This window comes from Sinomonas gamaensis (genome assembly GCF_005876955.1).
GTDB lineage: Bacteria > Actinomycetota > Actinomycetes > Actinomycetales > Micrococcaceae > Sinomonas > Sinomonas gamaensis.
On the sequence record NZ_SSCL01000005.1, the window covers coordinates 113,394 to 276,177 of the forward strand.

The following is a 162,784-nucleotide window of genomic DNA, read 5'->3' on the forward strand; positions in this document are numbered from 1 at the left end:
AATCCGCAGAGGGGAAGCGCTATGAGGAATACAGCGCTTCCCCATGACCGGATGCTCGCTCTCAGCCGATCGGAGTCATCGTGGTGATCCGAAAATGCCGGCATCGCCACTGAGTTCAGCGCTGATGAAAGCACTGAGACCGATAGCGAGGCAACGGAAAAGGCGACTGAATAGATGCCGAGCAGCGCGGGCCCCATCGCACTGCCCACAAGGGCAAAATCCGCGTTGAGCAGTGCATAGCCGACCACGTTCGCTCCGGCCAGCGGAAGGCCGAAGCGCAGCAGGAAGTACAGGGCCTTGCCGTCGATCCGAGGCCAGATCCAGTGGCGCCCGAGCACGAGCAGGCCGATGCCCGTGATGCTGGCCGTCAGAACCTTTGACCATGCGAAGGACATCGCTCCTGAGCCGCCCAAGGCCAGGAGCAGGAGCAGCGCGCTCGACGGCACAAATGCGATGGCGCTCGCGGCAAAGAGCGACCGCTGTCGGAAATCCCTTGCGAGGAGGGCGCCCGGAACGGATGAGAAGCCCGAGGCGACAACGCCGAGCGCGAGTACTCTGATTGCGCTTGCGGCCTCGGGGGCCCCGAGGGCGTGAGCCAAGGGGTCGGCGGCGAGGACCATGATGAGGGCGAGCAGTCCGGACCATGCCCACGCGATAGCCACGACCGTGGGGCCGTAGTCCTCGACCGAGAGATCGCGGCGGATGAGCGCAGAGGCAACTCCGAGTTCGCTGATGGACGTTGCAATCGTCCCGACAACGAGGGCAGCGGTAAAGACGCCGAAGTCATGGGGCGAGACGAGGCGGACGGCCAGGACCATGAGGAGGACGTTGGCGACCCGCATGACCAACGTATTGATACCACTCCACAGGGCTCCGGAACCGACGCCGGCTTCGCCAGCCATGCGCCTCCGCCCGCCTCTCAGCATCCCCTGACCACCTCCGCCACCAACTGCTGCTGCTCAGGCGTGATGTGCGGGAACATGGGCAGGGACAGGATCTGGGCGGAGGCCTCCTCGGCGACGGGGAAGTCGCCGGAGTGGTACCCCAGGTAGGAGAACGCGTCCGTGAGGTGCACCGGCGTCGGGTAGTGGATCCCGGTTGCGATCCCGGCGGCCGCGAGGGCGGACTGGACGCGGACACGCTGCTCGGCGCGGATGACGTACAGGTGCCATACGTCCTCGTTGCCGGGCTGGCTCTTGGGGGTGCGCACCCCGGCGATCCCGTCGAGGAGCTCGGCATAGAGCCTTGCCGCCGCCCGCCGTCGTGCGTTCCACTCGGCGAGCCGTTGGAGTTTGGCGCGCAGCACAATCGCCTGCATGGCGTCGAGGCGGGAGTTGAAGCCCACGATCTCGTGCACGTACTTGACCACGCTGCCGTGCGCGGCGAGCAGCCGCACCATGTCGGCGAGCAGCGGGTCGTTGGTGGTGACGGCACCGGCGTCGCCGGCCGCCCCCAGATTCTTGCCGGGATAGAAGCTCGTGGCGGCGATGTGCCCGAGCGATCCGGCTGCCCGACCGTAGCGCCGGGCCCCTTGCGCCTGAGCGGCGTCCTCGACGAGGGCGAGGCCGCGGTGCGCGGCAAGGGGCACGAGCGCCTCGACGGGCGCGGTCTGCCCGAAAAGGTGGACCGGGACGATGGCCTGAGTCCTAGGCCCCACCGCCCGGCCCACCTTGTTCGTGTCGATGAGCAGTGTGTCGGGGTCGACGTCCACGATGATGGGACGGGCACCCGCGCGCACCACTGCCTCCGCCGTCGCCACAAACGTGTTGGCAGGGAGGATCACCTCGCCCCCAGGCCCCACGCCCACCGCTCGCAGCGCGAGCTCGAGCGCGTCGGTGCCGTTCGCGACGCCGATGCAGGCGCGCACCCCGATGAATTCCGCGTACTCCTCTTCGAATGCCGTGACGTGCGGTCCGCCGATGAAAGCCCCCGTATCGAGGGTGCGCACGACTTCCGGCACCACGTCTGCGCTGACTTCCTGCTGCTGTGCCACGAGGTCCACAAAGGGGACCCGCTGCACGCGTCCTGCCTGCGCCTCTGCCGTCATGACTCCACCCCCCGATCCCCGCCATTGGTTGCTGACGACATGGGCCGGGCGGGGACACCGACCCATGTCTGCCCTTCGGGCACATCGCTGACAACCGCGGCGCCCATTCCGACGACGGCCCGCGCACCCACTCGGGTGCGCTGCCGAATACTGCTGTTCATTCCCACATACGCGGCGCGGCCGACGACGACGGAGCCGCCGAGCGTCGCACCGGCGGCGAACGTCGCGTAGTCGTCGGCGACGTCGCCGTGCGTGAACACCACGCCTGGCATGACCACAACGTGCCTCCCGAGGGAGACCGCCGCCGTCAGGACGACGTTGGCGAGCAAGATGCTCCCCTCCCCCACCGTGCAGCCCTCCGGGAGCGAGACGCTCGGATGCACGATGGTGGCAAACCGGCCGGGCGGGAGCCCGAGGGTACCCAGCCGGCGCACGATGTCGGCGCGGATGGCACCACTCCCCACGCACACCACGACGCGTGCACCCGGGTGCTTCCGCACCTCGGTGAGGGGCCCGAGCACGTGCGCGCCGTCGAGGACGCTCCCGACTCGGATGGGGTCGTCATCGAGGATGCCGAGCAGGTCGTAGTCGTCACCGGCGCGGACGAGCGCCATGACCTCGCGGGCCAGCCCGCTCGCCGCAACGATGAGCAACTCCGTCACCTGGGGCTCGCTTTCGGCTTCTTGTCCCTGATGGTGTTGTTGTGCCTCATCGCGGCGCTCGGCTTCCTCGATGCACGGACGACGGCGTCCGCCACCCTCTCGACGCCCTCCTCGCTGAGCTCGTGGTACAGCGGGAAGATGAGGGTGCGGGCGTTGAGCCGTTCGGTCACCGGAAGCGGTACCCGCAGCGGCCGGTCGGCGAAGGCCGGCTCGAGGTGGGAGGCCATGATCCCGGAGCGGGCGGAGATGCCGTCCTCCGCGAGTTCGTCGAGCAATTCGTCCCGGGTCAGCGGGAATCCTTCCCCCACCTCGGCCCAGAACGACTGGAAGTTCGATTCCCCCTGCGGCGGGTCCTCGACGAAGCGGAGTCCGGGGACGCCGTCGAGCATTTCGCGATAGAGCGCGGCGAGCGCGCGGCGCCGCTCGACCATCGCGGGGAGCCTCCGCAGCTGGACGATGCCGATCGCGGCCTGGAGGTCCGTCATCCGGAAGTTGAAGCCAAGCTCGGTGTACGCCTCGGCTGGGGCCCGGACGGCCTCGTGCCGCTCGGCCGCGGACACGCTGGCCGCGTGCTGGCGCAGGCGCTTCGCCCGGGCGGCCCAGTCGTCGCGATCCGTAGTGAGCATGCCGCCCTCGCCCGTCGTGAGGAGCTTGCGCGGGTGGAACGACCACGCGGCGACATCCGCGCCGACGCCAACTGGCTTTCCGCGGTAGCGCGAGCCGGCCGCGCAGGCGGCGTCCTCGATCAACCGGATGCCCCGCTGCTCGCAGAGCTCCGCGATGGGGCTGACATCAGCGGGCAGGCCTCCCTGGTCGACGACGATGACCGCCGTGGTGCGCGGGCTGATGACCTGGGCGACCGTCTCAGCCGTGATGTTCCCGGTCATCGGGTCCACGTCGGCGAATACGGGCTCGGCGCCGACGTACAGCGGAGCATTGGCCGTCGCCACGAAGGAGAACGACGGCACCACGACCTCGTCGCCGGGCTTGACCCCGGCAACCAGCAGTGCGAGGTGCAGCGCCGTGGTGCAGCTCGACGCCGCCACGCCATTGAGGACGCCCTGGGCCTTGGCGAACGCCCGCTCGAACTCCGCGACGCGCGGTCCCTGCGCGAGCCACCCCGAGGCGATCACATCGGCGAGCGCGTTCGCCTCCTCCGTGCCCACCCACGGCTTCATGACGTTGAGCCGCTCCGTGCCGGAGGTGCCGCCGGATTGGGGTTCTAGGCCCGAGGCCCGGTCACCGCTCGTGATCGTCATGACGCCGCCACCACTCGGGCCGCCGCAATCTCCTCGCGGAGCGGGCGCCACCAAGCGACAAGCCGGCGCAGCCCCTCGTCGAGCGGCATCTCGGCCCGGAAGCCGAGGTCTCGCGCAGCGGCCCGTGTGTCCGCAAGGCGCCGGGGTACGCCGTTGACCTTGCGCTCGGGGCCGAATTCCACGGCGAGGTTGGAGTCCATGGCCGCCAGCAGCGAGATTGCGAGCGCGAGCAGGCTCGTCTCCGTTCCGCTCGCCACGTTGTACACGCCCTCGCGCACCTCGGACTCGGCGGCGTAGACGTTCGCCCGAGCCACGTCCGTGGTGTAGACGAAATCCATGGTCTGCTCGCCGTTGCCGTAGACGAGCGGCGGCCGTCCGTCGGCGATCCGCTCCATCCAGCGGACCAGGACCTCGGTGTAAAGACCGTGGACGTCCATGCGGGGTCCGTAGACGTTGAAGTACCGCAGGGCCACGTAGTCCAAGCCGTACATGGCGCGGAAGCTGCGCGCCATACCCTCGTTGAAGCTCTTCGCCGCCCCGTAGAGGGTGTCGTTGTTGTGGTGGTGGTGCCGCTCGCCGGTCGGGAACTCCTCCGCGGCTCCGTACACGGAGGCACTCGAGGCCAGGACCACCTTGTCGACTCCGTGCTGCGACGCTGCCTCGAGGACTGAGAACGTCCCGTCCACGAGGACTTCGAGCGCGAGCCGGGGCTCTTCGGCGCACTGGGTGATGCGGATCGCGGCCTGGTGGAAGACGAGGTCCTTGCCCACGGTCGCGTCGTGGACGAGGTCTCGGTCGCGGAGGTCGCCGTCGATGAGGCGGACCCGCCCCGTCGCGAGGGCGTGATCGAGGTTGGCGAGCCTCCCGCGCGTCAGGTTGTCGAGGACGTCGATGTGCTCCACGCCTGCGTCCAGCAACTGGTCCACGATGGTTGATCCAATGGTCCCGGCTCCCCCCGTGACGAGCACGCGTGCCCCTGCCAAGACGGTCATGCCCCAGCCTCCTGCTTGAGTGCGCCTTCTTCTTGTTCCATGTCCTGATCGACGATCTGCCGTGCGTACGCCGAGGCCGCCGGCGCGCCCCCCATCGGTGCCTGCGCTCCCCCGGTCGTCAGGCTTCGCGTCGTGGCCTCGAGAATCCCCAGCACCCGCAGCGCGGACATCCCGCTCGTGGCCGAGGCCCGTTCGCCGCGGATCGCGGCCGCGAACTCTTCCACCATCTGCCCGAGCGCTTCCCGTTCGGGGAGTGCGGGCGACCAGGTGTCCCCGAGCCGGTAAGAGATCGCTGCGTCGCGGCGGTCGGCGCCATTGCGGGAACCGCGGCCGCCGTTCGTGGGAAGCTGGATGCCGCGGTCATAGACACTGAGCCGCTGCTGGGGGTTGAGGTCGTCCCAGACGAGCGTGCGCCGCGTGCCGCCGATGACCATCTGCCGGATCTTGGTCGGGCTGAGCCAGTTCACGTGGATGTGGGCCATGCCGCCGAACGGAAGGTCGAAGGAGAGATGGCCCACGCAATCGTGGCCTGTCCCGAGCGGGTCCGCACCATGGGCGGAGACCGCCTCGGGGGTGAGCCCTCCGGGGAGGACGTATTCGAGGATCGACAGGTCATGCGGGGCGAGGTCCCAGAAGACGTCGACGTCCGGCTGCACAAGCCCGAGGTTGATGCGCACCGAGTCGATGTAGAGGATGTCCCCGAGCTCGCCCTCATGGAGCAGTTCGCGCATCTTCTGCACGGCGGGGGTGTAGCAGTACGTATGGTCGGCCATCAGCACGAGGCCTTTGGCGTCCGCGACGCTCACCATGTCGGCGCCCTTGTCCCAGCGGTCCGCGAGCGGCTTCTCGACGAGCACATGCTTGCCCGCGCCGAGCGCCGTGAGCGCCACGCTGTGGTGGGTCCGGGCGGGAGTCGCGATCGCCACGGCGTCGATCTCGACCGTGTCGAGCGCCTCGTCGAGCGACCCGAACGCCTTCGCGCCGTACTGCCCAGCGAGCCCATCGGCGCGGTCGAGGTCGAGGTCGCACACGGCGCGCAGGTCCCACTGCTCTGACCGGTGGAAGTTCCGGGCGAGGTTGGGGCCCCAGTAGCCGGCGCCGACGACTGCGACTCCGAGGGTGCGGTCACGGTGGGCTCCTGAGCGGGAAGCTCGGAGTTCGGTGAGCGAGTAGGGAAGGTCTGCCACGGTCGCGTCTCCTCCTGGGTGCACGGATTGGTGGCCCGGATTCTCCGGGGTCAGTAGGCCCCGACGGGGGCCAGGACGGCGCGGAAAGTGCGCCACAGGATCATGAGGTCCCCCATGATCGACCAGTTCTCGACGTAGTACAGGTCGAGCCGGACGGAGTCGTCCCAATCGAGATCCGACCGCCCGCTCACCTGCCACAGTCCGGTGATGCCGGGCTTGATGAGCATCCTCCGGTGCGTGTAGCGCTCGTACTCGCCGACTTCCCGCGCGAGCGGGGGCCGCGGCCCGACGAGGCTCATGTCGCCCTTGAGAACGTTGACGAACTGGGGAAGTTCATCGAGGGAGAACCGCCGCATCCACCGGCCACACCGGGTGATGCGGGGATCGTCCTTGACCTTGAACAGCACGCCGGCGCCCTGGTTCGCTTCGGCGAGGGCTGCAAGACGAGCCTCGGCGTCCTGCACCATCGAGCGGAACTTGAGCATGGCGAACGGCCGCCCGTCCTTGCCGATCCGCTCCTGCCGGAACAGGACGGGACCGGGCGAGTCGAAGTGGACCACAAGCGCCAGGACGAGGAGCACGGGCGAGAGCACCGCAAGCGCAGTTGCCGCGAGCACGATGTCCATGCCCCGCTTCACCACGTGCTTGGCGCCCGAGTAGTGCGGCAGGTCCACCTCCATGAGAGGCAGCCCCTGCACGGGGCGCCAGTGGATGCGGGGGCCTGCCACATTGGTGAGCGAGGACGCGAGGACAAGCTCCGCGTCGTACTGCTCGAGGTTCCAGCCCAGCTCGCGGACGTACTGGTTGCCCCCCGGCACCGGTCCGGCGATGATCACCGCGCCCGCCTTCTTGAGCGCAACGGTCCGCACGACGTCGTCCGTCGAGCTGAGCACAGGGAGACGGTTCCCTTCGACGGCGAGGGTCTGCCCTCGCCGACCGCCGGGGAGGATGACTCCCAGGACGTTGTACGGCGCGCCGTCGCTCGCCGCGATCCTGCGCACCACGTAGCGGACGTCGTCGGGTTCGCCGACCACGATCGCGGGGGTCAGGTAGAGCCCCATCTGCCGCTGCCGGTTGAGCCAGCGCCGGCTCCCCCACCTCGTGGCGAGGAGGGCCAGCAGGCCCGTGCCGAACACGAGGGCGAACACGCGCACCGGAAGCCAGTCCGAGACGATGAGGGCCGCGATCGCGAGCACAGCGAAGAGGTGGGTAGAGGCCGCGACGACCCGCCGGTACTCCTCGGCTCCGATGCCGAGGACGGAGGCGTCGCGGCTGCCATAGACGCCAAGGGCTACAGGCCACACCGCGGCGATGAGAACGAGGGCGATGGTCGTCCGCGGACCGGCCTCGCCCAGAACGAGACCGGCCGTGACGGCCGCGAGGACGATGACGCTGTCGGCGCCGCGCAGGTAGAGCGCGTAGCGCTTCGCCCAGGCCTGCGCCCGGGCGGAACGGGCAATGCGCGTCGACGTGGACTCGAACCTCAGGGCCGATCGGAGTCGGAGACCCCGCCACGACGGGACCGAGCGCCTAACTTCCTGCTCTGCGCCTACCGACATGACCGCTCCTAGGCTTCCCCGCGTGGGCCGGATCCTGTTCCCGGTCCTCCACCTCACCAGTACAGACCCGTGGCTCGCCCGGGTCACCAGTAGTCGGTACCCGAGCTTTCGGAGCCCCCCAAGAGGGCAACCCTTGCCGAGTACGCAGGTAACACTCGGTGGACCACCCGTATGGTGCGTAGTCACCACGGGGTGGGGGCAGGTCAGTACTCGATGGGGCGCCTGCTAGGGTCGCAAGACCCTGCTTCCGGACAGAAATCCGGGCGCAATCATTTGGGGCGGGGGTCAGTCCTCGACGGCGTCGCGCAGCTCGTCGCGGCTCTTGATGCCGAGCTTCGCGTAGCTGCGGTGCAGGTGGCCCTCGACGGTGCGTACCGACAAGTGGAGGCGGTCCGCGATCTGCCGGTCGCTCAGGCCGGCGACCGCGAGGTCCACGACGTCCTGCTCGCGGCGGCTCAGGCGCAGCGAGGCGAGGATCGCCTCTTCCTGCTCGCCGGCGTCGCCCGATCCCGGCAGGCCTTCGCAGGCCCGGGCCGCGGCCCCGGCGTGGCGGGCAGCCGCGCGGTCGCCGTCGGCATCGAAGCACCCGGCGGCGCGCGCATACGCCGCCCGCGCCCGCCGGTAGAGCCCGAGCTTCTGGAAGAGCTCGCCCGCGCCCATGTACCCCTCGCCGCTGGCGGCCGCCTCAGCGCGCGCCCACGCACCCCAGGCTTCCGCCCAGGGGCCTTCGGCCGAACCGGCGAGCAGCGCGCCGCGCCTCGTTGTGTCGGGGGCGCCGAGCTCGAACGCGAGGATCCGGGCGAGGAGCTCCCATCCGGGCCTCTCCGCCACCCGGTCCTCCTCGGCCAGCTCGTCCAGCGCTTTGAGTCCCGAACCGCGATCGAGGAGCTCGCGCGCCCCCGCACGGTGCAAAGCGGCGAGATGGCGCATCCCGGCGCTGCCGATCCGGCTGGTCTGCTCGGCCCGCGCGAGATACTGCCGAGCCTCGGCCTCGTCGCCGATCGCGGCGAACGCCCAGGCAGCGAGCGCGGTGCCGACTGAGAGGAGCTGGAGTGGATCCATGAGCTCGAGGTTCTCCACGATGTCGCGGAGCATGACGGCTGCCTCCGCCTCGCGTCCCTGGCGCAGGAGCGCGTAGGCGCGAGCGCAGTAGAGGCCGGGGCCGAACACCACGATCGGCCTCGTGCGCCCGCCGGGGTAGGAGCCGAGGACCCCATCCACGCTCGACCAATCCCCCGTGAGGAGCGCCCCGGCCAAGTAGCGGACCAGGCCGTGCTCCTCGAGGGGGAAGTGCTCATCCTCGCCGCTCGCATCCGAGAGGGCGAGGCCCGCGTTCCGGGCAGCCGCCTCGAAGCGCCCGGCTGCCAGCTGTGCCTCCGCGTCCAGAAGCAGCCAGAGGTTCCGCTCGATGGCGGGGGCCGCCGCGGCCTGCGGAAGACGCCCGTCGTGCTCGAGCGCGGCTGCCACCGCGGCGAAGTCAGCGCGTTCGACGGCGGCCAGGGCGCGCAGGAGCCGAGCGCGCCGCAGCACGGACTCCTTGGCGCCTGGGCCGAAGGCGAGCATGCCGCCTCCGCTCCGCCCGTCCACGTTGTCGGCAGCACGCTCGAGTTCGGCGGCGTCGTCGTCGACCCTCTCGAGCTCGCCCACGGCGGTTCGAGCCGTGAACTTCACGAGCGACCCGGCGAGGAGGTCGCGGAGGTCCGAGGGCACGGCGGGGGCCGCGGAGAGCGCCGCGAGCGCGGACTCCGGGTCGCCGAGGTTGAGATGCGCGCGGGCGACGACGCCACGCACCAGGGAGCGCTCGGCCGGGCGGTCGATGAGCGCCGCGGCACGGAGGCCGAGTTCGTTGCGGAAGCGCCGGACCGCGGCCGCGGCTCCGCGGGCGAGTTCGGCCGCAGGGAGAGTGGCGCCGGTGTCGAGTGCAAGCTCGAGGAGGCGCAGCTCGTTCGCGGGATGACGGATCTCCTCGCCGCCGAGGGACAGCGCCCGGCGGTAGATGTGCAGCCGGCGAGTGGCCGTCGTCATCCGACGCACAGCGTCGGCCTCGAGCTGGTAGCGGATGCGCAGGCCGTCGCCGCTCGCGTCCGCGAACCAGCCCAGGTCGGTGAGTCTGTCGAGGACGTCGCGATCCACGAGGGCGCGTGCCGCGGCCCGGGGCAGCGGCTCGGTGAGGGCCACCAGCATGAGCGCCTCGCGCTCCGTGGCGGAGAGGGACTCCATGCTGCTGCGCACGGGGTCGGCGAGCGCCTCGCCCCGGCTCGCGAAGCCACTCGTGAGAAGCCAGATCCCCCGCTTGCACACCAGCGTCCCGGCGTTGAGGGCCTCGTCGATCAGCGCGAGCAGATGCAGCGGGTTCCCTCCGCTGAGCCCGTGCAGCACGTTGGCCGCCGTCACTGACAGGCTTCCGCCCAGACGCTTCTCGGCAGTCTCGCGGCTCTCGTCCAGGCTCAGCGGCGCGAGCTCGATCCGCTCGGCGATGCCGTCGTGCCACATGTCCAGGAAGTCCCGGGGCACGCCGTGCCGGGAGGTCGCCGCCACGAGCAGGCGCACCCATGAGGACGCAACCGCCTCCGCGATGAGGCCGGCCGAGCCGTCATCGAGGTCCTGCGCGTCGTCGACGACCAGGACGATCGGGCGTCCGGCCTCTCCGGCGATCCTGTGGAGTTCGGCCCACAGCGCACGCAGGACGCCAATGCGGTCCTGGACGTCGTCGGGGGCAAGCTTGGGGAGGCGCTCGATCAGCGCGGCGTACGTCACCGAGCGCAGGCTGCGCCCCGTGTGGATGGCCATCACTTCGACCTCGTCGCCGAGCTCGCGGACCACGGCGTCGAGCAGGTGGGTCTTGCCTGACCCGCTCTCCCCCACGACGAGGACGGCACCCGGTCCCTCGCGGCGCAGCACGTCGGCAGCCGACGCCGCGACATCACGCCGTGTCGCCTCCGCGATGGATGGAGTCCCCGCCAACTTCACCCCTATGCTCGTCACGCTGGACGTGCTCTCTGTCACGTCAGACCGGATCACCACCTTAGACCAGCCCGTCCAGTCCGCTCCGCGACGATACGCCAAGCTTCATGAAAACTTGGTAAAGATGGCCCTCGACCGTGCGGACGGAGACGCCGATGGCGTCCGCGATGTCGCGGTTCGAAGCTCCCGAGGCGGCCATGACCGCGATCTGCCGCTCGCGTTCCGTGAGGACCGGCGCGGGCACCTGCGGCAGGAGCGGGAGCATGGGGAGGACCCGCGTGAGCCGGTCCAGCCGGGTCTGCGCACGGCCGGCGGCCGCCGAGTCGCTGCGGTCCCGCGCGAAGTCCAGGGCGAGCGCGGCGCAGCGCGCCTCCAGCGCGTCGAGCTCCATCCCGTAGGCCACCTCGGCGGCGTCGAGGAGCGCCTCGGCGTCCTTGCGGCGAGAGCCGACGGCGACCGCGGCCATGAGGTGGGCGAGCGGGCCCTGCCTGCGGTGGGCGAGGCGTTCGATCCACAGGAATTCGCGCTCGGAGCCCGGGATGCTCGCGCCGAACACCTCGATCCCGGCGGCGGTGACTCGTCCCGCGCTCTCCTCGTCGGCCGCCTTGGCCAGAAGGAACTCGCACGCGCTCGGATCGCCGAGCCATCGGCGCGCCATGCCCTGGCAGAAGTCTGTGAGGAATTCGAAGAGCCAAGGAGCCGTCGTCGAGAGTGCGACGGATCGCTCGAGGAAACGTTCTGCCTCGCCGCTGTCGCCGATCTGCGCATAGGCGAAGGCGGTTGCGGCGTATGCGGTGCGCAGGGCGTTGCGGGCCGGGAATTCCTCGAGCTGCGCGATCGCGTTCAGTAGGGGGCCCAAGGCGGAGCTGCCGCGGCCGGCCATGACGAGCGCGAGGGCGAGGAAGAGCTCTGCGAGCCCGCCGCGCAGGCTGAGCCGCCGCCCGCCGCGATCGATGTACCGCTCGAACAGGTCAACGCAGCGCTTCCAGTCGCCGTTGGAAATCCACACGGCGAACGCTGCGGCGACGTAGGCGTCGTCGTCCAGATGCTGCGGCGAGTTGAGTCCGAAGGAGGCCATGAGCGCGGCCGCGTCCGCCTCCCGGCCGCACGCAGCCCAGCCCTGGGCGAGCAGGAGGGAGCTCTCCCGGCGGAAGTCCTCGCTGCACCCTGTTCGGCGGGAGGCGGCCTCGAGCGCGTCGAGAACGGCCTTGTAGTCGCCGCGGAACGCGCGCATCCGGAATTCGGCGAGGTCGAGGATCTCCTCCGCGTCCCGCACTTCCGACGGATCCGCCTCGGTCATGAGGGCCAGGGCGTCCCAAGCCTTGTGGAGCGGCGCCTGCGCCTCACCGCGCTCGGGGAGCCACGTGAGCAGTTCGGACTTCGCCGCCGCATGGCGTGCGAGGGGCACCGGCGAGAGCGCGGCGAGGGCCTGTTCGGGCAGGGCGTCAAGGGCGACGAGCGCTTCCTCCCTGCGTTCGAGGAGCGAGAGGGCCGAGGCCCGGTGGAAAGCGGCCTCGACGGTGACCTCGGGCGCGAGCCGGCCTGCGCTCTCGAGGATGTCGAGCGCCCGCTGGGGTTCGAAGAGCGCGATGGCGGCCCGGGCGGCGTGCACCACGAGCTCCGGCCCCACGGTGCTGCCGACATCCAGGGACCACTCGACGTAGGAGACGAGGTCTTCCCGGTCGAGCCCGGACTCCTCCGGGGCACCCCCTAGCGAGGTGAGCGACGCGAGCTCGCGATGCCGGTCCGGCCCAAGCCGCTCGCGCACGAGCTCCGCCATGCGCGGCTCGCGGAGGTACGCGCACCGGTGTTCGCTCGTGTCGACGGCGATGAGGGCACGGTCCTCCATGTCGACCAGGACCTCAGAACCAAAAAGCCCGGCGAGCCCCGCGATGGGGACGCGCCGGGCGACCGCGAGGTGCTCGATCACCTCGCGCACATCCTGCGGCTCACGGGCCCACCTCGCCCGGATGATCTCGTCGGTGCCGCTCCCCTGCTCCGGCTCCACGGCGCCGTCGAGCGTCCACACGCCGCCCCGCTTGTGGAGGTTCCCGGTGGCCCGCTCGCGGCGGACGATCCCTTGGACGGCGGCAGGGTTGCCACCGCAGGCGTGGTGCAGCTCGCCCACCGCGGAGGACGCCACGCGCCCGTCGACGAGAGCCGTGACGAGCCGTCGGGTCTCGGGGACGCCGATGCCTCGGAGCGGGATCTCGGCCAGCCGTCCGCGACGCACGAGGCGCAGGAAGTCCGCCGGCAGGTCGGTGGCGCGCTGGGCCACGGCGAGGAGGCGCGCCGTGCCGCTCAGGAGGAGGTGGAGCAGGACGCCGACGCTCGCCTCGTCGACAGCCCCCGTGAACTCGACGACCAGGACCACGGGCCGCCCCGCTGCATCCTCGCGCAGCATGCGCTCCACCGCGAGCAGGAGTCCGGTGGGCGACGACGAGGTCCCCTTGGGAAGCCGGGCCAGCAGCGCTCCGATACACGCGTAGTCGGAGGAATGACCCGTGGTCGAGGTCCGCAGCCTCAGGGGGTAGGCATCCGAGCCGAGCGCCGAGAGCACGGCGCTTGCGAGAAAAGACTTGCCGACCCCGGGAGGGCCGGTGACCACCGTACCGAGGGAATCGGGGTCGCGCAGGGCATGGGTTGCCGCCTCCAACTCGTCCTGGCGCACGAGCATCGCCCATCGCAGGCGGTCCGCCTGCCGCTCGGCGGTCTCCGCCGGCGGCTTCACGGCCCGCCTCGGCTGAGCCGAGACGATCGAATCCCTGAGCATGTCATGCCTCCCCCCTTGAGGGCGGCAGGGACACGCGCCACCCCCCAAGTCAGGCATAGCGTACGCCCAAGTCACAGTTTCGCAACAGAGAATATCTGCCCCTGTGGCCACGGCTCAGACGTGGCAGCGCCGCCAGGCGGCCGCCCCTGGAGGGCTCAGATACCGGCCTGCCGGGCCGCGTCCTCGGCCGCAACCCACGCGATCATGGCGCACTTCACGCGGGCCGCGTAGCGGGAGACTCCCTCGAACGCGGCGGCATCGCCGAGCACCTCGGGATCGGCCTGGACCTGGCCGCGGGACCGGATCATCTCCCGGAACGCGTCCACGAGACCGTGGAACTCCGCAGGGGTCGCCCCCTCTGCCAGATCGTGCAGGACGGACGCCGACGCCATCGAGATCGAGCAGCCCTGACCCTCCCAGCGCAGGCTCTGGACGGCGCCATCGGCCACCGCCACGCGGACGGTGACCTCGTCCCCGCACACGGGGTTGAGCTGGTGGGACTCTCCGTAGCCCACGGCCTCCGCCTCGGCGAGCCATTCCGCGAAGCCACTGCCATGGCGCTCCTTGGAGTGGTCCAGGATGACCTGCTGGTACAGGGAATCAAGGCTCATGATCCTGCTTTCGAGGTCAGGCCGAAGTAGCCGCGCACGTCGGCGAGAGCCGCCACGAACGCGTCGATGTCGGCCTCAGTGGTGTACAGGTACGCGCTCGCGCGGGTGGAGGCCGTGAGGCCGAGGCGCCGGTGGAGCGGCTGGGCGCAGTGGTGACCCACGCGGACGGCGATGCCGAGGCTGTCGAGGTACTGGCCCACGTCGTGCGCATGGACTCCCGCGACGTCGAACGCCGCGATGCCGAAGCGGGGGTGTCCATACCACTCCTCGTCGGGGGCCGGGCCCAGGAGGCGGACGCCGTCGATGGCGGCGATGCCTTCCGCGAGGCGGGCGCCGAGCCGCGCCTCGCGCTCCGCGATGCGCTCCATCCCGGTCTCGCGGAGGTAGTCCACCGCCGCCGCGAACGCGACGGCCTGCGAGATCCGCTGCGTCCCCGCTTCGAAGCGCTGTGGGGCGGGCAGGTATTCGGCGCGCTCCATGGTCACGGTGGTGATCATGGATCCGCCCACGAGGAACGGGGGCAGCGCGTCGAGCAGCTCCCGGCGGCCATACAGGGCGCCGATCCCGGTCGGCGCGAGCATCTTGTGGCCCGAGAAGGCAGCGAAGTCCACCCCAAGCGCCTTCACGTCCAAGGGCATGTGGGGCGCGGACTGGCACGCGTCGAGGACCACGAAGGCGTCCACCCGGTGGGCCAGGTCCACAAGCTCCTCGACAGGGCTCACGCTGCCGAGGACGTTCGAGGCGTGCGAGAAGGCGAGGAGCCGCGTGCGCGCCCCGATGATCTGGCGGGCCGCGTCGAGATCCAGGCGGCCGTCGTCGTCGATCGGGATGTAGCGCAGCACCGCGCCGGTCCGGAAGGCGAGCTCCTGCCAGGGGATCAGGTTGGCGTGATGCTCGAGCTCGGTCACCACGATCTCGTCGCCGGGCCCGAGGGCGAAACGCCGCAGCTCTGCCCCGCCCCGGCCGCGCTCGGCCCACACGGTCGCGTTCGAGAACGCGTAGGCCACGAGGTTGAGGGCCTCGGTGGCGTTGGAGGTCCAGACAAGCTCGTCCGCGTCGGCGCCGACGAACGCCGCGACGGTGGCGCGGGCGTCCTCGTAGGCGTCCGTCGCGCGGACGGCGAGCTCATGCGCACCCCGGTGGACGGCAGCATTCCTTGTCTCGTAGAAGTCCTGTTCGGCCTCGAGCACGCTGCGTGGCTTCTGGGACGTCGCGCCGGAATCCAGATAGACGAGTGGGTGGCCGTTGACCTCCTGTTCCAGCGCCGGAAAGTCGCGGCGGATCCGCTCCGCCTCGGCGTCGTCGAGGGCAGCAGGTGCGCCCGCGGTGGCGGCTTGCGCGGGCCTGAGCGGGGCCGGGATGCTGACGAGGGCCACGGTGGCGGCTCCTTCACGGGGGGCTGGAATTAGAGTACGGCTTTGTGCCGCAATCCATTCTCCCACGCCTCGCCGCTGACCCCGCCACCGAGCTCCGGGCCCGTGATTGCGGGGCCCGGACACCAAGAGAGCCGGCGACGGCTGGGGGAGGAACCTTGGTCTCGGGGAGGTTCCGTCGTCGCCGGCTCCGTCCTTGGGGGTGTAACCGGCAGCCGGTGCATCCGGCTGTGGAACAACTCTCGCACGATCCGCCCCCGGCTGCATGAGTGGCGACTACGCGATTGCGGGGAGGTTTCCGACTCAGCACTACTTGGTCTGCGGAACCGTGTACTCATTCTCCGGAGCGAGGCCGACGGCGGAGGAAAGCTGCTCTCTGCTGCTCACCCCGAGCTTCGAGTAGGCGCGGTACAGGTGCCCCTCGACTGTGCGGACGGAGACCGTGAGGCGGTCGGCGATCTCGCGGTCGCTCAGCCCGCTGATCGCGAGCGCGACGATCTGCCGCTCGCGGCGCGTGAGCTCCCCGGCGGAGTCGGAGGGCTGTGGCGCCGTCTCGCGTTCGCCCAGCTCCGCATCGCATGCGCGCTGGCCCTCCCAGACCAGGCGGGCGTCGGATCTCGACGGCGAGTTCTCGAGCTGTGCGAGGGCCTCGGAGTAGCATTCGCGGGCCAGGCGGGGGAAGCCCGCGCTGCGCAGCGCGTCGCCTGCCGCACGGAGCGAATCAGGGCTGCCCTCGTCGAACGCGGCACCCAGAAGCACTCCGGCCTCGGCCCATTGGCCTTCCATTGGCCAAGCGACCGCCAGAAGCTCATCGAGCCGGTCCCGCTGGCCCGCCTCGAACCACAGGAACAGCGCTTGGAGGCTCACGTCGCGGCGGGGCCCTTGGGCGGCCTCGTCGATCGCCGCCTCGAAGGCGGCGAGGGCCGGGGCATCGGGGCCGACCGCGCAGGCGGCCGCGGCCTCGTACAGCGCGGCGAGCGGACGGACCATGGACGCCGAGACCCGGCCGCCCGACCTGGTGTCCTCGAGGAAGTCCGCCGCCTGGCCCCAGTCCCCCAGCCGGGCAGCCGCGTAGGCCGCGCCCGCGGCGCAGAGGCGGAACACGTGCTGGGAGTCGCAGACACGGAGCTCCTCGAGCGTTGGCTCGAGTGCTTCGAGGGCCTGGTGGAAGCGGCCCTGCCTCAGCAGCGCGATGCCGCGCGCGCATGCGAGCGTGGCTCCGAGCTGGAAGGAGTCCTCGTGCAGCGGGGGCGCAGCGAAGCGCACCGGGATCGACTCGACGGCATCCCACTGGCCGGCGGTGACGGCGGCGTAGACGAAGCGCACGGCCGCAAATTCCGAAAGGGCCCCCATCGTCTCGTCCGAGACGAGGAGTTCGAGCGCCTGCGAGGCTGCCGCCATGCTCTCGACGAGGAGCCCGCGGCACGCGAGAACCTCCGCCTCGAGCGCCGCCGCGACGCCCCGCTCGGCGGCCGACCGCTCGGTCGCCTCGCTGGCCCGCCATGCGGAGCGCCACGCCGCGAGCCCCACTTCGAGGCCCGCGTAGTCCCCCCGCACGGATGCGAAGATGAGCCGCAGCAGGTCCCAAGGGCCCTTCTCCTCGTGCTCTCCCAAGCTCTTGAGGTCGCGCGCGATCTCGTCGTGCGCATGCCCGAGGGCGTCCCTGCTGTAGAGCCAGAGGAGGCCGGAGGCGAGGAGGCCCTCGGCGTCGAGTTCTGGGGACGGCTCGAGGAGCTCGACCGCCTCCGAGTAGTGGTTGGACGAGTAGGCCACGAGGCCCCGGACGAGCCGGGCCTGAGCCAGAAGCTCCGGCGACGTCACCGCGTCCGCCGCACGCAGGGCGAGAGCATGCTCGCCGAGCCTGGCCGCCACCCTCGCCGCCTTCAGGTAGATCGCCTCGTCGAGGACGAGCCCGCAGCCGAGGGCCCAGGACACCGCGCACAGGAGGCCGTCCGCCGTCGACACCTGCCGCGCCCGGTGGTCCGCCGCGAGCTGCTGGAGGCGCAGCGATCGGATGAGCGGGATGAGCTGGAAGATCGCCTCGCCGTACACCACGTGCCGCAGCCGCAGGGCTCCGTCCGCGCCGTCGGGCGGGAGGACGAGCCGTTTGGCGACGAGGCTCCGCACCACGTCCCCGCCGAAGTTGGCCTCCACAAGGTTCAGCGGGGCCGGCTGCGCGACGGCCACGAGCATGAGCGCCTCGCGTTCCTCCGCCGAGAGCCGCTGGAGCTGGTCGCGCACGAGGCCCACGAGCCCGTCGCTGCGGCGTTCCGGTTCTGCGGCCAGGAGCCAGGTCCCGCGCCGCTCGATGAGCGAGCCGGCCCGCCGGGCCTCGTCCATGAGGCAGCGCAGGAGCATGGGATTGCCCTGCGAGTCCCGCCAGAGGCGCCGTGCGGTCGAGGGCAGGACCCGGTCGCCGAGGGCGGCCTCGAGGAAGGTCTGGGCGTCGTCCGCCGAGAACGGCTCGAGATCGATCCGCTCGGCACCGCCGTCAATCCAGAGCTGCATCAGGGGCGGCGGGAGGAGCGCACCGTCCGGCGACGTCACGAGGGCCTGCGCCCACCCCGCGCCGACGAGCTCGGCGATGACTTCGGCGGTCAGCGCGTCCACCGTGTGCGCATCGTCGATGACGAGCACGAGCCGGCTCTCGCTGCGCGAGCGCAGTTCCTCGACGCGGCGCCAGAAAGCGCGGAGGACCGCGATGCGGGAGCCCGCCTGCTCCGTGGGCAGGCCGCCGAGGAACGGGGCGAGCACACCGTACGGGACGCGCTGCAGCGAAGGGCTGCCGTGGATCTCGAACGTCTCGGCGAAGTCCTCGATCTCGGCTCGGACCGCCGCGAGGAGCGCGGACTTGCCCACCCCGGTCTCGCCGAGGATGAGCACGGCCGGAACCCGGTCGCGCAGCATCGCCGCGCATTGGGCCGTTTCCCGCTCGCGGCCGACGAACGCCGGGCCGCTCACAGCAGGCCTGCCAGTTCGGACCGGGAGGTGATGCCGAGCTTCGAGAAGACCTGGTAGAGGTGACCCTCCACCGTGCGGACGGACAGGCCCATCTCATCTGCGATGGTCCGGTTCGACTCGCCACGGGCAGCGAGCACAGCGACCTCCCTTTCCCGAGCGGTAAGCAACGGTCCAAGACTCTGCGGTACGACGGGGAGCACTTCGACCAGCCCGGTGAGGCGGTCGAGGCGGGCCTGGAGGATGCGCGCCGAGCGGACGTCGCCGGTGTCGCGCGCAATATCGAGGGCGACGGCGGTGCACCGCGACTCGAGCGTGTCCAGCTCGAGTCCCGCAGCGAGGTCGGAGGCGGCCACGAGGTCGGTGAGGTCGCGGAGCCGCGTGCCGCGGGCGAGGCGGCGGCCCAGCTCTGCGAGGGCGCCCTGCCGGTGTGAGCACACCTCCTCGAGGAGGGCCAGCTCCTCGTTCCCGGTCTCCACCGTGGCCCCCACGAGCCGGATGCCGGCCATGGTCCAGCGTTCGGCGGCGATGTCCTCCTGCGCGGCGTCCACGAGGCGGGCGGAGGCGCCCCGCTCCCCTATCCAGCGGCGGGCCATGTCGGCACAGAATTCCATGGACGCGTGGAGCGTGTAGCTCGTGGGCGCCGACCAGCCTTCGAGCCGGTCCAAGTACGAACGGGCCGCCGCGCTGTCGCCCTGCTGCGCGAACGCGAAGGCCGTGGCCGCGTAGGCGCAGCCCAGGGTAGCGCGGACATTCCCTTGCTCAAGCTGGGCGATGGCAGCCAGCAATGGCGAGAGCGCATCCGATCCTCGACCCGCGAACACGAGCGCGAGGCCCGCCGCGAACTCGTAGTGGGCTCCCGAGACGCGGAGGCTCGGAACAGTTTCGTAGCCGGCCGACCGGACCAGGGCGAGGCATTGGCGCCAATGCCCGTTGAAGAGGAGCGTGTCGAAGGCCCGTGTCACGAACTCCTGGCGCACGCGCGGCGTGCCTGCGGGTCCGGCCAGCTCGCTCGAGACGCGGTGCAGCGTGGCGAGCGCCTCGTCCTCGCGGCCCACCATGACCTGCGCCTGCATGAGGAGGCATCCCGCGCGGAGCCTCAGTTCGTCGTCGCCCCCGGGAACTCCCGCGGCGGCGTTCTCGAGGCGGTCGTAGACGGAAGCGAAGCGGCCGCGGTAGGCGGCGTCGGAAAACTCGGCGAGGTCCAGGATTCCCCGGGCACGCTGGGTCTCGGGTTCCGGAGCGCCCCCGAGTTCGGCGTTGACGAGGAGGCGCGCCCGGGAATCCTCGAAGAGCGCGGTGATCTCTCGCTCGCGCCCGGGGGTCGCCCGCTTCACCATCGCGAGAGTTTCGACGAACAACGCGAAATCGATCGGCGAGAGTGCGGCGATCTCCTCCTCGGTGACCTGCTCGAGGAGCGCGTGGGCCTGAACCGGGAGGCCGAGCGCGAGGTAGGCCCCGGCCCGCAGGCGCTGCACGGTGGCCCACGTCGCCTTCGCCCTGGACACCCCCTCGAGGCAGTCCAGCGCGAAGTGCGGATCGTGCAGCCGCAGAGACGCATGGGCGGCGGCTATCGCATGCTCGGTCGGGAGCACCGCCTGGCACTCGCGCGTCCACGCCGCGTAGCCGAGGAGCTCGACGACGCCCAGCGTCTCGAGCGGAGGTTCCGAGTTCCCGATGAGGAGGGAGCGGAGCTCGCGACGGCGTGGGACGCTGAGCCAGCCCCGCACCACTTCTTCCATGACGGGGTCGGAGAGCGCGACCGAGTGGCGCTCTCCCTCCTCGACCGCGATGAGTCCCGCCTCGTCCATGGTGGAGATGACCTCGACCCCGAAGACCCTCGCCAGCTGCTCGAGCGGGAGGCGCCGCGCACACGCGAGGGCCTCGATCACGGTCTGGACCTCTGGCGTCTCCCGTTCCACGCGGGTGCGGACCACGTCGTCGATCTCACGGCTCCGCGTCGTCTCGGCGTCCTCGGCGAGCGTCCACACGCCGTCCGTCGCGCGCAGCTGCCCGCTCTGGAGGAAGTCCCCAACGATCCGGTAGAGCAGTTCGGGATTGCCATGCGCCATCGCATGGAGCATGCGCGCGACGGTCCGAGGGACGATCCCGCCCAGCACCTCCCCGATCACGGCCTCGGTCCTCTCCTCGGGCAGGAGGTCCAGCGGGATCTCACGGATGCGTCCCTCGGTGAGCATCCAGTGGAAGTCCTGCGGAAGGTCGCTGGTCCGGGTTGCCACCACGATCACCTTGGCGGTGTTCGTGATCATGAGGTTCACGAGCGTGGCCGTGCTCAGCTCGTCGAGGCCGCCCGGTGTTTCCAGGGCGATGACGGCAGGGCGGCCGGCCGCGTCGGCGGTGAGGGTTTCCATGATGCCCCGCATGGTCGCCGCCGGGTTCTCGAGGGCCTCGTCGGGCAGCCGTGCAAGAAACGGGGCGAGGGCACCATAGGGAGTCTCGGTGCCCACCCTCGTGCTGCGCAGGGTCTGCGCGTAGAGGTCGGGGGCGAGCGAGCGGACCAGCGCCGTCTGGAAGGCGCCCTTACCGATGTCACGCGCGCCCGTGATCACGATCCCGTAGCTCTGCTCGCTCTCGAGCGCCTCGCGGGCTGCCTTCAGCTCATCGGCCCGGACGATGCGTGCCCAATGCACGCGATCGGATGCGAAGGCGCGCGCGGAAGACTGGTGCCTCTCGGACACCCCAGTCGTCCACCGCATTGCGCCTCCCCGTATCCCCCAATGCATGCAGGTGTCCAAAAGATACCCCTAAGGCGCGACATTCCAGTAGGGGCAGAGGCACTTCGGTTCTGCCTTTCTCCCGCGAAATGGCGGGAGACGCGACGAAAGACGGGACTTAAGTCCCGGTTATGGCACCTTGTTTGTGACGCTCAATGGCGGTGCAGTTGCGAAATCGACGACACGCCGAGCGGAATCGACCATTCTGCCGAAAGCTGTCAAGAGGCAGTGCTACGCCTTTGCGGGATGGTGCTTCTGCTGCGCTGAGAGGAGGCCCTCCCGTACGAGGAGCTCCACCGCATCCGCCGCCTCGGACAGCAGGAAGGGGAGGTCCTTCCGTTCGGCCGTCGAGAAATCGCGGAGCACGTGGTCGGCGGCGTCCATCCGCCCGGGCGGCCGTCCCACACCGACGCGGACGCGGTAGTAGTCCTTGGTCCCCAGGGCCTTGGAGATGTCGCGCAGGCCGTTGTGCCCACCCTCTCCCCCGCCGATCTTGAGCCGGACGCTGTCGAAGGGAATGTCGATCTCGTCGTGGACGGCGATCACGTGATCCGGTGCCACACCATAGAACTTGGCAGCGCCCGCCGTCGGGCCTCCGGACTCGTTCATGTACGTGAGCGGCTTGGCGAGCACCACGCGGGGGCCGCCGATGCCCAGCCTTCCCTCGAGGACCATGGCGCGCGAGCGGTGCGACGAGAAGCTCCCGCCGATGCGGCCGGCGAGTTCGTCGAGGACCATCTGGCCCACGTTGTGCCGGTTCCCGCTGTACTTCGGGCCGGGGTTGCCCAGGCCCACGATGAGCCAGGTCTCTGCCATCGGTGCAGCTCCTTGAATGGTGATAGACAGCAAGACGGCCCGCCCCACCGGGGACGGGCCGCCTGGGTTCCTTGAGCAGGCTACCGGCGCGGCAGCATGTTCTGCTCTCCGTTGCCCCGTCACGTTTGCAGGGTGTGCACCCTGCAAACGTGACGGGGCAACCGTTGCTTGTCGCCGAGTGCTACTCGGCAGCAGCCTCTTCGCCCTCGGCCGGCTCCTCGGGAGCCGTCGCGACAGCCTCGGCGATGTTGACGACAATCGTCTCGGGCTCGGTCACAAGGGAGACGTTCTGCGGGAGCTGGACATCCGAGGCGTGCACGTGCTCGCCCACGCCGCGTCCCTCGATGCTGACCTCAAGCGCGGTCGGGAGGTGCGTGGCCTCGGCCTCGACGGTCAGGGCCACGGTCGCGTGGGTCACGACGGTGCCGGGAGCAGGCTCGCCAGACACGTGGACGGGGACGTCCACCTGGACCTTCTCGCCGCGCTGGACGGTGAGGAGGTCGATGTGCTCGATGATCTGGCGGACCGGGTCGCGCTGGATGTCCTTGACGAGCGCGAGGTGCTCAGTGCCCTCGACGTCGATCGTGAGGAGGGCGTTGGCCACGCGGACAGCGAGGTTGGTCTCGCGGCCCGGGAGGTTGACGTGAAGCGGCTCAGCGCCGTGGCCGTAGATGACGGCGGGGATCTTGCCGGCGGCGCGGGCGCGGCGGGCGTAGCCCTTGCCGAACTCGGTGCGCTTCTGGGCGGCGAGCTTGTCGCTCATGGAATGCTCCTTCGATGGGTCAGACGGCTTGGCGGGACGTCAGGCATCTGAACGGCAGCGCCCCATCGGGAAGAGGGGCACCATCAAGGAGTCCAGACCCAGTCGATCACGGACCGGGCGCCTACGCGCTGGTCCCTCGCCAAGGTTCGCCGTCCATCCTAACAGACCGGAGAACACGACTCCGCCGGCTTCTCCCCCACCGACTTCCCCAACCTCCCCGCCGACTTCCCCAACTCTTGAGTGCACTCCGCGGCAGCGCGCCTCCACCACTGGGGGCAACTGTCATCGGTCAGTTCAATCGGCAGCTAAAACTGGGGAATCCGGCAAGGAAGTTGGGGAATTCGGCAACAGGACCGGCAGTGTGGGCTAGCTCCGGCCGTCGAACAGGCTCGTGACGGAGCCGTCGTCGAAGACCTCGTGGATCGCCCGGGCAATAAGCGGCGCGATCGAGAGGACGGTGAGCTGCTCGAAGCGCTTCTCGGACGGGATGGGCAGCGTGTTCGTGACCACGACCTCGCGCGCGCCGCTCTCGGCGAGGCGGCGCGATGCCGGGTCGGAGAACACGGCGTGGGTTGCGGCGATGATCACCGAGCGCGCCCCCGCGTTCTTGAGCACCTGGACGGCCCCGGAGATGGTGCCGCCCGTGTCGATCATGTCGTCGATGAGCACGCAGTCACGGTCTTCGATCTGGCCCACGACCTGCTTCGACACCGCCTGATTGGGCACGTTGACGTCGCGGGACTTGTGGACGAACGCGAGCGGCGCACCGCCGAGGCGCTCCGCCCACTGCTCGGCCACCCGGACGCGGCCCGTGTCCGGCGAGACGACGGTGACCTTGTTGAGGTCCACGCGAGTGCGGACATAATCGGCGAGGAGAGGGATGGCCATGAGGTGGTCCACGGGCCCGTCGAAGAAGCCCTGGATCTGCGCCGTGTGCAGGTCGACGCTCATGAGGCGGTGGGCGCCGGCAGTCTTGTAGAGGTCCGCGATGAGACGGGCCGAGATGGGCTCCCGGCCGCGGTGCTTCTTGTCCTGCCGCGCGTACGGGTAGAACGGCGAGACGACCGTGATGCGCTTGGCGCTCGCGCGCTTGAGCGAGTCGATCATGATGAGCTGCTCCATGATCCACTCGTTGATGGGGGCGGGGTGAGCCTGGATCACGAACGCGTCGGCACCGCGAACGCTGTCCTCGAATCGCACGTAGGTCTCGCCATTGGCGAAGTCGTAAGCCGACGTCGGCAGGAGCTCGGTGCCGAGCTCCTTGGCGATCTCCTGCGCGAGTTCCGGATGGGCCCGCCCTGACGCGACGACGAGACGCTTCTCGCCGTTGGCCGTGATCTCGGTCATCTACTTGCCTTCTTCTGTTGGGTGCGTGCTGTCGGAGGGGGAAGTCTTCGTCGCCGCGAGGGAAACAGCCGGGCCGGCTTCGCGGGCGGCAGCGGCGGCAAGGGCCGACGGCGATCCCGGCCGCTTGGCCTCCGTCCAGCCTTCGGCGTTGCGCTGGGGGGCGACGCTGAGGGCGAGCGCGCCCGCCGGAACATCCTTGCGCACTACCGCGCCCGCTCCGGTGTAGGCCCCGTCGCCGACGGTGACGGGGGCAACGAAGACGGTGTTCGACGACGTCCGGACGTGGGCGCCGATCACCGTCCGGTGCTTGTTGACGCCGTCGTAATTGGCCGTGATGTTGCCGCAGCCGATGTTCGTGCCCTCGCCGATCTCCGCGTCCCCGGCGTAGCCGAGGTGGGAAAGCTTGGCCCCTCGGCCGATCTGGACATTCTTGGTCTCGTAGAAGGCACCGATCTTGCCGTCGGCGCCGAGGACCGTGCCAGCGCGCAGATAGGTGAAGGGCCCCACGGTAGCGCCGGGACCGATCTCGGACTTCGTCCCTTCGGTCCGCCGCACGGTGGCCCCCTCGCCCACGACGACGTCGGTGAGGGTCGTGTCAGGGCCGATGACGACGTCGCGCTCCACCACGGTGGCGCCGTGGAGCTGGGTGTTCGGCTTGATGGTGACGTCCTCGGCAAGCCGGACGGTCCCGTCGATCCAGGTGGTCGCGGGGTCCACGATCGTCACCCCGGACCTCATCCAGTCCTCGAGGATCCGCCGGTTGTGCTCGGCCGCGAGCGCTTGGAGCTGGACGCGGTCGTTCGCGCCCTCGACTTGCCAGCGGTCCTCGGTCACAAGGGCTGCTACACGGCCGCCATCCTCACGGACGATGGCGAGCACATCGGTCAGGTACTTCTCCCCCTGCGCGTTGTCCGTCGTGACACGGCGCAGCGCGTCGGCGAGGACCCGTCCGTCGAACGCGTAGATGCCCGAGTTGACCTCGAGCACCGTGCGCTCGTCCTCGCTGGCGTCCTTGTGCTCGCGGATCGCGGCGACGCCGCCGTCGGCGTCCCGCAGGATCCGCCCGTAGCCGGTGGCGTCGTCGAGCACCGCCGTCAGCACGGTCACGGTGTTCTCGTCGGCCTCGTGCAGCGTCACGAGTTCGCGGAGCAGCTCGGCGCTCAGGAGCGGAACGTCGCCGTACGTGACCACGATTGTCCCTTCGAGCGGGCCCCCATCGGGCTGCCGCGCGGCCAGCGCGTCGAGGGCCACCTCGACCGCGCGACCGGTGCCCGGAATCTCGTCCTGGTCCACGATGAGCGCTTCGGGGTCCACGGCGGCGATGTGCTCGGCCACGCGATCCCGCTCGTGGCGGACGACGACGACGAGCTCCCGCGGGTCAATGCCCCTCGCCGCAGCGAGGGCGTGCGCGACCATGGACCTGCCGCCCAGCTCGTGCAGGATCTTCGGGGTGCGGGACTTCATGCGCGTGCCCGCCCCAGCGGCGAGGACGACGACGGCGGTCGGCTGGCGCGCGCTTCCGTACGGGACAGGACCAAGACCAGCCTGCGGTGACTCCGGGCGGTCGGTTGCGGGACGCTGTCCGGGGTTCTCCGCATTCACTGTCGCTGGTTCTCCTGATCGTCGCGATTCGCGCCGGCCCCACCGAACACGCAGGGCCTGCGCTTGCCCGGGCCATTCTATCCACGCCCCGTTCCGCCCCTAGGATTCGAACCTAGACTGCACGGCTCCAAAGGCCGGCGTGCTGCCATTACACCAGGGCGGACCGTGCCGCCTTGTTCCTCCGAAGATTCCCCGGCGGCGCAAACGGCACAATCGTTTATTCTGCCATGCCTGGGATGGTCGCGTGACCCAGCCGGGGCCGCCGTCCGTTCACGCGTCAGCTTTCCCCTCGTGGGGCCGACGGTAGTCTCGCTCGCTGCGACGCTCGGCGCGCCCCTTGCGCACGCGCCACACAATGAACGCGACGACGGCGATCACCCCGACGATCGCGGCGATGTCCCGCCCCGCGGTCTTGGCGACGGCGTCGTACGAGGTCCCCGCGATGAACCCGAGCAGGGTGAAGCCCACTCCCCACGTGACGCCGCCGAGGGCGTTGAAAGCGACGAAGCGCGGATAGCGCATCTGCGAGGCGCCGGCGAGGGCCGGCATCATCGCACGGAAGAAGGCGACGAATCGCCCGAGGAACACGGCCCACCCGCCCCGCTTCCGGAGGAAGGCCTGGGCGTCCTCGAGCTTCCTGCGGTGCCGGTCGAAGACCCTGAAACTCAGCAGCCGAGGTCCCAGGTGCTTCCCGATCTCGTAGCCCACCGTGTCCCCCACGATGGCGGCGAGCACTACGAGCGGCGCCATGAGCCAGATGTCCACTCGGCCTTGGCTCGCGACCACGCCGCCGAGGACGGCAGCCGTTTCGCCGGGGATCACGAACCCCACGAAGATCGCGTCCTCCGCGAACACCAACGCGAAGACGAGCGCGTAGGCCAGAAGGGGCGGCATGCCCAAGATCGCATCGACGAAGGAAGCCATTGCGCCGATGCTACCGAGCGAGTCTGGAGGCTTCCAGAGAGTCCGCCCTCGCATCGGAGGCGCCACCCCGCCGTCGCACCTCGGCGCGGTCGGTGACGTGGATCATGCGGCGACTGTGGCCGCCCTCCTCCCGGACCCAGAAGACCGAGCCGTCGGGCGCCACGTCGTCGACCGTTCCGGTCAGGAACAGCCCGTCGAGGCCGTCCACCTCGACCCAGTCGCCCCGTACCACCCGCGCGAAATCGTCCGTGCGCTTCCCCATGCCCTACCCCTCACGCCGTGGCAATCGAGACCACGGTATCGGCGGCGGACGACTGCAAGGTGGCGCGGAGGTGAACTGCGGCGACTACTCGAGGACCTCCGAGGCCTCGAGCCATGCGAGTTCGAGCTCCTCCTTCTCGCCGAGCAATGCCTGGAGCTGTTCGTTGAGGCCCGCGAGCCGCGGGTAGTCCTCGGCGGCTTCTGCCATCTGCGCGTGCAGTTTGGCCTCCTGGTCGGCGATCTTCCCGAGCTGGCGCTCGACGCGGCCGAGCTCCTTCCGGGCCTGACGCTTCTCGGCCTCGCTCGCTCCCGAGCCGGGGGCCTTGGCCTGGGTCGCTGCTTGGGTCGCTGCCGGAGCCGCCGCGCCCCCGTCGCCCACTGAATCCGCAGCTGGCTCGGCAGCCGCCAGGGCCTCTTCGCGCAGTTTGAGGTACTGCTCCACGCCTCCGGGGAGGGCGCGCACGGCGCCGTCGCCCAGGAGCGCGAGCTGGTGGTCGGTGACGCGCTCGAGGAGGTACCGGTCGTGGCTCACCACCACGAGGGTGCCCGGCCACCCGTCGAGGACGTCTTCCACGGCCGCGAGCGTGTCGGTGTCGAGGTCGTTCGTCGGCTCGTCGAGCATGAGCACGTTCGGCTCGCCCACGAGCAGGCGCAGCAGCTGGAGGCGGCGCCGCTCACCGCCCGAGAGCTCCGAGACGCGCGTCCACTGCTTCTGGTTCGTGAACCCGAGCTGTTCGACCAGCTGGCCCGCCGTGAGCTCCTTGGCGCCCACGGTGAAGGTCTGCCGCTCGCGCTGGATGACCTCGATGACGCGGAGGTCCGCCACGTCATCGAGCTCGCGCACGTCCTGGCTCAAGACCGCGGTCACTACGGTCTTCCCGCGCTTGACCCGCCCGGAGGTGGGCTGGATGTCCCCTGAGAGGAGCCGCAGGAGGGTGGACTTTCCCGCACCGTTGACGCCGACGAGCCCCACCCGCTCCCCCGGGGCGAGACGCAGGGTGACGTTGTCGAAGAGAGGTTTCGCGCCGTCGCCCGCTCGGTCGTCGTACGCGAGGGTGACGCCCTCGAGGTCGATGACGTCCTTGCCGAGCCGCGCGGTCGCCATCTTGGCCAGGGCCAGCGAATCGCGGGGCTCCGGAACGTCCGCGATGAGCGCGTTGGCCGCGTCGATGCGGAACTTCGGCTTGGAGGTGCGCGCCGGGGCGCCGCGCCGGAGCCAGGCGAGCTCCTTCTTCATGAGGTTCTGCCGCTTGCCCTCGACCACGGCCGCCATGCGGTCCCGCTCGGCCCGTGCCAGGACGTAGGCGGCGTAGCCGCCCTCGAAGGGATCGACGATGCCGTCATGCACCTCCCACGTGCCGGTGCAGACCTCGTCGAGGAACCAGCGGTCGTGGGTCACCACCACGAAGGCGCCCTCATTCGCCCGCCACCGGCTCTTCAGGTGCTGCGCGAGCCACGCGACGCCCTCGACGTCGAGGTGGTTGGTGGGCTCGTCCAGCATGATCACGTCATGCGGCTCGATAAGGAGCTTCGCGAGGGCCACGCGGCGCTTCTGGCCGCCGGACAGGGAACCGACCTGAGCGTGCCAGTCGACGTCTTCGACAAGCCCGGCCATGATCTCGCGGATGCGGGGGTTGGCGGCCCACTCGTAGTCGGCCCGGTCGCCGACGATGGCCCGCCCCACATCGAGGTCTCCGTCGAGCACGTCGCCCTGGTCGAGGTAGCCCACGTTGACGTCCCGCCGCTTGGTGACGCGGCCGGCGTCCGGCTCGCCCCGCTGCGCGAGGAGCCTCATGAGCGTGGACTTCCCGTCGCCGTTGCGGCCGACGATCCCAATCCGGTCCCCCTCGTTGAGCCCCACCGTCACGCCATCGAGGACAGTGCGCGTGCCGAAGGAAATGCGGAGGTTCTCGCCCCCGAGAAGGTGTGCCACTACAGCAGGGTATCGCTCACGATGCGCGCGCCCGGAACCGGCCCGTGCACAGGGATCGCAGGGGTGCCGCGGCGCGCGAGCGCCTCGGCGAGGACCGCGGCGGCCTCCGCATCTTCTGCGAGCAGCGCCACGGTCGGGCCGGACCCCGAGACGAGGGACGCCAGGGCGCCGTGGGAGTCGCCCCACCCGAGGGTGTTGCGGAGGCCGGGCGCGAGCGAGACCGCGGGCCGCTGCAGGTCGTTGAGCAGGAGGTGGCTCAGGGCTCGGGGATCGCCGGCCCGGACGGCGGCGAGGATTCCGGGCTCGACGTCGATCGGCTCCTCCGCTTCCACGCCCTCCTCCGCTCGGAGGCGGTCGAGCTCCCGGAACACTGCCGGGGTGCTGAGCCCGAAATCCGCGGGCACGAGGACCCAGTCGAGCCGTGCGGTGGCGAGGGCTGGCGAGAGCTGATCGCCTACTCCGAGGCCGACGGCGGCCCCTCCGAGGAGCGCGAACGGCACGTCCGCGCCGAGCTCGGCCGCGAGGTGGGCGAGCTCTTCACGGGAGAGGCCCGCGCCCCAGAGCGCGTCGCACGCCACGAGCGTGGCGGCAGCATCCGCGGACCCGCCGCCCATGCCGCCTGCCACCGGCACGCGCTTGGTGATCTCGAGGTGCACCCCGGTCGGGTGCTCCGAGACCTCCGCCATGAGGGCGGCCGCGCGCACCGCGAGGTTCCGCTCGTCGAGCGGGATCTCGAGCTCGTCGACGTCCAGGGTGCTCTCCGGGCTCACGCTCACCGTGATGCCGGGCTCATCGCGGACGGTAGCCGTGACCTCCTCGAAGAGCGATACCGCGAGATACACGCTCGCCACGCTGTGGTAGCCGTCCGGCCGGAGCGGCCCCACCTGGAGCGAGACATTGACCTTGCCAGGGGCCTTCGCCCGTACCGATCTCCGGCCCGTGCCGCCCGCTGAACGCATGTCCCCCACGCTATCCCAGGGCCTCGCGCTGCTCGGCGATCCTTGCGAATTCCTCGATGCCGAGCGTCTCGCCGCGGGCGCTCGGGTCCACTCCCGCCGCGACCAGGGCGCGCTCGGCCGCCGGAGCTCCGCCGGCCCAGCCTGCGAGCGCAGCCCGCAGCGTCTTGCGGCGCTGGGCGAAGGCGGCGTCGATGACGGCGAAGACCTCGGTGCGTGCCGCCGTCGTCCGCGGAGGCTCGGAGCGCTCGAAGGCGACCAGGCCGGAGTGGATGCGGGGGGCGGGCCAGAAGACGTTGGTGCCGATCACGCCGGCCTTGCGCATGGTGCCGTACCACGCCGCCTTGACGCTCGGGACGCCGTAGATCTTCGATCCGGGCTCGGCAGCGAGGCGGTCCGCAACCTCGTCCTGCACCATCACGAGCCCGTGGCGCAGGCTCGGGAAATGCTCGAGCAGGTGCAGGACCACCGGCACCGCGACGTTGTAGGGAAGGTTTGCGACGATCGCGCTGGGCTCCTGCGGAAGGTCCGTGACCTTCAGGGCGTCGGCGAGGACCAGGTCGAAACGGTCGACGGCGCCCGGCCGCCACTTGGCGACCGTCTCCGGCAGCCGCTTGGCGAGCTTCGGGTCGATCTCGACGGCGACGACGCGGCGCGCGGCGTCGAGCAGCCCGAGCGTGAGGGACCCAAGACCAGGGCCGACCTCCAGCACCGTCTCGTCCGGATCGACCTTGGCCGCCGTCACGATGCGCCGGATCGTGTTGCCGTCGATCACGAAGTTCTGGCCCAGAGTCTTGGTGGGGCGGATGCCGAGCTCGTCGGCGAGCGCCCGGATGTCGGCCGCCCCGAGCAGGTGCGCGGGTTCAGTCACCAGAGCATCCTATCGGTGGCCTTAACCCGTTGCGCCGTCACGTCCGCAGGGTGTGGACCCGGCGGACGTGACGGCGCAAGCGAGACGTATCAGCTCTTGGCAGCCCAGGCGCAGCCCCACGGGGACAGGCCGGCCTTCGCGTAGTACGTGTTCGCGACGGCGATCTGCTGGGCCTTCGTGGCGAGGGAGGCGTTCGGCGCGTACTGGCCGCCGCCGTTGGCCATCCAGGACGAGATGTCGAACTGGAGGCCGCCGTAGTAGCCGTTGCCCGTGTTAGCCGCCCAGTTGCCACTGGACTCGCACTGGGCGATCTTGTCCCACATGGCCTCGTTCATCATGGCCGGGGCGTCCGTGCTGGTGGGCGCCGCGGCGGGTGCGGGCTTCGGCTTCGTGCCCACGAGGATCTTCTGGGCCACGGGCTGCACCGTCACGTTCTGGGAGACGAGCGTGCGCCCGGCCTCGCGTCCGTCGACGGTGAGGACCTGGTAGTTCTTGACGAGCGAACCGGCGACGCCCTGCTGGACGACCTTGGTATCGCCGACCGTGAGGTCGGGGCTGTCGGTCTTCTCGATGCTGAAGGGGATGGGCTCCGTGACGGTATCTGCCTTGCCGGCATCCACCCGCGTGACCTTGAGGACCGTGCCGCTCACGATCGGGCTGTTGGAGGGCAGCGACACGTGGTCGTTGGCCGTGAGGGTGAGCCCAAGCTCGGTGAGGAGCTCGCCTACGGTGGCAGCCGCCGTCGTCCGCGTCACGGCCTGGCCGTCGACGAGGATGGTGACGTCCTTCGGAGTGGTGATCGCCACCACGCTGCCCTGCGGCGAAAGCTGCGTGGAGCCCGCCAGAGAAACGACGCTGTTCGACGCGACTCCGAGCTGGCGGACGAGGTCGTCGACCGTGGGAACTGTGGTCTCGACTGTGCGCTGGGCGCCGTCGAGCTTGACGGTCACTTCCTTGGAGCGGCTAACGGTGATGACGGAGCCATTCTGGATGCCCTCCGAGAGGGCCGGCTGGACGAGATCGCTGGGCTTGATCTCCACATTGGCGCCCCGGACCGCCTGCTCGACGGTTCCGGCGAAGGTCTGGACCATGCTGGACTTGCCGTCGATGCTGACCGTGACGGTCTTGGTATTGGCCACGAAGGCGGTCGTGCCGAGCACGAGCGCACCGACGACCGCGACCTGACCGGCGATTCTGAACGGCTTCGCCGTCGCGCTTTCAGCGGAGTATCTGCTCACAAGGGCCCTTACCTCGCAGGACCGGGCACGGGAGGAGCAGGACGGGGCACAAGGGGTGGGCCCGGCCCAGCGCGCGTGGTGCGCAAGGGCTTTCGCGTCCGCGGGCCTTCCCCGACCCCGGCTATTGACCCCCACCGTAATCGAAGCGTTATCAAAGGGCAAACCAAGATTACGTTCCGGTCACGTCAGAAGGGAGTTCACTCCCAATTTCCGTAGGCCTCGACGGTGTTCTCGGAGATGCGCGAACACAGCTCCGCGAGGTCGGCGTCCAGCACTTCGGCCATGCTCCTGACCGTGTACGGGACCATATAGCTCGCGTTCGGGCGGCCCCTGTAAGGGTGCGGGGTCAGAAACGGCGAGTCGGTCTCGACCAGCACCCGCGAGGGCTCGGCGACCGCCAGTGCCCGGCGCAGGTTCTCGGCGTTCTTGAAGGTGAGTGTGCCGGCGAACGAGAGGAACCAGCCGCGCTCGTTGCACACGCGCGCCAAGTCCTCGTCCCCGGAGAAACAGTGGAAGACAACGCGTTCGGGTGCGCCTTCCTCGCCAAGGATGCGGACCACGTCGTCGTGCGCCTCCCGGTCGTGGATCTGCAGGGTGAGCCCGAGGCGCTTCGCGATGTCGATGTGGCGACGGAAGGACTCCCGCTGGACCTCGAGCGCCTCGCCGTGCGTGCGGTAGTAGTCAAGGCCGGTCTCCCCGATCGCGCGGACCCGCGGGTGTGAGGCGAGCTGCTCGATCTCCGCCAGCGCTGACTCGAACTCGCCACGGGCGGCGTAGCGGGGGGCGTCGTTCGGATGGAGGGCCACCGCGCCGAGGAGCCGCTGATCGATCTCAAGCGCCTCGACGGTGAAACGGGATGACGGCAGGTCACACCCGACCTGCACCGCCCGGTGCACGCCCACGGCCTCCGCAGCGTCCAGGGCCTCGCGGACGCCCACCTCGACGAGCCCGTCCCGGAAGTTCAGGTGGGTGTGGTTGTCCATGACGGGCACGGGCAGCGGCTCGGGTGCCGGCGGATACTCGAGGCGGCGCTTGCGGCCCGATTCGTCGTGGGCCGACCGGATTTCGCCAGCGCCTCCGCGCGGGCCCGCGTCGGTTCCCTCGGCATCGTTCCAGCGGTACGGAGCGGGGGGAAGCGAGGCACACATGCCCTCCACTCTAATTCGCCGCATCGCCGACCCTGTGCCGCGAGGGCCCAGCCGAAGTCACCTTCTCGAACCCAGGTCACCCTCTCGCCGGGCCGAAGTCACCGTCTCGCACCCAAGTCGCACTGGTGGGAACTTCTGCGCGAGAAGGTGACTGCGCTCGGGCTCCGGGCCTCACAGCGGAGCCACAGAATGAGGCTGAGTCGAAGCGGCCTCTTGCGGGTAACGTGGACTGCACACAGGTGTGACGGACGTCTCCTCCCGGTCACGCCTCCGCCGGGTCGAGGGGGACGCATGGATGTGCATCACGCCGCCGGGACCGCACTCAGCCAGCTGAGCGCCGGCCCTCCACCCGCCCCCATGGCCGCGCCCCGCTTCAGCGAGACGTGCGAGCGGATCCTCGCGTCCGTGGATCAGGTGATCGACGGGAAGGCCGAGGCCTCGCGCGTGGCGCTCACCGTCCTTCTGGCCCAGGGCCACCTCCTCGTCGAGGACGTCCCGGGCGTGGGCAAGACGATGCTCGCGAAGACCCTCGCGAGGACGATCGACTGTTCCGTGAGCAGGATCCAGTTCACGCCGGACCTCCTGCCGAGCGACGTCACGGGAGTGTCGATCTACAATCAGGCCACCCGCCAGTTCGAGTTCCGGCCGGGTGCCGTCTTCGCGAACATCGTCATCGGCGACGAGATCAACCGAGCCTCGGCGAAGACGCAGTCGGCCCTCCTCGAGTGCATGGAGGAGCACCAGGTCACCGTGGACGGGACGTCGTACGGCCTGAGTGAGCCGTTCATGGTGATAGCGACGCAGAATCCGATCGAGATGGAAGGGACGTATCCCCTGCCCGAGGCCCAGCGCGACCGCTTCATGGCACGGATTTCCATGGGGTACCCCGACGAAGCCGCCGAGATCGAGATGCTCGAGAGCCACCAGTCCGAATCGCCCCTGCTCTCCGTCCAGCCCGTCGCGGAGGCCTCTGAGGTCGCAGCCATGATCGAGACGGTGAAAGACGTGTACGTCTCCGACCCTGTGAAGGAGTACACGGTGGCCCTCGGCAAGGCCACGAGGACGAGCGATCGCCTGCGCCTCGGCGCGAGCCCCCGCGCGATCCTCCAACTGCTCCGGGCGGCCAAGGCCCGCGCCGCGCTCGACGGTCGGGACTTCGTCCTCCCGGACGACGTTGCCGCGATGGCACCGGCGGTCCTCACGCACCGGCTCATCTTGGACCGTCGGGCGGCCGGGGCGGGACTCACGGCAGCCGGTGTGGTGGAAGCCTTGGTCGCCTCGGTGCCGTTGCCGTCCGACGGCGCGTCCCGCCTCCGCCGTCAAGGCTGATTCCTGTGGCGCTCCCAAGCTGGCCCGGAACGTCTTGGCAGGGCAAGCTCACCGCGGCCGGATGGGGCTTCGTCGGCACGGGCGCGGCGGTCCTCCTCGCGGCCCAGGCCATGGGCAGGAGGGACCTCCTCCACCTCGCCGTCTTCCTCCTGCTCGTTCCGGCTGCTGCATGGATCTCGAACAGGCTCTTCCGCCCAGGACTCAGGGTTGACCGGGCCACGAGCCCGCCCGTCGTGGAGGCGGGGCAGCGCGCAGAGGTCCACCTCACAGTTCGCCACTCGGGCGTGCTCGTGGGGCGCATGTCCATGGCGGAGCTCCTTCCCACGGCGCTGGGAACGGGGCCGGAATTCGGCTACCCCGGGCGGACGGTGGGCGCCGACGGTGCCAGCCGGTACCGCTACCAGCTCCTGTGCCCGCGCCGTGGCCTCTACACCCTCGGGCCGGTGGAGGCCCGCTCGACGGACGTCTTCGGGGTCGCCGAGCAGCGGACTCGCATCGACGCGGGCACCCAGCTCGTGGTGACCCCAGCCCCCGTTCCGCTCGCCGCCTCCGTGCTCTCGGGGCTCCGTGGCATCGAGGGGGTCATCGCCACCCGGATGCAAGCCAATCCGTCGGAAGACGACGTGATGACGCGCGAGTACCGGCACGGCGATCCCATGCGCCGGGTCCATTGGGCTGCGACCGCTCGCCATGGCGAGCTCATGGTGCGGCAGGAGGAATCGGCCACTTCCCCCGAGGCGACCATCATCCTGGACCTGCGGAAGGATGCGTTTCCGGCTTCCACCGGTCACCCCGTTCCATCCGGGGAATGGTCTCCGGCCTCGGAGGAGTTCGAATGGGCCGTCAGGGCTGCCGTCTCCGTGGCGGCGCACCTCTCCGACCTGGATTACACGCTGCGGCTCCTCGACGTCGACGGGAGCCTCGCGCTCTCCCACTCGATCTCCGCCACTGAGCCCGATGCGCCGGACTACGCTGGCAGGCCCGGCCTCGCAGCGGTGGCCGAGGGCCTGGCCGCGATCCTTCCCAGAGCTGCCGACACGGGGAACCACGGGCAGACGCACGCGAGCGAGGGGTTCGGCGACCTCCTGCTGGACCGTGTCGAGGCCCATGGCCAGCGCGGCCCCATCGTTGCCATCCTCGGCCGAACGAGCACCGACGATGCACGAGTGCTCGCGCCAGCGGCGGCCACGACGGAACGCGCGCTCGCCGTCGTCGTCACGGAGCGCGCCGGCACCTGCCGCGCGGCGGTGCAGGCGCTGCGCTCCGCGGGATGGCTCGCGGTCGAGGTCACTCCCCGTACCCGGGTGGACACCGCGTGGTTGGCCCTCACCGAGGAGGTGGCCGCATGGTGACGACGGCGCCCGCGCCTTCCGCTCCCCCGCCCAGCGGGCCGGAGCGGCCGCCCCACCCGGCCGAACGGCCGGGCGAGCGCCTCGCGAGGTGGCGGCGGGGAAGGGCCTGGCGGCCAGCCGCCGTCGGCCTCTGCCTCGGGGCGTCCATCGTGGGTGCGGCGCTCTCCTACGACGGCGTGCTCCGCGGCTGGGCGTGGATGTACCCCATCGCGGTGGTGGTGTTTGCGACGTCAGGAGCTGTCGCCGTCGCCCGCCTCCTCCGTGCACCGCATGTGGTGCCGTCGCTCGTGGGCGCCGTCGTCTGGGTGCTCTCGCTGTCGACCCTGTTCGCACGGGACACCACCCTGCTTGGCGTGATCCCCACCGCCAAGACCCTCGACGCCCTGAGCGACGCCCTCAGCGAGGCGTGGAACACCATCTCGTTCGAGGCTGTTCCGGCGTCGCCGAACGTCGGGATCGTCGCGCTCATCTCGGGGGGCTTGGGCCTCACGGCGATCGTGGGCGAAGCAATCGGTGTCTCCTGTCGAATGCCGGCCCTCGCCGGAGTCGCGCCCCTGTCCGTGCTGGCCGTCCCGGCCCTCCTGAAGCCCGCCGGCCCCGGCGGCTGGGGCTTTGCCCTGGCCGGCGCGGCCTATCTGGGCGCGCTCGCTCTCGCCCGCGCCGAGGCGGCGGCGCGGCGTGCCACGAGGTCAGATGGCGCCGCGGTCTCGCCTGCGCGCGTCGCCGCGATCATCGGTGCCGTCGTGGCAGCCTCGCTCGTCGTTCCGGCCCTCATCCCCGGGTTCGACAGCGGCTCGTTCCCCGAAGGCTCCCGGCTCAAGTACTTCGGTCAGAACGTGGGGCTCAACCCGTTCATCAGCCTTGGCAGCGACCTGCGGACGGGCAATGGGGTGGGCATCATCCGCTACGCGACAGACTCGACGCAGCCCGTCTACCTCCAGACCGAGACCGTCGACTCGTTCGATGGGAGCACATGGGGCCCTGACAATCGCGACGATCAGCGGCAGCACAACCTCGACTCGATCTCGCCCGGCACGGCCCAGACGGCGCCGCTCATCACCACGACAACCGTCATCGCGACCGGCAATTTCACGAGCCCCTACCTCCCCGTTCCCTATGCCCCGATCTCTGTCACGGGTGTCCAGGGGCGCCTCGGATGGGACCCGATCAATCTCAGCATCAAGGGCGAGCCGGGGGCCAGCCTAGGCCAGAACTACGTGGTCCGCTCCGTGGCGCCGAGCCTGTCCGCCGGTGAGCTGAGTGCCGCGCGCTCCGCGCCGAAGGGCATCGGCAGGGAAACGTCTTCGGTGCCCAGCAACGTGCCCGCCCTCGTGCGGAACACGGCGGAGACCATCACGAAGGACGCGACGGGCTCCTATGGCAAAGCCCTCGCCATCCAGGCCTACCTGCGCACCTTCACGTACTCCGAGCAGGCGCCCGTCCAGCTGGGCTACGACGGAACCGGCATGGACGTCCTCGAGAAGTTCCTCGAGAAGAAGTCGGGCTACTGCATCCACTTCTCCGCGGCGATGGCGGTCATGGCCCGGCTCGTGGGCATCCCCAGCCGGATCGCGGTCGGCTTTGCGCCGGGCCATCCGACGGGCAGCACGATTGCGGTGGCCGGGGTCGGGTCACTGCCCGAGTATCAGGTCGACGCGCGCGACGCCCACGCCTGGCCCGAGCTCTACTTCGAGGGGCTCGGCTGGGTCCCGTTCGAGCCCACGCCGTCCCGTGGCGCGTTGCCCGCCTATGCGCAGACCGATTCGCCCTCGGGCACGAGCACGAACCTCGACAGCATCAACGAGGGGCTTCGCGCCACTCCCGGAGCCTCCGCGAGCGCTGCGGCGCCGACGCCAAGCCCTTCCGCGACTGCCGCCGCCCGCCCGGCTTCCGCCGAACCCGCCGCCGCGGGCGTCACGGTGGGCATCCTCGTGGTGGCGATCCTGCTCCTGCTGCCGGCCACCATCCGCGCGGGCCAGCGGCGGCGGCGCCTTGCCCGCGGCATCGAAGGCGCATGGGAAGAGCTGGAAGCCCTTGGACGCGACCACGGGATGCCTCCCGATCCCGCCGACACCCCGCGAACCTATGCGGAGCGTCTCGCCTCGTGGGAGGCCGACGACGGCGGGACCTTGCGCCAGGCGTTGGCGACCCTTGCCCGCACCTACGAGCGCTACGAATACGGCAGGCCCGGCTATCGTCCCGACGACGACACCGCGAGAAGCGCCGTGGCTACCGTCGCCCGCGCCGGACGGGCCAGGAGCTCCCGCGTGACGCGGGTCCGCATCGCCGCCCTGCCGCCGTCGGCCTTTTCGCGGCGGAAGAACGCGAAAGGGCGCGCCTCACGTGCGGTGAAGCGCGCCCTCCCCTGGTTGCGCCGTCAGCTCCGCAGGGTGTTCAACCGGCAGAGGTGAGGGCCGGGTGCTCCCGGTCCCGTTGCGCCGTCACCTTTGCAGGGTGCGCGGCGAGGAGCACCCAGCGGACGTGACGGCGCAAGCGGAGTCGCGTCCGTCGGGTGGCTGCTAGCCGGCGCTAGCCGGCGTAGGGGTCAGCGATGCCGATGTACTGCGTCGTCGTGTACTCCGCGATGCCTTCGGCGCCGCCCTCGCGGCCCAGGCCGGACTGCTTGACGCCGCCGAACGGGGCGGCCGCGTTAGAGATCACCCCGGCGTTGAAGCCGACCATGCCGTACTCGATCTGCTCCGCCACGCGGAACATGCGGGCGTAGTCGCGGGTGAAGAGGTACGAGGCAAGACCGTACTCGGTCGCGTTCGCGAGGCGGATGGCATCCTCCTCGGTCTTGAACGTCGTGATGGGGGCGACCGGGCCGAAGATCTCGTTCTTGAGGATCTCGGCGTCGTTCGGCACGTCGGCGAGGACGGTGGGAGCGTAGAAGTAGCCGTCGCCCTCGATGGGGGCACCGCCGGTGGCCACACGGGCACCCGACTGGACCGCCTCGGTCACGAGCGCGTGGACGTCCTTGCGGGCGCCGCCGTCAATGAGCGGACCGACCTTGGAGTCGGTCTCGGTGCCGCGGCCGGGCTTGAGCGCGGCCATGGCCTCGGCGAACTTGCGCGTGAACTCCTCGGCGACCGATTCCTGCACGAGGAAGCGGTTCGCGGCCGTGCAGGCCTCGCCCATGTTGCGCATCTTGGCAGCCATCGCGCCCTCGACGGCCTTGTCCAGATCGGCGTCCTCGAACACGATGAACGGGGCGTTGCCGCCGAGCTCCATCGACGTGCGCAGGACGTTCTGGGCGGCATCCGCGATGAGACGGCGACCGACCGGGGTCGACCCCGTGAAGGAGACCTTCCGCAGGCGGTGGTCCTTCATGAGCGGGCCGGAGATGCCGGAGGCCGAGGACGACGATACGACGTTGAGCACGCCAGCAGGGAGCCCCGCTTCCTGCATGACCGCGGCGAAGAGCTGCGTGGTCAGCGGAGTGAACTTGGCCGGCTTGACGACCATCGTGCAGCCTGCGGCAACTGCCGGCGCGATCTTGCGGGTCGCCATCGCGAGCGGGAAGTTCCAAGGGGTGATGAGCAGGCAGGGGCCCACCGGCTTGCGCTGCACAAGGATCTTGTTCTTGCCCTCAGGCGTGGTGAGGTAGCGGCCGTAGTCGCGCACGGCCTCCTCGGAGAACCAGCGGAGGAACTCGGCACCGTAGGTGACCTCGCCGCGGGACTCGACGAGAGGCTTGCCCATCTCGAGCGTCATCAGGAGGGCGAAGTCTTCGGCACGCTCGGTCACCAGCTCGAACGCACGGCGGAGGATCTCGGCGCGCTCGCGCGGTGCGGTGCGCGCCCACGAGGCCTGGACGGCGTCGGCAGCGTCGAGGGCGGCCACGGCATCCTCGCTCGTCGCATCGGCGATCTCGAGGAGCGTCTTGCCGGTGGCGGGATCCTCGACGGCGAACTTCTTCCCGCCCGTGGCGTCCCGCCACTCACCGTTGATGAGCAGCCCGGTCGGAACGTTGGCGAGCAGCTGGGCCTCGCGTTCGGAGGTAACAAGGGTGTCAGACATCTCGGCTCCTTTCGCCGTGCGGGACTCAGCGTCGGGTCCCTGGGTTCGCGTTCCACGTTAGGCGGTAGCGGCCGTGGAAGTCTACGCATGACTGCACCACAACAAAGGCCCTCTCTTGTACGAAAGCACAAGAAAGAACCGCGGGATTCCGCGCTTTTCGTTGCGCCGTCACGGGAGAGGCCGGCGCAACGGGAGGGGTCAGCGGGAGGCGAGCACCGCCGCATACAGTTCACGGCGGCTCGCGCCCGCGTCGGCCGCAACGGCAGCCACCGCGTCCTTGAGCCGCGCGCCCTCAGACACGAGGCCGTTCACCGCGGCAACGAGGTCTTCGGCGCTGACCGGCGGCGCCTCGGGCGCACCCCCGATCACCACGGCGATCTCGCCCCGCACCTCGTTCCCCTCCGCCCAGTCGGCGAGCTCCCCCGCCGTGCCGCGAAGAACCTCCTCGTAGGTCTTCGTGAGCTCGCGGCATACGGCGATCGGGCGCTCCGCCCCGAACGAGTCGACGACGGCGCGGAGCATGGCGGGCAGGCGATGAGGCGCCTCGAAGAAGACGAGAGTCCGGCGTTCGGACCCGAGCTCGGCCAGCCGGGCCGCCCGCTCCCCTGCTTTCCGCGGCAGGAACCCCTCGAAGCAGAATCGGTCGGTCGGGAGTCCCGAGAGGGCCAGGGCCGTGAGAACCGCGGAGGGCCCGGGCACGGCTGTGACGGTGAACCCCTCGGCTACGGCAGCTTCGACGAGCCGATACCCGGGGTCCGAGACGCTCGGCATGCCCGCGTCGGTCACCAGCAGCACGGTCCGTCCGGATCGCACCTCGTCGACGAGCTCTGGCGTCTTCGCGGCCTCGTTGTGCTCGTGATAGCTGAGAACCCGCCCACTGGGGTGGACGCCGAGGCCCTGGACCAGACGATGAAGACGCCGGGTGTCCTCGGCGGCGATAACGTCCGCCTCTTCAAGAAGCTCGATGAGCCGACGGCTCGCGTCGCCGAGATTGCCGATGGGGGTCGCCGCGAGGACCACACGCCCCGCGCCCGGCTCAGATTCACGCACCCGCCCAGACTACGCCGGTAGCATGGGCCGGGATGAGCGCCGCCACCGACACCCGCGAGCCGCAGCTCGGCTGGAATACCCGCCGCCGGTGGGTCATCGCTCCGCCCCCGCGTTCGCGTGTGGCGTCGGAGCTGCGGGAGCGACTCCTCGGGCCACTCGATCCCTGGCGCGATTGGCCGCGCCTCCAGCGGATCCTCTACTGGGCCATCCCCCTGGGAACCGCGCTCATCGCCGGGATCCTCCGCTTCGCCGACCTGGGCCGGCCACACGCCCTGATCTTCGACGAGACGTATTACGTCAAGGACGCCTACTCGTATCTCCAGTCCGGCTATGAGCGGACCTGGGGTGACGACCCCAATCCCCAATTCCTCCAGGGGAATTTCAGCGGCCTCCAGTCCTCGCCCGAGTACGTGGTGCATCCGCCCGTCGGGAAGTGGATGATCGCCTTCGGCATGTGGCTCTTCGGCCCCGAGAACTCGTTCGGCTGGCGGTTCTCCTCCGCCCTGATCGGCACGCTCTCCGTGGCGCTGACGGCGTGGGCGGCCTACAAGCTCTTCCGTTCGGCGGTCCTTGCCGGCACTGCGGGGCTGCTGCTCGCCGTCGACGGCCACCACATCACGATGTCCCGCATCGGCATCCTGGACATCTTCCTTTCCTTCTGGCTTCTGGCAGCCTTCTGCGCGCTCCTCAAGGACCGGGAGGACGGACGACGGCGCCTCGCAGCCAGGCTGGGCAGGCTCGCCGGCCCGGACGGACGGCTGTCGACGGCGGTGCTCGCCTCCGGGCCCTGGCTCGGCATCCGCTGGTGGCGCGTCGCGGCCGGTGTCTGTCTTGGCCTCGCCCTCGGCGTCAAATGGTCGGGACTCGCGTTCGTCGCCGCGTTCGGCCTCCTCACGGTGCTGTGGGACGCCAGCGCCCGACGCACGGCGGGCATCCGCTCGTGGCTGAGGGCCGCCGTCGTCCGTGATGCCCCCCTCGCGTTCGTGAGTATCGTGGTGGTTGGCGGGGCCGTATACCTTTCCACATGGACCGGTTGGTTCCTCTCGTCGGACGCCTATTTCCGGCATTGGGCGGAGGCCAACCCCGACCCGGCGTGGTCCTGGGTTCCAGCTTCTCTGCGGTCGCTCGCGCACTACCACCTCGAGGCCTACTCCTTCCATACGGGCCTCACGGCGAGCCACCCGTACGCGGCCAGTCCGTGGAGCTGGCTGGTCCAGGGCCGGCCCACGTCGTTCTACTACGTGGAGCCGAGCGCGGGCTGCGGTGGCGACCGCTGCAGCTCGGCCATTCTCTCGGTCGGGAACCCGCTGATCTGGTGGGGCGGGACGATAGCGCTCGCGGTCGCGGTCCTCGTGTGGGCCGGGCGGCGCGACTGGCGCGTGGGGGCGCCGCTGGCCGGGATCGCAGCCGGATACCTGCCATGGTTCCTGTACCCGGACCGGACGATGTTCGCGTTCTACGAGGTCTCGTTCGAGCCCTTCTTCGTGCTCGTCCTCGTGTACGTGCTCGGGCACATCCTCGGCAGGCCCGAAGATCCGCCGTGGCGGCGGCAGGCGGGGCTGCTCGGCGTCGGGATCTACCTGGTGCTCGTGGTGGTCGTCTCGGCGTACTTCATGCCCATCTGGACGGCCGAGAACATCACCTACCTCGACTGGAGGCTCCACATGTGGATGCCGAGCTGGGTGTGAGGCAGGCAGAATGAGCGAACGGAGCGGGATCCCCGAGAGCAGTATCCAGAACGACGGGAGGCACCACGCAGTGGAAACCGGCACGCGCCGCCAGGCCGAGGCTCAGCCCCTGGCACCCTCCCGCCCCGACGAAGCGAACGTGACGTCTCTCCTGCTCGAGCGGGCCGCGGCGACCCCGGAGAGGGCGGTCTACGCCCGGCGCGTCGGTCAGTCCTGGGAGTCGGTCACGGCCGCCGATTTCCTGGAGCAGGTGCGCTGGCTTGCCCGCGGTCTCATCGCGGGCGGCCTGGGCCTCGGCGACCGCGTGGCGATCCTCTCGCCCAGCACCTACGCCTGGTCGCTCGCGGACTTCGCGATCTGGTACGCCGGGGGCGTGACGGTGCCGATCTACGAGACGGATTCGCCGAGCCAGATCGAGTGGATCCTCAGGGATTCGGGGGCCAGCAGAGTCTTCGTTGCGCCCGAGCTCGAGGCAACCGCCGTGCGCGTGATCGACGGCTCCCCCAAACTCGCCGAGCGGCTCATCGCCGTGACGTCACTCGTGATCGATGGCGAGGGATCAACGCTCAGCAGCCTGGCCGGCCCGGGGCAGGGCGTGAGCGATGCCGAGCTCGAGCGCCACCGCTCCGGTGCACGGCCCGACTCCCCCGCCACCGTCGTCTACACCTCGGGCACCACGGGTAGGCCAAAGGGCTGCCTCATCACCCACGGCAACTTCCTTGGCCTGGCGGACAACCTCATCCCCCATCTCCCCGATCCGCTGGCGGCGCCCGATCCGCGCACCCTGATCTTCCTGCCGCTTGCCCACGTACTCGCCCACGCCGTGCAGGTGGTGTGCCTCGCCGCCGGAGCCACGGTCGCCTACAGCTCCCCGTCGGAGCTCCTGAGCGCCTTGCGCAGCTTCAAGCCCACCTTCCTGCTCGGCGTTCCGCGCATCTTCGAGAAGGTCTATTCGGGTGCCTACGAGCAAGCCCTTGCCTCGGGCCGCTCGGGTTTGTTCGCTCGCGCGGCCTCGGTCGCGCGCGACTACTCCGCGGCGCTCGACAACGCGGCTGCCGGGCGCGGGGAAGGCCCCACGCGGGGCCTCCGGCTCAAGCATGCTGTGTTCGACCGACTCGTGTTCGGCCGGATCCGGGCCGTGTTCGGCGGTGCACTCACGACGACGGTCTGCGGCGGCGGCCCTCTGAGCCCCCAGCTGGCGCACTTCTTCCGGGGCATCGGGGTTCCCCTGATCGAGGGCTACGGCCTGACCGAGACCACGGGCCCCTGCACGGTCAACACCGCGGACGCCGTGCGCGTAGGCACTGTGGGGCGCCCGGTGCCGGGGACGTCGATCCGGATTGCCGACGACGGCGAGATCCTCGTCCGCGGCGTCGGCGTCTTCGCCGGGTACACCGGGGAGGCGTCCGATCGCGAGCCCGGCCCCGCCCTCGACACGGACGGCTTCTTTCCGACCGGCGATCTCGGGACGCTCGACGACGACGGCTTCCTCACCATCACGGGTCGCAAGAAGGACGTCATCGTCACGGCCGGCGGCAAGAACGTCGTTCCCGAGCCCCTCGAGGAGCGGATGCGGGAGAGCCCGCTCGTCGCGCACGCGATCGTCGTGGGCGACGGGCGGCCCTTCGTCGGCGCGCTGGTGATCCTCGATCCCGAGGGCCTCGCCACGTGGTGCAGCGAACGGGGACGTGCACTCGCGGTGACGACTGCGGCCTCCGATCCGGAGGTCCTCGCCGAGATCCAGGAGGCCGTGGACGCCGCCAACGCCTCGGTGTCGCGGGCTGAGAGCATCCGCAAGTTCACCGTCGTCGACCTCGATCCCACGGTCGCCTCCGGGCAGCTCACGCCGTCGCTGAAGCTGCGTCGGGACGTGGTCCTCGCGGCATGCGGCGAGGCGGTCGAGTCCCTCTACTCCTGACGCAAATCCTCGGCGCTCCGCTTGGTCGGCCACGCGAAGATGATGATGAGGGAGCTCACCAGGAGAGTGAGCACCCCGATCACGATGGCAGAATCGATCCAGAACTGCCCCGGGAACAGGCGGATCAGCGTGTCCGAGAGCTGGAACGTCCAGTTGCCCTGGGAGAAGAAGATCCGATGGAAGTCCGTGAAGAACCTGTCCCACCCGAGGACGGCCAGAACGGCGAGGCCCACCACGAGGACGAACGTCACGATGGAGCCGGCGAAGAGTCCTCGGCCGAAGGCTCCGCGCCGCTTGCGCAGCACGAGATACGAGACCACGAAGAACACGAGGAGCAGGAGCCCGGCCGCATAGGTCAGCAGGACCACGTTCTTCACGTCCGCCATGTGGCTGACCTCGGCATCGGTGAAGAGAGCGCTGCCCGACGGCTGGACGAGGTCTCCGAGATAGCGGCGGCCCGCGAAGTTGCCCAGATAGTCGACGGCGTAGGAACCGTACGTGAGGCGATCGTCCACGGAGAAGCCGTAGCCGTCGCCGGGGAAGCCCGGCCGGAAGTATTCGAGCCAGAGGAACGCGGGTGTCGCCACCAAACGCACTGCGGCGATGAGCAGGAGGAACGGCAGGAAGATCGCCATGAGGACTTGAAGTACCCGGGGCGCCACGGGCTTCGCCTTGGCCGCGGCCTCTCGTTGCGCGGTGCGGCGGCGGACCTCGTCCTCGGGAGGCCGCATCTGCAGTGCCGTCGTCGGGGACGGCTCGAGGTGGGCGTCCGCGCGTTCAGCCGAGGCCGGGTCCTCGTCTGAAGAGCGCTCCTCGCGGGAACCGTGCTCAGCAGCGTCTGAGCGGCTCGTGGCCTCCGCGGGCGCGCTCGTGTCCGCGAGCCTATCGGGCTGGTCGGCTGCGGCTGTGCTGGACCCGGCCCGGTGCTGCGGCGTCTTCATCCAGTCGAAGGCCGGCTCGTCGGTGTCCTGGGATTCGTCCATGTTCACCTCCGGCTGCAGGTCATGCCTGTCTTCGGTCACGTCCATCATCCACTCACGCCTTGGGAGGCCAACGCATGCGCAGGCCCGGGTTTGGTCTGTCCTCTCCGTCCACCGTAGCCGGTCACTCGGTCAACCGAGTGGAGAGACGCAAGCATGTGGCCGAAGCGTTATCGCCTTGTGAAGTGACGGGTCATCGTGGAATGCAGGTCAGCCGTTCGCGTACTGGGCCCAGGGGATGTTCCAGTCTCCGAAGCCGTCGTCGAAGTTCGCGAAGTCTCCTTGGGTGTTGATGATCTGGACGACGTCGCCTGTCGTCATGTTGTTGAAGACCCACGCCGCCCCCTCCGGCCCGAGGCCAATGCATCCGTGCGACACGTTCGCCACCCCCAAGTACGGGATGGCGGTGTCCGTGGCCTGATGGATGAACTCGCCGCTCGGCGTGAGCCTTGTGGCGTATTCGACATCGAGTTCACCGTAGTTCGCCGGGTCGCCCGGCTTGAGGCCGATCGAGGCCGCCACGAAGTGAGCCGTGCGCTGCTTCTCCATGAGCACCAGGAAACCTCGCGCCGACGGGAAGCGCTCGTCCCCAAGCGTCGCGGGCCACGTGTGCACGGGCTGGTCGTTGACGTAGGCGGTGAAGGTGTGGGCCTGGGCGTCCGCGACGGCGGTGCGCTTGTCACCGATGTGGACGGTGTTGGTCTTCGAGAAGTTCCCGATCTGGCCATTGCCCAGATCGACGCCGAACAGCTCTATCTTGACGGTGATGGTGCTCTGGGCCGCCCAGTACTGTTCCGGCCGATAGCGCACCACTGTGTCGCTGTACCAGTGGAACGCGCCCTTCTGGCCAGAGGTGGACGTGATCGTGATCGCCTGTTCCACGGCCTTCTTGTTCTTGACCGGTTCGCTGAAGGTGAGCTGGATCGGCTGGGCGACTCCCACGCTCATCCCATCCAGCGGGTACATCGCAGCGTCGGCCTCGTTGGCCGTGGAGACGGTCGTGAACGTCGAGGTGGCCGTGGCGGTTCGCCCAGCCGCGTCCAGGCTGGTGTAGCTGAGGGTGTAGGTCGTGTTGAACTTCAGCTGACCGGACGAGGTCCAGACAGCCTTCTGTGCATCGAGCGCGCCCTCCACGTCCTCACCCGTCGCCGAGCGCAGGCTCACGTTGTCCACGGTCCCGTTCTTCACCGAAACCGTTACCGGTGCGGCGGGATTCACTTCCTTCGCACCCGCGGCCGGGACGGTGACCGCCGCAGCGGGCTGAACCACGGGGAATGCTGTGCCGGGTTGGCTGCGCACAGCACTCCCGGCTTCTGAGCCGACCGGCGAGGCCTGGAGCGGGCCCACCACCGCGAACGCACCGCCCACGGCGGCGGCGAGGACCACCGCGATGATCACCGCGATCTTGACGAGCTTCCCCCGCCGGCCGCGCGCGGGGACGGGCTGATCTTCGGGGGCAGGCGTGCTGGCCATGGCCGGTCAGTAGCGGTAGTGGTCGGACTTGTACGGGCCAGCCACGTCCAGGTCCAGGTAGTCCGCTTGGTCCTTGCTGAGCTCGGTGAGTTCGACGCCGAGGGCGTCGAGGTGAAGCCGGGCGACCTTCTCGTCGAGGATCTTCGGGAGGACGTAGACCTTCTTCTCGTACGCCTCGTCGTCGCGCTTGGTCCACAGCTCGATCTGGGCGATCGTCTGGTTCGCGAACGAGTTGCTCATGACGAACGACGGGTGCCCGGTGGCGTTGCCGAGGTTGAGGAGGCGACCCTCGGAGAGCACGATAATCGAGTGCTGTCCACGGGCGTCGCCGTTCTCGGCCGGGAAGACCCACTCGTGGACCTGCGGCTTGATCTCGATCTTGCGCACCCCGGGCCACTTCGCGAGGCCCGCCATGTCGATCTCGTTGTCGAAGTGGCCGACGTTGCCCACAATCGCCTTGTCCTTCATCGCCGCCATGTGCTCGGCGCGGATGATGTCCTTGCCGCCCGTCGTCGTGATGAAGATGTCTCCCTCATGCACCACGCTCTCAAGGCGGACCACCTGATAGCCGTCCATGGCCGCCTGGAGCGCGCAGATCGGGTCGATCTCCGTGACCACCACTCGCGCGCCCTGGCCGCGCAGGGCTTCGGCCGCGCCCTTGCCGACGTCGCCGTAGCCGCAGACGACGGCGACCTTGCCGCCGATCAGCACGTCGGTCGCCCGGTTGATCCCGTCCGGGAGCGAGTGGCGGATGCCGTACTTGTTGTCGAACTTGCTCTTGGTGACGGAGTCGTTGACGTTGATCGCGGAGAACAGCAGCTTCCCCTGCTCGGCGAGCTGGTAGAGCCGGTGGACGCCCGTCGTCGTCTCTTCCGTCACGCCCCGGATGCCCTTGGCGATGCGCGTCCACTTCTGGGGATCGCGCGCCTGGTCCGCCCGGAGGACGTCCAGGATGATCCGGTACTCGTCGGGATCGTCCTCCGTAGCCTGCGGAACGGCGCCCGCGGCCTCGAACTCAACGCCCTTGTGCACCAGCAGGGTCGCGTCCCCGCCGTCGTCGAGGATCATGTTCGGCCCCAGCTCGGGGTTATCGTCGGCGCCCGGCCACGTGAGGATCTGCTCGGCCGTCCACCAGTACTCTTCGAGCGTCTCGCCCTTCCAGGCGAACACCGGCACGCCCTGCGGATCCTCTGCGGTTCCCTTCCCGACCACGATGGCGGCAGCAGCCTCATCCTGAGTTGAGAAGATGTTGCACGAGGCCCAGCGGACCTCGGCTCCGAGCGCCACGAGCGTCTCGATGAGGACCGCCGTCTGCACCGTCATGTGCAGGGACCCCGCGATGCGGGCGCCCTTGAGCGGCTGCGACTCCCCGAATTCGGCGCGCAGGGCCATGAGGCCCGGCATCTCGTGCTCGGCGAGGCGGATCTGGTGCCGCCCTGCCTCGTGGAGGGAGATGTCGGCGACGCGGTAGTCGAGGGTCACGGAAGCTCCTGTGTCGGGAGAAGGACGGGGATTCCGTCCTCGATGGGGTAGCGCGGGGTCGTGCCGTCCGCAGTCGCGGCAGTCGCGACGAGCTCGTCGCCCTCCTGCACCAGGGCAGACCCGGTTGTGGGGCACCGCAGCACAGCCAGCAGGGCGGGGCTCAGGAGGGGGGAGCTGTAAGGCATGGATACCAGCCTACCGGACCGGATAGCGCTCAGAACGGCCCGGGAAGGACCCTCAGATGCCGCCCTGACGGAACGTCCACTCCGGGCGGAGGGGTCAGGAGCGTCTGGCTCTCCCGTCCGGTGCGCTGCGGCGTCTCGGACGGCTCCTCGACCTCGTCCTCCGCGTCCCGCACGGCCTCGGCGAGGGCCAGAAGGTCGTCCGGGCTCGGCTGGCGGGCGGGCAGCGCAAGTCGGAGCACCTCCCAGCCGCGAGGCACGGTGAGGCGGTCGGCGTGGTGCGCGCAGAGATCGTAGGTGTGCGGCTCGGCAAACGTCGCGAGGGGGCCCAGCACCGCGGTCGAGTCCGCGTACACGTACGTCAGCGTGGCAACCGCGGGTTCGCGGCAGGCCGATCTGGAACAATGGCGGACTTCTCGCACAGCCAGTACCCTACTCTGCGTTCACCGCCCCGCCGCGCATTGACTCGGTTAGCGCGCCGGGAGGGGCGGGTCTACAGTCGATATATGCAGGATCGCGCCCCGTCTGGGGGTCCAGTGCCAGAGGGTCCCTCCTCGGGACTCAGCATTCGGCCCCTCCCGCCCGCCGGCGAGCCTGGCGCCGGACGGCGCCGTGGATTCCGGGACCGCCGTCGCAACCGGCACGGGCGCGGCCTGCGCGGCGAGATCATGCCCGCCATCCTCCCGGGCAGCCGGACCCGCGGCGAACGCTTCGAGGACTGGGTGCTCGACTCCGCCGACAGGCTCCAGGAGCTGCGCGGAAGCGAACTCGACAATGTCGAATACGCCGTCGAGGAGATCCCTCCGGGGCTCGAGCGGATCCTCCGCGAGGGAGGCCGTCCGCCTCAGGGGAGCCTGATCCGGCCGGCTCAGGGAAAGCCTGCACGCATCACGGTCTACCGACGCGTCGTCGAGACGGAGGCCCCCTCGGCTGCCGAGGCGCAGGACCTCGTGCACGACGTGGTGGTCGAGTACACAGCGGCCCTGCTCAATGTGGAGCCCGAGTCGCTCGACCCTTACTACCGCGGCTACCGCTGAAGTCGGGCCCGCTCGCTATCGGCCTTCAATGAGCGCGCTGCAGATCCTCAATAGCCGAGCGTGACGGCAACCGACTGCCGGCCACCGGCCGCCGGCAGGATCGCCGGCGTCGAGAGTCCATTGCCCTCCGCGCCCTCGAGGACCAGCCCACCGTAGACGGCACCACCCGCCGCGGAGACCGAATACGCGACCGGTTTCGCACCATCGACCTGATCCGGGACGGCGAGCGTCGCCGTGGTACTGCCCGCAATGTCCAGCGTCACCGCTGCGTGCCGCTTGCCGTCGACGGTGATCGGAACCGCGGTGACCTTTGCCCGCCCGTCCGGCACCGCAAAGACAAGGGTGCGCGATCCCTCGTCGCCGACCGGGACTACGTGACCGTCGCCCAGACGCGGCTGGGCACCGGCCACCGCGAAGTCGATGGGCGCACTGTCCCTGAGTCCCTTGACCATCCGCACGCTCGCTGCGAAAGAGACATCCGACGAGGCCGAGACCGAATACATGCCGGCCGGGAGCCCCGTGAGGGGAATCTCGGTGACCGCCCCGGCCTTTGCCGTGAACACCGCCCCGCCGGGGAGCGTGACGGGGCCGTTCGTTCCGAAGACCTGCACTTGGACCACCGCATCGGCCGCGCCCGGCACGGTCACCTGGAGGGCCGCCTTGGCGTCATCGAACCCGTTCTTCGCCGACAGCGAGGCCGCAGCGGCAGGGTCCTGGAGCTCGACGGCGCTCGCGACCTGGCGCGTCGACGGGGCGCCGACCGGGGTCAGGAACTCGACCCCGCCCGGCGTGAGGCCGCGCAGGGTGCTCTGCTGGACCACCGCTGCAACGGGGCCTCCAGAACTCCGGACATGCACCGCGATGTTCCGCTGGCCGGGCACGAAGCCGCCCACCACGAACGACTTGGTGGTGCGCGGCGGGACCTGGATGCCGCGGCTCCCCGCAGGCGCTTGGCCGAGAGGCTTGTCGCCGAAGAAGTCGAGATTGACGGTGGCCGGCGTAGTCGTCGGGTTCGTCAGATACAGAACCGAGGTGCGCCCCACAAGCGTGCTCGCGCCGCTGAGCCAGAGGTCATTGGCCGGTGCCGCGCAGGCGGCGGCCGCCAGGCCGCGAAGATCGCCGTCGGTCGCGCTGTAGCGGAACAGCGCCGCGGCGGAAGAAGGCCGGCCTTCGAGCGCGGACGCGCTGAGGAGCGCGCGGGCCGTCGTCGTCCGCGTTGCAACCGCGGCCGGCTCGACAGCGGGAGGCGCGGCCGGCGCAGGCTGGCCATCGGACACCTTCTGGAGCACGGACCCGTCGACACCCGAGATCGTGCCGGCAGGCATGGCTCCGGACGCTTCGCCAAGCACCGCGGCTGTCAGCTGGCTCGAGGCGGTAGTGCTCGCCGGGCTGAATTGCGGGTCGCCTTGGACGGGCGTGCCCTCGAGGAGCTCAGCCGGCCCGGGGCACACGCCCACGGTCTGGCCGACGGGCACGTCGACCGACGGCGGCGCGGCAGCTTTGAGAGAGGCCGGAGCGGGAACGGGGCCGGCGGCCACCACGAGCGCGGTCCCGCCCGCCAGGACGACCGCACCTGCGGCGGCACCGAGGGCCCGGTGCAGCTTCTGGCGCGTCGGCTTGGGCTTAGACTCGCGCGTCATTGTCCGTCCTCGCAGTCGTGGGCTGGGCAGGGGCTTCCTTCGGCGCGTCCGCCTCGCCAGGCCCGGGATCGGTACCGGTCTCGGTACTTTCCGGGGCCTCCTCAGTTTCCTGTGGCGCACCGGGACCTTCCGGCCCGCCATCCCGAGTCGGTGCCCGACGGCGGCCCGACGGCCCGCTGCCTCGCTGCGGGCGTCGGCGCGTCTGCGGGCGGAGGCGGGACGGGATGGCCATGAGCGCTGTGATCACGAGGACCGCGGCGGCGAGCACCGCCAGGGGAACGGCGCCCGGCTGCTCGTAGCGGACCTCCAGATGGCCTCCAGACACCGGAAGCGTGAACGCCTGATCCCACCCCTGGGTCGTTGCCGTCAGGCGGCGTCCGTCCAGCCACGCCGACCAGCGCGGATCACTCCGCTCGGCGAGCACCAGCAGACGCCCCTCCGGCCCTGAAGGCACGGTCGTGTCGACGGTCTCGGGTCCCGAGCCGACGTAGCCGAGAACCTTCCCCTGAGCGTCGACGATGCTCGCCCGCTGTGCGATGTCGAACTGGCTGCCGGCTTGCGGGTTCCGTGGGGTAACGCGCCACAGCCAACCGACGTCCGTCTGGCCTACGGCGACCAGGCCGGGCACCGCGTCCATCTGGGAGGCGGTCACGGAGTCCCCGCCGTCGCGCTGCTGGAGGACCACGAACCCGACGCCGAGCGCCTCGAGGTCTGCCCGCGGGTCGACGCCCGACGAGCTGGAGACGATGGCGACGGCGCGGCGAATGGCGGCATCGGCGTCGTCATCCGTTCGGACCGTTTCGGATCCCAGGCTCCCCGTGACTCGGCTGGCCGACGCGACGCCAGACAGCGCATCCAACGTCGTCCCGGCACCGCGCATGAGGGCCGCGGTGAATCCGCCCTGCGGGGTGCTGCGGAGGACAAGAGTCTTCGTCTGCTGGGGGCCAAGGCCCAGGTCGCTGGCGGTGGCGGGCAGCGTGCGCACTTGGCTCGGCGCCACGGCGAGCGGGCTGCCGAAGCTGCCGCCGGGCGCCGCGCTGGGCGCAAGACCGGCCACGGCCCACCGCGCGAGCCCGAGGATCGGCCCCGCAACGGCCACCACCATGACGATGACGAGCGCCACTCGCGCGGCCGCGGCGAGCCGGGCCTGTGTGCCCCCTGGCTCGTGGCCGGCCGCACCCTCGCGCCGCTCGAGCGCGCGATCCGCACCGACCACAGCGGCGGTGAGGAGCGCCAGGAAGCCCGCGGCCACCGCGGGCCCTGCGAAGGGGGCGACGAGTGAATCGCCGGCCACGGCCGTAGGGATCCTCGACACCGCCCACGCGAGGGCGAAGGCCGCGACGGCGGCGCCACCCGCGGCGCGCGCCACTGCTCCGCGCCGCGAGGGCAGAGCGATCATCGAGACGGCAGCTGCCGCAAGGACGGGGACACCGATCAGGATCGCGTACACGAGGGCCCACGGGATGCCAGCCGGGAGCCAGCCGAGGCCGCCGACGCCGGAGCTCGGGGTGAACGCGACCGGGCTGCCGAGCACGAGCTGCCACGGCGACGGCGCCGCGTAGGCCGTCGGGGCACCCGGATCGGCGAGCCAGGCTCGCGGGTTCTCGGGCGCGGAGAGCCACACCGGGAGGAACAGGACGGCGGATGGCACGAGCATGACCCAGAGCGACTGGGCACGCCGGCGCAGGCCGAGGCTCACGACCACCACGACGACCGCGGCGAGCGCTAGCAGGCTCGGCGAGCCAGCAGTGACGACGGCGAGGGCTAGGCCGCCGGCGGCGGCCGCCGTCCAGGAGGGGACGCCGCCCGACCCCGGGCGGGGAATCCGCTCGATGCCCACCGTTCCGCGTACTCGGGCTGCGCCGACCGAGCGCACCACGCCGAGCGCTGCCCAGGGCAGGAAGACATGGGCGAAGACGGAGCCGAGGCGACCTTGCGCGACGGCCTCCTGAAGCGCGGGGGATGCCGCCCAGACAAGCGCGGCAACAATCCGAGGCCAGCGGTGTTCAGTGAGCGCAGCGGCGAAGGACCATGCCCCGATGCCCGCGAGCGCCGGCGCGAGCACGAGCGACCAGACAACCGCACGGTTGGGGTCACCGATGCCGAGGACGCCGAGCGCCCAGAGGACAGCGTCGAACGGGTCGCCGTGGCCGGCTCTCCCTGGCCCCAGCTCAGTCCACCAGGAGGTCGCGTGGTGCCAGATCATCCCGAGGTCGGCGGAAACGGGGAGGAGCCCGCCGCCTGACACAGCCTTGGCGCCGAGCAGCGGGATGAGCGCCAGGAGCGAACTGATGAGGGCGAGGACAGCCACCACGACGGCTCCGGTCCCTGACCAGCCCTTGGAAGAGACCGCCAAGGCCGCGAAGTCGTGGTCCGAATCGCCGGTGGGCTCGGATGGCGCGTTGTCTGCCCCGGCTCCATCGCCGATGACGCGCTCTGAATATTCCGATTCGAGGTAGGCGCGGCGGTGGCTGCGGATGTCGTCGCGAGTCGCTCGGACTCCGCGCACTGTCCCCCGGGCGACGCGCCGCGTGCGCGCAGCATTCCGCCGGCCCTTCGCCAGCGCGCCGAGGGACGCGAGGGCGGCGAGAGTGGCCGCGCACCGGGAGGCTCCTCGGCCTGGCTGCTTGGCGATGATGCCACCAGCGAGGCTCCAGAGTGCTGAGAGCAACGCCACCACGAAGTGCAGCGGGACCGCCCAGGCGGGCGCATGCTTGAGGCGCGTGTACACCTCAGCCCGGCGGGCCGCAAAGGTGCTCGGTTCCGTGTCGGGCCGATCCGTCGCGTGGCTCATCCGGGCAGCGGGCACCACGACGACCCGGTGGCCGGCGAGGCGTGCGCGCCAGCAGAAGTCCACGTCGTCGCCCGTCACGGGGAGCGCGGGGTCGAAGCCCTTGAGTGCATCCCAGACGTCCCTGCGCACCAGCATCCCGGCGGCATTGACGGCGAACATGTCACTGCGGTCGTCGTACTGTCCCTGGTCCTGCTCGTCCTCGTCGATGAGGGTCATGCGCTCCGCGGAGCGGCTCGCGAAGAGGCCCACGTCGACGAGTCGCCGAGGGTCGTTCCAGTCGAGCTGTTTGCAGCCTGCCACGGTGACGGCCGGGGCCCGTTCGACCGCGAGGAGCAGTTCTGCGAGGGCGCGGGGATGCGGGGCGGCATCGTCCCTCAGGAGCCAGATCCACTCCTCCCCCGACGCCTCGTGACGATCCCCGGCCCCGCTGGCGGAGAACGCTCTGAGTGCAGCGGCCACCGCCGCCCCGAAGGACGCGGGTGCGTCGACGACAGCATCGTCGCCGACAGCACGCCGAAGGAGATCCCCCGAACCGTCCGTCGAGGCCGCGTCGGCTCCGACGACGACGTCCGGGCGACGGGTCTGCGCCGCCAGCGCGGCGAGGGTGCGCGGCAGGTAGGGGGCGCCGTCATGCGCGACGACGACTGCGGTAACGTGCACGCCGTCCAGGATCAGACCGCCCGCTTCCGCAGGCGGCGGCGCTCGCGCTCGGACAGTCCGCCCCAGATTCCGAAGCGCTCGTCGTTCTCGAGGGCGTACTCGAGGCACTCGGCGCGGACGGTGCAGGAGCTGCAGACCTTCTTGGCGTCGCGGGTCGAGCCGCCCTTCTCCGGGAAGAACGCCTCGGGATCAGTCTGGGCGCACAGGGCGTCCGCCTGCCAGGCGAGCTCGCCCTCCACGGGCGCTGCAGGACGCAGCAGCCCGAGCCACACCGGCTGCGCTGGGCGCACCATCGGCTGGCGGTCGAGGAGGGAAACGACGTCCGCGTCGTGCTCGCCGTCCGCGTCGTCCTCGTCATCCTCGTCATCGTCCAGCGGCGCCTCGCTCTCGAGGGCCGCGTGCTCGAGGAGGAATGCAGTCGCCGCGTCCTCGAGGGTCGCCGCCGACATCTCCTTGTAGCGTTCGCCGGCCTGCGGGTCGGCCGGGTCTACGTACCAATCCGCGGGGATCCCGCGGGACTGGTGGGCCTGCAGCGACTCCGCAGCTGCCGCTTCGTCAATCTGGAAACGCTCCGCCTGTGCCACGGTGCTCCTCCTCGGTGGTCGTCTGCGCACGGCCTGCCTGCCTGTTCAGGCACCGAGCAACGGGAGGATTCCCGACCTCGGCCCCATCTACCGCCACAGTTACTGTCCAGTTCTAATTACACGTGTGTAAGTCATGCTGGTCAAGCGGCAGCCGGGAATTGTAGCCAGAAGGATTCCAAGTAGTGGGGCACGCCACGCCCGAACGCGTGTCGCGCGCTGCTCCAGGGGACGCGCAGTGCGGCACCATGGACCCATGGCACCCACTGCACCGCTGACTGTCGCCGATCTGCTCCACCGCCTCCGCTCGGGCAACTCGGCCGCCCCGCGTCTCACCTGGTATGGGCCGGGAGGCGAACGAGTCGAACTCTCGGGGCGCGTGCTGGACAACTGGGCCGCCAAGACCTCCAACCTGCTCGTCGAGGAGCTCGACGTGGAGCTTGGGGCGCGCTTCCGGCTCGACCTGCCGGCGCATTGGAAGACCGCCGTGCTCGCCCTTGCGGCATGGCAGGCGGGCGCCGTCCTCGTGGATGGCGAGGCGGACCTCTTGTTCTCGGCCGAGGCGGATGGCGCGCCTCCGGCTGGCGCCACGCGCGTCGTCGTCGCCCTCGGCGCGCTCGACCTCGCCTATCCGGGGGCGCTCTCCCCCGGCGACGTGGACTACGCCGCCCTAGTGCGGCAGTTCGCCGACTCCTTCGATCCCTTCGATCCGCCAGCCGGGGACGACGACGCCGCTCGCCTCGGCGGCGACGCCTTGACCCAGTCTGAGCTGCTGGGGCGATGGGCCGTGCCTGCCGAAGCCGGTGCCCGCATCCTCGTGGATGCGTCGCGCCCCCTGCCCGAGGTGCTCGCGGCGCTCCTCGGGGCCTGGGCGGCAGACGGCTCGGCCGTCCTGCGTCATCAGGACGTCGCGGACACGCCAGCCCTGCGCAAGGCCGAACGGATCACCGCGGCTGACTAGCGCTCGGGCTGCTCCCCCACCACCGGCTGCTCCCCGGTGACCGCCACCCGATCCTCGTGGTGGTGGTCGAAGATCTCGTGGTCCACCTCGTAGCCGGGCTCGGAGTCGAGTTCTTCGTTGAAGACCCAGAACCGGTAGGCGAAGAACCGGAAGATGGTCCCGAGGACAAGGCCCACCACGCTGCCTGCCACGAAGATGGAGACCTTGTCGGTCATGAGCAGGACGTACTTGGTGAACGCGACACAGCCCGCGGCGATCAGCAGGCCCACGCCGTTCATGAGGGCGAAGAGCACGGCCTCCCGCACCACGTTCGCCTGCTTGCGATGGCGGAAGGTCCAGTAGCGGTTGGCGACCCACGAGAAGATGCTGGCGATGATGGTCGCGATCGACTTCGCCCAGACCTCACCGCTGTGCAGTGGGCCGTTGAGGAGCCAGATGAACACGACGGAGTCGACGACGAACGCCAGACCGCCGACGGTGCCGAACTTCGCCACCTCCCGCCAGAAGAGCGAGACGAGACCGCGCAGCCGATCCGAAATGGCGTTGATCATGTTCCTCCGAGACTGTTCGTGCACTTCCGACCCCTGCCTCGGGGGCCCGCTGCGTGCTCTAGCCGTGGCACGCTCAGACGACTATTCTACGCGCCGCCCTCAGTGGCCCTCAGGGTCCTGTCAGACTTCACAGGGTCGCACGTCCGGGTTCGGTAGGCTTGGCGGGTGAGTTTTCCTGTGATCGGCGTCGTCGGCGGCGGCCAATTGGCCCGCATGATGGCCCCTCCCGCCACTGCCCTCGGGATCGAGCTGCGCGTCCTCGCTGAGGCCGAGGACGTCTCCGCGGTCCCCGCCGTGCCGAATGCCCCCGTCGGCGACTACCGCAGCCTCGACGACCTGCGCGAGTTCGCCCGCGGTGTGGACGTCCTCACGTTCGACCATGAGCACGTCCCGACCGAGCACCTCCTCGCCCTCATGGCCGAGGGCGTCAACGTGCAGCCCGGGCCCGCCGCGCTCGTGCACGCCCAGGACAAGCTGCGGATGCGGGCCGCGGTCGACCGGCTCGGCCTTCCCAACCCCCGCTGGGCCGCGGTCCACCACGTCGAGGACCTCATCGCCTTCGGGGACGAGATCGGGTGGCCGATCGTGCTGAAGACGCCGCGCGGCGGCTACGACGGGAAGGGCGTGCGCGTCCTCGGGTCCTCCGCCGACGCCTCGGCCTCGATCGACTGGTTCGGCGTGATGAGCCCCCTCCTGGCGGAGGAGATGGTTCCCTTCACGCGCGAGCTCTCCGCCCTGATTGCCCGCACCCCGAGCGGCGCCTCGGAAGCCTGGCCGGTCGTGCACACGATTCAGGTGAATGGCGTGTGCGACGAGGTCATCGCACCCGCGCCCGGTCTCGACGCCGCGGTCGCCGAAGCCGCACAGGCAGCCGCCCTCGCCATCGCCAGCGAACTCGGTGTCACCGGCGTCATGGCTGCGGAACTCTTCGAGACGCCCGGACGGGGCCCCGGCTTCCTCGTCAACGAGCTGGCCATGCGCCCCCACAACACCGGCCACTGGACGCAGGACGGCTGTGTCACGAGCCAGTTCGAGCAGCATCTGCGCGCAGTCCTCGACCTGCCCCTCGGGGGGACAGCGGTCCTCGGCGGATGGGCCGTGATGAAGAACATCCTGGGCGGCCAGAACCAGGACCTGTACTCCGCCTACGCCGAGGCCCTCGCAGCCGACCCCGAGGCCAAGGTCCACACCTACGGCAAATCCGTGCGCCCGGGGCGGAAGATCGGTCACGTCAACCTCGTCGGCGGACCGGGAACGGATCCACAGGAGCTCAGGACTCGCGCGGCCCACGTGGCCGCGGTCATCCGGGACGGGGCCGACCAAGTCGAAACGATCACGCAGGAGAGCGCATGAGCACTCAGGGCTCCCAGCCCCTCGTCGGCCTGGTCATGGGGTCGGACTCGGACTGGAACGTCATGGAGGCCGCCGCGGACGCACTCTCCGAGTTCGGCGTCCCGTTCGAGGCCGACGTCGTCTCGGCCCACCGCATGCCGCACGAGATGATCGCCTACGGGTCGAAGGCACGCGAACGCGGGCTGCGCGTCATCATCGCCGGAGCGGGAGGCGCGGCGCACCTGCCGGGCATGCTTGCCTCCGTGACCACGCTGCCCGTCATCGGCGTGCCTGTCCCGCTCAAGACCCTGGACGGCATGGACTCGCTCCTCTCGATCGTCCAGATGCCCGCGGGCGTGCCTGTCGCGACCGTGTCGATCGGGGGTGCACGCAACGCGGGACTCCTCGCCGTGCGACTTCTTGCCGCCGGAACTGACGAACTCGCCGCGCGCCTCTCGGAAGATCTGTCCCGTTTCGCGGACGATCTCAATGCGACGGCATCGCGCAAGGGCGAATCCCTGCGCCGGAAGGTGGCCGAGGTGTTCGCGGCGAACAGCAGCCAGGGAGAGCCTGGGTAAGGAGAGCGCATGGTGATCCACGGCCAGCAGGCAGCGCCCGGCGGCACGTCTTCCCGGAGCCGGCTGACCGAGCCGCTCAGGCACCCCGAGCAGGCGCCCTCGGGCGTCCGCACGAAGCGGGCGTTCGTGCTGCTCGCACTGACGCTCGTCCTGCCCGGCAGCGCCCAGCTCATCGCGGGGAGCAGGACGCTTGCGCGGCGGGCGCTCACCGTGACCGCGGCGGCGTGGGTCGCCGTGCTGCTCGCCGTCGTCGTCGGGCTCATCAATCGGGGCCTGCTGCTCACGCTGGTCACCGATCCGGTTGCTTCCCTCATCCTCATCGTGGTGCTGCTCGTCCTCGCGGTCGGGTGGGCCCTCATCTGGATCAACACCCTCCGGATCATCCGCGTTCCGCTGCTGGCGCGGCGCCTCCGGCCCGCCGTCATCGTGGCCCTCGTCCTGTGCCTCGTTGCCACGAGCGGAAGCCTCGCGTACGCCGCCTACCTCACCAATGTCGCTCGCGGCGCTGTCGGGAGCATCTTCTCGGGTGGACCGGCCATCGCTCCCGTCAACGGCCGCTACAACTTCCTCCTCATGGGCGGCGACGCCGGGGCGGACCGCACCGGGCGCAGGCCTGACAGCCTGTCGGTGCTGAGCGTGGATGCCTCCACGGGCCGCACAGCCATCATTTCCGTTCCCCGCAACCTCCAGAACGCGCAGTTCGCCGAGGGCTCTCCCATGCGGTCCGTCTACCCCGACGGCTACAACTGCGGCAACGACTGCCTCATCAACGCCGTCAACACCGAGGTCACCGAGAAGTACAAGAACCTGTACCCGGGCGTCGCCGATCCGGGGGCGCAGGCCACCATGGAAGCGGTGTCGGGGACGCTCGGCATCAAGGTGCAGGCCTACGTCCTCGTGGACATGGACGGGTTCGCCCAGCTCATCGACGCGCTCGGCGGAATCCGCGTCGACGCCGGCGGCTGGGTGCCGATCAGCGGCGCCGCGACCGATGACAGCGGCGACCACGAGCCCCCGCTCGGCTGGATCGCCCCCGGCCCGCAGACCCTCGATGGGTACCACGCTCTCTGGTACGGGCGCTCGCGCGAATACGCGAGCGACTATGACCGGATCGCGCGCCAGCAGTGCATCCAGCAGGCGATGATCAACCAGCTGAACCCGGCCACCGTCCTGTCCAAGTTCGAATCCATCGCGAACGCGGGGACCAAGGTAGTCGAGTCGAACATCTCCTCGTCCCAGCTCGGAAGCTTCGTCGACCTGGCCATGAAGGGCAAGGGACAGCCGGTCAGCCGTCTCGTGATCGGGCCGCCGGACTTCCCCGCGGACTTCCCCACGTATCCCGATTTCGACCAGATCCACGCCAAGGTGCAGAGCGCGCTCTCGGCGTCGTCGGCCTCGCCTTCGCCGAAGGCGGCCGGGGCAGGGCGCGGCTCTGCCGGCGGCCCGGCTCTCGCAGCACCGGCTGTCCTTGCACCGGCCGTGGTATCGGGGCAGGCGCCGGCGAACCAGTACAACCAGACGGGTCCGGACGGAGTCCCGGTCAACGCCGCCCGGCTCGACTACCTCGTGAAGACGGGCCAGAACCAGATTCTGGACGCCATCATGGCCGACAACGGCCAATGCAAACCCCTCTGAGAACGCAACCCTTCGAGCAGCACCCGTTCTCCCCGACTGAGAGGCACCCGGACCACCGAATGCATCGACTGCTGAACACCCTGCGCCCGTATGCCTGGGGCTCGACCACCGCGATCGCGGAGCTCCTCGGTCACGAGCCGTCGGGAGGTCCGGAGGCGGAGCTGTGGATCGGCGCCCACCCCGATTCGCCCTCCCAGGTTCTGGCCGGCGAGCAGGCGCAGGGAACGGCGCTGGACAGTGTGATCGACAGCCGTCCGGAGGCCACTCTGGGTGAGGCCAGTATCGAGGCCTTCGGCGCGCGGCTGCCCTTCCTGCTCAAGGTTCTGGCGGCGGCCCACCCACTCTCCCTGCAGGTGCATCCGACGTTGGAGCAGGCGCGCGCCGGCTTCGCTGCGGAGGACGCCGCAGGGGTGAGCCGCAACGCGCCCGAGCGCAACTACAAGGACGACAATCACAAGCCCGAGATGATCTTCGCCCTCAGCCGCTTCGAGGCGCTCTGCGGTTTCCGCAGCGCGGCCGACGCCGCGGCGCGCTTCGAGGAGCTCACGGCGCTCCTTGCAGGGCAGAGCGCGGCGGAGGTCACCGAGCAGGTGGCGGAACTGCTTCGGGATCCGGATGAAGAAGAGGCACTGCGCGGCGCGTTCGCCCGGCTGATCGCGGGCGGCCAGCAGGTGCGCGATGCGGTGGGGGCAGCGGCGGCCGCCATCACCGCTGCCCGGGCCGATGACTCGGGCCTACGCACCGTCGCCGCCCTCGCGCAGGACTACCCCGACGATCCCGGGGTCCTCGTCTCGCTCCTGCTGAACCGTGTGACCCTCGAACCCGGCCAGGCCCTGGCCTTGGGGGCGGGCAACGTCCACGCCTACCTCTCGGGCCTCGGCATCGAGGTCATGGCGTCCTCGGACAACGTGCTGCGGGGAGGCCTGACCACCAAGCATGTGGACGTGGCCGAACTGCTCAAGACCGTGCGCTTCGCGTCGCTGCCGGTCCCGTTCCTGACGGCGGTCGAGTCGGAGCTCGGCCAGGAGATCTACCGGCCTCCGTTTGCGGAGTTCCAGCTCCAGCGCATCCAGGTCGGGCCGCGGACAGGCGAGGACAGCCGCGAGCCTGTGCCGGTCGCCCAGGCGGGCGCCGCCGTCGTCCTCGTGGTGGACGGCTCGCTCACGCTGGACACTCCGAAGGGCGATCTGCCCCTCGGGCGCGGTGAATCAGCTTTCATCCCGGCTGTCGAGGCACCCGCCCTTGCGCACGCGGGCGACGACGGCGCCCTCGCCTTCGCCGTGACCACGAACCTTGGCGGTGACCTCGGCTAGGCTCCTGGCCTGAGCCGCTTGAGGGCGTCTTTTGCCTGGCGGGCGCCAGCCTTCGCGAGGGATCGACCCCGCTGCAGGGCCCGTCTGGCGATCGGCATTCCGGTCGAGTAGACGGGGTAGAGGGGCGAGAGCGGAAGCTCCCAGGTGCCCGTGAGCAGATTCTCGTGCTGCGCGAACTGCTTCTTGAAGTCCGAGATGCCGTCGTTGAGCAGGCCATTCAGGTCGTAGCGGGCGCAGCCGTCGGCCTTCATCGAGGTGAATGCCGCCCACTTGACGCCGTAGTTGGCGCGCGCCTTCTGCCCCGCCTCGCTGACGCCTCCGTACAGCTCGAACGCGGTCCCCGCGCTCTTGGCGATCCACACGAAGGCAACCGCTTGGTCGCCGTCGAACGCGGCCACGATCGGCGAATCGTCGCCGAGGAAGCGCCAGATGTCGCGGTAGTAGGCGTCGGAGTGAATGCCAAAGCCCGCGCGGCGTGCGGTCTCGCGGTAGATCGCCAGAATCTGCTCGAGTTCCGCCTCGGACGCCACCTTGCGGAACTCGAGCTGGCTCTTGAGATTCTTGCGCACGTTCGCCCGCGTGGTCCGCGACATTGCCGCCATGAGCTCGTCCTCGCCCTGCTGCAGGTCCAGGATGAGCGTGCGGGCGATGAGGATCGTGCTCTCGGTGCGCTGGAAGCCAGCCGCTTCGAGCCCTCGCTCCCCTGCCGATCCCGCGTCCCAGTCCGGTTCTGCCACAAGGGCCACCGAACCCCGGGTCGAGCGGATGTGGCGGGCTACTGCGTCGAGCACCCTGGCCGCATCCTCCGGCGCGCACACGGGCCCGCGGGAGATGTATGCCAAGGACTTGAGCGGCCACGGCAGCCCCCTGTACAGGACCTGAGCCCCGCCCAGAGAGGTGCCGTCGTCGTCCACGATCAGCCGCTCGACCCGCCAGTGATGCGCCGCCTTGACCTCGCCCCACCCCCACAGCTGGAGCGGATGCCCGCCCCGTTCGTTGACGAGGCCATCCCATTCGCCGCGGTCGGTGCAGGGGCGGACGGTCGCTGCGCCGGCGCGCAACTGGCTCTCGGGGGTCATGATCCTCCTGTGGTGGGTCAACGCTGTGGGCCGCGGGCCAGTCTAGCCGCGAACCGCAGCCGTCAGGACCGCAGCGTCAGGACTGGCGAGCCCAGTTCTCCCACTTGCTCGCGTGGTGCTCGGCGTCCACGAACCGCACGGTGCCGGACTTCGACCGCATGACAATCGACTGGGTCTTGACCCGGTCCTTCTCGTACCGGACGCCCTTGAGGAGGTCGCCGTCGGTGATGCCGGTTGCGGCGAAGTAGCAGTTGTCGCTGCTCACGAGGTCGTTGGTGGTCAGAACGCGCTCGAGGTCGTGGCCGGCGTCGAGGGCCTTCTGCTTCTCCTCGTCGCTGGTTGGCCACAGCCGGCCCTGAATCACGCCGCCGAGGGACTTGATCGCGCACGCGGCCACAATGCCCTCGGGCGTCCCGCCGATGCCCATGAGGGCGTCGACGCCGGTGCCCGAGCGGGCAGCGGCGATCGCCCCGGCCACGTCGCCGTCCATGATGAACTTGGTGCGTGCGCCCGCCGCACGGATCTCCTCGACGAGCGGCTTGTGGCGGTCGCGGTCCAGAATGCACACGTTGATCTGGTTGACCTTGACGCCCTTCGCCTTCGCGATGAGGTGCAGGTTCTGCTTGACCGGGAGGCGGAGGTCCACGAGGTCTGCGGCCTCGGGGCCCGTCACGAGCTTCTCCATGTAGAAGACCGCCGACGGGTCGAACATCGTGCCGCGCTCGGCGACCGCGAGGACCGCGAGGGCGTTGTTGATGCCGAGTGCGGTGAGGCGCGTCCCATCGATCGGGTCGACGGCGACGTCAACCTCAGGGCCCGTGCCGTCACCCACCCGCTCGCCGTTGTACAGCATGGGGGCCTCGTCCTTCTCCCCCTCGCCGATCACCACGACGCCGTTGAAGTGCACGGTGTGGAGGAACGAACGCATCGCGTCGACGGCGGCTCCGTCGGCCCGGTTCTTGTCGCCGAAGCCCACCCAGTGGCCGCCCGCGATGGCGGCGGCCTCGGTGACGCGGACGAGCTCGAGGGCGAGGTTGCGGTCCGGCTCGTCGGCCCCGAGGGTGAGGGAGCTGGAGAGGGTCGAGTATTGGCTGTCGATCGGCGCAGGTGACACGGTGACCTCTTCTTCGAGTCGGATTTGTTTCGATCATAGTCTGCGGGCACGCGCCGCGGACCTGCGATGACGGCGATCACATGGGTCGTTGTGTGACTCGCGCACGGTCGGGCAGGGCCGAGGCGATCAGGGACAATGGAACGGTGAGCAGCACCCCCGAAGCCCATTCCACAGCCGACCAGCCGGTGGCCAAGCCCGTCCTCACCCCCGGGGCGGCGAAGCGCGCGAACGCGTCCGTCATCGGCATGATCATGGCGCTTGCCGTGTCGCTGCTCGTGCTCGTGCCGATCATGCTGCTGAGCGCCAACTCGCAGAGTCAGGTCCACCGCCCCACCGTCGACGTGAGCGCCGTCGCGGCCAACGCGAAAGACACCGCGGGCTTCTCCCCAACCGCTCCGGCGCTGCCCGATGGCTACTCGGCGAACTACGCGAGATGGGTGGCAGGCGGCTCGGACGGGGTGAGCCAGTGGGACGTGGGGTACGTCACGCCCAAGCAGCAGTTCGTGTCGGTCGTCCAGACGGCCACCGCGAACCCCACGTGGATCACCCAGCAGGTCAAGGACGCCCCGAAGACCGGAACGCGGAGTGCGGGAGGCGTTGAGTGGACGCTCTATGACAAGCCGGGCGTCGAGAAGAGCTACGTGGGCACCGTGCGGGGAACGACCGTCATCGTCTCCGGATCGGCGGACTTCTCGGAATTCGACGTCGTCGCAGCCGCGGTCGCAGCCTCGCCAGCCGCTGGACGCTGATCGCACCTCTATGACGGGCGCCGCCCGCGACAGGTAGACAGGTGGGTCTAGAGTAGAGGCCGTGTCTGAAACCCTCACTCCCGCGGAAGCATGGCGCACCCTTCGTGAAGGCAACGAGCGCTTCGTCTCCGGAACGTCCATTCACCCGAACCAGGACTCGTCGCGGCGCAGCGAGCTCGTTGCGACCCAGAACCCGTTCTGCGTCGTCTTCGGCTGCTCCGACTCGCGCCTCGCGGCAGAGATCATCTTCGATCTGGGTCTCGGCGACGCCTTCGTGGTGCGATCCGCAGGCCAGGCGATCGACGACGCCGTGCTGGGTTCCCTCGAGTACGCAGTCGACCCGCTCGGGGTGCCGCTCATCGTGGTCCTCGGCCACGATTCGTGCGGTGCTGTCACCGCCACGGTCAACGCATACGAGACCGGTGAGATGCCGAAGGGCTTCGTCCGGGACCTCGTCGAGCGCATCATGCCCTCGGTCCTCACCGCGCAGCGCAACGGCGTCACGACAGTCAACGAGACCGTCGTCGAGCACGTCAAGCAGACCGGCGAGCGGCTCCTCGAGACGTCCAAGGTGATCGCCGACGCAGTCGAGGACGGACGCACCGCGGTCCTCGGGGTCTGCTACCACCTTGGCGAGGGGAAGGCGGAGCTGGTCTCCGGTCTCGGCGACGTGTAGCACCGGGTTCGGAGTCTGCGACCGGTTCGGAGCGGCCGCTCCCGGGGGTCTAATCTGGGTGCCATGACTGACTCTGCCGTGCAGGAAACTGCCGAATTCCGGATCGAACACGACACGATGGGCGAGGTGCGCGTGCCGGCCGCCGCCCTGTACCGTGCGCAGACCCAGCGTGCCGTCGAGAACTTCCCGATCTCGGGCAAGACCCTCGAGCGCAAGCACATCGAGGCACTCGCGCGCGTCAAGAAGGCCGCCGCACGGGCGAACGAGGAGCTCGGCGTGATCGATGGGGATCTCGCCGACGCCATCGCCGATGCCGCCGACCGCGTGGCGTCCGGCGAGTTCGACCAGCACTTCCCGATCGACGTCTTCCAGACGGGCTCGGGGACGTCCTCGAACATGAACATGAACGAGGTGCTGGCCGAGCTCGCCAGCCGCGCCCTCAAGGACAAGGGCGTGGACAAGGTGGTGCACCCCAACGACCATGTCAACGCCTCGCAGTCCTCGAACGACGTCTTCCCGACGTCCGTCCATGTCGCGGCCACGAACGCGCTGCTCAATGACCTCGTGCCGGCCCTGACGTACCTCGCGGCCTCGTTCAGCCGAAAGGCCGAGGAGTTCAAGGACGTGGTCAAGTCCGGCCGCACCCATCTCATGGACGCGACCCCGGTCACGCTCGGCCAGGAATTCTCCGGCTACGAGGCACAGATCCGCTACGGCATCGAGCGCATCGAGGCCTCGCTCCCCCGCGTCGCCGAAGTCCCGCTCGGCGGCACGGCGGTGGGCACGGGCATCAACACGCCGGAGGGCTTCCCGCAGCGCGTGATCGCCCTCCTCGCCGAGGACACGTCGCTGCCGATCACCGAGGCGCGCAACCACTTCGAGGCCCAGGCCAACCGCGACGGGCTCATTGAGGCGTCCGGCCAGCTTCGGACGATCGCCTACTCGATCATGAAGATCTCGAACGACCTCCGCTGGATGGGCTCCGGCCCGAACACCGGTCTGGGCGAGATCGCGATCCCGGACCTCCAGCCCGGCTCGTCGATCATGCCGGGCAAGGTCAACCCGGTCATCTGCGAGGCGGCGATCATGGTGGCCGCGCAGGTGATCGGCAACGACACGACGATCGCGCTCTCCTCGACGAACGGCGCCTTCGAGCTCAACGTCGGCATTCCGGTCATGGCTGCGAACCTTCTCGAGTCCATCCGGCTGCTCGCAAACACGGCCCGGGTCATGGCGGACAAGATGGTGGACGGCATCACGGCGAACGTGGAGCGTGCACGCTTCCTCGCCGAGGCGTCTCCCTCGATCGTGACCCCGCTCAACAAGTACATCGGGTACGAGAACGCCGCCGCGATCGCGAAGAAGGCCGTCAAGGAGGGCCTCACGATCCGCGAGGCAACGCTCGCGCTCGGCTTCGTGGAGCGTGGCGAACTCACCGAGGAGCAGCTCGACAAGGCACTCGACGTCACGACCATGACGGGGCGCAACGCCTGACATCGGCAGTGAACACGAGGGGGCCTCGTCCGAGGCCCCCTCGCGGCGTCTCCCCAGTTTCCCCAAGTTTGCCGCCGACTTCCCCAGCTCTCGAGGTCTCCTCGTCGGCCCGAAGAGTCCGACCCGGGTGTTTGCGCGGATCTGTGGCTCCGAGGGAGGTCCGTCAGGTTCAGGAGCTGGGGAATCCGGAACAGAAGCTGGGGAATCCGGCAGGTGCGGGTCCCACTGAGTACGCTAGGCTCCGTGCCCACCCCTGACTTCATCCTGGCCCTGCGCGACATGATCGGCGTCCACCCCCTCTGGCTTCCCGGCGTCAAGGCCGTGGTGACGGACGACGACGGGCGCCTGCTCCTCGTGCGCCGCGCAGACAACGGCCGGTGGACCGTGCCGGCGGGCATCGTGGAGCCGGGTGAGGAACCCGCGACGACGGCCGTGCGGGAAGTCCTCGAGGAGACCGGGGTCCATGTGCGGATCAGCCATCTGGCGGGCGTGGCCACGACGGCACCGGTCGTCTACCCGAACGGCGACCACGCACAGTATCTCGACGTCATCATGGCCTGCGCGTATCTGGGCGGCGAGGCCCGCGTCGGCGACGACGAGAACCTCGAGGTCGGGTGGTTCCGCGCCGACTCGCTCCCCGACCTGCCGCCCCTGCACCGCCAGGCCATCGAGTGGGCCCTCGACCCGCAGCAGCGGGCCCATTTCGTGCAGGCTAGGCCGGAAGCAGGAGCGCCAGTGCCGCGCCCACGAGCATGAACGGCCCGAACGGGATGGCGGTCTTCCCCGTGCCGCGCCGCAGAACGATGAGCACGACGCCGTAGAGCCCGCCCAGCAGGAAGGCCGCGGCGGTGCCCCACAGGAGGTGCTCCCAGCTGAGGTAGCCGAGATAGAGCCCGAGCACGCCGGCGAGCTTGACGTCCCCGAAGCCCATGCCGGCCGGGTAGACGACGCGGAGCACGAAGTAGACGGCCCACAGCACCACGCCGCCGCCGAGGACGCGCAGGACGGCAGCGCCGTCGAACGCCCCGCCGCCGAGCGCGGCCGCCAGGCTCAGGGGAACCGCGGTCCAGTAGCTGGGCAGCACGATCCGGTTGGGCAGCAGGTGGCTGCGGATGTCGATGGCGGTCAGCCGCGCAGCCATCCAGGCGTAGTAGGCGAGGCACGCGACGACGAGCCAGAACGCGAGAGGGCTTTCCTGCCACAGCTCCGGGAGTCGGTGGGTCACTCTTGGACCCTATAGGACGGCGAGTCCTGCGCGGCGGAAGCGGCCGCCGCCTTCCTGGGATTCCAGCCTCCTGGGATTCCGAGGACGACGGCGGCCGCTCGCCTGAGAGCGCGGCCTGCCTAGATCTCGGCCCGCTCGAGGAGTTCCGTGACGAGCGCGGCGATCGGCGAGCGCTCGGATCTCGTGAGCGTCACGTGCCCGAAGAGCGGGTGCCCCTTGAGCGTCTCGACGACGGCGGCGATCCCGTCGTGGCGGCCGACGCGGAGGTTGTCGCGCTGGGCCACATCGTGCGTCAGGACGATCTTCGAGTTCTGGCCGATCCTGCTCATGACAGTGAGGAGCACGTTCTTCTCGAGGGACTGCGCCTCGTCCACGATCACGAACGAATCGTGCAGGGACCGTCCGCGAATGTGGGTGAGCGGGAGGACTTCGAGCATGCCGCGGTCTGTGACCTCGTCGATCACCTCTGGGCCCGCGAGCGCCCCGAGCGTGTCGAAGACCGCTTGGCCCCACGGGTTCATCTTCTCGGCTTCGGTCCCGGGGAGATAGCCGAGCTCCTGCCCGCCGACGGCGAACAGCGGCCGGAATACCACGACCTTCTTGTGCTCGCGCCGCTCCATGACGGCCTCAAGGCCGGCGCAGAGTGCAAGCGCGGACTTGCCCGTGCCGGCCTTGCCGCCGAGCGAGACGATGCCGACGCCCGGGTCCAGGAGCAGGTCGATGGCGAGCCTCTGCTCGGCCGAACGACCGTGCAGGCCGAACACTTCCCTGTCCCCGCGCACGAGGCGCACCTGCTTGTCCGCCCCAACCCGGCCGAGGGCTGAACCGCGTGGCGACATGATGACCAAGCCGGTGTTGACCGGCATCTCGGCCGCCTCCGGCAGAAACACCGGCTCATGGCCGTAGAGCGCAGCGACCTCCGCTTCGCCGGTCTCGATCTCCGCGACGCCCGTCCAGCCCGAGTCCACGATCTGCTCATTGCGGTACTCGTCGGCCTCGAGCTGCATCGCGGAGGCCTTGACCCGCATCGGGAGGTCCTTCGAGACAACCGTCACGAGCTTGCCCTCGTTCGCGAGGTTCTTGGCCACCGCGAGGATCCGAGCGTCGTTCTCGCCGCTGCGGAACCCGGCCGGCAGGACGTCGGCCGAGATGTGGTTGAGCTCCACCACGAGAGTTCCGCCTGCGGAGCCCAACGGGACGGCGGTCCCGAGGCTGCCGTGCTCAACGCGCAGGTCGTCCAGGAGCCGGAGCGCCTTGCGCGCGAAGTAGCCCAGCTCGGGATCGTGCCGTTTTGCTTCCAGCTCCGTGATCACGACGACAGGGATCACGACTTCGTGCTCCGCGAAGCGAAGCACGGCCCTCGGGTCGGAGAGCAGCACTGAGGTGTCCAACACGTAGGTCCGCCGAGCTCCAGCTTGTGCGGCGGACTCTTGGGACAGCATTCCAGAGGTCGTCACGTCGACTCCAGCCCCCGGGATTCCCCGGCATTCTCCAGTTCCGTCCGGTTCGGCCGTGAGGCCGGTCCGGCCTCCTGGAGCTGCTGAAACGCAACGCCCATCCTCGGCCTCCCCGCATCGGGCAACGGATGCCGCCCGATGGCGCAACATTACGCCGAGCGGGGTGTCGAGGAGATGAACGGGATGGGCATGTTGTTTGAATCACAAGAGATACGTTGTTGCATCTATCGATGTGCACAAGGGGATACGATGAGGAGCATGTCCCTCCCACCGCCGTCTCCGGGAACCTCCACCGCGGCCGACCGCGCCTATCTCTCGCTCTCCGAGGACATCGTGGCCGGAAGGCTCCAGCCCGGTTCCCTCATCACCGAGGGAGAGCGGGCCGAGACGCTCGGCATGAGCCGGACTCCGATCCGCGAGGCCTTCCTGCGCCTCGCATCCGAGGGCCTGCTGAGGCTTTACCCGAAGAAAGGCGCCGTTGTCACCGCGGAGGACGACGCCGCCGCCCGCCACTTGCTCGAAGCCCGCGTCATGCTCGAAGTGGAGTCCGTACGGGCCGCGAGCGAGGGCGAACGGACGACGACGCTCCGTGCCCTCGAGGGCTTCCTCGCCGAGCAGGCCGACGCCCAGGCGAGCGGCGACGCCCTCGCGTTCGCGCGCGCAGACCACGCCTTCCACGCTGCCGTCGCCAGCGCCTCGCTCAACCCGCTGGTCGACGGTTTCTACTCCCAGCTCCGCCCACGGCTCGCCCGGCTCACGCACGTGGTGGTCCGCAGTGGACGCTCGGACATCGGCCGCTTCCTGGCCCAGCATCGGGAGCTCGCCGAGCTGTTCGAGCAAGGAGATGCGGCCGGCTACGCGAGCCTCCTCCGTTCCCATGTCGGCCTTGACGGCTCAGGAGCCTCTGGCTCCTGAGACCAAGCCCCTCGAGCCGCTGCCACTCACCAGCCCGACCCAGAAAGCCCCCTTCATGCGCCGCCCCTGGCTCCTTGCCTGTTCCGCCCTGTTCGCCATCGCGTGGGGTGGAAACCACTTCACTCCGCTCCTTCACCTCTACGAGGTGATGTTCCATTACTCCGTGGTCGCGGTGGACGTCTTCCTCGGCACGTACGTGGCGGGCCTCGTTCCCGGTCTCCTGCTCGGGGGCGCACTGTCCGACCGACACGGTCGCCGCCCGGTCGTAATCGCGGGCGTCCTGCTCTCGGCCGGAGCGAGCGTGGTCCTAGCTGCGGGAGCCGCGTCCGGATTGGCACTCTGCGTGGGGCGGTGCCTAGCAGGCGTCTCGGTGGGCATCGGCATGTCCGTGGGCACGAGCTGGGTCAAGGAGCTCTCGGGGCAGCGCTTCGATCCGAGCCTCTCGCCCGAACGGCGAGCTTCGGCCGGCGCTCGCCGCCCGGCCCTCGCCCTCACACTCGGCTTCGGCCTCGGCGCCGGAGTCGCCGGTTCGCTTGCCCAGTGGGGCCCCTTGCCGTCGGTGCTCCCGTATGCAGTGCACGTGCTGCTCGCGCTGGCTTCCCTCGCACTCGCGGTGCAGGTCCCCGAATCCAAGCCCGGCGTGTCGGCCCGCCCGGCCAGCCTGTGGGAAGACCTCCGGGTTCCCCTCGCGGGACATCGCCGGTTCATCCGGGTGGTGCTGCCCGCGGCGCCGTGGATCTTCGCGACGTCCGGGATCGGCTACGCGGTGATCCCGCTCTTGGAGGCACCCGTCGTCGGCCAATGGGCTCTGGCCTACGCCACTGGCCTAACCGTCCTGACCCTCGGTATTGGCGCGCTCGTCCAGCCGTTCGTGCCGCGTCTCGATGCGCTCACCCGGGGACGGGCCGGGCTCGCGGGGCTCGCGGCAATATTTCTCGGGCTCCTCGCGGCCGCCGCGAACGCCGTCGTCCTCTCACCATGGCTCGGCGCCATCGCCGCAGCCCTGCTCGGCGCCGCCTACGGCACCTGCCTCGTTTCGGGCCTAGGCGAGGTTCAGTCGATCGCCAGCCCTGAGGACCTCGCCGGCCTCACCGGCGTCTACTACAGCATCAGCTACCTCGGCTTCCTGCTCCCGATCGTGCTCGCCGGACTCGCTGGCTTCGCCCCGTACGCCGTGCTCCTCCTGGGCCTTGCCGTGGTGTGCCTCGCGTCGCTCGTGGCCGTCGCGCGGGGACTGAGGACGACGGCGGCCTAGTCACGCCCCAAATCGGCGTTGGCGGCCTTCGTAGTCGCGAAGCGCCCGGAGGAAGTCGACCTTGCGGAAGTCGGGCCACAGCGCCTCGCAGAAGTAGAACTCGCTGTAGGCGCTCTGCCACATGAGGAAGCCCGAAAGCCTCTGCTCCCCGGACGTGCGGATCACGAGGTCGGGATCCGGCTGGCCCGCGGTGTAGAGGAACCGCGAGATGTCCTCGACGTCGAGGCGGTCGGCCAGGGCGCTGATGTCTTCCCCTCGGGCGAGGGCGTCGCGGAGGAGGTCGCGCACGGCGTCGACAATCTCGCGCCGGCCCCCGTAGCCCACGGCGACGTTGACGTGCAGGGGCTCTGAGGGGCTCGGCTTCGCCGTGAGCCGGGCGAGGCGCTCGGCGAGGTGGTCCGGGAGCAGCTCGGGTGCGCCCATGGCGTGCACGGAGACGTTCGGGTCGTCGTCAAGGCGGTCGAGCGTCTCGGCGATGATCTCCGTGAGCTCGTCGAGTTCTTCGCTCGAGCGGCTCATGTTGTCGGTCGAGAGCATGTAGAGCGTGACGACCCGCACGCCGAGCTCGCGGCACCAGCCGAGGAATTCGTGGATCTTGTCGGCCCCCGCACGGTGGCCCTGGCTCGTCGGCGCGTTGAACTGGCGCGCCCAGCGGCGATTGCCATCCACCATCACGCCGATGTGCCGCGGCATCCCCTCGGGCGTCAGCGCCCTCTGGAGGCGCCGCTCGTAGTAGCCATAGAGGAATCCGGGCAGTTCCATCGACCCTCCCGCGCGCATGCTGTTCGGAGCCCGCGAGGGGCCTGTGCCTTCCTAAGGCTACCCCAGTGCAATTAGTTGTTACTCGTGAGTAACTTACCCTCGCGTAAGTTAGAATTGCCGCATGCCCGATCTCGGCCTGAGCCGCGCCGAGCTGCTCGCCCTCAAGCCGTCCTGGCGCGGCTGGATCCACACTGTCGCAGCCCCGCTCGCCCTCGTGGCCGGCATTGTCCTCGTCAGTGTCGCGCCGGGCGCGGACCGGAAGATCGCGTGCGCCATCTATTCGCTCACCGGTCTCACGCTCTTCTCCGTCTCCGCCGTGTACCACCGCGGGAACTGGTCTGCCCGAACCAAAGCCGTGCTGAAGCGGATCGACCACACGAACATCATGTTCGTCATCGCAGGGACCTACACGCCGCTCTCGTGGGTGCTCCTGCCCCGCGACACCGGCGTCCTGCTGCTCTGCCTCGTCTGGCCGGGCGCGGTCCTCGGGGTGCTCTTCCGCGTCCTCTGGGTGGGTGCCCCCCGGTGGCTCTACGTGCCCATCTACGTGGCGCTCGGATGCGCGGCGTTCCTGTTCCTCCCCCAATTCTTCGCCGCGAGCGTTCCCGCCGCGATCCTCATCTGTGTGGGCGGCGCGTTCTACATCGCCGGTGCGGTCTTCTACGGAATCCGGCGCCCTAACTTCAGCTGGAAGCACTTCGGCTTCCACGAGTTCTTCCACGCCTTCACCGTTGCCGGCTTCGCGGTGCACTTCGCGGCGATCATCGTCGCGGTCCTCAGCGCGCCCGTCGCCTAGGCCGCCTCAGCCGCCCAGCGCGAGCTGTTCGCGCAGGGCCTCCCTGCTTGCCACCGGAAGGCGGCAGGCGAACTCGCGGCAGACGTAGGCGAGGGGACCGCCGTCGTCCGCTGCGCCGCGATGCGCAAGAAGCGGCACCCGGGCGTCCTCCCCCACGGGCGCGCCCACGGCGACCACGAGCCCAGGATTCGTCGCTGCGAGCGCCTCGGCGTGCAGACGACGGCGCTGCTCGCCCGGGCTGCCGACGATCGCCACTTCGAGCGGGCCGGCGAGGGAGGCCTGGGCGACGGCCAGCGACCAGCCCGCCACGCGCGCGCCCTGCCTGAGCATCGTCGGCAGCCCCCCGAGGATCGACGATGCGAGCGCCCGGTGGTCGGCCGACCCGCTGTACGCGGCGTGCGTGAGGAGGGCCCCCGCAAGCAGGGAGGCGCCGCTCGGAGTCTCGGTGTCGTGGGGATCCAGGGTCCGTGCGCCGGCGAGCGCCGTCTGCACAGCAGCCGCCCCGGTGCGCTCCACGGCGTCGTCGGAAAGGAGGCCATCGGCGACGAACCTTCGAGTGGCTGCGGCAAGGAGCTCCTCGCCCCACGCGTACCAGCGCTCCTCCCCCGTGGCGGCGTAGAGTGCGAACGCTCCCTCAGCACACGCTGCATAGTCCGCCAGAAGACCTTCGATGCCCGCTGCGGTTCCCGCGTGCGAGACGCGCAGGAGGCGGGAGCCGTCCCAGTGGACCGCCTGCAGGAGGCCTGCGGCACCCCTGGCCTCCTCGAGCAGCTCGGGGCGGCCCAAGGCCCAGGCTGCGTCGGCCAGCGCAGCGACAGCGAGCCCGTTCCATTCGGCCACCACCTTGTCGTCCCGACCGGGCGCGGTACGGCGAGAGCGGTCTGCGAGCAGCGCTGCCCGGTGCCGTTCGAACAGCTCACGCTCCTCCGGCTCCAGCGCGCGTCCGGCATGGAGAGGCGCCGCCCTGTCAGCGTGGGGCCCGAGCGGAAGGCCGAACACGCCAGCCAGACGCGCGGCATCGTCGGCTGCCTCTGGCCCGAGCGCCGCGGCGAATTCGCTCCGCGTCCAGACGTAGTACCCGCCCTCCACGCTTCGGCCATCACGCTCGGAATCGGCGTCGAGGGAGGAGGCGAAGCCCCCTTCCGGCAGGCCGAGTTCGCGCAGCATCCAGTCAGCCGTGAGTCCAGCGGCCGCCCTCGCTTCCTCCAGCGGAAACTCCTCCGAGCCTCCCAGTCGCATCCAGTGGGCGAGCACGCGGAGGAGCTGGACGTTGTCGTACAGCATCTTTTCGTAGTGCGGCAGCGACCAGTCGGCCGTCACTGAGTAGCGGGCGAAGCCACCGGCAAGCGCGTCGAACAGCGCCGAGCGGCACATCGCGGCGAGCGTCCGGCCGGCGAGGGCGCGGGCGACGGCGGCCGACTCCCCTGAGCCGTTGGTCGCACCCGCGTGCCGCACGAGGAATTCGAGCACGGGCGACGGCGGAAACTTCGGCGCGCCGCCGAAGCCGCCATGCTCGGGGTCCTCGTGGGTGACGAGGGCCGTCACCGCGTCGGCCAGAAGCTGGGGCTCGATCGCGCCGGCCGGGGCGGCAATGTCGAGGAGGTGGGCCGAGAAGACTCCGCCGAGCCCCTCGGCGAGGGCAGCGCCTTGGCGCTCCACCGCCTCGCGACGTTCCGTCCATGCTTCCCAGACGGCGTCGAGCACTTGCCGGAAGCTCGGCCGCCCCGGAACGGGCCGCGGCGGGTAATACGTCCCCGCGTAGAAGGCCCGCCCATCGGGGAGCGCGAAGATGCTCAGCGGCCAGCCGCCCTGTTCCCCCATCGCCTGGCATGCGGCCATGTAGACGGAGTCGACATCTGGTCGTTCTTCGCGGTCCACCTTGATGCTCACGAATCGGCTGTTGAGCTCGTCGGCAGTGGTCTGGTCCTCGAAGGATTCATGGGCCATGACGTGGCACCAGTGGCACGCCGCGTAGCCGATGGAGATGAAGACCGGGACGTCGCGCCGTGCCGCCTCGGCAAAGGCCTCGTCGCCGTACGGCTGCCAATCGACAGGGTTGCCGGCGTGCTGGCGGAGGTAGGCGGAGGCCTGTCCCGCGAGTCGGTTCGTCATACCCCTGAGTCTGCCCCACATCTGGGCCCGCTACACCGAGCAGCGAAGCCAGTCTCGAGCAAGCCCCTCATTCGAAGTGTAGGGGGCAGTCATCTACACTTGATGCCCGATGCCACCCCTCGTCGATGCCTCCACTCCGCCCACGTCAGCCCCAGCCCAAGGGCCCGTATTCGTTGACGCCTCTGGTCGGAGGCTCCGTCGTGCCCGGCTTGCCGGGCAGATCACGCTCGGGCTCGTTGCAGGGTACGTTGCCTTGGTCGTCGCTGCGCTCCTCGGCGCCCCGAACGTCGCGGCGCCGTTCCTCCCGCAGCCCGCCCTGCCGTCGTCGAACGCCCAAGCGCCCAATGCTCCGGCAGGCGGCGCGGCCGGGCCCGCGCCCGAGCCGACTCCGCTCGAACGCGGCGAGGCGGCTGTCCTCGCCGCGCCGCTGCCCGCCCCGCATGCTCCGGAAGGAGCCGTAGCGGCACCTCAGGCCTCGCAGCAACCCGCGGTGGCCCCTGCGCCCATCGCACAGGCGCCCGCACCTGCCTCCGCACCGACGGCCACGGCCGCCCCGCAGTCGACGGCCGCAGGGAAGAGCCTGACCGCTCCGGGCCAGGGCAACCGACCGACGGCCCCGCAGCACCCGTGATGATGCTGCGCACGCGAGGAAAGTCCGCCGTCCAAGCACGCACTCACTGGGTGGTGCTCGCCGCCGTGCTCATTGCGCTCGGCCTCGCTCTTGCGGTCCAGGGCTACACCCATCACCTCGCCGGGATCGGTGATGATTCCGTCCGCTCGGACCGTTCCGCGGCCGGTGTCCCCAGCGCCGTGGCCCACGGTGGTCCGATCATCGACGCGCGCGGCAACAGCATCCGCACGGTCGCACCGCCTGATCACACCATCGCCCTCACGTTCGACGACGGACCAGACCCGACGTGGACTCCCCGGATCCTCGATGTGCTCCGGGCGCACCACGTGCACGCAACCTTCTTCGTCGTCGGCACCGCGGCAATCGACCATCCGGAGCTCGTCCAGAGCATTGTCGCAGAAGGACACGAGATCGGGGTGCACACGCTCACCCACGCGGACCTCGGAACCGCCCCCGAATGGCGGCGCCAGATCGAGATCCAGGGCGCCCAGCAGGCGATCGCCGGGATCACGGGGAAGACCGCATCGCTGCTGCGCCCGCCCTACAGCTCCGAGAACGACGCCGTGACCGACAGCCTGTGGTCCGCGATCCGCTCGACGGCGTCCGAGGGGTACCTGAACGTGCTCAGCACGATGGACAGCGAGGACTGGCGGCGGCCCGGGACAGCGGAGATCGCACGGAACCTCATCCCGTCAGAGTCTCAGGGTCAGGTGCTCCTCCTGCACGATGGCGGCGGCGACCGGAGCGAGACGGTTGCGGCCCTCGACTCCGCGTTGACGCGGCTCTCCGAGCAGGGCTACAGGGTCACGAGCGTTGGCGACGCGCTCGGGATCGCGAGCATGCGCCCGGCTTCCGCCATGGAGCAGGTTTCGGGGACGGTCTTCGTGTGGGGCCTCCGGCTCAGCGACCTTCTTGTCACAGCAATCTCGTGGGTTCTGGTTGCGAGCGGGGTGGTCACCATCGTGCGTGCGCTCCTCGTCGTCGGCGTCGCGTCGCGGCACAGCCGAATGACGCGTCGGGGACGGCGGCACGTCGATATGCCACTCCGCCCGGAGGTCATAGAGCCGGTGACCGTCATCGTCCCCGCCTACAACGAGGCGGCAGGAATCGAGGCAGCCGTCCGCTCGATTGCCGCCTCCACGCATCCCGTGGAGATCATCGTCGTCGACGATGGGTCGACGGATGCCACTGCCGACATCGTCGAGGCGCTCGGGATCCCCGGCGTGCGGCTCATTCGCCAGGAGAACGGTGGCAAGCCCTCCGCGCTCAACACGGGCTTGCGGGCGGCCAGCCACGATCTCGTGGTCATGGTCGACGGCGACACGGTCTTCGAGCCCGGGACCGTCCACAGGCTCGTCCAGCCGTTCGCGGATCCGCGCATCGGCGCCGTCTCGGGCAACACCAGGGTGGCGAACCGCGGGGGCATCCTCGGCGCGTGGCAGCACGTTGAGTACGTCGTCGGCTTCAACCTCGATCGTCGTCTCTTCGACGTCGCCGAGTGCATGCCCACGGTCCCGGGCGCCATCGGGGCGTTCCGGCGCGAAGCACTCGTACGGGTGGGCGGCGTGAGCGAGGATACGCTGGCCGAGGACACCGACCTGACCATGTCCCTGTGCCGTGACGGATGGCGCGTGGTCTACAAGGACGACGCCGTGGCGTGGACCGAAGCGCCGGCGACGCTGAACGCCCTCTGGCGGCAGCGGTATCGCTGGTGTTATGGGACGCTTCAGGCGATGTGGAAGCATCGGGGGGCGGTCGTGCAGGGTGGGGCTGCGGGCAAGCTAGGGCGCCGGGGACTCGGCTACTTGCTCGTCCTGCAGGTCCTGCTGCCCCTGCTCGCCCCTGTGGTCGACGTGTTTGCCGTCTACGGGCTAGTCTTCCTCGATCCGCTTCGAATCGGCGCGGTGTGGCTGGTGTTCTTGGTGGTCCAGCTGCTCATGGCGGCCTACGCCTTCCACCTCGACCGGGAGCGATTGCGCCCGCTGTGGACGCTGCCGCTTCAGCAGATCGTCTACCGGCAGCTCATGTACCTCGTGGTGATCCAGTCCGTCTTCACTGCCTTCGCTGGGATGCACCTCCGCTGGCACCGGATGGAGCGCTACGGCAGCCTTCGCGTCCCTACCTCAGAAGTGGGCTAGCGCGCGGACTTCTCGCCGTCAGCGCCCTCGGCGCCGTCGGAGTCCGCCTCAGGCCCTTGGCCCTCGCGCTCTTCGGCGACTTGGCTCCGGTACCGCACTCGGCGCAGGCGGCGCACCATGTCCACGATCAGGAGGATCGTGATGAGGACAACGAACGCCGTCGCAAGGAATCCCCAGATGCCGGGCGAAACCTGGTCCTCTGTCAGGCCCGGGCGGAGCGTCCCGGAGGGGCTGGGCGCGGGCGTGGCAGAAAGAGCCAGAAGGAGGGAATGCACCCAACTATCTTAGCCGTGCGAATTATTGCCCACCGTCACCCTGCTGTGATCACCGGAGTCCGGCGAACAGGTCAGTCTCGATCTCTCCGGGTTCTGGAGTTCCTACGCTCGAGGAGATGAGGGAGTAGTCCTCCCATGGCCAGATGCGCTGCCGCATCTCGAGCGACACAGCGAAGAACGAGCCGTTCGGGTCCACCTGCGAGGCGTGCGCCGCGAGCGCGCGGTCCCGGATCTCAAAATACTTGGCGCACTCCACCTTGGTGGTCACGGGGTGGCGAGCTGCCCACGGGTGGTGCCCTTCGGCGTCGTCCTCTACCTCAGAGGCGATCCAGCGCGCGTAAGGCGATTCGAGGCCCGCCTCGAGGAGCGCCCGGTGGAACGCCTGGTACTTGGTGACGTTGAAGGGCACGTCGTAGTACAGCTTCGCGGGGGCCCAGGGCTCGCCCGCGTCGGGATACTCCTCCTCGAGGGGCGCTGCCCGGAACGCCTCGACCGCCACCCGGTGCGCCATGATGTGGTCGGGATGCGGGTAGCCGCCGTTCTCGTCGTACGCCACCACGACGTGCGGCCGGAACTCGCGGACCAGACGGACGAGCGGGGCAGCCGCCTGCTTGAGGGGCAAAGTCGCGAAGGCACCCCACGGCAGCGGTGGCAGCGGGTCGCCCTCGGGAAGTCCGGAATCCGTGAATCCGAGCCACCGGTGCTGCATCCCGATGATCCGCTGGGCCTCCGCCATCTCCAGTCGACGCACGCCCGCCATATCCCTCGCCGCGTGAGCGTGGCCCACGAGCGCGGGATTCTGAATGTCCCCGCGGGACCCGTCGGTGCAGCTCACCACCATGACCTCGTGGCCCTCGTCGAGGTACTTCGCCATCATGGGGGCACCCTTGCTGGATTCGTCGTCGGGGTGGGCGTGGACCGCGAGCAGACGCAGGTTCTCAGACACGCCTCCTAGAATAGACACGTGACCCAATCCCCCGGAGCAGCCGCGTCGCGGTATGCCCAGCGTTATGGCACGGTTCGGCGCCGCGGCCTCACTCGGCGCTCAGCCGGGCTCCTCGTGGCAGCCGTGCTCGTCGTGGTCGTGATTGGCGTCGCCGTGTTCGCGTGGAGCGGAAATCAGGCGACGGTGACGTTCAAGGACGTGGGGTACACGACGCCGGACGCCTGGCACGCATCCGAGGACTTCCAGGTGACGAAGGAGGCCTCCGCGACCGCCTACTGCGCCGTGAAGGCGTTGGACGATTCGTTCGCCGTGGTCGGGTGGAAACAGCTTGAATTCGGCCCTGTAGCGGGAGCGTCAGGTCAGAGGACGCAGAACGCGCACGTCGATCTGCGGACAGAGAGCCAGGCCGTTTCGGTCGTCGTCGACTCGTGCTGGGTCGCGGGGACTTAGCCTGAAACACGGGCCTCTGGGCCCCCATGCGGTGTGACACGCGCCGCAGGCCAGCTTGGGATCCACTGCCGCGGTCACTACAATGGATAAATACTCAATGCCCCGTCGGAGCAGGCGGACCGGGCTCAGGCCCGGACTCGCGCCGCACCCCGGCGGGGTCTTTGCATGGTAGGCCGTGCCGGTACGGGCACGGAATGATGAGGGAGACGAGATGACCACCACCCACCATGGCGGCGCCTGGCTCACACAGGAGGCGTACGACCGCCTGAAGGCAGAGCTGGACCACCTTTCCGGTGCCGGCCGTCACGAGATCGTCGAGAAGATCGAAGCTGCCCGCCAGGAAGGCGACCTCAAGGAGAACGGCGGCTACCACGCGGCCAAGGAGGAACAGGGCAAGATCGAGGCCCGCATCCGCCAGCTCCAGGAGCTCCTGCGCAATGCCCAGGTTGGCGAGAAGCCCGCAGACGACGGCGTGGTCGAGCCGGGCATGCTCGTCGTGGCGAAGATCGCCGGAGACGAAGAGCGCTTCCTGCTCGGCTCGCGCGAAATCGCGGGTGACGCAGAGCTGGACGTGTTCAGCGAGAAGTCGCCCCTCGGCGCGGCGATCATCGGCCACAAGCAGGGCGAGAAGCTCTCCTACACCGCGCCGAATGGCAAGGAGATTCCCGTCGAGATCATCTCGGCGACCCCTTACACGGGCTGATCGCTTCTCCCCAGAAGACGGCGGCGAGCACCCCGCCGACCAGCCCGAACAGGTGCGCCTGCCAGGAGATGCCGCGCCCAACAGTCGGAAGGACGCCGAGGAGCACCGACCCGTACGCGAGGAACAGCACCACCGCCAGGAGCACCTGTCCCCAGCTGCGGTTCAGGAAGCCCCGCACGAGCAGGAACCCGAACAGGCCGAAGATGACGCCCGAGGCGCCGACCGTGACGGTCGGCGGCCCGAAGGCGCTGCCCCCGAACAGCCACACGCCGATCCCTGACGAGATCCACGAGAGCGCCACCGCCGTCAGGAACTGCCGCAGCCCGGCCAAGAAGGCCAGGAACCCGAACACCACGAGCGGCAGCGTGTTCGCCAGAAGGTGGTTCCAGCTGGAGGCGTCGTGGACCAAGGGCGCCGTCGCGATGTCAGGAAGGCTCGAAGGGTCCCGCGGCCGGATGCCGAAGTCCGCAGTGAGCAGGCCCGCCGTCGCCATGTTGACCGCCTCGATGACATACAGGACCACGGTGACGGCGGCCATGGTCGCGAGGCCCGCGCGAGCGCGCCCCGCGAACCGGTCCTTGAGCCCCATCCCCGTCCCCGAGCGTCAGACGTGCACCACGATGGGCTGGAAACCCTCGGCGCGGAGGGCCCCCAGAAGCTGCTCGGAGTGCTCGTGGCCCTTGGTCTCCATGTCGATGGTGATGGCTACGTCACCCATCGCGATCGAGCCGCCCACACGGGTGTGGTCGACGCCGGTGACGTTCGCGTCGTTCTCGGCGATGATCCGGGAGATGGTGGCGAGCGAGCCGGGACGGTCGTCGAGCATCATGCGCACCGTGAGGAACCGGCCGGCGGCGGAGAGGCCTCGCTGGATGACCTTGAGCAGGAGCATCGGATCGATGTTGCCGCCGGAGAGGATCACGGCCGTCTTGTGCGGCCGGATCCCGAGCTCGGCGAGCTTGCCGTCCATGAGGGCAGCGACCCCCACAGCTCCCGCGGGCTCGACCACAAGCTTGGCCCTCTCGAGCAGGAAGATCAGCGCCCGCGCGAGGGAGTCCTCGCTGACGGTCACCACGTCGTCGACCAGTTCGCGGATGATGCTGAACGGGATCTGCCCGGGCAGCCCGACCGCGATGCCGTCGGCCATCGTCGCGACCTTCTGAAGGGGAACGACGGCGTCCGCGGCGAGCGAGGGCGGGTAGGCGGCGGCGTTCTCAGCCTGGACTCCGATGACCCGGATCTCGCGGCCCAGCTCAGCCGCCTTGGCCTTCACGGCCACGGCAACGCCCGCGAGGAGCCCTCCGCCGCCAACGCCCATGAGGATCGTGTCGACGTCCGGGATCTGCTCGAGGATCTCGAGCCCAACTGTGCCCTGGCCCGCCACCACATCAACGTTGTCGAACGGGTGCACGAACACGGCGCCCGTCTCCTCTGCATACCGCTTGGCCTCGGCGAGCGCCTCGTCCACGTTGTGCCCGTGCAGGATGACCTCGGCGCCGTGGCTCCGGGTGGCCTGGAGCTTGGGGAGGGCAACGCCGAGCGGCATGTAGATGCGGGCGCGGATGCCAAGGCGCTTCGCGGCGACGGCAACGCCCTGCGCATGGTTTCCGGCCGACGCCGCCACCACGCCAAGGGCCTTCTCCTCGGGATCGAGCCGTGCCATGCGAACGTAGGCGCCGCGCACCTTGAAGGAACCCGCTCGTTGGAGGTTCTCGCACTTGAAGAACACCTCGCCGCCGACCATCTGGCCCAACGCTCTCGAGGTCTCAATCGGCGTCCTCGCAATAATGCCCTGAAGAATCTCCTGTGCAGCGAGGACATCGTCCAACGTCACAGCGAGAGTCGAGAGGGCATTCATGGGTAGCACTCCTAGGAGGTCGTGTCAGATTCTGCTGCGCCCGCAGCCTCTGAGGGAACCTCAGTTCGAGCCGCGGGCGCCCTATCAGTCTCCCACGCCCGGGCGGAGATGTAGCGCACAGCCGAATTCACGACGGCGAGCGTAGGCACCGCGAACAGGGCCCCCGGGATCCCCGCGAGGTATGACCCGGCGGCAACGCTCAGGACGACGGCAACCGGATGCAGGGCGACGGCGCGCCCCATGACGAGGGGCTGGAGGATGTGGCTCTCGATCTGCTGCACGGCCACGACGATGACGAGCATGATGACTGCGTTCACGAGTCCGTTGGCGACGAGGGCGAGGAGGACGGCGACGGCACCGCTCAGGAGGGCGCCGACGACCGGGATGAAGGACGAGACGAAGACCAGGATGCCGAGCGGGAGCGCGAGCGGAACCCCGAGAACCGCGGCGCCGACGCCGATTCCGACGGCGTCCACTGCGGCGACGAGCACTTGGACGCGCACGTAGCTCACGAGCGAGACCCAGCCGGCGCGACCGGCACCATCTGCTGCCGGACGCGCCCCAACCGGAAGCAGCCCCACGAGGAAGGCCCAGATCCGCTCCCCCTCGAGCAGGAAGAACACGAGCACGAAGAGCGCGATAAGGGCGCCCGTGATGATGTGGCCCGCGGAACTGCCGACGCTCAGCACGCCGCTGACCAGGGTGCCCTGATTGTTCTGGAGGACGTGCTGAGCGTCGTCGATGTAGGTCTGGAGCTGCGTGGCCGTGAGCTGCAGCGGTCCTTCCGACAGCCATTTCTGCACTTCGGCCAGGCCTGCGATCGCCTCGTCCCAGAGCTGGGCGAACCCGGCGCTGATCTGTCGACCCACCAGAGTGAGGAGTCCCGCCACGAGGGCTATGAAGCCCAGCTCGGTGATCGCGACGGCGAGCCCGCGCGGGACCCGGGCGCGGACGAGCGCCTTCACCACGGGGCTGAGGAGCCCCGCGAGGAGCCCCGCCACGAGCACCGGGATCACCAGGAAGCTCAGCTGTGCGAGGCCCCATACGAGCGCCGTCACGACGACGAGGATGATCGCGAGCCGCCATGACCACGCCGCCGCGATGCGCAAGGCGTACGGGAGGTCGGAATCGCTCACCCGCCGGTAGGCACGGGAAGTTCGGGCGGTGTCGGTCCGGGGTGCGTCGGAGGCTGACATGGATCCATCCTGTCAGAGGGCCGCTCCCACACCCCATTCCACTGAGGTCTCCTCGCCGGGCTCGAGCCAGCCGAGGTCCTGACCGCTGTTGAAGGCATTCGCGGGGCCCGTCTGCGGTTCGAGGGCCACGGCCACGCTGCGCCCCGGGAACTTCCGGGAGACATAGACGTGCGTGTAGCGACAGCGTTCGTCCTGCCACAGCCAGACCGATCGGCCGTCTGCCGCCGTGAGCGTCGCCTTGGCGATCCCGTCCTCGAATTCGAGGTCGGTGTAGGCCGCGTCGATGCTCAAGGTGTCAACCCGTCGGCCGGACGAGAGGCCCCAGTCACCCTCGGCAGGACCCGTGGAACGCGGGATCAGGTGCTCATCCGCGATCAGATGGGTCTTGGCTCGGACCGCGAGGGTGAGTTCGCCGGTCTCGAGGTCACCGAGCCGCAGGTACGGATGCGCGCCGAGGACGAACGGCGCGGGCCGGCCCGAATCGTTGGCGAGGGTCTGGCGCACGCGGAGGCCGCCGTCGTCGTCAATCCTGTAGTGGACTCGATGCCGCACCACGAACGGATAGCCGTGCTGCGGGAAGATCACGCCTTCGAGCTCCACCCAGTCCGCCCCGCGGTCCATCAGCTCGTAACCCGTGTTGCGCAGGAGGCCGTGGCTCGCGTTGTTGTGGGAGGGCTCGGTGATGTCGAGCTGCTGGGCCACGCCGTCGAGCGTCCAGCGCCCTCCCTCGATGCGGTTCGCCCAGGGAGCGAGAGTGATACCGGCGGCGCCCGGCGCGATGTCCCCATCGCCGTAGGTCTCGGTGAGCTGGACTCCGCCGACTTCGAACGAGCGCAGGCCCGCAGCGAGCTCGGTGACGACGGCGGTGCTCCCGCCTCGCTGGATGCGGTATTGGTGGCCTGTGGCGGCGAGGCGGCGCGAAGGGAGGCTCTCGGGGCTCATGAACCCTCACCGTAATACAGGCGTCAGGCTCTTCTCATCGCGGACTAAAAATGTTATGTTTTGTTCGAAAAGTTGAGTTGCTGTGAATGAGGGGGGAACCGTGCTGGCAGCTGAGCGCCACGCGCGCATCGTCGCTGAGCTGGAGAAGCGGGAGGCTGTCCGAGTCGCGGAGCTGGCCGCCTCCCTTTCGGTCTCCGAAATGACCATTCGGCGGGACATCGAGCAGCTCGAAAGCCAGGGCTTGGCCCGGCGCGTCCACGGAGGGGCCGCCCGCGTCGTGGATTTCGCGTTCTCCGAGCCGGGCTTCGAGGTGAAGTTCGGCCATCATGCAGACACGAAGTCGGCGATCGCCCACGAGGCCGTCGCGCTCGTGCGGCCCGGCGCCACGCTCTTCGTGACGGCTGGCACCACGACGTTTGCGCTCGCGAAGCTCCTCCCGACCGTGCCCGACCTCACCGTCGCCACCAACTCCATCAAGGTTGCCGAGGCACTCGGCAACTCGGTGCGGACCATCCTCACGGGCGGCGAGCGCACGCCATCGGAAGCCCTCGTGGGGCCGCTCGCCACGTCGTCCCTCTCACAGCTCCATGTCGAGATCTGCTTTATGGGCGTGCACGGGCTGCACCCCCGGGGCGGCCTCACCACGCCCAACCTGCTCGAGGCGGAGACCAACCGCGCCGCCGCCAACGCTGCCGCTCGCCTCGTCGTCCTCGCGGACAGCAGCAAGTACGGACTCCTGAGCCTCGCCCAGATCGCACCGCTCGAGCGCGCCGACACCCTGATCTCGGACACGGGTCTCTCAGCGGCTGCCCGGCGGGAGCTCGACGACCGGATCCCCCACGTCATCCTTGCCGAGACCTCGAAGATCGGCAGCCACGCCGCCACCGGGAGGCCCGCATGACCACAGCTGCCAGCCTGTCCCCCAGCGTCACGCGAAGCTCGCTCGCCGACGGCAGAACGCTCCTCTACTTCGATGACCCCGGCACACCGCGGCGCGTCCCGGTTCCGGACGCCCGCGAACTGCCAGCGCGCCCCGAACCGGGCGAGCTGCGTTTCGATGTGCTCAGCGGCGACTGGGTCGCGGTGGCTGCGCACCGTCAGAGCCGAACCCATCTGCCACCCGCCGACGCGTGCCCCCTGTGCCCCACGTCGCCGACCTTCGCCTCCGAGATCCCGGACCCGGACTATGACGTGGTGGTGTTCGAGAACCGCTTTCCATCGCTTGGACCCGCGGTCGCGGAACTTCCCTCGGAGCTTCCCTGGGGACGGAGCACACCCGCCGTGGGACGCTGCGAGGTGGTTTCGTTCACCTCGGAGCACACGGGCTCTTTCGGCTCCCTCTCGTACACCCGAGCGCGCACCGTCGTTGAAGCCTGGGCTCACCGGACGGCGGAGTTGAACGCCTTGCCGGGGATTCGCCAGGTCTTCCCCTTCGAGAACCGCGGTGCGGAGATCGGGGTTACCTTGCACCATCCCCACGGCCAGATCTATGCGTACCCGTACCTGACGCCGCGAGGCGCCCAGCTGGCGGCCGTGGCACAGCGGCATTTCGAGGCGACTGACGGCACCCAGACCCTCCTCGGCTCGGTCCTGGACCGGGAGCGGACCAGCGGCGAGCGCATGGTCCTCGAGGGACGGCATTTCAGCGCCTTCGTCCCTTTCGCGGCACGATGGCCTATCGAGCTCCACCTCGTCCCCCACCGTCAGGTGGCCGACTTCGCCGGACTGTCCGGCGAGGAGAAGGACGAACTCGCAGACGTGTACCTGAGGCTCCTCCGCGGCCTGGACGGACTCTACGCGACGCCCACTCCGTACATTGCCGCGTGGCATCAGGCCCCGATCGATCCTGATCTCCGTACCGCCTCCCGCTTCCATCTCCAGCTCACTTCTCCGCGCCGCGCGGCGGACAAGCTCAAGTACCTTGCAGGATCGGAGGCCGCCATGGGCGCTTTCATCAACGACACCCGTGCCGAGGATGTCGCCGACCGCCTGCGGGACGCGGTTGCTGCCGCGACTTCTGGAGGTGCCCGATGAGCTGGGCGATCGAGCACGTGATCGGCGCCTTCCGAGAGGCGTTCGACGGCGAGCCCGACGGGGTGTGGACCGCGCCCGGGCGCGTGAACCTCATCGGAGAGCACACCGACTACAACGAGGGATTCGTCCTGCCGTTTGCGATCGATCTTGCCGCCCGGGTCGCGGTCCGCGTCCGCTCGGACGGTGCTATCCGCCTCTTCTCCACGGCCGGTTCGGAGGGCGTGGCGAAGCTGTCGGCAAGCGAGGTCCGGCGGGAGGACGCCCGGGGCTGGAGCGTCTACCCCGCTGGGGTCGTGTGGGCGCTCCGCGAACGGGGGATCAGGGTGCCGGGCTTCGACCTCGTGCTCGATTCCGACGTGCCGCTCGGAGCGGGACTCTCGTCCTCGCACGCCATCGAATGCGCCGTCGCCAGCGCCCTCAACGAGCTGACCGGTGCAGGGCTCGACGCCCCTGAGCTCGTCCTCACGACCCAGCGCGCGGAGAATGCGTTCGTCGGTGCACCGACTGGGATCATGGACCAATCCGCGTCGCTGCGGGGCGAGGCTGGGCACGCGGTGTTCCTGGATTGCCGGGACCAAAGCGTGGAGCTGGTCCCCTTCGATGCGCCCGGCGCTGGGCTCGTCACCCTCGTCATCGACACCCGCGTTGCCCATTCGCATGCCGACGGCGGCTACGCGAGCAGACGGGCCGCATGCGAGCTGGGCGCCGAAGTTCTCGGCGTGAAGGCATTGCGCGACGTTGCCCTCGGAGACTTGGACGAGGCGCGAGCGCTCTTGGACGACACGACGTTCCGGCGCGTCCGGCACGTGGTGACGGAGGACCAGCGAGTCCTCGACACCGTTCAGGCCTTGCGGACCGCCGGACCCGCGGCGATCGCCCCGTATCTCGATGCGAGCCACGCGTCCATGCGGGACGACTTCGAGATCTCCTGTGACGAGCTGGACACAGCTGTCGAGGCAAGCCGTGCTGCCGGCGCGATCGGGGCGCGCATGACAGGTGGAGGCTTTGGAGGCTCAGCTATAGCTCTCGTCCCGGCAGAGGACGAAGCCGGGGTGCGGGACGCCGTCTCAGCCGCTTTCTCGGAGCGGGGCTACCGGGCTCCGCGTCTCTTCACGGTCAGCCCGGCCGACGGCGCGAGGCGCCTCGCTTAGTCGGGCCCGCGGAGTGCTGGTCCGACGGAGCGTATCGTCACGGTCGCGATGACGCCTCCGATCGCGACGGCGGCGAGGAACGGCGCCGTCGTCACCTCCGCCGAAGCTCGGGGTGTGTCCAGGGCGACGACGGGCATCGGACTGCTCTCAGGAGCTGTGGCGGCCGCGGTGGGCTCGGCACTGTGCGCCTCCACATTCGGCGCCGCTGATCCCTGACCCGCGGTCGCCGGATCCGGCGCCGAGGGGACTCGCGGCGCCTCGGAAGGCCGAGCGGCGTTCGGTGGTGGCGATGCGGGCTGCGGAGAAGGACTGGAGGGAGCGCTCGCCTCCGCCGGTGGTTCTAGCGGTGCGGGAGGCTGAACGGGGATCGACACCGGGACCGGCTGCTCGGCCAACGGTGTAGCCGGCGTTGCGGACACCGGTGCTACCGGGGGCCGTTCCGACGGCGACGGCGGCACGGTTTCCGGCGCCGACGGCGGAGTGGAGCTCGGTTCTGCAGGTCCCGGAGTCACGGTGGCTTCCGCCGAGGCCGCGGGCGAGGCGCTCGCGTCCGTCTCCCCGCCATCGCTCGCCGACGCCACCGCCATCCCGGACGCGGAGAAGATCGCCGCCAGCAGCGTTCCCAGCAGCGCAGCGACAAAGGTGGCGCGCTTGCGCGAGGCATGGTGCACTGCTGTTCCCCCTCCGGAAGGCCCTCCCGTTTTGGGTGCCTTCAAGGACACTACGGGAAGGCGAGAGCACGCATTTCACCTCCGCGAGGAAACTCAGTGGCGGGACTCCGTGGCGGACACGGCTGAGGGCGGGCGCGGCTCCCTCCGCGACCCGCCCTCGACGGTCGATGGCCTGCCGAGGCCTAGTCGCTGCTGTTGAAGATCGCGAGCAGCCGGAGGATCTCGGTGTACAGCCACACGAGAGTCACCGTGAGGCCGAACGCGGCAGTCCAGGAAACCTGTCGCGGGGCACCCGAACGCACGGCGTCCTCGATGCTGTTGAAGTCGAAGATGAGCGAGATCGCGGCGAGGACCACGGCCACGAGGCCGATTCCGATGCCCAGCAGCCCGCTGCGCAGCCCCCAAGGGTTCTGGACAACCCCGAACAGCATGAGGACCAGGTTCAGAACGCTGAACGCGAGGTAACCGCCCATGGCGATGAGGAAGAACCTCGCGAGCTTCGGCGTGGCACGGACCTTGCCGCTGCGGTAGAGGAAGAGTGAGACCCCGGCAACAGCGAACGTTCCGAGCACGGCCTGCAGGCCCAGCCCCTTGCCTGCGTAGTCGATGAGGGCCGTGAGGCCTCCGAGGAACAGGCCCTCGAGTGCGGCGTAGGCGAGGATGAGTGCGGGCACAGGCTCGCGCTTGAACGTGTTCACGAGCCCGAGGACGAAGCCGCCGATTCCGCCGAGGACCATGAGGCCGAGGCGGAGCCCGGCGGGCATGGCCAGCGTCACAGCCGCCCCGACCACCACGAAGGCGAGGCAGGCGAGGGTCTTGACGATGACGTCGTCGTAGGAAATGCGGCCGGTCTGAGCCGGTCCGGCAGACGGGGCGCGGTACAGCTCGTCGAGCTGATCGGCGGTCATGACGGGCTGTCCATAGGGTGAAGGAGGGACAGGAGGCGCCGTGGTGACGGCGCTCCTGAAGTTCTTCCCCCGGAAGACGGGGTTGCCACCAAGGGCCATGGTGAACTCCTGTACTCATTGAGGTGCGGTGATGAAGGTGCTAGGTGCTGCGTTCGAAACGCTACCAAGAGCACGAGCGCTGACGGCTCCCGGTTCCCGCGCCAACTAAACTAGGGCCGTGCCCCACTCCGATGCCTCCGAGAGCCCTGCCCGCGCCGCCGCCCCTTCGGCCGGGAAGGCGCCGTCGCGCCTCCCCCTGCGCATGCTCCACGACAGGATCCTCGTGGAGCTCGACAAGGACTCGAGCGAGCGCCGCTCCGCTTCCGGCATCGTGATCCCGGCGACCGCCGCCTTGGGGCGCCGCCTCTCGTGGGCCCACGTCGTGGCGGCGGGGCCCAACGTCAGGCAGGTCTCGGTGGGCGATCGCGTCCTCTTCGACCCCGAGGACCGGGCAGAGGTCGAGGTAGCCACAAAGGAGTACATCCTGCTTCGGGAACGGGACATCCACGCCGTCGCGGAGCCCGAGGGCCGCGACAGCGACCTCGGCCTGTACCTCTGACCTGGGAAGGGGCATTCTCCGCCGCCCCCAGAGCCTCCTGATTGGCCCGTGAGCGAGTCGTTACACGATCTCAACCTCGAGCTGTGCCTGCGCCTCATCCAGTCCTGCTTCCGCCGAGTAACATGGCGTCTCAGCAGGTGAGACGCGTCACAGTCGTACCAAGCCGTGGCATCACGTGTCGCATCTGCGGGTCCGTCCGCACCGCCGGCCTCGGCCGGCCAGACCCCGAAACCCGGAGGTCCACCCCGTGAATAGACCAGGCCTAGCCGCCTACCCGGCGCGGCTCGCGCGGCCCCTTTCCGCCGCTGGCGCCGTCATCGGCCTTCTCCTTGCCCTCTTCCTCGTCCTCGCGCCCTCCGCGGAGGCGAGCACGTCGCCGTCGCCCGCACCGAGCGGGTCGGGCTCATCCCAGTTCCAGAACACCATCTCCGGCTTCCTGCGCAACAACGGCCAGGGGATCGGCGGGGTGAAGATCAACGTCAAAGGGAACGGCTTCGAGGGCAGCACAACCTCGGCAGACAACGGGTCCTGGCGGATCTCGGTGCCCACCCAGGGCAGCTATGAAGTGGGGATCGACGAATCCACCCTCCCCTCCGGCGTGAAGCTCGCCGAGGGGCAGGAGAATCCGCGGACCGTCACGTTCAACCAGACCTCCAACGTGAGCACCATCTTCGCGTTCGGCGCGGGGATCACCGTCCATCAGCAGAGTTTCATCTCGACGCTGCTCAACCGGCTGGTGGCCGGCCTGAGCTTCGGACTCCTCCTCGCGCTCTCCGCGGTCGGCCTCTCGCTCATCTTCGGCACCACGGGCCTCACGAACTTCGCCCACGGCGAGATGGTGACGCTCGGCGCCGTCGTCGTCTTCGCGCTGAGCAGCGTCGGGGCGCCGTTCTGGGTCGCGATCATCGTGGGCCTCCTCGCAGGCGCGGTCTTCGGCTATGTCCAGGACGCATTCCTGTGGAAGCCCCTCCGCCGGAGGGGCACCGGCCTGGTGCCGATGATGATCGTGAGCATCGGTCTCGCACTCGCGGCGCGATACGTGATCCTGTTCTTCTTCGGCGGCGCCACCCAGCAGCTCCCCGGATCGCAGGTGCAGGACATCGATCTTGGCCCGGTCTCGGTCTCGCCGCTCAACCTGCAATCGCTCGTGATCTCCGCCGTCGTGATCGGCCTCATCGGATTCCTGCTGCTGAGGACGCGGCTGGGCAAGGCGACGCGCGCGGTCGCAGACAACCCGGCCCTCGCGGCGGCAAGCGGGATCGACGTCGACCGCGTGATCCGCCTCGTATGGGTCACCGGCGGCCTCCTCGCCGCCCTCGGCGGCATCCTCTGGGCCTACTACCGGCCCGGAGTGACGTTCAACATGGGCCAGCAGATCCTGCTCATGATCTTCGCCGGCGTCACCCTCGGCGGCCTCGGCACGGTCTTCGGGGCGCTCGTGGGTTCGATCGTCGTCGGGGTCTTCGTCGAGCTCACCACAGTGTTCGGTGTGACGGCCGATCTCAAGTATGTCGGGGCGCTGGTCATCATGATCCTCGTCCTCCTGTTCCGGCCCCAGGGCATCCTGGGACGACGCGAGCGAGTGGGCTAAGGAGGCTCCCATGGATTTCGGACAGATTCTCACCGAGGCGCTCGGCGAGATGGTGAGCCCGACGACGGCGGCCTACGCACTCGCAGCGCTCGGCCTCGCCGTGCACTTCGGCTACTCGGGCCTCCTCAACTTCGGGCAGGCGGGCTTCATCGCCGTCGGCTCGTACGGCTTCGCCATGACGACGATCCACTTCGGCGCGCCGTTCTGGCTCGGGCTCATCGTGGCGATTGTCACCTCGGTCATCTTCGCGCTCATCCTCGGCATCCCCACGCTGCGGCTTCGTGCCGACTACCTCGCGATTGTCACCATCGCGGCGGCAGAGATCATCCGGTACGTCGTCACCACCAACAGCCTCACGGATGTGACCGGTTCGGCGAACGGCCTCGCGGGCTTCCGTCAGGACTTCCTCAAGCTGAACCCCTTCCCTCCCGGGAACTATCTGGGCTACAACAGTCCGGACTTCTTCTACCGGGTCTTCGGGTGGGGCCTCGTGGTGATCCTCGGAATCATCGTGTGGCTGCTCATGCGCAGCCCGTGGGGACGGGTGCTCAAGGGGATCCGCGAGGACGAGATGGCCGTTCGGTCCCTCGGCAAGAACGTGTACTCGTACAAGATGCAGGCCCTGGTGATCGGCGGCATCTGCGGCGCTTTGGCGGGCCTCGTGTTCACGCTCCCCCGCGACGTGGTCCAGCCGGCCAACTACGGCACGGAGCTGACGTTCTTCCTGTGGACCTGCCTCCTCCTCGGCGGGATGGCCACCGTCCTCGGTCCGGTCATCGGGGCCATGCTCTTCTGGGTCGTCCTCTCCCTCACGCAGAACATCCTGTTCGGCCTCATCCAGATCGGGGTCCTGCCGTTCCTCAGCCCGACCCAGGCTGGCCAGCTCCGCTACATCCTCGTGGGCGTGGCCCTCATGCTGCTCATGATCTTCAGGCCCCAAGGGGTCTTCGGCAACAAGAAGGAGCTCGCGTTCTCATGAGCGACTCTCAGACAACCACCGCGGATGCGGTCGACTACATGACGGACACCCGGCCCATCGCCGACGGTCCGGGAGGGCCCGGCTGCAAGAAGCGGGATCCCATTGTCGTTGCGGACAACGTCAGCAGGCGCTTCGGCGGCATCAACGCCGTCGACGTCGAGCACCTCGAAATCCCGCGCCACAAGATCACGGCGCTCATCGGCCCGAACGGCGCGGGCAAGACGACGCTCTTCAATCTCCTGACGGGCTTCGACACCCCGAACACTGGGACGTGGCAGTTCGAGGGCACCGATCTGGCGGGGATGTCCTCCTACAAGGTGGCGCGGCTCGGCATGGTCCGCACCTTCCAGCTGACCAAGGTCATGGGCAAGCTCACCGTCCTGGAGAACATGCGGCTCGGCGCGTCCGAGCAGCCCGGCGAGAGGCTTCGGAACGCCCTCTTCCGCGGCGTGTGGGGCAAACGCGAGAAGGAGATCACGGGCCAGGCCGAGGAGCTTCTGGCGAAGTTCAAACTCGACACGAAGCGCGACGACTATGCGGCCTCCCTCTCCGGAGGGCAGCGGAAGCTGCTCGAAATGGCACGGGCCCTCATGGTCAACCCGAAGCTCGTGATGCTGGACGAGCCCATGGCAGGCGTCAATCCGGCCCTCTCGCAGAGCCTCCTCGACCACATCAAGAACCTCAAGGCGCTCGGAATGACCGTGCTGTTCGTGGAGCACGACATGCACATGGTCCGGCACATCGCCGACTGGGTCGTGGTCATGGCCGAGGGCAAGGTCGTCGCCGAGGGGCCACCCGCCGAAGTCATGAAGGACCAGGCCGTGATCGACGCGTACCTCGGCGCGCACCACGACGTCGACCTCGGTGCGGCCGGCGGCGTCAAGGAACTCGAGGAGGAGCTTGCCGCCGACTCCGAGTCCGTCGTGGGCACCGAGGAGGCAGGCATCCTCTCCGAGAGCCACGTCATCGGGGACGAAGAGACGCTGTCCGTCGAGGCGCCCGCTGACGCTGGCCGGAGCGAGACGAAGGAGGAACGTCCATGAGCCGCGAGAGCACGAGCCCCGCTTCGACGCAGACGACGACGGCGGAGGGCGACTCAGTCGTCAAGGTCACCGATCTGGTGGCTGGCTACCTGCCCGGAGTCAACATCCTGAACGGCTGCAGCATCGAAGCGAAGAAGGGCGAGCTCATCGGGATCATCGGCCCGAACGGGGCTGGCAAATCCACCCTGCTGAAGGCCATGTTCGGGCTCGTGAAAGTCCACTCGGGCTCCGTCGTCGTCCGCGGCCAAGACCTCACAGGCCTCAAGGCCAACAAGCTCGTGAGCCGGGGGATCGGCTTTGTGCCCCAGACCAACAACGTGTTCACCTCGCTGACCATCGAAGAGAACATGCAGATGGGCATGTTCCAACGCCCCAAGAACTTCAAGGAGCGCTGGGACTTCGTGACAGACCTGTTCCCCGAGCTCGGGAAGCGCCGTGCCCAGCGGGCAGGCTCGCTCTCCGGAGGGGAACGGCAGATGGTCGCGATGGGAAGGGCGCTCATGATGGATCCCGCGGTGCTGCTGCTGGACGAGCCGTCGGCCGGCCTCTCCCCCGTCAAGCAGGACGAGACGTTCCTGCGCGTGCACGAGATCAACCGGGCCGGCGTCTCCGTCATCATGGTGGAACAGAACGCCCGGCGCTGCCTGCAGATCTGCGATCGAGGCTACGTGCTCGATCAGGGCCGGGACGCCTACACCGGATCGGGGCGCGAGCTGCTGCACGATCCCAAGGTGATCCAGCTCTACCTCGGAACCCTCGCCGAAACCCTTGAGGACGAGGGCCGCTAGGAGGCAGCCCAAGGGAAAGGGCCCGTCCCCCGCTGTGCGGGAGACGGGCCCTTTCCCTTGGAACGGATCGCGCTCAGGAGCCTCGGCTCAGGAGAGCTTTCCGTATTCCTCGCTCACCGGCTGCGGCACGTTCTTGTCATCGAACTTGTAGATGCCGATGTAGGCCTCCGTCGGATCACCGTTCTTGGCGAAGGTGACGGGGCCGGACTGGCCGTCGTAGTCGATGTCCTTGCCCTGCCGCAGGAGCGTGACGCAGGATGCGAAGTCGTTGCACTTCGTGCCGCCCTGCGAGACGTCCTGGAGGTGGGCCGCGATGTCCGTGCCCTTCGTGCTCTTGGCCTCTTCGGCTGCAAGGGCGATGAGGTTCACCGCATCCCAGGACTCGCCGGCGTAGCTGTAGTCCTTCAGGCTGGGATCGATGCTCTGGAGCTGCGTCTTGAAGTTGCCCTTCGCGAACGTGCCCGGAATCGTTCCCCGGGCGCCGCTGAGGGTGCCCGCCTGGAGGTCCTTGCTGTAGTCCGACGTATTGCCGTCCACGAAGAACATCTGGGTCGGCTTGACGCCCTTGCCCGCGAGCAGCGGGATGATCTGCTTCGCCTGGTCGAACGAGATGACGGCGATGGCGTCGGGCTTCGCAGCCACAACCTTGTCCACCTGCGAGCTGAACTGCGAATCGCCCTCGTTGAACAGCTCCTCGTCGACGACCTTGCCGCCAGCCGACTCGAAGGCCTTCTTGACGTTGTCCCGCAGGCCCGTGCCGTAGGCGTCGTTGAGGACGACCATGCCGAGGGTCTGGGCGCCGCAGGAGGCCATGTAGTTGCCGAGGACGCGGCCCTGCAGGACGTCGGATGGCGCGGTCCGCCAGTACAGTCCGTGGGCCGGCCATGTGCTGAAGTCGGGCGACGTGTTCGCGGGCGAGAACTGCACGACCCCCGCACCCGTGATCTGGTTGATCACGGTCTTGGATACGCCGGAGGAGGCCGCACCGACGATTGCGCCCACTCCTTGACCGAGGAGGTTGGTGACCGACTGGGTCGCGATGTCCGTGGTGGTGTCGCCCGAGTCGCGGTGGATGACCTCGATCGGGTGCCCGAGCACGCCGCCTGCGTCGTTGATCTGCTTGACGGCGAGGTTCACGCCCGCGATCTCGGGCGGGCCAAGGAAGGCGAGCGCGCCGGTCTGCGGCAGGAGCGAACCGATCTTGAGCGGGGTCGGAGAGACCGTGCTGGACTTGGGCACGTCTGCCGGGGCGACAGAGGACGCGCCGCCTGAGGGCTGGGCGCCGCCGGAACTTGGAGCGGGGCACGAGATGCCGCCAGCTGCCGCAGAAGTTGAGCTGCCGCTGCTTGACGGTGTTCCTGAGGAGCCCCCGCAGGCTGTTGCGAGGAGGGCCACCCCAACGCCAAGAACGGTCAGCTTGGCGAGGCGGGGTAACGCCTCTTGACGTGAACTCATTCGATTCTTCTCCTCCATGAAGGGCGTGCGCACCCCAAACAGGACGAATCAGGTGTTCCTGATCACACCGTCAGGCTAATCGAATGATCATTTTCACAGAAGAACCACAGGTCACAGCCTCATAACGGCTTCTGCACGGGATGGAATCGAGCCAGCCTGCCCGCTTCCGGAGACAACCTTCCGCCGAGTCCGCTAATTCAGTCTTCGAATTCTCTTCTCGATCTTCATCTTGATCCGATGAAGACCAGCCCAACTTCCCATTCCGGAGGCGGTAATTCTGCCTACTTCCTGGGTGCTTGGCAGAGAGTTCTTCTGAAGGTCCGCGTCGATTGCCTCCGGTTCTCGACCTCGCATGCTGTCGATGAGCGACTGGGCTGCCCGCATGGGGCCAGACGCAAAGGGGTGCTCGCTGATCTCGCGGTTCACCGATGCCGACTCGGCCTGAAGCTGCTCACGACGCTGCCTTCTGCGCAGACTATTGCCGCTCGCAGTCGCCGCATTGAAACTCCTTGCCTCCGGAACCCCCAGCGGGTGAGTTTCTTGGACGATATCTAGGAGAATTCTGCAGAACAACTGAATGGACGCGTGGACGCCAAGGCATATGCAAAACGTGCCCCAGCAGGGACTCGAACCCTGACTTGGCGGATTTTAAGTCCGCTGCCTCTGCCGATTGGGCTACTGGGGCGCGCGTCCAGCCTATCGCCTCAACCCGGTCTCCCCGGACAGGAGAGACGACGACGGCGGCCGCCTCCCGAGGGAAGCGGCCGCCGAAGTGAGTGCAGCTCCGGAGAGGAACTACTGGGCCGGAGCCTTGGCGGGCTCGACCGGAGGCGCGATGGTTTTCGGCTTCGGGCTCGCGGCCGCGACGAAGGACGCGCGAGGGTTGTCGAGGTTCTCGAGCGGCGTGTTGTCACGGCCCGCGAACAGCGCCGACAGCCAGTCGAGGCCGACGCGGAACTTGCGCTCGGCGGTCGGGATCGCGAGACCGTGGTAGCCGCGGTGCGCCAGCCACGCGAGGGGGCCGGTCAGGCCGATGTGACCCACGAGGTTGATGTTCGCGACGCCCTTCCAGGGGCCGAAACCTGCGACGGCGCCGAGGTTCTTGTGCTTGTAGTCCTCGAGCGGGCGGTCCCAGCGGGCGGCCCAGAGGTTCTTCGCGAGGAGCTTGGCCTGACGCAGGGCGTGCTGGGCGTTGGGCACGCAGGTGCCGTCCGGGAGGCCCTTGCCCGTGAGATCGGGAACGGCGGCGATGTCGCCGGCAGCCCAGGCGTTCTCGATGATGCCCTCGTCGCCAGCGATGCGCAGGTCCGGCAGGACGCGGACGCGGCCGCGCGGTTCGAGCGGGAAGCTCGTGGAACGCACCATCGGGTTGGCCTGAACGCCGGCGGTCCAGATGAGGGTGTCCGCCTTGAACTCCTGCGCCGGGGACTTGTCCGGCATATTGATGAGCTTGAGCGTGTCCTCGGCGCTGGCGAGGGAGGTGTTGAGGAGGACCTCGATGCCGCGGCTCCGGAGGTGCTGGACGACCCAGTCGGCCTGCTCGGGCGTGACCTCGGGCATGATGCGGCCCATCGCCTCAACGAGGACGAAGCGGACTTCCTCCTGCTTGACACGGTCGTTCGCCGCCACGGTCGAGCGGGCGAGGTCCTCGAGCTCGGTGAGGGTCTCGATGCCGGCGAAGCCGCCACCCACGACGACGAACGTGAGAGCGGCCTTGCGCTCCTCCGGGTCCGAAGCAGTCGAAGCGAACTCGATGCGCTCGAGGACCTGGTTGCGGAGGGCGATGGCCTCCTCGATGGTCTTGTTGCCGATGCCCTTCTCGGCCAGGCCGGGGATCGGGAACGTGCGGGTGATCGCGCCAGCGGCGAGCACGATGTCCACGTAGGGGATCTCCACTGTGCCCTCGTTGCCGGGCAGCTCCACGACGGCAGTCCGCTTGTCGTGGTCGACGGAGACGACCGAGCCCTGGATGACCTCGGCGTCCGGGAGCGTGCGGCGAAGCGGGACCACCACGTGGCGGGCCTCGATGTTGCCGCCAGCAACCTCGGGGAGGAACGGCTGGTAGGTCATGTACGGCATGGGATCGACGACGGTGACAATGCCGCCGGCCTTGGCGATCTTCTTCTGCAGCCCGAGGGCGACGTAAAGACCGACGTAACCACCGCCGGCGACAAGGACGCGCGGGCGGTCGACGAGATCAATGGTGGAAGGCATGGATCTTACTGTAGCAGTTTGTGAAAACTTTCACTAGCACTCGGGCGCCTGCGTCTCCTGAGGGTCAGAAGGTGCCACGTGCCGCCCGCGAGGATCGCCAGGACAAGCCCTCCGAAGCCGAGCACGACGATAGGGGGCCAAGGTGATGAGTCGGCAGCTGCAACCGGGCTCGGAGCTGGCCCTTCCGCGACGGGCGTCTCGGTCGCAGGGGGTGCAGCAGGAGCGGCGGGGGCTGAAGAGGCAGGCGAGTCGCGGCGGTGGACGCGGATCCAATCGGCGATGGATCCGAGCGGATTGGCTGTGACCTGCGGGACGTCCGCCTTCAGGGCCGCCTCCGCGTTGAGGATCCCGTAGCCATAGATGGGGTCGTGCCCTGGTGCGCCCGCGTCCTTGGCCGTCGAGATGATGCGGTTGATCACCTGCTCGGCGCTCATGTCCGGCCACTTCGCGCGGATGAGCGCGGCTACCCCGGCGACGATCGGAGTGGCGCCCGAGCTGCCAGCCCACTGGGCGTAGGTTCCGTCCGGGAGGCCGCCCACGAGCTGCTCCGCGGGGGCGGACACGCCGATGCTCACGCCCTGCGAGGACGCATCCACGCTCGCGTGCTCGTCGCGGTCCAGGCCCGCCACGGTGAGGACACCCGGGATCGTCGCGGGAGCACCGACTTGGACGCTTCCCGCCCCGCGATTGCCGGCTGCCGCGACCACCACGACGTCCTTCTGCTCGGCATAGAGGAACGCGTCGTCCCAGCTCCGGGGCCAATCGGGAGAGGAGCTGCCCAAAGACATGTTGATCACCTTGGCGCCGTGATCCACTGCCCAGTGGACCGCTGCCGGAATCTGCTGGAGGTCCGTGGGCCCGGCGGGGTTCGGAGACCCGAGCCACGTCGAGACAGTGAGCAGATTCGCCTGCGGCGCGACGCCGACGATGCCGTCAGGACCTGTCGAGCCCCCGCTCAGCGGCGAACCGTCAGGGCGATGCCCACGGCCTCCGAGTACCGTGGCCACGAGCGTTCCGTGCTCCGGTTCCGCTCCGATCGGCTTCTGGCCGTCGGGCTGGCCCGCGCCGGAGACGTCGGTGCCGCCCGATACGGCCCCCTTGAGGTCCGCCACTCCCCCATTGACGCCGCTGTCGATGACGGCCACCGTGACGCCAGCCCCCTGCGACACGCTCCATGCCTTGTCGATCCCGTATTCAGAGATCCAGTACTCGGCGTCGCGGATGGTGTCCGCGTGCGCAGACGAGGCCGGAGCAAGAAGAGCCAAGCAGGCGAGCGCCGCGCTTGTCAGGCACGCGAGGACGACGGCGGTCAGCCGCGCCGCCGTCGTGGGCGGGCTGTTGTGGACTCCCATGCCTCAGCTCGCGGCGCGGTCGAGCGTGCTCAGCGCGATGCCATCCAGGATGTCGTGCTCGCTCGTGATGGCGGTCGTGATCCGGCCTTCCGTCACGTCGGCGAGGCGATCGACGATCCTCCTCCACACGAGCGCCCCCGCTCCGATGACGTCGGCGCGGCCGGGGTGCATATAGGGGAGGTCCTTGCGGGCAGAGCGACTCATGGCGAGGAGCGACGCGCACGCCGACTCCACCTCGAGGAGCGGGAGCTCAGCGCCGTGGATGCGATCGGGCTGGTAGGAGGGCAGCGCCAGCGCGTGGGCTGTGATTGTGGTGATCGAGCCTGCGACGCCAATGACGGCCGTCGCCTGGGCGAGCGGCACCTCGGCGAGGGCCTCATCAATGCCGCGGTCGACGTCGTCCTCCGCCTCGGCGATCTCGCTCGCCGTCGGCGGGTCGGTGCGGAGGTGGCGTTCGGTGAGCCGGACGGAACCGATGTCCACCGAGCGGGCGGCGATGACACCAGCTGCATCGCCCAGCACGAACTCGGTGCTGCCGCCTCCGAGATCGACGACGACAACGGGTTTGCCAGCTGAGAGGGGAAGAACGCTGGCGGCGCCGGCGAAGCTGAGCGCCGCTTCCTCGGCTCCCGGGACGACCTCGGGTTCGACGCCGAGCCGAGACCGGATGCCGTCGACGAACACGTCCCGGTTGCGCGCATCCCGCGTAGCACTCGTCGCAACGAAGCGGACGCGCTCGGCGCCGAGGCTCCGGATGGTCGCCGCATACTCGTCGACGGCCGCGAAGGTGCGCTCCAGCGCCTCCGCCGCGAGGAGGCCGGTGGCGTCAACCCCTTGTCCGAGCCGCACAATGCGCATCTCGCGGTGCACGTCGGTCAGGCGTTGAGGACGTCCGGACTGGCCATCGTCTGAGTCGGCGACGAGGAGACGGATGGAATTCGTCCCGCAGTCGATCCCGGCAACCCTCACGCGCTCTCCCCCTGTGCTTCGGCTGCTGTCCCTGTTCCCTCGGCCGGTCGATTCCGGACCGGGGCTGGCCGACCCGTGATCGACGGCAGCCCTTGAGGTCCGTGGCGGCTCAGATCCCTGCTCGGGACGGGGGCCTCGGCGTCCCAGGCACCAGCGCAGTAGCAGCGATCGGCGGTCCACCATTCCGCGATGGCCTCGATGGCCTCGTCGCCGAGCGGGTTCGCGCCCACGCCCATGGCAAGCGACTGGCCCACCAGGACGTGGAGGCACTTCACACGGTCGGGCATCCCCCCGGCTGACACTCCGTCGATCTCCGGGACCGGACCGGTTCCTGCGCGTTCGCCAATGCGCCGGCGCTCTGCGAGGTAGGCCTCATGGGCGGCGCGGTAAGCGCTGGCTAGTTCCGCATCATCGGCGAGCCGGGCATTCATCTCGTTCATCAGGCCGGCCGCCTCGAGGCGCGACACGGCGGAGGTCACAACCGGGTGGGTGAGGTAGAACGTCGTGGGGAACGGCGTGCCGTTCGAGAGACGCGGAGCGGTGGCTGCGACCAGCGGGTTCCCGCACACGCAGCGAGCGGGAATCTCGACGACGTCCCGCGCCGGACGGCCAAGTTGGCGACTGATGACCTCGAGGTCTTCGGGGGTCACAGCGGTCGAGTCTGTCACGATGTCCTTTCTCAGGGTGCGCCGGGTCGCGGGCTCACTCCGTCCCGGCGCGGCGCACGGCGTCCCAGAGGGCTTGGGTCCACGGGACGCCCGACGAGGTCGATCCGGTGCCGGAGGCCCCCGACGTTCTGCTGGGTGAGGACGACGTGCCGTCGTCACCGAAGACCCAGTAGGACGTCTCGCCCGGCATGACCATGTTAATCCGGTCCCGGGCCTGCTGCTGGATGTAGGCAGGATCCTGCCACCGGGAGATCTGCGTCTTGAGGTTCGCCTGGTCGTTCTGCTTGGCCGCGATGTCGGCCTGGATCGACTGGATCTCGGCGCGCTGGCTGAAGAACACGCGAACCGTGGGGGCGAGCATGATCGTGACGGCAACGAGCACCAGGATGAGGGCGAAGATGCGGCCCGAGAAGGCACGCGCCGGAACCGGCCCATCATCCAGGCTCGGCGGGGCCACGCGGCTGGCGGCGGACGGCCGAGTCTTGACGGACGCACCAGTCTTCCGCGAATCCCGCGAGGAATGCGTCGGGGCGGCCGACGGCGCTGGCCGTCTCGCCGCCGTCGAGCGTGGCGCTGTGCTTGGCTCGGCCTCCGGTTGAGCTGAGCGGGGAGATGAGTGGGATGCTGCCGAAGAACCGCCTGCCCGGGCGGCCCGTGGAACTGATGGGCGTCGCGTAGCCATGGGTCTCCCTTCAAACGTCAGCGGCGGCCATGGTCTCGTTCAACCATAGCCGCCGCCGGAACGAATCCGCGGGATGCCCTGCCGGGTCAGCCCTTGAAGCGCGGGAAGGCGCCGCGACCCGCGTAGCGTGCGGCGTCGTCGAGCTCTTCCTCGATGCGGAGCAGCTGGTTGTACTTGGCCACGCGCTCGGAGCGGGCCGGGGCACCCGTCTTGATCTGGCCGGCGTTCGTGGCGACGGCAATGTCAGCGATCGTCGTGTCCTCGGTCTCGCCCGAGCGATGCGACGTGATGGTGGTGTAGCCCGCGCGCTGGGCGAGGGACACGGCGTCGAGTGTCTCCGTGAGGGAGCCGATCTGGTTGACCTTCACGAGCAGCGAGTTGGCGGTCTTCGCGTCGATGCCCTGCTGGAGGCGCTTCGGGTTGGTGACGAAGAGGTCGTCGCCCACGAGCTGCACCTTGTCGCCGATCGCTTCGGTGAGGGTCTTCCAGCCGTCCCAATCGTTCTCATCGAGCGGGTCCTCGATGGAGACGAGCGGAAAGTCGCGCACGAGCTCCTGATAGTACGTGCTCATGTCCGCCGCCGTGCGGGACTGGCCCTCGAACTGGTAGGCGCCGTCCTGATAGAACTCGGAGGAGGCGACGTCGAGGGCGAGCGCGATGTCCTGGCCGGGCTCGTAGCCGGCCTTCTTGATCGCCTCGGTGATGAGCTCGAGCGCAGCGCGGTTGGACGGCAGGTTCGGCGCGAAGCCGCCCTCGTCGCCCAGGCCGGTCGCGAGGCCCTTCTCCTTGAGCACGCTCTTGAGGGAGTGGTAGACCTCGACCCCCCAGCGGAGGCCCTCCGAGAACGTCTCTGCGCCGAGCGGGACCACCATGAACTCCTGGATGTCCACATCGGAGTCGGCGTGCGAGCCGCCGTTGAGGATGTTCATGAGCGGAACCGGGAGGACGTGGGCGTTCGGGCCGCCCAGATACTTGTACAGCGGCAGGTTTGCCGAGTCGGCCGCCGCGTTGGCCACGGCGAGCGAGACGCCGAGGATCGCGTTCGCGCCCAGGTTCGACTTGTTCGGCGTGCCGTCGAGATCGATCATTGCCTGGTCGATGGCCCGCTGGTCGGTCGCGTCAAAGCCCTGGAGGGCGGGCGCGATCTGGTCCACCACGGCCTCGACGGCCTGCTGGACGCCCTTGCCGAGGTAGCGGCCCTTGTCGCCGTCGCGGCGCTCGACTGCCTCGAATTCTCCGGTGGAGGCGCCGGAGGGAACGGCTGCGCGGCCGAGCGAGCCATCGCTCAGGAGGACCTCGACCTCGACCGTGGGGTTGCCGCGGGAGTCCAGGATCTCGCGGGCGTGGATGGCATCGATAAGGGCCATGGATGAACTCCTTGCAATGGTGAGCAATGGTGATCGGAGCGTTTGGGCACGCGTGAGTTACACGCGGATGACCTCGGTGTCACCCACAGCCTAGTGGTCGCAGGGGAAGCTTGCGACACTGTGACTCGCTTGGCCCCTGCGCCGGGGCTTATGACGGCATGCGGCGGACCGCCGAGCGGAGGGCCCGCTCCGGATCCAGTCCCTTCGCCCGTGCCGCGCGGACAACCTCGAGGAGCAACTGCCCGAGTTCGTCCTCGTCCCCAAACCTCGCCGAGATCGGGTGGTGTGGGGCCGAGATCGGCTCACTCGTTGCAGCGTGCGGCACACCGTTCAAAGCACGACGCCGTTCAGCCCGCCCGATTGCCTTGTCGGCCAGCGCCAAGGCCGGCAGGTGCCGCGGAAGGCCTTCAACGCCGTCGTCGGCTGCCCTCCCCGCCGGCAGCACGTCGTCGCGCTCCGCCGCGGAGGCGCGCTCAGCCTTCTCCTCCGCCTTCGCCGCGTCCCACGAGGCGATGATCTCCTCGACGGTCGCGGGGAAGCTCGGCTGAAGGCCGCCGTCGGCAGTGAAGACGTGGCGGTTGCGGCGCACCATCTTGGCGGTCAGCGCCTCGGCGACGGAATCCAAATCGAACGCACCTCGTTCACGCGCAATCTCGGAATGCAGCACCACCTGCAGGAGAACATCGGCGAGCTCGCCCTTCAGCTCCTCCTCGGGGTGCCCGTCCTCAATGGCCTCGACCAGCTCGTACGACTCCTCGACGAGGTACTCCACGAGGGAGGCGTGGGTGAGCGCGGCTGTCCAGAGGCAATGCTCCCGCAGGAGCCGGACCACCTCCACGAGGCGGTCGACGGCGGCACTCACCCCAGATCCTCCCGGAACCGCTACGCGCCGAGGTTCGCGTACGCCTCATTGATGTACTCGACGAGGTCCTCACGGTCCTCGAGCGGCAGGAACGCAGCCTCGGCCGCGTTGAGCGTCAGCTCCAGGAGGTCGTCGAGGTCGTAGTCGAAGGCCTCGACCAGGAGCTCGAACTCGTCGGTGAGCGTCACGCCGCTCATGAGGCGGTTGTCCGTGTTCACCGTGACCTTGAAGCCAAGTTCATAGAGCATGTCGATCGGGTGGTCGAGGATGTCCTCGCCCCAGCGCGCGATCGCGCCGGTCTGGAGGTTCGACGACGGGCAGATCTCGAGCGTGATGCCACGGTCGCGGACCCAGGCGGCAAGCTCCCCGAGGCTCACGTCGAGAATCGGCACGCCGTCCTCGTCGACCTCCCCGGAGTCGTCGACAGCGATGTCCTCCGCGATACGCACGCCATGGCCGAGCCGGAGCGCGCGGCCATCCACGAGCGCCGACTGGATGCTCTCGAGCCCGGCGGCCTCTCCCGCGTGGACCGTGGCCGGGAAGTTGTGGCGTGCCAGATAGGTGAACGCATCGGCAAAGCGGGATGCCGGGAAGCCGTCTTCGGCCCCCGCGATGTCGAACCCGACGGCGCCACGGTCCCGCTGCCGCACGGCGAGCTCCGCGATCTCCTGCGCGCGATCGGCGTGGCGCATAGCCGTGATGAGCTGGCCGACGGCGATCACTCGGCCCGTCTCCTCGACCCTTGCGACGCCCTCCTCGATCCCGGCCTGGACCGCCTCGACCGCCTGGTCGAGGGTGAGGCCTCGGGTCAGATGCTGTTCGGGCGCCCAGCGCACTTCGCCGTACACCACGCCGTCGTCGGCGAGATCCTCGACGAACTCCCGCGCGATGCGCCGCAGCGCGGGCTCCGTCTGCATCACGGCGATCGTGTGGTCGAACGTCTCGAGATAGCGGGGAAGCGACCCCGAGTCGGCGGATTCGCGGAACCACTGGGCGAGCGCCACGGGATCGGTGGACGGCAGGTCATGTCCGATCTCCGCCGCGAGCTCGATGATCGTCGCCGGGCGCAGTCCGCCGTCGAGATGGTCGTGCAGGGAAACCTTGGGGAGGGAGCGCAGGTCGAAGGTCAGGTCGGGGGCAGCGTCGATGATCGGCTCAGTCACGGTCCAACTCTAGGGAAGGGCCGTGGTGCGCACCAGTTGGCGGGGTGGAGGCCTCCGGGTGCGGTGCGTAGTCGTCCGGTGCGGCGTCTTCCGGGTGGAGGATGAGGTGGGCCCGGTGCGCCATGGCGGCCCGCTGGGCCGCCCGCTCGGCGTCCTTCGCATCGCGCCAGCGGTGGAAGACCGTGATCACATGGTCCAGGATGACGCCGAGGACCAGCGCGAAGACCACGGCAACCACAACGCTCAGGAGCGGGTTGTGGTGCAGCCAGGGGAACGAGCTCGCGAGGAGGCCCACCCCGAGGGAATAGGCCACCCAGGTGAGGCACGCGAACGCATCCAGCCAGAAGAAGGTGCGGTGGCGGAACCGCGTGGACCCTGCGACGTAGTTGACCGCCACGCGCCCCCAAGGGATGTAGCGCGCGGTGAAGATCAGGACGGCGCCGCGCTTGTCCAGCTCGTGGCGTGCCCATCCGAAGACCTTCTGCACCTTGGCACGGCGCATCCATTTCCAGCGGTCAGTGCCGATCCGCCGCCCCAAGAGGTAGGCCACGTTGTCGCCGGCAATCGCCCCGATGAGCGCAGTTCCCCCGAGGATCCACAGATTCGGTTCTCCGCTGTGACGCCAGTAGGCTGCAAGGGCGACGATGAGCGTCTCGCTGGGGGCGATCATCGCGAACCCGTCGATGAAGAAGAAAACGAGCAGGATCGGGTAGATCCACCATTGGCCAGCGGCATGCAGAATCGCGTGGTCGATGACGTCCAGCATGCGGTGGTGCTCCTTGCGCGGTGGGCCTCAATTCAGTGTCGCATGCCTCGGTACATGCTGCCATCCGCAGGAGTGGTTTTCTGCGTAGCGGTGCTGTCCCCTGACACCGCTAAGGTCTATTTCAGATTGTCATGCGATTCGGTCGATGACAAGACGTTGGGCCGGACGCGAACCCGCAGGTGCGATCACCGCAGCGTCTTGCACGGCTTCCCTCGCTCTCCCGAAGCGCTCCGGAGTGTCAGTGAGCAGGGTCATCAGCGGTTCTCCCGCCCGCACGAACGCCCCCGGCTTGGCGTGCAGCCGCACGCCCGCCCCAGCCTGCACCGGGTCCTCCTTGCGGGCCCGGCCAGCCCCGAGCCGCCAGGCTGCAACACCGATCTTCAGGGCATCGAGTTCCACCAGCACGCCGTCGGCGGCGGCGTACACCACCTCGGACTCCTTCGCCCTCGGCATCGAGGCGTCAGGGTCTCCGCCCTGAGCCGCGATCATCCTCCGCCACACATCCATCGCGCGGCCGTCCTTGAGCGCCTGGGCCGGATCGGCGTCGTGCACACCGGCGCAGGCGAGCATCTCCTCGGCGAGCCGCACCGTGAGTTCCACGACGTCCTCCGGGCCTCCCCCGGCGAGAACCTCCAGCGTTTCCTCGACCTCGATCGCGTTGCCCACTGTCAACCCGAGCGGCGTCGCCATGTTCGTCAAGAGGGCCACCGTGTTGACGCCGGCGTCTTTGCCCAGAGCGACCATGGTCTCAGCGAGCTCACGGGCCTGAGCCTCGTCCTTCATGAACGCGCCGGATCCCACCTTCACGTCGAGCACGAGCGACCCCGTGCCCTCAGCGATCTTCTTGCTCATGATCGATGACGCGATGAGTGGGATCGCCTCGACCGTGCCCGTCACATCGCGCAGTGCGTAGAGCTTCTTGTCCGCGGGCGCGAGACCGCTGCCGGCAGCGCAGATGACGGCGCCGATGTCGCCGAGCTGGCTCAGCATCTCCTCGTTCGAGAGGGCGGCGCGCCACCCGGGGATCGACTCGAGCTTGTCGAGCGTGCCGCCCGTGTGCCCAAGGCCCCGGCCCGAGAGCTGCGGAACGGCGACCCCGAATGCCGCGACAAGCGGCGCCAGCGGAAGGGTGATCTTGTCCCCGACCCCGCCCGTGGAGTGCTTGTCCGCGGTGGGCCGTGGGTGGCCATTCGCCCCGCGGAGCCCGGAGAAGTCCAGCCGCTCCCCCGAGGCGATCATCGCTGCAGTCCAGCGGGCCGTCTCGCGATGGGTCATGCCGTTGAGCAGGATTGCCATGGCCAGTGCAGACATCTGCTCATCTGCAACGACACCACGGGTGTACGCGTCCACCACCCAGTCGATCTGGGCGTCCGAGAGTTCGTGGCGGTCGCGCTTGGTCCGGATCACATCGACGGCGTCAAAGGGCTCGCCGCTCGGGCTTCCGGTCGACTGGGCGCTCACAGGAAGCCCTTCGATTCGTCCTCGAGGTTCTCAGGCCCGAAAGCATCGGGCAGCACGTCCTCCATGGAGCGGACGCCGCGCGTCGTCATGACCTCCATGCCCGGCCCCCGGAATTCGTAGAGGAGCTGGCGGCAGCGCCCACACGGCATGAGAGCGTTCCCCTCGCCGTCAACGCACGTGAAGGCCCTGATGCGCCCGCCTCCGCTCATCTGGATCTGGCCGACGAGGGTGCACTCGGCGCAGAGGGTGAGGCCGTAGGAAGCGTTCTCGACGTTGCAGCCGGACACCGTCCGGCCATCGTCGAGGAGAGCCGCGGCCCCCACGGGAAAGCGCGAATACGGCGCGTAGGCACGCCGCATGGCCGACCGCGCGAGATCCGCGAGCAGCTCCCAGTCGACAGCCTGTCTGCTGGCGACCGTCTCAGCCCTTGACATAGGGAATACCTTCCATCGCTGGCGGACGCGAACGGCCCACGAGTCCCGCGACGGCGAAGACCGTCACGACATACGGGAGCATGGCCATGAACTGGCTCGGAACAGGCGAGCCAATGATCGTGATGACGCTCTGCAGGTTATCGGCAAAGCCGAAGAGGAGCGAGGCGAGGAACGCCCCAATGGGGTTCCAGCGGCCGAAGATGAGCGCTGCGAGCGCGATGTACCCGCGACCGGCCGACATTTCCTTGCTGAACGCGTCGACGGCCACGAGGGTGAAGAACGAGCCGCCGATGCCGGCGACCGCTCCTCCGATGACGGTGTTCCAGAACCGCGTGCGATTGACGTTCACACCGAGGGTGTCCGCGGCCTGCGGGTGTTCGCCGACTGCCCTGACCCGAAGTCCCCAGCGTGTGTGGAAGAGGCCTACGTACACGACGATCACGGCGACGTACATGAGGTATCCGACGAGCGACTGCCGGAACAGGATGGGCCCGATGAGCGGGACGTCGGCCAGGACAGGAATCTCGATGCTGCTGAGGTGCGGAGGCTTGTTGAGGCCCTCCGGGTTGGCGGTGAGCAGCGTGGAGAAGAGGAAGTTCGTGAGCCCGACCACGAGCACGTTCAGCACGACGCCGACGATGATCTGGTTCACGAGGTACTTGATGCTCACGACAGCGAGCACCAGAGAGACGAGAGCGCCGGCTATCGCGGCAGCCACAAGGCCCGCGTAGACGCTGTGGGTGACGGTAGCGCCCACGGCCGCAGAGAACGCGCCAATGAGAAGCTGACCCTCGATGGCAATGTTGACGATCCCCGAGCGCTCGCACAAGACCCCTGAAAGGGATCCGAACACGAGCGGGACTGCGAGGGTCACCGCTCCGGCGAGAAGTCCCGCAAGCGAGATGAATGGCGTTGCGTCACGGCCTCCGGCGACGATCCAGACAAGGAACCCCACCACGAACGCCACCGCGAAGGCCGCAGCCGCCCAGGGTGGCAGCTTTCGGCCCCGCGGCGCGAGCCACGCCGACCAGCCCGCGACCCCGAGCATCACGAGTGCGGCAATCCATCCGATCAGGGGTGAGCTCACCGTGATCACGGTGACTCCAGCCACACCGAGGAGGGCCAGCACAAGGACGACGACGGCGGCCGCCAGAGTGGGCGGGATCCACCTCTCGAGGGGCTTGCCGGTTCGACGGGCGCGGAACCAGACCGACCCGAGCCACCCCGCTGCCGCAAGCGCAACCACAAAGGCGAGCCACGCGGCGAGGACGGACGAGGCGCGTCCGCTGTCCACGATGCCGAATGCCGCGCTCTTCGAGCCCGCGAAGATGCCGAACATGACAGTTCCCGCAATGGCGAGGATTCCGAGGCCGATGGGAGCCTTCCAGCTCACCATCGCCCTGCTGGCTGGGGCGCTCTGCGCCGGCGCTGTGGCCAACGTGCTCATGATGCCGCTCCGCTCGTCGCCGCAGGGGTAGCCTTGCGCTTCGGTCTCCTCGGATTCAGGCCGAACATCGCCCTGACGAGCGGCGGCGCGGCGATGAAGAGGACGATGAGGGACTGGATGACCAGGACGATATCGATCGGCGTCTGGGTGACTGCCTGCATCGAGACTCCGCCCGCACGGAACGCGCCGAACAGGAGGCCCGCGAAGAAGGTGCCCCACGGCGTCGACCTCCCGAGCAGCGCGACGGTGATGGCGTCGAAGCCGATCGATGCCGCGACGCCGGCGGAAAGGTACTTCTCCGTGCCCGACACCTGGGCAATTCCGGACAGCCCCGCCAGCGCGCCCGCGAGGGCCATGACGACGACCGTGGCGCGGCCCACGTTCACCCCGGCGGTACGGGCCGCATTCGGGTTGGCGCCGATCGCCCGGAACTCGAACCCGACGGTGGACCGGCTGAGGATCCACCACACGCCCCACGTGACGAGGATCGCGAGGATGAAGCCCGCGTGGAGTCTGAACTGCGGCCCGAGCAGCTCGGGGAAAAGAGCGGTCTGATCCAGGAACGGGGAGATGGGGTTCGTGGAGCCCTTCCGCTGGAATGCCGGGGTGGTGAGCAGGAACAGAAGGAGGAAGCTCGCGACGTAGTTGAACATGATGGTGACGATCACCTCGTGGGCGCCGGTGCGCGCCTTGAGCAGGCCGACGATACCGCCCCACAGCGCTCCGCCCAGAATGCCGGCGAGAACGACGACCAGCAGGTGAAGACCGAAGGGCAGATGCCAGCTGAAGCCCACGTACGCGCCGAAGAGGGCGCCGAAGATGAGCTGGCCCTGGGCGCCGATATTGAAGAGGCCGGCGCGGAAGGCGAGCGCCACGCCGAGGCCTGCGAAGATGAGCGGGGTCGAGACCGTGAGGGTCTCGGCCAGTGGGTAGAGCTGGGCCGCGACGTCCGCTCCCTGCCAGTTGAAGATCGAGCCTTGGACGAGCGCGGCATACGGCCGGAAGATCTCGGTGATGGTGTCCGAGGGGCGCGCGAAGAAATAGCCGGCGGAAGTTGCGACGCGGGGGTTCGTGACCGCCATGAGGATCCCGCCGATGACGATGGCAAGCACGACCGAGAGGAGGGACACCATGGGCGTTCCGGTGGCGATCCGACGCAGGACCGGCTCGCGTTCATCCACCAGCCCCGGGGCTGGGACCGCCGGACCGGTGGGCAAGGGCGGCTGGGCCGTCTCGGGGGCCTGGGGTGCCTCAGCCATGGTTCTCTCCTGAAGTCTGGGCGGCATGCGCGGCCGCCTCCTCCGCCGTCATGCCCGCCATCATGAGTCCAAGCGTGTCTCGCGGAGTGCCCCCGGGCACGATGCCCATGAGCCGGCCGCGGTAGAGAACGGCGATGCGGTCGGCGAGTTCGAGGATCTCGTCGAGTTCGGTTGAGACGATCATGACCGGGGTGCCATGGTCTCGTTCGGCGATGATCCGCCGGTGGAGGAACTCGATCGAGCCGACATCTACGCCGCGGGTGGGCTGGGATGCGATGAAGAGTCGCAGCGGGCGCGACAGCTCCCGTGCCATCACGACCTTCTGCTGGTTGCCTCCGGAAAGGGTCGATGCCGGAACATCCGCCGAGGGGGTGCGGATATCGAACTCGGCGATCTTCTCCTTGGCCTGGGCCTCGATCCGTGAGGGCTTCATGCCGAGTCCACGGGCGAAGGGAGCGCGGTCGTAGAGATCGAGCACGAGGTTCTCCGCGACGCTGAAGGCAGCGACGAGGCCGTCGTGACTCCTGTCCTCGGGGACGAATCCGACCCCGGCCCCCAGGACGTCCTTCACCGACTTGCCCAGGAGTTCCTTCCCGTCGAGCTGCACCGAACCGGTCGCATGCCGGTGCAGCCCAAGAATTGCCTCGGTCAGCTCTGTCTGGCCGTTTCCCTGCACGCCGGCCACGGCGACGATCTCTCCCTGCGCGACGTCGAAGCTCACGCCGTCGACCACGTGCTGGCCGTTTGGGGCGACGACGGTGAGGTCGCGCACCACGAACGTCTTCTCCTTCGGCTTGGCGGGTGCCTTGTCAAGGCTCAGGCTCACCTGCCGGCCCACCATCATCGAGGCAAGCTCGGCGGGAGCGGCCGACGGCGGGGCGTCGCCGACGACTTTTCCGCGCCGGATGACGGTGATGACGTCCGCGACGGCCTTCACCTCGCGCAGCTTGTGCGAGATGAAGATGATGGACGTGCCGGAGGCCTTGAGCTCGCCGATGATTTCGAGCAGTTCGTCCGTCTCCTGCGGAGTGAGGACGGCGGTCGGTTCGTCGAGGATGAGGACCTTGGCGTTTCGGACCAGTGCCTTGATGATCTCGACTCGCTGCTGGACACCGACGGGCAGGTCCTCGACGAGGGCGTCGGGGTCCACGTCGAAACCGTAACGTCTGGAGATCTCGCGGATCTTGGCGCGGGTTGTCTCGAGATCAAGGAAGCCGGCCGCCTTGGTCGACTCGGCGCCGAGGGCCACGTTCTCCGCGACCGTGAACACCGGGACCAGCATGAAATGCTGGTGTACCATGCCGATGCCCGCCGCCATCGCATCGCCCGGCCCGCGGAAGACGACCGGGCGCCCATCGACCAGAATCTCGCCCTCGCTGGGCTCATAGAGGCCGTAGAGAACATTCATGAGCGTCGACTTCCCCGCCCCGTTCTCTCCCAGGAGGCAGTGGACCTGGGCGTCATCGACCACGAGATCGATGTGATCGTTGGCGACGAGGGTGCCGAAGCGCTTGGTGATGCCGCGCAATTCCAGTTTCATAGCCTGTCCTGGATGCCGCGCCGCCCGCCCGGGAAGGCGGGCGGCGTCAGGGGTGGAAGCGGACTCGAGCTAGCTGCCCGAGACCGGGCTGGACTTCGAGCTGACCTTCACCGTGCCCGAGGTGATGTCCTTCTTGAGCTGATCGATCTCGCTCTTGAGGTCAGAGGGCACCGAGGAGTCGAGATCGTGGTAGGGCGCCAGGGCCACGCCGCCGTTCGCGAGCGTCCCCACGTAGGGCTTCGCATCGAACTTGCCCTGAGTGTCGTCCTTGATGACGCTCTCCACGGCGGTGGCCATCGTCTTCTGGACCGAGGTGAGCAGGATCGACTTGTAGTCCGGGGCCGTGAGGTAGCCGTCCGAGTCGACCCAGATGAGCTTGGCGTTCGTACCGGCTGCCTTCGCCTCCAGGATCGCCGAGCCAGCGCCCGCGCCGACCGGCCCGGCCACGGGAAGGACGATGTCCGCACCCTGCTGGAGGAAGCCCTGCGTGAGTACCTTCCCCTTGTCGATGGACTTGAAGTCGCCCACGAAGACGCCGTCCTGCTTGTCCTTGTCCCACCCCAGAAGCTGGACCGACTTGCCCTTCTTCTGGTTGTAGTACTTGACGCCGTCGGCGAAGCCGTCCATGAAGATCGTCACGGTCGGGATGTTGAGTCCGCCGAAGGTCGCGACCTTGCCGCTCTTGGAAACGCCTGCGGCGAGATAGCCGGCGAGGAAGGCCGCTTGCGCCGTGTCGTACACGATCGGCTTGACGTTCTTCGGGAACGAGGGGTCAGAGTAGTCGATGATCGCGAAGTGGCTGTTGGGGTTGGCCGTCGCGATGTTCTTCGTCGCATCGCCGAGGAGGAAGCCGACCGTGACGGTGAGCTTGCAGCCGGCCTGCACCATCGAGCGAAGGTTGGGATCGTAGTCCGTATCTGCTTTCGACTGGACGTGCTTCTCCTGGATTCCCAGGTCCTTGACGGCCTGCTGGAGGCCTTCGTAGCCGGACTGGTTGAACGACTTGTCGTCGAAGCCGCCCGAGTCGGAGACCATGCAGCCGAGGTAGCTGGAGTTGGCCGCCGAGGTTCCCCCCGAGGAACCGCCCGACGGCGGAGGGGCACCGCAGCCGGCCAGGACGAGGGCAGATGCGCCGACCGCGGCGACGCCCAGAAGGCTCTTCCTGGCGAGCCGGTGACGAAGTGAGCTCACGTATTCCTCCACAGGTGCGCGAGGTACGCCCGTGGCATGGGGCAGCCCGGGCGGTACCGCGGCCCGCACGGTACAAGAGCACGATAGTGGGAAACATCACTTTCAGACAGAGAGCCTCGCCCCCGCACGCCCATTGTTCGTGATTCGTTACCCGCGCGTAGGGCGGACGAGCTCAGAGGTCGCGGATGCTCCGCAGCGCAGCAGCCGCCAGGACGCGAACGCCGCAGCCGATCGCGCCTTCGTCGACGATCAGATCGCCGCGGTGCAGATCGTATTCCTCGCCCCCGGGCACATGCGTACCGAGACGGAACATCGAGCCGGGGACGTCCGCCAAGAACCAGGCGAAGTCCTCTCCGCCCATCGACTGCGGCGTGAGCACGACGGCGTCCTCGCCCAGTTCGGCCCGCGCGGCCGCTTCGATGAGCGCGGTCTCGTGCTCCGAGTTCACCACTGGCGGCACGCCCCGCGTGTGCTCGAGCCGCACGTCGACCCCGTAGGGCGCGGCGACCTGCTCCACGACCTCATCCAGCAGCTCCCCCGCGCTGTGCCATGCTTCTCGGTCAAGACAGCGCATGGTGCCTGCGAGATGGCCGACGGCGGGAATGGCGTTGGGCGCGGAACCTGCCGAGATCTGCCCCCACACCATCGAGACGCCGCTGCGCACGTCGACGCGGCGCGAGAGGACCGCAGGAACGTTGATCGCGATCTGCGAGAGCGCGAACACGAGGTCCTCAGTGAGGTGCGGCCGGGAGGTGTGGCCGCCGCGACCCTGGAGCTCGATGCGGATGGTGTCCGATGCCGAGGTGATCGAACCGATGCGCGTTCCGATCCGGCCGACTTCGATGCGCGGATCGCAATGGAGTGCCATGATGCGGGGGACCCCGGAGAGCACGCCCTGCTCGATGCAGGCGAGGGCCCCGCCGGGCATGGTCTCCTCGGCGGGCTGGAACACGACGCGGACGGTGGCGCCCAGCGGTTCCTCGCGGTGCTGCTCGGCGAGCACCAAGGCTGCGCCCAGCGCGCAGGTCGTGTGCACGTCGTGCCCGCAGGCGTGAGTGACGCCGTGGTTGAGGGACGCGAAGGGAAGGCCCGTCTCCTCGATGATCGGGAGCGCGTCGATGTCGCCGCGGAGCGCCGTCGCAATCGGGCCCTCCCCCACGTCGACGACCACACCCGTGCCGTCGAGCCTCCGCGGCTGAAGGCCCGCGGCCTCGAGGGTCGCCACGATCCTGTCGGTGGTCCGGAACTCCTGGAAGCTCAGCTCGGGGTGCGCATGGAGGTCCCGACGGAAGGCGATGAGGTCCGGAAGGAGATTCTCGAGACGGGGGCCGACGAGGGGCGTCGGGTCCGCTTCCGTGGTGTAATTGCGCACCCGTTCACTCTAGCGCCACGCCTTGTTCGCCAGCGTTTGGCCCAGCGGCCGTTACGCGTACGGAGCTCTCGGCGTCTACAGGACGTCGGTGTCGCCGCTGGCCTTGAGCGCGGCGACCGCACCCTTGACCTTCTGCGCGTGTTCCTTCGTGGTCACGAGGAGAGCGTCCGGAGTGTCGACAATGACAACGTCTTCGATCCCGATGAGCGCGATGACGCGCTTCGTGTCCGAGACGACGATCCCGCTCGCATCTTCGGTGAAGACGCGGGCGCCCTCACCCAGCACGGTGACGGCGTCGCCCTCGCGGGCGCTGTTGAGGCGGCCGATGGCGGCGAAGTCGCCGACGTCGTCCCACCGGAAGGCACCGGGGACGACGGCGACGTCCCCGGCTGCCGCCGCGGGCTCGGCGACGGCGTAGTCGATGGCGATCTTCGGCAGGGTCGGCCACACTCTCGCCGTCACCTCATCGCGCGCGGGCGTGTCCCACGCCTCCGCGATCTCGGTGAGGCCGGCGTAGAGCTCCGGCTGGTTCGCCTCCAGGTGCTCGAGCATGAGCGAGACCGGCGCGACGAACATGCCGGCGTTCCAGAGGTACTCGCCTGACGCGAGGTACTTCTCCGCGACCTCGAGGCTCGGCTTCTCGACGAACTCCGCGACCTCGCGGGCGCTCGGTGCGCCCTCGACGTCGAGGGCGTCCCCGCCGCGGATGTAGCCGAACCCGGTGGACGGATGGGTGGGCTGGATGCCGATTGTCACGATCTTCCCGCGATCGCCCGAAGCCGCCGTGTGGATCGCCTCGAGCACGGCCTGCTGGAACACCTGGATCGGACTGATCACCTGGTCGGCGGCGAACGACCCCATGATCGTCCGGGGGTCGCGGCGGTGCAGGATCGCGGCGGCAAGGCCAATGGCCGCGCCCGAGTCCTTGGGCTCGCTCTCGAGCACGAGGTCTGCGGAGTCGAGCTCGGGGATCTGATGGCACACGGCCGCCCGGTGCGCCTGGCCGGTAACGACGAGGAACCGGCCCGAGGCGAGGGGCTTGAGCCGATCATAGGTAGCGCGGATGAGCGTGCTCCCAGACCCCGTGAGGTCGTGGAGGAACTTCGGCGCGGCAGCGCGGGACAGGGGCCACAGCCGGGTACCGACACCGCCTGCGGGGATCACCGCGACGAAACGGCTCAGGGCGGCGTCGCGGGAGGCCGCGCTCGCAGTCGGAGTTACAGTGCTCATCGCCCCTACTCTACTGGAGCGGAAACAGGCGCCCCTGGGCCTAGCAAGGGCCTCCGTGGGCCCTGTGATAATTGCCACTCTGCGGCATCCGAGGGGCTGAGCAAATTGAATAAGCTCTGGGCGAAGCCTAGATTTAGGCTGGAGCTCGACAGAGTATGCGTCCGCCAGCCGAGACGGACGCCTTCTGCACTCGATGCCCTCGCCGCCGCAACGCGGGTGAGCGCCGGCATCGGTGCTCGCAGGGAGGTTTATCAGTGCCGACAAAACCAGCTGGCACCCTGTACCGCGGCCGTGAAGGCATGTGGTCCTGGGTCGGGCACCGAATCACCGGTGTCGTGATCTTCTTCTTCTTGTTGGTGCATGTGCTGGACACCTCATTGGTGCGTGTGTCCCCTGACGCCTACAACGCCGTGATCGGCGAGTACAAGAACCCGATCATGGGGCTCGGCGAGACTGCCCTCGTCGCGGCCATCCTCTTCCACGCGTTCAACGGCCTTCGAATCATTGCCGTCGACTTCTGGAAGAGCGGCCCGAAGTACCAGCGGCAGATGCTGTGGACCGTCCTCGTGGTCTGGGCCGTCGTGTTCGTGGCCTTCGCCATCCGCCAACTCTCGATCGTGTTCGGAGGCTGACCGCCATGAGCACCACTCCTGACATCCGCTTCCCGCGCAGCAGCTCGGAGACCGGCCGGGTCGCCCCGAAGTACACGCGCCACGGCGGCGGCACCAAGGGCGGCTTCGAGATGGCCGCATGGCTCTTCATGCGCCTCTCCGGCATCGTCCTCGTGGTCCTGATCTTCGGCCACCTGTTCGTCAACCTCATGGTCGGGAATGGCGTCCACGCCATCGACTTCGGCTTCGTCGCCGGCAAGTGGGCCAGCCCCTTCTGGCAGTGGTGGGACCTCGCGATGCTCTGGCTCGCCATGCTCCACGGCACCAACGGCGTCCGGACCATCGTGAACGACTACGCCGATCGCGACACGGTTCGCTTCTGGCTCCTCGTGGTGCTCTACGCCGCGGCTACCGCGATCGTCATCCTCGGCACGCTGGTCATCTTCACGTTCGACCCGTGCCCGGTGATCAACGGCGTCCGCACGGGCGCCGACTTCTGCCCCAAGCCGTAGCAGCATTCCAGGCGGCGCCCCAGCGAGCGGTGCCGCAGACTTGCGCGAGAGAGAGAAGCACCCAGTATGCAGGTCCACAAGTATGACGTGGTGATCGTCGGCGCCGGTGGCGCCGGCATGCGCGCGGCCATCGAGTCCGGCCAGCGCGCCCGCACCGCTGTACTGACCAAGCTGTACCCCACCCGCTCCCACACCGGCGCGGCCCAGGGCGGCATGTGTGCCGCCCTCGCCAACGTCGAGGAGGACAACTGGGAATGGCACACCTTCGACACGGTCAAGGGCGGCGACTATCTCGTCGACCAGGACGCCGCCGAGGTCATGGCGAAGGAGGCGATCGACGCCGTCCTCGACCTCGAGAAGATGGGCCTGCCCTTCAACCGCACGCCGGAGGGCCGCATCGACCAGCGTCGCTTCGGCGGCCACACGCGTGACCACGGCAAGGCTCCGGTCCGTCGCGCATGCTACGCCGCGGACCGCACGGGCCACATGATCCTGCAGACGCTCTACCAGAACTGCGTCAAGCACAACGTCGAGTTCTACAACGAGTACTACGTGCTGGACCTCCTCATGGTCGAGGAGGACGCAGTGCGCGAGGACGGCACGCCGTTCAAGCAGAAGCGCGCCGCAGGCGTGGTGAGCTACGACCTCGCGTCCGGCGAGATCCACGTCTTCCAGGCCAAGGCCATCGTCTTCGCCACGGGCGGCGCCGGCAAGGTCTTCAAGACCACCTCCAACGCCCACACCCTGACCGGTGATGGCATGGGCATCGCGTTCCGCCGCGGCATCCCGCTCGAGGACATGGAGTTCATCCAGTTCCACCCGACGGGCCTCGCCGGACTCGGCATCCTCCTTTCCGAGGCGGCCCGAGGCGAGGGTGCCATCCTCCGGAACTCGGAGGGCGAGCGCTTCATGGAGCGCTACGCGCCGACCATCAAGGACCTCGCTCCTCGCGATATCGTGGCCCGTTCCATGGCCAACGAGGTGCGCGAGGGCCGCGGAGCCGGCCCGAACAAGGACTACGTGCTCCTTGACCTGACCCACCTCGAGCCCGCGCACATCGATGCGAAGCTGCCGGACATCACCGAGTTCGCGCGGACGTACCTGGGCGTGGAGCCCTACACCGAGCCCGTTCCCGTGTACCCCACGGCGCACTACGTGATGGGCGGCGTCCCGACCAACATCAAGGGTGAGGTCCTCCAGGACAACGAGACCGTGGTGCCGGGCCTCTACGCGGCCGGCGAGGTTGCCTGCGTGTCCGTTCACGGCTCGAACCGCCTGGGCACGAATTCGCTTCTCGACATCAACGTGTTCGGAAAGCGCTCGGGCATCGCGGCCGCCGAGTACGCCAAGACGGCCGAGTTCGTGGAACTCCCCGAGAACCCGGCTGCGGAGACGGAGGCGCTCCTGAGCGCCGTCCGCAACTCTGCGGGCAACGAGCGGATCGCCTCGATCCGGGCCGACCTGCAGGAGACCATGGACGCGAACATGCAGGTGTTCCGGACCAAGGACTCCATCGCCAAGGCCCTTGCAGACATCGCAGCCCTGCGCGAGCGCTACCGGAACATCGGAATCCAGGACAAGGGCAAGCGCTTCAACCTCGACCTCCTCGAGGCCGTCGAGCTCGGCTTCCTCCTGGATCTTGCCGAGGTCATGACGGTTGCTGCCCTCCACCGCAAGGAGTCGCGAGGCGGCCACTACCGCGAGGACTTCCCCGACCGCGACGACGCCAACTTCATGAAGCACTCGATGCTCTACAGGGACCCCGCGGCGGAGACCGAGGGCGTCAAGGGCATCCGCTTCGGTACGAAGCCGGTTGTCTTCACCCGTTACGAGCCGATGGAGCGTAAGTACTGATGACCGCGTCAACTGCAGAGCCAGCCTCGAAGGTCGAGCTGCCCGCGAGCGTCGGCGGCGGGGGCGAGATCCCGACCTTCGACATCACGCTCCGGGTGCGCCGCTACAACCCCGAGGTCTCGGAAGAGTCCCACTGGGACGAGTTCAAGCTCACCATGTATGGCACGGACCGCGTGCTGGACGCCCTGCACAAGGTCAAGTGGGAGCACGACGGGTCCCTCTCGTTCCGCCGGTCGTGCGCGCACGGCGTGTGCGGCTCCGATGCCATGCGGATCAACGGCCGCAACCGTCTCGCCTGCAAGACGCTGCTGAAGGACCTCGACACGTCCAAGCCCATCACGGTCGAGCCCATCAAGGGCCTGCCGGTGGAGAAGGACCTCATCGTGGACATGGAGCCGTTCTTCCAGTCCTACCGCGAGATTATGCCGTTCCTCGTGGCCAAGGGCCACGAGCCCACGAAGGAGCGCCTCCAGTCCCCCGAGGATCGCGAGCGCTTCGACGACACCACGAAGTGCATCCTCTGCGCCGCGTGCACGTCGTCGTGCCCCGTGTTCTGGACCGACGGCCAGTACTTCGGCCCGGCGGCGATCGTCAACGCGCACCGCTTCATCTTCGACTCGCGCGACGATGCCGGTGACATGCGCCTTGAGATCCTCAACGACAAGGAAGGCGTGTGGCGCTGCCGCACGATCTTCAACTGCTCCGAGGCCTGCCCGCGCGGCATCCAGGTCACCAAGGCCATCTCGGAGGTCAAGCAGGCCATCCTGGCCCGCCAGTTCTAGCCTTACGGGCTTCTAGCCTTGCTGGCCGCACTCGGGGCCTCACGGCAAAGGGGGCGCTGCTGCAGATTGCAGCGGCGCCCCCTTTCCTGTCCCGCCTCAGCCCCGGTGGGCGAGAGGCCTCGAAGGCCTGCGCGCAGGGCGGGAGGAGCCGAAGGGAGCGGTCTTGCGCTCGGGGAGGGCAGCGCCGTCGGCCTCGCGGATGGCGGCCCACGCGCCGGAGACGAGATAGACCTGGCTCACGAGGTTGAACCAGATGAGCAGACCGATGATGACGGCGAAGGACGCCAGGAGTGGATTCGCGCCGGCTCGGGCGAGGAGTTGGCTGCTGAAGAGCTGGAGGATCGTGGTGCCCGCGCCGGCGATCGCCGTGCTCTCGAGCAGGGCACGGCGGGAGAGCGAGAGCCCCGCAGCGAGGCGGAACAGGATCAGCGCAGTGGCCCAGTTCAGCAGGAGCGGAACGACGATGCCGATGAGCCAGCTGACCGGGGCCACAACAGCTTGATCGAGGCTCAGGAGGTCCGCGATAAAGCCGACAGCGCCCGTGAACAGGATGCTGACGCCGGAGGTGAGCACCAGGACGATCCCCAGGAGCAGAAGGGTGCCGGTGTCCCGCAGACGCATGAGCACCGGGTTGACCTGCAGGGGGCGTTCGTCGACGACGCCCCGGAGGCCGTCACGGATGCTGCTGATCCACCCGAGGGAGGTCAGCACGGTCACGATGGCGGCGATGATCGCCGTGAGCCCCAACCCGGACGGGTTCAGAAGCGCGTGGGGATCGGCGAGCCCGTCGTGGCCGTCCACCTTGAGGAGCCCCGGCGCCGACTGCGCCACGAGCTGCACGATCTTGTCGACCAGCTCCGGCTGGCCTGCGAGCACAAGCCCAGCCACGGAGAATCCGGTGGTCAGGAGGCCTGCGACCGAGAAGAACATGTTGAAGCCGATGCCGGCGCTCAGCAGCGGTCCGTAGCGCAGGCCGTAGAGCTGGAACGTCCGAATAGGACGCCACGTGCTTGTCTGGGCGACCACCCACTGCACAAGGGCAAGATACCGCTTGGGCGCGCCGACGCCGTCGAGCTTTGCCCGGCCCCACGCCTGTCGCGCCTTCAGAGCAGCGAGCTTGAGCTGCTCCAGTTCGGTGGGGAGGGGCTGACCCGACCGCGAGCGGTCAAGAGCCGCCCGGCGCCTCTCCCCCGAAGTCGAGCTCTTCCCGGAGTTGCCAGAGGCCGTCGGAATCGTGCTCATAGAGCCCCATGCTAGCCACTGTGAAAGAGGTGCTGTAGTTCTTGAGGGCGAGTTCGGCCTCGTCGAGGCGCTCGGGGTCGACGTCATGGGCCACCGTGACGTGCGGATGGTACGGGAACGGGAGCTCACGCTCGAGGGGACCCTGCTGAAGTTCGGCGTGCAGTTTGACGCACGCCTCGAAGCCCTCGGCCACGTTCAGGTAGACGACCTCTGAGACCGGGCGGAACGAACCCGTCCCGGAGATCGTCACGCGGAACGGCGACTGCCGCGCCGCCACGCTGCGGACGTGCTCGACGGCCGCCTCCCAATCATGGGCCTCGGTCGTGGTCACGAGGGTGATGTGGGCCGGAATCGACTCCGCCATCGGATCCCCGAAGGACGCGCGCCACTTGCGCAGCTCCGCCGCGACGTCGTCCGGGAAACCCAGGATGACGCCCACGAGGGGGGCGTTGCCGTCTCCCTCGGCGACGTGATCGTCGAATCGGTCCGTCATTGCCTCAGACGGATGCAGCGGCCGGGGCCATGGCGGGAAGGAATCCCACCTTTCGATAGACCTCGGCGAGGGTCTCGGCCGCGATCTCCCGCGCCTTCCCAGCGCCGACCGCCAGAAGCCGGTCCAGTTCTGCCGGGTCTTCGAGGAGCTCCTCGGTGCGAGCCTTGATCGGCGCGACGGCGTCCACGACCGTCTGCGCGACGTCCGCCTTGAGGTGCCCGTACATCTTGCCTTCGTAGGACGCCACGAGGTCGTCGATGCTGCGGCCCGTGATCGTGGAGATGATCGTCAGGAGGTTCGAGACGCCCGGCTTCGCCTCGCGGTCGAACCGGATCTCGGTCTCGGCATCCGTAACCGCCGACTTGATGCGCTTCGACGTCACCTTGGGGTCGTCGAGGATGTTGATGAGGCCATTCGGCGAATCCGCGGACTTCGACATCTTGGACACCGGATTCTGCAGATCGTAGATCTTCGCTGCGACCGGCGGGATGAGCGCCTCCGGCACCACGAACGTGTCTCCGAAGCGGGTGTTGAAGCGGTGCGCAAGAGTCCGGGCGAGCTCGAGATGCTGGCGCTGATCCTCGCCAACCGGCACGCCGTAGGGCTTATAGAGCAGGATGTCTGCCGCCATGAGCATTGGGTACGTGAAGAGCCCTGCACTGGCCGCATCCTGGCCCTGGCGAGCCATCTTGTCCTTGAACTGCGTCATCCGCGAGGCTTCGCCGAAGCCGGTGAGGCAGTTCAGGACCCACGCGAGCTGAGCGTGCTCAGGCACGTGCGATTGCACGTACAGCGTCGACCGCTCCGGATCGATGCCGGCAGCGATGAACTGTGCGGCCGTGAGGCGCGTGCGCTCACGCAGCTCAGCGGGGTCCTGCGGAACGGTGATCGCGTGCAGGTCGGGGATGAAGTAGAAGCAGTCGTACTCGTCCTGCTGCTTCACCATGTTCACGAGGGCGCCGAGGTAGTTCCCAAGGTGCAGCGAGTCGCCGGAGGGCTGCATTCCGGACACGAGGCGCTGGCGACCTGTGGGAGCGGTCACGGCAGACGTGGAGTCAGTGGTCATGGGTGGGCGTTTCTTCCGGGTCTAGAGCTGGTAGTCGATGACAAGCGGTGCATGGTCTGAGAACCGGGTGTCCCACGCGGTGGCGCGATCGACGACGGCGTTCCTCGCCGCCGCGGCGAGTCCCGCCGTCGCCATGTGGTAGTCGATGCGCCAACCGGCATCGTTGTCGAAGGCGCGGCCGCGCTGGGACCACCAGGTATACGGCCCATCGACCTGGCCGGAGAGCTCCCGGTGCACGTCCTTCCAGCCGATCTCCTCGCCGAAGAAGCGGTCGAAGTAAGCCCGCTCCTCGGGCAGGAAGCCCGCGCGCTTCTGGTTCGACTTCCAGTTCCGAATGTCGAGCGGGGTGTGGCCCACGTTGAGGTCTCCCACCACCAGGGCGAAGTCGCTCAGCTCTGTCAGTTCGGGAAGCCGCTTGAGCATCACGTCGAGGAAGCGGTACTTGTCCACCTGCTTCGGTGTGTCCACCTCGCCCGAGTGCACATAGGCGCTCACCACGGTCAGCTGCTTGCCGCTCGGGAGCGCGAAATCGGCCTCGACCCAGCGGCCGGCCGTCGCGAAGTAGTCGTCGCCGATGCCCACGCGGGTCGCGGTCGGTTCCTGCCGGGAGGCAATCGCCACTCCGGCGCGCCCCTTCGCGTCAGCCTCCGCGTGCAGCACATGCCAGCCGTCGAAGTACTCGTTGACCACGTCGTCGGGCGCGCGCACCTCCTGCATGCACAGGATGTCCAGATCGCGCGGCTCAAGCCACTCCGGCATGCCCTTGCGCCAGGCGGCGCGGAGCCCGTTGACGTTCACTGTGGCGATGCGCAGCGCTCCACCCTTGGGCGCATACGAGGAAGTCGTCATAGCAGCTTCGAGGGTCACCCAGATACTCTACCCTTCGTCCACGATGGTTCCGGTGACCGGCTCCCCTCCGTCGGGACGCAGCATGTCCCGGGCGTTGGACGCGGTGATCTGGATCGTCTCGAGAGCGCGGACAACCTGCTCGGCGTCCTTGCCGAGGTTCTCGCGGACCACGCGCTCCTGGACCTGGATGATCTTGAAGGAATGGTCGAGCTTGAGGTCGCGGACGTCGTCGACGGTGCGGGCTTCCCCCGGGGTGGCGCCCGTCATCGCCGGGGCCCTGCCGCCCAGGCGCTGAGCCGCTTCCTCGAACTTGGCCTGGGCCCGGCGGCCGGCGTTGCGCACCGACACGAACACGAAGATCGCGAACACGAGCCAGCCCAGCGAGATCACCGCGACGATCCAGCCGATGACCTCGTTCCGATTCGCGGCGAAGATCACGGCAATGAGGAAGGCGAGGACGAGGACGGACAGCCCGAGCGCGCCGATGCGGATGCCCGAGCGCGCCGGGGCAGGGTTCTGGGAGCCGATTGACTGCATGGAGCCATTCTCCCAGACCGTGGGTGCCGCGGCTCGCGGCAGGCTACCGGAGGAACAGCGCCCGCAGGCGCCGCGTCGTGAAGGCGAGCCCAATGAGGATCATCACCACGTAGTACGCGAGGTGGATCCACGTCGCCGCGCTGAACACGCCGATGCTGATCTCGCGCATGAGCTCGACCCCGTGCCAGAGGGGAAGGGCCTGGATGACCCACTGAACGGGCTCGGGGTAGACGCTGAGGGGGTAGAAAGTGGCCGAGAACAGGAACATCGGCAGCATGACGAACGTGATGATGTCCATCTGCTGGAAGGTCTTCATGTAGCTCGTGATCGCCATCCCGAAGCTCGCGAAGCCGAACGCCACCATCACTGACGTGGGGACGAGCAGGAGGGCCCACGGCGTGGTGATGAGCCCCATGAGGCCCATGACCCCGGTGAACCCCAGCGCGTAGAGAAAGCCGCGGAAGAGGGCCATGAAGATCTCGCCGACGGCGATGTCGAACGGCCCGAGGGACGTGTAGAGCATGCTCTGGTAGAGCTTGCCGAAATGCATCTTGAAGAAGATGTTCCACGTCGAGTCGTAGATCGCCCCGTTCATCGCGGAGACGGCGAGCAGGGCAGGGGCGATGTAGGCGGCGTAGCTGATCGGGGCTCCGCCCGGACCTGCGACGGCGCCTACGAGCCCTCCGAGCCCGATGCCGAGGGACAGCAGGTAGAAGACCGGCTCGAAGAAGCCGGAGATCAGAATGACCCAGTTCTGGCTCTTGATGACGCGGAAGCCGCGTTCGATCACCGAGCGGGCATTGCGTGCGTAGAGCGCACTCAGAGGGCGTCGGTCGGCGGAGAGGATGTAGTCGCCGTCAGGGTTCTCCTCGGTCAGCGCCTTCATGCCGCCATCCGCCTCGCGTAGTTGCGACGGGCCCAGCCGATGCCGAATAGGCCGAGCGCCACAAGATAGAGGACGTGCACGGCGACGAGCCAGACGGGCTCCATGAGGCCGATGGTAGCGAGGCGTCCAAGCTGATTCCCATGCCACAGGGGGGAGATCCACCCGATCCACTGCATGGCCGGAGGCATGGTCTCGAGCGGATAGAACGTCCCCGAGAACAGGAACAGCGGCATCACGATGAACCGCTGGATCATGGAGAACTGGAAGTTCTCCTTCTCGATCCTCGCCGCATACGCCATGAGGGGTGTCCCGAAGGCCATGCCCGCGAGGACTCCGATCGGCACCACGAGCCACGAAGCCGGGCTCCGGACGGCCCCGAACGCAAGCATGATGAGGAAGAACACGAGGCACTGGACGAGGAGCCGGACACCCACGGCCATGACGTGCCCCGCGGCGAGCTGCCCCGGCACGAGCGGAGTCACGTGGGGACCGTAGTAGACCCGTCGCCACTTGAAGCCGTCCATGACAGGGAACATCATCTCGTTCGCGCAGGTCATGACCGCGCTGGAGACGAGGAGCGCGGGGGCGGCGTACGCGAGGTAGCCGACGCCGGCGAAATGGGCGGAAGGGCTGCGGTCCACGATGGACGCGAGCCCGACCCCCATGGAGAAGAGGTACAGGAGGGGATTCCCCACGCTCGTCACCACGATGGTCACTGCGTAGGCGCGCATGCTGCGCAGCATGTGCTCCATGAAGTAGAACGAGCCCCACCGCCTGGCCTTGGCCGCGGAGGCTTCCGGGGAATGGGCCTGAAGACGCGGCTGGGTCTCAGTCAATGAGGGACCGTCCGGTGAGGCGCAGGAACACGTCCTCGAGCGAGGCCCGCCGCACGAGCGAAGTGATCGGGTGGAGCTGGCGCGCGCGAATCTGCTCGAGTGAGGCCTCGCCGTTGTCCGTGTAGACGAGGACCCGATCGGGCAGCACCTCGATGCGCTCCCCCACGCCGTCGAGCTGAGGGGCGACGGCGGCATTCCGGTCCGTCCCAAAGCGAACCTCGAGCACCTCACGGCTCGAATGCTCGCGGATGAGCGCAGACGGCGACCCCTCCGCCATGATCTTGCCCTTGTCCACGACGATGAGCCGGTCGCACAGCTGCTCCGCCTCATCCATGTAGTGGGTCGTGAGCACGAGCGTCACGCCCTGCTCCTTGAGCCGGAACAGGCGGTCCCAGAGGACGTGGCGGGCCTGGGGGTCGAGACCTGTGGTCGGCTCGTCGAGAAGGAGGATCCGCGGATCGTTGATGAGCGAGCGGGCGATCGTCAGCCGCCGCTTCATGCCGCCGGAGAGCGAATCGACGCGTGCCTTCGCCTTCTCCGCCAGCTGCGCGAAGTCGAGGAGCTCGTCCGCCCTCTGTGCGAGGTAGGAGTGCGAGAGGCCGAAGTACCGGCCATAGACGATGAGGTTGTCCCGGACGCGGAGCTCCTCGTCGAGATTGTCCTGCTGCGGGACCACGCCGAGGTGCGCCCGCACTTCCGGGCCCTGCTTCTCCGGGTCGAGGCCCATGATGCTCAGCTCGCCGCTGGTCCTCTGGGTCACGCCGCCGATCATCCTCATGGTGGTCGACTTGCCAGCGCCGTTGGGCCCGAGCAGGCCGAACGACTCCCCCGCCGGCACTTCGAAGCTGATGCCGTCGACGGCGTTGACGTCTCCGTACGTCTTGACGAGATTCCGAGCACTGATCACTGGCGGCCGAACCGTGCGAGCACCGGCCACGGCAGTTCCCTTGGCACGGCCTGGTGCTTCCTGCGACACTCACCGCACACTATCCGACGGGGCGCGGCACGGGAAGGGTTTGTGCAACGCTTCTTTCAGAGTGAGTGCGGCACTTCCGGTTGCTGGGACGGCGGCGCGAAAAGGTCGGCGGCGAAATCCATCAGGGCCTGTGCGCGGCGCGTGGGGCGAACGCCGCGGACCAGGCCAGCAGGATGCGGACGGGCGCAGGCGGAGGGGTGATCTCTGCGGCAACGACGGGAAGCCCCTCGTACGTCTCGCTCCGTCTCGGTCGCTGCACCAGCAGCCCATAGCCGAGCCCTCGGCCCACGAGGGAGCGCGTCAACTCGAAGTCGGTGGTCCGGTAGCGGATCCGCGGCTCGACACCGGCCGCCCGGAACACGGCCATGGTGTGCTCGCCGCTCGGATGGAGGTCGAGGAAGACGAGCGGTTCTTCGGCGAGCGCCGCGAGGTCCACGGGATCGCCGGTGGCGAGCGGGTGTGAGGCGGGCAGCAGCACGTAGACGCGGGACTCGTAGAGCGTCCGTGCGGCGAGGCCCATGGGGAGGTTCATGTCGTAGATGAGCGCCGCGTCGAGTTCGCCCTCGAGGAGCCTCCGCTCGAGCGGAACCTGTTGGTCGGCGACAAAGTCGAGCTCGACCTCCGGGTGCCGCTCTCCGAAGCCTTGGAGGATCGGCGGGATGAGGGTGACGGCAAGGGTCGAATAACAGCCGAGCGCGACGGGGCCGCGGAGCGCTTTCCCAGCGTCCCGCGCTGAGAGTTCGAGGTCTGCGGCCTCGCCCAGGAGCGTCCGGGCGCGGTCGCACACATACTGGCCCGCGGGCGTGAGCAGCGCCCCATGAGCGCGACGGCGGACGAGGAGTTGGGTGCCGAGCGCCCGCTCGAGATCGTTGAGCGCGGCGCCGACCGCGGTCTGCGTCACGTGAAGGCGCGCGGAGGCCGCGCTGATCGAGCCCGTGTCCGCGACGCCGATCAAGTAGCTCAGCTGGCGGAGGGTGAATCTGCTCGGTGCGCGGACGACGTCGTCCATTCCTTGCCTCTCCAGTTTTTCTTGCTTATCCCACACCTTATTTGAACTTTACCTGACTATATGTCCCAGCCCACACTCATGGGGAGGCCAGCAACAGCGACAAAGGGAGTGCGGGATGACCGCGGCAGAAGCAGAGACAACAGCACCCACGGCCGAGTGGGTCCGCATCGAGGACCTCTACGAGAACCCTTACCCGATCTACCGCAGGCTGCGGGAGGAATCCCCTGTTGCATGGGTGCCCGCCGTGGGCCGTTACCTGGTGACGAGCTTCGAGGCCTGCCACCGGATCGAGCAGGACGCCGAGACGTTCTCCGCAAACGAAGAGGGCTCGCTCATGAAGCGGTCCATGGGGCACTCCATGCTGCGCAAGGACGACCCCGACCATCAGACCGACCGCGCGGCCTACGGACCCGTGCTGCGCCCGAAGGCGATCAAGGAGACCTGGACGGCGGCCTTCGAGAAGAACGCCGAGAAGTACCTCGAGGAGTTCCGGGCGAAGGGCCCGGGCGCTGACCTCCACCTCGGTTTCGCGGCCCCCTTCGCTGCGGAGAACCTCCGCGAGATCATGGGCTTCCGCAATGCGGCGCAAGAGGACCTGCAGCGCTGGTCCCAGACCATGATCGATGGGACGGGCAACTATGCGGACGATCCCGAAGTCTGGGCCAAGGCCGCCGCCTCAAGCGCTGAGGTGGACGCAGCCATCGACGAACTCGTCCCCGTGCTCAAGGCGGAGCCTGACGCGAGCCTGCTCTCCGCCGTCGTCAATGCCGGCATGCCGATCGAGGCCATCCGGGCCAACATGAAGATGACAATCGGCGGCGGGCTCAACGAACCGCGGGACGTCCTCGGGACGGCGGTGTGGGCGTTGCTGTCCCACTCGGACCAGCTGGCCCAGGTCCTCGCCGAGCCCGCACTGTGGGCCACGGCGTTCGAAGAGGCAGTGCGGTGGGTTGCGCCGATCGGCATGTACCCGCGTCAGACAACCCGCGAGGTCGAAATCGGCGGGGCGACGCTGCCCGCAGGCGCACGGCTCGGCGTGGTCCTCGGGGCCGCCAACCGGGACCCCGAGCAGTTCGAGAACCCCGAGGCCTTCGACATCAATCGCGAGAAGAAGCCGCACCTCGCGTTCGGCGGCGGTGCCCACTTCTGCGCCGGCACGTGGGTCGCCCGCACCTCGGTCGCGCAAGTCGCCCTTCCGAAGCTCTTCGCGGGCCTCCCGGGACTCCGGCTGACCGATCGGCCCGCGCGGGAGGGCGGCTGGGTGTTCCGCGGAATGCTCGAGCTGCCCGTCGCCTGGAACTGAACGCCGCCCACACCTGAAGGAGAACCATGCCCACCATCACCTACATCCAGCCCGACGGTGCGGAGCTCACCCTCGACGCGTCCCCCGAGACCTCGGTCATGCGCGCGGCCGTCAACGCGGGGGTGCCGGGCATCGTCGGCGAATGCGGCGGCCAGGCGATGTGCGCCACATGCCACGTCTACGTGAGCCCCAATTCGCTCGAGGGGCTGCCCGAGATCAATGACGAGGAGGACGAGATGCTCGAGTGCACGTCCGCTCCGCGGGATCCCGAGCGGAGCCGGCTGGGCTGCCAGATCTCGTGCGGCCCGCGCGCCTCGCTCGTGGTCGAGGTTCCCGCGGGCCAGGTGTGACGCGATGACCGGACAGGACAAGGCGCCCGGCCACGTTGTCGTGGTCGGCGCGGGCCAGGCGGGAGTCCAGCTCGTCGACTCGCTGCGCGCCGGCGGGTACCGCGGACGGCTCACGCTCCTCTCCCGGGAGTCCGAGCGACCGTATCAGCGGCCTCCCCTCTCCAAGGACTTCGTGGTGGGCGGCCGCGACGCCGAGCCGCTGCGGCTGCGCGGCGAGTCATTCTTCGAGGACGTCGGAGTCGGTGCGCGGTGGGGAGTCTCCGCCGTCGCCATCGACCGCTCGGGCCAGCGGGTCCGGACGAGCGCCGGCGACTGGATGACGTACGACGCGCTCGTGCTCGCCACCGGCGCCGACAGCCGCGGGCTGGGCATCCCCGGGGAGCACCTCGCCGGCGTCCACCGGCTGCGCACACTCGACGACGCCAGGGACGCTTCCGGCGGGCTCGAGTCGGCCCGCCAGGTGGTCGTGGTGGGCGCGGGCTTCATCGGCCTCGAGTTCGCTGCGGGGGCGCGGGCCAGGGGGCTCGACGTCACCGTCGTCTCGCCGACGGCGCGACCTCTGCGCCGATCCGTCACCCCAGCCGTATCCGCGTACCTCACCGAACGCCAAGAACTCGACGGCGTGCGCTTCGAGCTCTCCGAGGGAGTCGCCGCGCTCTCAGGCGGGGACGACGACGCGGGCCGGGTTGCCGCCGTCGTCCTGACCTCGGGCCGGACGCTGCCCGCGGACCTGGTCGTCGTCGGCGTCGGCGTCACCCCGGCCTCGGCCCTCGCGGCCGAGGCCGGTGTGGCCATCGAGGGCGACGGCGGCATTGCCGTCGACGGCTCGCTGCGCACCTCGGACTCGGCGATCTTCGCGATTGGCGACTGCGCGAGCTTCCCGAGCCTCCACGCGGGGCGCCGTATGCGGCTCGAATCGGTGCAGAACGCGACCGACCACGCACGGCATGCCGCGGCCGTCCTCCTGGGGCAGGATCCGGGGCCCTATGCCGAGCTCCCGTGGTTCTGGAGCCATCAGGGGAAGGTCAAACTGCAGATCGCCGGCCTCTCCAGACCGGGCGTGTCGACGGTACTGCGAGGAGACCCGGCGTCGGGCAAGTTCTCGGTCTTCGCGTTCGACGACGGCGAGCTCGTGAGCGTCGAGTCCGTGAACAGCCCAGCGGATCACCTCGCGGCCCGGCGGCTGCTGGCGGCGGGGGCCGCACTGTCCCCCGACGAGGCTGCCGACCTCGCGTTCGATCTCAAGGCCTACTCGCGCGCGGCTCCGGTGCCCGCGTGACGGTCGCCCAACGCCTCGACGGCGAAGTCCACGAGGGCCGCAGCCCGAGGCGTGAGCGTCATGTCCTCTGGCCAGATCGCCACGACGTGTGTCCGGGTGGCCGGGGGCCGCAGGGGCCGCACGGCGAGCGGGAGGCCCTCGACGCTCACGGGCGCGCTGTTCGGGCGGGACATGAGCAGGCCGTACCCCACGCCGCGGCCCACGAGGGCCTGGACGAGGATCACCTGCGGGACGCTCGCCACGACGCGGGGCCGCAGGCCTCGCGAGGCGAAGGCCTCGTGGGTGTTCATGGTGCTGGGGCTCGATTCGTACATGATGAGCGGTTCGTCGGCGAGCTCCGCGAGGTCCACGGCATCGTCCTGCGCGAGCGGATGGTCCGGGTGGAGGACCGCCTCGAGCTCGGTCGCGTAGATCTCCCGCTGGGCGTAGCCGACGGGCAGGAGCATGTCGTACACGATCGCGACGTCGAGCCGGCCGGACTCGAGGGCGGGGAGGAAGTCGTCGTGGGTCCCAACCGTGACGTCCACCGTGACACCCGGGTGACGCTGCGGGAACCGGTCGAGGATCTCGGGGATCACGCTCGTCGCAAAGCTTGCGAAGCACCCGAGGTTGACCGGGCCGCGAAGCGCCTCGCCGTGCCGGGGCGCGAGGACCAGGTCCCGGGCGCTGCGCAGGATGCCCAGGGAGCGGGAGGCGAAGTGCTGTCCCGCCGGTGTGAGCTGCAGCCCGCGCCCCTTCCTGCGCACGCACAGCTGCTCCCCCACGGCCCTCTCCAGGGCGGTGATGGCCTGGGAGAGCGCGGACTCGGAGATGTGCAGGCGCTCGGCCGCCTCACTGAGAGTCGAGACGTCCACGAGCGCCGTGAACAGCTCCAGCTGGCGGAGTGTGATGTCTGCCATTCTCCCCTGCGCCCTCCGTAAGACATATAAGCGAAACTGAATTAGCTTGCCGCTTTTCTGAAGTTTACAACCGGAAGTTGGGCAGCCACGATAGTGGTATCCCTCACTTTTCAACGGCTCGCCGCGTGCTTGGCGCGGAGCGCCCATCCCCTCGCGGCCACAAGCCGTCCAGTGAGGCATCAGAGCTGATGCCGTTTCATGCAAGGACAGAGATGAACAATCCCGGCGCCGCATCCGCCGCCACGACCCAGCGCCGCGTCGCGCTGGCCACCATCATCGGCACCACCATCGAGTGGTACGACTACTTCATCTACGCCACGGGCGCAGCCCTCGTGTTCGCCGAGCTCTTCTTCAAGCCGGCGGGCGAGAACATCGCCCTCCTGCTCTCGTTCGCCACCGTGGGCATCAGCTTCCTGTTCCGCCCCCTCGGCGCGTTCCTCGCGGGCCACTTCGGGGACCTGATCGGCCGCCGCGCCATGCTCGTCCTGACGCTCATCCTCATGGGCGGTGCGACCACCCTGATCGGCGCGCTGCCGACCTACAGCCAGATCGGCATGGGAGCCCCCATCCTCCTGCTCGTGCTCCGGATCATCCAGGGCATCTCCGCGGGTGGCGAATGGGGTGGCGCGGTCCTCATGGCCGTCGAGCACGCACCCGCGAAGCGCCGCGGGCGTGCGGGCTCGTTCCCCCAGCTCGGCGTGCCCCTCGGCATGCTCATCGCCTCGGGCGTGATGGCACTCATGACCGGCGTCATCTCCCCCGGCAAGGCGTTCCTCGAGTGGGGCTGGCGCGTGCCGTTCCTCCTGAGCGTCGTGCTGATCGTGATCGGCTTCTTCGTCCGCCGTGCGGTTGAGGAGAGCCCCGTGTTCGCCGAGCTCGCCGAACGCGGACGGCAGGTGAAGGTTCCGATCGTCCAGCTCTTCCGCAAACACTGGCACCTCGTGATCCTCGCCGCACTCGTCTTCGTGGGCAACAACGCGGCCGGCTACATGACCACCGGCGGCTTCATCCAGGGCTACGCGACGGGCAAGCTCAAGATGGACGCCACAGCCGTGCTCGTCGCAACGACGGTCGGTGCCGCCATGTGGTTCGTGGCCACGTGGGTCTCTGGAATCCTGGCCGACACCATAGGCCGGAAGAAGACCTATCTCATCGGCTTCGTGCTGCAGGGCCTCATGGTGTTCCCCCTGTTCTTCTTCGTCAACACGGGAACCCTGGGCGGGCTGTACGTCGGGCTGATCCTGTTCTCGATCGGTCTGGGCCTCACCTACGGCCCCCAGGCCGCCTGGTACTCGGAGATCTTCCCCGCGTCGGTCCGGTTCTCCGGCGTCTCGATCTCCTACGCGATCGGCGCGATCCTGGGCGGCGCGTTCGCCCCGACCATCGCCCAGGCCCTTCTCCAGGCCACCGGCTCGACCGCTTCGATCTCGACCTACCTGCTGATCGTCACGGTCGTATCGATCGCTGCCGTCCTCTGCCTCCGCGACCGGCGAGGCATCCCGCTGGGCCCCGATCACGAGGCCGAGCAGGCCACCGGCGCCACGGTCTTCGGACCACAAGCGGCCCCGGCGACGGCACCTGCACAGGTCTAGCCAGCCCACAGCAGAGGACGACGTCGGCACCCGCGTGGGTGCCGACGTCGTCCTCTCTTGTGTCACGTTGCTTAGCGCATTGTCGGCGTGCGATGCCGAGCGTACTGTGATCGCCGTCACACCCGAACAAGGAGGACGCTATGGCTCTTCTCTCCGCGCGCTCGAAGGCGATTGCCGCCGCCGTCGCCGCCCTCACTCTCGCGGGCACACCCGCCGCATTGGCCAACTCGGGAGGCGTTCCCGCAATTCCGCTCAATGTTGGTCAAGAGACCACCGGATCGAACACCGGCGCCTCGGGCTTCTTCACCTACACGATCAGCGGCAGCCAACTCTGCTTCACGCTTCAGGCCCGCAATCTCTCCGCTTCGGCCGTGGCCGCACACATCCACGTTGCGCCTCGCAATGTCGCTGGCCCGGTCGTGATTCCGCTCGCGGTGGGCTCGGGGACATCATGGACGGTCAGCGGCTGCAAGACGGTCAGTGCGGCGCTCCTGTCGGCGATCTCCACGGACCCCGGCGCCTACTATGTCAACGTCCACACGCCAACGTTCCCCGGAGGCGAGATCCGGGGCCAGCTCAAGTAACTCCAAAAACGACTGCTCCACAACTGTCGTTATGGCGCCCGAAAACGACAGTTATGGAGCAGTCGACGCGGGTGGGCGGAGATGGGCGTTCAGGCGCCGGCGGCGACCCGCTCAGCGGCCTCGACGACGTTCGTCATGAGCAGGGCTACCGTCATGGGGCCCACTCCCCCGGGGTTCGGCGAGAGGTAGCCCGCGACCTGCGCGACGTCCGGGTGGACATCGCCATAGACCTTCGGCTTGCCGCCCTCGGGATCGTCCTCGCGGGTCACCCCGACGTCGAGCACGGCGGCGCCAGGCTTGACGTCCTCCGGCTTGACGATGTGCTTGACACCCGCGGCGGCCACGATCACGTCCGCCTGACGCAGATGGTCGGAGAGGTCCCGCGTTCCAGTGTGCGTGATCGTCACGGTCGCGTTGATGTCGCGGCGCGTAAGCAGGAGCGGAATCGACCGGCCGATCGTCACTCCCCGCCCGACGACGACGACGTGCTTGCCCTTGAGGTCGTAGTCGTTGCGCAGCAGGAGCTCGATGACTCCGCGAGGCGTGCAGGGCAGCGGCGTCTCAATCCGCTTGTTCACGTTCAACACGAGCCGGCCCAGATTGGTCGGGTGCAACCCGTCCGCGTCCTTGGCCGGATCGATGCGCTCGAGGATCGCGTCGGTGTCGAGGTGCTTGGGCAGCGGCAGCTGCACGATGTACCCGTGACACGTCGGATCCGCGTTGAGCTCGTCGATGAGAGCCTCGACCTGCTCCTGCGTGGCGTCAGCGGGCAGCTCCTTCTGGATCGAGTTCATCCCGATCGCGACGGACTGCTTGTGCTTCATGCCGACGTAGAGCTGCGAGGCTGGGTCCGCGCCCACGAGCACGGTCGCGATCCCGGGGGTGATGCCCTTCTCCTTGAGGGCCGCGATTCGCTCCCTCAGCTCGGCCTTGATCGCCGCCGAGGCGGCCTTTCCGTCAAGGACCACTGCCTTGCTCGAGGTGCGGGACGTCATCGAGGCGCTCACCACTCCTCGTGGCCCGGGTACAGCGGGAAGTCGGCCGCGAGCTTGTCGACGCGGCCGCGCAGGGCCGCAAGATCAGCGCCGCCCTTGAGCGCGGTCGCGATGATGTCCGCAACCTCTGTGAACTCGTTCGCGCCGAACCCGCGCGTCGCGAGGGCAGGGGTGCCGATGCGGAGGCCGGAGGTGACCATTGGCGGGCGGGGGTCGAACGGGACCGCGTTGCGGTTCACCGTGATGCCCACCTCGTGGAGGAGGTCCTCGGCCTGCTGGCCGTCGAGCTGGGAGTTGCGGAGGTCGACGAGCACGAGGTGCACGTCCGTGCCGCCAGTGAGCACCGAGACGCCGGCCTCGGCGACGTCCTGCTGGTTGAGGCGGTCAGCGATGATCCGCGCGCCCTCGAGGACGCGCTCCTGGCGCTCCTTGAACTCATCCGAGCCCGCGATCTTGAACGCGACGGCCTTCGCCGCAATGACGTGCATGAGCGGGCCGCCCTGCTGGCCGGGGAAGACGTTCGAGTTGAGCTTCTTGCCGAACTCCTCCTTGGCCAGGATCACGCCGGAGCGCGGGCCCGCGAGGGTCTTGTGCACGGTCGAAGTGACCACGTGCGAGTGCGGCACCGGGCTCGGGTGCAGGCCAGCGGCGACGAGGCCGGCGAAGTGAGCCATGTCCGTCCACAGGTAGGCGCCGACCTCGTCCGCGATCGAGCGGAAGGCGGCGAAGTCCAGATGACGCGGGTACGCGGACCAACCGGCAATGATCACCTGCGGGCGCTCGGCGAGGGCCTGCTCGCGGAGCTTGTCCATGTCGACCCGGAACGTGTCCTCTTCGACCTGGTACGCCGCGACTTGGTACAGCTTGCCCGAGAAGTTGAGCTTCATCCCGTGGGTCAGGTGACCGCCGTGGGCGAGCGAGAGGCCGAGGATCTTGTCGCCCGGGTTGATGAGGGCGGAGAGCGCCGCGGCGTTCGCCTGTGCGCCGGAGTGCGGCTGAACGTTCGCGAACTCGGCACCGAAGAGCTCCTTGACGCGGCTGATCGCCAGGTTCTCGGCGATGTCCACGTACTCGCAGCCGCCGTAGTAGCGGCGGCCGGGGTAGCCCTCGGCGTACTTGTTGGTCAAGACGGAACCCTGCGCCTCCATGACGGCGCGGGGCGCGAAGTTCTCGGACGCGATCATCTCGAGCGTGCCGCGCTGGCGGCCCAGCTCCTGATCGAGGACGGCGGCAATCTCGGGATCGACGTCCGCAAGGGGGAGGTTGCTGACGGAGGACACAGTGGGATTCGCGGTGGTCACGGGATCTCCTGGGTTGGGCTCGGAGTGCTACTGGTCAGGCTACCGGCCGTCATGCTGCGGCCGGAACTCTCGTGGCCGGGCGTGACGACGCGGAAGTGCTCAACCGCATGGCCCAGGCGTACGACCCGCGATGTCCCGTTCGCCGCTCCCCGGTGGTGACCCACCCAACGCCAGTCGCGGCCCGCCCAGTCTACCGCGCTGGCTGCGGGAACAGTCGAGAGGCCTTCTTGGTTACGCCGATAGTTGACGTGTCAGGAAATCGATGCAGGAAGGACCCCCGTGGAGCGTCTCAAGACGGTGGTGATCGGAGCCGGACAGGCGGGTCTCAGCGCGGCCTATTGGCTCCAGCGCCGGGGGCTCACGCCGTCGATGGGCTTCGTGGTCCTCGACGGCAACGACGGTCCAGGCGGCGCGTGGCGTCACCGGTGGGACTCGCTCACGTTCGACGCCGCCCATGGCCTCCACCCTCTCCCCGGCCTCCCGCTCGAGGCTCCCGACCCCGCCGAGCCGAGCTCCGCCGTCGTCAGCCGCTACTACGACAAGTACGAGCGCACCTTCGAGCTGCCCATCATCCGTCCCGCGAGGGTCACCGCGGTGTCACGAACGGACGACGGCGACGCCCTCCTCGTCCGCGCGGCCGACGGCCGGTCTTGGCTCGCTGACACAGTCATCAATGCGACGGGGACTTGGGACCGCCCGCATTGGCCGCACTACCCCGGACAAGAGCTCTTCCGCGGGCGGCAGCTGCACACCCACGACTTCGTCTCGGCCGACGAGTTCCGCGGGCAGCGCCTGCTCGTGGTCGGCGGCGGCACGTCGGCGCTGCAGTTCCTCCTCCAGCTCGAGGCCGCAGGCGCGACCACGTTCTGGTCCACGCGCCGGGCGCCCGATTTCACAACGGTGCCGTTCGATGCCGACTGGGGCATCGACGTCGAACGCCGCGTCAACGAACGCACGCGCGCCGGCCTGCCACCGCTCAGCGTTGTCGCCGCCACCGGCCTTCCGCTCACCCAGCAGTACCGCGCGGGGATCGAGGCGGGCGTGCTCGTCTCGCGCGGGCCCCTCGCGCGCCTTACCCCAGAAGGCGCCGTGCTCGCGGACGGCAGTGAGCTGGAGCTGGATGCCATCCTGTGGGCCACCGGGTTCCGCGCCTCGCTCGGGCACCTTGCTCCCCTGAAGCTGCGCGAGACCGGCGGCGGGATCCTCATGGCCGACGACGGCGTGAGCGTCGTGCGCGAACCGCGGCTCTTCCTCGTGGGGTACGGTGCGTCGGCCTCGACTGTCGGCGCGACGCGGGCCGGACGTGCGGCCGCTCTCGCCGCCCTGCGCACCCTCAGCCCGGCACCGATAACCTAGGGGCGTGGTACGCAACTCCTTCATCGTCACGCTCTCCTGCCCCGACCGACCCGGGATCGTGCACGCAGTCTCCGGCGCCCTGCTCGAGGCCGGCTGCAACATCTCCGAATCCCGCCAGTACGAAAGCCGGGACACCGGGACGTTCTTCATGCGCGTCTCCGTCGAGACGGACGAGCCGCGCGACGCGCTCGAGGCCGCGCTCGCTCCGGTTGCGCAAGCGTTCGACATGAAGCTCGGCCTCTACAACGAGGGCGAGCGAGTCCGCACGCTCATCATGTGCTCGAAAGACGGTCGGACCCTGAACGACCTCCTCTTCCAGCAGCGCACAGGGACCCTGCCGATCGACGTGCCCGTGATCGTCTCCAACCACACCGACCTCGCGCCAATGGCCGAGTTCTACGGCATCCCGTTCGTGCACCTGCCCGTCACTTCGGCGACGAAGGCCGAAGCCGAAGCGAAGCTCCTGGCCCTCGTCGAGGAGTACGACGTGGAGCTCGTCGTGCTCGCCCGCTACATGCAGATCCTTTCCGACGACCTGTGCCGCGCTCTCGAGGGCCGGGCGATCAACATCCACCACTCGTTCCTGCCGTCCTTCAAGGGCGCGAAGCCTTACCACCAGGCCCACGCGCGCGGAGTCAAGATCATCGGGGCCACCGCGCACTACGTCACGGCCGATCTCGACGAGGGCCCCATCATCGAGCAGGAGGTCATCCGCGTGGACCACTCGAAGACCCCGGAGCAGTTCGTCCAGCTCGGCCGGGACGTCGAGGGACGCACACTCAGCCGCGCCGTGAAGTGGCACGCCGAGCACCGCGTCCTCCTCGACGGAGCCAAGACGGTCGTCTTCGACTGACCCGGCCCGGGGGCGGCGGTCCCCTCCCGTTGCGCCGTCACGTTTACAGGGTCCTCTCCTTCCTCACCAGCTTTAGCTTTCAACTGACGGCGAGTCAGCCGAATCACCGGCGGGTCGTGCCCGGACCGCCTCAAAAAGTGGTGAGAAGGGCAGCGATCGCCGATGAGATCTGCTGGCCAACGACGGGCCGAATGGATGACCTTTCGGGACCCCACCGCGCAAACCTGACGGCGCAACGGGAACCCGGCGCAAGGGGAGGTCAGGCGGAGGCCGTCGCCTCCCGGTGGGCCTGCGCGAGCTCCACGTAATGGGCGGCGTTCCGGTGGACGCCCTGCACTTCGTCGTCAGTGAGTTCCCGGCGAACCTTCGCCGGCACGCCGGCTACGAGCGAGCGCGGTGGGACGATGGTCCCCTCCAGCACGACAGCGCCGGCTGCCACGAGCGAGTCCTCACCGATCACGGCGCCGTTCATGATCGTCGCACTCATGCCGACGAGGACGTTGTCCTCCACGGTGCATCCATGGACGACGGCGTTGTGTCCGACTGAGACGCCGGAGCCGAGAGTGCACGGGAAGCCCGCGTCGGCATGGAGGACCACGTTGTCCTGGAGGTTGCTGCCAGCGCCGACCGTGATCGTCGCGCTGTCAGCCCGCACGGACACGCCGTAGAAAGCACTCGCACGCTCGCCCAGATGGGCGTCTCCTATGATGCTCGCCGTCGGGGCAACGAAGGCGCTGGGATGGATGTCGGGGCTCTTGCCCCCGAAGTCGATGACAGGCATGCGCCCCAGAGTAGTGCGCCTCCCGAGCAACTGAAACGTTAACATAAACGGGGGTTTTGCGTTCACTTCTTGACGACAAGCGCGCACCAGTCCATGCTGTGACCCATGGTCTCCACCCTGCGCTCGACGGCGAGCGCCTCCAGCAATCCGGGCTCCCAGTCCGCCCTTCGGCGGCTGAACGAGCAGCGCATCGTGGAGGCGCTCATGACCGGACCCGCCACGCAGGCGGAACTCGCGCGCACCACGGGCCTCTCGACTGCTACCGTCTCGAACATCGTCAGGGTGCTGCAGGACGCGGCAATCGTTGCGACAGAACCCACGACGAGCTCGGGGCGCCGCGCGCTGAGCGTGCGTCTCAACAGCAACAGTGCCGTGGCTGTGGGAATCGACTTCGGGAGACGCCACCTGCGGCTCGTCCTCTCGAACCTCGGGTACGACGTGCTGGCAGAGGAGGCGATCTCGCTCCCCTTGGGCCACGAGGCCGACGTCGGCATCGCGGCTGCCGTCGACGTCCTCGACTCGCTGCTGGAGCAGGCAGGCGTGGCGCGGCGGGACGTCGTAGGAGTGGGCGCCGGCATTCCGGGCCCGATCGACCACAGGACTGGCTCTGTCGCACAGGGTGCCATCCTCCCCGAATGGGTCGGCTTCAATCTGCTCTCGCACCTCGAGGACGTGCTCCAACTCCCCGTCTACATTGACAACGACGCCAATCTGGGCGCGCTCAGCGAGGTGACCTGGGGTCCGCACAGCAGTGTCTCGAATCTGGTCTTCGTCAAGATCGGCTCGGGCATCGGCGCGGGCCTCATCCTCAACGGCCAGCCCTTCTACGGCCACGTCGGAGTGACCGGCGAGATCGGGCACGCCACGATCGTGGAGCACGGCCTGGTGTGCCGGTGCGGCAACCGCGGATGCCTCGAAACGGTGGCCTCCACGACTACGATGGTCGAGCTCCTGAGCCGGGGCGAGAAGGAACCAATCACCCCGGACGACATCGTGCGCCGCGCTCTGGCCCATGACGCCGCGACGCTCCGGGTTATCGACGACGCCGGCCTCGCCGTCGGGCGCTCGCTGGGGAACGTCGCCAACCTCATCAACCCTGAGGTGATCGTCGTCGGCGGCCCTCTGGCCGAGCTCGGAGACATCCTCCTCGACCCCATCCGGCGGGGGCTCATGCGGCACGCCGTGCCCCTCATCGGCCAATCGACGACCGTGACGATGTCGGCCCTCGGCTCCCGCGCCGAAGTCCTCGGAGCGGCCGCGCTGGTATTCCAGCACGCTGACATTTCCCATCATTCCTGATCGCTTTCATATCGGTTGCGTTAAAGGCTTGACGACAACCTGCGCGTGAGGGTTTACTCATTCCTCAGACGGCCCCGCCTTCGCGGACGGCCGGACAATGAGGTTCGACCAGGAGGCGAAGGGCATATGGCCAACGAACCTGTAATCCTGCAGATGCGATCCATCACGAAGGAGTTCCCGGGCGTCAAGGCGCTCTCGGATGTCAGTCTCAGCGTCAAGGCGGGCGAGATCCACGCGATCTGCGGGGAGAACGGCGCCGGCAAGTCGACGCTGATGAAGGTCCTCTCCGGCGTGTACCCCCACGGGACGTACTCGGGCGAGATCGTCTACCAGGGCGAGGTCCAGGAGTTCAAGGACATCCGGGCCAGCGAACACGCCGGCATCGTGATCATCCACCAGGAGCTCGCGCTCATCCCCGAGCTCTCGATCATGGAGAACATCTTCCTCGGCAACGAGCCAGCCAAGCGCGGGGTGATCGACTGGAAGGAAGCCCGCCGACGCTCGATCGACCTCATGGCGCGGGTGGGCCTCACGGAGGACCCGGACACGCCGATCAAGGAGATCGGGGTCGGAAAGCAGCAGCTCGTCGAGATCGCGAAGGCGCTCAACAAGTCGGTCAAGCTCCTCATCCTCGACGAGCCCACGGCCGCGTTGAACGAGAGCGACTCCCAGCACCTGCTGGATCTGATCCTCGGCCTGAAGGGCCGCGGCATCACGTCGATCATCATTTCGCACAAGCTCAACGAGATCGAGCAGGTCGCCGACTCCATCACGATCATCCGCGACGGAAAGTCGATCGAAACGCTTGACGTCAAGGCCGACGGCGTGGACGAGGACCGGATCATCAAGGGCATGGTGGGACGGACGCTCGAGTCCCGCTTCCCGGACCACACGCCGCACATCGGTGAGGTCCTGTTCGAGGTGAAGGACTGGACGGTCCAGCATCCGACCGTCCCGGACCGTCTCGTGTGCAAGGGGTCGAACTTCTTCGTCCGGAAGGGCGAGATCGTCGGCTTCGCAGGTCTCATGGGCGCGGGGCGCACGGAGCTCGCGCGGTCGATCTTCGGCCACTCGTACGGCAAGTTCATCTCGGGCCAGACCTTCATGCACGGCAAAGAGGTCAAGATGCACACGGTCGCCCAGGCGATCGATGCGGGCCTCGGCTACGTCACCGAGGACCGCAAGTCGCTGGGCCTGAACCTCCTCGACGACATCAAGACGACGACGGTCTCCGCGGGGCTGAAGAAGATCACCAAGGGCCTCGTCGTCGATGTGAATCGCGAGTACCAGGTCGCGGAGGAGTACCGGAAGTCGCTTCGGACGAAGACCCCGAGCGTGGACGAGGGCGTGGCAAAGCTCTCGGGCGGGAACCAGCAGAAGGTGGTTCTCGCGAAGTGGATGTTCACTGACCCCGAACTGCTCATCCTCGACGAGCCGACTCGCGGGATCGACGTCGGCGCGAAGTACGAGATCTACGGGATCATCCAGCGTCTGGCCAACCAGGGCAAGGGCGTCATCGTCATCTCCTCCGAGCTCCCCGAGCTGCTCGGCCTCTCGGACCGGATCTACACGATCTTCGAAGGCGCCATCACGGGCGTCCTCGACAAGGAGGAAGCCACGCAGGAAAGCCTCATGAAGCTCATGACCCAATCCCGCAAGCGCGTTGCCTGAAACGCAGAAGACAGCCAAGGAAGCACCGCAAGGAAACATCATGGACGCCCTCAAGAAGCTCTTCGGCGGCAACACCCGTCAGTTCGGCATGATCTTCGCCCTCGTGGCCCTGATCATCCTCTTCCAGATCCTCACCGGTGGCCTGACCCTGACGCCGGACAACGTCATCAACCTCTTCAACGGCAACTCCTACATCCTCATCCTCGCGATCGGCATGGTCCTCGTGATCATCGCGGGCCACATTGACCTCTCGGTCGGCTCCATCGCGGCAGCCGTCGGGATCATCGTGGCCATCACGATGCGGGACTGGCACCTTCCCACGTGGGTGGGCATCATCTTCGGTCTGGCCATCGGCGCGGCTATCGGCGTCTGGCAGGGCTTCTGGGTCGCCTACGTGGGGATTCCGGCGTTCATCGTGACGCTCGCCGGCATGCTGATCTTCCGCGGTGTGAACCAGTTCATCGGCCAGTCCAACACCGTGCCCGTCCCCCAGGACTTCCAGTACATCGGCGCGGGCTACCTGCCGGAGATCGGCCCGGACACGGGCTATAACAACCTGACGCTGCTCATCGGCGTGCTCGGCGCGGCCTTCGTGGTCTACAGCGAGCTGCGCAGCCGCCGCGAGGCGAAGCAGCTCGGCGCTGAGGTGCCCGAGCTGTGGGTCACGGTGACGAAGGTCGTGCTCATCTGCGCGGCGATCCTCTACGCGACCTACCTCTTCGCGACAGGCCGGCCGGGGACGTCGTTCCCGATCCCGGGCATCATCCTCGGCGTGCTCGTGCTCATTTACGGCTTCGTCTCCGCAAAGACGATTATCGGGCGCCACATCTACGCCGTGGGCGGCAACCGCCACGCTGCAGAGCTCTCCGGCGTCCAGTCGAAGCGGGTCAACTTCCTCGTGATGATGAACATGGCCATCCTCTCGGCCCTCGCGGGCATGGTCTTCGTGGGCCGCTCCACCGCGTCCGGCCCGTTCGACGGCACGGGCTGGGAGCTCGACGCGATCGCGGCCGTGTTCATCGGCGGCGCCGCGGTGACTGGTGGCGTCGGCACCGTGATCGGCTCGATCGTCGGTGGCCTGGTGATGGCGGTGCTCAACAACGGCCTTCAGCTCCTCGGCATCGGGGCGGACCGGACCGCGATCATCAAGGGCCTCGTGCTCCTCGCCGCCGTCGCCTTCGACGTCTACAACAAGTCGCAGGGCCGCCGCTCGATCATCGGACTGCTCATGCGCAACGGCAGCAACCGGGCGGTCCCCGCCCAGCCGGACGAGACGACCAAGACCAGCGAAGTCCTCGCGAAGGAAGCCTGAGAGCTTCAGGCCACAGATTTCCCCACCCGGAAAATACAGAAAGCGAAAACCATGCGAATGTTTGGCAAGGCAGGAAAGGCAGCAGCAGTCGCTGCCATCGCAGCGCTGGCGCTGACCGCCTGCGGTCGCTCCGAGGGCACCTCGGGCGGGTCCAGCAGCGGAAGCGGGGGCTTCGCGCAGAACTCCGTGATCGGCGTCGCCCTCCCCCAGAAGACGTCGGAGAACTGGGTCCTCGCCGAGGGCCTGTTCAACGACGGCCTCAAGAGCGCGGGCTTCACTCCGAACGTGCAGTTCGCGAACGGCGGCGTGAGCGAGCAGCAGAACCAGATTTCGACCATGGTCACGAAGGGCGCCAAGGTCATCATCGTCGGCGCCATCGACGGTTCCCAGCTCGGCACCCAGCTCAAGCAGGCCAAGGATGCCGGCGCGACGATCATCGCGTACGACCGCCTCCTGAAGAACACCGACGCGGTCGACTACTACGTCGCGTACGACAACTTCAAGGTCGGCCAGCTCCAGGGCCAGGCGCTCCTGGACGGCATGAAGGCCAAGAAGCCGAGCGGTCCGTACAACATCGAGCTGTTCGCCGGCTCGCCCGATGACGCCAACGCGAAGGTCTTCTTCGACGGCGCCATGAGCGTGCTCCAGCCGAAGATCGACGACGGCACCCTCAAGGTCCTCTCCGGCCAGAAGGCCTTCGACCAGGCCGTGACGCAGGGCTGGAAGGCCGAGAACGCGCAGAAGCGCATGGACACGCTTCTTGCGGCGAGCTACAACAGCGCACCGCTCGACGGCGTGCTCTCCCCGAACGACACGCTCGCCCGCGCGATCATCACCTCGGTCAAGAGCGCCGGCAAGCCGATCCCGGTTGTGACGGGTCAGGACTCCGAGGTGGAGTCGGTCAAGTCCATCATGGCTGGCGAGCAGTACTCCACGATCAACAAGGACACGCGCAACCTCGTGGCCAAGGCGATCGACATGGTGAAGAAGCTCCAGGCCGGCCAGAAGCCGGACATCAACGACGACAAGTCGTACAACAACGGCGTCAAGACCGTCCCGGCCTACCTGCTCCCGCCGGTCATCGTCACGAAGGCCAACGCCAAGGAGGCCTACGCGAACGACCCGACGCTGAGCAAGCTGACCCAGTAGTCCTGCTGACCCGGTAGAGCTGTTCAGCTCGCTTGGGCGAGCACAGACGACGGCGGCCGTCCCCACGTGGGGGCGGCCGCCGTCGTCGTCCATGCCCATGCAAGGATGGGGTGCATGACGCGTCACATCCAGCACACGTGGCTCTCGCTCCAGGACAACATGGACCCCCTCGCCGCCACCGGCGAGACGCTGCGCTGGGGCGTGGTGGCCACGGGTGGGATTGCGCGGACCGTCGTGCGGGACCTCGCGATGCTTCCGGACGCCACGCTGCATGCGGTGAGTTCCCGCAGCCGGGAGCGCGCGGCGGAGTTCGCGCGCGAGTTCGGCTTCCGGCGCCACTACGCGGACGACGACGGCGTCCCCGGCTATGCGGCGCTGGCCCAGGATCCGGACGTTGACGTCGTCTACGTGGCGACGCCGCACGCCCAGCACTACGAAGCCGCCAAGGCCGTGATCGAGGCGGGAAAGCACGTCCTCGTCGAGAAGGCGTTCACGGTGAATGCCCATGAGGCGCAGGAGCTCGTGGACCTCGCCAAGGCGCGGGGTGTGTTCCTCATGGAAGCGGTCTGGTCGCGGTTCCTGCCGTCCATGCAGAGGGCGTTCGAGATCGCCGAGTCGGGGGAGCTCGGCGCGGTGCAATGGGTCTCGGCCGACTTGGGCTTCCCGGCGCCCAAAGATCCGACAAACCGCATCTGGGCGCTCGAAGCTGGCGGCGGCGCGCTGCTCGACCTTTCGGTGTACCCCCTCCTCTGGGCCGTGGGGGCGCTCGGCTTCCCGGATTCCCTCACCGCGTTGGGCACCCTCAACGAGGACGGTGTGGACGAGCAGAACGTCCTGGCGCTGGGGTACAGCGGGGGTCAGCTCGCCACCCTGACGTCATCGCTGCTGGCCCACGGGCCGCGAGCAGCAACCATCGCGGGCTCGGAGGGCGTCCTCACCACTCTCGGCAGCATCAACAATCCGCGGGAGCTCGTGGTCCGGCGCGGGTGGGACCCTCCGCGCACCGAGAATTTCGACGCCGTCGGCCGGGGCTATGTGTACGAGCTGCGGGAGGTGACGCGCTGTGTTCAGTCGGGCGTCACCGAGAGCCCGACCATGCCCTGGTCTCACACCCTCAGCACCATGCGGCTTTTCGATGGGGTGCGCCGCCAACTTGGGGTGCGGTACCCCAACGACGAGCGTGTCATACGCTAAGTGATCCTTGACCGGGTCTTGACAGACCGGTCTGTCTTGTTCTTCCATCGGAGTCTAGCGCTTCGACTGCCGTCGTCTTGGCGAGGCGGCCGGGAGCGATTCAACCGGGTCCTTGACGCTGGGGAGGAGGGACATGCGGTTGACAGCGGAGACGCGTCAGCGCGTCCTCTCTGCCGTGCGCCACGCGGCCATTGCGGCCGGCGTCGGAGTCGGTTGGCTGCTGCTGTCCGGGCAGTCGGCAAGCGCTGACTCCCACACGAGCCCACAGCTGCCCGCGGTTCCCGGCGTTGTTTCTTCGCTTCAGACCGTCGTCCCACCGGTGCCGAGCGTCCTTCAGGATGCCTCGGCGCCACTGCCGAAGGTCGGCGAGGTCCCGAAGTCGGTCTCCGGGGTGCAGGGCGCGCTCTCGGGAGGAATCACACAGACGACGACGGCGCTCGCCTCGTCCGTAAATGCGCTTCCTTCCGCTGTGGGACCGGTGCTTTCGGGGCCCTTGGAGCCGCTCGCGCCGGTTGTCGACAGCACCGCATCGGGGCTCGGCAGCGCGCTGACGGAAGTCGGCGGCGGTGTCGCCAAGACGGTGGAAACCCCCGTGCCTGTGTCGGTTCCGGAGGTCATTCCCGTCCAGATGCCAGCCGCTGCTGCTCCCCCGACCGCGAGCGAGGCCCCCGCACCGGCTGCCGAGGACTCCCCCGCCGCCGCGGACAACCTCGTGGCGCCGGCCGACGACCTCCTGGCCGCGCCTTCTCCGATCGCCCCCATCGGCCTCGACTGGTCGCAGATCCTGTCGCAGGCGGCGAATGCGACCGCGGACGACTTTGCGGCGGATTCGCCCGCCTCGCCATCCGACGGTCAGGACCAGCAGCGCCAGCTCCCGCCACCGTCCGCGCCGGCGGGATCCTCGTCTGGAGGATCCGACGGCACGGTGGGCGGCGGGCCGAATGCCGCCTCGCTCGCGGGCGGCCTCCTGCTCGCTGCGCCCCTGTACCTCAGCGGCCGCCGGCATCGCCTGTCGGCACTCGTGCCGCCCACTCCCGCGTTCGATCCAGGTTCCACTCCCGACTGACGAGGGGACGGGTCTGCCCTTTGCGGCGGACGTTTTCCGTCCTGCGCCTCCATGGCGCGATCCCTCTTCTGTCAGGAGATGAACTGTGAATAAGCTCGCCCGCCGAGTACTGCTCGGCGCCGTCGTAGCCGGAGGCCTCATGGGCCTCGGCGAGGCGGCCGCGCTGGCTGACAGCACGACCGTCACGACGAATCCGCTCATCAACGTCAACCTCCCGGCCGCGGTCCACTCGACCAGCGCCTCGGGAACAACCAACTCGACTGCGGCCGTTGTCAACGCGACACTGTCCGCGCCAACGGCCGCCCTTCTTTCGACCGACGGAACCGGTTCAGCACCGATCGGCTCGGCTCCCGCTCCGGCCGTACCCGCACCCGCGGTAGGGGCGCCTGTTGCCTCGACCCCGGTCGCACCGGCTCCGATCACCCCCACCCCGGTCGGCCAGACGCTGACCGCCGTGGTCGCGCCTGCCGTTACGCTGGGCGCTCCGGCCGTCACCGACGGAACGCAGACCGCCACCTCGCCGGCCGCCGTGGTCACCGTCCCCGCAGCTGTCACCGCGACGTCACCGTCCGGCGACAGCACCACTGTGGCGACGGCTCCAACCGTGACGATTGGCGCTCCCACCCTCATCACTTCGTCCGGCGGCGTCCCTGCTCTGGGCAACCTGGGCGACGGCTCCCTCCCGGCGGTGCCGGCGGTTCCGTCTGTTCCGTCTGTTCCGTCGAGCGGGCTCGGCCTGCCGGCCGTCTCCGGCGATACGGTGAACGTGAACGCCCCCGTGCCCGCCAGCGGAGTCGTCACGGTCGGCCTGCCGGCCACCGGCACCACCGGCCAGGACGGCCTGACTGTCTTCCTGAACGGCACGGGCAATGGCACCGGGACGGGCTCCGATTCGGGCCTCGGCCTCCCGGCCCTCTCGGGCGTCGCCCTGAGCAACCTCACCGGCGGCGACCTCGGTCTCGGCGATCTTTCCGGAACGCCCGCAACCGTCGGTGCATCAGGCAGCACGGTGAACGTGACCGCCCCCGTGCCCGCCAGCGGAGTCGTCACGGTCGGCCTGCCGGCCACCGGAACCACCGGCCAGGGCGACCTGACCGTCGTCCTGAATGGCGCGGGCAATGGCAGCGGGACCGGCTCTGATGCGGGCCTCGGCCTCCCGGCCCTCTCGGGCGTCGACCTGAGCAACCTCACCGGCGGCGACCTCGGTCTCGGCGGTCTTTCGGGAACGCCCGCAACCGTCGGTGCATCAGGCAGCACGGTGAACGTGACCGCCCCCGTGCCCGCCAGCGGAGTCGTCACGGTCGGCCTGCCGGCCACCGGAACCACCGGCCAGGGCGGCCTGACCGTCGTCCTGAACGGCACGGGCAATGGCACCGGGACCGGCTCCGATTCGGGCCTCGGCCTCCCGGCCCTCTCGGGCGTCGACCTGAGCAACCTCACCGGCGGCGACCTCGGTCTCGGCGATCTTTCCGGAACGCCCGCGACCCTCGGCGCCTCCGGCAACACGGTCAACGTGAACGCTCCGGCACCCGCCAGCGGAACCCTCGCGCTGGGCCTCCCCGCCACGGGTCTCGTCCAGGGAGACGGTCTGTTCCTGATCATCAACGGAACGCCCTCGGGCAGCGGCACCGGGTCGGACAATGGGGCGGGAGCTGGTCCTGATAACCAGCCCGGCACCGTGCCCGGTAACGAGACCGGCAACGGCAGTGGAACTGGCACCGGAACTGCCGGCGCCGGGACCGGCGACAACACGGGTGCAGAGGGATCCGTCAGCGCCACCACGGGATTCGGCGTGAACGGCGGCACTGAGGCCAACGGCCAAGGGGCGGCGTCCGGTCAGATCGCCGGAACGTCCGGCTCTTTCCAGAGCGCCACTGGCTTCGGCGGAACAGCGTTCACCGGTGCGGGCTCGGAGATCGGCACGGGCACTGGGGCCGGCGCGGGCAGTGGAACTGCCAACGGCAATGGCTCTGGGGCTGGCAGCACGTCAGGTGTCCAGACGTGCCTCGGCGGCCTCAGCTCGATGGTCGATGACTCGAACTCGATGACTCTGAGCCTCGCGCTGCTCCTCGCAGCTGCGGCGCTGCTTCTGGGCATCGGGCTCGGCCTCGCGACAAGCGGCCTCGCCCTGCGGCGGCGTCCGGCCACGACGCTCGCCTGAACCGCTGCGAAAGCAACTGGGGCCGGCCAACGCCAGACGGCCGGCCCCAGGGTTCCCGGCCCATGCGGAATGCAGAAGTAGACCAGACCTCAGGAAAAGGACTACGGCGATGAGCAGCATCGGAAACTGGCCCGACCCCATGTAGAGCAGCAGACCCAGCCCCGGCAGGGGCTGGGTCCGTCAGACGTGGGCTGGCGCGGCCGCTGGGGGCCGCACCAGCCCACACGGACTAGCGAGATCGGCCGGACGACCGAGTCCGATTACTTGCGGAGCGAATCGATGACGCTGTTGAGCGTCGCCGACGGCCGCATGACCGCAAAGGTCTTCTGCTCGTCCGGGTGGTAGTAGCCACCGATCTCCACCGAATGGCCCTGAACTCCCAGGAGCTCGTCCACAATGGCCTGCTCCTGGGACGTCAGGGCCTCGGCCACGGGTGCGAATGCCTCAGCGAGAGCGGAATCCTCCGTCTGCTCGGCGAGTTCCTTGGCCCAGTACTGAGCGAGGTAGAAATGGCTTCCGCGGTTGTCGATCGTCCCGAGCTTGCGGCCCGGGGACTTGTTCTCCTCGAGGAAGGTCCCTGTGGCGCGGTCGAGCGTATCCGCGAGGACCTGGGCCTTCGCGTTGCCAGCCGTGGCCGCGAGGTGTTCGAAACTGACCGCGAGGGCCAGGAACTCGCCGAGGCTGTCCCAGCGGAGGTAGTTCTCCTCGAGGAGCTGCTGGACGTGCTTCGGCGCGGACCCGCCGGCGCCCGTCTCGAAGAGGCCGCCGCCGTTGATGAGCGGAACGACCGAGAGCATCTTGGCACTCGTGCCGAGCTCGAGGATCGGGAACAGGTCCGTGAGGTAGTCGCGGAGCACGTTGCCCGTCACCGAGATCGTGTCCTCACCCCGGCGGATGCGCTCGAGCGAGAACGCCGTCGCCTCCTTGGGCGCGAGGATCTCAATCTGGAGGCCCTCGGTGTCGTGGTCCTTGAGATACTCGCGGACCTTGGCGATCAGGTTGCGGTCATGGGCGCGGGTCTCGTCGAGCCAGAAGACGGCCGGCGTCTTGGAGGCGCGGGCGCGGTTGACGGCGAGCTTGACCCAGTCCCGGATCGGCACATCCTTGGTCTGGCAGGCGCGCCAGATGTCGCCCTGCTGGACCTCGTGTTCGATGAGGACGCTTCCGGCCGAGTCGACGACCTGCACGCGGCCGGCGGCCGGGATCTCGAAGGTCTTGTCGTGGCTTCCGTACTCCTCGGCGGCCTGCGCCATGAGGCCCACGTTGGGGACGCTGCCCATCGTGGTGGGATCGTACGCGCCGTTCGCGCGGCAGTCATCGATAACCACCTGGTACACGCCCGAATACGACGAGTCCGGGAGGACGGCGAGCGTGTCGTGCTCTTGGCCGTCAGGACCCCACATGTGGCCGCCCAGGCGGATCATGGCGGGCATCGAGGCGTCGACGATCACGTCGGAGGGGACGTGGAGGTTGGTGATGCCCTTGTCGGAATTGACCATGGCGAGGGCCGGTCCCTCCTCGAGGCCCTTCGCGATGAGCGCCTTGACGCCCTCGCGGACGTCTTCGGGGAGCTCGTCGAGGCCGTTGAGGATCGAGGCGAGGCCGTTGTTCGGGCTCAGCCCGGCCGCCGCGAGCTGCTTGCCGTAGGTCTCGAACAGCTCGGCGAAGTACGCCTTGACCACGTGGCCGAAGATGATCGGGTCGGAGACCTTCATCATGGTCGCCTTGAGGTGGGCCGAGAAGAGGACGCCCTCCTCCTTGGCGCGCTTGACCTGCTCACCCAGGAAGGAGTCGAGCGCCGCTGCGCTCAGGAAGGTGCCATCCACGACCTCTCCCGCGAGCACCTTGAGGCCCTTCTTGAGGTCCTTGACCGTGCCGTCCTCGAGGACGAGCTGGATCGCGAGCGTGTCGTCGGCCGGGATGACAACGGACTTCTCGTTGTGGCGGAAGTCGGCGTTGCCCATGGTCGCGACGTTGGTCTTGGACTCGGAGGTCCAGGCCCCCATCGAGTGGGGGTTCTTGCGGGCGTAGTTCTTGACCGAGAGCGGCGCCCGCCGGTCGGAGTTGCCTTCGCGCAGGACCGGGTTGACGGCAGAGCCCTTGATCTTGTCGTAGCGCGAGCGGATGTCCGTCTCCTCGTCCGAGGAGGGGTTGTCCGGGTAGTCGGGCACGGCGTAGCCCTGCGACTGGAGCTCGGCGATCGCAGCCTTGAGCTGCGGGACCGACGCGCTGATGTTCGGGAGCTTGATGATGTTCGCCTCAGGCGTCTTCGCCAGTTCTCCGAGCTCTGCGAGGGCGTCGGCCGTGCGCTGTTCCTCGGAGAGGTAGTCGCCGAACGCTGCCATGATGCGTCCCGACAGGGAGATGTCCCGCGTCTCCACCTCGACCCCCGCGGTCGATGCGAAGGCCTGGATGATCGGGAGGAACGAGTGCGTCGCCAGCATCGGCGCCTCGTCCGTGTGCGTGTAGATGATCGTGGCCATGGTGGGCGCCTCCCTGGGGGTCGGCAGACCGCGGCGAGCGGTTACGCAGAGGGTGCGCGTCGAGCGTTCGCCGCAGTGTGCGTGCGTGCTGCTATGTCAACGTCCTTAACTTACCGGAGTGGCACGCCCCGCGAGGATCGTGACGTCGCCACGGAGGAACACACCAAAAAGCTTCACTGATCAGCCTTCATGCCGATAGTCAGGAGTGAATGGTCGATGATTCCGGGACGAAAGCCCCTAGACTGCGTGGAAGGAGACGGCGAACTGCCGTCGACGACGTCGAAAGCGCCCGAGGCGCCAGCCGCTGCAGAGGAGAAGATGGCACAGCATTCTGCTTCCGCCGAGGATAAGGACGAGCGGGAATCCGGCCTCGAGGAACTCGGAACCCTGGTCCTCCGCGTGTGGAGGGAGCCTCAATCGGCTGATGGTGTCCGCATCCGCATCCTTGCCTCCGACGGCGCGTGGGAGCCCGCCGATGTGAGTGTCACGGCGGACAGGGCGGCCGCTGTCAAGAGCGTAAGCGATTGGCTTGCGGTGCGCGCTTCGGGAGAACGGCGAGAGAGCGGTTCCACTCACCCGATGTGACAACCGGCTTCACGCTGTCGGTAGCGCGCTCAGGCTTCGCCGAAAATTCCTGTCAAGGACCCTAAGTCCATTGACTGGATTATCCGCCCCTCGTCATGCTGGTATTCGTTTTAGTAGGCGTGCATCGCGGGGATAGCGCCAGCACATGGGCGCACCCCTCGCGAGCGATCGCAGAGCGACGGGGGTCGGGCCCATGATCGATTGGGAATTGCGCCTCTTAGGCTGCTGGCAGCTTCTGGGAAACGGAGCGCCTGCCGTGGTCGGCAGCCGACAGCAGCGCCTCATCACGGCGCTTGCCCTCATGGGACCCCGCCCTCGGGCCTACCTCGCAGGCCTCCTCTGGCCGGAAAGTGCGGAGCAGCAGGCCGCGGGAAGCCTTCGGGCCACGGTCTTCAAAGTCCGTCATCAGCTTCCGGGGCTCCTCTCCGACACCCTCGAACCGGTGAGCCTTGCCCCGAGAGTCGCGGTCGATGTCCGCAAGCTCCGGGAACGGGCTGAGCTTGCGCGCAGCGGGGCACCAATGGAGCGTGGACTCGACGAGCTCCTCTACGTCGCCGAGCTCTTGCCCGGCTGGTACGAGGACTGGGTCATCTTCGAGCAGGAGCGCCTCCGCGCGCTTCGGGTCGCGACCCTCGAGGCCCTCGCATGGCAGTACCTCGATCGCGACGAGCCGGATCTGGCCCTCGCTGCCGCTCGACAAGCCGCGAGGATCGAGCCGCTGCGGGAGTCGGCCTACGTCCTCATCGTCCGTGCCCAGATCCAGGCGGGGAACACTGCCGCCGCGCACCGCACGGTCGAGGAATTCCGACGACGGCTCCGCGATGAGCTGGGCCTCGAACCTTCCGCACGGCTCAGGGCCGCGGCTGGAGGCGGCTCGGGAGACCTCCTCGGCCTCCCGGCTCCGGTGCTTGCCCACCAGCACCCCCGCTATGCCTCGCACCGTCAGCTAACGAAGGAGCTCTGAACCATGGCGCGTCGTCTGTCCTGGAAGGCCTCTGCCCTCGCCCTCGCCCTGCTCGCGGTGTCACTGGCCGGCGGCTCAGCCGTGGGCCCGGCGTCCGCGCAGGGGCGGGGCCCGTCCGACGATGTGAGGGCCTCCGCCTCCCTTGACGTCGCGTCCTCCGCCATACCGACCGTCGCGCTGCCCCTCGTGACCGACTCAGCTCGAGCCGACACGACGATGGGGCCGTCGAGCGACAAGGCGGTCGCCACGGCCACTGCGACGAGCAATTGTGCGGGCTGCTCGGGAACGGCCACGACTCTCCAGACTGTATTCGTGGCCAAGGGCGGTTCTGCCGTTGCCGACAACATCGCGACCGCTTGGTCGAGCTGTGCCAACTGTTCATCCTCGGCGGTCTCCGTGCAGATCATCACCGGAGAGAACGCGAAGGCCGTCAACGTGAACAACCGGTCCCTCGCGCTCAACGTCGCCTGCACCTCGTGTACGACGACGGCGGCCGCCCTCCAATTCGTGGTCATCGGCGGCACCGACCGCTCGCTCTCCGCGACGACCAGGTCGCTCATCAGGCAGATAGAGCAGGACCTCGGCATCAAGCTGGCCGTCAACGGGAAGAGCCACGCCGCAGCGCAGCGCGACGCCGACGACGCCGCCGCCAAGGCCAAGGCCGCCATCGCGGCCGACACGAAGGCCGAGGTCAGGTCAAAGGCGGACGTGGATACGGGCGAGTGATTCCTGGGCTTCCTGCCCCACGGTAATTCCACGAAGCCCCCGCCTTCAGGCGGGGGCCTCGTGCTGTCCGCCCACGTCAGCCCGATAATGCGCCAGTAACGCACCAATAACATGCGAATAACGCGTCCGCGGTTTGCTTTCTCCAGCGATTGATCCTCGATCGCGACTCCCACAGAAACCACACCAAGGAGTTGAGTTCCATGACCAAGCTCACCGCCGCAGACCTCGCCGCCGAGACCGTCGAACTGCTTCCCGATCGCGACACCCTCTTCACTTTCACGAAGATCAACTGGGCTGCCGTCTACGCGACCAACAGCTCGACCGCCCTGAACGTCCTGACGCTCGGCTCGGAAGCCAACAGCGCCGCGCTTCAGTACGTGAACGTCAGCCAGCACTAGCGGAGGCTCGAGCTTCAGCAGAGGCTCCCTCGGGGCGCGACCGTATCCCAGCCACGGCCGCGCCCCGCCTCTCCTCTCCCCGTTCCACTCCCCCTTCCCTGATCAACGGCACGAGAAGGAGCCGAGATGACGACCACGGCAGAACCCGCGTCCCCTCCCCGGCAATGGCAACGGGCGAGCGGAGTTGAGCTGCTCGGGCTCGTCAACGGATCCGGACTCAACCACAGCACGTACCTGGTTCGTCGTGCGGATGGGCAAGTCGTACAGCTCACGGAACTCCTCCACCACATCGTCGCGGAGGCTGCGCCCGCACTGCCGTCCGATGAGCTGGCCCGGCGCGTGAGTGCACGATTCGGCCGGGAACTCGACGTCGAAGGACTCACCCTTCTCGCCGAGAGCAAGCTCGAACCACTCGGGCTCCTCGAAAGTCCTGGAGCAGCGCCAGCGGCCCCACCGCCGTCGGCCAATCCCCTCCTAGCGCTCAGCGCGAAGGCGACCCTCCTCTCGCGAGGAGCCGTCTCTCGGCTCGCATCGCTTCTGAGCCCGCTCTACGCACCGCCCGTCGTCGTCCTCGCGTGCCTCGCGCTCGTCGTGCTCGATGTCCGGCTCTTCTGGGGATCGGATGTCCTCGGAGCACTCTCCGCGGTCCTCGTGACACCCACGATGCTCTTCTCGCTCTACGCCCTCATGATCGTCGGTGCGCTCGTCCACGAGGTTGGGCACGCCGCGGCATGCCGCTACGGTGGCGCGAAACCGGGCGTGATCGGGATGGGGCTCTATCTCGTCTTCCCAGCCTTCTTCACGGACGTCACGGACGCCTACCGGCTGGGCCGGGCGGGGAAGATCCGCACAGATCTCGGGGGCCTGTACTTCCACGTGTGGTGGGTCCTCTCGGCAGGTGCTGCCTACCTCCTCACAGACAGCCCGCTTCTGCTGATGCTCGTCATCATGACCCAGCTCCAGATGGCGCAGCAGCTGCCGCCCACTATCCGGCTCGACGGCTACTTCGTCCTGGCCGATCTTGCCGGCGTCCCAGACCTCTTCGCCCGAGTCGGCCCCGTGCTCAGAAGCCTCATTCCCGGACGAGCGGCCGATCCGAGGGTCAAGGAACTGCGGCCGGCATCACGATGGATCGTCACAGCGTGGGTCCTGATCGTGGTCCCCTTCCTGGCTGGCGTAGTGGTGTGGCTCGTCCTGAGCCTGCCGATCATCCTGACCGAAGCCGCCGGCGCCGTGATGACCCACGCCAGCGGTATGGCTCTGGCCCTCGCCCTCGGTCAGCCGATCGAGACCGTCCTCTCGCTTCTGGCGATCCTCCTGCTCGCTCTGCCCGCCCTCGGCTCGCTGCTGATCCTTGGGCGACTGGCCCAGTCCCTCGAGCGCGGACTCCGCAAGCGCTTCTTCGCTCCGCCCATCGTGCGGAACGTGCCGCGCCACGCCGCACCGCCGCGCCGCTTCCGCCTCGTCGGCTATCGCTTCTGATTCACGCTGAACACTCAGGGAGAGGGGGTGGCCACCTCACGCTGCTCAGCCTCCAGCGGGGAAACCAAGACCGCATCCGGCGCCGGTTCCCCGCCCGGCGCCGGGTGCCCCTTTCTGAAGTCGGGTGCCAATCCAGAAGGAGAAAACCATGAGTGAAATAGCCCTCGCCGAGCTCGCGGGCGAACAAGCCGAGCTGCTCCCGCAGCGCGACACCCTGGCCCTCTTCAACATCAACGTTGCCCCGGTGATTGGAGTCAACCTCGCGCTCGCCATCAATGCGGCAACGATCAACTCGGTAGCAAACGCCAACGCCAACCAATGGCTCGGCGCCGTTCAAATTCACTAAGTGACAAACAGCAGAAAGAGATGACTCCGATGACCAAGCTGACCCTCGCCGACCTCGCCGCCGAGACCGCAGAGATGCTGCCCGATCGCGACACCCTGTGGACGTTCAATTCGTTCAATATTGCCGCAGTAGCGGCAGCGAACAGCTCCGTCGCCGCGAACGTCGCGACCATCTGTTCATCGGCCAACAGCCTCGCAGCGCAGGCCGTTGTGGTCCACCAGAGCTGATTCGCCTCGACGACGAGAGGGCGGCCGGAATGATCCGGCCGCCCTCCGTCATGCCTACTTCAAAGGCGCAACCAAACGCGTGACTAGTGGAAGAAGTGCCGCGACCCCGTGAAGTACATCGTCACGCCCGCGGCCTTCGCCGCCGCGATGACCTCTTCGTCGCGGACTGAACCGCCCGGCTGGACCACGGCCTTCACGCCCGCGTCGATGAGGATCTGCAGGCCGTCGGCAAACGGGAAGAACGCGTCGGAGGCCGCGACGGCGCCGCGAGAGCGCTCGGGGGCTGCCCCGCCGTCGCCTGCCGCAGCACCGCCGGCGGCGTCCACATCCGACTCCACGGAGACACCGAGGGTGTTGGCGCGCTCGACAGCGAGCCGGCACGAGTCGACCCGGTTCACCTGGCCCATGCCGACGCCCACTGAGGCGCGGTCCTTGGCGAGCAGGATCGCGTTCGACTTCGCCGCCCGCGAGGCCTTCCACGCGAAGGCGAGGTCGGCGATCGTCTCCTCGTCGGCGGCCTCACCGGTTGCGAGGGTCCAGTTGGCGGTGTCGTCGCCTGGGGCGTCGAGCCGGTCGGAGACCTGGACCAGCATGCCGCCGGAGATCTGGCGGAACTCCGTCGGGTACCGGTCGTAGCCCTCGGGCAGGGCAAGGAGGCGGATGTTCTTCTTCTTGGAGAGGATTTCGACGGCCTCCGGCTCGAAGTCGGGCGCGACGACGACCTCAGTGAAGATCCCCGAAAGCGTCTCCGCCATGCCCTTGCTCACGGTGCGGTTGGCCGCGACCACGCCGCCGTACGCGGAGACGGGGTCGCAGGCGTGCGCCTTCCGGTGGGCGTCCGCGATCGGGTCCTCGGCACCGGGGGTAGCGACGGCGATGCCGCAGGGGTTCGCGTGCTTGATGATGGCGACGGCGGGCTCATCGAAATCGAAGGCCGCTCGCAGGGCCGCATCCGCGTCCACGAAGTTGTTGTAGCTCATGGCCTTGCCATGCAGCTGGTCCGCCTGCGCGATGCCGGCCGGCGCAGCCTTGTCGACGTACAGCGCGGCCTGCTGGTGCGGGTTCTCACCGTAGCGGAGCACCTCGGAGCGCTCGAGTGCGAGGCCGGCGTAGGCCGGCCACTGGATCATGCCGTCCTCGTTCTCATCGAGGAATTGGCTCGCGGTCCAGGTCGCCACGGCCGTGTCGTAGGCGGCAGTGTGGGCGAACGCCTTCGCCGCGAGGCGCTGGCGCGTCTTGAGGCTGAAGCCGCCTTCCGCCGCTGCCGTGACGACCTCGCCGTAGAACCCCGGATCGACGACGACGGCGACGGCGGCGTGATTCTTCGCGGCCGACCGCACCATGGCGGGTCCCCCGATGTCGATCTGTTCGACCACGTCGTCGAGTGCCGCGCCCGAGCGCACCGTCTCGACGAACGGGTAGAGGTTCACCACCACGAGGTCGAACGGCTCGATGTCCATCGCCTCGAGCGTCTGCATGTGCTCCGGCACCCGGCGGTCGGCTAGGATCCCGCCGTGGACGCGGGGGTGCAGCGTCTTCACGCGCCCGTCGAGCATCTCCGGCGAACCGGTGACCTCTTCGACTTCCTGCACGGGCACGCCGGCAGCGGCGATCTTCTTCGCCGTGGAACCTGTGGAGACGATCCGCACTCCGGCCGCGTGGAGCCCCTTCGCGAGGTCCTCGAGACCGGTCTTGTCATAGACGGAGATGAGGGCACGTCGGATGGGGACACGGTCAAGCTGGATCACAGGGCACTCGTCTCTCTCGTGCTGAGTCTGGGGGTCGCGGCCATTCTATCGCCGCGCGCCGGGCGGTCCCTTTGGTTGGGCCGCCTCAGTCGGGGAACCACTAGGACGTGCGAGCAATGGTGTATCGAGGGCCGTACAAGGTCCGGGTCGAAGAGAGGGACATTCCGAAGATCGAGCACGAAGCACGCGTGGAGGGACCCGAGCATCGCCGCGGAATCCGGGGTCGCGCTCCCAGCCGTGGGCGCCGTCGTCGTCAAGTGCCTCGCGAAGCGCAACCGCACCTGACCAAGCAAGCCGAATCGAAGGAGACATCATGGCATTCTCGCTGAGCCGCGCGGTTCTGCGCCTGGCGACCGGGGCGTACCTCCTCAATTCCGGGATCTCCAAGCTCTCGCTCGACGAGGAGAGCGCCGGGTCGATCCAGGACATGGCGTCCAACGCCGTGCCGCAGGTCAAGCAGCTTCCGCCCGCGACGTTCGGCAAGGTCCTCGCGGCGGGCGAGATCGCCCTGGGAGGCGCGCTGCTCCTGCCCCTCGTTCCCACCAAGCTCGCCGCCCTCGGCCTCACGGGGTTCGGGTCCGGCCTCGTCGCGGTCTACGCGAAGACGCCGGGTCTGACGCAGGGCGACGGGATCCGGCCAACGCAGGCCGGGATCTCCATGGCGAAGGACACGTGGCTCGCCGCCATCGGCCTCGCCCTCCTACTCGACCGCAAGCGCAAGGCTGTGAGAGGAGGTCGCGCCACGAAGCGTTGACCCCGCTTTCAGGCCCTGCCTACGGTGGACGGGCGCCCACCGGCGCGGGTCGAGCAAAGGCCGCCCACGGAGCAGAAGGAGGATTCCATGGCTACCGTTCAGCAGTCAATCGACGTCAATGTCCCCGTGTCCACCGCCTACAACCAGTGGACCCAGTTCGAATCGTTCCCCGAGTTCATGGGGGGCGTGGAGTCCGTGGTTCAGCAGGACAGCACGCACCTCCACTGGACCACCAAGGTCGCGGGGCAGACCCGCGAATTCGATACCGTGATCACCGAGCAGGAGCCCGACTCGCGCGTCGCGTGGAGCACACAAGAGGGAGTCGAGCACGCCGGCTCCGTGACCTTCGAGGCTCTCGGGCCCGACACCACGCGCGTGAATGTGCAGTTCCAGTGGGATCCGGACTCGGCAGTCGAGAAGATCGGCGCCTTCTTCGGGGCAGACGACATGCAGGTCCGCTCCGATTTGAAGAAGTTCAAGGAGTTCATCGAATCGCGCGGCACTGAGACCGGTGCGTGGCGCGGCGAGGTCGGCTCCGCGCCGCAGGCCGGCGAGGTCTTCGAGTCGGGGTCGGAAGGAACCACTGGCCTCGGCGGCACCACGGGCACGGGACCCGGGACCGGGACCGGCCTCGGCGGGGCTGGTGGGGCGACCGGCGCTGGCGGCGGAACCACCGAGACCGGACCGGTCATCTGACCGACTGACGGACCAGAGGACGTGTGGGGCGGCGGCCGCCGCCCCACACGCATGTCCCCACAAGCATGGTCAGGCGTCTCGGCGGATCCACCGGAAGGTCAGCCGGCTCACTACGAGCCCCACGACGAGCCATACGGCAAGCCACACAGCAATCCATCCGAGGTCCCAGGTCCCGTTCTGTTCGAGCACCTTGAAGCCGTCCGGAAGGAAGACCGAGCGCATTCCCTGGGCAATCCACTTGAGCGGGAAGACGCTCGCGAGGTTCTGCATCCACGCGGGAAGCATGGAGAACTGCAGGTAGACGCCCGAGATGAACTGCAGAACCAGCACGATCGGCACCACGACCGCGGTGGCGCTCCGGCTGCTCCTCGGGAGCGCCGAGAGGGCGATCCCCAGCAGCGCGGACGTCACGATGCCGAGCACGAAGACCCACGCGAAGGTGGTCCACGCCTGCGTGGAGGTCGGCAGCGCAACCCCGAACGCGAACTTCGCCACCACGAGGAGCATCGCGGCCTGCAGGACGCCCGTGACGAACACCCGCCCGAGCTTTCCGAGGAAGTAGGAGACGGGCGAGAGCGGTGTGCCGCCCAGCCGTTTGAGCGTGCCGTCGCCCTTCTCCCCCGCGATGTCCACTGCCAGGTTCTGCACGCCCGAGAGCAGGATCCCCGCAGCGAGCATTCCCGGGAGGTAGTACTCCGCGACCGAGACGTGATCGGGAGAGCCCGGACCGAGGCCGATGTCGCCGCGCGAGCTGAACGCCGCCGCGAAGATCCCCAGCATGAGCATGGGGAACAGGAAGGTGAAGAAGACGGCGTCGGGCGAACGGAAGTAGCCCTTGGTCTCGTAGCCCGTCCGGGCCACCCCGTGGGAGATGATGCTCATGCCGGCTCGCCCTCCTTCTCCGTGTGCATCTTCTCCGTGTGCATCACCACGAGTTCCCGCGCCGTGCCTGCCGTTGCGCTGGCGGTCGCGGCGGCGTGGACGAGGCTGAGGTACACGTCCTCGAGGCTCGGGCGGATGACCTCGAGCTCGCGCGGCTCGCCGCCGACTCCCTGCGCGAGATCGACGACGAGCGCCGCCGGCCGTTCCGTGCGCTCCTCGTGCAGCGCTCCCGCCTCATCCCGCCACCGCACGAGCGGTACCCGCGCCTCGGCCCCTCCGAGCTGATCGATGCGCCCGACCGCCACGAGGCGCCCGCCCACGATCACACCGCCGCGGTCCCCGAGGCGTGCGGCCTCGTCCAGGTAATGGGTCGTGAGCAGGATCGTGGTGCCCTCCGACTTGAGCTCCTCGATCAGGCCCCAGAACTCGCGGCGGGCTTCGGGGTCGAAGCCAGTCGTCGGTTCGTCGAGGAACAGGAGCTCCGGCCTCCCGACGATCGCGAGAGCCACGTCCACGCGCCGCTGCTGGCCCCCCGACAGCTTGCCGATCCTCGTCTTGGCCTGCTTCTCGAGGCCCACAGCGGCAATGACGTCGTCGACCCTGCGCGGGTTCGGATAGAAGCGAGCGAAGTGGGAAAGCTGCTCGCGGACGGTGTACTGCCCGCTCTCTCCCGTGGACTGGAGGACGATCCCGAGACGAGCCTTCCAGTCGAGCCTCCCGTGTGCGGGATCGACGCCCAGAACGCTCACCTCGCCTGCGCTGCGATGGCGGTAGCCCTCAAGGATCTCCACTGTGGTGGACTTGCCCGCGCCGTTCGGGCCGAGCAGCGCAAAAGTCTCGCCCTGGGCGATGTCCAGGTCGATGCCGTCGACGGCGGCCACGCCGCCGTATTCCTTGCGGAGGCCGCGCACGCGGACCGCAAGTTCGGGAGGATTCGCTCTCATACCCCGAGCATGACGCGTCAACGCCCCTGAGGGCATCCGTCAGGAGGCTGAACTCTGCACCCCATTCGCCGACGACGGCGCGATGAGCTTGCCGGCCGAGAGCTGGCGCAGGACGTCGATGAGCAGCCTGCGCTCGACCACCTTGATGCGCTCGTGGAGCGACTCCTCGTCGTCATCCGACTCCACGGCGACCGCCTCCTGAGCGATGATCGGCCCGGTGTCCACTCCGGCGTCGGCCCAGTGCACCGTGCAGCCGGTGACCTTGACACCGTAGGCGAGCGCGTCGCGTACCCCGTGCGCGCCGGGGAAGGCAGGGAGCAGCGCGGGGTGGGTGTTGAGGTAGCGTCCCCCGAAGCGCTCGATGAAGTCCGGGCTCACGATGCGCATGAATCCCGAGGAGACCACGACGTCCGGGGCGTACTCCGCGACGCGTTCGGTGAGCGCAGCGTCCCACTCGGCGCGGGTCTCGAAGGAATTGAAGTTGACCACGAAGGTCTCGAGTCCCGCCTCGTCCGAACGCTCGATGCCGTAGGTCCCTTCACGGTCCGCGCCGACAGCGGCGATCTCGACGTCGAGCTCGCCCGCCTGCACGGCGTCGATGACCGCCTGGAGGTTCGAGCCGGTGCCGGAGACGAGAACCACGATGCGCATGGGTTCAACCTTAGGCCTTCGCGGAAGCCGCCGCGGATCGGGTGAGCTGCCCGCGCTCGAGCCAAGGAGCGAGGGCGTAGCCGATCACCGCTCCGATGGCAGTCTCGGCCCCGACCCACACGAGGGTCCAGAGGGGGCTTGGGCCAATATCGGCAAAACGGCCCACGCCGGCCGACCCTCCCGAGAGCCACGCGGCGCCGCCCGCGAGCAGTCCAGCGACCGCTCCCACGAGCAGCCCGAGGACCAGCGCCGAGACCGAAGCCGAGAACCAGCGCGCCGGAACCTTGATGGACAGCCACTCGTCGAAGTGGTCCTCGCCCGCACGCTGGAACCACCATCCGCCAAGGACGCCGGCGATCACGGGGAGCACGATCGCCGCTGCCGTGAACGGGCTGGACGCCGTGGGGAGGGCCGCGAGGACGGGAAGGGGCGGGAGCGGACCGACGGCGGTCGAGAGGGCACCCGCAGTCGAACCGGTGCCGAGCACGACTCCCGAGCCCGAAGACCAGGCGAGCGCCCACACGGCCAGGTTGGGCACGTAGCCCAACTGGGCCACGGTGAGGGCTGCACCTCCCACGCCCCCAGCGCCGAGGGCCTCGTACACGGTGACCACGTCAGCCCAGCGGACCGCAAGGTCCAGGGCGAGGAGCGCGGCAGCGAGCCCGAACGCCGCGGCCGCTGCGACGAAACCCCCTCGGATCACGGCCCAGAAGTAGCTCCCGGTCCACCGCGAATACTGCCCCGTGCGGGCAATCCAGTCGACCGCGTCCACGCCGATCAGCCGGCTCCAGGATCCGGCCTCGCGTCGGGCCCCGACGATGAGCCCCAGCCCCACGGGGATGAGCGGCACGGCGGCCGCGGCTCCCACACTGGCGCTCACGGCATTGGTGCTGCAGACGAAGGCTGTGGCGAAGCCGGCGAGAGAGTAGAGGGCCGCAGCTCCGAGCAGCCCCTGCCAGAGGGTCGTCGCGTACGACGCCCTCGCGAGGCGGCGCCCCGCCCGCCACGACAGGAGGAACGGAATGAGCGCGAAGCCCAGGGGCACGAGGCGGAGGACGGTCGTGGAAGGCGCGGCACCGCCGTCGCCTGTCGCTCCGAGGTCGCTCAGGCGCAGCGGGACTCCGTGCACGAGGAGCCACGCCTGGCCGCCGAGACGGGCGGCCGCCTCGGGGGGAAGCGGTCCGAAGCCTCCCGTCAGCCAGACCGCTGCGAGCGGGACCACGGTGAGGACTGCGGAAATGAGCACGGCCTGAAGCGCCTCGACGGCGCCCTGAAGCCACAGCGGCATCGGAATGCCGAGGAGCCCTGACTGGTCGGCGCGCAGTTTCATCGCATTCCACTCTGCCACGGACCCCTCGGCCAGCCGTTGAGGCACACCGGGCACAGGACGCGCGTGCTCCTGTCCCCTTCTTCTCGCGGCTCAGGCGTTTCTTGCGCAACGCGCCGCGTTCCTGACCGATTGGGAAATGAGGCGGTCTCAAGGAGTGTTGGCAACGGCTGCTGCGAGGTCTTCGAGGAAGACTTCTCGCGGTGTCCTGAAGCCTAGTGCCTTGCGTGGCCGGTTGTTCATCTCGAAGGCGATGGCGTCGAGGTAGGC

Annotated in this window: 143 protein-coding genes, 2 tRNA genes, 1 pseudogene and 1 riboswitch (1 of these 147 running past the window's edge); of the genes and pseudogenes, 57 read left to right on the plus strand and 89 right to left on the minus strand. The window is 68.8% G+C overall.

All coding sequences use genetic code 11. The features are described from left to right. From E5679_RS08945 to E5679_RS09065, 25 genes are all read right to left on the minus strand, one after another. Positions 1 to 902 carry the 5' portion of an oligosaccharide flippase family protein gene (locus E5679_RS08945; protein ID WP_171042309.1) on the minus strand. The gene continues 544 nt to the left of window position 1, outside the view, so the window shows 902 of its 1,446 coding nt (coding positions 1–902); it begins with the start codon at positions 900 to 902; its stop codon lies off the left edge, out of view. A gap of 17 nt (positions 903 to 919) precedes the next feature. After that, positions 920 to 2,047 carry a DegT/DnrJ/EryC1/StrS family aminotransferase gene (locus E5679_RS08950; RefSeq protein ID WP_138414940.1) on the minus strand — a complete coding sequence of 376 codons (1,128 nt, stop codon included), beginning with the start codon at positions 2,045 to 2,047 and terminating at the stop codon, positions 920 to 922. Continuing rightward, entirely contained in the window at positions 2,044 to 2,709 is a 666-nt protein-coding gene (locus E5679_RS08955; protein ID WP_138414942.1) for an acetyltransferase, read from the minus strand. The genes E5679_RS08950 and E5679_RS08955 overlap by 4 nt, the downstream gene beginning before the upstream one ends. Beyond that, positions 2,706 to 3,887, minus strand: coding sequence for a DegT/DnrJ/EryC1/StrS family aminotransferase (locus E5679_RS08960; RefSeq protein WP_138415213.1), 1,182 nt, complete (start codon positions 3,885 to 3,887; stop codon positions 2,706 to 2,708). Before E5679_RS08960 ends, E5679_RS08955 begins: the two co-directional genes overlap by 4 nt. A gap of 77 nt (positions 3,888 to 3,964) precedes the next feature. Continuing rightward, positions 3,965 to 4,960, minus strand: a complete 996-nt coding sequence (locus E5679_RS08965) for an NAD-dependent epimerase/dehydratase family protein (protein WP_138414944.1) — start codon at positions 4,958 to 4,960, stop codon at positions 3,965 to 3,967. Further along, a complete protein-coding gene (locus E5679_RS08970) occupies positions 4,957 to 6,147 on the minus strand; it encodes a Gfo/Idh/MocA family protein (RefSeq protein ID WP_138414946.1) in 1,191 nt (396 codons plus the stop codon). The genes E5679_RS08965 and E5679_RS08970 overlap by 4 nt, the downstream gene beginning before the upstream one ends. A 50-nt stretch (positions 6,148 to 6,197) precedes the next feature. Further along, on the minus strand, positions 6,198 to 7,706 hold the full coding sequence (locus tag E5679_RS08975) for a sugar transferase (RefSeq protein WP_138414948.1): 1,509 nt from the start codon (positions 7,704 to 7,706) through the stop codon (positions 6,198 to 6,200). Between the two features lie 285 nt (positions 7,707 to 7,991). After that, on the minus strand, positions 7,992 to 10,670 hold the full coding sequence (locus E5679_RS08980) for an AAA family ATPase (RefSeq protein WP_171042310.1): 2,679 nt from the start codon (positions 10,668 to 10,670) through the stop codon (positions 7,992 to 7,994). A 61-nt stretch (positions 10,671 to 10,731) separates the two neighbouring features. After that, positions 10,732 to 13,443, minus strand: a complete 2,712-nt coding sequence (locus tag E5679_RS08985; protein ID WP_138414952.1) for a helix-turn-helix transcriptional regulator — start codon at positions 13,441 to 13,443, stop codon at positions 10,732 to 10,734. A 155-nt stretch (positions 13,444 to 13,598) separates the two neighbouring features. Next, positions 13,599 to 14,054, minus strand: a complete 456-nt coding sequence (gene sufU, locus E5679_RS08990) for a Fe-S cluster assembly sulfur transfer protein SufU (RefSeq protein ID WP_138414954.1) — start codon at positions 14,052 to 14,054, stop codon at positions 13,599 to 13,601. Further along, entirely contained in the window at positions 14,051 to 15,430 is a 1,380-nt protein-coding gene (locus tag E5679_RS08995) for an aminotransferase class V-fold PLP-dependent enzyme (protein WP_420821067.1), read from the minus strand. Before E5679_RS08995 ends, sufU begins: the two co-directional genes overlap by 4 nt. 306 nt (positions 15,431 to 15,736) lie before the next feature. Then, positions 15,737 to 18,388: a helix-turn-helix transcriptional regulator gene (locus E5679_RS09000; protein WP_138414958.1), complete on the minus strand. Its 2,652-nt coding sequence runs from the start codon at positions 18,386 to 18,388 to the stop codon at positions 15,737 to 15,739. After that, positions 18,385 to 21,036 (minus strand): helix-turn-helix domain-containing protein, encoded by a 2,652-nt coding sequence (locus E5679_RS09005; protein WP_171042311.1) that lies wholly within the window; start codon positions 21,034 to 21,036, stop codon positions 18,385 to 18,387. The genes E5679_RS09000 and E5679_RS09005 overlap by 4 nt, the downstream gene beginning before the upstream one ends. Before the next feature lie 315 nt (positions 21,037 to 21,351). Beyond that, positions 21,352 to 21,936, minus strand: coding sequence for an aminoacyl-tRNA hydrolase (gene pth, locus E5679_RS09010; protein WP_138414962.1), 585 nt, complete (start codon positions 21,934 to 21,936; stop codon positions 21,352 to 21,354). Between the two features lie 181 nt (positions 21,937 to 22,117). Next, entirely contained in the window at positions 22,118 to 22,699 is a 582-nt protein-coding gene (locus E5679_RS09015; protein WP_138414964.1) for a 50S ribosomal protein L25/general stress protein Ctc, read from the minus strand. Positions 22,700 to 23,065: 366 nt separating this feature from the next. Further along, positions 23,066 to 24,046: a ribose-phosphate diphosphokinase gene (locus E5679_RS09020; protein WP_138414966.1), complete on the minus strand. Its 981-nt coding sequence runs from the start codon at positions 24,044 to 24,046 to the stop codon at positions 23,066 to 23,068. Continuing rightward, positions 24,047 to 25,648, minus strand: coding sequence for a bifunctional UDP-N-acetylglucosamine diphosphorylase/glucosamine-1-phosphate N-acetyltransferase GlmU (gene glmU, locus E5679_RS09025; RefSeq protein WP_138414968.1), 1,602 nt, complete (start codon positions 25,646 to 25,648; stop codon positions 24,047 to 24,049). It lies immediately after the preceding gene. Positions 25,649 to 25,739: 91 nt separating this feature from the next. Then, positions 25,740 to 25,811, minus strand: a tRNA-Gln gene (locus E5679_RS09030). A gap of 107 nt (positions 25,812 to 25,918) precedes the next feature. Continuing rightward, a complete protein-coding gene (locus E5679_RS09035; protein ID WP_138414970.1) occupies positions 25,919 to 26,572 on the minus strand; it encodes a DedA family protein in 654 nt (217 codons plus the stop codon). A 10-nt stretch (positions 26,573 to 26,582) separates the two neighbouring features. Next, positions 26,583 to 26,834 (minus strand): hypothetical protein, encoded by a 252-nt coding sequence (locus tag E5679_RS09040; RefSeq protein WP_138414972.1) that lies wholly within the window; start codon positions 26,832 to 26,834, stop codon positions 26,583 to 26,585. Positions 26,835 to 26,918: 84 nt separating this feature from the next. Then, complete coding sequence (locus E5679_RS09045; RefSeq protein ID WP_138414974.1) at positions 26,919 to 28,766, minus strand: ABC-F family ATP-binding cassette domain-containing protein; 1,848 nt, start codon at positions 28,764 to 28,766, stop codon at positions 26,919 to 26,921. Beyond that, on the minus strand, positions 28,766 to 29,725 hold the full coding sequence (locus E5679_RS09050) for a 4-(cytidine 5'-diphospho)-2-C-methyl-D-erythritol kinase (protein WP_138414976.1): 960 nt from the start codon (positions 29,723 to 29,725) through the stop codon (positions 28,766 to 28,768). The genes E5679_RS09045 and E5679_RS09050 overlap by 1 nt, the downstream gene beginning before the upstream one ends. A 10-nt stretch (positions 29,726 to 29,735) precedes the next feature. Further along, positions 29,736 to 30,593, minus strand: a complete 858-nt coding sequence (gene rsmA / locus E5679_RS09055; RefSeq protein WP_249336035.1) for a 16S rRNA (adenine(1518)-N(6)/adenine(1519)-N(6))-dimethyltransferase RsmA — start codon at positions 30,591 to 30,593, stop codon at positions 29,736 to 29,738. 89 nt (positions 30,594 to 30,682) lie between these two features. Further along, complete coding sequence (locus tag E5679_RS09060) at positions 30,683 to 31,831, minus strand: resuscitation-promoting factor (RefSeq protein ID WP_138414980.1); 1,149 nt, start codon at positions 31,829 to 31,831, stop codon at positions 30,683 to 30,685. Between the two features lie 197 nt (positions 31,832 to 32,028). Then, complete coding sequence (locus E5679_RS09065; RefSeq protein WP_138414982.1) at positions 32,029 to 32,979, minus strand: TatD family hydrolase; 951 nt, start codon at positions 32,977 to 32,979, stop codon at positions 32,029 to 32,031. A gap of 291 nt (positions 32,980 to 33,270) precedes the next feature. Between E5679_RS09065 and E5679_RS09070 the strand changes: the two genes are divergently transcribed. Genes E5679_RS09070 through E5679_RS09080 form a run of 3 tightly spaced genes read left to right on the plus strand, consistent with a single transcriptional unit; the run spans position 33,271 to position 38,071 of the window. Then, positions 33,271 to 34,308, plus strand: coding sequence for an AAA family ATPase (locus tag E5679_RS09070; RefSeq protein ID WP_138414984.1), 1,038 nt, complete (start codon positions 33,271 to 33,273; stop codon positions 34,306 to 34,308). 5 nt (positions 34,309 to 34,313) lie between these two features. Continuing rightward, the gene (locus tag E5679_RS09075) at positions 34,314 to 35,660 is read left to right on the plus strand and encodes a DUF58 domain-containing protein (RefSeq protein WP_138414986.1); all 1,347 of its coding nucleotides are present in this window, start codon (positions 34,314 to 34,316) and stop codon (positions 35,658 to 35,660) included. Then, entirely contained in the window at positions 35,654 to 38,071 is a 2,418-nt protein-coding gene (locus E5679_RS09080) for a transglutaminase TgpA family protein (RefSeq protein WP_171042312.1), read from the plus strand. Before E5679_RS09075 ends, E5679_RS09080 begins: the two co-directional genes overlap by 7 nt. A 118-nt stretch (positions 38,072 to 38,189) precedes the next feature. Here E5679_RS09080 and E5679_RS09085 read toward each other — a convergent pair whose 3' ends face one another. Both E5679_RS09085 and rsmI read right to left on the minus strand, forming a co-directional pair. After that, on the minus strand, positions 38,190 to 39,680 hold the full coding sequence (locus tag E5679_RS09085; protein WP_138414990.1) for an NAD-dependent succinate-semialdehyde dehydrogenase: 1,491 nt from the start codon (positions 39,678 to 39,680) through the stop codon (positions 38,190 to 38,192). A 198-nt stretch (positions 39,681 to 39,878) separates the two neighbouring features. Next, entirely contained in the window at positions 39,879 to 40,730 is an 852-nt protein-coding gene (gene rsmI / locus E5679_RS09090; protein ID WP_138414992.1) for a 16S rRNA (cytidine(1402)-2'-O)-methyltransferase, read from the minus strand. 32 nt (positions 40,731 to 40,762) lie between these two features. Here rsmI and E5679_RS09095 point away from each other — a divergent pair, with 32 nt between their 5' ends. After that, positions 40,763 to 42,418 (plus strand): dolichyl-phosphate-mannose--protein mannosyltransferase, encoded by a 1,656-nt coding sequence (locus E5679_RS09095; protein ID WP_138414994.1) that lies wholly within the window; start codon positions 40,763 to 40,765, stop codon positions 42,416 to 42,418. Positions 42,419 to 42,428: 10 nt separating this feature from the next. Beyond that, entirely contained in the window at positions 42,429 to 44,336 is a 1,908-nt protein-coding gene (locus E5679_RS09100) for an AMP-dependent synthetase/ligase (protein ID WP_138414997.1), read from the plus strand. On the opposite strand, the gene E5679_RS09105 is transcribed toward E5679_RS09100, so the two are convergent. The 5 genes from E5679_RS09105 to E5679_RS09125 all read right to left on the minus strand — a co-directional run bounded on the left by E5679_RS09105 (position 44,327) and on the right by E5679_RS09125 (position 48,875). Further along, on the minus strand, positions 44,327 to 45,367 hold the full coding sequence (locus E5679_RS09105; RefSeq protein WP_138414999.1) for a TIGR01906 family membrane protein: 1,041 nt from the start codon (positions 45,365 to 45,367) through the stop codon (positions 44,327 to 44,329). The two genes, E5679_RS09100 and E5679_RS09105, sit on opposite strands and share 10 nt — an antisense overlap. A 159-nt stretch (positions 45,368 to 45,526) precedes the next feature. Then, positions 45,527 to 46,789 carry a L,D-transpeptidase gene (locus tag E5679_RS09110; protein WP_138415001.1) on the minus strand — a complete coding sequence of 421 codons (1,263 nt, stop codon included), beginning with the start codon at positions 46,787 to 46,789 and terminating at the stop codon, positions 45,527 to 45,529. A gap of 6 nt (positions 46,790 to 46,795) precedes the next feature. Further along, positions 46,796 to 48,271, minus strand: coding sequence for an adenosylhomocysteinase (gene ahcY, locus E5679_RS09115; protein WP_138415003.1), 1,476 nt, complete (start codon positions 48,269 to 48,271; stop codon positions 46,796 to 46,798). Continuing rightward, positions 48,268 to 48,456 (minus strand): Trm112 family protein, encoded by a 189-nt coding sequence (locus E5679_RS09120; protein ID WP_138415005.1) that lies wholly within the window; start codon positions 48,454 to 48,456, stop codon positions 48,268 to 48,270. Before E5679_RS09120 ends, ahcY begins: the two co-directional genes overlap by 4 nt. Positions 48,457 to 48,485: 29 nt before the next feature. Further along, positions 48,486 to 48,875, minus strand: coding sequence for a DUF3499 domain-containing protein (locus E5679_RS09125; RefSeq protein ID WP_138415007.1), 390 nt, complete (start codon positions 48,873 to 48,875; stop codon positions 48,486 to 48,488). A 246-nt stretch (positions 48,876 to 49,121) separates the two neighbouring features. On the opposite strand from E5679_RS09125, the gene E5679_RS09130 reads away from it, so the two are divergent. Beyond that, positions 49,122 to 49,490 (plus strand): metallopeptidase family protein, encoded by a 369-nt coding sequence (locus tag E5679_RS09130; protein WP_138415215.1) that lies wholly within the window; start codon positions 49,122 to 49,124, stop codon positions 49,488 to 49,490. 47 nt (positions 49,491 to 49,537) lie between these two features. Here the strand turns inward: E5679_RS09130 and E5679_RS09135 are convergent, their stop codons facing one another. Genes E5679_RS09135 through E5679_RS21220 form a run of 3 tightly spaced genes read right to left on the minus strand, consistent with a single transcriptional unit; the run spans position 49,538 to position 55,168 of the window. Next, positions 49,538 to 51,130, minus strand: a complete 1,593-nt coding sequence (locus tag E5679_RS09135) for a DUF5719 family protein (RefSeq protein ID WP_138415009.1) — start codon at positions 51,128 to 51,130, stop codon at positions 49,538 to 49,540. Next, the gene (locus E5679_RS09140) at positions 51,114 to 54,584 is read right to left on the minus strand and encodes a glycosyltransferase family 2 protein (RefSeq protein ID WP_138415011.1); all 3,471 of its coding nucleotides are present in this window, start codon (positions 54,582 to 54,584) and stop codon (positions 51,114 to 51,116) included. The genes E5679_RS09135 and E5679_RS09140 overlap by 17 nt, the downstream gene beginning before the upstream one ends. 11 nt (positions 54,585 to 54,595) lie before the next feature. Continuing rightward, positions 54,596 to 55,168, minus strand: coding sequence for a WhiB family transcriptional regulator (locus E5679_RS21220; RefSeq protein WP_138415013.1), 573 nt, complete (start codon positions 55,166 to 55,168; stop codon positions 54,596 to 54,598). A gap of 253 nt (positions 55,169 to 55,421) precedes the next feature. Between E5679_RS21220 and E5679_RS09150 the strand changes: the two genes are divergently transcribed. Then, positions 55,422 to 56,126 (plus strand): TIGR03089 family protein, encoded by a 705-nt coding sequence (locus tag E5679_RS09150; RefSeq protein WP_138415015.1) that lies wholly within the window; start codon positions 55,422 to 55,424, stop codon positions 56,124 to 56,126. Here the strand turns inward: E5679_RS09150 and E5679_RS09155 are convergent. Next, positions 56,123 to 56,677 (minus strand): GtrA family protein, encoded by a 555-nt coding sequence (locus E5679_RS09155; protein ID WP_138415017.1) that lies wholly within the window; start codon positions 56,675 to 56,677, stop codon positions 56,123 to 56,125. The two genes, E5679_RS09150 and E5679_RS09155, sit on opposite strands and share 4 nt — an antisense overlap. Before the next feature lie 165 nt (positions 56,678 to 56,842). Here E5679_RS09155 and E5679_RS09160 point away from each other — a divergent pair, with 165 nt between their 5' ends. From E5679_RS09160 to manA, 4 genes are read left to right on the plus strand one after another with little or no spacing between them, the layout of a single operon-like run. Then, a complete protein-coding gene (locus tag E5679_RS09160) occupies positions 56,843 to 58,030 on the plus strand; it encodes a 5-(carboxyamino)imidazole ribonucleotide synthase (RefSeq protein WP_138415019.1) in 1,188 nt (395 codons plus the stop codon). Further along, a complete protein-coding gene (gene purE, locus E5679_RS09165) occupies positions 58,027 to 58,587 on the plus strand; it encodes a 5-(carboxyamino)imidazole ribonucleotide mutase (protein WP_138415021.1) in 561 nt (186 codons plus the stop codon). Before E5679_RS09160 ends, purE begins: the two co-directional genes overlap by 4 nt. A 9-nt stretch (positions 58,588 to 58,596) precedes the next feature. Beyond that, positions 58,597 to 60,222 (plus strand): LCP family protein, encoded by a 1,626-nt coding sequence (locus E5679_RS09170; RefSeq protein ID WP_138415023.1) that lies wholly within the window; start codon positions 58,597 to 58,599, stop codon positions 60,220 to 60,222. 59 nt (positions 60,223 to 60,281) lie between these two features. Then, entirely contained in the window at positions 60,282 to 61,535 is a 1,254-nt protein-coding gene (gene manA, locus E5679_RS09175) for a mannose-6-phosphate isomerase, class I (RefSeq protein WP_138415025.1), read from the plus strand. Here the strand turns inward: manA and E5679_RS09180 are convergent. After that, positions 61,532 to 62,614: a lipid II:glycine glycyltransferase FemX gene (locus E5679_RS09180; protein ID WP_138415027.1), complete on the minus strand. Its 1,083-nt coding sequence runs from the start codon at positions 62,612 to 62,614 to the stop codon at positions 61,532 to 61,534. The genes manA and E5679_RS09180 overlap by 4 nt on opposite strands. Positions 62,615 to 62,690: 76 nt before the next feature. Continuing rightward, a complete protein-coding gene (glpX, locus tag E5679_RS09185; RefSeq protein WP_138415029.1) occupies positions 62,691 to 63,728 on the minus strand; it encodes a class II fructose-bisphosphatase in 1,038 nt (345 codons plus the stop codon). A 143-nt stretch (positions 63,729 to 63,871) separates the two neighbouring features. On the opposite strand from glpX, the gene E5679_RS09190 reads away from it, so the two are divergent. The 4 genes from E5679_RS09190 (at position 63,872) to E5679_RS09205 (ending at position 67,403) form a co-directional block, all read left to right on the plus strand. Beyond that, positions 63,872 to 64,477: a DUF4245 domain-containing protein gene (locus E5679_RS09190; RefSeq protein ID WP_171042313.1), complete on the plus strand. Its 606-nt coding sequence runs from the start codon at positions 63,872 to 63,874 to the stop codon at positions 64,475 to 64,477. A 61-nt stretch (positions 64,478 to 64,538) separates the two neighbouring features. After that, a complete protein-coding gene (locus E5679_RS09195; protein ID WP_138415033.1) occupies positions 64,539 to 65,153 on the plus strand; it encodes a carbonic anhydrase in 615 nt (204 codons plus the stop codon). A gap of 78 nt (positions 65,154 to 65,231) precedes the next feature. Then, positions 65,232 to 66,647, plus strand: a complete 1,416-nt coding sequence (locus E5679_RS09200; RefSeq protein ID WP_138415225.1) for a class II fumarate hydratase — start codon at positions 65,232 to 65,234, stop codon at positions 66,645 to 66,647. A 243-nt stretch (positions 66,648 to 66,890) separates the two neighbouring features. Next, positions 66,891 to 67,403 carry an NUDIX hydrolase gene (locus E5679_RS09205; protein ID WP_138415035.1) on the plus strand — a complete coding sequence of 171 codons (513 nt, stop codon included), beginning with the start codon at positions 66,891 to 66,893 and terminating at the stop codon, positions 67,401 to 67,403. Here E5679_RS09205 and E5679_RS09210 read toward each other — a convergent pair. Together E5679_RS09210 and E5679_RS09215 are read right to left on the minus strand one after the other, a co-directional pair. After that, a complete protein-coding gene (locus E5679_RS09210; RefSeq protein WP_138415037.1) occupies positions 67,360 to 67,872 on the minus strand; it encodes a prepilin peptidase in 513 nt (170 codons plus the stop codon). The two genes, E5679_RS09205 and E5679_RS09210, sit on opposite strands and share 44 nt — an antisense overlap. Before the next feature lie 119 nt (positions 67,873 to 67,991). Further along, positions 67,992 to 69,314, minus strand: a complete 1,323-nt coding sequence (locus tag E5679_RS09215; RefSeq protein WP_138415227.1) for a PhoH family protein — start codon at positions 69,312 to 69,314, stop codon at positions 67,992 to 67,994. A gap of 273 nt (positions 69,315 to 69,587) precedes the next feature. Here E5679_RS09215 and E5679_RS09220 point away from each other — a divergent pair, with 273 nt between their 5' ends. Then, on the plus strand, positions 69,588 to 70,244 hold the full coding sequence (locus E5679_RS09220; RefSeq protein ID WP_171042314.1) for a GntR family transcriptional regulator: 657 nt from the start codon (positions 69,588 to 69,590) through the stop codon (positions 70,242 to 70,244). Continuing rightward, positions 70,207 to 71,499 (plus strand): MFS transporter, encoded by a 1,293-nt coding sequence (locus E5679_RS09225; protein ID WP_249336036.1) that lies wholly within the window; start codon positions 70,207 to 70,209, stop codon positions 71,497 to 71,499. The genes E5679_RS09220 and E5679_RS09225 overlap by 38 nt, the downstream gene beginning before the upstream one ends. Here E5679_RS09225 and E5679_RS09230 read toward each other — a convergent pair whose 3' ends face one another. Next, the gene (locus E5679_RS09230; RefSeq protein WP_138415041.1) at positions 71,500 to 72,261 is read right to left on the minus strand and encodes an isoprenyl transferase; all 762 of its coding nucleotides are present in this window, start codon (positions 72,259 to 72,261) and stop codon (positions 71,500 to 71,502) included. A gap of 121 nt (positions 72,262 to 72,382) precedes the next feature. Here E5679_RS09230 and trhA point away from each other — a divergent pair, with 121 nt between their 5' ends. Then, a complete protein-coding gene (gene trhA, locus E5679_RS09235) occupies positions 72,383 to 73,057 on the plus strand; it encodes a PAQR family membrane homeostasis protein TrhA (RefSeq protein WP_138415044.1) in 675 nt (224 codons plus the stop codon). A 6-nt stretch (positions 73,058 to 73,063) separates the two neighbouring features. On the opposite strand, the gene E5679_RS09240 is transcribed toward trhA, so the two are convergent. Next, positions 73,064 to 75,169 (minus strand): thioredoxin domain-containing protein, encoded by a 2,106-nt coding sequence (locus tag E5679_RS09240; protein ID WP_138415046.1) that lies wholly within the window; start codon positions 75,167 to 75,169, stop codon positions 73,064 to 73,066. A gap of 109 nt (positions 75,170 to 75,278) precedes the next feature. Between E5679_RS09240 and E5679_RS09245 the strand changes: the two genes are divergently transcribed. Both E5679_RS09245 and E5679_RS09250 read left to right on the plus strand, forming a co-directional pair. Continuing rightward, entirely contained in the window at positions 75,279 to 75,800 is a 522-nt protein-coding gene (locus E5679_RS09245) for a hypothetical protein (RefSeq protein ID WP_138415048.1), read from the plus strand. After that, positions 75,800 to 77,938, plus strand: a complete 2,139-nt coding sequence (locus E5679_RS09250) for a bifunctional polysaccharide deacetylase/glycosyltransferase family 2 protein (protein WP_138415050.1) — start codon at positions 75,800 to 75,802, stop codon at positions 77,936 to 77,938. Before E5679_RS09245 ends, E5679_RS09250 begins: the two co-directional genes overlap by 1 nt. On the opposite strand, the gene E5679_RS09255 is transcribed toward E5679_RS09250, so the two are convergent. After that, positions 77,935 to 78,213: a hypothetical protein gene (locus E5679_RS09255; RefSeq protein ID WP_249336037.1), complete on the minus strand. Its 279-nt coding sequence runs from the start codon at positions 78,211 to 78,213 to the stop codon at positions 77,935 to 77,937. The two genes, E5679_RS09250 and E5679_RS09255, sit on opposite strands and share 4 nt — an antisense overlap. A 49-nt stretch (positions 78,214 to 78,262) precedes the next feature. After that, on the minus strand, positions 78,263 to 79,159 hold the full coding sequence (mca, locus tag E5679_RS09260; protein WP_249336038.1) for a mycothiol conjugate amidase Mca: 897 nt from the start codon (positions 79,157 to 79,159) through the stop codon (positions 78,263 to 78,265). A gap of 18 nt (positions 79,160 to 79,177) precedes the next feature. Here mca and E5679_RS09265 point away from each other — a divergent pair, with 18 nt between their 5' ends. Further along, complete coding sequence (locus tag E5679_RS09265; protein WP_138415054.1) at positions 79,178 to 79,609, plus strand: DUF4307 domain-containing protein; 432 nt, start codon at positions 79,178 to 79,180, stop codon at positions 79,607 to 79,609. A gap of 211 nt (positions 79,610 to 79,820) precedes the next feature. Beyond that, entirely contained in the window at positions 79,821 to 80,312 is a 492-nt protein-coding gene (greA, locus tag E5679_RS09270) for a transcription elongation factor GreA (protein ID WP_138415056.1), read from the plus strand. On the opposite strand, the gene E5679_RS09275 is transcribed toward greA, so the two are convergent. From E5679_RS09275 to E5679_RS09290, 4 genes are read right to left on the minus strand one after another with little or no spacing between them, the layout of a single operon-like run. Continuing rightward, a complete protein-coding gene (locus tag E5679_RS09275; RefSeq protein ID WP_138415058.1) occupies positions 80,284 to 80,901 on the minus strand; it encodes a rhomboid family intramembrane serine protease in 618 nt (205 codons plus the stop codon). The genes greA and E5679_RS09275 overlap by 29 nt on opposite strands. A 15-nt stretch (positions 80,902 to 80,916) precedes the next feature. Further along, positions 80,917 to 82,170, minus strand: coding sequence for a threonine ammonia-lyase (gene ilvA / locus E5679_RS09280; RefSeq protein ID WP_138415060.1), 1,254 nt, complete (start codon positions 82,168 to 82,170; stop codon positions 80,917 to 80,919). Between the two features lie 11 nt (positions 82,171 to 82,181). After that, a complete protein-coding gene (locus tag E5679_RS09285) occupies positions 82,182 to 83,366 on the minus strand; it encodes an AI-2E family transporter (protein ID WP_138415062.1) in 1,185 nt (394 codons plus the stop codon). Positions 83,367 to 83,378: 12 nt separating this feature from the next. Beyond that, positions 83,379 to 84,308, minus strand: a complete 930-nt coding sequence (locus E5679_RS09290) for an aldose 1-epimerase family protein (protein WP_138415064.1) — start codon at positions 84,306 to 84,308, stop codon at positions 83,379 to 83,381. A 100-nt stretch (positions 84,309 to 84,408) separates the two neighbouring features. On the opposite strand from E5679_RS09290, the gene E5679_RS09295 reads away from it, so the two are divergent. Genes E5679_RS09295 through galK form a run of 3 tightly spaced genes read left to right on the plus strand, consistent with a single transcriptional unit; the run spans position 84,409 to position 87,493 of the window. Then, positions 84,409 to 85,209 carry a DeoR/GlpR family DNA-binding transcription regulator gene (locus E5679_RS09295; protein WP_138415066.1) on the plus strand — a complete coding sequence of 267 codons (801 nt, stop codon included), beginning with the start codon at positions 84,409 to 84,411 and terminating at the stop codon, positions 85,207 to 85,209. After that, positions 85,206 to 86,342: a galactose-1-phosphate uridylyltransferase gene (gene galT, locus E5679_RS09300; protein WP_138415068.1), complete on the plus strand. Its 1,137-nt coding sequence runs from the start codon at positions 85,206 to 85,208 to the stop codon at positions 86,340 to 86,342. The genes E5679_RS09295 and galT overlap by 4 nt, the downstream gene beginning before the upstream one ends. Then, on the plus strand, positions 86,339 to 87,493 hold the full coding sequence (gene galK, locus E5679_RS09305) for a galactokinase (protein ID WP_138415070.1): 1,155 nt from the start codon (positions 86,339 to 86,341) through the stop codon (positions 87,491 to 87,493). The genes galT and galK overlap by 4 nt, the downstream gene beginning before the upstream one ends. On the opposite strand, the gene E5679_RS09310 is transcribed toward galK, so the two are convergent. After that, the gene (locus E5679_RS09310; RefSeq protein ID WP_138415072.1) at positions 87,490 to 88,164 is read right to left on the minus strand and encodes a hypothetical protein; all 675 of its coding nucleotides are present in this window, start codon (positions 88,162 to 88,164) and stop codon (positions 87,490 to 87,492) included. The genes galK and E5679_RS09310 overlap by 4 nt on opposite strands. Positions 88,165 to 88,346: 182 nt before the next feature. Beyond that, positions 88,347 to 89,171 (minus strand): Bax inhibitor-1/YccA family protein, encoded by an 825-nt coding sequence (locus tag E5679_RS09315; protein WP_138415074.1) that lies wholly within the window; start codon positions 89,169 to 89,171, stop codon positions 88,347 to 88,349. Positions 89,172 to 89,373: 202 nt separating this feature from the next. Here E5679_RS09315 and E5679_RS09320 point away from each other — a divergent pair, with 202 nt between their 5' ends. From E5679_RS09320 to E5679_RS09340, 5 genes are all read left to right on the plus strand, one after another. Beyond that, complete coding sequence (locus tag E5679_RS09320) at positions 89,374 to 89,670, plus strand: GroES family chaperonin (RefSeq protein WP_138415231.1); 297 nt, start codon at positions 89,374 to 89,376, stop codon at positions 89,668 to 89,670. A 316-nt stretch (positions 89,671 to 89,986) separates the two neighbouring features. Then, positions 89,987 to 91,261, plus strand: a complete 1,275-nt coding sequence (locus E5679_RS09325; RefSeq protein ID WP_249336049.1) for a branched-chain amino acid ABC transporter permease — start codon at positions 89,987 to 89,989, stop codon at positions 91,259 to 91,261. 10 nt (positions 91,262 to 91,271) lie between these two features. Further along, a complete protein-coding gene (locus E5679_RS09330) occupies positions 91,272 to 92,240 on the plus strand; it encodes a branched-chain amino acid ABC transporter permease (protein ID WP_138415076.1) in 969 nt (322 codons plus the stop codon). Continuing rightward, complete coding sequence (locus E5679_RS09335; protein WP_138415078.1) at positions 92,237 to 93,283, plus strand: ABC transporter ATP-binding protein; 1,047 nt, start codon at positions 92,237 to 92,239, stop codon at positions 93,281 to 93,283. The genes E5679_RS09330 and E5679_RS09335 overlap by 4 nt, the downstream gene beginning before the upstream one ends. Then, entirely contained in the window at positions 93,280 to 94,071 is a 792-nt protein-coding gene (locus E5679_RS09340) for an ABC transporter ATP-binding protein (protein ID WP_138415080.1), read from the plus strand. The genes E5679_RS09335 and E5679_RS09340 overlap by 4 nt, the downstream gene beginning before the upstream one ends. Positions 94,072 to 94,158: 87 nt before the next feature. On the opposite strand, the gene E5679_RS09345 is transcribed toward E5679_RS09340, so the two are convergent. The 19 genes from E5679_RS09345 to E5679_RS09435 all read right to left on the minus strand — a co-directional run bounded on the left by E5679_RS09345 (position 94,159) and on the right by E5679_RS09435 (position 115,503). Further along, positions 94,159 to 95,526 (minus strand): ABC transporter substrate-binding protein, encoded by a 1,368-nt coding sequence (locus E5679_RS09345; RefSeq protein WP_138415082.1) that lies wholly within the window; start codon positions 95,524 to 95,526, stop codon positions 94,159 to 94,161. A gap of 611 nt (positions 95,527 to 96,137) precedes the next feature. Continuing rightward, a tRNA-Leu gene (locus E5679_RS09350) sits at positions 96,138 to 96,211 on the minus strand. A 110-nt stretch (positions 96,212 to 96,321) separates the two neighbouring features. Beyond that, entirely contained in the window at positions 96,322 to 97,740 is a 1,419-nt protein-coding gene (locus E5679_RS09355) for an NAD(P)/FAD-dependent oxidoreductase (RefSeq protein ID WP_138415085.1), read from the minus strand. A gap of 5 nt (positions 97,741 to 97,745) precedes the next feature. After that, the gene (locus E5679_RS09360; protein WP_138415087.1) at positions 97,746 to 99,092 is read right to left on the minus strand and encodes a S8 family serine peptidase; all 1,347 of its coding nucleotides are present in this window, start codon (positions 99,090 to 99,092) and stop codon (positions 97,746 to 97,748) included. A gap of 3 nt (positions 99,093 to 99,095) precedes the next feature. Then, complete coding sequence (locus E5679_RS09365) at positions 99,096 to 100,061, minus strand: Ppx/GppA phosphatase family protein (RefSeq protein WP_138415090.1); 966 nt, start codon at positions 100,059 to 100,061, stop codon at positions 99,096 to 99,098. Further along, a complete protein-coding gene (locus E5679_RS09370) occupies positions 100,058 to 100,729 on the minus strand; it encodes a DUF501 domain-containing protein (protein ID WP_249336039.1) in 672 nt (223 codons plus the stop codon). The genes E5679_RS09365 and E5679_RS09370 overlap by 4 nt, the downstream gene beginning before the upstream one ends. A 34-nt stretch (positions 100,730 to 100,763) precedes the next feature. Beyond that, positions 100,764 to 101,186 (minus strand): FtsB family cell division protein, encoded by a 423-nt coding sequence (locus E5679_RS09375; RefSeq protein ID WP_249336040.1) that lies wholly within the window; start codon positions 101,184 to 101,186, stop codon positions 100,764 to 100,766. 311 nt (positions 101,187 to 101,497) lie between these two features. Further along, positions 101,498 to 102,778: a phosphopyruvate hydratase gene (gene eno / locus E5679_RS09380; protein ID WP_138415094.1), complete on the minus strand. Its 1,281-nt coding sequence runs from the start codon at positions 102,776 to 102,778 to the stop codon at positions 101,498 to 101,500. A gap of 148 nt (positions 102,779 to 102,926) precedes the next feature. Beyond that, the gene (locus tag E5679_RS09385) at positions 102,927 to 103,640 is read right to left on the minus strand and encodes a MazG nucleotide pyrophosphohydrolase domain-containing protein (protein ID WP_138415096.1); all 714 of its coding nucleotides are present in this window, start codon (positions 103,638 to 103,640) and stop codon (positions 102,927 to 102,929) included. A 20-nt stretch (positions 103,641 to 103,660) separates the two neighbouring features. Continuing rightward, positions 103,661 to 104,803 (minus strand): adenosine deaminase, encoded by a 1,143-nt coding sequence (locus E5679_RS09390; protein ID WP_138415098.1) that lies wholly within the window; start codon positions 104,801 to 104,803, stop codon positions 103,661 to 103,663. Then, a complete protein-coding gene (locus E5679_RS09395) occupies positions 104,796 to 105,566 on the minus strand; it encodes a VTT domain-containing protein (protein WP_171042318.1) in 771 nt (256 codons plus the stop codon). The genes E5679_RS09390 and E5679_RS09395 overlap by 8 nt, the downstream gene beginning before the upstream one ends. Before the next feature lie 132 nt (positions 105,567 to 105,698). Further along, a complete protein-coding gene (locus E5679_RS09400; protein ID WP_138415102.1) occupies positions 105,699 to 107,030 on the minus strand; it encodes a thymidine phosphorylase in 1,332 nt (443 codons plus the stop codon). Then, a complete protein-coding gene (locus E5679_RS09405; protein WP_138415104.1) occupies positions 107,027 to 107,464 on the minus strand; it encodes a cytidine deaminase in 438 nt (145 codons plus the stop codon). Before E5679_RS09405 ends, E5679_RS09400 begins: the two co-directional genes overlap by 4 nt. Then, positions 107,451 to 108,911, minus strand: coding sequence for an ABC transporter permease (locus E5679_RS09410; protein ID WP_249336041.1), 1,461 nt, complete (start codon positions 108,909 to 108,911; stop codon positions 107,451 to 107,453). The genes E5679_RS09405 and E5679_RS09410 overlap by 14 nt, the downstream gene beginning before the upstream one ends. After that, positions 108,908 to 110,170, minus strand: a complete 1,263-nt coding sequence (locus E5679_RS09415) for an ABC transporter permease (protein ID WP_138415106.1) — start codon at positions 110,168 to 110,170, stop codon at positions 108,908 to 108,910. Before E5679_RS09415 ends, E5679_RS09410 begins: the two co-directional genes overlap by 4 nt. Then, positions 110,163 to 111,710, minus strand: a complete 1,548-nt coding sequence (locus tag E5679_RS09420; RefSeq protein ID WP_138415108.1) for an ABC transporter ATP-binding protein — start codon at positions 111,708 to 111,710, stop codon at positions 110,163 to 110,165. Before E5679_RS09420 ends, E5679_RS09415 begins: the two co-directional genes overlap by 8 nt. Before the next feature lie 69 nt (positions 111,711 to 111,779). Further along, positions 111,780 to 112,901, minus strand: a complete 1,122-nt coding sequence (locus E5679_RS09425) for a BMP family lipoprotein (protein WP_138415110.1) — start codon at positions 112,899 to 112,901, stop codon at positions 111,780 to 111,782. Positions 112,902 to 113,073: 172 nt separating this feature from the next. Next, on the minus strand, positions 113,074 to 114,273 hold the full coding sequence (locus tag E5679_RS09430; RefSeq protein ID WP_138415112.1) for an amidohydrolase: 1,200 nt from the start codon (positions 114,271 to 114,273) through the stop codon (positions 113,074 to 113,076). A gap of 75 nt (positions 114,274 to 114,348) precedes the next feature. Then, entirely contained in the window at positions 114,349 to 115,503 is a 1,155-nt protein-coding gene (locus tag E5679_RS09435; RefSeq protein ID WP_138415114.1) for a mannose-1-phosphate guanylyltransferase, read from the minus strand. Positions 115,504 to 115,757: 254 nt separating this feature from the next. Here E5679_RS09435 and sdhC point away from each other — a divergent pair, with 254 nt between their 5' ends. The 4 genes from sdhC to E5679_RS09455 all read left to right on the plus strand — a co-directional run bounded on the left by sdhC (position 115,758) and on the right by E5679_RS09455 (position 119,262). Beyond that, positions 115,758 to 116,135, plus strand: coding sequence for a succinate dehydrogenase, cytochrome b556 subunit (gene sdhC / locus E5679_RS09440; RefSeq protein ID WP_138415116.1), 378 nt, complete (start codon positions 115,758 to 115,760; stop codon positions 116,133 to 116,135). Positions 116,136 to 116,140: 5 nt separating this feature from the next. Then, positions 116,141 to 116,626, plus strand: a complete 486-nt coding sequence (locus E5679_RS09445; protein ID WP_138415118.1) for a succinate dehydrogenase hydrophobic membrane anchor subunit — start codon at positions 116,141 to 116,143, stop codon at positions 116,624 to 116,626. Between the two features lie 66 nt (positions 116,627 to 116,692). Further along, complete coding sequence (gene sdhA / locus E5679_RS09450) at positions 116,693 to 118,480, plus strand: succinate dehydrogenase flavoprotein subunit (protein WP_138415120.1); 1,788 nt, start codon at positions 116,693 to 116,695, stop codon at positions 118,478 to 118,480. Then, entirely contained in the window at positions 118,480 to 119,262 is a 783-nt protein-coding gene (locus E5679_RS09455; protein WP_138415122.1) for a succinate dehydrogenase iron-sulfur subunit, read from the plus strand. Before sdhA ends, E5679_RS09455 begins: the two co-directional genes overlap by 1 nt. A 96-nt stretch (positions 119,263 to 119,358) precedes the next feature. On the opposite strand, the gene E5679_RS09460 is transcribed toward E5679_RS09455, so the two are convergent. The 9 genes from E5679_RS09460 to E5679_RS09500 form a co-directional block, all read right to left on the minus strand. After that, positions 119,359 to 120,504 (minus strand): YihY/virulence factor BrkB family protein, encoded by a 1,146-nt coding sequence (locus E5679_RS09460; RefSeq protein ID WP_138415124.1) that lies wholly within the window; start codon positions 120,502 to 120,504, stop codon positions 119,359 to 119,361. Then, on the minus strand, positions 120,428 to 120,997 hold the full coding sequence (locus E5679_RS09465; RefSeq protein WP_138415126.1) for a 2'-5' RNA ligase family protein: 570 nt from the start codon (positions 120,995 to 120,997) through the stop codon (positions 120,428 to 120,430). Before E5679_RS09465 ends, E5679_RS09460 begins: the two co-directional genes overlap by 77 nt. A gap of 4 nt (positions 120,998 to 121,001) precedes the next feature. Then, a complete protein-coding gene (trpS, locus tag E5679_RS09470; protein WP_138415128.1) occupies positions 121,002 to 122,063 on the minus strand; it encodes a tryptophan--tRNA ligase in 1,062 nt (353 codons plus the stop codon). Positions 122,064 to 122,084: 21 nt separating this feature from the next. Beyond that, the gene (locus E5679_RS09475) at positions 122,085 to 122,912 is read right to left on the minus strand and encodes an exodeoxyribonuclease III (RefSeq protein WP_138415239.1); all 828 of its coding nucleotides are present in this window, start codon (positions 122,910 to 122,912) and stop codon (positions 122,085 to 122,087) included. A 27-nt stretch (positions 122,913 to 122,939) separates the two neighbouring features. Further along, complete coding sequence (locus E5679_RS09480) at positions 122,940 to 123,449, minus strand: hypothetical protein (protein WP_138415130.1); 510 nt, start codon at positions 123,447 to 123,449, stop codon at positions 122,940 to 122,942. Positions 123,450 to 123,492: 43 nt separating this feature from the next. Further along, positions 123,493 to 124,335, minus strand: coding sequence for an ABC transporter permease (locus tag E5679_RS09485; protein ID WP_138415132.1), 843 nt, complete (start codon positions 124,333 to 124,335; stop codon positions 123,493 to 123,495). Beyond that, the gene (locus tag E5679_RS09490; protein ID WP_249336042.1) at positions 124,332 to 125,171 is read right to left on the minus strand and encodes an ABC transporter permease; all 840 of its coding nucleotides are present in this window, start codon (positions 125,169 to 125,171) and stop codon (positions 124,332 to 124,334) included. Before E5679_RS09490 ends, E5679_RS09485 begins: the two co-directional genes overlap by 4 nt. Next, on the minus strand, positions 125,164 to 126,108 hold the full coding sequence (locus E5679_RS09495; RefSeq protein WP_138415241.1) for an ABC transporter ATP-binding protein: 945 nt from the start codon (positions 126,106 to 126,108) through the stop codon (positions 125,164 to 125,166). The genes E5679_RS09490 and E5679_RS09495 overlap by 8 nt, the downstream gene beginning before the upstream one ends. A 160-nt stretch (positions 126,109 to 126,268) precedes the next feature. Next, entirely contained in the window at positions 126,269 to 127,156 is an 888-nt protein-coding gene (locus tag E5679_RS09500) for a LysR substrate-binding domain-containing protein (RefSeq protein ID WP_212746919.1), read from the minus strand. 115 nt (positions 127,157 to 127,271) lie between these two features. On the opposite strand from E5679_RS09500, the gene E5679_RS09505 reads away from it, so the two are divergent. From E5679_RS09505 to E5679_RS09515, 3 genes are read left to right on the plus strand one after another with little or no spacing between them, the layout of a single operon-like run. Further along, entirely contained in the window at positions 127,272 to 128,459 is a 1,188-nt protein-coding gene (locus E5679_RS09505; RefSeq protein ID WP_138415134.1) for a cytochrome P450, read from the plus strand. A 26-nt stretch (positions 128,460 to 128,485) separates the two neighbouring features. Continuing rightward, complete coding sequence (locus E5679_RS09510) at positions 128,486 to 128,809, plus strand: 2Fe-2S iron-sulfur cluster-binding protein (RefSeq protein WP_138415136.1); 324 nt, start codon at positions 128,486 to 128,488, stop codon at positions 128,807 to 128,809. 4 nt (positions 128,810 to 128,813) lie between these two features. Next, entirely contained in the window at positions 128,814 to 130,088 is a 1,275-nt protein-coding gene (locus tag E5679_RS09515) for an NAD(P)/FAD-dependent oxidoreductase (protein ID WP_138415138.1), read from the plus strand. On the opposite strand, the gene E5679_RS09520 is transcribed toward E5679_RS09515, so the two are convergent. Continuing rightward, positions 130,058 to 130,987 (minus strand): LysR family transcriptional regulator, encoded by a 930-nt coding sequence (locus E5679_RS09520; protein ID WP_138415140.1) that lies wholly within the window; start codon positions 130,985 to 130,987, stop codon positions 130,058 to 130,060. The genes E5679_RS09515 and E5679_RS09520 overlap by 31 nt on opposite strands. A gap of 212 nt (positions 130,988 to 131,199) precedes the next feature. Here E5679_RS09520 and E5679_RS09525 point away from each other — a divergent pair, with 212 nt between their 5' ends. Further along, on the plus strand, positions 131,200 to 132,579 hold the full coding sequence (locus E5679_RS09525) for an MFS transporter (protein WP_138415142.1): 1,380 nt from the start codon (positions 131,200 to 131,202) through the stop codon (positions 132,577 to 132,579). A gap of 140 nt (positions 132,580 to 132,719) precedes the next feature. Beyond that, positions 132,720 to 133,163, plus strand: a complete 444-nt coding sequence (locus E5679_RS09530) for a CHRD domain-containing protein (RefSeq protein WP_138415144.1) — start codon at positions 132,720 to 132,722, stop codon at positions 133,161 to 133,163. Positions 133,164 to 133,252: 89 nt separating this feature from the next. On the opposite strand, the gene E5679_RS09535 is transcribed toward E5679_RS09530, so the two are convergent. Beyond that, positions 133,253 to 134,158: a bifunctional methylenetetrahydrofolate dehydrogenase/methenyltetrahydrofolate cyclohydrolase gene (locus E5679_RS09535; RefSeq protein ID WP_138415245.1), complete on the minus strand. Its 906-nt coding sequence runs from the start codon at positions 134,156 to 134,158 to the stop codon at positions 133,253 to 133,255. An 8-nt stretch (positions 134,159 to 134,166) separates the two neighbouring features. Next, the gene (gene glyA / locus E5679_RS09540) at positions 134,167 to 135,459 is read right to left on the minus strand and encodes a serine hydroxymethyltransferase (RefSeq protein ID WP_138415147.1); all 1,293 of its coding nucleotides are present in this window, start codon (positions 135,457 to 135,459) and stop codon (positions 134,167 to 134,169) included. Positions 135,460 to 135,562: 103 nt separating this feature from the next. Then, positions 135,563 to 135,647: riboswitch (ZMP/ZTP riboswitch) on the minus strand. 91 nt (positions 135,648 to 135,738) lie between these two features. Between glyA and E5679_RS09545 the strand changes: the two genes are divergently transcribed. Together E5679_RS09545 and purU are read left to right on the plus strand one after the other, a co-directional pair. Next, on the plus strand, positions 135,739 to 136,815 hold the full coding sequence (locus E5679_RS09545; RefSeq protein ID WP_249336043.1) for an NAD(P)-binding domain-containing protein: 1,077 nt from the start codon (positions 135,739 to 135,741) through the stop codon (positions 136,813 to 136,815). A gap of 4 nt (positions 136,816 to 136,819) precedes the next feature. After that, entirely contained in the window at positions 136,820 to 137,668 is an 849-nt protein-coding gene (gene purU, locus E5679_RS09550; RefSeq protein ID WP_138415149.1) for a formyltetrahydrofolate deformylase, read from the plus strand. A gap of 259 nt (positions 137,669 to 137,927) precedes the next feature. Here the strand turns inward: purU and E5679_RS09555 are convergent, their stop codons facing one another. After that, on the minus strand, positions 137,928 to 138,449 hold the full coding sequence (locus tag E5679_RS09555) for a gamma carbonic anhydrase family protein (protein WP_138415151.1): 522 nt from the start codon (positions 138,447 to 138,449) through the stop codon (positions 137,928 to 137,930). Positions 138,450 to 138,554: 105 nt separating this feature from the next. Here E5679_RS09555 and E5679_RS09560 point away from each other — a divergent pair, with 105 nt between their 5' ends. From E5679_RS09560 to E5679_RS09590, 7 genes are all read left to right on the plus strand, one after another. Further along, complete coding sequence (locus E5679_RS09560) at positions 138,555 to 139,748, plus strand: ROK family transcriptional regulator (RefSeq protein WP_138415153.1); 1,194 nt, start codon at positions 138,555 to 138,557, stop codon at positions 139,746 to 139,748. 126 nt (positions 139,749 to 139,874) lie between these two features. Continuing rightward, the gene (mmsA, locus tag E5679_RS09565; RefSeq protein WP_138415155.1) at positions 139,875 to 141,419 is read left to right on the plus strand and encodes a multiple monosaccharide ABC transporter ATP-binding protein; all 1,545 of its coding nucleotides are present in this window, start codon (positions 139,875 to 139,877) and stop codon (positions 141,417 to 141,419) included. 40 nt (positions 141,420 to 141,459) lie between these two features. After that, positions 141,460 to 142,731, plus strand: coding sequence for a multiple monosaccharide ABC transporter permease (gene mmsB, locus E5679_RS09570; RefSeq protein WP_138415157.1), 1,272 nt, complete (start codon positions 141,460 to 141,462; stop codon positions 142,729 to 142,731). A 51-nt stretch (positions 142,732 to 142,782) separates the two neighbouring features. Further along, complete coding sequence (locus tag E5679_RS09575; RefSeq protein WP_138415159.1) at positions 142,783 to 143,880, plus strand: substrate-binding domain-containing protein; 1,098 nt, start codon at positions 142,783 to 142,785, stop codon at positions 143,878 to 143,880. Between the two features lie 114 nt (positions 143,881 to 143,994). Then, positions 143,995 to 145,074 (plus strand): Gfo/Idh/MocA family protein, encoded by a 1,080-nt coding sequence (locus tag E5679_RS09580; protein ID WP_138415161.1) that lies wholly within the window; start codon positions 143,995 to 143,997, stop codon positions 145,072 to 145,074. Positions 145,075 to 145,207: 133 nt separating this feature from the next. Further along, positions 145,208 to 146,140 carry a hypothetical protein gene (locus tag E5679_RS09585; RefSeq protein ID WP_138415162.1) on the plus strand — a complete coding sequence of 311 codons (933 nt, stop codon included), beginning with the start codon at positions 145,208 to 145,210 and terminating at the stop codon, positions 146,138 to 146,140. Positions 146,141 to 146,225: 85 nt separating this feature from the next. Beyond that, positions 146,226 to 148,301 (plus strand): beta strand repeat-containing protein, encoded by a 2,076-nt coding sequence (locus E5679_RS09590; protein ID WP_138415163.1) that lies wholly within the window; start codon positions 146,226 to 146,228, stop codon positions 148,299 to 148,301. Positions 148,302 to 148,561: 260 nt separating this feature from the next. Here E5679_RS09590 and E5679_RS09595 read toward each other — a convergent pair whose 3' ends face one another. Next, positions 148,562 to 150,784 (minus strand): NADP-dependent isocitrate dehydrogenase, encoded by a 2,223-nt coding sequence (locus E5679_RS09595; RefSeq protein WP_138415164.1) that lies wholly within the window; start codon positions 150,782 to 150,784, stop codon positions 148,562 to 148,564. Between the two features lie 318 nt (positions 150,785 to 151,102). Here E5679_RS09595 and E5679_RS09600 point away from each other — a divergent pair, with 318 nt between their 5' ends. From E5679_RS09600 to E5679_RS09630, 7 genes are all read left to right on the plus strand, one after another. Continuing rightward, entirely contained in the window at positions 151,103 to 151,369 is a 267-nt protein-coding gene (locus E5679_RS09600; RefSeq protein ID WP_138415166.1) for a hypothetical protein, read from the plus strand. A 256-nt stretch (positions 151,370 to 151,625) separates the two neighbouring features. Then, a complete protein-coding gene (locus tag E5679_RS09605; RefSeq protein WP_171042316.1) occupies positions 151,626 to 152,333 on the plus strand; it encodes an AfsR/SARP family transcriptional regulator in 708 nt (235 codons plus the stop codon). Between the two features lie 3 nt (positions 152,334 to 152,336). Next, a complete protein-coding gene (locus E5679_RS09610) occupies positions 152,337 to 153,059 on the plus strand; it encodes a hypothetical protein (protein WP_138415169.1) in 723 nt (240 codons plus the stop codon). Positions 153,060 to 153,259: 200 nt separating this feature from the next. Continuing rightward, positions 153,260 to 153,457, plus strand: a complete 198-nt coding sequence (locus E5679_RS09615) for a hypothetical protein (protein WP_138415171.1) — start codon at positions 153,260 to 153,262, stop codon at positions 153,455 to 153,457. A gap of 126 nt (positions 153,458 to 153,583) precedes the next feature. Continuing rightward, positions 153,584 to 154,939: a hypothetical protein gene (locus tag E5679_RS09620; protein WP_138415172.1), complete on the plus strand. Its 1,356-nt coding sequence runs from the start codon at positions 153,584 to 153,586 to the stop codon at positions 154,937 to 154,939. Between the two features lie 148 nt (positions 154,940 to 155,087). After that, positions 155,088 to 155,285 (plus strand): hypothetical protein, encoded by a 198-nt coding sequence (locus E5679_RS09625; protein WP_138415174.1) that lies wholly within the window; start codon positions 155,088 to 155,090, stop codon positions 155,283 to 155,285. Between the two features lie 29 nt (positions 155,286 to 155,314). Next, positions 155,315 to 155,512 (plus strand): hypothetical protein, encoded by a 198-nt coding sequence (locus E5679_RS09630; protein ID WP_138415175.1) that lies wholly within the window; start codon positions 155,315 to 155,317, stop codon positions 155,510 to 155,512. Between the two features lie 83 nt (positions 155,513 to 155,595). Here the strand turns inward: E5679_RS09630 and purH are convergent, their stop codons facing one another. Then, entirely contained in the window at positions 155,596 to 157,260 is a 1,665-nt protein-coding gene (purH, locus tag E5679_RS09635) for a bifunctional phosphoribosylaminoimidazolecarboxamide formyltransferase/IMP cyclohydrolase (protein ID WP_138415177.1), read from the minus strand. Between the two features lie 313 nt (positions 157,261 to 157,573). On the opposite strand from purH, the gene E5679_RS09645 reads away from it, so the two are divergent. Beyond that, positions 157,574 to 158,014 carry a DoxX family membrane protein gene (locus tag E5679_RS09645; protein ID WP_138415181.1) on the plus strand — a complete coding sequence of 147 codons (441 nt, stop codon included), beginning with the start codon at positions 157,574 to 157,576 and terminating at the stop codon, positions 158,012 to 158,014. 87 nt (positions 158,015 to 158,101) lie between these two features. Next, entirely contained in the window at positions 158,102 to 158,710 is a 609-nt protein-coding gene (locus tag E5679_RS09650; RefSeq protein ID WP_138415183.1) for an SRPBCC family protein, read from the plus strand. Between the two features lie 69 nt (positions 158,711 to 158,779). Here E5679_RS09650 and E5679_RS09655 read toward each other — a convergent pair whose 3' ends face one another. From E5679_RS09655 to E5679_RS21225, 5 genes and pseudogenes are all read right to left on the minus strand, one after another. Next, positions 158,780 to 159,592, minus strand: coding sequence for an ABC transporter permease (locus tag E5679_RS09655; RefSeq protein ID WP_138415185.1), 813 nt, complete (start codon positions 159,590 to 159,592; stop codon positions 158,780 to 158,782). Next, positions 159,589 to 160,536 carry an ABC transporter ATP-binding protein gene (locus E5679_RS09660; RefSeq protein WP_138415187.1) on the minus strand — a complete coding sequence of 316 codons (948 nt, stop codon included), beginning with the start codon at positions 160,534 to 160,536 and terminating at the stop codon, positions 159,589 to 159,591. Before E5679_RS09660 ends, E5679_RS09655 begins: the two co-directional genes overlap by 4 nt. A 39-nt stretch (positions 160,537 to 160,575) precedes the next feature. Next, positions 160,576 to 161,187 (minus strand): phosphoribosylglycinamide formyltransferase, encoded by a 612-nt coding sequence (gene purN, locus E5679_RS09665; RefSeq protein ID WP_138415189.1) that lies wholly within the window; start codon positions 161,185 to 161,187, stop codon positions 160,576 to 160,578. A 10-nt stretch (positions 161,188 to 161,197) separates the two neighbouring features. Then, a complete protein-coding gene (locus E5679_RS09670) occupies positions 161,198 to 162,517 on the minus strand; it encodes a cell division protein PerM (RefSeq protein WP_138415191.1) in 1,320 nt (439 codons plus the stop codon). Between the two features lie 147 nt (positions 162,518 to 162,664). After that, positions 162,665 to 162,784: pseudogene (locus E5679_RS21225) on the minus strand (IS30 family transposase); the annotation flags it as partial.

Excerpts from the sequence above, each read along its gene's own strand:
- E5679_RS08950 (WP_138414940.1), bottom strand. The coding sequence starts at position 2,047 with ATGACGGCAGAGGCGCAGGCAGGACGCGTGCAGCGGGTCCCCTTTGTG.
- E5679_RS08960 (WP_138415213.1), bottom strand. The coding sequence starts at position 3,887 with ATGAAGCCGTGGGTGGGCACGGAGGAGGCGAACGCGCTCGCCGATGTG.
- E5679_RS08965 (WP_138414944.1), bottom strand. The coding sequence starts at position 4,960 with ATGACCGTCTTGGCAGGGGCACGCGTGCTCGTCACGGGGGGAGCCGGG.
- E5679_RS08975 (WP_138414948.1), bottom strand. The coding sequence starts at position 7,706 with ATGTCGGTAGGCGCAGAGCAGGAAGTTAGGCGCTCGGTCCCGTCGTGG.
- E5679_RS08985 (WP_138414952.1), bottom strand. The coding sequence starts at position 13,443 with ATGCTCAGGGATTCGATCGTCTCGGCTCAGCCGAGGCGGGCCGTGAAG.
- sufU (WP_138414954.1), bottom strand. The coding sequence starts at position 14,054 with ATGAGCCTTGATTCCCTGTACCAGCAGGTCATCCTGGACCACTCCAAG.
- pth (WP_138414962.1), bottom strand. The coding sequence starts at position 21,936 with ATGGCAGAGACCTGGCTCATCGTGGGCCTGGGCAACCCCGGCCCGAAG.
- E5679_RS09015 (WP_138414964.1), bottom strand. The coding sequence starts at position 22,699 with ATGAGCGACAAGCTCGCCGCCCAGAAGCGCACCGAGTTCGGCAAGGGC.
- E5679_RS09020 (WP_138414966.1), bottom strand. The coding sequence starts at position 24,046 with ATGACCGAGATCACGGCCAACGGCGAGAAGCGTCTCGTCGTCGCGTCA.
- E5679_RS09035 (WP_138414970.1), bottom strand. The coding sequence starts at position 26,572 with ATGGCTTCCTTCGTCGATGCGATCTTGGGCATGCCGCCCCTTCTGGCC.
- E5679_RS09040 (WP_138414972.1), bottom strand. The coding sequence starts at position 26,834 with ATGGGGAAGCGCACGGACGATTTCGCGCGGGTGGTACGGGGCGACTGG.
- E5679_RS09050 (WP_138414976.1), bottom strand. The coding sequence starts at position 29,725 with ATGCGTTCAGCGGGCGGCACGGGCCGGAGATCGGTACGGGCGAAGGCC.
- E5679_RS09065 (WP_138414982.1), bottom strand. The coding sequence starts at position 32,979 with ATGTGTGCCTCGCTTCCCCCCGCTCCGTACCGCTGGAACGATGCCGAG.
- E5679_RS09070 (WP_138414984.1), top strand. The coding sequence starts at position 33,271 with ATGGATGTGCATCACGCCGCCGGGACCGCACTCAGCCAGCTGAGCGCC.
- E5679_RS09080 (WP_171042312.1), top strand. The coding sequence starts at position 35,654 with ATGGTGACGACGGCGCCCGCGCCTTCCGCTCCCCCGCCCAGCGGGCCG.
- E5679_RS09085 (WP_138414990.1), bottom strand. The coding sequence starts at position 39,680 with ATGTCTGACACCCTTGTTACCTCCGAACGCGAGGCCCAGCTGCTCGCC.
- E5679_RS09095 (WP_138414994.1), top strand. The coding sequence starts at position 40,763 with ATGAGCGCCGCCACCGACACCCGCGAGCCGCAGCTCGGCTGGAATACC.
- E5679_RS09100 (WP_138414997.1), top strand. The coding sequence starts at position 42,429 with ATGAGCGAACGGAGCGGGATCCCCGAGAGCAGTATCCAGAACGACGGG.
- E5679_RS09105 (WP_138414999.1), bottom strand. The coding sequence starts at position 45,367 with ATGATGGACGTGACCGAAGACAGGCATGACCTGCAGCCGGAGGTGAAC.
- E5679_RS09110 (WP_138415001.1), bottom strand. The coding sequence starts at position 46,789 with ATGGCCAGCACGCCTGCCCCCGAAGATCAGCCCGTCCCCGCGCGCGGC.
- E5679_RS09120 (WP_138415005.1), bottom strand. The coding sequence starts at position 48,456 with ATGCCTTACAGCTCCCCCCTCCTGAGCCCCGCCCTGCTGGCTGTGCTG.
- E5679_RS09130 (WP_138415215.1), top strand. The coding sequence starts at position 49,122 with ATGCCCGCCATCCTCCCGGGCAGCCGGACCCGCGGCGAACGCTTCGAG.
- E5679_RS09135 (WP_138415009.1), bottom strand. The coding sequence starts at position 51,130 with ATGACGCGCGAGTCTAAGCCCAAGCCGACGCGCCAGAAGCTGCACCGG.
- E5679_RS09150 (WP_138415015.1), top strand. The coding sequence starts at position 55,422 with ATGGCACCCACTGCACCGCTGACTGTCGCCGATCTGCTCCACCGCCTC.
- E5679_RS09155 (WP_138415017.1), bottom strand. The coding sequence starts at position 56,677 with ATGATCAACGCCATTTCGGATCGGCTGCGCGGTCTCGTCTCGCTCTTC.
- purE (WP_138415021.1), top strand. The coding sequence starts at position 58,027 with ATGAGCACTCAGGGCTCCCAGCCCCTCGTCGGCCTGGTCATGGGGTCG.
- E5679_RS09170 (WP_138415023.1), top strand. The coding sequence starts at position 58,597 with ATGGTGATCCACGGCCAGCAGGCAGCGCCCGGCGGCACGTCTTCCCGG.
- manA (WP_138415025.1), top strand. The coding sequence starts at position 60,282 with ATGCATCGACTGCTGAACACCCTGCGCCCGTATGCCTGGGGCTCGACC.
- E5679_RS09180 (WP_138415027.1), bottom strand. The coding sequence starts at position 62,614 with ATGACCCCCGAGAGCCAGTTGCGCGCCGGCGCAGCGACCGTCCGCCCC.
- E5679_RS09215 (WP_138415227.1), bottom strand. The coding sequence starts at position 69,314 with ATGCTGTCCCAAGAGTCCGCCGCACAAGCTGGAGCTCGGCGGACCTAC.
- E5679_RS09220 (WP_171042314.1), top strand. The coding sequence starts at position 69,588 with ATGTCCCTCCCACCGCCGTCTCCGGGAACCTCCACCGCGGCCGACCGC.
- E5679_RS09225 (WP_249336036.1), top strand. The coding sequence starts at position 70,207 with ATGTCGGCCTTGACGGCTCAGGAGCCTCTGGCTCCTGAGACCAAGCCC.
- E5679_RS09230 (WP_138415041.1), bottom strand. The coding sequence starts at position 72,261 with ATGGAACTGCCCGGATTCCTCTATGGCTACTACGAGCGGCGCCTCCAG.
- trhA (WP_138415044.1), top strand. The coding sequence starts at position 72,383 with ATGCCCGATCTCGGCCTGAGCCGCGCCGAGCTGCTCGCCCTCAAGCCG.
- E5679_RS09240 (WP_138415046.1), bottom strand. The coding sequence starts at position 75,169 with ATGACGAACCGACTCGCGGGACAGGCCTCCGCCTACCTCCGCCAGCAC.
- E5679_RS09245 (WP_138415048.1), top strand. The coding sequence starts at position 75,279 with ATGCCACCCCTCGTCGATGCCTCCACTCCGCCCACGTCAGCCCCAGCC.
- E5679_RS09250 (WP_138415050.1), top strand. The coding sequence starts at position 75,800 with ATGATGCTGCGCACGCGAGGAAAGTCCGCCGTCCAAGCACGCACTCAC.
- greA (WP_138415056.1), top strand. The coding sequence starts at position 79,821 with ATGACCACCACCCACCATGGCGGCGCCTGGCTCACACAGGAGGCGTAC.
- E5679_RS09275 (WP_138415058.1), bottom strand. The coding sequence starts at position 80,901 with ATGGGGCTCAAGGACCGGTTCGCGGGGCGCGCTCGCGCGGGCCTCGCG.
- ilvA (WP_138415060.1), bottom strand. The coding sequence starts at position 82,170 with ATGAATGCCCTCTCGACTCTCGCTGTGACGTTGGACGATGTCCTCGCT.
- E5679_RS09285 (WP_138415062.1), bottom strand. The coding sequence starts at position 83,366 with ATGTCAGCCTCCGACGCACCCCGGACCGACACCGCCCGAACTTCCCGT.
- E5679_RS09290 (WP_138415064.1), bottom strand. The coding sequence starts at position 84,308 with ATGAGCCCCGAGAGCCTCCCTTCGCGCCGCCTCGCCGCCACAGGCCAC.
- galT (WP_138415068.1), top strand. The coding sequence starts at position 85,206 with ATGACCACAGCTGCCAGCCTGTCCCCCAGCGTCACGCGAAGCTCGCTC.
- galK (WP_138415070.1), top strand. The coding sequence starts at position 86,339 with ATGAGCTGGGCGATCGAGCACGTGATCGGCGCCTTCCGAGAGGCGTTC.
- E5679_RS09315 (WP_138415074.1), bottom strand. The coding sequence starts at position 89,171 with ATGGCCCTTGGTGGCAACCCCGTCTTCCGGGGGAAGAACTTCAGGAGC.
- E5679_RS09320 (WP_138415231.1), top strand. The coding sequence starts at position 89,374 with ATGCTCCACGACAGGATCCTCGTGGAGCTCGACAAGGACTCGAGCGAG.
- E5679_RS09330 (WP_138415076.1), top strand. The coding sequence starts at position 91,272 with ATGGATTTCGGACAGATTCTCACCGAGGCGCTCGGCGAGATGGTGAGC.
- E5679_RS09335 (WP_138415078.1), top strand. The coding sequence starts at position 92,237 with ATGAGCGACTCTCAGACAACCACCGCGGATGCGGTCGACTACATGACG.
- E5679_RS09340 (WP_138415080.1), top strand. The coding sequence starts at position 93,280 with ATGAGCCGCGAGAGCACGAGCCCCGCTTCGACGCAGACGACGACGGCG.
- E5679_RS09345 (WP_138415082.1), bottom strand. The coding sequence starts at position 95,526 with ATGAGTTCACGTCAAGAGGCGTTACCCCGCCTCGCCAAGCTGACCGTT.
- E5679_RS09355 (WP_138415085.1), bottom strand. The coding sequence starts at position 97,740 with ATGCCTTCCACCATTGATCTCGTCGACCGCCCGCGCGTCCTTGTCGCC.
- E5679_RS09360 (WP_138415087.1), bottom strand. The coding sequence starts at position 99,092 with ATGGGAGTCCACAACAGCCCGCCCACGACGGCGGCGCGGCTGACCGCC.
- eno (WP_138415094.1), bottom strand. The coding sequence starts at position 102,778 with ATGGCCCTTATCGATGCCATCCACGCCCGCGAGATCCTGGACTCCCGC.
- E5679_RS09405 (WP_138415104.1), bottom strand. The coding sequence starts at position 107,464 with ATGTCAAGGGCTGAGACGGTCGCCAGCAGACAGGCTGTCGACTGGGAG.
- E5679_RS09410 (WP_249336041.1), bottom strand. The coding sequence starts at position 108,911 with ATGAGCACGTTGGCCACAGCGCCGGCGCAGAGCGCCCCAGCCAGCAGG.
- E5679_RS09415 (WP_138415106.1), bottom strand. The coding sequence starts at position 110,170 with ATGGCTGAGGCACCCCAGGCCCCCGAGACGGCCCAGCCGCCCTTGCCC.
- E5679_RS09420 (WP_138415108.1), bottom strand. The coding sequence starts at position 111,710 with ATGAAACTGGAATTGCGCGGCATCACCAAGCGCTTCGGCACCCTCGTC.
- E5679_RS09435 (WP_138415114.1), bottom strand. The coding sequence starts at position 115,503 with ATGAGCACTGTAACTCCGACTGCGAGCGCGGCCTCCCGCGACGCCGCC.
- E5679_RS09445 (WP_138415118.1), top strand. The coding sequence starts at position 116,141 with ATGAGCACCACTCCTGACATCCGCTTCCCGCGCAGCAGCTCGGAGACC.
- sdhA (WP_138415120.1), top strand. The coding sequence starts at position 116,693 with ATGCAGGTCCACAAGTATGACGTGGTGATCGTCGGCGCCGGTGGCGCC.
- E5679_RS09455 (WP_138415122.1), top strand. The coding sequence starts at position 118,480 with ATGACCGCGTCAACTGCAGAGCCAGCCTCGAAGGTCGAGCTGCCCGCG.
- E5679_RS09460 (WP_138415124.1), bottom strand. The coding sequence starts at position 120,504 with ATGAGCACGATTCCGACGGCCTCTGGCAACTCCGGGAAGAGCTCGACT.
- E5679_RS09465 (WP_138415126.1), bottom strand. The coding sequence starts at position 120,997 with ATGACGGACCGATTCGACGATCACGTCGCCGAGGGAGACGGCAACGCC.
- trpS (WP_138415128.1), bottom strand. The coding sequence starts at position 122,063 with ATGACCACTGACTCCACGTCTGCCGTGACCGCTCCCACAGGTCGCCAG.
- E5679_RS09475 (WP_138415239.1), bottom strand. The coding sequence starts at position 122,912 with ATGACGACTTCCTCGTATGCGCCCAAGGGTGGAGCGCTGCGCATCGCC.
- E5679_RS09480 (WP_138415130.1), bottom strand. The coding sequence starts at position 123,449 with ATGCAGTCAATCGGCTCCCAGAACCCTGCCCCGGCGCGCTCGGGCATC.
- E5679_RS09485 (WP_138415132.1), bottom strand. The coding sequence starts at position 124,335 with ATGAAGGCGCTGACCGAGGAGAACCCTGACGGCGACTACATCCTCTCC.
- E5679_RS09500 (WP_212746919.1), bottom strand. The coding sequence starts at position 127,156 with ATGGACGACGTCGTCCGCGCACCGAGCAGATTCACCCTCCGCCAGCTG.
- E5679_RS09505 (WP_138415134.1), top strand. The coding sequence starts at position 127,272 with ATGACCGCGGCAGAAGCAGAGACAACAGCACCCACGGCCGAGTGGGTC.
- E5679_RS09510 (WP_138415136.1), top strand. The coding sequence starts at position 128,486 with ATGCCCACCATCACCTACATCCAGCCCGACGGTGCGGAGCTCACCCTC.
- E5679_RS09515 (WP_138415138.1), top strand. The coding sequence starts at position 128,814 with ATGACCGGACAGGACAAGGCGCCCGGCCACGTTGTCGTGGTCGGCGCG.
- E5679_RS09520 (WP_138415140.1), bottom strand. The coding sequence starts at position 130,987 with ATGGCAGACATCACACTCCGCCAGCTGGAGCTGTTCACGGCGCTCGTG.
- E5679_RS09525 (WP_138415142.1), top strand. The coding sequence starts at position 131,200 with ATGAACAATCCCGGCGCCGCATCCGCCGCCACGACCCAGCGCCGCGTC.
- E5679_RS09530 (WP_138415144.1), top strand. The coding sequence starts at position 132,720 with ATGGCTCTTCTCTCCGCGCGCTCGAAGGCGATTGCCGCCGCCGTCGCC.
- E5679_RS09535 (WP_138415245.1), bottom strand. The coding sequence starts at position 134,158 with ATGACGTCCCGCACCTCGAGCAAGGCAGTGGTCCTTGACGGAAAGGCC.
- E5679_RS09555 (WP_138415151.1), bottom strand. The coding sequence starts at position 138,449 with ATGCCTGTCATCGACTTCGGGGGCAAGAGCCCCGACATCCATCCCAGC.
- E5679_RS09560 (WP_138415153.1), top strand. The coding sequence starts at position 138,555 with ATGGTCTCCACCCTGCGCTCGACGGCGAGCGCCTCCAGCAATCCGGGC.
- mmsA (WP_138415155.1), top strand. The coding sequence starts at position 139,875 with ATGGCCAACGAACCTGTAATCCTGCAGATGCGATCCATCACGAAGGAG.
- mmsB (WP_138415157.1), top strand. The coding sequence starts at position 141,460 with ATGGACGCCCTCAAGAAGCTCTTCGGCGGCAACACCCGTCAGTTCGGC.
- E5679_RS09575 (WP_138415159.1), top strand. The coding sequence starts at position 142,783 with ATGCGAATGTTTGGCAAGGCAGGAAAGGCAGCAGCAGTCGCTGCCATC.
- E5679_RS09580 (WP_138415161.1), top strand. The coding sequence starts at position 143,995 with ATGACGCGTCACATCCAGCACACGTGGCTCTCGCTCCAGGACAACATG.
- E5679_RS09585 (WP_138415162.1), top strand. The coding sequence starts at position 145,208 with ATGCGGTTGACAGCGGAGACGCGTCAGCGCGTCCTCTCTGCCGTGCGC.
- E5679_RS09595 (WP_138415164.1), bottom strand. The coding sequence starts at position 150,784 with ATGGCCACGATCATCTACACGCACACGGACGAGGCGCCGATGCTGGCG.
- E5679_RS09600 (WP_138415166.1), top strand. The coding sequence starts at position 151,103 with ATGGCACAGCATTCTGCTTCCGCCGAGGATAAGGACGAGCGGGAATCC.
- E5679_RS09610 (WP_138415169.1), top strand. The coding sequence starts at position 152,337 with ATGGCGCGTCGTCTGTCCTGGAAGGCCTCTGCCCTCGCCCTCGCCCTG.
- E5679_RS09615 (WP_138415171.1), top strand. The coding sequence starts at position 153,260 with ATGACCAAGCTCACCGCCGCAGACCTCGCCGCCGAGACCGTCGAACTG.
- E5679_RS09620 (WP_138415172.1), top strand. The coding sequence starts at position 153,584 with ATGACGACCACGGCAGAACCCGCGTCCCCTCCCCGGCAATGGCAACGG.
- E5679_RS09625 (WP_138415174.1), top strand. The coding sequence starts at position 155,088 with ATGAGTGAAATAGCCCTCGCCGAGCTCGCGGGCGAACAAGCCGAGCTG.
- E5679_RS09630 (WP_138415175.1), top strand. The coding sequence starts at position 155,315 with ATGACCAAGCTGACCCTCGCCGACCTCGCCGCCGAGACCGCAGAGATG.
- E5679_RS09645 (WP_138415181.1), top strand. The coding sequence starts at position 157,574 with ATGGCATTCTCGCTGAGCCGCGCGGTTCTGCGCCTGGCGACCGGGGCG.
- E5679_RS09650 (WP_138415183.1), top strand. The coding sequence starts at position 158,102 with ATGGCTACCGTTCAGCAGTCAATCGACGTCAATGTCCCCGTGTCCACC.
- E5679_RS09655 (WP_138415185.1), bottom strand. The coding sequence starts at position 159,592 with ATGAGCATCATCTCCCACGGGGTGGCCCGGACGGGCTACGAGACCAAG.
- E5679_RS09660 (WP_138415187.1), bottom strand. The coding sequence starts at position 160,536 with ATGAGAGCGAATCCTCCCGAACTTGCGGTCCGCGTGCGCGGCCTCCGC.
- purN (WP_138415189.1), bottom strand. The coding sequence starts at position 161,187 with ATGCGCATCGTGGTTCTCGTCTCCGGCACCGGCTCGAACCTCCAGGCG.
- E5679_RS09670 (WP_138415191.1), bottom strand. The coding sequence starts at position 162,517 with ATGAAACTGCGCGCCGACCAGTCAGGGCTCCTCGGCATTCCGATGCCG.